Here is a 230,686-nt window from a genome sequence, read left to right on the forward strand (position 1 = left end):
CAACGCGCAGTGCTCGGTCGGCCCGTTCCTCACCGGCGCGGACGGCATCTACTTCCTCACCGTCCAGCACGGGCTGAACCACCCCGCGCGCACCCGGGTCGTGGAGGCCAGCCTGAACGGCTTCGACTACACCCCGATCGGCGCCTACATCACCGGCGTGCAGGACGAGGCCGTCGACTGGGCGATCGTGAAGGTGGACCCGGGCATCACCATCGACCGCGCGGTGCCGGTGGGCGAGACCGCGCGGAAGTTCCCCAGCACGGCGAAGGACGCCAAGCTGACCGGTGTCGCCTACAACTACCAGCAGGGCGGGTACGCCCTGTTCGAGTCGACGGAGTTCGCCCAGCGCGACCTCGACGGCCCGGTGGAGAACAGCCCGACCGTGCGCAAGCAGTTCGTCTGCCGCAACACCGGCGGCCACCTCGCCGACGTGGGCGACTCCGGCAGCGCGGTGTACGACCAGCTGGGCGCGCTCGTCGGCATGGAGTGGGCCGTCGAGCGGGACGACTCGCAGGGGCTGCGCCTGTTCTACGTGCAGCCCATCCTGACCGTCGCGGTGTCGCTCATCGGCAGGCTGTGGGAGCTGGAGACCCACCACGCCGACTCCGCCGACTGGACGGCCGCCAGGCCGCTCGCCCAGCACCTCGGCGCGGACCCGGCCAGGGTCCGCGACCGCGACGCCCTGGTCCGGTACACGCTCAGCCTGTTCAGCTAGTCCGTATTACTCCCTAAAATTACCCATCAAGCGTCACAGTGGGGAATGTTAGGGTAGCGATATGACCAAACAGCTCTACTCCGCGGAGGAGGTGGCCGCGCAGCTCGGACTGCATGTCCGCACGGTGCGCGGCTACATCCGCGACGAGCGACTGCGGGCGGTCCGGATCGGGAAGCAGTACCGCGTCACCCGCGAGGACCTCGAGGCGTTCCTCGGCGCGCCGGTCGCGGACCCGCCCGAGGTCGGCCGCCACCGGCACGTCGACGTGTCGACCGTCGTCGGGATCGACGCGGTGAGCCCGGAGACTGCCCACCGCGTCAGCACCCTGCTCACGGCGATGCGCGGCGAGCCGGGCGACCAGCCGGTCCGGGTGTCGACGGCCTACGACGAGGAGCGCGGCCGGATGAAGGTCGTCGTCATCGCCGGGCTGGCCGACACCCGCGCGGTCCTGGAGTACCTGCAGGCGGTGCTGGACTCATGATCTACAAGACCGAGTCGGGCGGGCGGGAGATCCGGCGCCGCTACGACCAGGCCATCGCCGGGTGGCCGGTCCCCGCCGAGCACCTGCGCGTGCCGACCCGCGAGGGCGAGACGTTCGTGCTCGCTTGCGGGCCCGAGGACGCCCCGCCCCTCGTGCTGCTGCACGGGTCGGGCTCGAACGCGGCCATGTGGCTGGGCGACGTCGCGGCCTGGTCGCGGCACTTCCGGGTGCACGCGGTCGACCTGATCGGCGAGCCCGGCCGCTCCGCGCCGTCGCGCCCGCCGCTGGACTCCGACGCGTACGCGCTGTGGCTGGACGACGTCTTCGACCACCTCGGGCTCGACCGGGTCGCCGTCGTCGGGGCGTCCCTCGGCGGCTGGCTGGCGCTGGACTACGCGATCCGGCGGCCGGACCGGGTCGGGCGGCTCGCCCTGCTGTGCCCGGGCGGGATCGGCCGCCAGAAGGTCGGGTTCCTCCTCAAGGTCCTGGTCTACAAGCCGTTCGGCCGGTGGGGCCTCATGCGCTCGATCAGGGCGGTCGCGGGCGTCGACCCGATGGCCCTGCCGGAGGTGGCCGACTACCTCGCGCTGACGTTCGCCCACTTCCTGCCCCGCCGCGACCGGCTGCCCGTCTTCCCCGACGACGCCCTCCGGCGGCTGGACATGCCGGTGCTGGTGATCGTCGGCGCCCGCGACGCGATGGTCGACTCCCAGGACACGGCGGATCGCGTGCGCAGGGCGGTGCCGCACGCGAGCGTGACCGTGCTGCCCGAGGTCGCGCACGCGATCGTCGGCCAGACCCAGCCGATCCTGGACTTCCTGCTCGGCGGTCCGCCGCGGTGAGGAGGATGTGCCGATGACGACGTGGCGGGGCACCGCGACGCTGCGGCCGGGACGGCTCACCTACACGGGCCTGATCGGCGCCGCCCACCGGCACCGGCATGCGGCGGTCCAGGTCGTGCAGGGCCTGGGCGGACCGCTGACCGTCCGCGACGAGTCGGGCGCCGGTGTCCGGGTGCGGGCCGCGATCATCCCGTCCGGCGCGGTGCACGAGATCGCGGGGTCCTCCGACGGCGTGCTGACCTGGGTCGACGCGGAGAGCACGCTCGGCAGGGCACTGACCCGCCGCGTCCGGGACACCGGGCTCCCCCACACCTCCGCCGAGGCGTGGGCAGCGGCGCTGGCGAAGGGGGCGGACGGCCCCGCCGAGGCGTGGACGGCGCTGGAGCGGGTGGACAGTCCCGCCGACACGCGGGCGGCTGCGGAGCGGGTGGACGATTCCGTCGAGGCGCGGGCGGCGGTGAGTGATCCCACCGCCACTTGGGCGGCAGCGAAGCGAATGGACGACTCCGTCGAGGCGCGGGCGGCGGTGGGTGACCCCGTCGACACGTGGGCGGCAGTGATGTCGGTGGGTGATCCCGGCGAGGTCGGTCCGGTGAGCCCGGTTCTCCGCGACGCGCTCGCGGTGGTGCCCGCGCTGCTCGACGGTCCGGTCCGGCTGGACGACGTCGCGGCGGCGGTCGGGATCTCGGGGTCGCGGCTGGGGCATCTCTTCAGCGAGCGGATCGGGCTGCCGTTCCGCGCCTACGTGCGGTGGGCGCGTCTGCGGCGCGCGATCGAGCACGCCCGGCTCGGCGGGACGATCACCGAGGCGGCCCACGCCGCGGGTTTCGCCGACGGCGCCCACCTGACCCGGGTCTGCCGCGAGATGTTCGGTCTCGCCCCCTCGCATCTCGTGGCGGGGGTGACGATCTCAGCGGGTCCGTTCAAGCCCTGAGCGCGGTCGCGACGGCATCGTCCTGCCCATGCGCACACTCATCCGGTACGGCTATGTGCCGTTCATGCTCCTGGGCGTCAACGGAGCGGGGATCGCGGTCATCGCGGGCGGCGGGTCCAAGGTCTGGCTGCTCGGGCTGCTGCTGGTCGCGATCGCCTGCTCCTTCGCCGCCGAGCGCGTCCTGCCCTACCGCGCGGAGTGGAACACCTCGCACGGGGACGACCGGCGCGACGTCGTCCACGCGGCGGTGAACGAGACCCTGACCCTGGCGAGCGTCGCCGTCCTGCCGGTGCTCACCGCGGTCGCGTCGGTCGAGGGGGTGTGGCCGGGGCACTGGCCGTTCGCCCTGCAGGTGCTCGCGGCCGTGCTCGTCGCCGATCTGGGCATCACGCTCGTCCACCTGGCCAGCCACAAGCTGCCCGCGCTGTGGCGGCTGCACGCGGTCCACCACAGCGTCCGGCGGTCGTACGGCTTCAACGGCCTGATGAAGCACCCCGTCCACCAGACCCTGGAGACGGCGGCGGGCGTCGCCCCGCTGGTCGTGCTCGGGCTGCCGGTCGACGTCGCCTCCGCGCTGGCGCTGTGCGTCGCCGTGCAGCTGCTCCTCCAGCATTCCAATGTGGACTACCGGGTGGGGCCGCTGCTGGCGGTGGTCGCCCTCAACCAGGCGCACCGGTTCCACCACCTCAGGTGGGCGGGGGTCGGCGACGTCAACTTCGGGCTGTTCACCCTGCTCTGGGACCACCTGCTCGGCACGTACTCCTACGACCCCGAGCGCCGCTTCACCAGCGACGACCTCGGCATGGCCGCCGAGCCCGACTATCCGGACGGCTACCTCGCCCAGCTCGTCAAGCCGTTCCGCTAGAAAGGAACTCCGCGATGGCGGCGGCGACGGGCCCGGGGTGCTCGTCGTGGACCCAGTGGCCGCCGGGGAACACCCGCAGCGTGGTCCCCGGTCGCCGGGCGGCCATGTCCCGGGCCATGGGCGTCGGGAGGAGGAAGCTGTCCGCGCCGTGCACGAGGAGCGCGGGACAGGTGGCGGCCTGCCAGTCCGGCCACCAGTCCCCCACCAGCGCCCGCTGCGACGCCATCATGTCCTCGGCGTCGAACAGCAGCCCCCAGCCGTCGGGGTGTTCGACCGCGCTCTCCAGGAAGTACCCGGCATCGGGGATCCCGTGCGCCTCGATACCGGCCCGCAACGCCGCCAACGTCGGCGCCCGCCGCGGCCACCCGCTGACGTCCAACACCGGCCGCGGGACTTCCGGCGGCTGGTTGCGAACGGGACTGTCGATCACCACGAGCGCGGTCACCAGCCCGGGATACCGGGCCGCCGCGCGGAAGGCGACGATGCCGCCCATGGAGTGCCCCACCACGGGCATCGGGCCGAGCTCGGCGAGCACGGCCCCGACGTCATCCCGGTAGTCGTTCGGCGACACCGGCCCCCGGTCACTACGCCCGTGCGCCCGCTGTTCGAGCGCGATCACCCGATGACGCCCGTCCAGTTCGCCTGCGATCGCCGCCCACATCCGGGCGCGCCCGAAATGCCCGTGCAACGCGAGAACGGGCGGCCCGTCACCGCCGAAGTCGACCACCTGCAACGTCCGGTCCCGAACCAGCATCGGGGAGAGCTCAGCCATCACACCACCTCAACACTCGGCCGATCACCTTCCGGCGCGATCGCGAGGACCGCGCGGAGCCCGTCGGCGAACTCCCGGACCGCCGTGCGGTCGATGCCCTCGAATCGGCAGGTCACGTCCTCGTCCAAGGCCAGGACGGCCGCGAGATGCGGCGTGAGGGCGATGGAGAGCGTGTCACCTTCGTGGAGAGCGCGGAGCACGCCGCCGTACTCGGTGGCCCCGGTGTCGGTCATGACGCAGTACCGGTCCTCGCCGTTGGCGATGTCCTGGTCGTCGAACGCGAGCAGGGACGCCTGGAACAGCAGGCACCGTCCCGTGCCGTCGGCGTTCTCCGCCAGGCCCGCGGTCAGGACCCCGTACTCGTCATGATCGAGGGCCGCCGACCGGATGATCATCTCCATTCGGTCATCCCACCACACGCCGTCTGCGGTCCCGCGGGGTCGCGCTCGTAGGGTTCGGCGGGTGGCCGCAGACTGGGGGTATGGGTGCGACGGTGTGGGTTGTGGCGGGGGCGCCGGGGGCCGGGAAGAGCACGGTGGCGGAGGTGCTGCTCGACGTCCTCAAGCCTGTGCCCGCCCTGTTGGACAAGGACACCGTGTACGGGGACTTCGTGGCCGCCACCCTCGCCGCGGCGGGGCGGGACGGTGGGGAGCGTGAAGGGGCCTGGTACGACGAGCACATCAAGGTCCACGAGTACGCCGGGCTCACCAGGCTCGCGCGCGAGATCAGCGGGCACGGGTGCCCGGTGCTGCTGTCGGGGCCGTTCACCGCGCAGATCCGGGAGCCCGCCCGGTGGGACGGCTGGGTGCGCGAGCTGGGCGGCGACGTCCGGCTGGTGTGGGTCCGCTCGGACGCCGCCACCCTCCGCGAGCGGCTGCGGCGGCGGGGATCGCCGCGGGACACCGGGAAGCTCGCCGACTTCGCCGCCTTCGTCGCCCGGATGCGGCCGGACGACCCGCCGCCCGTCCCGCACCTGGAGATCGACAACCGCACGGGCGCCCCGCCGATCCGGACTCAGGTGCGCACCGCGATGTCCGAATAGCTCAGCTGCTCGCTGCGATGTCCGGGTGGCGCATCCACAGGTTCGTCTCCCGGTACACCCCGTGGTCGCGTTCGCGGTCGATCTCGACCAGGTCGAGCGCGCCCGGCACCACGTAGTGGCCGGACTGGGGGAACGCCATGGCCGCCCAGTCCTCCCACTCCCCGACCGTGCCGGTCACGACCATCGAGTTCGGCGCGGGGGCCAGGATCTCGGCGCCCAGGCGCTGGTGGGTGCGGATCCACGGGTCCAGGTGCAGGCCGTCCGCCCGCGTCCAGCGGTGGAAGTCGGCCATCGGGGTCAAGGGGTACCTCGCCTTCAGCGTCGGGCGCACAGGCACGATCACCCTGGTCAGGCCCGCGTCCGCCGCCCGCTCCCGCAGCGCGGTCAGCATCACGCCCGCCAGGCCGCCGCGGGCGCGGTCCGGGCGGACCGTGGCCGACATGACGCACACCGTGTCCGGTGCGACGCCGCTCTCGTGTTCGGTGACCGCGGCGACGAGGGCGCCGTCGTAGCCGTCGGGCAGCGTGGAGACGACGCCGTCCCAGCGCAGCGCCACCGCGACCGCCAGGGCCAGCACCTCGCCGTCCTCCACGAGCATGACGTCGTAGCGGGCGAAGTACTCCCCCACGGCCTGCCGGTGAGTGTTGGAGACCGCGTCGTGCAGCACGAACGCGGGCCATTCGCCGCGGAGCGCCGCCACGGCCGCCTTCTTCAGGTCCGGTCGCTCCCCCGCGGTGATGATCTCGCGCACGGCCGCAGCCTAACGCCTGCACCGTCTCCGCGACGCGGGTCAGCCGCTGCTGTCCCGCCGGTACACCGCGAGGGCGCGAGCGGTGAGCCCGTCAGCGCATCCACAGTGGACCCGCACCCGCGGGGAGCACCCCGAGTCGGCGTGTGACGAAAACCGGGTGCCCGCCCGCGCCGGGGTGGGTTACCGTGGTGGACGTGATGCAGCAACTGCTGTTCCTCTGAGGGACGACGCCTCCCCCGGCACCGCGCGAGCGCGGCGCCGGTTCTCGTCCTCTCCGCGCATCACGTCACTGGAGGCAGTTCCCTCATGTCATCCCCTCTTTCGCCTGCCGTCGTGCGGGCAGCGCACGTCCGCGTGTCCGGCGTGCACCTCTCCTTCGGCGGGCGGCCCGTCCTCGCCGGGGTCGACCTCGTCGCCGCCGCGGGTGAGCGGGTCGCCGTCGTCGGCGAGAACGGCCGCGGCAAGACCACGCTGCTGCGGGTGCTCGCGGGCCAGGCGCCCGTCGACCGGGGCGAGGTGCGCCGGGCGGGCTCGCTCGGCGTCGCCGACCAGCAGCTCCCGCTCGGCCCGGCGGACACCGTCGGCGCGCTGATCGACCTCGAACTGGCAGCGGCGCGCGGCGCGCTGGCCCGGCTGGAGCAGGCCACCGCCGCGCTGGCCGACGGCCGTCCGGGAGCCGACGACGCCTACGCCGCCGCCCTGGCGGAGGCCGAGGCGCTGGACGCCTGGGACGCCGACCGGCGCGTCGAGGTCTCGCTGGCCGCGCTGAACGCCGTCGCCGAGCGGGACCGCCCGCTCGGCACGCTCTCGGTCGGGCAGCGCCACCGGGTGCGGCTGGCCTGCCTGCTCGGCGCGAACCACGCCGTGCTGCTGCTCGACGAGCCGACCAACCACCTCGACGCGGACGGCCTCGACCACCTCACCGAGCGGCTGCGCGCCCATCCGGGCGTGGTCGTGCTGGTCAGCCACGACCGGGCGCTGCTCGCCGACGTGGCCACCTCGGTGATCGACCTCGACCCGTCCAGCGACGGGAGGCCGAGGGTGTACGGCGGCGGGTACGCCGCCTACGTCGAGGCCCGCCGGGCCGAACGCGCCCGCTGGGAGGCGCTGCACGCCGAGCAGGTCGCCGAGCGGCAGCGGCTGGCCGACGACCTGTCGGCCGCGCGGAACCGGCTGCGCGACAGCTGGCGGCCCGGCAAGGGCCACGGCAAGCACACCCGCGCCACCCGCGCTCCCGCGCTGGTCCGGGCCGTGCACCGACGGCAGGAGGACCTGGCCGCGCACGTGGTGGCCGTGCCCACCCCGCCGAGCCGGTTCGCCATGCCCGAGCTGCCCGAGCACCGCGGCTCGACCCTGCTGCGCGCCGAGGGCCTCACCGTGGCGGGCAGGCTCGCCCGCCCGGTCGACCTCGCGCTGGACTCCGGGGACCGGCTGGTGGTCACCGGGCCCAACGGCGCGGGCAAGTCGACGCTGCTCGCGGTGCTGGCGGGCGCCCTGGCGCCGACCACGGGCACGGTCTCCCGCGCCCGCCCGGCGCGCGTCGGCTGGCTGGGGCAGGAGTCCGAGCCGCCGGACCGGCGCACGGCGGTGGAACTGCACGGCGATCACCGCGCGAGCGACCTGGGCCTGCTGGACGGGCACGACACGCACCGGCCGGTGGCCGAGCTGTCCGTCGGCGCCCGCAGGCGGCTGGACCTGGCCTCGGTGCTCGCGGACCGCCCGCACGTGCTGCTGCTCGACGAGCCGACCAACCACCTGTCGGCCGCGCTCGTCGACGAGCTGACCGCCGCGCTCGCGGGCACCCCGGCCGCGGTCGTGATCGCCACGCACGACCGGCAGCTGCTGCGGGACACCGCTTCCTGGCCGCGCCTGGCACTCTGAGCCGCCCGCTCGGGCACCATGGGACGGGTGAAGATCCGCAGCGTGCTGAACACCGCCACCGCGCCCTTCGACCCGGAGGGCTACCTGCGCAGACAGCGCGCCCTGCGCGGTGACCCGGTGATCGTGCGCGTCCCCGGGTCGGGCCGTCTCGTGGTGACCGGCGACCCCGAGGGCGCGCGCGAGCTGTTCGCCGGGCCGGTGGAGCTGTTCGCCACCGCCCGGCCGAACATGGTCGAGCCGCTGCTCGGCCCCGGCTCGCTGATCATGGTCGAGGGCGACCGGCACCGGCACGAGCGGCGGCTGCTCGCGCCGCCGTTCCACGGCAGGCGGATGCGCGCGTACGGGGAGATCATCCAGCGGGTCACGCTCGACCGGCTCGGCCGCCACCGCGCGGGCGAGCCGGTCGACGTCCTGGCGCTCGGGCAGGCGGTCACGCTGGCGGTGATCGTGCGCGCGATCTTCGGCGTCGAGGACAGCGCGCGCGGCGAGCGGTTCGCCTCGGCGACCGCCCGGCTGCTCGCCGGGTACACCCCCGCGCTCGCCATGCCCGCGTTCCGGCACACCGTCGGCCGGTTGGGCCCGGCGGCACGGCTGCGGCGCAGGCTCGCCGAGTTCGACGCGCTGCTCACCGCGGAGATCGACGCGCGGCGTGAGGCAGGCGTCGACGGCCGCGAGGACATCCTGTCCCTGCTGCTGACCGCCCGGTACGAGGACGGCGGCGCGATGTCCGCCAGCGACCTGCTGGACGAGCTGCGCACCATGGTGGTGGCGGGCCACGAGACGACGGCGACCTCGCTGGCCTGGGCGATGTACCACCTGCACCGCGAGCCCGGCGCGGCGCGGCGGCTCCGCGACGAGCTGGCGCCGCTCGGCACGGCGCCCGCGCCCGACGACCTGGCCGCGCTGCCCTACCTCGGCGCGGTGTGCCAGGAGGCGATGCGGCTGCACCCGGTGGTGCCGATGGTGGCCCGCATGCTCACCGCGCCCTGGCGCTTCCGCGGCGTCGACCTCGTCGCCGGGGACACCGCCGCGGTCGCCACCTCGCTGCTGCACCACAACCCCGAGGTGTGGGACGAGCCGTTCGCGTTCCGCCCGGACCGCTTCCTCGACTCCAAGCCGCGCCCGCACGAGTACGCGCCCTTCGGCGGCGGACACCGCCGCTGCATCGGCGCGGCCTTCGGCGAGTACGAGATGCGCGTCGTGCTGGGGACCCTGGTGAGCGCGGGCCGTTTCACGCCGTCCGACCGCGCGCGCCCGGTCCCCCGGGCCCGGCCCCGCAGCATCACGCTCGGCCCCAGCCGCCCGCTCACCCTTATCTACGACGGCCCCGTCTGACCGGGCGAAAACCACCGACGGTGTGAGCCCGATCACCTACCATGGCCCAATGGGGGTCCCACCGACGGAGGGCCGTGCCGGACCTGGGCGGGGTGGTCGGGTGGCGATGGCGCTCGCAGTGGCGGTCGTCGTCGCGGGCGTCCACTGCGTGGTGCGGATCGACGACTACGCCTGGATGCTCGACCTCAAGGTGTACCAGGCGGGCGCGGACATCCTGCTGGGACAGGGATCGCTGTACGCCGGTCCGCTGACCGAGGGCGAGCTGATGTTCCAGTACCCGCCGTTCGGCGCGGTGGTGTTCATCCCGTTCACGCTCGCGGGCGCGACCGCCGTCGGCGTCGTGTGGAACGTGGTGGGACTGCTTGCCCTGCAATGGGTGCTGCTCCACTGCCTGGACCGGGTCGGGGTGCGCGGGACGAGGGCGTCGGTGTGGGCGGGCCTGCTCGCGGCCGGTTCGCTGGTCCTCGAACCGGTGGAGGCGACGCTGCTGCTGGGCCAGGTCAACCTGGCGGTCATGGCGGTGGCGTTCTGGGAGGTGACCCGGCGGCCGGGGGCGCGCTGGAACGGGGTCGCGCTGGGCGTGATGACCGGGATCAAGCTGGTGCCCGCGGTGTTCGTGGTGTACCTGCTGCTCACGCGGCGCACGCGCGCGGCCGGGGTCGCCACGGCGGTCTTCGCGGCGACCGTCGGCGTCGGTTTCCTGGTGCGGCCGGACGATTCGTGGACATACTGGACCAGCCTGACGGGCGCGCCCAAGGCGGAGCGGCCCGAGCAGGTCTACACGAGTTCACTGTGGAGCGTCATGGTGCGCGCCTTCCACGGCACGGACGGGCTTCTGCTGCCGTGGCTCGTCGTCGCGGTCGTGGCGGGCGTGGCAGGCATGGCGATCGCGGTCAGGCTGGGGCGGTCCGGGCCGCCCGGCGGGCACCGCGACCTGCTCGGCCTGGTGTGCGTGGCGCTCGTCGAGTGCCTGGTGCTGCCGGTCTCCTGGAACCACTACTGGGTCTGGGTCCTGCCGCTGGCGGTGCTCCTGCTCCCGCACGCCCGCGCGTCCTGGGCAGCCGCGGCGGGGCTGGCGCTGGTCGTGGCGGCGTTCGCCCTGCGGGTCTTCGAGTGGGGCATCGATCCCGGCGGCGGGCTCGCGTTCAGCCCGACCCAGGTCCTGCAGACGAGCGTGTACCCGGTCGTCACCGTCGCGGTGCTCGTCGCCTTGGCCGTGATCGCGGGTCGACCACCGCCCACGCCGCCGCGGCCAGGGCCACCAGGCCGAACAGCGAGCACAGCAGATAGCCCTCCTGGCCCGTGACGCGGTCGGCGACCAGGCCGCCGGTCAGGGCGCCCAGCGTCGTGCCGAAGCCCATGCCGGTGGACATCCAGGTCATCCCCTCGGTGCGGCCGTCGTCGCCCGCGCGGTCGCTGGCCAGGGAGAAGCCCGCGCTGAGCGCGGGGGACGCGCCGATCCCGGCGCAGAAGCACACCGCGGTGAGCCAGACGAGGCCGTGGTTCGCGGGCAGCAGCAGCCCGAAGGCGGCCATCACCGCCACACCGCCCATGAGCACCCGGGCCGGGGCGAAGGCCGCGATCCGCGCGCCGAGCACCAGCGCGGCCCCGGCGCTGCCCGCGGCCCAGCCCGCCAGCGCGATCCCGGCCTCCACCGGCCGCTCCGCCCGGTCGGCGTAGGCGACCAGCAGCACCTCGATGGACCCCAGGTAGGCGCCGAGCCCCAGGAACATCAGCGCCAGCCGGGGCAGGCCCGGCCTGGTGATCACCGCGACGCGGCGGCGCGCCGCCGTCGACCGGCCCCCGGGCGGCGGGGCGGTCGCGCGCTGCATCGCCAGCGCGGTCGCGCCGAACGCCGGGCCCGCCGCCACGACCACCAGCCCGGCGGACGGGTGGACGGCGGCGGCCGCGCTGACCGCCAGCGGCGAGACCACGAACATCGTCTCGTCGACCACCGACTCCAGCAGGAACGCGGTGCGGCGCGCGCCGTCGTCGCGGAGCAGGAACGCCCACCGGGACCGCACCGCGGCGCCGACGTCCGGCGCGGCCAGCCCGACGACCCCGCACAGCGCGATCATCGCCACCGGGTGCGCGGCGGCGGCCACCGCGGCCAGCGTCAGCAGGGCCGCGGTCTGGACCAGGGCCGCGGCGGCGAGCACGCGGGCCTGCCCGAGCCGGTCCATCAGCCTGCCGAGCACCGGCGCGGCCAGCGCGGCGAGCACCACGTAGGCCGAGGAAGCCGCGCCCGCGACGGCGTAGGAGCCGGTCGCGCCCGCCACCGCGAGCACGATCGCCACGCCCGCGCCGGTCATCGGGAACCGGGCGACCCCGCCCGCGAGGACCATCGCCGCACGCCTCGGCGAGCGCAGCAGCCCTCGGTAGCCGGGTCGGACGTCGAGCGGGGAACGCAGCGTCATGCCTGCGCGCGGACGGTCGTGGTCGCCACGTAGTGCGCGGTCTCCTCGTGGTTCGTCGACCTGGCCAGCTCGGCGAAGCCGCGCTTGAACCGCAGGCGGGTCCGGTGCGGGCTCGGCGTCGGGGCGTCCCCCAGGCGGCCGAGCCGGGCGGCGCGCGCCAGCGCGGGCACGTCGACCAGGTAGGTCCGCTCCACCGACCAGTGGAGGTCGCCGTCCTCGCCGACCAGCTCGGCGTCGGGCAGGCCGCGGCGCGCCGGGTCGGGCAGCGGACGGGTGTCGAGGTCGTGGCGCAGCACCTCGCGCAGCGGGACGCGCCACGGCGCGGGGACCCTCGGCTCGATCCCCGCCCACCAGCCCATGAGCAGGTCGTCGAACTCGGTGGTGGAGAAGCAGAACTCCAGCGCGGGCGCGAGCGAGTCGGGGTCGGCGACCGAGCCGTCGGCGGCGGCGCGCACCAGCCGCGCGCCCGGGGTCTCCGCGCCGTCGATGTGGTCGGCCACGGACAGGACCAGCGCCGACTGGCCCATGCCGAGCACGGCCCCGGCGACCGGCCACAGCGACCGCAGCACCAGGTTCTCGGCCAGCAGGCGCGCCCAGAACAGGAACCGCTGCATCCGCAGGTTCTCCGCCAGGCTGATCTCCCGCGTGGCGAGCACGTACTTGAAGTCGTCGCGGTCGCCGCGGACGGTGATGAACCCGTGGCGGCCCCGGTCCTCGGTGTAGGCGGTGTTGGGCAACAGCAGCAGCGGGTAGGCCGCGATGCGGGAGACGCGCCGGGCCAGCTCGTCGTAGCCGCGCAGGAAGGACTCCGGGGACTCGCCGGGGGCGCCCCAGATCAGCTCGGCGTAGGTGTCCAGCCCTTCGGCCGCCAGCCAGTCGGCCAGCTCGTGCCAGGAGTTGATCCGCATGTTGCGGCGGTTCATCGCCAGCAGGGTCGCGTCGTCGAGGGTCTGCAGGGCCAGGGTGAAGGAGCTGCGCAGGCCCTCCCGCTTCATCGTGCGGACGATGTCGAAGAAGGTGGCCGACTTGTTCTTGGCCCACGAGGTCTCCAGCGCGCGGGGGTATCCGTACTGCCTGCGCACGCTTATCAGGTCGTCGACGAAATCGGCGTCCTGGCGCAGCATCCCGAAGTTGGCGTCGCAGAGCACGATCGTGTCGGCGCCTGCCTCGGCGAGCGCGGTCAGCTCCGCGCGCAGCCGGTCCCGGGAGAACGCGCGCACCTTCTGGCCGACGGCGCCGCCCCAGTAGCAGAACGCGCACCGGTACGGGCAGCCGCGGTTGGTCTCCATCAGGGCGACGTCGTAGCGGAAGCCGCCGTCGTCGTCGCGCAGGGGGATGGCGCCGGTGAGGATGGGCGACGGGAGCTCATCGAGGTCGTCCCGCCTCGGCCGCTCCGGTGTGGTCACCACTGTGCCGTCCGGGGCGCGGTAGGAGATCCCGGCGATGCCGTGGAATCCCCTGCCCGCCAGGCGCGTCCGCACGATGTCGACGAAGACCGCCTCGCCCTCGCCGTTGACCACGACGTCCACCGCGGGGCACTGGCGGAACACCCGCTCGGCCTGGTGGGCGACGTGGTTGCCGCCGAACACGACAAGCGTGCCCGGCGCTGCCTGTTTCACCGCCTCGGCGACCGCCGAGAACTGCCGGACGTTCCACCCCAGCACCGAGAACCCGACGACGTCGGGAACCCCCGAGCGCACCAACTCCACCGCCATCCCCCACGGCGACGCGGTCCCCGGGAAGTTGAGGATCCCGGTGTCGCACCGACCGGCGAGCTCCGGGTCCTGCCGCACCGCCGCCGTCAGGTATCCCGCCGCCAGCGGCATGGACTCCTTCGCCATGTGCCAGACGCCCTGCTGCACCACAACGATCGAGAACGCACCCATTTCGCCTCCCCCTTCGGCGAGCAATGAGCCATCGACGGTAACCGAATAACAAGGCCCCCGATTAGTCCGGTTGGGTATTTCTTCCACGCTCATCCGGAATGGCGGACCGGTGGATTCCTCAACCATTCCCTTTCGCGCGATTCGTTCGTTTCGCGGCCGGGGGACGCGTCGCACGATCCCCGACGGCTTCGGCGGCGCCTGGGCTGCCCAGGCGCCACGACGAGAATCGGGAAATCTCCGGACCGCCCATGGCGTTACAGGGCGGCTAGGCGCGAGGGGTGAAGCAGACCAGGGTGTTGCCGTCGTCGGCGAGGAGGGACCAGTAGTGGCGGTAGTCCTGGGGGCCAGCGCGGCAGTGGTCGGCGGTGGCGCCTGGGGGTGCTCGGTACACGGCGGCGATCACCAAGACCTGGTTGTACGGGACGGGGACCTCGGTGGCGTTGCAGCCGACCGCGGTGGAGTGGCCGATGGAGTTGATGGCGTTGCCCGACTGTTCGGCGAGCACGCAGTAGTTCGGCACCCAGACGCGATTCAGGCACAGCGTCGTGGTGTTGCCGGTGACGGACGAGTGGTAGGTCCACTCGTCCCGTCCGACGCCGGACGCGCAGGTCGTGTTGGTGGCGGTGACCTGGAAGAGGCCCGCCCGCTCGCTCCGGCACGACACGGCGTCCGGCGGGGTGGAGACGTTCCACGCTCGGCCGTCGCGGTGGATCGGCAGGCACGTTCCCTGGGCGACGGCGCGGAACGCGTCCTCGGTCGGATCGGTCGGTTCCGGGGCCGGTTCCGGCCGGGTCTGCTCGGCGCCGCCGCCGCCCGAACCCTCACCTGAGCCGCCGCCGCCCTCGATCACGATCTCCAGCCCCGCCCCCTCCCCGGCGGCCTCGTCGGTCGGACTGGCCGACACCGACGGATCGGACGCCACCGACGGGTCGGACGCGTCATCGCGGTCGCTGCCCCTTCGGCCGCAGGCAGCCAGGACCAGGGCGACGAGCAGCCACGCCAGCGGACCCGTCACACGCTTGCCCCGCATCCCCGCCCCTCTCCGCCAGCCCGTCGAGGACATCGATCATGACACAGAGTCCCTGCGCGCCAACGGAGTTCACCTCTTCCGGTGAGCTCCGGGGACAAACTGGAAACCCCGACAGTGACAGATCCTCAGGAAGAGACGCCGTAGCGGGCGGCGATCGCCGAGGCGCGGTCGTGCAGGACGGTGCGCAGCCATTGCGGGGACAGGGCTTCCGCGTCCGTGGCGAGCTGCCACAGCGCCCATTCGGCGTGCCTGGGGTCCTGGAAGGTTACCTCCAGCCGCAGCCAGCCGTCCGCGTCGGATTCCTCGCTGAGAACGGCCAGCGCGGTGCCCGCCACCTCCGCGCGCCGCACCGGATTCACTCGAACGAGGACGGCGAGTTGGTCGTCGCCCGCGCGGAACCGCGCGCTGCGCTCCTGCCACGCGCGGTCGAGGTCGACCCCGTCCGGGCGCTGCGCGGGTTCGTCCAGTTCCTCCGCGGCCGACAGCCGGGACAGCCGATACGTGCGATCCGCGCCGGAACGCGTGGCCAGCAGGTAACCCTGGCCGTGGACGGTGACCAGGCCGATCGGGTCCACCGTGCGCCACTTCGGGGTCTGGCCCACCGCCGCGTACCGGATGCGCAGCCTGCGCCCGGCGAACACCGCGCGCCGGACCTCGGCCACCACGCTCTCGGGCGCCTCGTCGGCGGCCACGCGGCGCGCGAGGAGGTCGGTCTCCGGGTCGATCAGCAGCCGCCGCGCCGCGCCCGCGGCCGTGTCCCGATGGCTCTCCGGCAGCGCGTCGACCACCTTGAGCATGGCCGAGGCGAGCGCCGAGCCGAGGCCGAACGCCTGCGCGCCGCGCCGCGACCCGGCGACGAGCAGGGCGAGCGCCTCGTCGTGGTTCAGCCCGGTGAGCTCGGTCTGGAAACCGGGCAGCAGCGCGAAACCGCCGTGTCGGCCGCGTTCGGCGTAGACCGGGACTCCCGCGGAGGACAGCGCCTCGATGTCGCGCAGCACGGTGCGGGTGGAGACCTCCAGCTCGCGCGCCAGCGTCGCCGCGGACAGCCGGCCGCGCTGGCGCAGCAGCAGCACCAGCGACACCAACCGGTCGGCACGCACGCCCAGACCGTACCGGAATACCTGACAGAGGATGTCGTGATTTCCAGGGAGGCTCTGACTACTGTCGATGAACCGAATGGAGCTGAAGTGGCAGTGGAGCGCACGACGGTCAACCCCTGGAACTGGTCGCTGGAGCTGGGGTACAACCAGGGCGAGGTCGTCGCCGGGCACACCCGGACCCTGTACTGCGCCGGGCAGACCGCGATGAGCGGCGACGGCAAGCCGCAGCACGACGGCGACATGGCCGCGCAGGTGGCGCTGAGCCTGGACAACCTGGAGGCCGTGCTCGGCGCGGCGGGCATGTCCCTGGCGAACCTCGTCCGGCTGAACGTCTACACCACCGACGTCGACCTGCTGTTCCAGCACTACGGCGTGCTGGCCGCGCGGTTGGGAGCGGCCGGGGTGGCGCCGACGACCACGATGCTCGGCGTGACCCGCCTGGCGATCCCCACCCTGCTCGTCGAACTGGAGGGAACCGCCGTCGCCTGACGGACGGCAGGCGGCGCCGACACCTCGATCGTGTCGGCGCCGCCTCCCCCCGCATCCCGGGGTCGCCCCTAGGCTGGGCCTCCCCGTGGCGCACAGGAGGCCGAGGTGACCGAGACGACCGTGGCCGAGGTGATGGCCGAGCTGGCCGCGCTCGACGACCCGAAGGCCCGTGCCGTGAACGAGAAGCACGGCGACGACCACGGCGTGAACCTCGGCGAGCTGCGCAAGATCGCCAAGCGGCTGAAGACGCGGCAGGAGCTCGCGCTCGGACTCTGGGCGACCGGCGACACCGCCGCACGGCTCCTGGCCGTCCTCGTCGCCCGCCCGAAAGCGTTCGACCGCGACGAGCTGGACAGCATGCTGCGCGAGTCCCGCACGCCCAAGGTGCACGACTGGTTCGTGAACTACGTGGTGAAGAAGAGCCAGCACGCCGAGGCGCTGCGCCTGGCCTGGCTCGCCGACCCCGACCCGGTGGTCGCGAGCGCGGGCTGGGCGCTGACCTCCGACCGCGTGGTCAAGAAGCCCGCGGGCCTCGACCTGCCGGGGCTGCTCGACGTCATCGAGGCGCGGATGGGCGGCGCGCCCGACCGTCTGCAGTGGGCGATGAACCACTGCCTGGCCCAGATCGGGATCGAGCACGCCGAGCACCGCGCCCGCGCTATCGCCATCGGCGAGCGCCTTCAGGTGCTCAAGGACTACCCGACTCCCCCGAACTGCACGTCGCCGTTCGCTCCCATCTGGATCACGGAGATGGTGCGGCGCAGGCACGCCGAGTAGGCAACGGCCGGAAAGCCGGAAATGTCTGGCTCGCCGGGGATTCTTCTTGCAGACTGTCCCCAACTTCACGGACGCATCCGTGACTGGGGAAAGGGAAACATGCGCACCACACCCAATCGGCTCTCCGCGAGAGCCCTCGGCGCGATCGTGCTCGCCGCGGCCACCGTGGTCGGCCTCGCGAGCGGCACGGCCGCGGCGGAGCGGGCGCCGCTCGCCAAGGCGCAGCGCGTCGACATGATGTCCGGCATCGCCGCGCACGCAGCACGGATCGAGGCGCAACTGCCCGACCGGCGCAGCGCGGCCGCGGGGCCGGAGGGCTGCATCACCGGCAAGTACTCGCCCGCGCAGGACGTGCTGCGGCTGCGGTACGCCGGGCAGAACCGGTACACCACGGCCGTCTGCGTCTCCTCCGGGACCTGGTGGAACCACACCGAGCCGCGGGACGACGTGCTCAAGGCCGACGCCGTCGTGCTCGCCCGGGGCGACCAGTTCCCGGACGCGCTGGCGGGCGGCCCGCTGGCCGCCTACGTCAACGGCCCGCTGCTGCTGACCGTGCCGGACCGGCTGCTGCCCGAGGTGCGCGCCGAGATCCAGCGCGTGCTGGCCCCCGGCGGCAAGGTCTTCCTGCTCGGCAGCACCGCGTCGCTGTCGGCGGGCGTCGACTCCGCGATCAAGGGCATGGGCTACCAGACCGAGCGGCTCGCGGGCGCCAACCGGTTCGAGACGGCGATCAAGATCGCCCAGCGGATGCCGTCGACGAACCTGTTCTTCGTCACCACCGGCATGAACTTCCCCGACGCGCTGGCGGCGGGCGCGTTCGCGGCCCAGTACACCTACTACGCGACCCACGCGCCCGATGTCCCGGACCGCAGGCCGATCGCGCTGCTGTTCACCCAGGACACGATCATGCCGAACAGCACAGGGCTGTTCGCCGAGTCCCGCGCGCACGAGCACGACATGACTCTGCTCATGATGACCGCGGGCCGGTCGGCCGACACTGCCGTCAAGGCGACGTTCCCGCCCGTGGTGATCGAGTCCTACGTCGGCGCGAACCGGTTCGAGACCGCTGCGGTCATCGCCAAGCTCTACACCGACCCGAACAGCGGCAAGCTCGTGTCCTGGGGCGTCGGCCTGGCCAACGGCATGAACTTCCCCGACGCGCTCGGCGGGACCGGCCTGCTGATGACCTACGGCGACCCGCTGCTGCTGACCCAGGCCACCAAGCTGGACACCCCGACGCGGCTGTTCCTGCAGCACCACAGGGGGCAGATCGTCAATCCCGACAACCAGCCCGACTACCTGCACGTGTTCGGCAGCGCCGCCGTCGTCTCCGGCGCGGTCGCCGACGCGGCGCTGAACGAGTTCTCCGGGACCGGCTGACCCCGTCCCGACCGAAGCCGTCCCATGCCGACCGGCGTGGGGCGGCTTCGGCCTGCCCCGCGGCTATCGGTCCTCGGGGCGCGGCTCGGTGTAGAGGACCTCGCGGGCCTGCTCGGCGGCGCGGATGATGCTCTCGCCGACGAAGTCGATGAAGCGGGCGATGTTCTCCAGGCGGGTGGCGGCCGGGGTGGCGGGGCCGAGGATGGCCACGCCCCGGCGCGCGGTCTCGGCGAGCTGCGCGTTGGACTGGGCGGCGGAGATCATCGACTGGTACCAGACGTCGTTGTCGACGACGTAGCGCTCGTGGCGGCGGTCGTCGCGCTCGCGGCGGATGAGGCCCTGGCTCTCCAGGAACGCGACCGCCTTGGAGATGGACGCCCGGCTGACCTGCAGGCGCTGGACGAGCTCGGTCCCGGTGAGGCTGCCGGAGTCGCAGGTGTAGAGGCAGGTCAGCACCGCGGCCATCATCTTGGGCAGGCCCGACTGCATGAGCAGCGTGGTGAACGCCTCCTCGTACTCGCGCACGGCGTCGGGGTCGCGCCCGTGGGCGGGCGGGGGCGCCTGCGTGCCGCGCGGCGCGGCCTGCCTGCGGCGGTGCGCGCGGCGCTCGGTGGCGCGGTGCGCCAGGTCCGCGCGGTAGCCGGTGGGGCCGCCGTTGCGCATCACCTCGCGGGTGACCGTCGAGGTGGGCCGGTCGAGCCTGCGCGCGATCTCGGCGTAGGCGAGGCCGTCGGCCAGCCCCGCCGCGATCTGCTGGCGTTCCTGCTGGGTGAGCCTGCCTCCCGGCACCGCGATCCTCCTTGCTCCCGTGACGCTCCCAGCATAGCGTTCACTTCACGTCCATTGCAACGGACCTGCGTCTTCCGTTGCGTTAGATTCAGCGCAGTTGCAACGATCTTGCCGATCTTACCTGCAAAAACACGGATTCACTGCAACAAGTTCGTTGCGCACTTCGTGAACGCAACGTAGCGTTTCCAGTGTCAGAAACACCGAGCACAGGAGACCGCGATGCCCACCTTCGCCACCCCCGCCCCGATCGCCGCCGTCCTCGACATCCCCGCCGGGCACGTCCGGTTCATCGCCGCCGACCGCTCCGACACCGCGGTCGAGGTCCGGCCGGTGGACGCGGGCAAGAGCCGCGACGTGAAGGTCGCCGAGCAGACCGCGGTCGAGTACGCCGACGGCGTCCTGCGGATCACCGCGTCGGCGCGCAACCAGCTCCTCGGCGCCTCCGGGTCCATCGAGGTCACGGTCCAGCTGCCCACCGGCTCCCGGGTCGACGCCAAGGCGGCCAGCGCCGAACTCCGCGGCGTCGGCAGGCTCGGCGACGTCGCCTACGAGGGCGCGCACGGCGCGGTCAAGCTCGACGAGGCCGCGAGCGTCCGCCTCACCACCCACGCGGGCGACGTCTCCGTCGGCCGCCTCACCGGCCCGGCGGAGATCAGCACCGGGAAGGGCGACATCAGCATCACCGAGGCCACGGCGGGCGCCGTCGTGCTGCGCACCCAGGCGGGCAACGTGTCCGTCGGCGCCGCCGCGGGCGTGTCCGCCGCCCTCGACGCGGGCACGGGCCACGGCCGCGTCACCAACGCCCTGCGCAACACCGGCGCGGCCGAGCTGACCATCCACGCGACCACCGCCTACGGCGACATCGACGCCCACAGCCTCTGACCACTCGAAGGACCGACAGTGAGCACAACACAGGATTACCAGGCCGCGGAGCAGCTGCTCCGCCGACCGGCCCGCCCCGGCGAACTCGTCGTCGGCGACCGGGTCCGTCCTCAGTGGATAGACGGCGGCGCCCGCTTCCACTACGCGGTGAGCACCGGATCGGGCAAGCGGTTCGTGCTGGTCGAGCCGGCGGCGGGCACCCGCGAGCCCGCGTTCGACCACCCCCGCCTCGCCGCCGCGCTGTCCGCCGCCTCCGGACACCCGGTCGACCCGGACGCGATGCCGTTCGCGGCCATCGGCCTGACCGGGACCGCCGTGGAGTTCGTCGCGTTCGGCGAGTTCTGGCGCTGCGCGCTGGACACCTACGTCTGCGAGCGCGCCGAGTTCACGCCGCCGGGCAACCCGCTGGAGGTGCCGTCGCCGGACGGGAAGACCGCGGTGTCCCTGCGCGGGCACGACCTCTGGGCGCGCTCGCGGTCCGACGGCCGCGAGTGGGCGCTGACCACCGACGGCGGACCCGATCACGGGTACGGGCTCGGCCCGGCCAGCACGGGCAACGCCGCCCTGCTGCGCAAGATCGGCCTGCCCCACCTCCCGCCCGCGGTGGTGTGGTCGCCCGACTCGACCAGGGTGCTGGCCCACCGGACCGACGAGCGCGCCGTCCGGCTCGCCCACCTCGTGGAGGCCAGGCCCGCCGACGGCGGCGCGCCCCGCACGCACACGCAGCGGTTCGCCCACCCCGGGGACGAGTCCGTGCCGCTGGCCGAGCTGGTCGTGCTGGATGTCGCCGAGGGCACGGTGGTCCGCGCGCAGGCCGAGCCGCTGCTGATGACGCGGCTGTCGCCGATCACGGCGAAGTGGGCGTGGTGGGCCGAGGACGGCTCGGCGGTGTACTACCTCAGCCAGCCCCGCGACCTGCGCACGCTCACCCTGCACCGGATGGACCCGGCGACGGGCGAGGTCACCACCGTGGTCAGCGAGACCGGGCCAACCCGGGTGGAGCCCAACCAGTGGCTGTTCGAGCCGCCGATCGTGCGGGTGCTGGCCGACGAGGTGCTGTGGTACTCGCAGCGGGACGGCTGGGGTCACCTGTACCGGTACGACCTGCGGTCGGGCGAGCTGCTGGGGCAGGTCACCTCGGGGCCGTGGGCGGTGCGGCAGATCGTCCGGGTCGACGAGGCATCGCGGGTGGTGTACTTCATCGCGTCCGGGCTCGTCGCGGAGGACCCGTACCGGCGCACGCTGTGCCGTATCGGCCTGGACGGCAGCGGGTTCGCCAAGGTCACCGACGACGAGCTGGACCACGTCGTCACCGTCTCGGAGAACCAGGAGTGCTTCATCGACTCGGCGTCCGCAGTGGACATTCCGCCGGTCACGGCGGTCCGTGACTGGTCCGGGCGGGTGCTGGTCGAGTTGGAGCGCGCGGATGTCAGCAAGCTCGTCGCCACGGGGTGGACGCCGCCGGAGCGGTTCCGCGTCAAGGCCGCCGACGGGGTCACCGACATCCACGGGGTGCTGTACCGGCCGCGCGGGTTCGACCCCGAGCGGCGGTACCCCGTGGTGGACACCCTCTACCCGGGCCCGCAGGTCAACCGGGTCTCCCCCGCCTTCGACCCGGGCGGCATGGGTCTGGACGCCGAACCCCTCGCCGCGCTCGGCTTCGTGGTGGTCGCGGTGGACGGGCGCGGCACGCCGGGGCGGGACAAGGCCTTCCACGACGCGGCCTCGCTGGCCGACGCGGGGTCCCTGGCCGACCACGTCGCGGCGCTGCGGCAGCTGGCCGAGACCCGGCCGTGGATGGACCTGGACCGGGTGGGCGCGTTCGGCCACTCCGGGGGCGGGTTCGCCACCGTGCGGGCGATGCTGGACTTCCCCGACGTCTACCGGGTGGGGGTCGCGCTCTCCGGCTCGCACGACGCCCGCTGCTTCAACCCGGGCTTCGTGGAGACCTACGACGGCGCGGACAACCCGGACGCGTGGGCGCGGGCGTCCAACGTGGACATCGCCGACCGGTTGACGGGCAGGCTGCTGCTCGTCCACGGCGGGCTGGACGACCAGGTCCACCCGGACCAGACGCTGCGCCTCGTCGACCGGCTCATCGCCGCGGACAAGGACTTCGAGCTGCTCATCGTGCCGGGGGCCGAGCACACGTTCATCGACTGCCTCGCGTACGTCCGCAAGCGCTGCTGGGACTTCCTGGTGCGCGAGCTGATGGGCGTCCGGCCGCCTGCCTACCGGCCCGCGCCCATTCCCATCGACGCGGAGATGCTCGGCGAGATGTTCGCCTGATCCACCGACGAGTCCGGGGGATCGTCTAGGTTGGCGCGATGAGCATCCTCATGGATGACACGCTCGCGGGCCTGCTGGACGGGCCCCGCGCCCGGGGCGCGTTCCTGTTGCGGTCGATCCTCACCCCGCCGTGGTCGCTGCGGATCGAGGACCGCGCGCCGCTGTCGCTGGTCACCATGGTGCGGGGCCGGGCGTGGATCACCTCGGCGGAGGGCGACCCGGTGGCGGTGGAGCCCGGCGAGATCGCCATCGTGCGCGGCCCGACCCCGTACACCGTCGCCGACGAGCCGGACACCCCGGTTCAGGTGACCGTCGGGCCCGGGCAGGTCTGCACCACAGTGGAGGGTGTCGACGTCGGCGAGTCGCGCCTGCTGGGGGTGCGCACCTGGGGCCCGGACCCGGGTGGCTCGACGGTGATGCTGAGCGGCACGTACCAGTTGCAGCGCGAGGTGGGCCAGCGCCTCATCGGCGCGCTGCCGCCGGTGCTCGTGCGGCCCGTCGACGCCGAGGACGCGGCGCTGGTGTCCCTGCTGGAGGCCGAGGTCGGCAAGGACAAGCCGGGACAGGAACTGGTGCTCGACCGGCTACTCGACCTGGTGCTGGTGAGCGTGTTGCGGGCGTGGCTGGCCAGCCCGGGCACGGGATCGCCCGGCTGGTACCGGGCCCAGCACGACCCCGTGGTCGGCGAGGCGCTGCGCCTGCTCCACGCCGACCCGGCCGAGGCGTGGACGGTGGCGACCCTGGCGGCCCGGTGCCGGGTGTCCAGGGCCGCCCTGGCCCGCCGCTTCACCGCGCTGGTCGGCGAACCCCCGATGAACTACCTGACGTCCCTGCGCCTGGCACTGGCGGCCGACCTGCTCCGCGAGACCGACGCCACCCTCGGTTCCGCGGCCAGGCAGGTCGGCTACGGCAGCGCTTTCGCCCTCAGCTCAGCCTTCAAACGCGTCCGGGGCATGTCACCCAGGGAGTACCTGCGCCAGGCCGTCCCCGCCCGCTGACCGGGACCAGACGCCGACAGCGGCGACCTCCCCGCCGCAGACCGCGGAGTCCTTCGCGCCAGGACACCGAAGATGACCCTCGGCACCCGGCGCCCTCACCCAGACCGGGACCAGACGCCGGTGGCGGCGGTTTCCCTGGCGTAGTCGGTGAAGTCCTTGGGGGCGCGGCCCAGCGCGCGCTGGACGCCGTCGGCGGGGTGGGCGTTGCGGCCGTCGAGGATGAGGGTGAACAGCTCGCCGAAGTCCTCGGGCAGGCCGTGCTCGCGGAGGACGGCGGCGAACTGGGCGGCGGTGAGCGGGGTGTAGCCGATCTCGCGGCCGGTCGCCGCGGACAGTTCGGCCGCCACCTCGGCGAAACCGAGGGCGCGCGGGCCGGTCAGCTCGTAGACCTCGCCGTCGTGGCCGGGTTCGGTCAGGGCCGCGACGACCACATCGGCGATGTCGTCTGCGTCGACGAAGGGCTCCACCGCGTCCCCAGCGGGCAGCGCGATCCGCCCGTCCAGCACCGAATCGACCAGGAACGCCTCGGAGAAGTTCTGGTTGAACCAGCTGCACCGCACGACCGACCACGCCGCGCCGCTGTCGCGCACCACGCCCTCGGCCCGCTCCGCCGCCTCCTCGCCCCGGCCGGACAGCAGGACCAGCCGCTCCACCCCCGCCTTCACGGCGACCTCGCTGAACTCCGCGATCGCCTCCACAGCCCCGGGGAAGGCCAGATCGGGGTAATACGTCAGATACGCCGACCGCACCCCGTCCACCGCCGCGCCCCAGGTCCCCGGGTCCGCCCAGTCGAACGCGGGCGCCCCCGACCGCGACCCGATCCGCACCGCCCTCCCCCGCGCCGCCAACCGCCCCGCGACCCGCCGCCCGGTCTTGCCCGTGCCCCCGACGACCAGGATCGGGTTCTCCACCTGCATGTCGTTTCCCATGCACCCAGTACAGCGGCGCGAGAGCGAGACGACCATAGCCAAGGATCTCGCCGACATACGCGTTCGTCTCACCCTTCATACGCGCTGTCAGCGAAGAGTAAGCGGAGTGTGCTTGCCTGTGATCAACACCCTGCGCGCCCGCGCGATGACACCCCGTGGAGGTACTTCGTGGTCCCGTCGGTCCCCGTGGGCAGGGCTGATCAGCGTGACGAGCCGATCGCGATCGTCGGTATCGGGTTGCGGTTCCCCGGTGGGGCGCGGACGCCCGCCGAGTTCGCCGAGTTCCTGCGGGACGGGCGGTCGGGGATCCGGCCCGTGCCGGACGACCGGTGGGACGTGGCCGCGTTCCAGGCCGAGCCCGGGGTCGAGAAGGGCAGGATCCAGAGCCCGGGCGGCGGGTTCCTCGACCGCATCGACGAGTTCGACGCCGGGTTCTTCGGCATCTCGCCCAAGGAGGCGCAGTACACCGACCCGCAGCAGCGGATGCTGCTGGAGACCACCTGGGAGGCGCTGGAGGACGCCACCATCGACCCGGCTGCCTTCCGCGGCGGCAACGGCGGCGTGTACGTCGGCGCGGGCTCCATCGACTACGCGATGGAGTTGACCACCCTGCCCAACGAGGAGCTGGACGGCCACCTCGCCGCGGGCATCACGTTCTTCCCCATGTCCGGGCGGCTGTCCTACTTCCTCGACTGGCACGGCCCGTCCATGACGATCGACACCGCGTGCGCGTCGTCGCTGACCGCGCTCCACCAGGCGGTCGTGGGGCTGCGGCGCGGGGAGTGCGAGATCGCGGTGTGCGCCGGGGTCAACGCGCTGCACTACCCCCGCACGTCGGTGATCTTCTCCCACGCCAACATGTTGGCCCCCGACGGCCAGTGCAAGACCTTCGACGACGCGGCGAACGGCTACGTGCGCGCCGAGGGCTGCGGCGCGCTGGTGCTCATGCGGCTCTCCGACGCCGAGCGGGACGGCGCGACCGTCGTCGCGGTGATCCGGGGCTCGGCCGTGGGCCAGGACGGCGACGGCCCCGGCCTGTCCGTGCCCAACGGCGCCGCCCAGGTGCGGGTGATGCGCGCCGCGCTGGCCGACGCCGGGCTCTCCCCCGCCGACATCTCCTACGTCGAGGCGCACGGCACCGGGACACCGCTGGGCGACCCGATCGAGATGGGCGCGATCAGCGACGTCTTCGCCGAGTCGCACACCCCGGACGCCCCGATCCCGGTCGGCTCGGTCAAGACGAACGTCGGGCACCTCGAACCGGTGGCGGGCATCGTCGGCGTCGTCAAGGCGGTCCTGCAGATCCGCGACCGGATGATCTACCCGCACCTGAACCTCACCACGCCGTCCGGCCGCATCCCCTGGCAGCGCTACCCGGTGACGGTCCCGACGGAGTGCGTGCCGTGGACGGCGGAGCGGCGGCGGGCGCTGGTCAACAGCTTCGGGTTCGCGGGCACGATCGCCGCGGCCGTCATCGAGGAGCCCGCGCCCGTGTCCGCCCGGCCAGCGCCGGTGGACGGACCGCACGTGTTCACCCTGTCGGCGAAGTCCAAGCGGTCGCTGCGCAACCAGGTCGAGCGGTACCGCGCGCACCTGGCCGAGCGCCCCGGGATCGATGTCGGCGACCTCTGCTACACCGCCGCCGTCGGCCGCTCGCACTTCCGGCTGCGGGTCGGCGCCGTCGTCGCCGACCGGGCGCAGCTGGCCGACTTCCTCGACCGGCAGGCCGAGAAGCTGGCGGGCGACGCCGCGGGCGCGGCCGAGATCGGCAAGGTCGCCTTCCTGTTCAGCGGGCAGGGCACGCAGTACCCGGGCATGGGCGCGGCGCTCTACCGCCGGTACCCGAGGTTCCGGGCGGCCTTCGACGAGTGCGACGCGCTGTTCGCCCAGCACCTGGGCCGGTCCGTGCGGGCGATCGCCTTCGGCGAGGTGGAGCGGCCCGAGGAGCTGGACCAGACCCTCTACACGCAGTCCGCGCTGTTCTGCCTGGAGTACGCGCTGGCCGCGCTGTGGCTGTCCTGGGGCGTGCGGCCGAGCGTCCTCATCGGACACAGCATCGGCGAGGTGGTCGCCGCCGCGGTGGCCGAGGTGTTCTCCCTGCCGGACGCCGTCCGGCTGGTCGCCGCGCGCGCCCGGCTGATGCAGTCGGTCGCCGCGCCCGGCGGGATGGCCGCCGTGCGCGCGCCCGCCGACGACGTCGCCCCGCTGCTGTCCGGGCACCCGGACCTGGCGGTGGCGGCGGTGAACTCGCCCACCCAGTGCGTGATCTCCGGCGGCGTCGCCGCGCTCGACGCGGTGAGCGCCGACCTCGCTGACCGCGGCGTCGAGGTCACCCGGCTGGCGGTGTCCCACGCGTTCCACTCGCCGCTGATGGCCGAGGTGTTCGACGAGTTCCGCGCGGCCATCGCCGACATCGCCTTCGCGCGACCGCGGCTGACCGTGATCTCCAACGTCACCGGCAAGGTGGCGCGCGCCGCCGAGCTGCGCGACCCGGAGTACTGGGTGCGCCACATCGCCGAGCCGGTGCGGTTCGCCGCTGGCATGGCCGAGTTGCAGCGGCGCGGCCCGCACGTGATCGTCGAGGTCGGCCCGTCGGCCGCGTTGACCGCGCTCGCCAAGCGCTGCGTCACCGCGGAGGACCACCGCTGGGCGCAGAGCACCGACAAGGCCGACGACGGCAGCACGATCCAGCGCGCGCTCATCCAGCTCTACACCGCGGGCGCGGCCATCAGGTGGGGGCAGGTGCACCACGGGCGCGAGTGCCGCAGGATCACGCTGCCGACCTACGGGTTCGACCGCAGGCGCCACTGGCTGCCGGTCGCCGCCGCCCGGACCGTCGCGGGCGCGGACCACCCGCTGCTCGGCACGGAGGTCACCACGGCCGAGCAGGCGGCGCAGGGCGTGCGCGAGTTCCGCTCACGACTGAGCCCGCGCTGCCCCGACTACCTCGCCGACCACGTCATCGCCGGTCAGGTCGTGTTCCCCGGGGCGGGATACGTCGAGATGGCGTTCGCGCTGCAGGACGCGGTGTACGGGGAGACCGGCGCGACGGTGTCCGACCTGCGGATCAGCGAGCCGCTGTTCCTGGCCGAGGACCGCGAGACCGAGGTCCGCACCCGGCTCACCGAGCGGCCGGACGGCACGGCGGCGCTGACCATCAGCAGCCGCGCCGCGGGCGACGCCGTCGACCGGCGCCACGCCACCGCCGAGATCACCCGCCCGGACGAGGGCGGCGGGACGGTCGCGGGCCTGCGCGCCGCGGCCGCCGACGCGGGCGAACCGGACTCGGTGCTGACCGGCGAGGAGGTCTACCCCGGGTTCGCCGCCGTCGGCATGGCCTACGGCCCGCATTTCCAGCGCCTGCTGTCGACAGCACGGCACGGCGACTTCGCCACCGCCGACCTGCGCGGTTGCAGGCAGACGGGCGCGGAGCACCTGCCCCCGACGATCCTCGACGGCGCGCTGCACACGCTCGCGGGCCTCATCGACGACGGCGCCACCTACCTGCCCGTCCGCTTCGGCGGCGTCCGGCTGCTCCGCAAGCCGCGCGCCGAGCGCCTCCGGGTCCTGCTGCGGCTGCGCGAGACCGCGGCCGAGGGCGTCGACCTCGCCGCGGACCTGGTGATCCTGCAGGACGACCTGCCGGTGGCCGAGGTGGCCGACCTCGGGCTCAAGCGGCTGGCGGACGAGACCGGCGGCCGGGGCAGGGCGTTCCTGCACCGTCCGGTCTGGCTCAAGCGGTCCCAGCGCGGGCCGGTCATCGAGCAGCCCCGACGGGTCCTGGCCGTGGGCGGCCGGGGTGACGCCCTGGCGGGGCACGCGGCCGAGTCCGCTGTGGAGGTGGTGGTCGCGGGCGACGCCGCCGAGGCGGGCGCGCTGCTGCGGGCGGAAGCGTTCACCGACGTGTGCTGGTTCTGGCGCGCGCAGGGCGGCCCGACCAGCGAGCCGGGTCTGCGCGCCGAGTGCGAGGACAACTACCGGGACCTGCTCGCCCTGCTGGCCGTGCTCGACAGCGCCGGGTTCGGCGGCGACCAGCGGCTGTGGCTGGTCACCGAGCGCGCGCAGGTGCTGCCCGGGGACCCGGTGACCGACCTGTCGGCCGCGGCGACCCTCTGGGGCTTCGGGCACTCGCTGCTCAACGAGCGCCCCGGCTACCGGACCACGCTGATCGACCTCCCGGAAGACGGGCAGGCGCACCTGGTCGACGAGCTGCGCTGCCGCGACGGCGGCGAGTTCCAGCTCGCCTACCGCGACGGCCACCGGCACGTGCGGCGGCTGCTGCCGCTGCGCCCCGGCCGGGACGGCGAGGAGAACATCGCGCTGGCGGTCAAGGACCACGGCAGCTTCGCGGGCGTGCGGGCCGTCCCGGCCGAGTCCGTCGCGCCGGTCGGCGCGGAGATCCAGGTCCGGGTGCACGCCGCGGGGCTCAACTTCAAGGACGTGCTCAACGCCCTGGGCATGCTCAAGGAGCACGCCGAGAGCCAGGGCGTGGAGTACCGGCCGCTGCCGCTGGGCTTCGAGTGCTCCGGCACCGTCGTCGCGGCGGGCCCGGACGCGGAGTTCGAGGTCGGCGCCGAGGTGATCGTCAACTACGCCGGGCTGATGCGGCGGCTGGCCACCGTGCCGTCGTCGGCCGCGGTGCGCAGGCCGGAGCGGATCAGCGCCGTCGAGGGCGCGGGCCTGGCCTCGGCCTACGTCACCGCGCACTACGCGCTGCACGGCCTGGCCGGGATCAAGGCGGGCGACCGGGTGCTGATCCACGCCGCGGCGGGCGGGGTCGGGCAGGCGGCGGTCCAGCTGGCCATGGCGGCGGGCGCGGAGGTGTTCGCCACCGCGAGCCCGCCCAAGTGGGACGTGCTGCGCGCGCAGGGCGTGCGCCATCTGATGAACTCGCGCACGCTCGACTTCGCCGACGAGATCATGGCGGCGACCGGCGGCGCCGGGGTCGACGTCATCCTCAACAGCCTCAACAAGGACTTCATCCCCGCGGGACTGCGCGCGCTCGGCCGCGGCGGCCGGTTCGTGGAGCTGGGCAAGGTGGGCGTGTGGACCACCGAGGAGATGGCCGCGGCCCGCCCGGACGTCCGCTACCACAACTTCGACCTCAGCGAGCTGCCCGAGGACGAGGTGGTCGCGCTCAACAAGCGGGTGCTGACCGAGGTCGCCGACCGGATCGGCGCGGGCGGGCTGGCGCCGATCACCACCACCCGGTACTCCCTCGACGAGGTCGAGGAGGCCTTCGGCGTGCTCAGCCGGGGCGCCAACGTCGGCAAGCTGGTCATCGCGTTCGCCGAGGAGCCCGCGCCGCGCCCCGCGCCGGTGCGCGCCGACCGCACGTACCTGATCACCGGAGGCCTCGGCGCGCTGGGCCTGGTGACCGCCAGCAAGCTCGTCGAGCTGGGGGCCAGGCACCTGGTGCTGGTCGGCAGGCAGGGCATCCCCCGGCCGGACGCCGCGCACCTGCTCGACCGGCTCGGCCCGGCCGAGGTCACCGTGTGCCGGGGCGACGTCGGCGACCGGGCGGACCTGCGCCGGATCGAGGCAGTGCTGGCCGGGCTCCCGCACCCGCTCGGCGGCATCGTGCACGCCGCGGGCGGCCTCGCCGACGCGCCGGTCTCGGCGCAGACCTGGGAGAGCGTCGACACCGTCTTCCAGTCCAAGGTGTACGGCGGCTGGCTGCTGCACGAGTTCGCCGCGACGCGGCCGGAACTCGACTTCTTCGTGCTCTACTCCTCCGCCGCCTCGGTCGTCGGCGGTCCCGGGCAGGCCAACTACGCCGCCGCGAACGCCTTCCTCGACCAGCTGGCCCACCACCGGGTCCGCGACGGCCTGCCCGCCCTGTCGCTCAACTGGGGCCCGGTCGCCCAGCTCGGCATGTCCGCGCGGCTGAGCGAGCAGCACGCCAAGGCGTTCGAGGACGACGGCGTCGCGTTCTTCAGCCCGGCCAGGGCGATGCGCGCGCTGGAGGCGCTGCTCGGCGGCCCGGTCGCCCAGGCCGCGGTCGGCGAGTGCGACTGGAACCGGTTCGTCTCGACCAAGCCGATCACCAACGCGCTCTACCAGGAGCTGACCCGCGACACGGCCGCCACGGCAGCCGGGCTCGACCTTGACGCGCTGCGGTCGGCGCCGGACGCCGAGCGGCTCGCCGCGATCGACCGGTTCATCCGGGCGAAGGTGGCCGACGTGCTGCACTTCACCGACCTCGACGACATCGACTCGCGGGCCCGCTTCGCCCAGCTCGGCCTGGACTCGCTGGTCGCGGTCGAGCTGAAGAACGCGCTGGAGGTCGCCTTCGGCGTCCCGCTGCCCGCCACCGTCGCCTTCGACCACCCGACCGCGCACGACCTGGCCGGGTTCCTCGACGGCCAGATCACGGCCGCGGTCTGAAGGGGGTCAGCGCGCCATGTCGTCAGCAGGGTGGTTGCAGCCCGCGGAGGCCGCGGCGGAGGCCGACCTGCGCCTGCTGCTGTTCCCGCCAGCGGGCGCGGGCGGGACGGTCTTCCGGGACTGGTTCGGCCTGCTCCCCCGCGACATCGCCGCCCAGGTGGTCACCCTGCCCGGCCGACTCGACCGGCGGTCGGAGCCCGCGCACACCGACTTCGGCGTCCTCGTCGACGCGCTGTGGGCGGGGCTGGAGCCGGAGCTGGACGGCAGGCCGTACGCGTTCTTCGGCCACAGCATGGGCGCGATGATCGCCTACGCGCTGACCCAGGCGATCGAGCGCGAGGGGGCCGACCCGCCGGTCCTGCTCGCGGCCTCGGCGTGGGCGCCGGTCGGGTTCGCGCGGCCGACCGTCGAGCACGCGCGCCAGCCCGAGCCCGGGCTGATCGCCTGGCTGCGGGACACCGGGTCGCTGCCCGAGGAGATCATCGCCGACCCGGGCGCGCTGGCCATGGTGCTCCCGGCGCTGCGCGCGGACCTGGAGCTGTGCGCGGACTACACCGACGACGACACCCTGATCGACTGCCCTGTCGTCACCTACAGCGGGCGGCTCGACCCGCTGCTCGCCCCGGGCGCGATGGACTCGTGGGCGCCGAGGACGGTCAAGCACCTCGGCCACCGCGAGTTCCCCGGCCACCACTTCTACCTGATCGACCACACCATCGGGGTCGTCACCGATGTGGCGGGCAACCTCCGCGCGGCGGCCCGGCCATGATCGAACCCATGAGAACCCCACACCCGAGGAGCAGGCGATGACCGAGCTGACCGAGCACCCGGAGTACGGCGTGGTGGCCGTGCTCCCGGTCCACTTCGGCGACCTGGACGCGATGGGACAGCTGCACAACGCGCGCTACATCAACCTGGTCGAGCAGGCGGGCGAGGCCGTGCTCGCCCGCGTCGGCCTCGGCTACCGCGACGGCGCGATCACCCATCCGGACATGTTCGCCGCCATCCGCGAACTGCACATCTCCTACCAGTTCCCGGTGCGGTCCACCGGTCCGGTCGCCGTGCACCTCTGGATCGAGTCGCTGGGCACCTCCAGCCTCCGCTGGGGCTTCCGCGTGCACTCCGTCGACGGCGCGGTCACCCACGCCGAGGGGCACCGCACCGTCGTCAAGGTCGACCCCGCCACCGGGCGGTCCGCGCCGTGGACCGACGAGACCCGCGCGGCGACGACCGGGCTCATGCGCGAGCCCGCGGCCAGTACGTCCTGAGTAGACATATTCGGGGAACTCCACAGAGAAGGTGACGTGTGAACGACAACCGGAACGCCAAGGCCAGCGCGTTCAAGGCACTGCACGCCGAGGGGGTGCTGGTGCTGCCCAACGCCTGGGACGCGGGCAGCGCCGCGCTGATCGCGCGCAGCGGCGCGCGGGCGGTGGCCACCACCAGCGGCGGGGTCTCCTGGGCGCTGGGCAGGCCGGACGGGCAGGCGCTGACCCGCGAGGAGATGGCCGGTCAGGTGCGGCGGATCTGCGCCGCTGTCGACCTGCCGGTCACCGCCGACATCGAGGGCGGCTACGGGCCCGACCCCGACGACGTGGCCGCGACCGTGGCCGCGATGATCGACGCGGGCGCGGTCGGGGTGAACATCGAGGACTCTGTCGCCCCGGGGCAGCCGCTGTTCGGCAGCGATGAGCAGTCGCGGCGGCTGCGGGCGGCGCGCTCGGCCGCGGAGGCCGCGGGCGTGCCCGACCTGGTGGTGAACGCCCGCACGGACGTCTACCTGTTCGGGATCGGCGCGGAGGAGGACCGCTTCGACGACGTGGTCGCGCGCGCCGAGGCCTACGCCGAGGCCGGGGCCGACTGCCTGTTCGTGCCCGGGCTGGTCGACCTGGAGGCCGTGGCCGCGCTGGTGAAGGCGGTGCCGCTGCCGGTCAACGTGATGGCCGGGCCCGGGGCGCCGACGGTGGCCGAGTTCGAGGCCGCTGGCGCGCGGCGGGTCAGCGTGGGCACCGCGATCAGCCAGGCCGCGTACAGCCTGGCGCAGCGGGTCGCCGTGGAACTGGTCGAGCACGGCACGTACGGCGAGCTCGCGGGCGCGCTCGACTACATGAGCCTCAACAGCGTGTTCGGCCGGTAGGCGGGCTTTCCGCGCACGTCGGGACGCCCCGTCGCGGGCGTCCCGGCGTGCGCCGACGAGAGGGGGGACACGATGACCGCGATCAAGACCGACGGCGGCGTCCTGGCCAGCGTGCGCGCCACGCCGGTCGCGGTCCGGTGCCTGCTGGGCGGGGTGCTGGTCAACCAGCTCGGCGCGTTCGTCCAGACGTTCATGGTGCTTTACCTGACGGTGCAGGGGTTCTCCCTCGCCCAGGCTGGCGCGGCGCTGACCGCGTACAGCGCGGGCGCGGTCGCCGGGACCCTGATCGGCGGCGAACTCACCCACCGCATCGGGCCGCGCGCGACCATCACCGCGGCGATGGCGACGTCGGCCGTCGTCCTGGGCGTCGCCCCGCTGCTGAGCACACCCGGCCTGTACGCCGTGCTCCTCGTGGTGATGGCGCTCGCGGGCATGGCGACCCAGGCGTACCGGCCCGCCGCGGCGGTGCTGCTGAGCGACCTCATGCCCGACGAACACCGGGTGATGGCGTTCTCGATGATGCGGACGGCGATGAACGCCGGGGCCGCGGCCGGTCCGCTGCTGGCCGCCGGGCTGATCCTGCTCGACTGGGACCTGCTGTTCTACTTCGACGCCGCCACCGCGCTGGCCTTCGCCGTGCTGGCCCGCACACTGCTGCCGGACGCCCCCGCGCCGCGCGCGGAACCCGACGCTCCCGCCCGCGCCTCGGCGTACACCGCGCTGGTCCGCGACCGCCGGTTCCTGCTGTTCCTCACCGCGGCGCTGGTCGGCTCGATGGTGTACGTGCAGTACACCGTGGCGCTGCCGCTGAAGATCACCGGCGACGGCCACTCGACGACGCTCTACAGCGTCGTGCTCGCGACGGCGTCGCTCGTGCTGATCCTGGCCGAGCTGAAGGTGACCTCCTACGTCCGGCACTGGCCGCCGCACCTGGCGGGCGCGGCGGGCACGGTGGTGATGGGCCTGGGCGTGGCCGGGTACGGGCTGTCCGACAGCGCCGTGCCGCTGCTGGCCACGACCGTCGTGTTCGTGGCGGGCATCATGATCAGCGGGCCGAGCATGTTCGCCCACCCCGCCACCTATCCCGTCGCGGTCAGGGCCCGCTACGTCGGCGCGCACCAGGCCGCGTTCGGGCTCGGCCTGGCCATCGGCCCGACCGTCGGCGTGCTGGCGTGGGCGGGCATGGGGAACGCGATCTGGCCGGTCTGCGGCCTCGCCTGCCTGGTGGCCGCGGCGTTCCTGCTCGCCGGGATGCGCCAGCCGCGAGAAATGGTCGGACATTCGATTCTGAATAACGACTGACAACGGCCGCACAGCCCACTGACAAAACACGAAAAGCTTCCAAGATAGGCCGATCGGTGGCTGGTAGCCGCACCGCGGATTGCGCACAGTTATCGACAATCGGCACGCAATGGGAGGCTTCGAGAATGGGCAGGCCAGAGAAACCCGTCGACTCGACGGGCGGTGCGGTGGCCGCGTTCGCAAGCGAACTGCGCGCGCTGCGCGCGAAAGCGGGGAATCCGACATACCGGGACATGGCGCGCACGGCGCTCTATTCGTCGTCCGTGCTCTCCAGCGCGGCGAGCGGGCGGCGGCTGCCGACGCTCAAGGTAGCGCTGGCCTTCGCCGCGGCGTGCGGGGGCGACCGGGAGACCTGGCGGCGGCGCTGGCTGGCCGCCGCCGACGCCCGGCCCGCCGAGCAGGTCGAGCCGCCCGCGCGGGCAGGCCTGCCCCGGCCCGCGCAGCTCCCGCTGCGGCCGCGCGGGCTGGTCGGGCGCGACGCCGAGCTGGCCGGGCTGGCCGCGCGCGCCGGGGCCCCGGTGCTCGTCTGCGGGCCGGTCGGGGTGGGCAAGAGCCATCTCGCGCTGCGCCACGCGCACGACATCGCGCCCGCCATGGTCGACGGCCAGCTCTACGCCGACCTCGCGCCGCTGCCGGACGGCCCGGCGGGCGCCGCTGCGGTGCTCGCGGGCTTCCTGACCGCGCTGGGCGTGCCCGGCACGGCGCTGCCCGCCTCGGTCGACCAGCGCGCGGGGCTGTACCGGTCGCTGCTGGCCGAACGGCGGCTCGTGGTGCTCATGGACAACGTCCGCGACGAGCGCCAGGTCCGCCCGCTGCTGGCCGAGACCCGCGCCAGCGTGACCATCGTCGTCAGCCGCTCGTCGCTGCCCGGCCTGCACGGCGTGCCGAGAACGCGGCTGGACGTGCTGCCCAGGGCCGACGCGGCGGCGATGATCGCCGCGGCGGCGGGCGGGCGGGCCGCGGCGGACCCGGCCGCCTGCGACCGGCTGGCCGCGCTGTGCGGGGACCTGCCGCTGGCCCTGGACATCCTCGCCCGCAAGCTCGTGTCCAACCCGCACGTGCCGCTGGGCGCGGTGGCGGCCAGGCTTGCCGAGCCCGGCGCGGCGCTGCGCTGGCTGCGCGTCGGCGACCTGTCGGTGCGCGAGTCGCTGGACTCGGCGTGCCTGCGGCTGAGCGCGCCCGCGTGGGCGCTGCTGACCGGGCTCGCCACGCTGCCCGCCGACCGCCCGGTGGTCTGGGCGTGCGGCCGGGTGGACGGGGCGGGCGAGCCCGTCGCCGAGGACCTGGTGGTCGAGCTGGCCGACGCCGGGCTGCTGCGCCACGGCGACCGCGCTGGCGCCTACCTGCTCGATCCGCTCGTGCGCGCATTCGTGACCACCGCGATGGCGGTGCTCGACGGGCCCGCGAATCGGGAATTGATTCACCGTTGATTCGGCGATGCGGATGCGGGCGAAGTCAAACCGGCCCGGCGCTTGAATTGGTGACAGATCGCGTGAACGGGTGGATGACGATTTCTCCCCCGCCGAGCGCACACCGCAGAGCACGATGATCGGGGTGGACGTGACAGACCAACAGGTGGATGTCCTGGCCATCGGCGCCGGGCCGGCGAATCTGGCCCTGGCGGTGGCCATCGAGGAATCCGGCGTCGATGGCCTCGCCGAGAACACGCTGGTGCTGGAGCAGTACCCGGACGCGAAGTGGCAGCGCAACCTGCTGCTGCCGTGGGCGCGCAGCCAGGTGTCCTTCCTCAAGGACCTGGTGACGCTGCGCAACCCGCGCAGCCGGTTCTCGTTCCTGAGCTTCCTGCACGAGCGCGGGAAGCTCGACGAGTTCGTCAACCTGGGCACCTTCAACCCGTACCGGTGGGAGCTGTCCGAGTACATGCAGTGGGTCGCGGAGTCCCTGGAGCGGGTGCGCGTGCGCTACGACGCCCGGGTCGAGCGGATCGAGCACCGGCGCGGCCCGGACGGCGAGATCGAGGGCTGGACGGTGTCGCTGTCCAGCGGCGACGTCGTGCGCTGCCGCGACCTCGTCGTCGGCACCGGCCGCGACGCCCGGGTGCCGGACGTCTTCGCCGACCTGCCGAAGAACGTCGTCATCCACAGCACCCAGTACTGCTCGCGCATCACCGAGGTGCCCGCCGACCAGCCCGCCCGCGTGGTCGTGGTCGGCGGCGCGCAGAGCGCGGCGGAGATGTTCATGGCGGTGCACCAGGACCTGCCGCTGAGCGAGCCGACCCTGGTGCTGCGCTCGATCGGCCTGCGCAACTACCAGACGAGCAAGTTCGTCAACGAGTTGTTCTACCCGTCCTTTGTGGACGAGTTCTACGACGCCCCCGCTGAAACGCGGGCGCGCATCCTCGACGAGATGCACCTGACGAACTACGCGGGCCTGGCCCCGCCGTTCCTCGACGAGCTGTACTCGATGCTCTACCAGCAGCGCATGCTCGGCAGGCAGCGCTCGACGGTGCGGTCGATGACCGAGGTCGTCGCGGCCCGCACCGAGGGCGACGACGTGGTGCTCGACCTGCTCGACCACCGCTCCGGGACGGTCGAGCGGCTGCGCTGCGACCTCGTCCTGCTCGGCACCGGCTACGACCCCCGCATGCCGAGGATGGTGCGCGACCTCGCCGAGCGGGCCGGGCTGCCGGAGATCTCGGTCAGCAGGCGCTACCGCGTGGACCTGGGCGACTCCGCCCGGGGCGCGATGTACCTGCAGGGCGTCAACGAGGCGACGCACGGCATCTCCGACTCGCTGATCAGCGTGCTGGCGCACCGGTCGCAGGACATCGTGACCGACCTGCTCGACCGCCGCGCGGTCGCCGGGGCGGTGAGCGGCTGATGCGCGTCCGCAAGCGGGACCGGGCGAACCTGAGCCCCGCCTACGGCATCGAGGGCGAGCGCCTGCTGCCGTGGGACGCGCTCGCCGCGCCGTTCGAGGGCGCGTGGTGCGTGGTGCGGCCGGGCGGGGAGTCGGTGGCCCACGAGCACCACGAGCACGAGATCTTCATCGCCCTGGCGGGCCGGGCGACCCTGGTGGTCGACGGCGACGCGCACGAGTTCGCCGCGGGCGACATCGCCCACCTGCCGCCGGGCTGCACCCACCGGGTCGTCAACGACTCGGCCGCCGAGTTCGAGTACTACGGCATCTGGTGGGACACCGCGATGTCCGAGCGCTTCATCACCAGCCAGGAGGCGGTGCGATGAGCGAGAAGCTGATGGTCCTCTCCCCCGCCCCGACCGCCAACGGCGACCTGCACCTCGGGCACATCGCGGGCCCGTTCCTGGCAGCGGACGTCTTCACCCGCTACGCCAGGGCGATGGGCCGGGAGGTCGTGCTGGGCACGGGCGCCCAGGACAGCCCCACCTACGTCGTCACCACCGCGGATCGCCTCGGCGTCGACCCGCGCGAGCTGGCCGAGCGCTCGACCAAGCAGATCGAGGCCACGCTGGACGCGGTCGGCATCGCCTACGACGGGTTCACCCGCGGCGACGAGCGGTACGCCGACGTCGTGCTGGACTTCGTCGGCAGGCTGCACGCGACCGGGAAGCTCCGGCTCAAGCCGATGCCGTACCCGTACTCGACGCGCACCGGCGAGTACCTGATGGACGGTTACGTCCGCGGCGGCTGCCCGGTGTGCCTGGCCGACGGGTGCGCGGGCGTCTGCGAGAGCTGCGGGCACCCGTGCGCCCCCGGCGAGCTGATCGAGCCGCGCTCGACCGCGGACCCCGACGACCCGCTGGAGCTGCGCGAGGTCGAAGTGCTGGTCCTCCCGCTGGAGGAGCACCGCGCCGGGCTGCGCGCCTACTTCGAGCGGATGCGCCCGCGGCTGCGCCCGCACATGGCGCAGGCGATCGCGGAGATGCTGGACCGGCCGCTGCCGGACTACCCGATGACCTACCCCACCCGGTGGGGCATCCGGGCGCCGTTCCCCGGCGTGGCGGGCCAGGTGGTCAACCCGAACGCCGAGGCGGGGCCGTGGCCGGTGGCCGCGGCCGCGCTGGCAGCCGAGGCCGGGGGCGCAGTGCTCGCGCGCGACGACGAGCCGTTCCGCGCCGACTCGGGATGGGGCGTGGTGCTGTTCCACGGCTTCGACAACACCTTCCCGTTCGCCATCGCGCTGGTGGCCATGCTGCTGGCCCACGAGGGCCGATACGCGCTGCCGGAGTGGTTCGTCGCCAACGAGTTCTACGAGCTGGAGACGGAGAAGTTCTCCACCAGCCGGGGGCATGCGGTGTGGGGGTGCGACCTCGCGGCCGAGGCGCCGCGCGACCTGATCCGCTTCCACCTGGCGGTCACCAGCCCCGAGCACCAGCGCACCGACTTCAGCCGGGCGGTGATGGACCGGATCACCACGAGCAGGCTGGTCGACCCGTGGAACCGGGTAGCCGCCAAGGCCGAGGCGTTCGCGGGCGCTGGCCCGCTGCCGGTGTCGGCCCGCTCGCGCGCGGCGGCGGCGCGGATGGGCGAGCGGTTCGCGGCCTGCTACGAGTTGCCCGCGTTCAGCCTGCACCGGGCCGCGGGCACGCTCACCGAGCACCTGGCCCGGCTCGACCGGCGCCCGGTGTCGGCTGAGGACGCTGGCGACTTCTTCCACGAGGCCGAGGCGCTGCTGCGCTGCGCCGCGCCGATCCTGATCGACCTCGCCGAGCGGGCGGGCGTCGAGCCCGGTCTGCCCGACGGCGGCCCGGAGACGATCACCCCGAGGCCGCTGCCGCGGCTGAGCACGACGGTGACCGTCGCCGGTCTGCCCGACGGCGACCGCGACGCCGTCACGCCGCGGCTGAGCACGGCGGTGGCCTGAGGTGTACCGGCAGGTGTTGGTGGTGGGCGCGGGGGCGACGGGGCTGCTCACGGCGATCCGGTGCGCCGCGGCGGGCCACCGGGTCACGGTGCTGGACCGGGGGCCGATCCCGAACCCCCGGTCGACGTCGTTCGACCAGCACCGGGCGATCCGGGCGCTGGACCCGGACGACCCGGCGGCCACGGCGGTCGCGATGGCCGCGCACGAGCGGTGGCTCGCACTGGAGGCGTTGCTGGGCGAGCGGTTCTACCGGCGCGTCGGCGTGGTCACCGCGGTGTCGCCGGAGTCGGCGGCCCGGGCCCGCGCCATCGCCGCCGACACGGGCCTGCCGCTGTCGGTGGCGGACCCGGAGGCCTACGGGCCGGTCCGGTTCCCGGACGGGACGGTCCGGCTGCTGGAGCCGGACGCGGGTGTGCTGCTGGCCGACCGCGTCCTGCGCGCGGCCGTCCGGTGGCTGTCCCGACACCCGCTGGTCAGCCTGCGGCCGTGGCAGCCGGTGTCCGAAGTGGACTGCGATGCCCCGGCGGCGACCACCGCGCGCGGCGAGCGGATCGGCGCGGACGTGCTGCTGGTCGCCACCGGCCCGTGGTCGCGGGACCTGGTGGAGGTGCCGACGGTGCTGTACCGCCAGACCGTGGTCTACCTGCGCCCGCCGGAGGACCTGGCGCGGTGGTGGGAGCACGCGCCCGGCATCGGCAGGGCGGGCCCGGACGGGCGGTCGTGGGTGATCCCGCCCGGCGGCGAGACGCTGCTCAAGATCAGCACAGCCGCCGCCTGCCGGGAGACCACCGTGCTCGACGACGACGATGACGAGCGCAGCTGGGCTGGCCTGGTGCTCAACGCGGGCGTGCTGGCCGAGCCCGCCCGCTACCCGGTGGTGTCCGCGCGGCGCTGCCACTACGCCGTCGACCCGCACACCGGGACCGGCGCGCTGACCCGGCTCGGCCCGGCGGCGTGGGCCAGGGCGGCCAGCGGCGGCGACGGGTTCCGCACCGCGCCGCTGGTGGCCGAGCAGATCGCCGACACGCTCACCGCCGTGCTCGCGTGAGACCACCCGAAACGAGAGGAAGGCAGATGGACAACCCGGCGCTGCTGGTCATCGGCAGCGGGCTCAAGCTCTACCGCGAGTACCTGGTCCGGTCCGCGTCGGCCAGGGCCCGGTCGCTCGGCCTCGACCTGGTGCTGATCAACAACCTGCACCCCACCTGGCAGCACGACTACTTCACCGAGATCACCGTGGCCAACATCTTCGACCACGACGTGCTGCGGGCGCAGGCGCGGGCCGCGGCGAAGCGCTGGTCGGTCGTCGGCGTGCTGTGCTGGGACGAGCCGCTGGTCATGCCCTCTGCCGAACTGGCGGCGGAGTTCGGCGTGCCCGGGCTGAGCCTGGCGGGCGTGCACGGCTGCCGGGACAAGAAGCGCACCCGGACCCGGCTCACCGAGGCGGGGCTGCCGCAGCCGGGCCACGCCATGGCGGCCACGCCGGAGGAGGCCCGCGCCGCCGCGGCCGCGATCGGGTACCCCGTGGTGGTCAAGCCGCGCGCGCTCGGCGCGAGCATGGGCGTGGTGCTCGCCGCCGACGAGTCCGGGCTGGACGCCGCGTTCCGGGTAGCGCACGAGGCCAGTCTCATCGGGGACGCGCCCTACCGGGGCGGCGCCATCGTGGAGGGGTACGCCGACGGGCCGGAGATCAGCGTCGACGGCGCGGTGCACAAGGGCGAGTACCTGCCCATGTTCATCGCCCGCAAGCAGACCGGGCACGCGCCGTACTTCGAGGAGGTGGGCCACGTCGTCGACGGCGCCGACCCGCTGCTGAGCGACCCCGTCCTGCTCGACACCATCACCAGGGCGCACCGCGAACTGGGCGTGGAGAACGGACTGACGCATACCGAGGTCCGGCTGACCGCGCGCGGCCCGGTCATCATCGAGGTCAACGGCAGGCTCGGCGGGGACCTCATCCCGTACCTCGGCAAGCTCGCCACCGGCATCGATCCGGGCGAGGTGCTGGTCGACGTCGCCGCGGGCAACCGGCCGGACGTCACGCCGTCCCGCGCCGGGGTGGCGGGCATCCGGTTCGGCTACCCCGACACGGACTGCGTGGTGCACGCGGTGCGGGTGCCGGAGTCCGGCCCCGGACTGGTCACCGCGGCGGCGATGGTCGACCCGGGCACGACGCTGCGGCTGCCGCCCGGCGGCTACATCGCCCGGCACTCGTTCGTCGTCTGCGCAGCGGAGGACACCGCGACTTGCGCGGAACGGCTCACCGCGGCCGCGGCGGCCGTCGAGGTCGACGCCGAGCCGATCGCGCCGAAGCCCGAGGGCGCCGCCCTGGAGATGCCCGCCGGACTGCTGGACGCCGACGCATGATCGACTACGACGGCCGCCGGTTCCGCAAGGCGGGCGGGGGCGACGGCACCGAGGCGCGCTACCGCCAGGACGGCGACCTGGTCTGGGCCGACTTCACCGGCGGGGCGGTGCGCCGCGGCGCGGTGACCGGCCGGTGCGAGCCCGACGGCACGCTGCGGCTGGCGTACACGATGGTGCTGGCGGGCGGGGAGATCATCTCCGGGCGCACGGTCAACACCCCTCGCCAGGACCCCGACGGCCGGATCGTGCTGCGCGAGGAATGGGAACGCTTCGGCGAGCACGCCGCGTCCGGCGTCTCCTACCTTGAGGAAGTGCGATGACCGACTTCTCCGGCCTCGGCGGGCTGGTCGACGGGCGGGTGCTGCTGCCCGGCGATCCCGGCTACACCGCGGGCAGCCAGCCGGTCAACCGGCGGTACGCGGGCGTGCGGCCCGCGGCCGTGCTCGCCGCGGCGTCGGCGGCCGACGTGGCAGCGGGCATCACCTGGGCGCGGGAGAACGGCGTCCCGGTCGTGGCCCGCGGCGGCGGGCACAGCTACGCGGGCAACTCCGTCAACACCGGACTGGTGCTCGACCTGCGCGCCATCGACCGGGTGTCCGTCGACGCCGACACCGGGCTGGTGACCGTGGGCGGCGGCACCCGCATGGGCGCGCTCTACGCCGCGCTGCGGGCCCACGACCTGGCCGTCCCGCTCGGCAACTCCGACGACGTCGCCGTCGGCGGGCTCACCCTGGGCGGCGGGGTGGCCGCGGTGTCCCGGGCGTTCGGGCTCACCTGCGACTCGCTGGTGGAGACCGAGGTGGTGCTCGCCGACGGCACGATCGTCACCTGCGACGAGAACCGCGCGGCCGACCTGTTCTGGGCCTGCCGGGGCGGGGGCGGCGGCAACTTCGGGGTGAACACGTCCTTCACCTTCCAGGCCCGGCCGACCCGGCCCGCCTCGACCTGCCTGGTGCTGTGGGACTGGGCGCACGCGCACGAGGTGGTCGTCGCGCTGCAGGAGGCCGTCCGGGCCGCGCCGGACGAGTTCGCCGCGCGCATCGGGGTGAGCCGGGCGCCGGGGTCGGAGCCCGTCGTGTCCGTGATCGGCCAGCACCTCGGCCCGGCCAGCGAGCTGCGCGGGTTCCTCGCGCCCGCGCTTGCGGTCGCGCGTCCGTCCAGGATGGACATCGCGGACCGCACCTACTGGGAGGCCAAGGACTACCTGCGGCACGAGTCCGCGGGCGGCATGTTCGCGGTGCGCACCAGGTGCACGCCCAAGCCGCTGTCCGACGCGGGCGTGGCCACGATGCTGTCCGCTGTGGACAAGTGGCCGGGCAGCGGGAACCCCGACGGCGGCGGTGTCGCGCTGTTCACCTGGGGCGGGGCGATCACTCGCGTCCCCGTCCACGCGACGGCGTTCCCGCACCGGGACACGCTGTTCCTGGTGTCCATGGACACCTCGTGGACGGCGGAGGACGGCCCCGGGGTCGAGCGCGACAACCTGGCCTGGCTCGCCGCGCTGCACGAGGACATGGGCGAGCACGCCGGGGAGGGGTCCTACCTCAACTTCACCGACCCGGACCTGCCCGGCTGGCGCTCGGCCTACCACGGCCCCAACCACGACCGGCTGGTCGAGGTGAAGCGCCGCTACGACCCTGACCGCGTCTTCACCTTCGGCCAAGCCGTCTGACCCCGTGGAGGACCGGATGACGCTGATCATCGTCGGCTACCTGCCCGTGCTGCCCGTGCTCGACCACTTCCCCCCGGACTCGGTGCTCCTCGTCGACGAGCCCGACGTCATCCGCAAGCGCGGCGTCGCCGCGGCCATGGCGGGCGCGCCGATGCTGCGGGAGCTGATCGGGTGGGAGTACACCTCGCCCGCGTCGGCCGACGAGTTCTACAACACCCATCCCGACCTCGCCCCGACGATGGTGGTGCCGCTGCTGGAGTACGCGACGCCCTTCGCCGCCCGGCTGGCCGAGCGCTACGGCCTGCCGGGCGCGGGCTCGGCGGCGGCGGCGATCCTGCGCGACAAGTCCCAGCTGCGCCGGGTCACCCGCGCCGCGGGCATCGCCAACCCGCCGTCGCGCGGGGTGGACTGCCCGGACGACGTGCGGGCGTTCATGGCCGAGTTCCCCGGCCCGGTGGTGCTCAAGCCCGCGAACCGGCAGGCGTCGGTGGGCACCAAGGTGCTGCACGACGCCACCGAGGTCGACCAGGCCTGGGCCGAGTGCGTCGCCCAGGACGAGGGCGCGCTGGTCCCGGACCGGCGGATGCCGCTGCACATGCTCGTCGAGGGCTACCTGCGCGGGCCCGAGTACAGCGTGGAGCTGCTGGTGCGCGAGGGGGAGACGCTGTTCGCCAACGTCACGGCGAAGACGCTGTTCCCCGGGCCGCGCCCGGTCGAGCTCGGCCACACCGTCCCCGCCGACATCCCCGACGCCCTGGCGGCGCGGATGCGCGACCGCACGGAGGCGGTCCTGCGCGCGGTCGGCTTCGCCAGCGGCGTCGTGCACTGCGAGTGGATCGTCGTCGAGGGCGAGCCGCACCTGGTGGAGTGCGCTGGCCGCTTCCCCGGCGACGGCATCGCCGAGCTGATCGAGCGGGCGTACCCGGTGAACCTGGCCGCCGCCTACTACGCGGTGATGCGCGGCGAACGCCCCGACCCGCTCCCGACCCGCGCCCGCCACGGCGCGACCGTCCGCTTCCTGCGCCTGGCCCCAGGCGAGGTCACCACCATCGAGGGCGTCGACGAGGCCGCCGCCATCCCCGGCGTGGTCCGCGCGACCCTCACCGTCACCGAGGGCGACGAGGTGCGGGAGCTCCGCAGCTCCTGGGACCGCGCAGGCTCGGTGATGGCGGTCGCGGAGACGCCGGGGGCCGCGGAGAAGACGGCGGAGCTGGCGATCGAGCGGATCAGGGTGGAGGTGCTGAGCACGCGCCCGGTCACCATCCCGGGCCGAGTCCACCGCTGAGCAGTCCGGGAGCGTGGGCCGAAGCGGCCGAACCCACGGCCCGCGTCCCCACCAGACACGACCCCACCCTCACCACGCGCGACCCAACAAGCCAGGAACCCTAACGCACCAACCAAACCCGCCCCCACTCACGACCACACCAAGGGAGAACCGCAACCCCCACCCACCCACTCACGCCCGACCGAGAACCCCAATCCACGACCCAAACCCCACTCACGACCACACAGGCCGAACCCTCAACCCACCACCCAGACACAACCCGCCCCCCACGCGTGCGAGCGGCGGGTTGGGGAGCCGTGCGCGCGGCTACTCCACCCGGCAGGATCCGGTGTCCGGTAGGGGTTGGGTGTGGTCGAACGGGTCGATGCGGGTGGCGGAGGCCGGGTCGACGAGGGTGACGTCGTCGGGGGTGAGGGGGGCGAGGCGGCCGCGGGCCATCGCGGCGCAGGACATGGCGAGGGCGTAGCCCTCCGCGGAGGTGGGGTGCAGGCCGGTGTCGGTCACCGTGAAGCGGACCTGGTAGCGCAGCATGGCCACGTACTCGTCCACGGTCAGCGCGCCCGGGACGTCGAAGGCGTAGGCGAACGTGTAGTCGGTGTCGACGACCAGTCGGCCCCCGTCGCCCACCGTGGCGACCATGGCGCCGTCCACCTTGGGCGGCACCGGGAGGAGGCGGACGCCGGGCTCGATCACCGTCGCCCACGCCAGCGCGCTCCGCCCCGCCAACCCCTTGCGCACGTGCTCCCGCGACTCGGGGGTCAGCCCGGCGAGCAGGGCGTCGAAGCGGCCCTCGTTCAGCGCCCGGCCGTCGACCCGTCCGGCGATGAGCAGGTCGCGCACCGCCGAGTACGCCGCCGCGACCTCTTCGGCCGAGTAGGCGCCGACCGGGGCCGCGACCGGGACGACGATCCCGGCCGCGCCGTCCGGCCGCGCCTCGGCGAGGGAGCCGACGAAGGGCCGCTCCCGGTCGACCCGCCCCGACGGCGCGCGGTCCGCCGCGGCCACGGGGTCGCCGAAGAGGTCCGCCCGGAACACCACGGCCCCGGCCAGCAGCATGGCCGTCACCACGCCCACGACGACCAGCGCGCTCGGTCTCCGCCGAACGCGGCGGGGCCGGGGCGCGCGGTCGGCCCGGGCGGCCCGCCGCGCGCGTTTCGTGGCCTCCCTGATCCACGCTTCGTCGGTCAGGTCGGGATGGTCCGCAAGCGGATCGCGCATGTCCGTTTCTCCCCAGTAAGTCCGGTGCGCGACCTTAACCGACCGGGGCCACCGCCTAGGGCCGCAGGTCCGTCACCCCCTTGCCGCTGGCGATGTCGAACGGCACCGACACCTGGTCGTGCACGATCAGCCACTCACCGTCGACCTTCCGGAAGCAGAAGGTGGCCCTGACCCACATCCCGGGCGTCGTCGTCCCGTCCGGGAGCGTGCCGCTGAGCCGTCCGAAGCCGTGACCGAACGCCACGTCCTCCCCCGCCGTGATCCGCAGGTCGCGCACCTCGTAGTCGAGGTTGTCGAGGAACGCGAAGACATTGGTCCAGTTCCCGAGCTTCGCGTCCACGCCGACGTGCTGCAGCGGCGGCTCCACGTCGAACGACACGACGTCCTCGGCGTAGAGCCGCCGCAGACCGACGAGATCCTTCCGCCTGATCCCGTCGATCACCCCATCGACCACCTGCCTGATCGCGCTTTCCGCCACCATCGCCCCGTCCCTTCGTCAGGCGCCGTTACACCTCATACGACACCGCAGCGGGGCGAAATGTCAGACCGATCAGGATCGCTTCCTGCCGAACACGGTCAGTTCCGCGGCGGCCGCGAAGGGTTGACCGTTGTAGGACGTGACGCCCACCAGCCGCACGTAACGGCCCGTGACCGCCGGGAACGTCAGCCGGGTCTCGGCCGTCCCCGCCGCGAACGTGCCCGCCGAGACCGGCTCGCCCCAGGTCTGGCCGTCGGCGCTGACGAACAGCCGGTAGTCCTTGATCCGCCCGTTCGTGCCCACCTGGCGCGGCAGGTAGCCGTAGCCGGTGACGTCGTACTGCGCGCCGAGGTCCAGCGTGATCGTGTGCGGGTACGCGGGGATCGGGCTCACCGAGTACGCCGTGTGCCAGATGGACGACGGGTTGCCGTCGATCGCCTTGGCAGCGCCCGAGTTCTCGGCGCTGGTCTCCGCACTGCTCACCTCGTGCACGCGCATCCGCGACTGCGGGATCGTGCCCGGCGGCAGCACGGTGGCCGTGGCGGCGACCTCGGGGACGGCGACCGGCCGCCCGCCCGCGGTGTAGGCCGCGACCGCCGTGACGGGGTACGGGCCCGCCGCGAGCCCCGCGGGCGGGGTGACGTCCCAGTCGGTCGCCACCGTCGCGCCGGGCGCCACGGCCGCGAACTCCGCGGGGGTGCGCGGAACGACCGTCCAGCCCTCCGGCGCGCGCAGGGCGAGCGAGACCGCCGTGGCGTCCTCGGTGCCGTTGTTGGTGAACGTGGTGCTGACCGGGTTCGCCTCGCCGGAGGCCATGCCGGTCAGGCCCGCCCCGGTGACGGACAGCTTGCCGCAGACCGCTCCCGTGTCGGCCGGACCCAGGTCGGTCACGGTGAAGTTGTCCATCACGAAGTCGGCCTGGTCACCGCCACCCGTCAGCTTGCGTAGGCCGACCCAGTTGTCGCCGCCGCACCCGGCGACGATGTCCCGCTCGAACCGCGTCGTGCCGCGCTGCTCGCCGATCGGGACCGCGCTGAGGTCCACCGGGACCGGCTTGCCGTCCACGACCCGGTCGGTGCCGTGCACCCACTGGTACTGTCCCGCACGCCCGGAGACGTAGTCGAAGGCGACCTTGTACCGGTGCCCGTCACGCAACTCCACGGTCCACGGCGCGGTCCGGTACACCAGGCCGCGGTTCTCCTCGTGCGCCTTCAGCGACCACTCGCCGTCGAGGACGTCGTCGACCAGCTTGCCGTTCCAGCCCGCCTGCGTGTACGGCGCGTGCTTGCGGGCGATGTGCGTGCGCGGGTCCGTGCTGCCGCCCGCGTCGCCCTTGATGAACGGCCACCAGCCCTGATCTACGTGCTCGAAGTCGTGCACGGAGGAGACGGACATCGGCACCACCCGCGCGTCGTCCACCTGCACCCGGGCGTCACCGTCGCCGACCCGCACGACCAGCCGCGCGTGGTCGCGCTTCGCGGCGAACACCACCCGCACGCGCTGGAAGTAGCTGCCGTGCTTGTCGTCGGCGGCGACCCAGTTGCGCGCCGAGGTCCGCTCGACGGTGACGCTCGCCGCGCCCGGCACCTCCAGCGTGGTCGGGCGGCTGCGGCCCGGCTCGATCTCCAGCCACACCGACGCGCTGTAGGTCGTGCCCGGGGTCAGGCCGGTGATGCGCTGCGCGATCGACCCGGGGCCCGCGCCGAACGCCGCCACGTGCTGCCCGGTCGCCAGCTCGTCCACGCGGACCGCGCCGGTGGGGCCCCAGTGCTTCAGCGAGCCCGCGTTGAAGCCCGGGTCGGCCAGGCCGGTGCCGTGCCCCCAGTCCGCGGCTGCCTGCCTCGGCGCGCGGTCCGGGTAGAGCACGTACGCCTGCCCGGGCTCGGCGTCGAGCGCGATCCGGCCGTCACGCGCCTGGACCACGCCGACCTTCACGCGGCCGGTGTCGGTCAGCTTGTAGACGGTGAACTTGCGCGCCTTGCCCAGCTCGCCGGGGACCGTCCACGCGGACGCGCCACCCGCGGCGTTGTAGTGGTACAGCTTGTCGGGCCGCTCCTTGCCCTGGCTGGCCCACGGCAGCAGGTAGCGGTCGCCGTCGAGCACCGTGCGGCCGTCCACGGTGACCGTGCGTCGGCCGTCCTCGACGCTGCCGCGCACACCCCCGGCGAACACGACCTCGTCGGTGTTCCAGTCCACGATGTGCTGCTGCTGCAGGAACTTCGCGGGCAGGTTGTGCTGCCAGATGTTGGCCTCGAACTCGTTCCAGTCCGTCTCGCCCGTCCAGCCCTCCCAGTCGACCAGCTGGGCCTTGCCCAGGATCGGGTGGTCGTTCCAGACGTCCTTCTGGTCGTTGCGCAGGAACCGGATGATCTGCGAGTTCAGGCCCTTGTTGGTAGCGCCGCCGTAGTCGACGTCATTGGCCCAGTGCGACCACAGCGACGAGCGCTCGAAGCGGTCGGACCACTCGGTGGTCAGCTCCCAGCCCTGCTCGGCGAGCTGCCTGCTCAGGCTGTCGGCGAGCCAGCCCGATGAGTAGTAGACGTCGATGTAGAGGGCTTCCAGGTTCGGGTGCGTCTCGTCGCGCAGCTGCCGGAAGCGATCGATGATGTTCCCGGAGGCCAGGTCGGGGCGCTGCTTGATGTAGTAGCTCTGGTTGAGCCAGTTCCAGCCGCGCGCCTTCGGGTCGACCAGCTCCTCGCTGAAGGAGTTCGCCTCGCCGTAGGACTCGGTAGCGTTGACGTGCACGCCGAAGTCGGCGTTCCACTTCTCGCCCTCGGCCAGCAGCGTGTTGAGGTCGGCCCGGCCCCCAGCGCGGGTGTTGTAGTTGCCGCCGTAGTCCGGGTGCGCGGAGTCGTGGCCCTCGGCCTGGTAGCCCTTCAGCAGGGCGAGCTGGCCCAGGTTGTCGGTGGCGAGGGCGATGCGCTTGGTGTCGTCCAGGGTCCGCAGGAACGGGTGCGTCGCCTGGCTGGCGAAGTTGAACGGGATGCGCGGGACGACCCGGTCGGCGGTCTTCTCGCCGCCCTTGGGGGTGACCATGATGTCGCGGAAGGCCAGCGCGCCGTCCTGCCAGTCCACGGTCCCGTCGCCGTTGGCGTCCGGGGTCACGACGACCTTGGCCCACGGCAGCGGCTCGGTGTACGGGGACGTGTCGCCCCGGTAGGTCCACTGTCCACTCCAGACCCCGACGCGGACGTGGTCGCCGTCCGCGCGGGCCTGGTGCAGGAAGCGGGTCCCGTCGTCGGCGGACGCGCCGCTGGGCTTGTCCACCGTCGCGTTGGTCTCGATGCCCGCGGCCAGACCGTTCGCGCTGACGAACGCGTAGGTCGCGCCCACCGGGGCCGGGTCGACCGGCGTCCGGTCGGTGACCTCGGCGAAGCGGTCGGCGGTGCGGGTGGAGTCCGGGTCGAGCGTGGTGAACGCGGTCCGCGCGCCCGGGTCCGCGCTCGACACCGACAGCAGGTCGTGGTCGGGGATGTCGATGGTGTTCACCCGGTCGGCCTCGGTGTCGCGCACCGCGTCGATCCGGAAGGTGGTCACCCGCCCGACCAGCGACAGGCTCGCGTCGAGTTCGACCCCGGGCAGGTCGGCGAAGGCCAGCCGGTAGCGGGCCGCCGAGCCGTCCAGGACCGGATCACCCGCCAGCGACACCCTGCGCGGCACGCCGTCGACGGCGATGACGCCGATGGGCGCCGACCGGCCGCCGATCTCCGCGCCGGAGGCGTTGTCCCGGTACGACAGGACCCTCGGGAAGTCGGCCCCGACCGTCACGGTCAACTCCGCCGACCGCAGGACCAGCCCGGGGTCCTCGGCGGCCGCGGGCGCGGCCAGCACACCTCCCGCCGCCACCGCCACCACAACGCCGGGGACCACGCCCCTGACCCAGCCTCTGAGCATGCCTCTGACCATGATGCTGCCTCCCGGAACCCGGCGGGACCTGCCGATCACCTCGGCCGCCGGAGCGTAACGCGCAAAATCCGACATGTCCATGTTCAATCATGTTCAGAAGCCAGACACAACCCACAGCATCAATCACCTATTGCCGGTTCACCCGCGACACCATCTAGATAACGACAATCGTTTCCGTATATGGTGGCGCGGGCCGGAGGGGATCCGCGCCACCGCCCGGGACCGCGAGGAGCCATGAGCGACGGATACGCCGTGAACGCCCAGTACTACGACCTGATCTTCCCCGCCGCCCTGCGCGACTCCATGCGCGCGGCGCTGCGCGCGTTGCTCGCCGACGCGGCCGTCGTGGTGGAGATCGGCGCCGGGACCGGGCAGTTCACCGAGACCATCGCCGCCGGGCTGCCCGAGGGCGGCGAGGTGTTCGCCGTCGAGCCCGCCGCGGTGATGCGGGCCGCGCTCGCCACCCGGCTGGCCGCCCTGCCCGACCCGCCGGTGACGATCCTGCCCGCCGACGCGCTGAGCGCCGAGGTGGACCGCGAGATGGACGCGGTCGTCGCGCTGCACGTGATGACCCACTTCTCCCCCGCCGACCGCGCCGCCCTGTGGGCGCGGTGGGTGCCCGCGCTGCGCCACGGCGGGATCGTCGTGGTCGACGTCCAGGCCCCGCAGGAGCCGGTCGCCGTGCCGCCCGCCGTGATCCCCGGCCGCACGCTCGGCCGCCGCCGCTACGACACCGTCGCCGAGGCCACCGTGGACGGCGACCATCTCATCTGGACGATGACCTACCGCGTGCACGAGAACGGGCGGACGGTCTCGGCGGAGTCGGTGTCGTTCCCGTCCTTCGTGGTCTCCGACGCCACCCTCCACGCCGAACTGGCGGCCGCGGGCTGCGCGCCGGTCGCCGACCCGCCCGCCGGAGTGCTGGCCTGGCGCAGGCTCTGAGGCGTCCGCGCGGCGCGTCACCCGGTTGCCGGATGACAATCTAACGACAATGATTATCATTGCTGTCCACCGGGCGGCCGAGCGAGAGGGCGGGACGTGGCGCATCTGCTGATGGTCGAGAGCTGGGTGGGGGCGATGAGCTCGCTGCTCCCCCGGGCGATCCTCGAATCCGGGCACCGCTTCACGTTCCTGACCCGCGATCTGCGCCACTACCTGCGCGCCGCGTCCGGTGACGGGCCGCATCCGCTGCTGGCCGCGGAGAACGTGCTCACCGCGGAGACCAACGACGTCCCCGCCTTGCTGTCCCATGTGGAACGCGTGCACGACGTGCTGCGCTTCGACGGCGTGATCTCCTCGTGCGACTACTACCTGGCCACCGTCGCCAGGATCGCCGCCCACCTGGGACTGCCGGGGTCGAGCCCGGACGCGGTCGAGCGCGCCTACCGCAAGGACCTCACCCGCACCGCCCTGGCCGCGGCGGGCGTGCCCGGGCCACGGTTCGCCCTCGCGAGCGGGTGGGCTGGCGTCGCGCAGGCCGCCAGGGGCGTCGGCTACCCGCTGGTGCTCAAGCCGGTGGACCTGTGCGCGGGCATGTTCGTGCGCCGGGTGGACGACGAGGCGCAGCTGCGGGAGGCGTTCACCGCGGTCGAGACCTTCCCGATCAACGCCCGGAACCAGCCGCGCCTGCCGACCGTGCTGCTGGAGGAGCTGCTCGACGGCCCCGAGGTGAGCGTGGAGACCGTGACCGTCGACGGGACCACCCGGGTCGTCGGCGTCACCGACAAGAGCGTGGCGGGCGCGCCCTGGTTCGTCGAGAGCGGCCACATGTTCCCCGCCGACCTCCCCGCCGAGCAGGCCGAGGCGGCCGCGGAGGTGGCGGTGTCGGCGATCGCCGCGCTCGGCCTGGACAGCGCGGTCGCCCACACCGAGGTCAAGCTGACCTCGGCCGGGCCGAGGCTGGTCGAGGTCAACCCGCGTCCGGCGGGCAACCAGATCACCGAGCTGGTGCGCCGGGTGACCGGCATCGATCTGCCCGCCGTGTACGCCCAGCTCGCCGTCGGGGAGCGCCCCCGGCTGGAGCGGGCGGAGACCGGGGTCCGCAGCGCGGCCATCGCGCTGGTGCTGCCGCCCCGGGCCGGGCTGATCGCCGGGATCACCGGTGACACCGACCTTCCCGGCGTCGTGGACGTGGCGCTCAAACCGGCCGGTCACCGCGCGGGCGACCCGACGAGCAACAACAGCTACCTGGGCCACGTGATGGCCGTCGACCACGACGGCCTCGGGGCCCGGGCGCTGGCCGAGAAGGTCGTCGCCGGGCTGGACGTGCGCTACCGGGAGGACGTCGCGTGACACCGGCGGACCTGGCGGACCTGGCGGACGAGGTCCGCGCCGGGAAGCTCGGCCCTGATCCCGGCCAGGTGCGGGTCAGCGTCGCTTTCACCACCCACCAAGGGGTCCGGCACGCCTCGCGCGGCCAGTCCTACCGCAACAGCGTGGTCAGCCTGCGCGTCGACCGCGCGGTGGGCTCGTGCGCGGTGGAACCGGGCGATATCAGCGACGACGACGTCCACGACACCGTCGGGGCGAGCGTCGCGGACCTGCTCGACCACCCGCACGCCGCCCTGCGGATCGCCGCGCTCGACGCCTACCTCATGAGCGCGCACCCGCACGAGACCTCCGGCGCGCACCCGGTCGTGGTCCCGGCGGGCGGCTCGCTGGAGAAGTCGATGGCCAGGGCCGCCACCGTCGTCGACCTGCTCGACCTGCCGCCGGGAGGCCGCGTGCTCGTGGTGGGCGTGGTGAACTCCCTGCTGCACCACCTGCGGTCCCGCGGGCTGGACTACACCGCCTGCGACCTCAAGGGCGGGCGCACCGAGTGGGGCGAGCCGATCGTCGCCGACGCCGACCCCGGCGACTGCGACGCCGTGCTGGCCTCCGGCATGACGCTCGGCAACGGCACGTTCGAGCCGCTGCTGCGCGCGGCGGCGGGCCGCCCGGTGGTGGTGTTCGCGCAGACGGGCAGCGCGGTGCTGCCGTGGTTCGTCGGCGCGGGCGTCACCGCGGTGTCGGCCGAGCCCTACCCGTTCTTCTGGCTCGACGGCGGGCCGTCGACCATCCACATCTACCGGGAGCGGCCGTCGTGGTGAACCCCGCGTTGCTCGACCTGGTCGGCAGGACCCCGCTCGCCCGGGTCCGCACCCCGCTGCCGCACCCGCACGGCGGGTTCTGGGCGAAGCTGGAGTGCCTGAGCGCGGGCGGGATGAAGGCCCGGCCCGCGGTGGCGATGCTGCTCGGCGCGCGGGCCCGCGGGGAGCTGCGGCCGGGGGCGCCGGTCGTCGAGTCGACCAGCGGGACGCTCGGCATCGGGCTGGCCTTCGCCGGGCAGGCCCTGGGCCACCCGGTGGTGCTCGTCGTTGACGACGACCTGGAGCCGTCGATGCGCGCCCTGCTGCGCGCGCACGGCGCGCGGTTGGAGGTCGTGGACCGACCGCACCCGACCGGCGGCTGGCAGCAGGCCCGGCTGGACCGCCTGCACGCGGTGCGCGAGCGGCTGCCGGGCGCGTACTGGCCGGACCAGTACAACAACCCCGACAACCCGGCCGGGTACGCCGGACTGGCCCGGGAACTGGTCGAGCAGGTGGACCCGGCCGACGTGCTGGTGTGCAGCGTCGGCACGGGCGGCCACAGCGCCGGGGTGATCGCCGCCCTGCGCGAGCACTGGCCCCGGGTCCGCCTGATCGGCGTGGACACCGTCGGCTCGACGATCTTCGGCCAACCGGCCCGCCCCCGGGTCATGCGCGGCCTGGGCAGCTCGATCTACCCGGGCAACGTCGCCTACGACGCGTTCGACGAGGTCCACTGGGTGGGCTCGGTCGAGGTGGTGGACGCCTGCCGCAGGCTGGCCCGCGGCGGCTTCGTCACCGGCGGCTGGAGCACGGGCGCGGTCGCGCTGGTGGCGGCGTGGGTGGCCCGGGTGGAGGCGGGCGCCTCGGTGGTCGCGGTCTTCCCCGACGGCCCGCACCGCTACCTCGGCACCATCTTCGACGACGACTTCTGCCGGTCGCGGGGCCTGTTCGGGGCGTCGGCCGACCGCCCGGTGGAGATCGGCGACCCGGCGGCGGTCGAGGTCACCAGCTGGGCGCGCTGCCGCACGGTCGCCGCGCCCCGGCCGCTGGCGGTGTCCGCGTGAGGCTGAGCACGGCGGTCTACGGCCTGGAGCTGACCACGCCCCTGCGCATCTCCCGCTCAACCATGGCGCGGCGGGACGCGGTGCTGGTCGAGCTGGAGCACGACGGGCTCGTCGGGCGCGGCGAGGTGGTGACGTCCGTCTACTACGGACTCGACGTGCCCGCGATCCTGGCCGCGCTGGGGTCGGCGGAGCCCCGGCTGACCGGCGACCCCGCTGACCTGGCCGGGCTCGGCCTGCCGCCCGGGGTGGCCGCCGCGCTGGACTCCGCGCTCCACGACCTGCGCGCCCAGCGGCGCGGGCTGCCCCTCCACGCGCTGGTGGGGGCGCCGGACTGGGCGGACGTCCCCACGGCGTACACCATCGGGATCACCGCCCCGGCCGACGCCGCCCGGCAGGCGGGCGCCCTGGCCGCGCGCGGCTTCCGGGTGCTGAAGGTGAAGCTCGGCTCCCCCGACGACCTCGCGGTCGTGGCCGCGGTGCGGGCGGCGGCGCCGGACGCCCGGCTGGTCATCGACCCCAACGGGGCGTGGACGCCCGAGGACACCGTGCGCGCGCTGGAGCGGATGCCCTGGGTCGACGCCGTCGAGCAGCCGGTCGCGCCCGGCCGCGTCGAGCGCCTGGCCTGGGTGTCCGCGCGGACCCCGGTGCCGGTGATCGCCGACGAGGACGCCGCCACGGCCGCGGACGTGCGGGCGCTGGCGGGCGCGGTGTCCGGGGTGAACGTCAAGCTCGCCAAGTGCGGCGGTGTCTCGGCCGCCCGCGACATCATCCAGGCGGCCGGCGACGCGGGCCTCGACGTGATGCTGGGCTGCCTGGTCGCCAGCTCGCTCGGCATCGCCCCCGCCGTGCACCTGACCGCGCACGCGCGCTGGGTCGACCTCGACGGGCACCTCCTGCTGGCCCGCGACCCGTGGGCGGGCATCGGCGGCGAGGACGGCACGCTGCGCGTGTCCGGCGCGCCCGGGCTGGGCGTGACCCGGCGGTGAGCGCGTTCCGGTCCTTCCCGCTGTCGGTGCGGCTGCTGCTGGTCAACCAGTTCGGCGTCAACACCGGCTTCTACCTGCTCGTCCCCTACCTGGCCACGCACCTGGCGGGCACGCTCGGGCTCTCGGCGGCCGTGGTCGGGATCGTGCTCGGGGTGCGCACGCTGAGCCAGCAGGGGCTGTTCCTCATCGGCGGCACCGCGTCCGACCGGCTCGGCCCCCGGCGGGTGATCATCGCCGGGTGCGCGCTGCGGACCGTCGGGTTCGGACTGTTCGCGCTGGGCGAGTCGGTGCCCGTCCTGCTCGCGGCCGCGGTGCTGTCCGGGGTCGCGGGCGCGCTGTTCAATCCCGCGGTGCGCGCGTACGTCGCCGTCGCGGCCACGGAGGAGCGCCGGGCCGAGGCGTTCGCGCTGTTCAACGTGTTCGCCCAGGCCGGGGCGCTGGTCGGGCCGCTGCTGGGCGGCGTCCTGCTGCTGTGGGACTTCCGGATCGCGGCCGTGAGCGCCGCAGTGGTCTTCGCCGTGCTCACCGTCGCCCAGGCGTTCGCGCTGCCCGCGCGCGAGGCGGCCGAGCCGACGGGCACCGTGCTCGGCGACTGGCGCGAGTGCCTGGCCAACCGGCGGTTCCTCGCGTTCACCATCGCCCTGACCGGGCTCTACACGCTGCAGAACCAGCTCTATCTCGTGCTGCCCATGGAGGCGATGCGGGTGACCGGGTTCGCGGGCTCGGTCGCCGCGCTGTTCATCGTGTCCACGGTGGTCAGCCTGGTCTTCCAGGTGCGGATCACCCGGGCGCTGCGGGACCGCCCGCGCGGGCGGTCCATCGCCGTGGGCATGGCGGTCATGGGGGCGGGGTTCCTCGCGCCCGCGCTGTCGCACCTGTGGCCAGCGCTCGGGGTGCCCGCGGTCCTGGTGGCGACGCTCGGCCTTGCGGTCGGGGTGATGATCGCGCACCCGTTCGTCTACGAGCTGATCCCCTCGTTCGGCCGGGAAGGCCTCGCGGGCACCTATTTCGGCATGTTCTACCTCGCCTCCGGCGTCGTGGCGGCCGCGGCGAACGGGGTCATCGGCTGGGCCACGGAGGCGGGCGGCGCGTGGGGCGCCGCCGTCTCGGCCGCGGTCGGGCTGGCGAGCGCGGGCGCGGTGCTGGCGCTGCACCGCCGGGGCGCGCTGACGATGGAGGCCGCGCGGTGAACCTGCTGACCGACAACCCCGAGCTGTACGAGCACCAGTTCCCCGACCCCGACCACCTCGCCGCCCGGTTCGTCGACGACGTCGTCACCCGCTTCGGCGGCGGCCGGGACCTGCTCGACATCGGCAGCGGCACCGGGCGCGACGCGGGCTGGCTCGGCGCGGCGGGCTACCGCGCGCACGGCATCGACGCCGCGGCCACCATGGTCGAGCACGCCCGCGCGCGGCACCCGCACGTCGGGTTCACCGTCACCGACATGCGCACCTTCGTGCTGCCGCGCCGGTTCGACGTGATCACCTGCCTGGACAGCGCGTTCCTCTACTGCCACACCAACGCCGACCTGGGCGCCTTCCTCGGCCGCTGCCACGCCCACCTGCGCCCCGGCGGGCTGCTCGTCGCCGAGATGCGCAACGGCGCGTTCTTCCTCGGCAACACCGAACTGCTCGACGCCGAGACCACCCGCCCGGTCACCTGGGACGGGGTCGCCTACACCTCGACCACCCGGCTGTGGATCGACCACGCCGCCCAGCTGCTGCGCCGCCGCCGCGCCTGGACGTGGCCGGGCCGCGCCGACCCGCTGGTCCAGAGCTCGGCCTGGCGGCTGCTGTTCCCCCAGGAACTGCGGCTGCACCTGGACATCGCCGGGTTCGACGTGCTGGCGCTGTTCGACCGGCCCGGCCCCCGGACCGACCCGCCGTGGTCGCCGGGCTGCGAGTTCGGGGACTCGCTGTCCGGCGACCGACTGCACCTCGTGGCGCGCTCGCGCCCGCTCCACTGAAAGGGAACGACCCATGAACGCCATCACCCGCCGCGGTTTCCTCGGCCTCTCCGCGGGGCTGTCCGCCGCCGCCGTCGCAGGCTGCGGCAGCGGCCCGACCGGCGCGGCGACCACGCCGAAAGCGGGTGGCAGGCTGCGCGCGGCCTTCGCCGGTGGCGGCGCCAAGGAGGTGCTCGACCCGCACCTGGCGAACCTGTTCGTCGAGGCGGCGCGGTCCAAGGCGCTGTTCGACAAGCTCGCCGACCTCGGCCCCGACGTCGCCGCCCAGCCCCGGCTCGCCGAGCGGTGGGAGCCCAACGCCGACCTGACCCGCTGGCGGATCACCCTGCGCCAGGCCGTCTTCCACGACGGCAGGCCGGTGCGCGCCGCCGACGTGCTCTCCAGCTACGCGCGCATCCTCGACCCGGCACGCGGGTTCCGGGCCAGGTCGAGCCTGTCGGTCATCGACCTGGCGAACAGCCGGGCCGTCGACGACCGCACAGTCGAGTTCGCGCTCACCCGGCCGTTCGTCGAGTTCCCCAACGTGCTGGCCGCCTTCGGCGCCTACATCGTGCCCGAGGGCGCGGAGGACTTCAGCAGGCCGGTCGGCTCCGGCCCGTTCGCGTTCGTGTCCTTCGAGCCGGGCAAGTCGGTGCTGCTCAAGCGCAACCCGGACTACTGGGAGGGCGCGGCGCACCTGGACGAGCTGCAGTTCGTCATCGCCAACGAGGAGTCGGCCCGGGTCAACGCGCTGCTCGGCGGGCAGGTCGACTACGCGCACGACCTGACGCCCACCACCGCCCGCGCGCACGCCTCCGGCGACCGGATGACGGTCGTGCGCTCGCCCAACAGCGCCGTGCAGGCGTTCGCGATGAAGCTGGACCGCGCGCCGTTCGACAACCGCGACCTGCGCGAGGCGATGTTCCTGCTGGCCGACCGGCCGCAGCTGGTCGAGTCGACGCTCGCTGGCGCGGGCCAGGTGGGCAACGACCTGTACGGCAAGGGCTACCAGTACTACGCCGACGACATCCCGCAGCGCGTCCGCGACCTGGACAAGGCCAAGCACCTCATCCGCAAGGCGGGCGCGGAGGGCATGACCATCCGGCTGAACACCTCGACAGCGGCGGCCGGGATGGTCGAGGCCGCGACGATCTTCGCCGACCAGGCCAAGGGGTCCGGCCTCACCATCGAGGTCGTCACCGGCAACAAGGACACCTACTGGGCGGACATCCTCAAGGACGGCGTCATGTCCAGCTTCCGCTCCGGGGCGATGCCCATCGAGACGCACATCGCGCAGCGGCTGCTGTCCACGTCGGGCACGAACGTCACCAAGTGGGCGCGGCCGGGGTTCGACGCGCTGTACGAGAAGGCGGTGTCCACGGCGGACGCGACCGCGCGCGCCGCGGTCTACGGCGACATGCAGCGGATGCTGCACGCCGAGGGCGGCTACCTGATGTGGGGCTTCGCGGACTGGATCGTCGGCACGGCCACGACCGTCGGCGGCGTGTCGACCGCGCCCGCGAACACCCTGGACTGGGCGCGCTTCGACAAGGTGTGGCTGGGGTGAGCCTGTCCCGCTACGCCCTGCGCCGCCTGCTGTTCGGGGCGGTGCAGGTCCTGGCGGTGGTGACCGCGGTGTTCCTCATGGTGCACGCCCTGCCGGGCGACGCCGCGGTCGCCCTCGCCGGGGACGACCCCGATCCCGAGCGGGTCGAGGTCATCCGGCGCGCCCTCGGCCTGGACCGGCCCGTGCTGGAGCGGTTCGGCGAGTGGCTGTGGGGCCTGGCGCGCCTGGACTTCGGCGCGTCCGTGGTGTCCGGGCGGCCGGTGGCCGACACGCTGGTGGCCGCGCTGGGCCCGACGGTGGTGCTGGCGGTGCTCACCCTGGTCCTGCTGGTGCCGCTGGCCGTCGCCGCGGGCGTGGCGGGCGCGCTGCGCGAGGGCGGCCCGCTGGACCGGGCGCTGACGTCGGTGACGGTCGGGCTGCACTCGATCCCGGAGTTCGCGCTGGCGATCGTGCTGGTCGCGGTGTTCGGCGTGGGCCTGGGCTGGCTGCCGCCGACCGCGGTGGGCGTGGACGTGCTCGCCGAGCCCGCGGTGCTCGTGCTGCCGCTGGTCGTGCTGCTGGCCCGGCCGCTGTGCTCGATCAGCAGGCTCGTGCGCGCGGGCATGCTCGACGCGCTGGCCTCGGACTACGTCCGCCACGCCCGGCGGCTGGGCGTCCCGCCCGGACGGGTGCGCTTCGCCCACGCCCTGCCGAACGCGCTGGCGCCCGCGGTGCAGCAGGTGGCGCGCACGACCGACTGGCTGCTCGGCGGGGTGATCGTGGTGGAGGCCGTGTTCGTGATCCCCGGCCTGGGGACGGTGCTGGTGGACGCGGTCGCGGCCCGCGACCTTCCGGTGGTGCAGGGGCTCGCGGTGGTGTTCGCGGTGACGACCATCGCGGTGAACCTGCTGGCCGACCTCGTCGCCTTCCGGCTGGCCCCGAGGGCGGCGGCATGAGGCGCGTCCGGCCCGCTGCCGTGCTCATGGTGGCCGTGCCGCTGCTGCTGGCCCTGGTCGGGCCGTGGTTGGTGCCCGCGGAGCAGGCCCGCACCGCCCCGTTCCTGCCCGACGGCCTGCTGGGCACCGACTTCGTGGGCCGCGACACGTGGTACCAGGTGCTCGACGGCGGCCGCAGCGTCGTGCTCGTCGCGCTGGCCGCGACCGCGCTCGCCTACGCCGTCGGGGTGCCCTGGGGCGTGACGGCGGCGACCGCGCGGCTCAGGATCGTCGACGAGGTCCTGATGCGCCCCCTCGACCTGCTCCTGGCGGTCCCCTCGCTGCTGCTGCTGATCGTGCTCGCCACGGTCGCCGGGCCCGGCGTCGCCGTGCTCGTCGGCATCGTGGCGCTCATCGCCTTCCCGGACGTGGCGCGCATCGCCAGGGCCGCGGCGCTGGAGATCGGCGGACGGCCCGCGCTGGAGGCCATGCGCATGCAGGGCGAGTCGTGGTGGCGCACCTCGGTGGTCTACATGGGACGCTCGATGGCCCGGCCGCTGGCCGCGGACGCGGGCGTGCGGCTCACCTCGTCGCTGTACCTGGTCGCCTCGGCCAGCTTCCTCGGCGTCGGCGTGCCGCCCGACGCCGCCGACTGGGCGGTGATGGTCGACCGCAACCGCACCGGGCTGTTCCTGCAGCCGTGGGCCGTGGTCGTCCCGGCCGTGCTCATCATCGCCCTGTCCGTCGGGCTCAACCTGCTGTTCGACCGCGCCCTGCGGAAGGAGCCGCGATGACCGTCGTCCGCGTCGAGGGCCTGCGCGCGCAGGCGCGGGGCCGCCCGCTCGTCGACGGGGTGGACCTCGCCGTCGACGCCGGGCGGGTCCTGGCCGTCGTCGGCGAGTCGGGCAGCGGCAAGACCACCACCGGCATGGCCGTGCTCGGCGAAGCCGCCCCGGGCGTCACGGTCACCGGCACGGTGACCGTGACCGGCCGCGTCGGCTTCGTGCCCCAGCACCCCGCCGCCGCGCTCAACCCGGTGCGGCGCCTGCGGAAGGTGTTCCGCGAGCTCGGGCCGCCGGAGGCCGTCGCAGCCGCGCTGCGCCGCGCCCGGGTCGACCCCGACCTGCTGGACCGCTACCCCCACCAGCTCTCCGGCGGCCAGCAGCAGCGCGTCGTGCTCGCCCAGGTGCTCGTCGGCGATCCGGCGGTGATCGTCGCCGACGAGCCCACCACCGGCCAGGACGCGATCACCCGCGCCGAGGTCGTCGCCGAGCTGGCCGAGGTGGTCGGCCAGGGCGTCGCGCTGATCCTGCTGACCCACGACCTGGACGTGGTGCGCGCCCTCGCCGACGACGTCGTGGTGCTGCGCGCGGGCCGGGTCGTGGAGGCCGGGCCTGCCGACGACGTGCTCACCGTGCCGAGGGACCCGTACACCAGGGCGCTGATCGACGCCCAGCCCCGGCTCACCACGCCCGACGCCGCCGACTCCGCGCCGCCGCTGCTGCGCGTCGCGGGACTCACCGCCCGGCACCGCGCCACCCACGTCCTGCACGGGGTGGACCTCGCGGTCGGCGCGGGCGAGTGCCTTGCCGTGGTCGGCCGCTCCGGCAGCGGCAAGACCACCCTGGGCCGCTGCCTGGCGGGCCTGCACGAGATTTACGACGGCGATGTCCTGCTCGACGGCCAGCCCCTGCCGCGCTCGCTGCGGAAACGCGACCGCGTCGCGGTGGCCCGCGTCCAGTACGTCTTCCAGGACGCGCGCGCCTCCTTCGACCCGCACCGCACGGTGGTCGAGCAGGTGGCGCGCACCGGGGTCCGGCTGCGCGGCATGACCGCGGCCGCGGCCCGCGAGTCGGCGCTGGACCGCCTCGCCGAGGTCGGCGTCGACGCGGCGAAGGCCGAGCGCGCGCCGTCGGGCCTCTCCGGCGGCGAACTGCAGCGGTGCGCGCTGGTCCGCGCGCTGCTCGCCCAGCCCGACGTGCTCGTCTGCGACGAGATCACCTCCGGCCTGGACACGCTCATCCAGGCCGGGCTTCTCGACCTGCTCGCCGGGCTGACCTGCGCCGTCGTCCTGATCAGCCACGACATGGGCGTCGTGGCGCGGCTGGCCGACCGGGTCGCCGTCCTGCACGCGGGGCGGCTCGTGGAGCACGGCCCGGCGCACGCGGTGCTGGCCGCCCCCACCCATCCCGTCACCACCGGCCTGTTGGGCCAGACCACCAACGAGGAGGCAAGCAAGTGACAGAGCACGGCCCCTACAGCGTCCGCCGCGCCCGCAAGTCCGATGTGGACGGCGCGCGCAGCGTCATGCTGGACACCTTCTACCACGACTTCGGCGTCGGCTACCGCCCCGAATGGCACGCCGACGTCATCGACATCGAGGGCAGCTACCTGCGCGAGCCCCGGCACGCCCTGTTCGTGGCGTGCAAGGGCGACGAGGTCGTGGCGACCACCGCGGTCCGCGCGACCGGACCGGCGAGCCCGCCGCACCCCCGGTGGATCGCCGAGAAGTACGCGGGCCCCGGCACCGCCCAGCTCTTCCGGGTGTACGTCCGCCCCGACCACCGCCGGGCAGGCCTGGCCCGCGCGCTGGTCGCCATGGCCGTGGAGTTCGTCGCGGCCGACCCGGCCTACGCCGCGCTCTACCTGCACACCGACACCCGCGTCCCCGGCGCGGAGCCCTTCTGGCGCGCGGTCGCCACCGAGATCCACGACGCCCGCGACGGCGACCACCGCACCCCGGAGACCGTCCACTTCGAGATCCCGCTGCGCCGCGGCGCCACGCCGCGCGTGGTCTAGGGCAGCGCGAAGGCCACCGTGTCCACGTCGCCGACGGACGAGGCGCGGTGGACTCCCGTGAAGACGACGAAGAGGCCGTCGCGCAGGAAGGCCAGCTGGTTGTCCCCGCGGAAGGCGAACGACCGGACGTGGGTGTTCAGGCGGTCGTCCTCGTGGGCCTTCGGCCCGATCGGCATCAGCGGCGCGAGCGCGCCGGTGTCGGGATCGACCGAGTAGAGGATCCCCATGCCGCCGTTGGGGTCCTCGGGCCGGTAGGCGGCCACGCTGCCGTCGGCGGTGGCCACCAGGCTCAGCGTGCGGCCCGGCTCGATCCCCGTGCGCCACGCCCGCTCCCCGGTGCCCAGGTCGAACGCCACGAGCTCGTTGCGGCGGTCCGTGGCCTCCATCCCGGGAGCTGCCCGCGGGTCGCCGGGGTTCACCCGGACCATGACGGTCGTGAGGATCACCTTGTCGCCGACCACCTTCGCCATCTCGCAGGTGCCCATCGCCCATCCGTCGCAGGCCGACATGTAGTCGCCCCGCGTCCCCCCGGTGTACTCGGCGATCCGCACCGTCCTGCCCGACCCCGGGTCCACCCGCATCAGCCGGGTGTCGCCGCCCGAGTGCCCCAGCTCGACCACGAGCGGGTCGAGCGACAGCACGCCCAGCACCGGCAGCGGCTCCCCGTCATCGCCCTGGGGCGTGACCCACTCCCAGACCATCTTCAGGTCGGCGCCGAACGAGCGGAGCCGGATGTCGCTCTCCTTGCCGTTGTCGCACTCGGCCTGGGCGAGCAGCAGATCGCCGAACAGCGCGGCCTTGGTCGACTTGCAGGCCGCGTCCGGCTTCGGCGTCGACCGGACCGCGCCGTCGTCGATGGCAAGGACGCGCGTGCCCGCCCGGCTCGGGATCACGACGTGCTCCCCGAACACCACGGGCACGTCGATCCGCACCGGCACGCGCTCGATCGGCGGGAGGTCGACGGTGAAGACCTCCCTGCCCGCGCCGATGTCGACCACCGTCAGCTTCTCGCACGTCTGCGGCGACTTGTCCCCGGTGGCGACCAGCAGCGCGACCCGCAGGCCGGAATGCCCGACCGACGACGGGCACCGGTCGTCGTCGACCTCGCCGACGGGAAGCTCCCACGCCGTCTCGCCGGTCTTCAGCTCGTAGGCCACCACCCGGCCGGGCAGCCTGCGCACCAGGTGCTCGTCGGTCACCCAGTGGTCGTCGGCCCCGACCGCCTCCGGCGCCAGTCCCTGGTCGACCTGCCAGACCACCTCGGCGGCGCCGACGGCCTCGACCGCGGCCGCGTGCTCGTCGCCCCCGGCCGTGCCGCCCCCGCCGTCGCCGCGCGTCCACAGCCACACACCCGCCGCCGCGGCGATGACGACCACCGCGGCGACGACGCTGACGATGATGATCCCCGTCTGCCTCTTGGGCGGCGGCGGAGTCCACTGAGGACCGGGCAGCGGGTAGGGGCCGTACGGGCCCGCGGGGTACTGCTGCGGTGGCCGACGGCCTCGCGGATCATGGTAGGTCATGGGACTGCCATCCTGGACTTTGCCGACCCCTGCGCGGCAAAGCTCCCCCGCACCAAGGCGAACGTGTTGTCGCTGTTCGACAGTAAGTGCGGGGCGACACCCGTGGTGTCGGGCGAACACCCGACAGCGCGCGGTGAGGCGCGTTACACGATCACTCCCGGCTGGCGCGCAGCTCGGTCAGGACCAGGTCGATGACCGGCGAATCCTGGGCGCCCTCGGGCACAGCGGCGAAGAGGTGGCGGCGCGGCGCCGGATCGGCGATGGGCCGGACGACCAGGCCGTCGGGCAGGGAGCGCTGCGCGAGGCGCGGGATCAGCGCCACGCCGTGGCCGTGCGCGACGAGCTGGGCCACGGCCTGCCAGTCGTTGGTCTGGTGGACGATGTCGGGCACGAACCCGGCGGCGGCGCACGCGGTGGCGGTGATCGCCCCGCAGCACCCCTGGCCGTCGCCGGACACCCAGGGCTCGGTCGCCAGCGCGGTGAGCGCGATCCGCTCCTCGCCCGCCAAGGGGTGATCAGCGGGCAGGGCGGCGTCCAGTTCGTCCGGGCCGAGGTCGACGCGGTGGTAGCGCGGGTCCGCGGTCGCGGGGGACCCGGCGAAGCTCACCGCGAGCCCGACGGTGATCCGTCCCGCGTCGAGCTGGTCGAAGAGGGCGGGCGGCTCGGCCTCGCACAGCCGGATCCGCAGCGCCGAGGCCGCGGCGCGGACGCGGTCCAGGAACCGCGGGAGCAGCCCGGTGATCGCGGTGGGGAACGCGCCGACGGTGACCGCGCCGTGGGTGACGTCGTCCCAGGAGTCCAGGTCGTGGCGGGCGCGCTCGATCCGGGCGAAGACGGCGTCCGCGTGGTCGAGCAGCCGCCGGGCGCGGGGCGTCAGCACCACCCGCCTGCCCTCGGGCCGGGTCACCGGGAACCCGAGGTGCCGGGAGAGCCCGGCGAGCTGTTGGGACACCGCCGAGGCCGTCAGGTGCAGGGCCGCCGCGGTCGCGGTGACGCTCCCCCGCTCCCGGAACTCCCGCAGCACCCGCAGCCGCCGCAGGTCGTCCATGAAGTCGACGCTTAACGGTGTCATTCACACATCGTAGCTGGACCTAATGCGTCACCGGCCGCAAGCTTGGGGCCATGGGCGACCTGAGACTGGGCATCGTCGGGCTGGGCGCGATGGGCGCGGAGATGCTCGCCGTCGCCGCCGCGCACCCGGACTTCACCGTGCCGCTGGCGGCCGACCTCGACGACGGCGCGGTCGCCCGGCTCGCCCCCGCCCATCCGGGCGTCGCCTTCGGCACGGACCCCTGGGCGGTGGTCGACGCCCCCGACCTGGACGCCGTCTACCTCGCCACCCCGCCGTCGTCGCACGCTCCCCTGGCCGTCGCCGCGCTCGACGCGGGCAAGGCGGTGTTCAGCGAGAAGCCGCTGGCCATCGGCCTCGCCGACGGGCGGCGCATGCGGGACGCCGCCGCGCGCGCCGGACGGGCCAACGCGGTGAACTTCGCCCTGTCCGACCGTCACGCCGTCCTCGAGGTCGAACGCCTGCTCCATGGGGGTGGGGCAGGAACGGTCCTCGGCGTCGACATCCGGCTGGCGTTCCCGCGTTGGCCCCGCGACTTCCAGTCCGGGGCCGTCTGGCTGGCGGGGCGGGCGCAGGGCGGCTTCCTCCGGGAGGTGGTGTCCCACTTCGTCTACCTCACCGACCGCCTGCTCGGCCCGCTCCGCGTGGACCAGGTGAGCACCGACTATCCGACCGACGGCAGCGAGACCGCCGCGCACGGACTGCTCCGCGCGGGCGAGACACCCGTGCGCGTCGCCGCCATCGCCGGACAGGCCGGACCCGAGCTGTACGAATGGGTCCTCTGGGGCACCCGTCGCTCTTACCTGCTGCGCGACTGGTCCGAGCTCTACACCTCCGATGGCGGCGACTGGCGCCCGGTGCCGCTGACCGGCGACCGCGGCTCCGAGCACACCCGCCTCACCCTGTTCGCCGCCGCGATGCGCGGCGAGCACCCCGCCGACCTGGCCGACTTCGCCACCGCCCTGCGGGTCCAGGAGGTCGTCGAGACGTTCCACCGGACCGACTGACCTGCCGCCGAACCGCCATGCCCGAGAAGGGCGGCGGCCGGTCAGGCGAGCCGCGGCAGGGGCATCAGCGCGTCCACCGCGTACGGCGCCAGCCGGGCGGCCAGGTCCTCCTGGGGACGCCGGGGCGACACCAGCCTCGGCTGCTGGAGCCTGCCGTCGAACAGCCCGCGCACCCAGCGCGCCACCTTGTGCGGCGCGGGCAGCAGGTCGTGGCCGAACCACGCCTGGACGAGCAGGTCCTCGCCGCTGTGCGTCTCGACCGCGGCGGCCCAGCCGCGCTCGTCGTCCCACAGCAGGGCCACGTCGCGGTCGGGATAGCCCGGCAGCCGACCGTCCAGCGCGAGGTAGACGCCCAGCGGCTCGGCCTGCACGTAGGAGCACTCCCCGGACAACCCCAGCCGCTCGGTCACCTCCCGGACGTACCCGTGCAGGCCCCGCACCACCAAGTCGTCGAAATCCACCTTCACCACTCGCCGCCTCTTCCCGAACCGCCGACCACTCCGGCGCCGCGATCGAATTCCCCGCCCCGGCGAGCGGCCAAACGGTGCGCCGACAGTGATCAGCGTCACGTTCGGGTCACGGGTTCACAGCGAGGCCCACCCGCAGCGTGCCGGTCCCGGCGAAGGCGGTGTTCACGTAGCCGGTCAGCCATCCGCAGCCCCCGAACTCCGGCATCGTGAATGCCCCGCTCACCCCGGTCAGCGGCCCGGAGAGCGGGATGTCGACCGGCGCGGCGGCGCGGCAGTCCGGGGTCGGGTGCGGCGTGCCGAACCAGCTGATCGTCGGCGCGGACAGGGTGGTGGTCAGCCTGCCCGTGAGCACGCCGTCGGCGAGCGCGCCGGTGATCTCGGCGGGGCCGAACTCGACGGCGACCCGCATGCCGCCCCACACCGTCGCGCTGGACGCGTCGAGCGCGCCGGTCGCGGTGAGGGTGCCGCCGTCGAGGGTGGCGCTGAGCGCGCCCGCCACCGGGAGGTCCGCGCGCCAGGGGCCGAGCACGGCCGCGCCCGTGACGCGGTAGACGAGCCGGTCGGGCGCGGTCCGCACGAACACCGGGACGCTCGCGTCGCTCTCCTGCCCGATGGTGTCCCGCGAGCGGACGGTCACGGGGTACTCGGTGTCCGGCCGGAGCCCGGTGATGGTCGCGCGCGGTTGCAGGACGGTCGCCACGACGTCGTGCCCGACGTACACCGCGTAGTCGCGGATCGGCAGGAGCGTGCTCGACGCCGTCCACTCCACGGTGACCGTGCCCGGGTCGGTCGCGGTCCGCGTGATCACCGGTCGGGGCGGCCGCTCGTCGATGACGTTGTCCACCCGCACCGCGCCCATCACCCTGTCCTGGCCGGGCGCGGGCGCGCACCCGAACTCGACGGGCTCGGACCACCGCCGCCCGTCCGACACCGACCAGGTCACGATCGCCTCGCCTGCGGAGAACTCGGTGAGCCCGAGCGCCACGTCGAACACGTGCCTCGGGAACACGCCGTGCGCGGTGAACGCGAAGCCGCCCTCGTCCGGCACGGCGGTCTCCGGGATGTCCCCGCCGACGCCGCGTGCCTCGTCGGCGAAGGCCACCGACAGCTCCAGATGACCCCGCACCGCGCGGACCCCGTCCGCCCGCAGCGCGGCGGCCACCTCGGCGGGAACCGACACCTCGGTGGACACCAGGAACGGCGCGGTCGGCACCCGAGGCCACGCCCGCACCGGAAGCTGTTCCAGGACAACCACACCGAGGGACACCGCCCCGACGTCGGGCATCGCGCACCCGTAGGTCAGATCACCCGTGTCCGCCGCGGCGACGGGCACACCGGCCCAGCCGGACACCGCGACCAGCGCCGCGACAAGGAGCCTTCGCATAGCAGCATGATCAGCACTCGCTCCCCGCCGGGACACCGCTGAACGGCCCCTCGCGCAGTGCTCCGCCACGGCTGCCGTGCATCTGGACGTCCGAGCGCCGGATTACCGACAGTGACCACCGGTTCGTGGAATGGACGACCGGTCCGACGCGTGTTGCGGTTGGTGGGCAGAGGTTCCCCGCATCCGGAGGTCATCGTGACGGACGAGAGGTCGCCGATCGCGGCGGAGCACGCCGCGGAGCTGTCCACGCTGCTCGGCGACTACGACCTGTCCTCGGTGCCGGGGACCTCGTCGCTGGCGGCGTGGTTCCTCGGCCCGAAGGCGGAGAACGAGGAGTTGCTGTCCCGCCTGGTGCTGCGCGCGGTGAAGGCGCACTGCGACGACCGGCGCTCGGACTACCACGACGACCCGCCGTACGTCACCGAGGAGATGAAGTCGGGCGAGGAGTACCGGGGCAGCGTCCGCGAGATCGAGAAGCAGCTGGAGGTCCTGCTGAAGGCGCTGGAGCGGTCGGTGCCCTTCTGCAGCTACCGCTACCAGGCGCACATGAACTGGGACCTCACCCTGCCCTCGATCGTGGGCTACTTCGCGGCGATGCTCTACAACCAGAACAACGTCGCCGTCGAGGGATCGCCCGTCACGACCCTGCTGGAGACCGTGGTCGGCGACGACCTGTGCCGCATGCTCGGCTACACCGTCCCCCGCGACGAGAACGCCTCGCCCCGCCCGTGGGGCCACATCACCTGCGACGGCACGGTCGCCAACATCGAGGCGCTGTGGTCGGCCCGCAGCCTCAAGTACTACCCGATCGCCGTCGCCGAGGCCATCCGCCGCGAACACGACCTGCGGCCCGCGGGCGACATCGAGGTGTCCCTGCCGGACGGCACCCGGCACTGCCTGCTGGACCTGGACCCGTGGTCGCTGCTGAACCTGCCCGTGGACGAGGTGCTCGACCTCCCGCGCCGCATCGTCGCGGTCGACCCCTGCCTCGCCGACGAGCTCTACGCGGTCAACAACCACACCATCCAGTACCTCGGGTACGAGCAGTTCGCCAAGAAGCACCTGGGCGGCGAGGTGAAGCCGCCCGTAGTGCTGGCGCCGATCACCAAGCACTACTCCTGGCCCAAGGCCGCGATGATCCTGGGCATCGGCGAGCAGCACCTGCTCCCCATCGAGGTCGACCTCGACGCCCGCGCCAGGCCCGACCACGTCCGCGAACTGCTCGGCGAGTGCGCCGCGGAGAGGCGGCCGGTCCTGGCCCACGTGGTGGTGCTGGGCTCGACGGAGCAGAGTTCGGTGGACCCGCTGGCGGAGATGCTGCGGATCCGCGCGGACTTCCACCAACGCAACCTGACCTACCCCATCCACGTCGACGCCGCCTGGGGCGGCTACTTCGCCTCCCTGCTGCGCCCGGGGCCGCTGGCGGAGACACCCGAGCTGTGGATGAGCGAGTACGTCACCGCGCAGTACGAGGCCCTGCCGCAGGCGGACTCCATCACCATCGACCCCCACAAGGCGGGCTTCATCCCTTACCCCGCAGGCGGTCTGTGCTATCGGAACAAGGCCCAACGCGAGCTGATCAGCATCTCCGCCCCCTACGTCTCGCATGGCGGCGTCGACCCCAGCGTCGGCTTCTACGGCATCGAGGGCTCCAAACCCGGAGCCGCCGCCGCGGGCGTCTACCTCAGCCACCGCGTCATCTCCACCGACCAGAACGGCTACGGCAAGCTGCTGGGCAAGGCCCTGTTCAACAGCAAGCGCTTCTACGCCGCGATCGTGACGATGGCGACCGACAACGACCCGTTCGTCATCGTCCCCTGCCAACGCCTCCCCGCCGAACGCACCCATCCCGGCGATGAGGCCAAACTGAACGAACAACTGGCCTTCATCCGGGAACGCATAGTCCCCAAGACGAACGACGAACTCCTGGCCGACCCCGAAGCCCTGCGACTGCTCCAGGAGCTGGGCTCAGACCAGGTCATCATCGCCTACATCATCAACTTCAAACGCGACGGCGTCCTGAACCCGCGCGTGGACGCCATGAACGCGCTGAACCGGCAGATCTACCACGCCCTCAACATCACCCCCTCCCAAGCCGTCGGCCATCAGCCCGCCACTCCCCTGCCACCCCTGATCGTCACCGGCTCGCAGTTCTCCCCGGACATCTACGGCCCGTCCTACCTCCACCGCCTCCGCACCCGCCTGGGCATCGAGGACGGCCGCACACAACCCCTCGACTACCTGATCTCCACAACCATGGACCCCTGGGTGACAGACACCGCGACGGGCGACTTCACCCCTACCCTGATCACCGCCCTCCGCGACACGGTGACCCGCATCATCCGGGAGAACGAGACCGCCGACATCCCACTCCCGATCCCCACCCAGGCCCAAGACAGCCCCGCCCCGATGACCCCGAGCAAGCCCTGACGAAGCCCAGCCACCAACCGCGTACGGCCGCACCTCAGCCCCTCTTGGCCCCACACCACCGCAATCACAGCCTGCCCGCACCTACGACGAGCCACCGACGTCCCGCAACCGGCGCGTCGGCGATGAACGACGCTGGTGAGCATGTCTCCCCCGCGCCTGCCGCCGCTCGCCCTCAGTGCCGGGCTTCCACCGTCCACTGGCGGAGCTTCTCGGGGTTGCGGATCGCCCAGATGCGGGTGACGCGGTCGTCGGCGATGTCGAAGGCGTACACCGAGACGGTGACGCCGTCCCGCTGGGCGATCAGGCCGGGCTGGCCGTTGACCGTGCGCTCCAGGAACGTCTGGTCGCGGAACCGGTCCTCGAGGTGCGCCAGGGCGCGCACGATCCGGTCCGCGCCGGTGACCGGGTGCAGCACCGTGCTGACCAGGCCGCCGCCGTCGGCGACCACGGTGGCGTCGGGGTCGAGGAGGCCGATGAGGGCGTCGATGTCCTTGGTTTCCCACGCCCGCTTGACCTTCCGGACGACCTCGGCGTCGCGGGACCGCCGCCGCGCGGGGGCGTCGGCGGCGCGGACGCGGCGGCGGGCCGACGAGGCCAGCTGGCGGCAGGCGGCCGGGGTGCGGCCGACGATCTCGGCCACATCGGCGAAGGGATAACGGAAGACGTCGTGCAGGATGAACGCGACGCGCTCGGCCGGGGTCATCGATTCGAGCACGACGAGGAAGGCCATGGTGACCGACTCGTCGAGGGTGACGCGGTCGGCCGGGTCGACGGCCCGCCCGGTGGTCCACTCGTCGGGGTCGGGGAGCGGCTCGGGGATCCACTCGCCCACATAGGTCTCCCGCCGCACCCGCGCCGAGGAGAGCACGTTGAGGCACAGGCGGCCCGCCACCTTGGTCAGCCACGCGCCGGGGCACTCGATGGCGGCCTGCTCATCGCGGGACATGGCGTACCAGCGGGCGTAGGTCTCCTGCACCACGTCCTCGGCCTCGGCCAGCGAGCCGAGCAGGCGGTACCCGAGGTTGAGCAGCCCGCGCCGCTCGCCCATCACCGCGCTCAGGCCGTCGTCCGGTTCGGTCACGTTCCCCACTCCCCCTGGATCGCGTCGGTCTCACCACTACGACAGGGCGGCGCGGCGGAATGTGACGTCCGCGCGCCGCCTCACATCGCGGCGCCCCGCCTTGTCGATGAGGCGCGCCCCGATCGGGGCGACCTCCACGAGAAGGGAGACCTCCCCATGTCCGACCCGGCCACCAGGGTCGTCGTCATCGGCGGCGGCTACGCGGGCGCGATGGCGGCCAACCACCTGCGCAAGCGCGACGACGTCGGCGTCACCGTCGTCAATCCCCGTGCCGAGTTCGTCGACCGGATCCGGCTGCACCAGTTCGTGGCGGGCACGGGCGAGGCCGTGCACGACTACGACAGCCTGCTCGGCGCGGGAGTCGGGCTGGTCGTCGACAGCGCCCGGCGCATCGACGCCGCGGCCAGGACCGTCCGGCTGGCCTCCGGGCGCACGCTGGACTACGACTACCTGGTCTACGCCGTCGGCAGCACCGGGTCGGCGCCCGCGTCGGTGCCGGGCGCTGCCGAGTTCGCCCACGACGTCGCCGAACTCGAACCCGCGCGGCGGCTGCGCGCCAGGCTGGCGGAGCTGCCCGCCGACGCGCCGGTGACCGTGGTCGGCGGCGGGTTGACCGGCATCGAGATCGCGGCCGAGCTGGCCGAGCGGGGCCGGTCGATCACGCTGGTGTGCGGGCGGACCCTGGCGCCGTCGCTGAGCGCGTCGGGCCGCCGGTATGTCGCCAGATGGCTGTCCAAGCACGGTGTCACGGTGCTGGAGGAGGTCGTGGGCGAGGTGCGGGCGGACGCGGTCGTCTTCGCGGACGGGGCGGTCCGGCCGAGCGCGCTGACCATCTGGGCGGGCGGGTTCGGCGTGCCCGGCCTGGCGGCGGCGAGCGGGCTGCGCACCGACGGGCTGGGCAGGCTGCTCACCGACGAGACGCTGACCAGCGTGGACGACGAGCGGATCGTCGCGGCCGGGGACGCGGCCGCGCCGTCGGGCAGGCCGCTGCGGATGAGCTGCTACGCCGCGGCGCCACTCGGGGCGCAGGCAGCCGACACCGTGCTGAGCCGCATCGCGGGGACCGACCCGGCGACGGTCGACGTGGGCTTCCTCGGCATGTGCGTCAGCCTCGGCAGGCGCGCGGCCCTCCGGCAGTTCGGCCGCCGGGACGACACCGCGATGAACGTCTGCTTCGGCGGGCGCGCCGGGGCTGCGTACAAGGAGCTGACCTGCAACCTGGGGGTGTGGAAGATCCGCCGCGAGGCCCGTTCGCCGGGGTCGCTGCGGTGGATCAGGGGCGTGGCCCGCTCGTAGCGACCCGCTGATCATCGCCCCGCGCCCCAGTCCCAGTCGGTGAGCGCGGCCCGCATGCGTCGGGCGGCGGCCGATAGGTGCGCATCGGCGGCCCAGTAGAGGGTGACGTCACGGCGGCAGTCCGGGTCGTCGACGGCGATCCACGCGCCGGGGACCCGCGTGGCGGCGCGGCGGGCGATGCCGGGGACGAGGCCGATGCCGAGCCCGGCGCTGATCAGCTCGGCGATGACGCTGGGCTCGTCGCCCTCGCAGACGATCCTCGGCGTGCGCCCGTGCGCGGCGAAGAGGCGGTCGAGCAGCCTGCGCAGCCAGTGCCCCTCGCGGGCGGTGACGAACGGCTCGTCGAGCAGTTCCGCGATGCGCACCGAGGTCCGGCCCGCCAGCGGGTGGTCGAGCGGCGTGCCCACGCCCACCGCGTCGGTGAACAGCCGCGCGGACTCCAGGCCGTCGGCGTGCAGCGACTGCGAGGCGACGCACAGGTCGACGTCCTGCGCGCGCAGGCGGCGGGCCATGTCCTCGGCGGGCGACCAGTGGAGCGCGATCTCGACGGCGGGGTGGTCGCGCTTGTAGGCGGCCAGCGGCGCGGTGAGCGTCAGGAAGGTCTCCGACGCCAGCCGCACCGTGCCGGTCCCGCCGCCGACGGCCTCGGCGACCGCGCGCCGTCCCGCGTCGAGCTCGCCGAGGGACCGCTCGACGTGCGCGCGGAAGATCCGGCCCGTCTCGTTCAGCCGGAGCCTGCCGCCTCGGTCGAACAGCGGCGCGCCCAGCTCGCCCTCCAGCCGGGCGATGGTGCGGCTCAGCGAGGGCTGGGCGACGCGCAGCTCGTCGGCGGCCCGGCTGAGGTGCTCCAGCCGGGCCACGACCAGGAACTGCCGGAGCGAGTTCAGGTCCACCATGCCTCCCGAGGCATAACGCCATAGCAATACTGATCTTGGACATGATGTCTGAGTGATCATAGCGTCTGGAGTCATGGTGAGACGGCCGAGCGAGTGGGTGTTCCGAGGAGTCGTGAGCGCGCACGTGGTGGCGGCGGTCGGGCAGCCCGTGTTCGCCGGGGTGTACCTGACCGGCGACTTCGACGGCCTGCGCTGGCACGCGGTCGGGGCGGACGTGGTCACCTCGATCGGGCTTCTGCAGCTGGTCGCGGCGATCGCGGTCTGGGCGCGACTGCGCCGGGCGTGGCCGTTCCTGACGACGTCGGCGGTGGTGGTCGCGGAGACGGCGCAGTACTTCGCGGGGCTGAACGGTGCGCTGTGGCTGCACGTCCCGCTGGGCGTGATGACCATCGCCGCGCTCGTCGTGCAGTTCATCGCCGTCTGGCGGAATCCCCTGGCGCGGACGGAGAACGGGCATGTGTGAGGGCATGAGCAGGCGGCGGGTGCTGGGCATCGGCGGGGCGCTCGGGCTGGTGGCCGCCACCGGGCTGTCGACGGCGGCGGCGCTGGCCCGCAGGCCGTCGATGACCGGGGCAGTGCTGCGCAGCGCCGTGCCGCTGCCGCCGCCGTTCCAGGCGCCGCTGCCGATCCCCGCCGTGCTGGAGCCCGTCGGCGACGGCCGGTACGAGATCACCCAGCGCGAAGCGGTCGCCGAGATCCTGCCCGGCCTGAAGACTCCACTGTGGACGTATGAGGGCACCTTCCCCGGGCCGACCATCGAGTCGCGGCGGGGCAGGCCCATCACGGTGACGCACCGCAACGAGCTCCCGGTGCCCACCGTCGTGCACCTCCACGGCGGCCGGACCCCGGCGTCGTCCGACGGCTACCCGACCGACCTGGTCCTCCCCCATGGCCACACCGCGTCGCACGCGATGCACGACCCGCGCGCCGTCGTGACCACGCTGACCCGGGACTACACGTTCCCGCTGGACCAGCGGCCCGCGCTGCTCTGGTACCACGACCACCGCATGGACTTCACCGCTCCGGCGATCTGGCGCGGCCTTGCGGGGCTGCACGTCGTCCGGGACGACGACGAGGACGACCTCGGCCTGCCCGCCGGGGACCGCGAGCTCCCGCTGATGATCTGCGACCGCGCGTTCGCCGCCGACGGCGGCCTCGCCTACCCCGCACTCGACCCGGCCCTGCGGGAGCGGCCCGGCGTGCACGCGGCCTACCTGGGCGGGGTCCTGGGCGACGTCATCCTGGTCAACGGCGCGCCGTGGCCCGTCCACGAGGTCGATGCCGCCCGCTACCGCCTGCGCGTCCTCAACGCCTCCAACGCCCGGCACTACGAGCTGGCGGCGGTCACCGACGACGGCCGTCCGGTGCCGCTGGTGCAGATCGGGTCCGACCAGGGCCTCCTTGCCGCCCCGGTCCCCCACCACCGCCTGCCGATCGCTCCCGCGGAACGCTACGACGTGGTCATCGACTTCAGCCAGGTCCGCCCGGGCGGGCGGGTCAGGCTCATCAACCACCTGGGCGCCGACCGCACCCGCGACGTGATGGCCTTCCACGTCACCCGCCGAGCCCCCGACGACAGCCGCGTCCCCGACGTCCTCTCCACCGACCTGCCCACCTGGCGGCGATCCGAGGCCACCACCGTCCGCGACTTCTCCTTCCGCGCGGGCCACACCCCGCACGGCCGCGGCTGGGTGATCGGCGGGCTCCCGTTCGACCCCACCCGCACGGACGTCGCCACCACCCTCGGCGCCACCGAGGTCTGGCGGCTGATCGCCGACGTCCACCACCCCGTCCACCTCCACCTGGTCGGCTTCCGGGTCCTCTCCCGCGGCGGCCGCCCGCCGCTCCCCCACGACGCGGGGCTCAAGGACACGGTCTCCCTGCGCCCGGGCGAGGCGGTGGAGATCATCACCCGGTTCGACGGATACCGCGGGCGCTACCTGTTCCACTGCCACAACGCGGAGCACGAGGACATGGGCATGATGGCCAATCTGGAGATCACCTAGCCCGCCGTCCGGCATCATGTGGCATGCGCTGGCTGCTGACGACCGACATCGACGACTTCCTCGCCCGCACCGACGACTTCCTGCGCTCCCGCCCCGCTCTGCACACGACGCAGCTGTCCGTGGCCGAGAAGCTGCGCACCCGGGGGGCGGACGCGTTCGGCGGACGGCCCCTGCTCGGCCGCCTGGAGCACGCGGGCGAGGTCCACGCCGTCTGCTACCGCCTGCCGACCTCCGGCCTCGGCGTCACCGCGCTGACGCCCGACCAGGCCGACGCCCTCGCCGCCGACCTGCACGCCCTCGGGCACGCCCTGCCCTACGTCAGCGCCGAGCACGCCACCGCCACCGCCTTCGCCCAAGCCTGGCAGCGGCGGACCGGCGCGACCCCGTCGGTGCGCGTGCGACTCCACCTCTACCGCCTCGGCACCCTCACCCCACCCGACCCGTCCCCCGCGGGCCGAGCGCGCCCGGTGGGCGGGCAGGACCACGACCACCTCCTGGGCTGGTGCCGCGACCTCGCCGCCGACCTCGGCGAGAACGTCACCATCACCGCCGACACCTGGCCCACCACCCGGTTCGCCGAGAAGACCTACACCTACTGGGAAACCCACGACGGCGTCCCGGTCTCCATGGCGGGCCTGAACCCCATGGTCGCGGGCCAGGTCCGGGTGGACCCCGTCTACACCCCCGCCCGCCACCGCCGCCGCGGCTACGCCGCCGCCATCACCGCCGAGGTGAGCCGGGCCGCCCTGACCGCGGGCGCCACCGACGTGGTCCTCTACACCAACGCCGCCAACCCCACCAGCAACGCCCTCTACCGCCGCATCGGCTACCGCCCCATCGCCGACATCGACGTCTGCGACTTCACCTAGAGGGCGAGCCGTCCTGCCACCTCCGGCGACGGCTATGTTCCAGCCGTGACCGAACCGTCCGACACCAAGGCCGCCTACGACGCCGTCGCGCCCCTCTACGCCGAGCTGTTCAGCGACGTGTTGGAGACCCTGCCGCTGGAACGCGCGATGCTGGCCGCGTTCGCCGAGCTCGTGCGGGCCCAGGACGCGGGCCCGGTCGCGGACGTCGGCTGCGGGCCCGGCCACGTGACCGCGCACCTGCACGCGCTCGGGCTGACCGCGTTCGGCGTCGACCTGTCCTCCGAGATGGTCGCCCTGGCCCGCCGCGCCCACCCGGGCCTGCGCTTCGACGAGGGGTCGATGACCGACCTGGACCTCGCCGACGGCGTTCTCGGCGGCGTTCTCGCGTCCTACTCGGTCATCCACATGCCGCCGGGGCGACTGCCCGCCGTGTTCACCGAGCTCCACCGGGTGCTGGCTCCGGGCGGCCACCTGCTGCTCGGGTTCTTCGCGGGCGACGACCCGCTGCCGCGGTCCTTCGACCACAAGGTCACGCTGGCCTACCGCTGGTCGCCGGACAGCCTCGCGGACCTGTTGCGCGAGGCCGGTTTCGCCGAGGTCGGCCGGATGGTCCGCGAGCCCCACGCGGACGAGCGGCAGTTCCGCCATGCCCAACTGCTGGTCCGCAAGCCCTGATCACGACGCGGAGTTGAGCAGATCCTGCCGCGACGTGCCCAGCTTGCGGAGGGTGTTGGCCACGTGCTGCTCGACGGTGCTGCGCGAGATGAACAGGGTCTCGGCGATCTCCCGGTTGGTGTGGCCGCGCGCGAGCAGATGGGCGATCTCCGCCTCCCGAGGGGACAGGCGGTTGCCGTACCCCCTCCTGCCGCGGCGGGACGGGATCGCCGCGCCCGCGGTGCGGGCCAGGTGACGGCAGCGGGCGGCCGCCATGGCGGCGCCCATGCGCTCGTAGTCCTGCGCCAGCCGGTGCAGGGCATCGGTGTCGACCGGCGGCTGGCACGCGGCGTGTTCGGCTAGGCGGGCGGCGTGATAGGGAAGGTCGAGCGCCCGGTGACGCTCGGCCGCACTGTCGAAAGTGGACCGATCCGGGCCGAGGTAGGCCCTCGCGGCGGCCAGCGCGGCCGCAGGATAGGGAGCGTCGAGGGTGGTGAGCGCGGCGTCGAGTTCGTCCGCCAGCGCCCGCGCGTCGTCCGGTCGGCCCGCGGCGAGGTAGGCCTGCACGGCCTGCGGCACGAGGTCGCCCGCCCACGACCAGACTCCCTTGTGCCGCAGGAGTGCCACACCGCTGTCCGCGAGCGCACTGGCGGACGCGATGTCGCCGCGGTCGAGCCGCAGGCTGATCATCCCGCCGGTGGCCGCGATCGCGACCGGGGCGACCGCGGAGTCCGGGTCGGACATCCGGGTGGCCAGGAAGCACCGCTCGGCGCGGGACCAGTCGGCGTGGGCGAGCGCGAGCCAGCCCTGGACCAGCCGCATCTCGCTGACGATGGGCAGCGAGTGCGGGTTGGCCTCGCCGAGGGCGTCGGCGCGCCGGTCGAGACCGGCCCAGTCGCCCGCGAGCCAGTCGAGCCGCACGGCCGTGGCGTCGCCGATGTCGCGCACGTAGGGCGCCGCCGCGCGGACGGCGTGGGCGACCCCGCTGCGCAGGAACTCGCGCGCCCGCTCGTAGTGGCCGGTCCAGGCGTAGGTGTCACCGAGGTTGCAGTGGGCTCGAGCGAGTTGCTGGACGTGGTTGTGGTCGGCCGGGTCGACCTCGCTCGGCAGGAGCCGGATCATCTCGTCGACGCCGGGCGCGCCGATCTCGTGCCGGGACTGCAGGATGCTGGCCAGCAGCGTCGTCCGGGTGGCCCCCGGCGGCAGCCTGCCGATCCGCTGGCAGATGACGTCCTGCCAGCGGCGGCACTCGTCGATCGTCTGGGTGCCGAAGTAGGGCATGGCCAGCAGCGCGATCCCGCGCAGCCGCCGGTCGTCGTCGGCGGCGGGCGGGCGCTTCATCGCCGCGGTGATGGCCTCGGCGCTGTTGGCCAGGTCGCCCGGCGTGCGGGCCATCAGCAGGGCCACGGTCACGTCGATCTCGGCGCGCGTCTGCTCGGTGAGCCTCGGGTCGGTGCGCAGCCGGTCGAGCACGGCGATCACGGCGTCGTGGCGGGTGTCGCTCAGCGCGCAGCGGCCCAGCGCGGTGATCAGCCGGGGCAGTTCGGCGGCGGGCAGGCCCGGCGCGGCCACGAGCGCGCGGAGCTGGTCGATCGCCACGTCCTGCTGTCCGGCCGCCATGGCCAGTCCGGCGGCGCGCTCGCCGTGCCGCAGCCACGCCGCGAGGTCGCCCGCACGCCGGGCGTGGGTGGCCAGCCGCAGCGCGGGCGCGCTGTCGGCCAGCACCCGCAGGGCGCGCCCGTGCAGGTGCGCGCGGTCCGGCCCCGACAGCGCCTCGTACACCGCGCGCCGCGCGAACCAGGTCCGGTGGTCGTACCGGCCGGGCGCGACCTCCACCAGGAGGCCGCGGGTGTCCTCAGGACGAGCGGTGGGACGGTCCGCCGCGGCGCGCAGGAGATCGGCCGACGCGGGCTCGCCGAGGACGGCGGCGGCCTCGACGAGCGCCCGCGCCGCCGGGGACAGCGCGCGCACGGCGTCCGCGACGGCGTCCCTGACGAGCCCGGGCACCGGGGCGTCGTCGAGGAGCGCGGCCGCGGTGCGCCGGTCTGCGCGGTCCAGCGGGGGCAGCACGCCGAGGGCCTGCTCGACGAGGAACGGGAACCCTCCCGTCCGTTCCCAGAGCACCTCGGCCGCGGCCTCGGACACCGGGCCCGCCAGCGCCCAGACGCCCGCCACGTCGAGCGGGCCGACCGACACCGTCGCGGCCGCGTGGGCGCCCAACTCCCGGACCGCGCGCACGGCGTCGCCGGTCAGGTCGTCGGGGCGGTAGACCACCACGAGCGTCAGACCCGGCGGCGGGTCCGCGGCGATGACCGGCAGCAGCCGCAGGGTGTCCGCGTCCGCCCACTGCACGTCCTCGATCACGAGCACCGCGCGGCCGATGGCGGCCACCAGGTCCCGCACCGCGTCGAACAGCGCGGCCGGGCGGGAGTGGGCGGGAAGCAGGTGCGCCAGCTCCGGCAAACGGGAACGCAGCGCGCCCGCGGCTGACCGCACGCTACCGAGTCTGCGGCAATCCGCGAGCAATTCTATGAATACCCCCAGCGGGAACGGGTCCCGTGGTGGCAGACAACGTCGGGTCGCCACGTGCACGCCACGCAGCACCGACACCGATTCGGCTACCAGCCGCGATTTCCCGACCCCGGCCGCGCCCTCGACCAGCACCACGCCGGGCGGCCAGTTCACCGCGTCGGCCAGGGCGGCCAGCTCGCGCTCGCGTCCCACGAACCTCGGGACCAGTCCGCTACGCACGAATCCGAGAGTAGGCATGCCGGGCCCGCAGCGGAACCCGGATCGGCGGTCCGGGGGTACGTACCGATTCCCCGGTTGTTTCCCACTGTGGGCGGTCCGATAGTTCGTCGTCGCAAGGCAAATCACCGCCACCGGGGGTCGGCACCCTGCTTCGGTCGCCCGCCCGGTGTGACCGAGAGGAGAGACCGGATGCACAGGTTGCTACGCGGTGGACTCGTGTCCGCCGCCGTGGCCGCGGTGCTTGTCGGCGGGGGCGTGTCGACCGCTTCGGCGGAGGGGGTCGTGTCCCAGGCCGACCGACCCGTGCCCGGACAGTACATCGTGGAGCTTCGCGGCGCGGACGCCGTGGCGAGCGCGGCGTCGATCGCCCAGCGGTACGGCGGTCAGGTGATGGACACCTACCGGCTCACGTTCAGCGGCTTCTCCGTCAAGGGCATGACCGAGCAGCAGGCGCGGCGGCTCGCCGCCGACCCCGCGGTCAAGGCCGTCCACCAGGACGGGACCGCCCGCGCGGTCGGCGAGCAGCCGAACCCGCCGTCCTGGGGCCTCGACCAGGTCGACCAGAAGACCCGCAGTCTGGACAGGCTGTTCAAGTACCCCAACACCGCGGACGACGTCACCGCCTACGTGATCGACTCCGGGGTGAACAGGAACCACTCGGAGTTCGAGGGCCGGGCGAGCTTCGGATACGACTACGTCGACAACGACGCCGACGCCAGCGACTGCTTCTGGCACGGGACGCACGTCGCGGGCACCATCGCGGGCAAGACCGTCGGCGTGGCGAAGAAGGCGAAGGTCGTCGCCGTGCGGACGCTCGGCTGCGGCGGCTCCGCGCCCGACTCCGCCACCGTCAGCGGCATGGAGTGGGTGGCGGCGAACGGCAAGCTGCCCGCTGTGGTCAACATGAGCCTGGGCATGGACGTCGTCGGCGTGGGCGACACCCAGGTCAAGGCGCTCGTCAGCAAGGGGTTCGTCGTCGCGGTCGCCGGGGGCAACAACGGCACGGACGCCTGCCAGACCAGCCCGGCCCGGGTGCCGGAGGCGATCACGGTCGGCTGGATGAACGACAACGGCAGCCGCAGCGGCAACTACGGCACCTGCCTCGACCTGTTCGCACCCGGCGGCAACATCTACTCGGCCGACCACACCGGCGGCTTCCGCACCGGCAGCGGCACGTCGATGGCCACCCCGCACGTCGCGGGCGCCGCGGCGCTGCACCTCACCGCCAACCCGGGCGCGACGCCGAAGCAGGTGCACGACGCGCTGGCCGCCAACGCCACGCCCAACCTGGTGACCAACCCCGGCAGCGGCTCACCCAACAAGCTGCTCTACACCGGCTACATCGGCGGCGGCGACCCGCCCGCCTGCGGGAGCCGCGCCAACGACCAGGACTACGCCATCCCGGACACCGAGTCGGTGACGTCCACGGTCGAGCAGAGCGGCTGCGGCGGACAGGCTCCCGCGACGCTCGCGGTGCGGGTCGACATCGACCACACCTACGCCGGGGACCTGGCGATCGACCTCATCGGCCCGAGCGGCGCGGAGTTCGCCCTGCGCAAGGCGGGACCCGGCCTCGGCGGGTCCGACGGCGTCCACGAGACCTTCACCGTCGACGCCTCCGGGGAGAAGGCCGACGGCGTGTGGAAGCTGCGCGTCACCGACGTCTACCGCTTCGACACCGGCACCCTGACCGGCTGGTCGGTCACGTTCTGAGTCCCGAACCCACCCTGCAACGCGAAAGGCCAGTAGTGAGAAGCAAGAAGTTGTTGGCAGCCTGCGCCATGGCGCTGGCCGCCGTGTCGCTCCCCGCGGTCGAGTCCCAGGCCGCGGCGCCGTCCGACGTGAGCGTGGCGGCCATCCCGACCGATCGACTCGCCCCGCACGCGGGCGCCCAGGTCATCAACGGCGAACGCACCACGGTGCGGGAGAACCCGTCGGTGATCGCGGGCATCCGCGTGGGCGGCGGCGGCCCCCAGGGCCAGTCCTGCACGGCGTCCGTCGTGGCCAAGCGCAAGATCCTGACCGCGGCGCACTGCATGATCGACGTCAGCGGCGACAAGAGCTACATCTACGGCGACGACGACCTCAACACCGCGGGCGACGAGACCTTCCGCACCAAGGTCGCCTCGTTCAAGGTCCACCCGAAGTACACCGGCTCCGGCAGCTGGCGGACCGGCTACGACGTCGCGGTGATCACCACCGCCGACGACATCCCGGTCCCCCAGTCCCAGTGGGCCAAGGTGGCGGGCTCGGGCGACGCCGCGCTCACCGCCCCGGGCAAGAACGGCTTCGCCCTGGGCTACGGCCGCGCGTCCAGCGGCTCCGGCGTGCTCTACCGGGCCGACATGCCCGTCAACGACGCCAACAACTGCCAGGTGTTCGACGTCCGCGTGAACCCGGACCTCATGGTCTGCGTCGGCTACAACGACGGCCGCGTGGGCACCTGCAGCGGCGACAGCGGCGGCCCGTACACGGTGGACGGCGTCATCGTCGGCGTGGTGTCGTGGGGCAGCGGCCAGTGCGACCGCTACAGCATCATGGCCCGCCTGACCAACGAGATGGGCGACTGGGCCAGGACCGAGATCGGTTCCCAACAGCCGCCCGACGGCAAGTTCAGCGTGGGCGTGAACCCGGCCTCCGGCAAGGTCGAGCCCGGCAAGTCGGTGTCCACAACGGTCACGAGCACCGCGGGCGACCAGGGCCCCGAGGAACTGCGCCTCACCGCCAGCGGCCTGCCCACCGGCGCGGCCGCCACCTTCCAACCCACCACCATCACCTCCGGCGAGTCCTCGAAGCTGACGCTCACCACCGAGCCCACCACCCCCAAGGGGACCTACAAGGTCACCCTGACCGCCACCGCCACCTCCGGAACGAAGACCACCGACTACACCCTGACCGTCGGAGACGGAGGCTCCACAGACGGCCCCCGCCCGACGGTCTCCCCCACCACGGTGACGGTTCCCCGAGGCGGCATGGCCGAAGCGACGGTCACCGTGGCCGGCGGAACCGGCACGATCAGGCTGTCCGCCACCGGGATGACCTTCTCCCCGTTCTTCTTCCCCAACACGGTCTCCCCCGGCGGCACCTCCACACTCACCCAGTTCGCCCCGTTCGAGCCGGGCACCTACAAGTTGGTGATCACAGCCACCGACTCAGCGGGCAAGTCCGGCACCACCGATCTGACCATCACAGTCACCTGACCCCGTAGCGGTGGTGTGGTCGGCCCAACCAACCGACCACACCACCTCACCTTTCCCGGCAGACGGTAGCCCCGTGCCCACACGCCCGGATGGTCGGCGCGCTCAACCCCTTCTCCGCCGCCGACCTACTCTCAGCGGTGCCGCCACACCCGCGACTACCGAGTCCGCGCTTCCCGGTCGGCACTGGCCAGACAGTTGCCGCAGCACGTCCGTAAAGGGTTGGACGGGATCATGCCCGCGCTTGTAGTTTGCCCCCGGACCGTGACCCCGCCCGAGGAGGTGAGACCCATGAACGCTCTGTGGGTGCTCTCCCTCCCCGTCACGGCAGGCGATTGACGTAGGTGTCGCCGGGAGCGCCTTGACCAGGCACTCCCGAAAGGCAGCACCATGAACTCCTCCCAGCCGTCGGCGGACCTGTTCGACGTGATCATCGCCGGATGCGGCCCGACCGGCGCGATGCTGGCCGCCGAACTGCGACTGCACGACGTGCGAGTGCTCGTCGTGGAGAAGGACACCGAGCCCGTCTCGTTCGCCCGCATCGTCGGTCTGCATATCCGCAGCATCGAACTGATGGCGATGCGCGGGCTGCTGGACCGCATTCTCCCGCACGGCAGGCAGCGTCCTGCGGCCGGTTTCTTCGCCGCCATCCCCAAACCCGCGCCCGAGGGCCTGGACACCGCGCACGCCTATCTGCTGGGCATCCCGCAGCCGGTCATCGTCCACCTGCTCGAAGACCACGCGACCCGGCTAGGCGCGCAGATCCGGCGCGGTCGCGCATTAGCCGGGTTCGAGCAGGACAACGAGGGCGTGACCGTCACGCTGTCCGGCGGCGAACAGCTGCGTGCGCGCTACCTCGTCGGCTGCGACGGCGCGCGCAGCACCGTCCGCAAACTCCTCGGCGTCGCCTTCCCCGGCGAGCCCGCGCGGAACGAGACGCTGATGGGCGAGATGAAAGTGGATGTGCCACAGGAGGAGATCGCCGCCCGGGTGGTCAAGACCCACCAACCGTTCTGGCTCAAACCCTCCGGCGAGGGGATGTATAGCGTCGTCGTCCCCGCAGCGGGAGTCACCGACCGCTCGGAGCCGCCCACCCTCGACGATTTCAGAACCGGACTGCGCGCCATCGCCGGAACCGACTTCGGCGTCCACTCCCCGCGCTGGTTGTCCCGCTTCGGCGACGCCACCCGCCTGGCCGCCCGCTACCGCGTCGGACGAGTGCTGCTGGCAGGCGACGCCGCGCACATCCATCCGCCGATCGGCGGCCAGGGCCTCAACCTGGGCGTTCAGGACGCCGTCAACCTCGGCTGGAAGCTGGCCGCGCAGATCCGCGGCTGGGCGCCGGAAACACTGCTCGACACCTACCACAGCGAACGCCACCCAGTCGCGGAAGCCGTGCTGGACAACACCCGCGCCCAGACGGAACTCCTGTCCCCCGACCCAGGCCCCCAAGCCGTACGCAGACTACTCACCGAACTGATGGACATCGCCGAGGTGAACCGCCACCTGATCGAGAAGATCACCGCACTCGACATCCGCTACGACTTCGGCGAAGGCCCCGACCTCCTCGGCCGCCGCCTACCCGACATCCCCCTGAAGACCGGCCGCCTCTACGACCACCTACACCAAGCCCGCCCCCTGGTACTCGACACCACCACCCACCTCACCGTCGACGGCTGGTCCGACCGAGTCGACCTCATCCCCGACCCCACCGCCCCCCTCACCACCCCAGCCCTCCTCCTCCGCCCCGACGGCCACATCGCCTGGATCGGTGACCACCAACAGTCCCTGAACACCCACCTCACCCGCTGGTTCGGCAACCCCACGCATGCCGGTTTCTAGCCGGTCTCCGATAAGGACGGCCAGGACACGTCGGCGTCGTTGTGGCAACGTCCGAAAAGCGCCACGACGACACCTAAGACCGGGCCGGGCCGCCGCCTCAGGACTCGATGTCCTCTGCGTCGTCACCGTCTTCGATCGTCTTCTTGATGGCCCGGACACTGGCGGCCGATCCGGCGAACTCCAGCCCGATCGACTCGTAGCCCGGCTCCCACCCATCGAGTTCGAACAGCCCGAGAAGCGCCTGCTCTACATCCCTGACGTGGTCTGCGGCATCCCCGGCACTGTAACCCTTGTCCATCAGGCGACTAACGACTGTTGCAATCGCCTTGTCGGGATCGACCACGTCGAAGTCCCAGCGGGCAACTATGCTGATCTTCCTCGGATGACCTCCCGACCGGGAAGGTGCGGGAGAGCGTTCCCCACTCTCCGGCCTGCGCCGTCTGAACAACCTCATCGCCTGATCCCCCCGCTCCAGGAGCGGCATCGTACTACGAACGCCGCCATCGACCGGGCGCGTTCGAGGAGGTGGGGCGGCGACACTGGCGAGCAGCGCCGCAAAGATTCCTCAAAAAAGTTCGGGCAGCAGTGTCGGATCCGGGTCGTCGCGTTCGTAGCAGGGGTGAGGCTGTCCGCGAGGGGCGGCGGTGAGGTGGAGGAACGGCGATCGTGAAGCTGACGACCATGACCCAGGTCTCCGTGGACGGAGTGATGCAGGGCAACGGGGCCACCTCGGATGACCGCAGGAACGGGTTCGAGCGCGGCGGGTGGGCGATGGGGAAGGGGGACGACGAGACCAGGGCGTTCATCACCCGGACCTACCAGCGCGCAGACGCGTTCCTGTTCGGCAGGCGCACCTACGAGTTGTTCGCCCGCTCCTGGGGCGCGATCGACCAGATGCGCGCGCACCCCATCGGTGTCGCCCTGAACACGACCCCCAAGTACCTCGCCTCCACCACGCTCACCGCCCCGGGCTGGGAGGGCACGACCGTTCTCCCCGACGGCCGCGCCATCCGGGAGCTGAAGGCCAGGCCCGGCGGCGAGTTGCAGGTGCACGGCAGCGGCGTCCTGACCCGATGGCTCCTGGAGAACGACCTGGTCGACGAGATGACCCTGATCGTGATCCCGGTGATCGTCGGCCAGGGCACGCGGCTGTTCCCCGAGACCGGCCCCGATCTCGGGCTCGACCTGGCCGAGTCGCGAGTCGACTCGAAGGGCGTGACCATCCAGGTCTACCGGCCTGCCGGGCGCCCGCAGTACGCAACGACCACGCAGTCCTGACCACAGGAGAGGATCATCCCATGCAGTACCTGGTTTCCGTGATCGACGACAAGAGCAACCCCGGCAGCACGGACCGGCAGCCCGCCATCAGCGCCTTCAACGAGCGGCTGATCGCCGAGGGCCACTGGGTCTTCGCGGGCGGACTCGCCGACACCGACGCGGCCACCGTCGTCGACAACCGCGGCGAGCAGCCGGTGTTCAGCGACGGGCCGTTCGTGGAGTCGAAGGAGTACCTGGCAGGCCTCTGGGTGTGGGAGGCCCCGGATCTGGACGTGGCGCTCAAGCTCGCCGCGGAGGCGTCGAAGGTCTGTGACCGGAAGATCGAGGTGCGGCCGTTCCAGTGAGCGACGTCGACGCGGCGATCACCCGTGCCCACCACGACGAGTGGGCACGGGTGGTCGCCACCCTGACCAGGCGTTTCGGTGACCTCGACACCGCGGAGGAGGCAGCGGCCGAGGCGTTCGCCGCCGCCGTCGAACGCTGGCCCGTCGACGGCGTGCCGCCCAGCCCCGGCGCCTGGCTGACCACCACCGCCACCCGCAAGGCCATCGACCGGATCCGCCGCGAGAACAAGCGCGACGACAAGCACAAGGAGGCCCGGATGGCGTACGACGACGACCCGCCCGAGCCCCCCGGCGCCATCGACGACGACCGCCTGCGCCTGATCTTCACCTGCTGTCACCCGGCACTGGCGATGGACGCCCGCCTGGCGCTGACGCTGCGGATGGTCGGCGGCCTGACCGTCCCCGAGATCGCCCACGCCTTCCTGGTGGCCGAGAGCGCCATGGGCCAGCGGATCACCCGCGCGAAGGCCAAGATCAAAGCGGCGCGCATCCCCTATCGGATCCCGTCCGCGGACGATCTGCCCGCCCGCGTCACCGGCGTCCTCGCCGTCCTGTACCTCATGTTCAACGAGGGCTACCTGGCCACCGGCCCCGGCACCGACCCGGTGCGCCACGACCTGACCACCGAGGCGATCCGCCTCACCCGCCTGGTCCGGGCCCTCCTGCCCGAGGACGGCGAGGTGGCCGGGCTGCTGGCGCTGATGCTGCTCATCGAGGCCCGCCGCCCCGCCCGCGTCTCCGCCAGCGGCGAACTGGTCGCCCTCGACGAACAGGACCGAGGGGCCTGGGACACGGCCCTCATCGCCGAAGGCCACCACCTGGTGCGCGAACGCCTGGCCGCGGGCGTGGCCCCGGGCCGCTACCAGGTCCTCGCCGCGATCAACGCCGTGCACACCTCCGCCCGCGACATCCGCGACACCGACTGGTCGCAGATCCTCGCCCTCTACGACCACCTCGTCCGCCTCGACCCCTCCCCCATCATCGCCCTCAACCGGGCCATCGCCGTCGCCGAGCTGGACGGCCCGGAGGTGGCACTCGCCATCGTCGATCGCCTCGCCGAGCCACTGGCGAACTACCACGCCTACCACGCCACCCGCGCCGACCTGCTCCGCAGACTCGGCCGAAGCCAACAGTCCCGCGCGGCCTACGACAGAGCCATCGCACTGGCGGGCAACACCGCCGAGATCGCCCACCTGACCCGCCGACGCGACCAGCTGGGATAGCAGGCCCGACCTCAGACCAGTGCCAGGCAGCGGTCCCAGTCGGTCTCGACGGCGAGCGTGTGGAGGTTCAGGGCGACACCGGATGCTCCGCGCAGCAACCCGGGGTTGTGAAGGTCTGCTTGCAACGCCGCGGCGAGGTGCGTGGTCACAACATCGGCCAGATCAGGGTTGAGGGAGTCCTGAGCAGCACGCCACGCCGTGCGGATGAAGCCCGCGGTCCCATGGCACAGGCCACTTTCTGTAAGCCGTGCGGAGTCCTCAATGCACCGAAGCAGGGCACCTTCCGCATCCTGTCGCCGATCGGCCCGTCCTGTCACGACCGCGGCGAGTTGGTGGGCGCGAGCCACTCCAGGTGTCCCGTAGCACCACGATGGGCGGTCAGAACGGCGAATTTCCGTGGCGGTGACGACCTCCGGCCACGTCAGGTCGGGTTGCCGCCACCGATCCAGCCAATCGGTGATGGCGTGGATGGCGTCGATGTGTCCATCGACGACCACGCCCTGGCGCGCTGCGATGGCCAGCAGGGCCAGCGGCCCGGCGATGCCGTGCGCGAGCCCGAGGTTGCCGTGCCCGCCGATGGTGCTCGGCCCTCCGTTGGGGGCGTGATGAACCCACCAGGGCGGCAGAGTGTCCGCTACGGCAAGGGGCTGGGTGAGCCGGACAAGGTAGGCGAGGACATCTCCGGTGATGGAATGCCGCGGGTCACGACGCAGGTGGTGACACCCGAGTCCCGTCAGCCCCTGGATGAGGTCGTACTCGGCGAACGCAGGCCGCCTTCCCTGCTCCATGCGCTGATGGGCGGCACGCAAGCGTTTGTAGGTGAGATCGGCGACGGCAGCGTCGAGTGTGCGCAGGGCGCGCTGATAGCGGCGAGAGTCGTCGGCGGCGGAGTGGAGGACGAACGCGAGGGCAGGGGCCCCGGTGAACAGCCCGGCCGTGTCGGTGACATCGGCTCCCGGCTCGATGGCGCGGGCGAGCCAGGCGTGCGCGGTGGCCCAGTCGCCGTGCCCGGTCCGCGCTCGCTCCGTGTGGAGGAGGGCGATGCCCGCGGCGCCGCCGCCCAGCGAGCCGGGTGGCGCGTCGGAGGGCAAGGCTGCCGGATCGGCCCAACGCGCGGCGATGCGCTCAACCACTTCCGTCGCCTGCGTCGTGAACCACTCAGGCAGGGTCACGGTGGTTGCCCTCGGCGTGCGAGCCAGCTGAGCGCGAGTGCGCGAGCGACCTGGTGGGCGACCCGTTCCCGCTCGGTATCCAGGCCGAGGACCCGCACGCAGTGCAGGTGCAGCAGGGACGGCAGCACCCCATCGGGATCAAGCGCGTGCTCGACGCGCCTGCCGCGGTAGTCAGCGAGAGCCTTCTGCCTGCGCACGAGCGCCACATCGCCCGACGGGTCGAGGGCCGCGGCCTGCATCGCCACCGCAGGCAAGTCGCGCGGAGGAGCCGACCGCGGCACATGGTCGACGAGCCAGCGCAGACCGGTTCGCGTGTCCCCATGGAAGTGAGCCGCGATCTCGGCGACGCCCGCCGCCGCGAGCACCACCGGTTCGGTTCGCGTCACGCGTCTGCGAACGGCGATCGTGGAGTCGGCGACGAACACCGCCTCGGCCGCGGCCAGAACCGGACCGTCCCCGAAGCGCCCGACTTCGGGGAGATGGGTGTCGAACTGGATGCGGTTGGTCAGACCACGACGCCGCAGGCCGTCCACCCAGTCGGCGATCCTGCCGACCACCGGTTCCCCTTGTGGATGACGGAAGCGGACACGGAGGTGGTCGTCGGGATCGCGATAGGGCAGAAACCACCAATCGAGCGCGTCGAGGTCGCTGAGGCGGGCGAGGATGGCGGTATGGCTGCCGGGATGGGCGTAGATCTTGGCGTGGAGCCATTCGTGCCTGGCGGGCAACCGGGCATGCGAGGTCCTGGTCGGGCAGGCGAGGACCCGATGGCGCCCGCCAGGCGGCTTGCGCGCGACCAACGGAAGAACGATCTCGTGCGCGTGCCCGTCGAGCCAGTCATATGCGTCCTGCGGGGGCGCCTCGATGAGGGTGACCGTGCCATGACGGCGTAGCGCACGGTGCACCTGTCGGAGGTGATGGTCGCGGGCGAGGTCCAGGGTCAAGCGCTGGTCGCCCTCGGCGAGGACGACGGTCTCCGGGACCGCATCACGGCCGCGCCGGTCATGGGCGAAGTCGTCCGCCGTGACCCGCCAGCGCGCCGGGGCCAGCACGGCCTGCCCGTAGCGAACCCGGGGCAGAAACGGCAGCCTGCCCGCGATCCCCCACGGAAACATCGCGGGATTGGGGGAACCGGCCGTGGCGATGTCGCTGAGCAACCGCACCAAGGGGTGCGCGCGGTGGGTGAGCTCCACGGCGTTCAGCACCCTGGGATGCACCACGTCGCCCGTGGTCAGCGAGACCACGTGCAGCCGGTGCGAGGTGCCCCACACCGCGAGGTCGGCGATGGGGACCGTGCCCGGACCGGGAAACTCGGCGACGTGCACCACCCGCGGCAGCGACGCGGGCACGCGCGCGACGTTCTCGGTGGCGCGGTAGAGCGGCGGGCCGGAGACCTGGAGTGAACCCGGCTGAGGCAGGGCGGAGTAGGCAGCGACCATGCGATTGCGGTCGGCTTCCTCGAGCAGGTCGAGGAAACGGCCGGTCAGGGTGCCGACGGCGCGGGAGCCGCCGACCACAGCCAGCGTGAAGTCGCCTTGGTCGAGCCGGGCACGGGAGCGAGCGTGCAGTGCGAACGTCAGCTCCAGATCAGGCACTGAGGTTTCGGTGGCCAGTTCGGCGATCGTGCTGTCGTCGAGCACGATCTCGGTGGCTCCGGACCGGGCGGCGTCGTACGCGAGGACCAGCATCCGGGTGTCGGCCTCTGTTGGTTCGGGATCGCGGACGCTGTCGCGGTAGCCGTCCGGGTATCCAAGGCCGGTGTCGGCGTTGACGAGATCGCTGATCGGCACGACCGCGCCAGGGCCGTACCGCTCCAGGAACCGCTGATGGAACCGCTGGAAGCGGCCGGGTCCGGACGAGGCCAGCCGGGCGAGCGCGGTGGCGGCCGCCTCCGCGATCAGGCCGACTGACCGTGGCAGGACAAGCGTTCCCCTGAACGCCAGGTCCGCACCGAGGTAGCGCTCGGCTGGCGCAACAGCACGCATCCGCTCGGTTAACTGTTCCGCCTCAAGCGGTTTGCCTTCCAGGCAGGCGATGTCTTGATGAAGGGAGCCCAGTTCATGGCGCAGGTCGGCTTTCTCCGGCAGAAAACGCAGGACATGACCGAGTGGGTCGGTGTCGGTCATCGCGGGACGGAGTTCGGTCACCAGCAGGGTGTGCCGGATCAGTTCGGCGGCCAGGGCGTCGACAGCGCCCTCCGGCGCCGAGGGGAACTCCGACCTCAGCGCGCGGAGTAGTTCGGTCATCGGCAGCGGCGTGGCGGCGATGCGCTGAACAGCGCGCACGACAGCGGTGTGGCGAACCGAGACCTCGGCGGCAGGCTCATCGCCGGTCGGCACCTGGTTGAGGACGAGCCTGCCATCGCGCACGAATGCCAACGGGTTGACCACCACGCGCGCGTTCAGGTCCGTTCGCGCCTGCACGAGATCGCCGACAGCGGCGAGCCAACGGGCATCGGGCCGGTACCTCGGCGCCCGTCTTCGGAGATCGAGGGTGGTCGGGCCGACACCGATCCGGGCTGGGGCAACCCCGGCGAACAGGCCGAATGGCGTCGCGCGTGTCGTTGCCCTCAGGCGGTAGCGCACTATCGCGTCACCCAGCCTGCGGTATCCGCGAGCGGTGAGAACGGCGCCTGCCCTGACCTGCCGGACGCGGTCGGCCAACTCGGGGCTGGCCAGTGCGACCGCGGCCGCGAACCAGTCGTCCGACCACACAGCGTCGACCCACGCCCGCCAGCGCACCGCCCCCGCGTCCGGGTCAGGCGGCGCGGTGTCCGGGGCGGGAGGCTGCGCGGTGACCCGGACGACGGCGGCGTCGATCGCGCGGTAGTGCTCGTCGGACCTGCGTCTGGCGGCCTTGTCCCCACCGGCAGAACGTCTCGCCACGGTCAGTCGTCACCGTCGGTGCAGCTTGCCGCGCAGGCGCTGTCGCAGGTGTGTCCGCAGCCGTCGTTGGAGTGGCAGTGCCGTCCGGAATCCCCCGCCCCGCTCGGCCACGCGGCGGAGCGGACCACCACGACGTCGAGGTCGAAGTCCAGATCGTCGGCGGTGTCCGCGGTGGGCGTCGACGGTGACATGGTGCCTCCTTGTGTCCTCACCCTGGTCGCTCGCCTTCGGTGCGAGTCGGCCAGGAGACCACGAACCGACTGTGGTCGCGTACCAGAGCGAACCCCGGGGTCACCCGGTCCACCGGCGTGGACGCGGGATACACCGAGATACGCGCGCCTGGCCCATGGCGGTGGGCCCGGTCCCACTGGCGGATCAACCGAACCCACTGGTCGCCGAGCACGGCCGCGTCGCCGCCGTGCGCGAAGACGCCCAGCTCGAACCGGCCCGTGTCGGGGACCTTCCTGGTCACGCGATAGGCCAGGCCGTGAACGCTGTAACAGGCGGGCGCGCCCCACAGCGCCCACCGGCTCACCAGCTTCGCCTCAACGGCCGACCGCAGAGCCACCAGGGTGCCGAACCGGTCGGTATGGGTCGCCAGGTACAGGTCGAGGTCGTCGAACGGTTCTTCCCCGGTGACCGTGACCCCGGACCACACCGGGAAACGGGGCTGACTCAGCGCTTCGGCAAGGGCGGCGGGATCGACGTCGATCGCGCCCTCGATGCGCAGTCCGGCCTCTTCATCGCCCCACAACGACACGAACGCGTCTTCGTGGGCTCCGGCTCCCTGCATCGCCACGAACCCGGCCTGCGCGTGGCCCCGGTCGACCAGGACGCCCTGGGTCTTCTCCAACGCGACAACGCGGGTCATCCCCCGCAGGCGCACCGGCACCACAATGCGCCCGTTCTCCGCCAACAGGTTCCACCAGGCAGGCGGGATGTCCCACGCTCCCGCCGTGACGATGACGCGGTCGAAGACACCCGGCACTCCGTTTTCCGCATCTCCCAACAGCACACGCACGGTGTCGTAGCCGGTGTCGTCGAGGAATCTCCGGGCACGGTCGACGACCACGGGATCGATGTCGATCGACACGACAGCGCCTTCGGCGCCCACCATCTCCGCGATCAGGGCCGCGTTGTAGCCGCCGGACCCGATCTCCAGCACCCGCATGCCAGGCCGCAGCGCCGCCTGCTCCAGCATCATCGCCTGGATCGCCGGGGCCGAGACAGTGCTCACCACAGCGTCGTCCGCGTCCCGCCTGACCACCACGGATTGGCTCGCGTCATAAGCGGAATCGAGCGGGACACCGGGGGTGAACTTGTGCCGAGGAACCTTCAGGAAAGCCCGCTCAACAGGCTCGGTCCGCAGCGCCTTCAACTCCCGCAGCCGCGAGACCATCGCCGCCTTGAGTTCGTCTGAAATGTCGTGAGTCTCGATGGCACAACCACCGCCAATCCCGTGACCGATCATCGCGCCATCCTCCCAACACCGCTCCCCGACCGGAGCGATCCAACGCGCCTGAAACATCAATCGGGCGACGGCAACCACCCGACCGGGCACAACTCGCGATCGTTCACTTAACAGTTATAGGCGGCCAACCTTCACCGAGGAGCACGCTCATGATCACGGTAGCGCAAGGGAAGCAGCCGAGCGAGACCACCCACCCGCCAGGCAACTCCGCACAGGGGGACAGCTAGTGAGTTCATAAGATTGACTCAAATACCACTCACACGCACCCCCTTCGAGGCTGAACGCCTTGTCGATCGCCCGTCACCTGAAGGCGTTACAGCCACCGCGCGGCGTCAAGGTGAGAATCACTCGATGAATGCCATTCTGCCGCCAAGTTGCCGGGCATGCGGTCTCGCGAACCACACCACCTCACGTCGATCGAGCAAACCTGCCGACTCACCACTCCTACAAAACAGACCCATCACATCGTCGCCGTAGTCTGTCGCGCGATTATTAGGCGATCTCACGAGAGTCAACTAGCCGAATACCGACACTGAGCCGAGTCCAGCCGCACGGCGCCCCGGTTCGCCTTGCGCCAACCATGGCCAGCCCGCGCGCGATCGCACTGCACGCCCGCGACGGCAGTGGCGCGCGGGCGTCTAGCATCCGCGCATGGATATGGCCACAGAGGACGACCTCGTCATCGAGTTCTCGCCGCCCTTGATCGCGTTGCTGCTCGCCGCGGAGCGCTCGAAGGGTGGTCCACTCACGGAAGAGGAGGTCCTCGCCATCCGGGACGGGGCGACCTGCATCCGGTCGCCCCGGTCGTTGGCCGAGGCGATGGCGGAGCGGCGCGGGTATCCGGACCTGGACCCGGAGCTCTGCTGGGAGCAGTGGCAGGCAGTGCGGACCGAGCTGGTGGGCCGAACGTCCAGGAACCAGACGCATTAAGGGCGGCGATGAGACCACTCACCTTCAGCGACGACAAGGGCAACGAGCAGACCTGGCTCCCAGGTGGACCGCAACCCGCCCTCGACGCGTTCCAGGAGTTCCTCAACCGACACCGTGACAACGACAACGCGGCGTTCGGCATCGAGGATGAGGAGAACGAAGAGGCGCTGTTGCTCCTGTTCGAGGTCGGGGCCGCCTGCCGGATCAAGGGGACGCAGAACCCGAGGACCGAATACCGCCTCATCACCGACAGCGGCGACTACCGCACCCAGGCGGCCACCTTCATCCGCGGCGGTTTCCCCGCACTCGACCTCCGCGGCCCTTGGCTGCCCGACATCCCCAGCCTCGCCCGCGCCCGACTCCGACTCGAGTTCGACGAGTCCGTCCTGCGCCGGACCCACCCGCGCGAGCTGCGCCGCAGGCTGGACATCCTGACCCGCGTCGACGGGCGGGAGCCGACGACGACCGCCGGGGTGACGCACTTCGGCTTCGGCAACGGCGGCGGCGACACCGTCAACGCCTGGTTCACCGCCGACGGTCGCGGCCTCGTGGTGACCTTCGACCACACCAGCACGCTCAATTCCTATGAGGACCCGCGCGCGCAGGCAGCGCTGTACGACGGCGTACCGGCGGACCTTCTGGCTCTGGCAGGGAACGCGCCGGAAACCGTGCTCACCGTCCCGCATCCCGACGGCGGCACCCTCGTGGCCGCCACGGGCGTCTTCACCTTCTCGGGTCCCTGCGCCATGGCGGAAGGCCTGGTGTCCCGCCTGCAGGAGGCCCGCTTGGGCGTCAAGGCCACCGGGGTCGGCTGGCTGTTGGAGGACTTTCTCGCGATGGAGGACTTCACCCCCGAAGCGGTCGCGGAGACAGTGGGCTGGTGGAGCGCCGAGGACATCGCGAAAGGCTTCGCCGCGACCACCACGCCTGAGCAAGAGCAGACGCCACCCGACCGGGAGGCGGTGGACCGGTTCTGCCAGCTCTGGGCGGACTCCGGGTACAACGACCGCTGGGACGTGCACTACGTCCTCTTCGACAGCCACACCCTCGAGGAGACCGGCGAGGCGCGGAACGAACTCCTGGGGCTGATCCGGACACTCGGGCTCGAGCGCGTCGACGCCCCGCCGGGAGCCGCCAGCGGCGAGGTGTGGGTCCGCTCAGACCCCCGTATCGACGCCGAACTCGGGCACTGGGCATGAGGTCGCGGCCATGAGCGAGGTCGTCTTCACCCGGGAGAACGGCTGGCTCCCTCGGGTGATCCGCGCGGACGGCGGGCTGAGGCTCCAGCTCGGCGCCGGAGCCGACGCCAACCACGACCCCCGCACGTTCGCCTTCCCTGTCTCCGCGGCTCACCTGGCGGTGATCAGGGACGATCTGGTCCGGCACCTGCTGCTGTGGAGCGCGGTCCTGCCCCTGTGCGCGGCCGCCGGGACCCGAGGTCCCCTCGACGAGAGCGCGGCGGTCGCGCTGCTGGACCCGATCCTCCTCGGCCCGCCCGACGACGTCGAGTCGTTGTTCCGCCGCATCCCCTGGGACAAGCGCCAGCTCGTCGCCCAGGGCGCGGACATCGACCTGCTCGAACGCGGCGAGGTCTTCGCCGCACTGCGTTCCGGGACCGCCGCGTCCGACTGGCAGCGCGTCCACAGGTACGACGCGGACCGCGACCGGGCCCGACGCGGTGTGCGCCTCACCCCGCTCGACGCGGCGCTCCTCCAGTACACGGGCCGCTACCTCCACGGCGGGAGGGTCCCGACCCGGGAGCCCGACGCCGTCGACCCCGACCTGTTGCCCGAGGTCATGCGCGTGATCGCCACCGCGGAGCAGGCGTGCGCCGGGATGCGCCTCTCCCCCGAGCGGCGGGGCGGCCGGGACTCCGGGTGGAAGCGGATCGAGCAGAAAGTCGACCGTGCCGTCCGCCGCGCGCATCCCAACCTCGCCGACGACGCCGTGCGCACGGTGAGCTTCCTGATGTGCTCCGAAGCCGCCGCCCGAGCGCGAAGGTCTTGAGACCGGACGACCCGTCGGCCTCGGCAAGACCTCGCGTCCCCCGCACTGCCTCCCGGACGGCCGGATGATTCAGCCGTGACTGTAGTACAGCGGACGCTGTATGGTTCTGGCCATGCTGAAGTGCGAGACGCGGGAGGACGCGCTGGCCCGGCTGGGCAAGGCGCTGGCCGACCCCACCCGCTGCCGCATCCTCGTCGGCCTGCTGGACGGGATCAGCTATCCCGCCCAGCTCGCGGACCACCTGGGGCTGACCCGCTCGAACGTGTCCAACCACCTGTCGTGCCTGCGCGGCTGCGGCCTGGTCGTGGCCACCTACCAGGGCCGTCAGGTCCACTACGCCCTGGCCGACGCCCACTTGGCGCGTGCGTTGCGCGAACTGGTCAAGGTCGTGTTGGCCGTGGACACCGCTGAACCCTGCCTCAATGACGACCAAGCCGTAACCGGGGATGTGGGCACATGAGCGAGAACACCAGCCACGTTGGGGTGACCGCGAGCGCCTGTGCGGACGGCTGCTGCGCCCCCGCCGTCCCGTCGCGGGGCACAGCCGACCCGAAGCGGCGGGCCGTGCTCACCCGGCGGGTGCGGCTGCTGGTCGCGGCCACCATCGCCTACAACGTCATCGAGGCGGTCATCGCGATCACCGCCGGGACGATCGCCTCCTCCACCGCGCTGATCGGCTTCGGTCTGGACTCGGTGATCGAGGTCGCCTCCGCCACGGCCGTGGCCTGGCAGTTCTCCGGCGCCGACCCGGAGAAGCGCGAGCGGACGGCGTTGAGGGTCATCGCCGTGTCGTTCTTCGCGCTGGCCGCCTACGTCACCATCGAGTCCGTGCGCGCCCTGGTGGGCGCCGAGGCGGCCGACCACTCCACGGTCGGCATCGTGCTGGCGGCGGTGTCCCTGCTGGTCATGCCGTTCCTGTCGGCCGCGCAGCGCCGCGCCGGACGGGAGCTGGGCTCGGCCAGCGCGGTGGCCGACTCCAAGCAGACCCTGCTGTGCACCTACCTCTCCGGCGTCCTGCTGGTCGGCCTGCTGCTCAACTCCCTGCTCGGCTGGTCCTGGGCCGACCCGGTCGCCGCCCTGGTCATCGCCGCCGTCGCGGTCAAGGAAGGCCGCGAGGCCTGGCGCGGCCAACACTGCTGCTGACCATCACCCCGGTTGGAGTTCCGGCAAGGCGGACAGCACGGCCGGCGGCTGACCGAGGTGCACGACGCCCAGCCGCCGGGTGGCCCTGGTCATGGCGACGTACAGGTCGTTGTGGCCCAACGGTCCGGCGAGGATCCCGTCCGGGTCGGCGATCAGGACCGAGTCGAACTCCAGGCCTTTCGCCTGATCGGGGGTCAGCAGCACGACCTTGCCGGTCAGGTCCGGCGGGATGCTGAGGGACAGTTCTGCGGCCAGCGACCCGATGTGGGCGCTCGGGGCGATGATCGCGAGGTGGCCGTCGGTGTGTGCCTCGGCGAGGTCGGCGACGACCGTGGGCAGCTCGGCGGGGGTGGTGCCGATCCGCCATGGCTCCTCGCCGGTCGAGCGGACCGAACGCGGTGGCGGCGTGTCGGGGTGGTGGGCGGCGAGCAGGTCGGCTGTGGCGGCCATGATCTCCATCGGTGTGCGGTAGTTGACTGTGAGCGAGGCGAGCCGCCAGCGGTCCCGCACGTGTGGCCGCAACACGCGGTCCCACGAGGAGGTTCCTGCCGGGTTCCCGGTCTGGGCGGGGTCCCCGACGATGGTCATCGACCTGGTGGGACACCGGCGCATGAGCATCCGCCAGGCCATCTCGGACAGTTCCTGCGCCTCGTCGACGACCACGTGTCCGAACGTGACGCGGTCGCCGCCCTCGCCGATCAGGGCGGCGGCCTCGTCCAGCAACGGGATGTCCGCGGCACTCCAGCCCTCAGCCCGCTCCCCCACCACCTGCTGCGGGCTCAGGGGCGGCCACAGCGCGTCGAGCGCGGCCCGGACGCCGCTGTCGGCGATCAGGGAGTCCCGCAGAGCGGCGCGGTCGGTCTCGTCCAGCAGGGTCCTCGGGCCGTCGTCGTGGTCGATCAGGACGCCCGCGGCGGCCAGCGCGCGCAGCTCGGCCTCGCCGAGGCTGCCGTCGGCGCTGCCGCCGTCGATCGCCTCGCCGGTGTCGGTGAGGACGACCGCCTCCATGTCCTCGATCAGGCGTTGCGCGAGCACGTCCACGATCTCCCGCTCGAAGACCAATCTGGCCTGGTTGTGCGGAAGCCGGGTCTCCCTGGCCTTCCGCATGGCACGGTCGCAGGCGCGCGGGTCGAGCCGCAGCAGTTGCTGCTCGAACTCGACGTCGACCGGGTCGTCCGGCGGCCGGACCCGCGACCGCACCGCCGCCGCCAGCCGCTCGGCCATGACCGCGCGGCCCTTGAGCTCGACGACGTCGGGCGGGTCCACCCGGCTGACCTCGACGCCCGGCCCCAGGTCGGTGATGGTCGCCGTCACCACGCTGTTCTCGCCGAGACCCGGCAGGACCTGGCCGATGTAGTCGAGGAAGACCCGGCTGGGGCCCACCACCAGCACACCGCGCGTGCGCAGGTGCTGACGGGTGTAGAGCAGGTAGGCGACCCGGTGCAACGCGACGGCCGTCTTCCCCGTGCCGGGACCGCCCTGCACGACCAGCACACCGTCGGCCCCGTGCCGGATGATCCGGTCCTGTTCGGCCTGCAGGGTCGTCACGATGTCCCGCATCCGCCCGGTCCGCTCCGCGGTCACCGCCGCCAGCAGCGCGGCCTCGCCGACCAGACCGCCGTCGCCCGCGCCGTCCGGGTCCAGCAGCTCGTCGTTCACCGCCACGACGGTCCGGCCCCGCGTGGTGATGCGCCGTCGCCGCCGCACGTCCTGCGGAGCGGCCGCCGTGGCGGTGTAGAACGCCTGGGCCACCGGGGTGCGCCAGTCCACCAGCAACGGTTCGTCGCCCTCGTCCCGGAACAGGCCGAGCCTGCCGATGTAGACCCGCCGACCGTCGCGCATGTCCAGCCGCCCGAAGCACAACCCCTGCTCCACCCCGTGCAGCCGGGTCACCTCCGCCTGCCAGACGGCCGCCGTCTCCCGATCGCCGTCGGCCCGCCGCGCCGCGACCAGCCGCTCACCCGCCTCCTCGCGCATGGCGTCCAGACGGGCGTACAGACCAGCGACGTACTCCTGCTCGATGGCGAGCTCACGGTCGGTCACGCGTTCCCCCAAGTCGACGACCAGCGCCGTCGAGCCTGCACCGCGACACCCCGAAGAAACAGTCTTGTTCTTCCCAGCGCCGTCAGCCGTCAACGCGCGAGGATGGCGGGCATGACGTTGCCTGCACTTCCCGAAGAGACCTTCCAGCGCGTGCTCTGCGTCGTCGCGCACCCCGACGACATGGAGTACGGCACGTCCGCGGCCGTCGCGCGGTGGACCGCGCGCGGGATCGAGGTCGGCTACCTCCTGCTCACCCGGGGCGAGGCGGGGATGCCGAACCCGCCCGAGGAGACTGCCCGCCTGCGCGTCGCCGAGCAGCGAGCGGCCTGCGAGGTCGTCGGCGTCCAGCACCTGACCGTCCTGGAGCACCCGGACGGCGTGCTGGTCTACGGCCTCGACCTGCGGCGGGACATCTGCCGCGAGATCCGCCGGTTCAAGCCCGACGTCGTGCTCGGCTCCGGGTTCGAGATCGAGACGCCCTACGGGTTCGACCAGGCCGATCACCGCGCGGCCGGGCTCGCGACGCTCGACGCGATCCGCGACGCGGGCAACCGGTGGGTCTTCCCCGAGCAGATCGACGACGAGAACCTCGAACCGCACTCGGCGCGCTGGTACATCGTCCCCGGGCTCGGGGACTCCGCGACCCACGGCGTCGACGTCACCGGTGAGCCGCTGCGCCGCGGCGTCGCCTCGCTCGAGGCGCATGCCGCCTACCTGGCCGCCCTCCCGGACCACCCCGCGCCCGAGGAGCTGATCCCGATGTTCACCGCGATGAGCGGCAAGGCCATGGGGGTCGAGCACGCCGTCCTGTTCCGCGCCCACGACCTGCAGGCGCCGCCGGAGTTCTTCACCGAGGACTGACCGCGCCGCCCAGGCGTCCGGCGAGGAAGGCCAGGATCTCGTCGCGCGCCCGCACCGTCGGGTGGCCCTCCTCGTCGACGAGGTGGGCGGTGACGACGCTGTGCGGGCAGGCGACGAGCTCGCGGAAGAACGGCGGCGGGTTCGGGTTGGCCACGTGGCCCGGGAGGACCCGACCGTCGAAGGCGTCGCCGAGGAGGTCGCGGTAGGCGGCGAAGCGCTGCCCGGTGCACCAGCGGTCGTTGTCGAAGCGGTAGGCGAGGACCGTCAGCCCGTCGCGCTCGACGCGGTCGCGCAGCGCGACGGCGTCCTCGGGGCTCAGCTCCAGGCCGCCGGGGTCGTCCAGCGGCAGCGCGGGGTGGTTGACGACGGGGGCGACCACCGCCGGTTCGAGCGCCATCGCGAGCGCGAAGTTGCCGGTGAAGCAGAGCCCGATCGCGCCGACGCCCGGGCCGCCGCACTCCGCGTGCGCCTGTGCGGCCAGCCCGCGCAGCCAGCTCACGACGGGGCTCGTGCCGCCGCCCGCGAACACGCGGAACTCGGCGCTGACGCAGGCCCTGCGCATGATCCGCTCGCCGTGGGCTGCGGTCGGGTAGGCGCCGTCCACGCCGAAGAGGGACGGCAGGTGGACGGTGAACCCGGCGTCCCTGATCCACCGCGCGAACCGCACGACGTCCGGGCTGATGCCGGGCATCTCCGGCATCAGCACCACCGCGGGCCCGGACCCGCTGACGTGGACGGTCTTGCTGACCCCGTCGACGTCGACGAGGCGCGCGGTGAAGTCCGAGAGGGCGTCCGGTTCGGTCGTCATGGCGGCATCGTGCCGGGGTGGTCGAGGTCGCGGACAGGGGCGAGATCGCCACATGTCGGGGTAATCTCGCCACCGTGGTCGGTCCTCGCGTCGGTGTGCTCGCGTACCCGGGCTGCTTCGCGTCCGAGGTCTACGGGGTGCCCGACCTGCTCACGATGGCCTCGCACGTGGCCGACGCCGAGCCCTACGCCGTCACGGTCCTCTCCCCGCGGCGCCGGGTCGTCGCCGCGGGCGGCACCCCGATCGCGGTGCGCCCCATGCGGGACGTCGATGTCCTGGTCGTGCCCGGTTTCGAACTGCACCCCCGGCTCGACGTCGACACCGTCGTCGCCCGCCTCCGACCCGAGATCGACGCGATCAGGACATGCGCGCTCGCGGGAACCGCCGTCGTGTCGATCTGCGTCGGCGCGTTCCTCGTGGCCGAAGCGGGCCTGCTGGACGGCCGACGGTCAACGACCTCATGGCTGTTCGCCGATGAGTTGGCACGCAGGCACCCCCGCGTCGACGTCCACCCCAGCGAACTGGTGGTAACCGACAGCGGAGTGACCACCACCGCCGCCTTCAGCGCGATGTACGACTTCGCCCTCGACCTCATCCGCAACCACCACGGCGCCAAGGTCGCCAGGACAACCGCCCGAATCGCCCTAGTCGACGACGCCCGATCAAGCCAAGCCCCTTACGTCGACGCCGGTTTGCTCGCCACCACGGGAACCGCCTTCTCCCAAAGCGTCAAACGCTGGCTGGACCACCACCTCCGCGACCCCTACGACCTCACCCGGCTCGCCGACACCTTCCACGTCAGCACCCGCACCCTCCTCCGCAGATTCCGGGCCGAGACCGGCACGACCCCCCTGGGCCACCTCCAGGCCACCCGCGTCCGCAAGGCACGACACCTCCTGGAGACGACCGACCGGACGGTAACCGCCATAGCCGCCGAGGTCGGTTACCGCGACCCAGGAACCTTCACCACCATCTTCACCCGCCTCACCGCCTGCAAACCCACCACCTACCGCACGACTTTCCGACGGTCCCGCGCTTAATCCCCTAGCACACAACTGAAGCCAGCTTGCAATATGACGTCACTCGACCAGCCTAATTCGTCAGACTTTCCAGGGACCCGCCGAACGCGCTGGTCTCGACCGACCGTCACCGAGCCTCCACCCGGTAACTGATCGACAGGTGGCCGAGCACATCGCGGCCAACGCAAGCGTCCACTTCGTACACCTCCCGCAGACGCTCCCCCGTCAGAACCTCCTCCGGTGTCCCATCCGCCACGACCGCGCCATCGGAAAGGAGGACAAGTCGATCGCAATACCGCGCGGCCAACGCAAGATCATGCAGGGCGACCAACACCGTCTGGTCGGACGACGCCAGCAGCTCCATCAAGTCGAGCTGGTGCCGGATGTCGAGATGGTTGGTCGGCTCATCCAACAGGATCGCCCACGGCCGCTGAGCGAGCGCCCGGCCGATGTGCGCCCGCTGCCGCTCGCCCCCCGACAACGTGTTCCAATGGCGGTCCCGCAACCCCGTGAGGTCGACGTGCTCGAGAGCGGCGTCGACGATCGCGTGGTCCGCGGCGGACAAGCCGCGCCAGCGGTCGCGGAACGGTGTCCGGCCCAGGGAGACGACGTCACCGACCCGCAGATCGCTGTCGCTCTCGGCGGCCTGCTCGACGAAGGCCAGACGCTGGGCGACGCGTCGGGCGTCCCATCCCGAGATGTCCTCGCCGTCGTGCCGGACCACCCCGGACGACGGCGCCCGCAGCCCCGCGATGCAGCGCAGCAGCGACGACTTCCCACACCCGTTGGGACCGATCAGCCCGACGGTCTCCCCCGCGCCGATCTCCACGGTGACGTCACGGACGATGGCCCGCCCGTCCACCCCCCAGGTCAGGTTCTCGGTCGCGAGCCTCACAGCTCACCCCGCCTGCGCAGCACCAGCAGGAAGATCGGCACCCCGACCAGCGCGGTGAAGACCCCCACCGGCACCTCCCTCGGCGCGAACGCCACCCGAGCCAACGCGTCCACCCACACCAGGAACACCGCGCCCGCCAGCGCGCTCGCGGGCAGCAGGACCCGGTGCAACGGCCCGAGCAGGAACCGGACCGTATGGGGCACGATCAGCCCCACGAAGGCGATCGCCCCGACCGAGGCCACCACGACCGACACCAGCAACGCGGTCGTGACCAGCAGCAAAGCCCTGGTCCGCCGCACGTCAATCCCCAGCGAGGCGGCGGTGTCGGCGCCGAAGGCGAACCCGTCCAAGGCCGTCGAGTGCAGCCACAGCACCACCAGGCCCACCCCGCAGACGATCGCCGTCACGGCCACCGAGTCCCACCGCGCGGACGCCATCGACCCGAGCAGCCACGACAGGACCGCCCGGGTCGTGTCGGCGTCACTGGAGGCCATCAGGATCAGGTACGTCACCGCCTCGAACAGCAGCCCGATGACGATCCCGGTCAGCACCACCCGCACCGAGCCCAGCCCGCGTTTGCCCAACAGCGCCAACAGCAACGCGAACGACCCGAGCGCCCCGACCAGCGCGCCCCCGGACACGCTGAGCGCCCCGCCGCCCACCCCGAGCACCACGACCAGCACCGCGCCGGTCGACGCCCCGTGCGCGACGCCGAGCAGATAGGGATCGGCCAGCGCATTGCGGGTCACCGCCTGCAATACGGCGCCGCAGACCCCGAGCGCGGCGCCCACCACGGCGGCCATCAGCACCCGCGGCACGCGCAGGTCCCACACCAGCGAGTCGAGCAACCGGGGCAGCGGTTCGACGTCGAGACCGAGGTGACCGCCCCACACCCGCCCCAACTCGGCGAATCCGATGTCCCCGCTGCCGATCACCATCGCCACCGCAAGCGAGACCGGCAGCACCACCGCGCCCAGCGCGAACCACCCGCCGCCTGCGCGCCGCGCGGAACCCGAGGGCGCTGTCCGGGGCTGGGCCACGGCGGCGGCGGGGTGCAGCACCGGCGGCAGCCCGCCCGTCCGCGACGCGCTACCGGGCATAGCCGAGGTCCCGCATGCCCTTCGCCACCAGGCCGAGGGTGTTGACCGACCGCACCGACGGGTCCATCTCGATGCCCGGGACCCGGATGATCCGGTTCTCCCGCACCGCCGTCAGCTGCGACATCGCCGGGTGCGCGCGCATCATCGCGATCTTCTCGTCGGCGCTGTCCCCGGGCGCGCCGCGCTCGGAGAGGTCCCCGACGACGATCACGTCCGGGTCCCGCTCGGCGATCCGCTCCCACGACACCTCCGGCCAGGACTCGGCCACGTCGTCGAAGGCGTTCTCCGCCCCGACCAGCCCGCTCATCTCGCTGGGCACGCCGATCCCGCCCGCCACGTACGGCGTGCCGTTGAACGTCGAGTACAGCCACAGGATCGTCGGTTTCCCCGACACCGCCGCCCCGGTCTCGGCCGCCGCGGTGACGACCGCCCGCTGCTCCGCGATGAGTGCCGCGGCGCGCTCCTCGATCCCGAAGATCCGGCCCAGCGCCTCGTAGTCGGAGAACAGCAGGTCGAACGGCGTCATGTCGGCCGGGTTCTGCTCGGGGCAGTCCGTCGCGCTCACCAGCGACGGCAGGCCCAGTTCGGCCAGTTCCCCGCGGGTGCCGGAGCGGTCGGCGGTGTACTGCGCCTTGAAGGAGGCGACGACGAAGTCCGGGGTCGCGGCGAGGACCTGCTCGCTGGTGGCGTTCTTGGGCGCCAACACCGGCACCTTGGCGTAGTCCTCGGCGTACTCGGGCGCCACCTTGGTCTTCACGTTCGCCGTGCCCACCATGCGGTCGACCAGGCCCAGTTCCAGGAGCGTCTCGGTGGAGGACTGGTCGAGGGCCACGACCCGCTCGGGCGGCGCGGCGAACCGCAGCTCCTGGCCGCAGCTGACGACGGTGACCGCGTCGCCGCCGGGCCCCGGCGCGGAGGCGGCGGGATCGGCGCACCCGGTGAGGCCCAGCACCAGGGCGGCTGTGAGACCTGGCAGGACGCGTCGTGTCATCGGTGTCTCCACTCGGGCTGCTGGGCGGGGTCGCGGTGTGGTTGTCGGGCGGGGCCGTGCGCCGGTTCCCGCGGGATCAGCGGGCGTCATCGGTGCGCAGGGTCAGGATGCGGACCGCGCGGTGGCCGGTGTGCGGGTCGCGGCCGTGCCAGCAGCGGTAGTTGTCGATGGCGAGGATGTCGCCCTCGGCGAGGTCGATGCGGGGCAGCTCGGGCTCGATCGCGCGGACGCTGTCCCGGAAGCGGTCCAGCATCGCGGTGATGTGCCCGGCATCGCGGTCGCGGTGCAGGGGCACGGCGCCGTCGGTGCGGCGGGCGATGCGGCGTCCGGTGCGGGTGTACTCGACGTGGCGGGCCACCCGGGGTGTCGCGGGCAGCCCGCGCAGTCCGGCCCACGCCCCGTAGAGGTCCACGTCCTTGCCGGTGAGGAAGTCGAGGAGCTCGGGGTCGGCGTGTGTGTCGAGGTAGCGGTACGCGTCGAGCACGAACGACCGGCCGCCGTCGGGTGCGGGGCGCACGCACTGCACGAGCACCGCGTCCTCGTCGGGATCGCGCCTGCGCGTGGGGACGCCGCCGATGTCGACGACCTGGTCGAAACTGTCGGCGTGCAGGTGGACCGCTCCGCCGTCCTCGGACGCGCGTTCCCGTATGGGGAACAGCCGCCGCAGGCGTTCCCCGTACAGGTGCGCCGCGGCCACCGCGAGCGCGTCGGCGGTGGCGGGCAGCCCGGTCAGGACGACCGCGCCCCTCTCGGCGAGCCGCCGCCTGGCCTCATCGACGTCCCGCGCGTCGACCCGGGGCGCGTCGACACCCAACTGCGCTGTGCTCACCGGCTCTCTCCCGTGCTCCGTGCGAAGTGGCGGGTGGTGGGGACCAGCGCGGCCGCCGCGGGGGCGAGGAAGCAGACGGCGGCACACGTGCCGAGCACGGCCGTGACCCCGAACAGGTCGATCGCGGGCGCGATGAGCACCAGCCCGACCGGCGCGAGCCCGTAGGACATGAGGAAATCCAAAGAGGACACCCGGGCCAGCTTGTCCGGCGCGGCCTCCCGCTGCGTCGCGGTGAACCACGGCACGTTGAACAGCTCGATCCCCAGGCCCGCGACGACATAGGCGGCGACGATCACCACCCAGGGCACCGGCAGCAGCAACGCCAGCGGCGCGAACCCGTAGCAGGCCAGCGCGGCGAGCGCCGCCCACCCCTGGGAACGGGGTCGCCACCGCGCGACCACCAGCGCGCCGATCAGCCCGCCCACGGTGTAGGCGGTCAGCGCGGCGGCGAGCACGACCTCGGTGTCGTAGCGGTCCCGGCTGATCAGCGGCAGGGCGACGCTCGTGGCCGAGTAACCGGTAGCGATCACGGCGGTCAGCGCGCCCAGTCCGGCCAGGAACCACGGATGCCGCCGCGCCTCATGGACCCCGTCGACGAACTCCCGCCAGAACGGCACCCGCGGGCCGTCCGCCCTCCGCGCGGGCGCACCGCGCGGAGGGACCAACGCGGCGCACAACCACAGGAGACCGATCCCCACCAACAACGCCGTCGTGTCGAGCACGGTGGCGAGCAGGGCGGTGACGCCGGGCGCGGCCAGCGTGGTCGTGCGCGTGGCCAACGCCATCGCCGCGTTGGCCGTCTGCCGCCGCTCGACGTCGACGACCTCGGTGACCAGCGCCTGGAACGCGGGCCTGCACGCGCCCTGCCCCGCCCCCATCACCGCGGCCGCCACCGCCATCACCGCCAGCGACCAGCCGAGCCCCCACGCGATCACCGGCGCGGCCCCCGCCGCCGCCAGCCCGGCCCCCAGCACTACCCCCCGCCGCGAGTGCCGATCGGCCACCACCCCCGCCACCGGCACAGCCCCCAGGAACCCCGCCGTGCGCGCGGCCAGCACGACCCCGAGCCCCGCCGCGCTCAACTCCCGCTCCAACACCGCCAACCCGAGCACGAACGGCAACGCCCACGTCGCCAGCCCCGACGCCGTCGTCCCCACCCACAACCGGACGAACCCCGCCTCCCGGAGAACGGACCGAGCCTTCCCCCCACTCGACGTCCCCACGGCCACCGCAACCCCCACCCCAGCTATCGCCACAATCTGGCAAAAGCAATATTGCTGCGCAAAGGCCGTCTCACGTGCTGTTTGTGCCCGGAGTCACAGCCGCTGACACCGACTCCGGTGACCCGCCCGAGCGGCTGGCGGCACCGAGTGCCTGCCCGGCACCTTCACCGCGAACCCCGGGTTCGCACTGCTCCCCCAAATCGCGTCACCCGAGGTCACACCCACTCAATGAGGAATGGTTAACAATTCCCAGTTTATCGTCCTGGCCTGCACAGACCAGCGGACAGAGCCGGTTGGCCTATTCGGCGGAATGACTCTGTGTCGACGATCGAGGGACTATCGACCTTCCCCCTGCAACCCAGCCGAACCGAGGAGCGCGATGCGAAACCTGGGCACAACCCTGATCGCTGCGACCCTGGCGACCCTCGTCGCCCCGGCACTTCCCGCGGCCGCCACCACCTCCGCCGCCGGCTACATCGTCATGCTGTCCGACGATGCAGCAGTGTCCACAGTGGTAGACGACCACGCGCGTCGCCACGGGGTGGAGGTGACCCACCGCTACCAGCACGCCCTCAACGGGTACGCCGCGCGCATGAGCGCGACGGCCGCGGCACGGCTCGCGGCCGATCCGCGCGTCCTCCTCGTCCAGCGCGACGGCATCGCCACCACCACAGCGCAGACGATGCCGACCGGCGTCGACCGCGTCGACGCCGAGCTGAGCGCCACGGCGAAGATCAACGGCGCGGACGAGCGGGTGGACGTCGACGTCGCCGTGATCGACACCGGGGTCGACCTCGACCACCCCGACCTCAACGTCCACGCCGCGGGCGCGAAGAACTGCTCGACCGGGCGCAGCGCCGACGACGGCAACGGCCACGGCACGCACGTGGCGGGCACGATCGGCGCTCTCGACAACGCCACCGGCGTGGTCGGGGTCGCGCCCGGCGCGCGGATCTGGCCGGTGCGGGTGCTCAACAACAACGGCAGCGGGAGCTGGTCGGACATCATCTGCGGGGTCGACTTCGTCACCGCGAACGCCGACCGGATCGAGGTCGCCAACATGAGCCTCGGCGGATCGGGCGCCGACAGCACGTGCGGCACGAACCGGGACGCCCTGCACGAGGCGATCTGCCGCTCGGTGAACGCGGGCGTCACCTACGTCGTGGCCGCGGGCAACAGCGCCTCCGACGCGGAGTCCTTCGTGCCCGCCACCTACGCCGAGGTCATCACCGTCAGCGCGCTGGCCGACTTCGACGGCAGGCCGGGCGCTCTCGGCTCGGCGACCTGCCGCGACGACGTCGACGACACCTTCGCCGACTTCTCCAACCACGGCGCCGACGTCGACCTGATCGCGCCCGGCGTCTGCATCAACTCCACCTGGAAGGGCGGCGGCTACAACACCATCTCCGGCACGTCGATGGCCAGCCCGCACGTCGCGGGCGGCGCCGCGCTCTACAAGGCCACCAACCCGAGCGCCACGCCCGGCACGGTCCGGTCCGCACTGCGGTCGGCAGGCACCAGCGACTGGGACACCGCCACCGACCCGGACGGCAGCGCCGAGCCGCTGCTGAATGTCGCGAAACTCTAGCCTTGCCCGGTTGATCGGGGACGCGGCCCGGTCGATCACCCGCTGGGCGATCGATCGGGCCCCGTCCCTCAGGTGCGCATCTCGCGGGTCCGCCAGAGCACCAGGATGAAGTACGGCGTGCCGATCAGGGCGATCACCAGGCCCGCGGGCACCTGGGCGGGTGCGATGACCGTCCGGCCCACCGTGTCCGCCGCGCTCACGAGGACCGCGCCGATCGCCGCCGCGGTGGGCAGGACACGACTGTGCCTGCCGCCGACCAGCGACCTCGCCAGGTGCGGTGCGACCAGGCCGACGAACGCGACCACGCCGATCGCCGACACGGCCGTGGCCGCGAGGACGCCCGCCGCGGCCAGGATCACCAGGCGGGAGCGCTCGAGCCGCATCCCGAGCACGCGGGGTGTGTCCTCGTCGAGGCTGTGCAGGTCCAGTTCCCGGTGGTACGCCCACAGGAGAGGGGTCAGCAGGACCAGTGCCAGGGCGGTCGGCACGACCTGGTCCAGCGTGCGCCCGTAGGTCGAGCCGGACAGCCAGGTCAGCGCCTTGGCCGTGTTCCACGGGTCCGATGTGACGATCAGCAGCGTGATCAGCGCCATCCCGGCCGACCACATCGCGATGCCGATGACCACCAGCCGGTCGGAGTCCAGCCCCGACCGCCACGCCAGCCCGTAGACCAGCGCGAACGCCGCCATCGCGCCCACCCCGGCCGCACCGGCGATGTGCCACGCGCCCGCCATCGGGACGGCGGTGATCAAGGCGATCGCGCCCAGGCCCGCGCCCGCCGTGATGCCGAGCAGCCCCGGCTCCGCCAACGGGTTGCGGCTCACCGACTGGATGCCGCATCCGGCCACCGCCAGCGCCGCGCCCGCCACCATCGCCGCCAGCACGCGGGGCAGGCGGTGGTCGAGGACGAACGTCAGCGCGGTGCCCGTGCGGCCCGCGAACCAGTTCGCGAGGTCACCGAGAAGCACCAGGCGGTCCCCGAGCATCAGGCCCGCGGCAGGCGCGGCGAGCAGGAGCGCGCCGAGCACGGCCGCCGTCACCACCAGCCTGCGTGACGACGTGGCGACGCCGACGCGGCCCGCAGGCGCCTGGCGCGGCGCCCCGCCGGACCGGCCGCGTCGCGCCAGCCAGATCAGCACGACCGCGCCGAGGACCGTCGTCATGACCCCGGTCGGCACCCGCACCGCGGCGGCGGAGCCCATCACCGCGCGCAGCAGCACGTCCGCCCCCAAGACGATCACGACGCCGACCAGCCCGGACACCGGCAGCAGCAGCCGGTGCGCGCCCAGCCCGGGCACGAACGGCGTGAGCAGGCGGGTGATCACCGGCGCGCTGAGCCCGACGAAGCCGATCGGGCCCGCGACCGTCACCGCCGCCGCCGTCAGGGCCACCGTCAGCAGGACCGCGCCCACGCGGGTCCGCCGCACCTTCAACCCCAGCACGGTCGCGTTGTCGTCGCCCAGGGCCAGGATGTCGAGCGAGCGCCCCATCGCGATCAACGCCACCACCGCCGCCAGCACGATCGGCGCCATCTGCGCGGTCGCGTTCAGGTCGCTCACCGTCAGCGATCCCGAGCCCCAGGCGAACAGCCCGGTGGTCTCCTGCTCGTACATCAGCAGCAGCAGGACCGTCGCCGACTGCAGCGTCAGCATGACCGCCGACCCGACCAGGACCAGCCGGGGACTGGTCGAGCCGCCGCCGGAGAGCCCCAGCACGACCACCGCCGCGGCCAGCCCGCCGACGAACGCCGCCGCGCCTGCGGGCAGGGCGGGCAGGCTCAGCCCGAACGCCGCGATCGAGACCACGGCCAGGTGCGCGCCCGCGTTCACGGCGAGCGTGTCCGGCGAGGCCAACGGGTTGCGCGCCACCGACTGCATGCCCGCGCCCGCCGCGCCGAGCGCGACCCCGAGCAGCACCGCGGCCAGCAGGCGGGGCACGCGTGACCCCTCCAGCACCGCGAGGGTCTGCGCGTCCCCGTTGCCCAGCAGGGCGTCGAGGACGTCGAGCACGCCGGTCGACGCGGTGCCCTGGGTGAGGTGGACGGCGGAGAGCACGACGATGAGCGCCACGATCCCCGCCGTCACGACGGCGGCGCGCATCAGGCGGTGGCGGCCTTCACGAACTGCTCGGTGATCGCGATAACCGACCTCGGCCCGCCGAACGTCCACGTGCCCGGCTCCAGCTTGACGACCTTCTTGTTCACCACGAACGGAAGCCGCTGCCACACCGGGTTCCCGGCGAGGCCGGTGGTGAACACGTCGTCCTCGGAGGCGCTGTAGACCAGGAACGTCTTCGGGTCGGTGAGCGCGGTCAGCCCCTCGACGTCGGTGGCGCCCAGGCCCCACTGCGGGTCGACCTCGCCGGTCCAGGCGTTCTTCAGGCCGACGGCCTCGGCGGCCTCGGAGACCAGCGAGCCCTTGCCGAACGGGCGGATGGCGACCGTGCTGCCCTCGAGCCAGCCGTCGGCCATGACGAACGGCGTGCCCGTCGCGCCCTTGGCCTCGACCGCCGCCCTGCCGTCGGCGAAAGCGGCGTCCATCTCGGACAGGAGCTGCTCGGCCTCCGCGGACCTGCCGATCGCCTTGGCGATCATCCTGGTGTCCTCGCGCAGCCGGTCGAGGTTGCCGGAGGCGTCGCTGGCCTCGGTGACGACGACGGGGACGTACTGCTCCAGCTGGCCTGCCAGCGTCTCGTCCCGCCCCTTGGGCATGATCACCAGGTCGGGGTCGAGCGCGACGATGGAGTCGACGCTGGGCTCGTTGCGCTTGCCCACGTCCTTCACGTCGTCGGCGAGCGGGCTGGCCGAGTCCCACGTCCGGTAGCCCGCGACGTCCGCGACGCCCACCGGCATGACGCCCAGCGACGCCACGGTCTCGGCCTCGGCCCACTCCAGCGCGACGACCTTCGTGGCCGGGAAGTCGAGCGTGACCGCCTTGCCGCGGGAGTCGGTCACGGTGACCGGTTCCCCGGCCGACTGGCTCGGGGCGGACGACGGCGCCTCGGTCGTGCCGCACGCCGACAGCACCACGGCGGCCGTCAGGAGGGCAGGGGCGAGCAAACGCATGGCAGATTTACCTCTCAGGGTGAAGGGGGGAGGGCTCAGACCAGCCGGGGGCTGTGCCTGCCGACAGGGCGGCAGTGGAGCGCACCGGTCACCGGGTCGTCGGCGACGTGCACGGTGACCCCGTAGGCGCGGGTCAGGTGCTCGCCGGTCAGGACTTCGCGGACCCCGCCCGCCGCCACGACCTCGCCGTCGGACAGCAGCACGACCTCGTCGGCGATCATCGCCGCGTGGTCGAGGTCGTGGAGCACGACACCGACGGCAACGTCGTGGTCGATCGCGAGATCGCGGACGATGTCGAGGACCTCGACCTGGTAGCGCAGGTCGAGGTGGTTGGTCGGCTCGTCCAGCAGCAGCACGGACGTCTCCTGCGCCAGGCACGACGCCAGCCACACGCGCTGCAACTCGCCGCCCGACAACTCGTCCACGCCCCGGTCTGCCATCGGGGTGACACCCGTCAGGTCCATGGCGCGCTGAACGGCCGCGCCGCCCTCCACGTCCACTCCGCGCCATCCCGTCCGGTAGGGATACCGTCCATAGGAGACGACATCGCGCACCGAGACACCCGACGGGGTCGGTCGATGCTGGGTCAGCAGGGTGACGTTGCGGGCGAACTCCTTGCCGGACAGCGGGGAGTGTCCCCAGACCGAGCGGCCGCCCATCCGGACCCGCCCATCCTGGGGGCGGTGCAGGCGCGCGAGAGCCCGCAGAACGGTCGACTTGCCGGAGCCGTTGGGCCCGACAAGGGCCGTGACAGTGCCCGCGCGGAGTCCGAGCGAGACACCGTGCACCACGGCGCGATCATGGTGCGCGAGCACCAGCTCCTCGCCAGCCAGCAGTACGTCTCCCGCGAACATAAGGGGAGCCTAACCTAATCCCCTTGATCACCCATATAGGCGTGACCTACTGCACTTTTTGGCCCATTTGGCGGTGCGCGACAACTCACTGTCACCGCGCCGAGACCGGGCCTGCTGGCGTCCCATCGCACCACGAACAGCCCGCCGTAGAGGCGCAGTCGCGCGGGGTGGCGAGGACGGTCGAGCCGATCGGAACGGTCAACTCGTTCCGGGAGGTCGACCTCGCCCGGTTCCACCGGCTGTCCCCACGGGTCGACCGATCGGCAGGCCCGCGACCACCCGGCCGCGGGCCGCGCCCACCACCCCCCGGCCGCCGGTCAGGACGCGGCGCGGACGCCGTCGACCGCCGAGGCCGCCGCTGGGGCGGGGGCCCTGTCCCAGTCCATGCGCGACCAGGGCGGGGCCATGTCGGCCGGGGAGGCGATCTGCCGGGGAGCCAGGTGCTCGGGGCCGGGGACCTCCCGGTGCCGGGAGTAAGCGGCCTCCACGTAGCGGTGGCCGGTGTCCGCGGCGAGGAAGACGACCTGGCGGCTCGGGTCGACCCGCCGTTCCCAGCGCGCGGCCAGGTAGGCAGCGCCCGCCGAGAGCCCGGCGAAGACGGCATGGCCGCGCAGCAGCGCGACCCCGCCCGCGAGCGCGGCGTGGAAACCGACCCAGTGCATGGTGTCGTAGAACTCGTGGACGACGTTGGCGAAGGGGATGGAGCTGCCGATCCCGGCGATGATGATGTCGGGATCGTGGACGTGCTCGCTGCCGAAGGTGACGCTGTCGAAGGGCTGCACGCCGACCAACCGGACGTCCGGATCGGATTCGCGGAGGTAGCTGGCGAGCCCTCCGGTGGACGCCCCGGTCCCCACGCCGCCCACGATCGTGAGGTCGCCGGTCCCCAGTTCGCGGTGGACGAGCTCGGCGATCGGGCGGTACCCGAGGTAGTGGATGTCGTCGTGGTACTGCCGCATCCAGTGGTGGCGCGGATTGGCGCGCAGGATCTCCTGCACCCGGGCGACGCGGCGGTTCTGGTCCAGTTTGAGGCTGGGGGTCGGGGGCATCGGCTCGACCGTGGCGCCGAGGATCTCCAGCTGCGTGCGCAAGGTCCGGTCGACGGTGGTCGACGCGACGATGTGGCACCGCAGCCCGTAGCGGTGGCAAGCGAGGGCAAGCGCGTGCGCGTAGATGCCGCTGGAGCTGTCGACGAGGGTGTCGCCGGGGGCGATCGTGCCGCGGTCCAACAGGTGGCGCACCGCGGCGAGCGCCGAGACCACCTTCATGGTCTCGAAGCGCAGGCAGGTGATTCCGTCGTCGAGGCGCAGCAGCGCGGGGCGGCTGAGCGCGTCGGCGATGTGGTCGTCCACGTCTCTCCTGTCGTCAGGGGTGGGCGCGGTAGCGGTACAGAACGGTTTCCTCGGCGCTGAACTGGGAGAACGGGAAGGGCTCCGCGGACAGCGCGGTGACGCCTGAGCCGAGGAAGGCGCGGGCGACCGCGCTTCCGGTCTGGGCGTAGACCACCAGCGGGACCGCGCGGTCGCGGCAGCGGCGCAGGATCTCGTCGAAGGTGCCGTTGCCGATGGTCATGCCGGTGGCGACGACGGCGTCGGCGACGTCGAGCACCTCGCCCATGTCGGGGGTGATCGGGTCGCCCCACTGGGTGGTGCGGAGCGTGAGGTCGCAGGGCAGGCACTCGGCCCCTCGGTCGCGGATGGCGGCGACGAGCGGGTTGACCACGCCGATCAGCGCGACCTTGGCGCCGGGCGGCAGGTCGAGCAGGCCGGCCACCGCGGCGTCGCGCGCGCGGGCGCGGGACTCGGGGGTCCCGGCGGGCAGGACCACGGGCTCGGCGCCGCGTGTCCGATGTGGACGCACGTGGCCCAGGTAGGCGTCGAGCGCGGCGACCCGGACCGCGGCGGGGGCGTCGGCGAGCAGGTCGGCGACCGGGGCGCCGGACGCCTCGGCGCACACCGCCGGGTCGATCTCCCCCTCCGCGAACGCGCACGCGCCGAACGCGGTGCCCACCCTCGCCAGGACGTACTGGTTGCGGTAGGTGGTGCCGCCTCCCGCGAGCCGGGTGCCGTGGTGGATCCAGAACACGCTGGTGGCGACCACCTCCCGGGGGTCGGGGCCGTGCCCGCCCGCCAGGACGTCCGCGACCAGGTCCTCGACGGTGTTCACGCCGCCGCCTCGGTGAAGCGGAACAGGAAGGTGATCACGCCGTCGTGCCAGTCGTGCCGCAGGGCTACCTCGGCGGCGAACCCGCGGGCGGCGGCGTGGCCGACGATCGCGGGCAGGTCGGCGGTGTTGGACACGATGACGAACACCTCGCCGCCCGGCGCGAGCAGGCCGCAGTCGGCCAGCTCGTCGAAGAAGCGGGTGACGATTCCGGCCCCCACGCAGGAGTTGCGCACGACCTCGGGGTCGTCGCTGACGACTTGGCTGACCGCAGGCGGGTTGAAGGTCACCACGTCCAGTGCCGTCCCGGCGGGCACGGCCGAGAACAGGTCGGACACCAGCGGCACGAACTCCGTTCCCGGCCGGTCACCCACGTGCTGGGCGTAGTGCCGCGCCGTGGTCTCCACGCTCGCCGGGTGCACGTCGAGCGCGAACACCGTGCGGGCGCCGCGCAGGCCCGCCGCGACGGCCTCCACACCGAGGCCGACGCCCATCGCGGCGTACACCCGGCCGCGGGTCTCGATCGCGCCGTCGAGGATCCGCTGGTGCAGCATCCGACTCGTCTCGCCGGGGAAGAAGACGCCCGGCGGCAGGGCGAACTCCATCCCGTTCCACGAGTAGTCGCGGTGGGTGTGCAGATCCCCCTTGGGCTGGTTGATGGCGATGACGTGCTCGGCGGGCAGCGGTGCGGGCAGGTCGGTCAGAACCGAGTCCACTTCGTTCCTTCCCCAGTGGTGTGGGCGTTTTCCTCGCTCGGCGCCGGGGCCGGTCTCGTCAGGCAGGCGCCCGCTCTGTACTCTACTGACAACGATTCTCATTTCAAGACGCACCGCCGGAGGAGTTCGATCACCGTGCCCAGCACCGCCGTCCGGCCGCCGTCCCTGTCCCGCGATCCCGCGTTCCTGCGGCTGTGGGCGGGCACCACCGCGTCGGGCCTGGCCACCTGGGCGCTGCCCTTCATCCTCGGCCTGGCCGTGCTCGACCGGTCGATCGGCGCGGTCGACCTCGGCGTCGTGCTGGCGACCCGGACCATCGGGTTCCTCGCCGCCGTGCCGGTGGCCGGGGTGCTCGCCGACCGCTTCTCCCGCCGCGGGGTGGTGCTGTGGTCGGGGCTGGTCGCCGCCGCCGGGTCGCCGCTGATCGCGCTCGGTCTCGGCCGGTCGGTCTGGCTGATGGCCGCGGCCGCCGCGCTGGTCGGCGCGGGGCAGGGCGCGTGCCGCCCGGCCTTCCAGGCGCTGACCGCCGAGGTCGTCGACGAGGACCGGCGCCAGCCCGCCAACGCAGCCATGACCCTGGCGGTGCGGGTGACGACCCTGGTCGCGCCGAGCCTGACAGCGCTGCTGGCCGTGGTCGCCGACACCGCGGCGCTGCTGGTGGGCACGGGCGTGCTCTGGCTGGTCACCGCGCTGGTCCCGCCGCCGGGCGCGGACAAACCCGCCGTCGTGGGCGTCCGGGCCGGTTTCGCCGCGGAGTTCGCCGAGGGGGTGCGGGAGGCGCGCAGGCACCCGTGGTTCCTGGCCGGGCTGGCCGCGCTGACCGCGGTGATCGCCACCGGGTACTCCGCGACCGGAGTCGTGCTGCCGCTGGTCAGCCGCGACCGCTACGGCACCGAGGCCGTGCTCGCCGCGGCCATGACCGCGTACACCCTGGGCGCGCTCGCCGGAGCGGTGCTGATCGCGCGCATGCGCCCGCGCGCCCAGGGCTGGGCGGCGCTGGCGGCCCTGGCCTGCTACGGATTCGCCCCGCTGACGCTGCTGCTGCCGGTGCCCGCCGCCGTCGTCGTCGCCGCGTACGCCGTGGCCGGGCTGGGCATCGAACTGTTCAACGTGCCCTGGTTCACCGCGACGCAACGCGAGGTCGCCCCGGACAAGCTCGCCCGCGTGTCCTCTTTGGACTTCCTGCTGTCGTACGGGCTGGCTCCGGTCGGCCTGGCGCTGATCGCCCCGGCGATCAGCGCGTTCGGGGCCGCCCCGGTGCTGTTGGTGTGCACCGGAGTGTGCTTCCTCGCGCCCGCCGCCGCGGCGCTGGTCCCCTCGACGCGCGGCTTCCGGGCCGAGGCGCGTCAACCCGATCCCCACCGAAAGGCAAGCTGACCATGCCGAGAACAACCTGGCCGCTAGTCGCGTCCGCCGTCGCACTGCTGGCGAGCACGGCGTGCGGGACCGAGTCCCCAGGAGCCGCTGCCACCCCGGGTTACCCGATGACGGTGGAGAACTGCGGCCGCCAGGTGACCATCGAGCGCGCGCCTCAGCGGCTCTATGTGATCGGCGGCGAGGCGGGCACGCTGGTGCACGCCGCGGGCGGCGCCGACCGGGTCGCCGTGTTCGCCCCGCTGAAGGACGAGCCGCTCGGCGCCGCGGCCGAACCGCTCGGCCGGGCCGAGCAGCAGCCGATCAAGAACTCCAAGGACATCTCCCGCGAGGTCATCATCGGCGCGGCGCCCGACATGGTGGTGACGTTCGGCCTCAACGACTTCGGCCCCGACGAGCTGGCCGCAGCGGGCATCCCCACGCTGATCGTCAGCGGGTACTGCGGCGGGTTCGGCGCGGGCCAGTCCGACGTGCACGACCCGCTGGAGGAGCTCTACCGCGACGTCGAGACGCTCGGGCGCGTGCTGGGCACCGAGCAGCAGGCCAAGGACGCGGTGACCGGCCTGCGCGGCCGGGTCGACGCGGTGCGGGAGAAGGCGCGCCAGTCCCCGCCCGCCGACACCGCGACCGCGGCCCTGTTCATCGCGGGACCCGACGCCCAGCCCGGCGCGTACGGCAAGCGCAGCATGATCCACCAGCAGATGGAGAGCGTCGGCCTGGTGAACGTCTTCGCGGGCACCGACGAGCGCTACTTCGAGCCCAACACCGAGGCCCTGATCAAGGCCGCGCCCCAGCGGATCGTCGCGCTCTACGAGGCGGCCGACACGACCGAGGACGCCGTGCGCCGCGCGGTGACCGGCCGCGCCGATCTCGCCGCCATCCCCGCTGTCGCCTCCGACGACATCCTGGTCCTCGACTTCTTCTACTCCGGGCACGGGACCCTCGCCGTCGACGGCCTGGAACAGCTGGCCGCCCAACTCGCCGCCTGAGCGCCCGGAGCCGAACGATGACCCAGACCGCCCACCGGGCGACCGCGAATCCGGCAGATCCGGCCCCGGACGACCTCGATCGCAGGCGCAGGACGCTGCACGCGACGCTGTGGGTATGCGGGCTCACGGCGCTGTTGCTGGCGGGCATACCCGTGGCCATCGGGTTGGGGCCGGTGCCGGTGGAACCCGGGACGGTCGCGCGGATCGTCGCCGCGCACCTGGTGGGCGGTCTGGACATCACCTGGACGCCCTCCGAGGACAGCATCGTGTGGCTGGTGCGCGCGCCCAGGGTGCTGCTGGCGGCCGTGGTCGGCGCGGCGCTGGCCGTCTCCGGCGTCGCGCTGCAGGCACTGGTGCGCAACGTGCTGGCCGAGCCCTACCTGCTGGGCGTGAGCGCCGGGGCGTCCACCGGCGCGGCCCTGACCATCCTCTTCGGGGTGGGCGCCTCGGTCGGCGCGAGCTCGCTCACCGGCAGCGCGTTCCTCGGCGCGCTCGCCGCGACGGGGATCGTGTTCGCCGTCGCGGCCCTCGGCGGGCGGATCACCTCGGTGCGGCTGCTGCTGGCCGGGGTGGCCGTCGGGTACGTGCTCAACGCCGTCACCAGCTTCCTCATCTTCGCATCCGACACCCCGGAGGGCGCGCGTGCGGTGCTGTTCTGGCTGCTGGGCTCGCTCGCCAGGGCCGACTGGCCCGCCGTGCTCGTCGCGGGCAGCCTGCTCGTGGTCTCCTTCGCGGTCCTGCTGCTGTGGTCGCGCAGGCTGGACGCGCTCACCCTCGGCGACGACACCGCCCACGCCCTGGGCAGCCCGCCCGCGCGGCTGCGCGCGCAGGCGCTCGTGGTGGTCGCGCTGTGCGTCGGCGCCGCGGTCGCGGTGTCCGGCGGGATCGGGTTCGTCGGCCTGGTCGTGCCGCACGTGGCCCGGCTGTGCGTCGGCGGCGTCCACCGCAGGCTGCTGCCCGTCTCCGCGCTGATCGGCGCGTCGTTCCTGATCTGGGCGGACGTGGTGGCCCGCATGGCGTTCGTGCCGAGGGAGCTGCCCCTCGGCATCATCACCGCCGTCCTCGGCGCCCCGTTCCTGCTGTTCCTGGTGCGCCGCGTCCGGTCGGCGGCCTGACCGAGAGAGGTGCCCGCGTGCTCAGCGCCACCGACGTGTCCTTCGCCTACGACGGAACACCCGTGCTGGCCGGGGTCAGCCTCGCCGCCCGCTCCGGCGGCGTCGTCGGCCTCATCGGCCCCAACGGCAGCGGGAAGTCCACGCTGCTGCGCGTCCTCTACTCGGCCCTGCGCCCCCTCGGGGGCGTCGTGCTGATCGACGGGACGCCCGTGTCCGACCTCCGCGGCCGCGAACTGCCCCGCCGGATCGCCGTCGTGGCCCAGGAGGCCCCGCCCGAACTCCCGGTCACGGTGGCCGAGATGGTCCTCTTGGGACGCTCGCCCCACCGGTCGTCCCTGCGGTCCTACACCGCGGACGACCACCGCATCGCCGCGACCGCGTTGCACCGGGTCGGCATGCGCGACCACGCCGACCGCGGTTTCGCCACCCTGTCCGGCGGGGAGAAGCAACGCACCCTGATCGCCCGCGCCCTCACCCAGCAGACCGGCCACCTGCTCCTCGACGAGCCCACCAACCACCTCGACATCCACTACCAGCACGAGATCCTGCACCTGGTCCGCGACCTCGGCATCACCACCGTGGTCGTCCTGCACGACCTGAACCTGGCCGCCCGCTACTGCGACCACCTCGTCCTCCTCGACAGCGGCCTGGTCGCCGCCTCCGGCCCGACCGAGGAGGTGCTGACCCCCGAGGTGCTCGAACCCGTCTACCGGGTCACCGTCCGCACCATCGACGACGGCGACTGCCGCCAACTCGTCTTCCGCCCGACCGAGGCCGCCAGAGCCCCAGCCGGCCTGCCCGCCCTCGGAGTACCGGCAGGACACGACGCGGTCAGCGAACCTGACCGAGGCTGACTCGATCCGCCGAGAGCTGCCGGACGCGCTCAGGAGGCGGTGGCGGTGCGGTCCGGCAGCAGCCGCGGCACGGCACGGACGTAGGCGAGCATGCCGATCACCTCGACCAGGGTCTGGGTGACGACGACGGCCGCCGCCAGCGCCAGCCGGTCGGGCAGGGCGAGCGCCAGCGGGAGCACGACCAGGGAATTGCGGGTCGCTCCGGTGAACACCACCGCCCGGGCGGCCGGGACGTCGAGGCGGAACACGCGGGCAACCGCCCATCCGGCAAAGGCCATGATCACCAGGAACGCCGCGTAGAACGGGATGACGGCGGCCACGTCGGCGAGATTGCCGTCCAGCCTGGGGACCTGGGAGGCGACGACGATGAGCAGGGTGGCGGCCATCAGCGGCACCATCGCTGTGCCCGCCGCCCCGGCCAGAGCCCGGCCTGCGGGTGCGCGGGCGGCCCATGCCTGGGTGGCCCAGGCAAGCGCCAGCGGGCCCACGATGAGCACGAGGAACGCCTCGACGAACGGCCCGGGCTCGACGATGTCGGCCAGCTCCGCGCCCAGGAACAGGTAGAGGAACACCGGCAGCAGCAGCATCTGGGCGATGAGCAGCAGCGGGGTGGCGGCCAGCAGCCGCTGACTACTGCCGCCCGCGAGGCCGCAGAAGACGATGACGTAGTCCACGCACGGGGTGAGCAGCACCAGCAGGACCCCGATGCGCACGGCCTGGTCGGCGGGCAGGAACCCGACCATCGCCGCGACCACGGCCGGGACGAGCAGGAAGTTCACCGCCAGCGTCGCGGACAGGAACCGCCCATCGCGCAGCGACCGCAGCAGCTCAGCCGCGGGGACCTGGAGGAAGGTGACGTAGAGCAGGGCGCCCAGCACCGGGTTGATGGCGTGCGCCAGACCCGGCCCGGCGGCAGGCAGCGCCCAGCCGAGCAGGCCACCGGCCGCCATCGCCGCGAGGTAGATGGCGATCTGGTGGTGCTCCATCCGCTCGACCACACCCCGCGTCACCCTGTCCGCTCCCGCTCCTCGCCACCACCTGCCGGTCCATCCTCACAGGCCCGAACCCGTCTTCGCCGTGCGCTCACCAACCGGATCTCGCGATGCTCACGCGTCGGCTCCGAACAGGTCGGCCAGCAGTTCTGCCGCGGTGTCCGGAGCGCGCACGGTCAGCTCCAGAGCCGCGGGGGTCAGGTGCAGGGTGAAGTCGAAGAACGCGCAACAGTCCTGCTCGGCCACGGCCAGCGCGGCGACCTCGGCGGCCAGCTCGGGCGTGGCCGGGAACACCAGCACCATCCCGTCGGGGACGGCGCGCCGGTCGGTGGCCCGGGCCGTGAGCCGCTGCCACTGCGCGGTCCGCTCACCGAGGTCGGGACCATCCAGAGTGCAGGCCACCGGCACGTCCCGCCACGGCTCACCCGCGGTCTCCTCGGGGCGGGTGGGCGGCACCGCCCCCGGCACGGTGGCCATGCAGCCGCAGTCCGGTCCGCACCCACCCGCAGGCGCGGGCGTCGACAACTGCTCGTGCACCCCGACCAGCCGGGCGGAGAACCCCGCGAGCTCGGCCTGGCGGCGATCGGCGTCGGCGATGCGCTCGGCGACCAGCGGCACCATCCGCTCCCGCACCGCCGCGCACACCCCCTGCTCCCACACGCCGAGCAGGTCGCGGATCTCCTCCAACGGCAGGCCGAGCGTCTTCGCCGAGGAGATGAACGCCAACCGCTCCACCGCGTCGGGCCCGTAGACCCGGTAGCCGGTCGCGGTCCGGTCGGCGGGCAAGAGGCCGGCCGTCTCGTAGTAGCGCAGCGTCGTCGCCGGGACACCGGTCTGAGCCGCGAGCTGGGAAATCCGCAGACTGGTCACCACCCGACGGTAAACCTTCGACCCGACTCGAAGGTCAAGCCCCACGTCCGGGCCCGTGGGGTTGATATTCGATGTGACTCATCACAGTGATCCCAGGACAAATTCGGAATCGCGGCCAATGCGCCGGTACCGCTTGACTGGGACGATCCAATCGTCCCCCAGGATCACTCTGAAGGAAGATCCGACATGACATCGCGCTCCCTGCGCCGCGGGTTCGGACTGTCGGCCATCGCCGTCGCCCTCGTGGTCGCGCAAGCCCCCGGCTTCACCGCCGTGGCCTCCCCCGAGACGGCGGCGGCCGTCGAGCGGCACTACGAGCAGCCCGGTCCGCACGCGGTGACCAAGGCGCCGGGCGGACCGGCCCACACCCTGTACTACCCGGCCGACATCGCGTCCTCTACCGTTCCGCACCCAGTGCTGGTGTGGGGCAACGGCACCAACGCCACCGTCGACCAGTACGACCAGTTCCTCAGGCACATCGCCTCCTGGGGCATCGTCGTCGCGGCGGCGAACACCGGGCGTGCGGGCTCCGGCGAGGAGATGCTGGCGGGCGCGCACTACCTGATCAGCGAGAACAGCCGCCCCGGCAGCGTCTTCCACGGCAAGATCAACCCGGGGAAGGTCGGCGCGGCAGGCCACTCCCAGGGCGGCGGCGGCGCCATCGCCGCGGGCGCCGACCCCCTCATCACGGTGACCGCGCCGGTGCAGCCGGGCCCGCAGGGCTCGGTGCCGACGCTGCAGGGTCCTGCCCTGTTCATCGCGGGCCAGCTGGACTACATCGTGCCGTCGTTCTACGTCCGCGGCCGCTACGCCCGGGCCGGGCACGTCCCCGCGGTGTTCGCCGAGCTGAGGGGTTCCGACCACTTCTTCCCGGGTGAGACCCGCACCCGCCTGATCGGCGTGCTCACGGCGTGGTTCCGCTACTGGCTGGCGGACGACACGAAGGCCAAGACGGTCTTCTTCGGCCCGGAAGACCAGACCGAGCTGTACCTGGACACCGCGGCCTGGTCCTCAGTAGACCGCAACGCGAAGGCCACCGCGATCGGCTGACCCGGCACGAACGGCCGCCCCCACGGAGGGCGGCCGTTCCGCTTTCCGGCAGCACCCCCCTGTGTCCCCCGAAGGAATGACCGCAGGCCGGGCGCTGGCAGTTGGGCAAAGGTGGGTACCCAGTAGGGGTGACGGGCTCGCGCAAGGGGGACGAGGAGGAGCGACAGGTCTGGGCCGAGGAGCTTCTTCGCAGATTGGACCGGCCCATGAGCATGCTGGGCGTGTTGTTCCTGTTCGTCGTCTTGGGCCAGACCCTGGCGATCGAACCGGCGCTCAACACCGTGCTGGTGATCGTCGGCTGGGTGTTGTGGCTGGTGTTCGTGGGGGAATTCGCGTTGCGGCTGTACGTCGCGCCGATGCGGGGGCTGTTCCTGCGGCGGAACTGGTGGCAACTGGTGTTCCTGGTCGTGCCGTTCCTGCGGTTCCTGCGCGTGGTCCGGGTCCTGCGGATCGCGAGGGCGGGTGGAGTGCTGTCCTCGGCCGTCAGGGGCAGCCGTTCCGCCGGGCGGTTGCTGTCCGGCAGGCTGGGTTGGCTCATGGCGGTGACCGGGGTCTTGGTCCTCGCGTGCAGCCAGTTGCTCATGCTGACGGGTGATTACCAGTCCTACCACCTCGCGCTGCACGACGTCGCGCTGGCCACGATCACCGGGGAGCCGATGACCCAGGGCGGGGGATTCGCGCGTTTTCTGGAAGTCGTGCTCGCGTGCTATTCGGTGGCAGTCTTCGCCGCCCTAGCCGCAAGCCTCGGGGCCTATTTCCTCCGACCGGACGGCCCGAGTGGCGAGATCGAGAAGGCCACCGAGTAGTGCTATCCCGTTTCTCTTTGCGATTTCACGGGACGGTCACCGCTCGGGCAGCTAGCGAGCCCCCGCGATCAGGAACCACTGTGGCCCGTTCGGGCGGTTTCCGCGGCGCCGATCGCGCTCACCACGAGCTTGCGCACCGCCACCACCACCGCAGCCGTGGCGATCTGCGCCCAACTCATCCCGAAGGACAACCCCAGCAGACCCGCCGCCATCAACAACTCCACCAACACCCGCACCGCAGCAGTGACCGACCGCCCGGTCACCAGCACCACAACGGCCACCACCAGCGCACACCCCGCAAAGAGCGGAACCAACCCCGTCACGACGACGTTCGCTCATCCCGAGGACCGCGCTCACGGACCAGACGTTGCTCCTCGGCGATCTCCCGACCAAGGAAGTAGTTCAACGCCGTCCGGATCGCCGCGATCGCCGCCAGCTGCCCGATCTGAGTGAACGTCGGCGCGATCGCCGTCCGCAGAATGTCCCCCGCCAGCTGGAACTCCAACCCCAACGCAAGAAACCGCCCCAACGTCAACCGCACCGGCGTGAACACCGCCGCGTCGCGATACCGGATACCGCTGACCACGAACCGGATCATCGCCCAGGCAGCACCCGTCACGATGACCGCGGCCCCCGCCATCTCCACCAGGCGCACCAGCCAGTCGATCACCGCCCGCAGCTCTTCCTCACCCATACCCTGACCCCGTGATCGGCTCCACGTCCCGGCCGACTACCCAGGCGTCCACCACCCAAACCCCGACCCGCCGCCGCTAGCCCACCAATCGTGACCCTGGCAGATGACGAACCCGAGCAGCACGACACTTGACCGCGATCGCCGAACTCGACTATCCGGACGCTGGCTCGGGGCTGACCCCTGAGTCACTCGAACGGCGGACGCGACGGTTCCCGCCCCCGGCACCGGGTAGTTCTGCGCTGTTGTCGCCTCAGAACGGTGCCCATCGCGCCGGGGCGCGCCATCGGGAGGAGCGCAGAGGATGTTCCGCACCGCCGCCCTGGCCGCAGCCGCCTTCGCCGCCGCCAGCCTGTCCGCACTGGCCGCCGCCCCAGCGCGGGCGACGGCCGACGACTGCCTGAAGGTTCTTCAGTGCGGCCTGAACACCGAGGGCTGAGCGGCGCACCTCCATTGTAGACATTCTCGGCGGTTGACCGGTGGCAGCTCCTGCCCGTGGCAGGCTGACCCGGTCACTCGTGGCGTCGTCGACAGAGCAATTCGCCGTGAGTGGGGCGAGGGAAGTCGCTGCCGATGATGTCGAATCCGGCGCGGTCGAGCATGCCTTCGAGGATCCAGGCGTAGGTGGAGAACTCCTCGCGGATGTGTGTCTCGAAGTCCTCCCGGGTGAAGCCGTCGGCGCGGCCGAACGCGTCGACGAAATGCCGCAGGTGCCGCTCGTACTCGGCGGGCGGGAACGTGAAGATGACGTCCCAGATGTAGAGCAGTCCACCCGGCTTGAGATAGCCAGCGATGTTGAGCAGCGCGGTCTGCTTCCAGAAATCCGGCAATTGATGCAACGCGGATTTGGTGGTGACCACGTCGGCGGACGGTCCCGCATGCCGGTAGCCGAGAAACCCAGCGTGGTGCAGCGCCACCGTCACACCCGCGGCGTCGGCGCGACGCAGCGTGTACCGCAACATCTGCTCGGACACGTCCACACCATGCGCTTCGGCACCGGCCAACGCCGCCTCGACGACAAAGGACCCGGTACCGCATGCCAGGTCGATCAGGCGAACCCCGGGCCCGACCCCCAACCGCTGCAGCAACGCACGGTCACGAGCCTGATCGGTGCCCTGGTTCAGGTCGTAGCCCTCAACCGCTTCCGCACTGCCCAGATCCACCCCCACAGGGCAGAACTCACGAAACATCCAGGATTCGGCCACGCCCCCAGCGTAGAGCCTAGCCGGGACTGCTCACGGGCATCGACCGCCGCCAGCCCGAAGAATCTGACTCTCGAACGCTGGCCCGCCACGTTCGTACGCCGCCGTCATCACGCGGTGCTCGCGGCGCGTTTCGACGCGCAATCCCAAGCCTTCCTGGGCTTACTGCTACTGCTCACCCTTCTGCTCGGCGTCATCCTGCTCGTCCTCATCCTGAGGAATGGGATCCTCATCGGATTCCAGAGCCGCCTGTTCCCGATCGCGCCCCTTTTTGAGATCCTCCGGAAATTCCATACCGTGTTCAGTGGTAACTTCGGTCATGATCTGACTCCCTTCATTGTTCACAGAACCTGCACACCTGTCATCCTCGCACTCCCGACCAACAACAGCCGGAAGCGAGAAGTAAACCACCTGAATGTGTGTCTCATCAGTACGTGGCACGCCAAGAGCCCCTCGCCTGACTGCCCCCGGCGACCCTCGTAGCGTCGGAATCGCGTAGGGGAACTAAGAATCCCCCGCCCGGCAAACCACTACATCAGCGCGCGGAAGTGCCCGACAAGCGCGGGCCGCAAACGACCACGAGTCCTCGGACTAGCTAACACCCCGACGAGTGGTGCGCCAGCGTGCCAGTCCTCCACCACGCGGGTCCACTGACACCACTTCGCCATCCACGGGAGTCAGGTCCCGGCCGGTCCACTCCTCAGCTTGGCCCCTGCCGATCAGTCCGACACCGAGCCCGTCCGTGACCGGCCCAGCGTCACCGACGCACCGAAGCCTGTCGCTACCCGGGGTCCGTGGGCTTTCATCGCCCCCACCGCCCACGCAGCACCAACCCTCGACGAACCCCGACCACGCACAAACCCATGGTGGAGGCGGTGCGTGCTGCGCGGTCGGCTCGGTCGGTGGCCAGGCAATACAAGGCGCGGACGTCCTACCTGCGTGCACTTACATCCCGACTCACCGCCAGCGAGCTGGCCGCGACGGTGGGCGCGGTGCGCTCCGGGGAAGCAGTGGGTGGTATGACTGCCCGGTACAGGGTGAGCCAGTCTTCTTACGCTGAGGTCAACACTTAGTCGACCACCTCCTCGGCCGGATGAACGCCACCATGCGCTTCCTCCTCTGAGCCTCATCCCATCCGCCAGCTTCCGCGGCGGCGCCCTCGCCACCGGCACCCCCGAAGCCCTCTGGATCGCCGCACTCGGCGGACTGCTGGCCCCCTCTGGCTGATCTTCTCCCCGCTGCGCGGCGTCCGCGACCTCACCCACCAGTAAGACCACGGCGATCATTCCGACGACATCACCAGCTGACCCTCACTCTCGCAGTAACGCCAACCACAGCGGAACTCCTGCGGGGAACGCGCGTCGTCCTGGACCGCAGGGCCGGTGGTTCGCCGCAGGCTTGCCGGGATCACCTGCCCAGCCACCCGACCTCACCCCACGACAGGCAGTCGCACGGTGACGTCTCGTAGCACCATCGCGCTGGGTGTGCGGCTGCCGTGGAGGACGAACATGTCCGAGATCGGGGTGACGGTGAGGAACAGGGAACTGCCCGCCGGGACCGCCGCGGCGACCGAGGGCAGCTCGATCGTGCGGCGGGCGCCCAGGTTCAGGCTCTCCTCGCGGTGCGGGAGCACGTTGTTCTGGATCACCCTGGCGTCCAGGGGCGAGGTGCCGACGCTGAGCGCGAAGAACGCGCGGCTGTCCAGGCCCAGCGTCGTGACCAGGGCGTCCAGCGACGGCGAACCGGCGAGGGTGAGCGGGCCGTCCGCGATCTTGATCGCCTGCGGCAGGCCCACGGCCGCGGTGGTGAGGATGTCGGGCAGTTCGGCCGTGGTGGTCGGTTTGACGGAGTCCACGCTGACGCACCCGCCCTCGGCGGTCATGAGGTGGTAGCGGCCGTACCCGGTCAGCGTGCGGGGCGCGCCCTGGAGGTTTTCGGCCAGGAAGCGCAGTTCGAGTTCGTCGTAGCCGGAACCGCCGAGTCGGGCGGAGCACGTGTCGCCCGGGACGGCGTAGCCCGCGGGGAGGGCGGAGGGGAGCACGTGGCCGCCGTTGTAGCCGACGAGCATGCTCCGGGCGCGGGCGCGGTCGGTGAGCGCCATGTCGAAGTTGTCGATCGCCTGGTCCAGCGGGAACAGGTTGTCGTTGATCCCCTGGTGCAGCAGCACCGGGATGTCCAGCCGCCTGCCAGCGGCGGCGTGGTGGGCGGGGCCGTTGTCGTGGAAGAACTCGTCCATCGTGGCAGGCCAGCGGCCGGTGAGCAGCCCTTCGGCGTAGCCGGCGTGGAGCGTCGAGGTGTGCGCGCCGGGGGCGACGGCGTAGAGGGCGGTCACCCACGTCGTGCGCACGACCTCGCGGGGGGCGAGGCTCTCGTTCAGGGACGACCACGTGATCTGCGGGGCGAGCGCGTCGAACCGCGTCCGGCCGGTCTTGGCGATTTCGGCGAAGGCGCCCGCGAACTGGTAGCCGCCGCCGTAGGAACCGCCGACGGCGCCCAGCACCGGATCGCTCGGGCCGGTCTTGCGCACCCAGTCCAGCGACGCGACATAGTCGATCACCCGGATGACGTCCTCGCCCTCGAACGCCGGGTCGCCCACGTGCGCCTTCCCGCCGCTCTCGCCGAAGCCGCGCTGGTCGAAGCTGACCACGCCGAAACCGGCATCGAGGTAACGCTGGACCGACTCCGGAGCGGTTTCGCGGGAGCCGCCCCAGCCGTGGCTGTGCAGCAGCACCGGCACCCGCCCGTGCGCGGCCGCGGCAGGCCTGAAGACGGTGAGGCAGATGTCCACCGGTCCCGGTGCCAGCGGGTCGGTCTCCGGCACCCCGGCGACGCAGACGTGGCGCGGCGCGGGCGAGTCCGCGACCGCCGCCGGGGAAGCGGCAACGGCCAGTGCGGCGGTGGTTGCCACCGCGGTGAGTACGGCCACCAGGCGCATCGGGTCCTCCATCGTGGTCGGTCGGCGGTGAACGAGCGATCAGCGACGCGCGGTCGACGCCGGTGCGGTGGAGGTCCATGGTGGACGGCCCGCACCGGAGCGGGCGTCAGAGACTCCCGGCGCGGGCGACTCCGCCGTACCAGCGCGCGCTGGGCTTTATCGTGCGGGTGAAGGTCTCGCGGTCGACGGACACCAGGCCGAAGGTCGGTGTCCACGATCCCCACTCGTAGTTGTCGAGCAGCGACCAGTGGAGGTAGCCGCGTACGTCGACACCGTCGTCGATGGCGCGGGCCAGCCCGGTCAGAGCACGGCGGGTGTAGTCGACCCGCTCCGCGTCGTCGGCTGTCGCGATCCCGTTCTCCGTGACCAGGATCGGCACAGTGGGCCCAACCCGCCGGGCGGTGTGGCGGACGGCGCCCTCCAGCGCCTCGGGGTAGAACTCCCAGCCGGTGAGCGTCCTGCGCGCACCGCCGGGGTCGCGCGGGCCGTCCGGGCCGATGACGACCCGGGTGTAGGCCTGCACGCCGATGAAGTCGTCGTCCTTGGCGACGTCGAGGAACTGGTCCTCACGGGAACGGGACCACTCCGCGGTCAGGTCTTCCGCGCCTGCCGCGGCCTGGAAGTTCTGGTTCGCCACGGTCCAGCCGGAGCGCACCCGCGGCAGGGTGGCGAGTTCCTCGCGGGCGGCGCGGTGCGCTGCGATCAACGCGTCGGCGACGTCCTGGTCCGGTGGGGGCATCGCGCCTGCCACGTTCTCGTGGCGCTCACCGCGCTTGAGCATCGCGCTCATCATCGCGAGCATGTTCGGCTCGTTGATGGTGCACACCCACTCGACGCCGTCGAGGATCGGCAGCACCGAGCGGACGTAGTCGCGGAAGCGGGAGACGCCCTCGCCCGTGGTCCACCCGCCCGCCGCGCGGAACCACGCCGGGGTGGTGAAGTGGTGCAGCGTCACCACGGGCGTCAGGCCGCGCTCGAAGCACCCCTCGACCATCCGTCGGTAGTGCGCGAGCTGCGCCCGCGAGGTGTGGCCGGGCGCGGGCTCGACGCGCGCCCACTCGATGCCGAACCGGTAGCAGTTGAGGCCGATGTCCCGCACGATGTCGAGGTCTTCCGGCCACCGGTGGTAGCTGTCGCAGGCGTCGCCGCTGCGCTCGGGCATGATCGACTCCGGCGCGTTCTCGACGGCCCACAGGTCGCTCGTGGTGTTGTTGCCCTCGACCTGGTGCGCGGCGGTCGCGGCTCCCCACAGGAAACCGCCGGGGAAGGTGCTCGTCATGGTGTCTCCTGGCTGTGAGTCCGGGCCGCTCCCGGGCGGCGGTACGCGCCCGCGGCGAGGAGTTCCGCCTGGCGGGCGTCGGCTTCCCGCACCAGCTCCGCCACGGTCGCCGAGGTGACCCCGAGACCGAAGGAGCGCAGCTTGTCGAGCGGGATGGACAGGAACATCCGCACCAGCTCGGGGGCGACCGACGACGCCAGGCCGGACCGAGAGACCCGGTCGAGGAGCGTGGCGAGCACCTGCCGTCCCGCGGGGTCGGCCCGCCATTCGGCGATGGTGGACTGTGCGGTGAGCGGCGCCAGGACGCGGTCGCCGTCACTGTGCACTGTGGTCCGCAGCCGCACGTCCCGCGATGACGCTCCCACGTGAACGGCGTAGTCGCCCGGGCGCACGGTCCAGCGCTGCCCGCGTGCGTCCCACGTCTGCAGGTCGGTGGCCGTCAGGGGGAGCGTGACGGTGGTCGTCTCGCCGGGCCGCAGGTCGAGTGCGACGAAGCCGCGCAGCTCTGCGCGCGGGCGGGTCGGCTGGTCCTCGGCCGGGCCGACGTAGAGCTGGGCGACCTCCCGGCCGTCCCGATCGCCCGTGTTCGTCACCGAGAACGTCACCTCCCAGCTGTTCTCGGCCGGGGCGACCACCCGGAGGTCCGAGTACTCGAAGCGGGTGTAGGTCAGGCCGTGCCCGAACGGGAAGGCGACCGGCCGGTCCACCGTGTCGAAGTACCGGTACCCCACGTGGACGCTCTCCCCGTACACCGAGATCCCGTCGGCGCCGGGGAAGGTCGGGTAGCTGGGGTGGTCCGCGAGCCGCAGGGGGATGGTCTCGGCGAGCCTGCCCGAGGGGGCGCGGTCACCGAGGAGGAGGTCCGCGGTCGCCTCCCCGCCCGCCTGGCCGAGCAGCCAACCCTCCAGGATCGCGTTGGCGTGGTGCCGCCACTCGGCCACCGACACGACGCCGCCGTTCGACAGCACGACGACCACGCGCGGCGCGACGGCGGCGACCCGCTCCAGCAGGCTCACCTGGTCGGCGGGCAGATCGAGCGTCGTGCGGTCGAAGCCCTCGGACTCGGCGTGCTCGGGCAGTCCCAGGAAGACCACGGCGACGTGGGCGGCGCGGGCGACCTCGACCGCGGCGAGTGCCAGCGCGTCGTCACCGGAGCCGTCCACGCTGTACCCCGGTGCGAACCGGACGACGTCGGCTCCCAGCCGCCGGGTGAGCGCGTCCAGGGCCGAACTCACCCCCGTCGGCACGATGCGGGAGGAGCCACCGCCCTGGAAGCGCGGTGTGCGGGCGAACTCGCCGATGACCGCGACGGAATCGAGCGACGAGCGGTCGAGCGGGAGCACCCCGTCGTTGGTCAGCAGCACCGCGGCCTGCGCGGCGGCTTCCCTGGCCAGGTCGGCGTTGCGGTCGCGGATCGCGGCCAGTTCCGGTTCGGAGGCGGGCTCCTTGGCACCGCCGAGCCTGGCTTCGAGGCGGCGCAGGCGGTCGACGACGGCGTCGAGAGCGGATTCGTCCAGCTCCCCCCGGTCGACGGCGGCCACGACCTCGCCGTCCGTGCCGGTCGGCGGCATCTCCAGGTCGAGACCGGCGCGGAGGGCGGCGACCCGGTCGTCGACGGCGCCCCAGTCGGACACGACGACCCCGTCGAAGCCCCACTCCTCGCGCAGCAGCCGGGTGAGCAGCCAGTGGTCCTCGCTCGCGGGGACGCCGTTGATCCGGTTGTAGGCACTCATCACCATCGCCGGGCGCGCGGCCTTGACGACGTGCTCGAACGCGCGGAGGTAGATCTCGCGCAGGGCCCGCTGGTCGACCTCGGCGGAGACCCGCATGCGGTCCGTCTCCTGGTTGTTCACCGCGAAGTGCTTCACGCACGCGCCGACGCCGCTGGACTGGACGCCCTCGACGTAGGCGGCGGCGAGCCTGCCGGTGAGGTGCGGGTCCTCGGAGAGGTACTCGAAGTTGCGGCCGCCGAGCGGGGAGCGCTTGATGTTCATGCCGGGGCCGAGGAGCACGTCCACCTCCAGGGCGGCCGCCTCCTGGCCGAGGGCCGCCCCGACGCGGCGCACCAGCTCCGGGTCCCAGGTCGAGCCGAGGGCCACTCCGGGCGGGAAGCACGTGGCCGGGACGCTGTCGCCGATGCCGAGCGCGTCACCGCCCGTGCGCTGGCGGCGCACCCCGTGCGGCCCGTCGGCGAGCAGGAACGGGCGCACGAGGCCCGGCGCGCCCGTCGAGTGCCAGGTGCCGCTGCCCGAGGTCAGTGATGCCTTGAGCTCTATCGGGATGGAGCGGTCCTTCTGGTCAGGCATGGGGCGTCTCCCTCGTGGGTGGGTGGAGTGGGCGCGTCCGATCGCGGCGGATGGCGGACCTCAGGCCGAATCCGTGCTCCAGCCGGTCGTGTCGACGCCGAGCAGGGCGAGGAAGTCGATCAGGCGGGCGCGCATGTCGATCGTCCCGGGAGCGAGCAGCCACTGCGTCTGGAGCCCGTCGAGGAGCGCGATGAGCTGTTGCGCCGCGCTGTCCGGGGCGAGGCCGGGCTGGTCCATCAGCTCGCCGAGGACCGCGGCGAAGTGGGCCCGCAGGATCTCGTAACGGCGGCGGAAGTAGGTGTGCGCCGGGTGCTCGGCGTCGCTCGCCTCGTTGGAGAGCTTGGCGTACAGCGCGACGAGCCCGGGTGTCCTGGCGTTCCGCTCGACGATGCCGACCGTCTGGTCGAGGTGCTCCCAGGCGCTGAGGGTCTCGTCGAACAGGACGGCGGCGTCGTTCGCGTCGCGTTGTTCGAGCACCCGGATGAGCAGTTCGTCCTTGCCGCCGGGGAAGTGGTGCAGGAGACCGGCGTGGGTGATCTTCGCCCGGGCGGCGATGTCCCTGAGGGACACCGCGAGGTACCCGGACTGGGCGAACAGGTCGGCGGCGGCGTCGATGATCCGCTCCTTGGTGCGGTCGCCCTTGGTGTGCCTGCGGACGCGAGCCCGCGCGTCGGTCGCGACATGGCCGAGGTCCGGACTCGTCATCGTGTCTCCTCGTGGATCGGGGCCCGGTCGGGCATCACCGGTGATACCGAACGGTGCTGGACATCGAGCGTGGTGGTGTGCCTACCATGTCGCCAACAGAACTTACCACATGGTTAGTTTTGCGGATCGGTTGCGCGGGCGACGAAACCCGGCTGCTCAGGACAGGAGTGACCTATGAGGATCCGCAGGTTCCCGACCGCGGGCTCGGCAGGTGTTGTGGCAGCTGCCCTCGTACTGGCGGGATGCGCCGGAGCAGGCGGGGCTGCCGGGCAGAGCGACCCGACCCTCGACATCGCCACGATGACGTTCCCGCAGAGCCTCGACCCGGTGACCGCGATCGGCGGCGCGCTGCCCTTCTTCCAGGCCGCCTACGACTCCCTGGTCAAGCGCGAGCCCGACGGCGCCTACAGCCCGATGCTGGCCACCGGGTGGACCTGGGACACCGACCGCACGAAGCTGTCGCTGACGCTGCGCGATGACGTCAGGTTCGACGACGGGACGCCGTTCGACGCCGCGGCGGTCAAGGCGAACCTGGAGCGCTTCAAGGCGAGCAGCGGGGCCAACGCCAAGTGGCTCTCCGGCCTGGAGCGGGTGGAGGTGGTCGACGCGACCCGTGTCGTGCTGCACCTGGACGCCCCGGACCCCGCCTACCTCTACTACCTGTCGGACGCCGCCGGTCTCATGGCCAACCCCGCGGCGTTCGCCGACGCCGAGAGGTTGAAGACCACGCCCGACGGCACGGGACCGTACGAACTGGACGCCGCCCAGACCGTCGTCGGGACGAAGTGGGTCTACCGGCGCGCCGACGACTACTGGGGCGAGCGCCTGCCGTTCGACGGCGTCACCATGACGGTGTTCGACAACGAGACGGCCATCGTCAACGGCCTCAAGACCGGGCAGATCGACACGGCCGTCGTGCAGGACGCCAACCAGCAGGCGAGCCTGGAGGGCGCCACCACCCTGACGACGACCCCGGTCGACTTCGACTACCAGGGCATCCTGCTGTTCGACCGCGCCGGGGTGGTGACCCCCGAACTCGCCGACGTCCGGGTGCGGCAGGCGCTCAACCACGCCATCGACCGCAAGACGATGCTGGAGCAGATCCGCCGGGGCAAGGGCGCCGTCACCAGCCAGGTCTTCGGCGCCGACACCGTCGCCTACGACGAAAGCCTCGACTCGTACTACGCGCACGACCCGGAGAAGGCCAAGCGACTGCTGGCGGAGGCCGGGCACGCGGACGGCTTCGAGTTGAAGATGCCGCGCATGACCTCCATCGTCTCCGACGCCATCGACGCCTCGCTCCAGTCCGACCTCGCCGACGTCGGGATCACCCTCACCTGGGTGGACGTCGACCAGGGCGACGCGCTGCGGCGGATCTTCCAGGACCGCGAGTTCTCCGGGTTCGTCATGAACAACGGGCAGCCCGCCACCGACTGGCTGGCGATCAAGGACCTCGTGCTGCCGGGCACGTTCAACGTCTTCGGCTACACCGACGAGACGGTGCGGTCGCTGGTGCCGAAGATCCAGGCGGCGCAGGCCGAGGACGCGCTCGACGAGCTGCGGGCCCTCAACAGGCACCTCGTGGAGGACGCATGGTTCGTCCCGTTCTACCGGATGACCTACGCGCTGGTGACCGACGGCGGCGTCACGGCCCTCCCCCAGTCGGGCATGGCGGTCCCGTCCCTCTACAACTACCAGCCCACCGGCTGAGTCCCCGGGGACCGGATCCCGCAGGAGGCCGATCACCATGCTGAGATTCGCTGTCCGCCGCCTGGCCGCGGGCCTCTTCCTCCTCTTCGTCGTCTCGTTCGTCTCGTTCGTGTTGTTGTCGGTTCCGAACCTCGACGTGGCGCGGCAGCTCCTCGGGCAGTCCGCGCCGCAGCACGCCGTGGACGCCAAGACCGCCGAACTCGGTCTCGACCAGCCGATCCTGGCCCGGTACGCCCAGTGGCTGGGGGACGCGCTCACCGGCGACCTGGGGACCTCGTGGTTCACCAGCGAGAACGTGCTGACGGCCATCGGCCACCGGCTGCCCGTCACGCTGAGCCTGATGCTCGGCGTCACCCTCGTCACCGCGGTGCTCGCCTTCCTCCTCGGGGTCTGGGCGGGCGTGCGGCGCGGAGCCGTCGACCGGATCGTGCAGGTGCTGGGTGTCGTCGGGTACGCGTTGCCCGGCTTCCTGGTCACCCTCGTCATCGTGCTGGTCTTCGCCGTGCAGCTGCGGTGGTTCCCGGCGATCGGGTACATCCCGCTGACGACCTCCGTCCCGGGGTGGCTGTCCACGGTGACCCTGCCGATCCTGTCCCTGTCCGTCGCGGCCGTGGCAGGCGTGTCCCAGCAGGTGCGGAGCTCGGTGATCGACGTCCTGCGCCAGGACTACGTCAGAACGCTGCGGGCGCGAGGGCTGCCACCCGGGCGGGTGCTGTTCCGCCACGTGCTGCGCAACGCGGCCGCGCCCGCGCTCACCGTGCTCGGCATGCAGTTCGTGGGCCTGCTCGGCGGCGCGGTGCTGGTCGAGCAGATCTTCGGCCTGCCGGGCATCGGCTCCATGACCGTCACCTACACCACGCGCGGCGACACCCCCGTCATCATGGGCCTGGTCATGACGACCGTCGTCTGCGTCGTCGTGATCAATCTGGGCGTCGACCTGCTCGTCGGCTGGCTCAACCCGAAGGCGAGGGCCGCATGAGCGAGGCGCTCACGTCCGACAACCACCTGCCCGCGGGCGCGGCGGCGCCCCGCCGCGCCAAGCCGGTCCGGCGGTTCCTGCGCAACCCGCAGGCCGTCATCTCCGCGCTCGTCCTCGGGGTGGTCGGCGGCGCGGTGCTGCTGGCGCCGCTGCTGTCCACCGACCCAGGCGCTGCGGAACTGAGCAAGGCGTTCGCCGGAGCGGAGCCGGGCCACCCGCTCGGGTTCGACTCCGCGGGGCGCGATGTCTGGTCCCGACTGCTCCACGGCGGCCGCAACACCCTCGGAGGCGCGCTCATCGCCCTCGCGGTCGCCCTGTCCATCGGAGTGCCCAGCGGCCTCGTCGCGGGCTACTACGGCAAGTGGTTCGACGCCGTGGCGAACTGGGCGGGCAACTTCGTCATGGCCCTGCCCGCCATGGTCGTGCTGCTCGCGTCGAGGGCCATCCTCGGTCCGACCATGTGGGTGCTCATGGTCGTCCTCGGCGTGCTCGTCGCGCCGAGCTTCTTCCGGCTCGTTCGCGGCATCGTCGCCACCGTCCGCGGCGAGCTCTACGTCGACGCCGCCCGCGTGTCCGGCCTGCGGGACCGCCGGATCATCGCCCGGCACGTCCTCATCGTGGTCCGTGCGCCGATCATCATCCAGATCGCCCTCGTCGCGGGCATCGCCATCAGCCTCCAGGCCGGACTGGAGTTCCTGGGCATCGGCAGCGGCGACCTGCCGACGTGGGGCGCCATGCTCAACGAGGCGTTCCAGAACGTGCAGCGTAGCCCCCTGTTCATGCTGTGGCCAGGACTGGCACTCGGCATCACCAGCGCCGCGCTCGTGCTGTTGGCGAGCGCGCTCCGCGACGTCCTGGAGGACGGGGGCACCACGCCCCCGCGCCCGCGAGCGGCCCGCCGCGCCCGGGTTTCCGCCCCCACGACGTCGGACAGCGCGGGCGCGCGGGCGGCGCTGCTGTCCGTGCGCGACCTCGCCGTGTCCTACGGCAGCGGCGCGTCCGCCGTCGACGTGGTGCGCGGGGTGGACATCGACGTCGCCGAGGGCGAGGTCGTCGGCCTCGTCGGTCAGTCGGGCTCCGGCAAGTCGCAGACGGCGTTCTCGGTCCTGGGCATCCTGCCCGAGGGCGGCCGGGTGTCGCGGGGCAGCATCCTGATCGCCGGGACGGAGGTGGTCGGGCTCCCCGAGAAGAGATACCGCGCGCTGCGGGGCGGCGTGGTCGCCTACGTGCCGCAGGAGCCGATGACCAACCTCGACCCGGCCTTCACGGTCGGCGGCCAGCTCGTGGAACCGATGCGGCTGCGGCTCGGGCTCTCGCGCAAGGCCGCGGCCGAGCGCGCGCTGGAACTGCTGCGCCAGGTGGAGATCGCCGACCCCCGGCGCGTCTTCGACGCCTACCCGCACGAGATCTCCGGCGGCATGGCGCAGCGGGTGCTCATCGCCGGGGCGATGAGCTGCGACCCGAAACTGCTGATCGCCGACGAGCCGACCACCGCGCTCGACGTCACCGTGCAGGCCGAGGTGCTCGAACTGCTCCGCCGCCTGCAGGCCGAGCGCGGCTTGGGCGTGCTGCTGGTGACGCACGACCTCGGTGTCGTCGCCGACCTCTGCGACCGCGTCGCGGTGATGAACGCCGGTCGCATCGTCGAGACCGGGAGGACCGCGCAGGTCCTCACGCGCCCGCAGGACCCCTACACCCGAACCCTGATCGAGGCCGTGCTCGACGACGCCCCCGCCAGGCCCGCCTGGGTCGCGCCCCGAGCCGCCGACAGCGCGGAGGTCCCGGCATGAGCGGCGTGTCGCCCGAGCCGCTGCCCGCCCCGGCAGCGCCCCCCGGACCGCGGATCCTCGACATCCGCGACCTGCGGGTGTCGTTCCCGGGGAAGGGGTGGCGCGCACCGCGCGTGGAGGTCCTGCACGGCGTCTCGCTCGACATCCGCCCCGGCGAGACCGTGGGCCTGGTGGGCGAGTCGGGTTCGGGCAAGACGACGATCGGACGGGCAGTCCTCGGGCTCGCCCCCGTGCACAGCGGAGCGGTGGAGTTCCGCGGTGAGCGCATCGACCGCGCCTCCGCCCGGCGCCGCCGCAGGCTCAGCCAGGACCTGCAGGTCATCTTCCAGGACCCGTTCGCCTCGCTGAACCCCTCCATCCCCGTCGGGGAGACACTCGCCGAGCCGCTGCACGCGCAGGGGGTCCCGGGACGCGACGCCCGGCGCAGGGTCCTCGGCCTGCTCGACCGCGTCGCCCTCCCCGCCGACGCGGCCCAGCGGCTGCCGCGCGAGTTCTCCGGCGGACAGCGGCAGCGCATCGCCATCGCCAGGGCGCTCGCGATCGGCCCCAAGCTCATCGTGTGCGACGAGCCGGTCTCCGCGCTGGACCTCACCACGCAGCGCACCGTGCTGGACCTGCTGCTGGAGATCCAGGAGCAGACCGGGGTCGCCTACCTGTTCGTCTCCCACGACCTGTCCGTGGTGCGGTACATGAGCCACCGGGTGAACGTGATCCACCGCGGTGTCATCGTCGAGTCCGGGGACGCCGACCAGGTCACCACCGCGCCCCGGCACCCCTACACCCAGCGCCTGCTGCTGTCCGCTCCCGTCGCCGACCCCGCCGCGCAGCGGGACCGGCGGGCCGCGCTGGACCGGCGGCGGGCCGAGGAGAACACGTGACCACGAACCTCCCCCTCGTGCCACTCCCGACACGAGCCGCGACCACGCGCCCGGGACGCGTCCGGCTCGGGACGCCTGACGCGGTGGCGATCGCCGTGCCGCCCGGCCTGGCCAGGGGCGTGACCGACTGGTTCGCGACCTGGGCGGAACGGCTGCACGGGCTCGACGTCCGGATGACCCCGCCCGGGGAGTCGCGAGCCGGCATCACGGTTGTCGTGGACGACCCCGACGCGCTGGGGCTGACGCACCTGCCCGGACCGGACGGGGTCGATCCCCGCGCGGCGCAGGCCGACGAGCGGTACCGGCTGACCGTCCGCCCCGACGGCGTGCTCGTCGAAGCCGCGGGCGACGAGGCCGCCTTCCGCGGCCTCACCACGCTGCTCCAGCTCGTCGACCCGGCGGGGACGGTTCCCGGCGTCGCGATCGAGGACGGTCCCGCCTACGCGTGGCGCGGTCTCTCGCTCGACGTCGCGCGCCGCTACTTCCCGCCCGAGGAGATCTGCTCCGTCATCGACCTCCTCGCCTGGCACAAGCTGGATGTCCTGCACCTGCACCTCACCGACTCGCAGGCGTGGCGCGTCGAGATCGCCCGCCGCCCCGGGCTCACCGGCGCCCGCCCCGGTGCGACCGCGGACTTCTACTCGCGGGCCGACCTCGACCGGATCATCGCGTACGCGGCGGAACGCTACGTCACGGTCGTCCCCGAGTTCGACATGCCCGGCCACGTGGTCGCCGCGTTCACCGCCTACCCCGAACTCGCGGGCGGCACCGAGCCGGTGCACCCGCACGTGCGCTATCTCGACCCCGATGTCCCCGAGGCCGCCGCCTTCGCCCACGACGTCCTCCACGAGCTCGTCGACCTGGCGCCGGGACCGTTCGTGCACCTGGGTGCCGACGAGCCGTTCGGCATGCCCGCGGCGGCGTACCTGCGGTTCGTCCGGGACGCGCACGCGCTGCTCCGCTCCCGCGGCAAGCGGGTCGTGGCCTGGCAGGAGGCGGTCCGAGCGGGCTGCCTGGACGGCGACGACGTGGTGCAGTACTGGATCGGCCCGGACAATCCCTTCGACGTCGGACGGCTCAAGGCGCGGGCACCGGCCGCGCTGCACCCCGTGATCGACGACGCGGCCCGGCTGTTCGCCCTCGCCCCGCAGGACGTGCCGACCGCGGCAGCGGCGGGCGTCCCGGTGCTGGTGTCCTCCAACACGATGCTCTACCTGGACCGCCCCTACGCGGACGCCGCCGACGAGGAATCGGGGCGACGACAGGGACGCGTCGGGCACGGTGACTACCTGCCGCACAGCCCCGAGCAGGCGTTCGCCTGGCACCCGAGCACCCTGCCGGAACTCACCGCACCCGCGGCCCGCGTCGCGGGCGTCGAGGCGGCGATCTGGTGCGAGACGGTCGACTCCTTCGACGACCTGGCGTTCCTGCTGTTACCGCGCCTCGCGGGCGCGGCGGAGAAGGCATGGACCCGACAGGCCACCGACTGGCCGGACCACCACTCCCGCCTCGCCGCCCATGCCGACGCGTGGAGCGCCATGGGGTTCCGAGCCGCCTACCGGCCAATGCCAACCCACCCACGCTAGGCGAAGCCCTCCGCGGCTGAGAGGCAAACGTCCTACTCCGCATGCCGGTACCCAGCCTGCGGACGGCTGGCTACCGGGCCGAGGAACGGCGAGGCGAGGGGCGGTTTCGGCGTGGCGACTGACCATACCCATCATCCCGTGCTCCCCACGACTCCGACGCGCGGCGTGTTCGCTCCCGGTTCGGTGAACGGTTCCGCTTGCCGCAGAAGAGGTACGGGCGGGCGCTCCTGGCCAGGTGGCGTGGCCGGGCTGCGCTCCAACGTGCTGGGCTTCGTGAGATCCCGCCGAACAGCGGGCCTTCCCTCGCCGATGTCGCCGAAACAACGCGCGCCTGCGACGATCCTACTGTTGCACGTGAACCAGGTCCTGACCACCGCTGTGATCATGACCTGTTCTGGTCGACCCGGCCGCCGCAGCCAGCGTCCACCGCGCCGCAGATGCACGTCATCGGGGTCGAGGTCGTCGGCGTACTCCTGCCGGAGAAAAAGCTCCTCCTCAGCGGCACCTGATGTCGGCAAGGGTGTCAGTCGCCGATGGTGAGATCGGGGGATCCTCGTCTCCATCGGGAAGGCCGGTTCTGGTATATGGGTCGCGGTTCTGGAGTCGGACCGATTGGGCGACCGACCGGTCCGGGCGTCGTACTGAGGATCACCGGTGGTCCTGATCAAGACCACCGGTGGCCGGATCCGCGCTCTGAAGGATCAGTGCGGACACCGTGGCGTCCCGCTGTCCGAGGGCAGTCTGCGGGAGGGAATGGGTGCAACGCTTGTAACGGTCGCACCGGTCACCTCGATCCTCATGGTCAACAGCGCGATGTCCGACATCTGGCTTGAGCGCTCCTCGTCTTTGGAGGCTGGCCATGCGTCTCTACTTCATCCGAGCGAGCATCGCCCTGTTGGTGACCGCAGCAGCACTCGTTTCGACCCCTCCTTCGGCCCTGGGTCAGGAGAACTGGTCGCCCGAGCTCGCCCTGCCAGGCGACTGGACGCTCGAAGACCAGAACCTCGACCTCGGCGTAGTTCAGGTGAGCAATCTTCGACAGTGCACCGTCCGGCAATCTGTATGGAGACTTGCCAACAGCAAGATCGCTGTGGGGGTGACCACCGGCGAGTGCGACGGAAGGGTTGCCGCAATCTGGCTCTCCCAGAAGTCCCGTGGTCAAGCCGCTAGGGCCGAAGAGCAGACAGTCCTGGCAGACGGGCCAGAATGGACTTTTGTTCGCACCGTCAGCTCCGGCGAAGCTTTCGGACGCATGTGGCCCCAGGGCCCACGCGCCTACTTGCTGGTGGTGCACTGCGATAAGTGGAGTCGTGAAGAATGCGCAGAGCGCAACCAGCAGTTGTCAGCCAGCCTCGCGAACTCAAGTTCCGGCAAGCCGGTCCGATCGCACATGGACGCCATCGCCATCGCCCTCCAAGTCAACCTTGTCCAGATGCCCTTCGCTGTCTGGTTTCTTGTGGCGGGTGTACCTACCATCCTCTTCTGGCTGTTCCGTGCTAGGTTCCGAATCCGTCACACTGATCCGGTCATCGACGTGCGCGAGCGCGCTGCGCGTCTTCGCTACCGATCCATCGCTTGGGGAACTGCCACCGGTCTGCAGCGACTCGTAGCGCTCAGCCTGTTGATCTACCTGTACTCAAAGATCGACGAGCAACAAGCGGTCTCGGCCGCAGGTGTGGGCATTTCGATGCTCGCGATTGCATTTTTTGAGGTCGTGCGCCGTCGTGTGGCGAGCGTCGACTTCATCGCACCAGTCGCATCTCGCATTATCCTCTCCCGTAGACCTCGGGTAGTCGCCGGACTCCTGGTTCGCATGGTCGCGCGCCTTCTCACGGTTTCGTTCGCTCTACTGTATCTCTTGGTGCTGCTCACAGGAATGGCGGGCGGAGTGGCTAACGAGAGGCTGTTGCTCGCAGGGGGCGCCATCGCTGAACGAGTGCAGGCAGGAAATGGCAATCTACTCGATCACGTTCGCCTCCTCATTTTAATGACGTCTGACGTACCGGACTTCTTCCTATTTGTTCTCGTACTCGTTGCGGGCGCGATGCTGCTTGCCGACCGGATCGGCCTGCGGCTTATCGTCAGAAGTGCCCAGCAGGCGATTCAGCGGGATATTCGACCACCGGTCATGTACCTTCGAAGCTTTGACGATGACAAACTGCGCCTCCGCGCGAGCAGGATGAGCAGGCGCGGACTCCTTGGTCGCCTCGCACCTCAGCGTGGACGTCGATTCGAGGAGGTCATCTCATGGCGGCTCGACAGGTTTGGGCCACTCATCGCGGTGAGTCATCCTTCGCATAAGCTTGCCCGACTCGGTGCCGCGAAGATGTGGATGGGAAGCGACTGGCTTTCACGAGTGCAAGCGTTCGCGGATACCGGCCTCGCCGTAGTCATCTCGGCCGCACCGAAGGAGATCACTCCCGGCTTGGCCAAAGAACTAGAGTTGGTCGCAGAGAAACTCTCTCACAGACGTATAGTGCTTATAATCCCTCCTCGCCGCAGGAAGCGAGACCTGATCGCATGCTGGCAACGTTTCGTCGAGGCAACTGAGCCCTATGACGTCTTCGACGGGCTGCGCCACGTTAATCCGAACCATGCGGCACAGGTCATTGTGCATGTCAAGGGAGAGGGTTGGCACGCTTGGGGAGCCCGTTCTAGATCAGAATGGACCTATGCAGTATCCGTGCAGTTGGCGATGGAGTATGCCACCGCACGGTGGTCGTCGGCAGATCCGATAGCTTCAACGTCAACCGGAAGTATCTGACCTTCTCGATGGCGTGATCGCACGGGTCCCTTATCGAATAGCGAGGACGTTCGTGATGCGTCAAGGGATAACCAACATTCAAGGTAGTTCCGCGCTATGGCTACTGTGGTCCGCGACACCCGTTCTGGTCGTCTCCGACGCATGACCAGGGCCATCATGGTGACGCTGGCCAGCGCGTAGACGAAGGCGGCGAGCGCCTTGCCCACCAGGACGGAATCCGGCCGCACGGGGGCAAAGCATCGTTATCGCTATGCCCCCGGGGTATCGCTGGCGAGCCTGGTCACAGCAGATCCGCGAGCCGGGACGCCGTCGCGACAAGCAGGCGGGTGCGCGCCGCGCCTCACCGCGCCGGGATGACCGCCACGGGGCATTCGGCGTGGTGCAGGACGCTCTGGGCGGTGCTGCCGATGACCACACCGCGGAGCGGGCTGTGGCCGCGGCTGCCGACGACCACCAGCTGCGCGTCGTCGGCGTGGTCGAGGAGGGCGCGGGCGGGGCGGTCCCGGACGACGACGCGCTCGACGGGAACCTCCGGGTACTTCTCGTTCCAGCCCGCCAGCCGCTCTGCCAGGACCGCGTGCTCCTGCTCGATGATCGCGTCCCAGCGGGCCAGGTAGGGCAGGGGCGCCCAGCTGCTCGCGTAGACGGTGTCCGTCCAGGCGTGGACGGCGCGCAGGCCGACGCCGTGGTGCGCGGCGTGGTCGAAGGCGAAGGCGAGGGCCGCGTCGCCCGCCGGGGAGCCGTCCACGCCCACCACGACCGGCCCCGGCTCGGGGGCGGTGCCGTGGATGACGACGACCGGGCTGTGGGAGTGGGTGGCCATCGTCAGCGTCAGCGAGCCTGCGAGGAGGCCGCGGAACCCGCCGAGGCCGCGGCTGCCCATGACGACGGCGTGCGCGCGCTCGGACGCCTCGACGACCACCTGCGACGGTGTGCCCATGCGCTGGTCGAGGATGGGGTCGACGCCGGGGGCGGCGGCGCGGGCGACGGCGGACGCGGTGGCGAGCACGTGGTCGCCGTGCTCGCTCATGGCCGTCACCCACCGGCTTTCCGGGTCGACGGCGGCGGGCAGCCGGGGCGGGGGCGGCGGGTAGGCGTGCAGCAGCCGCAGCGGCAGGCCGCGGGCCATGGCCTCGCGGGCCGCCCAGCGGACGGCGTCGAGGGCGGGTGCGGAGCCGTCGACAGGGGCGATGATCTGGAACATCAGCAAACCTTTCCGGATGTGCGCGGCAGCGCGGTGACAGGACTGCGGGACACGGGTCGGACCTCGACCACGGAGAACGTCGACGCGCGGAGGGTTGCGGGACCGGGCACCGACGCACCCGCCCCGGCCCCATCGAGGCCGGTTCCGCCGGACCGCGGTCCCGACACCGTCCAGGTTGGACACCGTCGTCGTCCCGGTCCGACACCACCAGACTCCCGAAATCCTCCGCTCGCGAAGAGGGCCGAACGTCCCGGCGGGACGGGACATCCGACGACAGCGCGCGAGCCGCGCACCCGGTGCGATGGGAGGAAGCCGAACAGGCGGCAAAGCGGCCCGTGCCACTTCCTCCTGAGTCGGTGGCCTTGCGAGAAACGCGAGCGAGTTGCTGGTCTCCCTGACGGGCACCGTCTCCCCGGCGGTCGCCATGTCGCCCCGATCAACAAGCTGCGCGCCAGGGCGCTGAAGCGAGCGCGCGACCGCCGTCCGCCAGCAGGCGGAGCAGTGGGGACTGTCCGGTGCGGCGGTGGGGTCTTCGACACGAGTGTCTACCTCACCCACCCGCAGTAGCTGGAGGAACTCGACGTCGCCGCGGTCAGCGAGCTCGAACCGGGGAACGGGCGGGACGTTCTGCTGGTCGACAAGGCCCGGTGGCGGGCCGCCTATACGACCGCATTCCCGCACAAAGTTCTCCACTCCGGTCCGCAACGCCCCGCAGTCCTACGTCCGGATCAGCACCACCGCGGCGGCCAGGTCTCCATCACGCTGCTGCCCGACCCACCAGGGCACACCCGGCTCCCGATCAGCGACGACGAGATCGTGGCCGCGCCATCGCAGTGGGCGCCCTAGCCCGTCGCGCTCGCCAGCGCGGCCGGCTGAACGCGTCGGACGGTCCTTGTGGCTGATCGCAAGGCCCGCTGCCTTCGGGGAGCCGATCCCGCCCGCCACCACGCTTGCGGCAGATGGAATCGGTAACGACATCCGGCTCGCCTCGGCCACCCCTATGGGAGCGCGCGATGCCGAACTTGTGCACGTCTGGCAGGCCATCCCCGGTACCGCCGGTTCGACGCGTGACGGTGCCCGGGCGGCACCGTCAGCCCGTTCGCCGGTCCCGCGCCACTCCGGTCCCGGTGTCAGCGATCCGCCCTACCCTTTGCCGCGGGCTGGGCACCGTGGCCGCGGTGCCCGACAGGAGTTCACTGGAGGCGTCAGTGCGCAGCTTCATGGCAGGTCTCGCCGCACTCGTGCTTATGGTCACCGCGACCCCACCTGCGGTGGGAACCGCTGGGGTGCTCACCACCCAGTCACCCGTCGCGGCCGGGCTCGACCGGCTCGACCAGACGGTGTTCCCGCTGAGCAACTCCTACAGCTACACCTCCACGGGCACCGGCGTGAACGTCTACGTCATCGACTCCGGCCTCCGGACCACCCACCAGGAGTTCAGCGGCCGAGCGTTCAACGGCTGGGACTGCGTGGACAACGACCCCATCGCCCAGGACCCCTACGGCCTCGGCACCCACATGGCCGCCATCGTCGCCGGAACCACCCACGGCGTGGCGAAGAACGCCACCGTCTGGGGCCTGCGCTTCAGCGGCGCGGCCACCCCACTGCCCTGCCTGTCTTGGGTCCAGGCCAACGCCGTCGCGCCCGCCGTGGTCCTGTACCCGCGGGCGGGATACGCCGACACCACGATCGACGCCGCGGTCGACCAGCTCATCGCCGCAGGCATCACCGTGGTGGTAGGCGCAGGCAACAGCAACGCCGACGCCGCCGCCTACTCCCCCGCCCGAGTTCCCGGCGCCATCACCGTCGGCGCCCTCACCGCCACCGCCGACACCCGCGCCCCCTTCTCCAACCACGGCGCGAGCGTCGACGTCTACGCCGCAGGTATGGGCGTACTCTCGGCGTTCACCTCCAGCGACGCCTCGGCTGCGACCCTGAACGGCACCGGCCAGGCCAGCGCCTACGCGGCGGGCGCCGCCGCCCGCTACCTCCAACAGTTCCCCACAGCCACCCCCGCCCAGGTCCACGCCGCCATCGTCGGCATGGCAACCCCCACCGACTGGGGCGGCAGAGTCCTGCACCTCCCGCCCTGGCTGTAACCCCCGAGGGCGCACGTCCGGCCGGTGCCAGGCAGCGTCTGAGGCCCAGCCTGCCGAACGGGTCCACGCACTGCTCAGCCGAATCACCACCGCTCTTCTCCTACCAGCGACGTGAGCATGGTCGGCACAGGGCCGCGGTCGGAGCACGGGCCGCGTGTGTTGTCAGCCGTGGCTTGGGCTTCCCCAGGCAGAATCGTCGTGGGCGAGGGCAGGTGGGCTGTCGAGATCGCGTAGAGGTGACCATTCCTGCCATCGGACGCAGGTCGGCCGGGTGCCGGTGTGGGCATACTCGTGCACGGCGGCTCTGATGTCGGCGATGGACAGTTCGGAGTCGGGCGGGAACTCCATCACGTTCCACTGGTGGTCGTAAGTCAGGGCCGTGGCGTCGCTGTCGGTCGCCGGATTGGGACTGCGGCTGTAGAGGCCGGCGTCGGGGCCGACGTAGTGCAGGGTTCCGACGGTGCCGTTGAGCCCGGCGTAGAGACCGTCGGTGTCGTCGTCCTCGCGGGTGATCTCGGCGACGACGCCGACGTTGCCAGCCAGGGTGGCGATGTGGTCGAGTGCGGCGTCGATCTCGGCCGGGGTGGCGGCGATGTGGTCGTCTTCCTGGTCGGGGGCGTACCAGAAGATCAGGGGTGTCAGGTCGGGTCTCCGGTGAAGGTGTGACGGGTCCTCGGTGACCACCGTAATGGAGCACCCGGGTGGGAGCAGGCGGGGCAAGTAGGTGCGGCAGGACATGCGGCCGGGACAGACCTCGTGATTGATCACGAGGGTGACCTGGGGTTCCTCGCCCGTGGTCTCCCAATGCTGGCGGATCAACGCTGCGAGCTTGGCCTCGGCGTGCGTGCGGATCACGGGACACGCGAGCCGAGTCGAGCCAGATAGCGCGCGGCCAGGTCGGCGGTGTCGTCCTCACCGCTGACGATCGTCTCGCCGGGTGGTCGTCGATAAACCACCGACCATGTGTCTTGCGCCCGGTGCCGAGCCCGTCCAACGGCGGGGGAAGCTCGCCCCGCAGCTGCTCGACCGACCGGTCGCCAGGGCCGACGGCCGAGGCCGCGGGCCCGCGGGCGGCCGCTGCGGAGAAGTCCCGGTCGAGGTTGTGGGAACCGTGATGTCGGCCAGGTACTTGGCCATCGCCTGGCCTGCTGCGTCGACCTGAGCGAGAACTTCGCCGATACGCCGCAGCGCTTCGGATTGCGCGGCGACAGCCTGACCGGCTTCGGATCGCTGGGTGCCTCGCGTGCTGTGCTGTACGAGCGCCCGGGCCTCGTCGAACAGGGCCGCCGCAGCGGTCAGCGACGCCTTCCCCGCGTCAATGCGGCCGAGCCCCTCGCGCATCGCGGCGGCGACTTCGACTAGAGACACCGGCCCATCGTGGCCGTGGAAAGCAAGGGTTCAGGAGGCCCTTGGGATCGGAGGAAAGAGGATTAACTCGTTCGGTCGACCCGTGGACTTCACAGCTGACCTCGTGCACACAATGACCCTCCAGGGCATCTCTCGCACTCGGCCAGCGGGATCGACGTGTGCGGCCCGCTGGGCGCTGCGGCGCTGATGCCGCCAGCCACGTTCCACCCGTAGAGACCAGGAATCGCAGGCCACCAGGGACCTACGCGCCGAACTCCGCGGACGCCACCCCGACCTCCCGGAACCGCACCAGGTTCCTCAAGACACCATCGCCACACGGCGCATCGGGTGCAGCGAGATCCGCACTACGCTCCCCGACGAGGACCATGACCGATGGCACGGCCACGCCGAACAACCAGGGCCCTGCGATGCTGAGCCGCGCCCACACCGAGGACATGGTGACCGGCGACTCGATCGACTCGAAGTGGCGACCACACCATCTCGGCTCGTGTACGACGACCGAGAACCAGACGGACCACTTCACTACCGCCGCGACGGCCTCGGCGCCAGAATCGGCGTCTTGCCCGCCACCTGCAAGGTCGACGTCCACCCAGTCAGCAGAACCGGCTATCGCGCCGTCGAACGCAACGGGATCGTCTACCTGTCCTGCACCGCATGCGCCGAAGACCTCGACCCCGACCACATCTGGGCCCTACGCGCGACGGCCAGGCACCCACCCGCATGGAGCTGGACGACGCGCCGTACCTCACCATGCCCCGCAACATGGTCCAACCCGACCGCCCGCTGACCTGACCCCTCCCGGTGGAGGAAAGCGTGTCAGACGGTGTGCTACCCACGTTCCTCGGGCGTGCCCGCGGGGTCAGAGCGACGGCCAATCCGTGTTGCCGTTCCGGCTGCTGTTGACCATGACCAAAGCCCCGGGCACCGTGGCCGAACCGATCAGGAGGTGGGCTGGCAAGTGACCGACATGAGCGAGTGGCCGATCGTGGTGACCAACCGCTGTGCCGATGCCTGCGCGGAGGCATTCGGACTCGCCGGACGCGACCAAGCTCGCGCCTGGCTGAGCGACCTCGTCGCCAACAACGGCGAGATCACCGACCGCCTACCCACGCCGGTCGCGGGCCGCCGCCGCCCCTCCGGGCACTTCGTCCTGGTCGAGAACGTGCTCATCCTGCCCTTGGCCCACGATCGCGACGGCAGCGGCACACTGTCCTGGCGCAAACCACGCTGGGCACGACCCTACCCAGACGCGAAGTGGTGGATCGTGTTCGACAACGCCATCACCGCACGAATCCACCGAACATCTCCGCGGCAAGCCTTCGATCACCGGCCGAATTCGAGCCATCTCCCTCCGGAGTCACCGTACAAGAAAACCACATCAAACGAACTTCCACCATCCGATCCGGCAAGCCCTGCTAGCCAAATTCCGTTCTCTGCCGAATCAAAGGAAGCAAACTCCCGTAAATGGTCACCAAAGAGGATTGCCCGCCCTCCATGGCGCGAGATGGCGGGGCGATCATGCTAATCTCTGCTTCTACGTCAGAGAATTCAAGGCATTCCGAGCGAGGGCTCGAACTTCCTCCCAGCGATTATCCGTAGCCAAAGCCTCCACTGCCCAAACGTCCTGATGGCCATCGCCGCTCGTCGCGGCAAGAGCTGCATCAATTGGGCCGAACTGTTCTCGCGCGTTGGCAGGGAGCCATCCATTCGATATGAACGCGGACAACAACAGGTAGCCTTCGTCGAACTCATGGGCGAGTTCATCGACAACCGCTGGCTCGCCAGGGAGCCCCAGGGACGCCAGCCATGCACGTTGATGCGGAGCGTCCAGCGCGAGGATAGCCACGGCTCTCAAGAAGGCCACTAGAGTGCGAACATGTGGTTCGGTCATTGCGGGAACCTTACAGTACCAACCTGCCCATTCGACACCTTCCAGTACGGCGCACCGTCATAGTGGCGCGTCGAGCCTGGGTGCCATTGAATGTAGCGACCGGTGTAGTCGGTGCCAGCGGCGTTCATTTCCCGGAAGGTCCAGCCGCTGCCTGGCATTCCTTCCCTTGTTCATAGTCCCGATCACCCAGTTCGGGGTGTTCCCGATCAATTTCTCCACCTGGGCGGGCGTCATGCCTGCCAGCAGTTTCGGACTGGTCATCACGTCATCGACTGTAAGCTTGAGGGCAGCTTTGACGGATGCTCCACGCCCACCAGCAGTCAGGCCCGCAGCGCCGATGACGACAAACAGGGCGTCCCATCCGTCCGCCGGTTCGTTGCCGATGGTGTATGACCATTCGCAGCACCCGGGATTGGCGTTGCCACTGGTGCATATATAGGTGGCCCAGTTGAGGACGGCTTGGTCGTACGTCTCTCCTGGGGCTATCATTGTCGGGGCGCCGAAGATGGGACCCTTCTGCATCTCGTCGTCGGTCGGGAGGCGGTGTCCGTGGATTATGGGTTGATTGGTTCCGTCACCGGCGCCCGTCCGTCACTCGTGAAGAAGTTGTTCCTCCGGGCTTACTGCCGGGTATTCCTTGACAGTGTTGTTGCTGTCTTCGAAGGCCGCCGTCGGGTCCGCACATTCCGGTGTAGCAGTGGCCGTCGAGTTCGATGCCGATGATGGGGTTGCCGCCGGTGAAGGCGTAGCGGTTGCCGGTCCAGGGGTTGCTGCTGAGGTTGAGGTCTTTGAGGGCGCCGTTGTAGGTGTCGCGGACGGTGAAGCGGTTGATGGCGGGTTGGTAGTCGCGGAAGCCCATGTCGTAGCTGCCGCTGGCGGGGTCGAAGCGTTTGCCGTTGTAGCGGTAGAAGTTGAAGGGGTCCTTGCCGGGTTGCTGCGGGTCGGGCTTGTCGACGCCGGTGAAGGACTCTTCGTCGTTGGAGCCGTAGGCGGTGTAGCCGTAGGTGGCTCGGGTGTCGCCGGTGTCGGTGGTGAGGGTTTCGACGTCGGTGTGGGGGTTGTAGCCGTAGTGGGAGTCCTCGGCGACCTCGGGCCGGTGCCGTCGGTGTCCTTCTTCAGTTGGGTTAGCCTGCGGCCGAAGGCGTCGTACTGATAGGTGCGCTGGAGTTGGCCGCCGATCTCCTCGGCGATGACCTGGTCGGCGAGGCCGAGGTAGGCGAAGTCGGTGGTCTCGCCGTCGGCGGTCTTGGAGGCGGTGCGGTCGAGGGGGTCGGACCCGATCCGGGAGCGCGTGTCGCTGTCTCTCGGGACGCTGTAGGGGCCTGCGGCCAGGGTCGCTATTTCGCCCCAGGGTGCGTAGGGCGGCCGTCCTTCGGGCCGAACACTGCGATGGCCTCGGCGTCGGTGGCGCGGGCGTGGAGGTAGTAGTCGGCCCATTCCTCGATGTCGTCGTAGTCGCAGTCGCGGGTGATGGTTGCGATGGCCTGGTCGATGTCGAACCGGGTGCGCCGGAGGTCTACGCCGGGGCCGAGCAGTGCCCAGTGGGCGCTTGGGCGTCCGTAGGGCATCCCGACGCTGCCGGGGTTGATCACGAGCCTGCCGTGGGCGAGGCGTACGAAGGGCATGTGGGTGTTGCCGCAGACGATGGTGTCCACGGCCTCGTCGACACCATCGAGGATCTCGGACCAGCGGTCGAGGCTGGAGTCGACCAGGACGATCTCGTCGTCGTCGCGGGGGGTGGCGTGGCAAAACAGCACCTCGCCCAGCCCGGTGATCGGGAACCGCAGGGTGCGGGGCAGCGTTTCCAGGAAATCGATCTGGTCGTCGCGCAGTTGGTGTGCTGCCCATGGCCCGATCGGGTCCGGGATGGAGTCACGCCTACCTCGGCGGAACTCGACGAGTTCCCGGTCGGCGTTGCCGCTGATCCACGCGACGCGGTCGCCGAGTTCGGCGAGCATGTCGAGCACGACACCGGGCTGTGGGCCCGCCGTCATGTCACCGGTCAGGACGATCTTGTCGGCCGTGGCGACCGCGGGCTCGGCCAGGACGGCGGCCAGTGCCGGGACGACCCCGTGGATGTCGGACAGCACGGCTACACGCGTTGCCATTGGGCCATTCTGGCGTAGGGCGTCGACCGAAGCCGGAGGGCACGGCCATATGGAAGTACCTCGGGCAGGGGCCGTGACAGGCGCGGAGACGACCATGGCGGTGCCGCGCCTGCGGTCGAATCACAGCGCGACGGCGGTGGTGGCGGCCAGGCCACTTGACCGACGAAGGTGCCGCTCGGCCCGGCCCCGGTAGTGCTGGTCCATTCGCCGGTACGGCTTGGGTGCTACCCGACCGGTAGCGGCGATGCCAGACACGCAGCGTGGACTGGTCGATCCGCAACCGGCATTACGAGGGTCACCCACGCCCAATAAACCTCGTCAGGCATTTGCTCCGATCGTGGTGGAGGTCAGGGCAGTCGGTAGCGGGACCTAATGCCGGTCATCGGCGCGTGGGGTTGCCTTTGCTCCGCCGGAAGCCCGGGGAGCGGCGGAGTCGGGCGTGTCGAGCGATTCGATGTAGTGCAGTGCGATCCCGGCCGCGTGCTGCATCGCGGCGCGGGTCCGCTCGGGCGGTTCGCCGAGTTGGAGGCTGGCGACGGCGGCGGCGCTGATGGCGCCCGTCAGCGCGCCGACGACACCTGCCGCGGTGATCTCGTCGAGCGTGTCCGGGTACGCCCTGCGCAGCGCCGCGGCGATTCGGGTCTGCGCGGTGAACATGGTGTGCAGCACGCGGGCCTGAACGGCGGGCGTGGTGACCACCAGCCGGGCGCGGAGCGCCGCCAGCCCGTTCGGCAGGTCACCGCCTGCGGTGTTGGCGATCATGCTCTTCGTCGCCTCGGCCAGCACCTCGCGCATCGGCGCGTCGGGTCGCCGTCCCTCGATGGCCCGCACGGCCAGGTTGATCCTGGTGCTGCCGTCGGCAAGCAGCACGTCCTCCTTGGTGGCGAAGTGCAGGAAGAAGGTGCGCTTGCTGACGTCGGCGGCTTCCGCGATGTCAGCCACGCTCGTCTGGTCGTAGCCCTGTTCGGTGAACAGGCGGACGGCCGCGTTGACCAGCGCCTGCCGAGTGAGCTGCTTCTTGCGTTCACGACGTCCGACTTCGCCTGACACAGGGCGAGCATAGTGCACCACGAACATCAATGCACTCAGTAAATGACTATACTGAGTGCATCAATGCTCGACCGGAGGACGTTGAGCGCGGAGAGAGGTGTCGCGATGGACGGGTTGACCGGACGGACGGTGCTGGTGACCGGTGCCGGACGAGGGATCGGACGGGCGGAGGCGCTGTACCTGGCGGCCTGCGGCGCGAACGTGGTCGTGAACGACCCGGGCGTGGAGATCGACGGGCGTGGGGGTGACGAGAGCGTCGCCGCCGCTGTGGTCGACGAGATCCGCGCGCGAGGCGGGCGGGCGGTGGCCGACACCGGCAGCGTCGCCGAGTGGGCGGACGCCCGACGCATGGTGGAGCTGGCCGTCGCGGAGTTCGGCGATCTGCACGCGGTGGTCAACAACGCCACCATCGAGGTCAACAAAGGGCTCGAACGGCTGACCGAAGCGGAGTTCGACGACGTCGTGGCGGTCAAGCTGAAAGGGACCTTCGCGGTGAGCCGCTGGGCCGCGGCGTACTGGCGCGGGCGGGTGGACGAAGGAGTGCGCACCGACCGCGCGATCGTCAACACCGCCTCGGGCTCCGGTCTGCTCAATCCCCTGCCCACGCAAACGAACTACGCGGCGGCGAACGCCGGAGTCGCGGCGATGACCACCGTGCACGCGCTGGAACTGCGGCAAATGGGGGTCCGGGTGAACTGCGTCAGCCCATCGATGGTGCGCACCCGGCTGACCGACCCGGTGCCGGGCATGGACCGGACACCGCCAGCCGGGGAACTGGACCCGAAGGACCCTGCCGTGGTGGCCCCGCTCGTCGCGTACCTGGTCAGCGAGGGCTGTGCGCTGACCGGACAGGTGCTGTCGGTGCGCGGCGGCTCGATCGCGGTCAACCACGGCTGGACGAGCGGTGCGCAGATCGACAAGGACGGCGAACTCTGGACGGTTCCCGAACTCGCGGACAACCTGGCGGCGCTGCCGCTGGAGGACCCGTTCGACCGGCTGGCGACCGCACTCGGCGCCGCCTTGGGCGTCCGGGGCCGCGACGAGTTCGAGGCGATGGTCAACGCCCAACTCGACAAGAGCTGAGCGGATCCGGCCGCCGGCCCGAGCGCGTGATGTCGAAGGGATGGCCGAGCAGACGATCATCTGCGCCGACGCCCGACGTGCCCCTCCGCTGACATCGTCCGGTCGACGCGGTCGCTGCCATCCCTACATGCCGAGAGAGGGCTGGCCCCGCAGCCCCAGAGACCAGCTAACTAAATTTGGCTAGTTGGCCGTCCGGGTGGTAGCGTCCCGGTAACCAAATTTGGTTAGTCAGAGGAGGTTGGTATGCCGTCGGTGACGCCCTACGTGATGGTGGACAGCGCGAACACCTACGCCGAGTTCCTGAGGAACGCGTTCGAAGCGGAGGTGAGCAACGTCCTGCCCCTGCCTGCCGATCCGGAGCGGGTGATGCACGCGGAGGCACGGATCGGCGACAGCGTCGTGTTCTTCGCCGACTCCGGAGCACACGGTGAGCGGTGCCTCAGCTCACCGTCCGAACCGGTCCACGTGCAACTGTGGGCCACGCTGCCCGATCCCGACACCGCCTTCACCCGCGCGGTCTCCGCCGGAGCCACGCCTGCCATGGAGATCACGGCGCAGGGCGACGGCAGCCGGATGGGCGGGGTCGTCGACCCGTTCGGCACACTCTGGTGGCTCAGCTCCAGGCAGCCTGCTGCCTGAGCGCGGAACCAGGAGAGGACGGTCCATGTCGGCGGTTCGACTGCTCGTGCTCGGCGCGGTGCGGCGGCGGGGCCAGGCACACGGCTACCAGGTACTCGCCGATCTGGAGGCTTGGGGCGCGCACGAATGGGCCCGTGCCACCTCCGGATCGGTCTACCACGCCCTCAAAGCCATGACCGGACAAGGTCTGCTGGTCATGCACGACACCACACCGAGCACGGCAGGCGGACCGCCGCGCATGGAGTACACGGTGACTGACGCCGGTGAACAGGCGTACCTCGACCTGCTCCGCACCGCACTCACCAACCGCGACCCACGACTCGACCTGCTCGCCGCGGCGGTCGGACTCATCGAGGACCTCCCCCGCGCCGAGGCCATCGCCCTGCTGCGGCAGCGCCTGCAGACCATGAACGAGTGGCGGGCCAGCATCACCGCACACCTGCCCCCCGGCGCCGACCTGGACACCTGGGGTCCGGTCGGCGACGTCATCGGGCTGTGGCTGCACACCGCGGACACTCGCAGGGACTGGACAAGCCGCCTCCTCCACCGCCTGGAGCAGGGCGCGTACCGCATGGCAGGCGAAGATCGGGCGCAGACCCCCGAATCACCGTAGGGGCCATGATCAAGTAGCGCGAACGCAAGCCAATCTCCGCGAGACACCCAAGCGCCGTGGCATCGGTGAGACGACAGGCCGTTCAGGGTCACTGGCGATTCGGTCACGCCGCCGTCGCGCCGGGCTGAAGGGCGGGACCGAGCAGGAGCCCGCCGTCCGCGACGAACTCCGAGCCCGTGACGAACGAGGCGTCGGCCGAGGTGAGGTAGAGGACGAGTGCGCTGATGTCGGCCGGCGTACCCATTCGGGGGATGGCGTACGGCTCGGGCGAGTAGAAGTCGGCGATGGGCGGCTGGCCCGCGATCGGTTCGTTGATCAACGGGGTGGAGATGACGCCGGGGTGGATGGAGTTGACCCGGATGCCGTCTCGACCCAGCTCCAGCGCGGCGGTCCTGGTGAGCCCGCGCAACGCCCATTTGCTGGCCACGTACGGCGCGTAGAGCGGGGTGCCGACGTGGGCCATCGTGGAGGCGATGTTGACAATCACTCCGCCGCCGTTGCGGCGCAGTGACGGGGTCACGGTCTTGATGCCGAGAAACGCGCCGGTGAGGTTGACGTCGAGTACGCGCTGCCAGACCCGCCGTTCGATGGCCTCGATCGGCACCGCGGGGTTCTGAACGCCTGCGTTGTTGACCAGAACCGCGATCGGACCGAACCGGCGTTCGGTCTCGATGACCGCCGACGCCCAGGCGTCCTCGTCGGTGACGTCCAGGCGGACGAACAGTGCCCGCTCGCCGAGTTCAGCGGCGAGCTCCCCGCCAGGTCCTTCGGAGAGCGCGGCGATGACAACGTTCGCCCCCTCCTCGTGGTAGGCCCGAACGTGGCTGGCGCCCTGCCCGCCAGTGCCACCCGTGACGAGAACGGTCTGCTTGTCGAAGCGTCCCATGACGCGGTCCTCCCCTGCGCACGATGATGAGTCAAGTGACTCACCTCGCCAAAGCTATGCACCTGACGGTGGTGAGTCAAGTGACTCGCCTCGTGTAGGGTGGCACCTATGACGACGGAGCCCTCGCCCTACCACCGGCGCGTCGCCGAGCAGAAGCGGGCGGCCATCATCGAGGCGGCCACCCGACTGTTCCTCGACGCCGGGTACGCAGGCACCTCACTGGCCAAGGTCGCGGAGGCGGCCGGGGTGTCGAAGGCGACTCTGTTCAAGCAGTTCCCGACCAAGGCGGCGCTGTTCGACGCGATCGTGACGGAGTCCTGGACAGTCGAGGACGATGGCGACGACTTCCGCCCCCCGACGGGCGACCTGCGGGCGGGCCTGACGGCGATCGGCCGCCGGTACGTCACCCTCCTCACCCGGCCCGGTATGGCGGCCCTCTTCCGCATCGTCATTGCCGAACTGCCGCGCTTCCCCGAGTTGGGCAAGGCCCACTTCGAGCGCGGCAAGATGCCCTACTTCGACTCGGTGCGCCGCTATCTCGACACCGAGAACGCCCTGGGAACGGCCAAGCTGGACGACACGGAACTGGCAGCAACCCAGTTCCTCGGGATGATCGCCAACTACGTCTTCTGGCCCCGAATGCTGCTCATCGACTGGTCCCCTGACGACGCATCGATAGCACACGTCGTGGACGAGGCCGTACTGATGATGGAAGCCAGATATGGCACGGCGAACACCACCAACTGAAGCAGCCGCGCGCAGCACGTGAAGGTTGATCGGCGGGCCGGGCAACGTTTGCTCCGACCGAACCAGCATCGCAACGAGCGCTGAGAGCAAAGGTGCTGGTCAGAGGGAGGAGTACGAGACCGACCGGCGCAGCGCCGCCTCCCTCACAGCCACCGACCTGACCAACCACCTCATCAGTCAACTAAGCAACAACCGTCCACCGGCGACACCGCCAACCGGTGAAACCTTGCCTCGCCGCGGCTTCAGGCTCTTCGAGCCAACTACCTCTGCGGCCAGCAAGTGCCCGTTCGCCGGATGCGCCAGGATTGGCCGGATTAACGGAACCGCTTCCGCGACCAGGCCGCCGGTACCGGTGGGAAGTCGTCCCCGCGCACGAGGTAGTGGACGACACAAGCAGTGATTCATGGATAGTCCGGGTGAGGGTCTGCCGTAGCGGCGGCGTGCTCACACCTGTCTTCTGTTCCCCACTTCGACCGACAAGGTCGACGAGATCGAGGGCGACCTGCTGGCCCGCCGAGCACGAGGCATGGCTGGGGTGAGGTCGAGGGTATCGATCTCGCTCATCTTCCTCCGACAGAAACGGGACGAGACCAAGTGCCCCTGGCCTGGGCCAGCCGCAGGCTCTGAGAGCGGTCGCGGATACTGGTGCCGGTCAGGGTTGACGGGTCGCGGTCAGCGTCATGTCCTGTTGGCGCAACCGCAGGACGATCTCGCCGTCACGGGCCACGACGGTGAGTTCGCAATCCAGGGCGATGGCGCGGAAACGGCCGTCCGGCAGAGTGCGCAAGCCCAGCGGCGGCTGCCCTGGGGCATGGAGGGTGAGGTTGTCACCATCATTGGTGATCCTGACGGTGTAGCCGTCTCGCGCAAGGTACGTGCCAGTCAGGTCGGCCGGTGTGCGGTGTGGTGTGGAGCCGGTCCGACCGTGGTGGTGTTCAGCGGCGGCGAGCACGGCCAGGAGGACTTCCTCGGCCATCTCGTTGTTGACCATCACAGCCACGGTCGTGTCGGTCGCTGGCCAGGTGAACAGCCAACAGCCGTATCCGGCGTTGCCGCCGGTGTGGCCGAACCGCAGGTGGCCGTCGTCGACCACGGAGGTACCCAGGCCGTGGCCGCCGGGCACCTGGGGTGTGATCATCTCGGTCGCCAGGCCGTGCGACAGCAGCGCGGAACGACTGGCCACGGCGTGCGCGATCTCGACGCCCACCCGAGTCAGATCCGACGGTGTCGTCCATAGCCCGGCGCCGGCCAGCTCCGGTTGCGTACGCCACCCGCCGCGCAGGGGCGTGCCGTCCAGGTGGTGACCGCGGGCGACCTGATTGTGGCGGTGCGGGAAGTCCTGGTCATAACTGCTGTCGGCCATGCCGAGCGGTTCCAGCACAAGCGACCGCATCAGCTCGTCGAACCCTGATCCGGTGACGTCCTCCATCAACTGCTGGAGCACGGCGTAGTGGCTACCCGAATAACGAAACCCGCTGCCTGGCAGCATGGTCGCCCGAACCGGGGGGCTCGTTGCAGGTCCTTGTCCGCGCAGCACCTCGGTGATGGTCGGCACCGCCTCACCGTGGCCGAATCCGCGGAACCAGTTGTAGGACAACCCGGCCGTGTGCGCCAACAATTGCCGTACGGTGACCACCGGCCGCCAACCGCCGGACTCAGGCAGACGCCATGACGTCAGGTACGCCTCGATGTTCTCGTCGAGGTCCAGCACACCTTGGTCCACTAGGCGCAGCGCACCGAACGCGGCCACGTGCTTGCTGATCGAGCATGCCTGGAAGATCGTGCTCGGGCTCACCGCCTCCGTGCCACCGGAGATGGTTGTGCCGTACGCATCCGCCCACGGCTCGACGCCGTCCTGCCGCGCGGCGACACTCACAGCCGGAACGTCGTAGAGCCGCATCAGCTCCACCAGCCCGACGCGATCCGGCGAAGCCTCCCGCCATCGCGACTGACGGTCCAACTGATCCAACACCACTGACCAATCGCTCGGTCGCATCAGGCCCCCTGGACGTCTCCACCACGATTGAACTGCAACGGCCAAGGCTAGCCACCTGATCCAAGCGGCCGTGTGAACTTGCGATACTCAGCTAAAAGAGGGCGTTGAGCTGACCAGTTGCATCCGCTGCCCCGGCCCGCAGGACCCCGCCGCTCGGACGCGCCTCATGGAGATCATCGCCAACCTCCGAGACCGCATCCAAGAGGCCAAGCTCAACCGCTGGCTCGGCGAGGTCCAGTACTTGGAGGCCAGCCTCCACACCGCGGTCGACAGCTGACCGCCCTCGACCGCACAGCAGCCCGCCGCCCCCTTGCCCGCCGTCGACCTGCGCCACGCCTGCATGTCCTTCTGGCTCGCCGTCGGCGTACCCGCGGCCCACGTCGCCGAATGGGCAGGACACTCCATCACTGTTCTGCTCCAGATCTACGCCAAGGTCATCGCCGTCGGTTCAGCCCGGACTCCGGTCGTCCAAGAGAACGTTTCCTGGATATCCAGTTGATCGGCGATCCGGGTTCGCACGGTTGAAGGTCTGCGTGATGCCCTGCCGGGGATTCGAACCTGCGCACGTGGGGGTGAGTGCATATCCGGATCACACCGGGGTAGGTGGAGCGAGCCTAAAGCACGCGCGCCTACAGAACCGGGCGCAACTGCGGTGAACCACAGCCAACGGTCTCGTTCGACGTCCTGCGACGCGCGGCGTTCTCCGTTTGCTGGTCAGGGTGATAGGGGGTCCGAACTGGCAGTGTGAGGGTCAAAGGCGGGTGGTCCGCTGCCGGCAACCGCGGCACCGGGGCACATGTCGACGACGCGAACCAACCACAACCGGAGGAAGCACAGGGCATCCGGCACCAACCATCGCCGCCCGCGACGAACCATCCTCACCGCGCATCAACCGACCCATTCAGATTTCACTATGGGCCTGGCCAGTGCAGATGCGACCCATTGAAAGCAGTTGGCGAAGTTCGCCCGATCGGGGAGAGCAACGACGCCCCATAACGGAATCAACAGGGGGTTTGGAGCGTACTTCTCCTGTTTCGCTCCTTACCCGCCGGTACAACGATCTTTCCGTCCACAAACGACGATCAACTAAAGATCACCCCATAAAGATCAAACGCCCGCCGACCTGGTGATTCCAGCGAGCCAGCGGGCATTCTTCAGTCCGTCGGGCTGACAGGATTTGACCCTGCGACCCCTTGACCCCCAGCGGCGGCGCGATCAAGCGCTGACCTGCGAAAACATAGATCAACTCTCTCGATTCGATTCCGTCGCAGTACTTCAGCGCACTTGACGTCCGCTCAAGTGTGCTGAAATCTCCAGAGGCACTCCCTTAAGCGATGACTTCATTCGCACCAGAGCCCTGTTAGGCCATCTGAGTGATCTTGGTCCCTTGGGGGTTTGAGTGCTCGTGGCGACGGGGGATCAAGGGGTGCCGGGTACTGGGGTGCCCTGTCGGGGGGCAACGGCAACTGGGGAAAGGCTTGTGATGCGACGTCGTGTGTCGCGGGTTGTCATGCTGCGCGTTTTGTCGGTCGCAACGGCTGTGAGCTTGGCGGCAGCGGTGCCGGTGGTGGTTTCGCCGGTGGCGGCCGCGGAGGAGGTGGGTGCGAGTCCGACGGCGTGGAAGCCGGGGCCTGCCAATCGGACCGTCGTGGGGGGTGCGCCGCCGAAGGGGTTGGTGAAGCCCTCTGCTGCCGATGCCCAGTCCGCGGACGCGGGAACGATGTCGCTGACCTGCGCGACGTGGCCGTGGGGCGCGTTGCCGGACTACCCGATGGAGCGGTTCCGGATCAGCGACCGGCTGCAGTTCGCGGTGAACCTGGCTGACGGGAACCTGTGGGTCGATCACCGGGACCTCACGGTGCGGGGCACGGGGATCAACCTGAACCTGCGCCACTCCTACAGCACCCAGGCGTTCGGCAGCGGTTGGTCGGTCAACGCGGGCGCGGACATGGGGCTGGACTTCCGCACCGGGGTGGTGATCATGCCGACGGACAGCGGTGGCTGCGTGCAGTTCGACGAGAAGCCCGGCGGCGGGTACGAGCCCGCGACGCACGGGCTGCGGGCGACGCTGGTGAAGAACGCGGGCGGCTCCTACACCGCCCGGTTCATCGATTCCGGGCAGACGTGGTCGTTCAACGCCGACGGGTGGCCGTTGAACCGCATGGACCGCAACGGCAACTCCCTGACCTACTACTACAACAGCGACGGCACGTTGGCCTCGATCAGCGACAGCCAGGGCCGGGTCACCACGTTCACCAGCGATGCTGGGAAGCGGATAACCCGGATCACCGACCCGTCGGGCACCGTCGCCGGGAGCTACACGTTCAACAGCAACGGTGAACTGACCGAGTTCGTCGACCGTGACGGCAAGACCGTGCGCCTGACCTACTCGACGCAGAGCCCGTACCACCTGACCTCGTTGACCGACCAGGCAGGCCGCACCTGGTCGTTCGGCTACGACGCCTACAACAGGGTCAACTCGGTGACGACACCGCGGCAGGCCGGCGCGGTGCAGACCCTGTTCGCCTACGACTCCGACACCCAGACCACCCTGACGGACCCGAACGGGCACAAGACGGTCTACACCCTCGACGAGTTCGGCAGGCAGATCTCGGCCAAGGACGCCCTCGGCCACACCCAGTCCCAGACCTGGACGGCCAACAGCGACATCCAGTCGACCACCGACGGTCTCAACAACTCCACCACCGGCACCTACGACAGCCTCAACAACCTGATCTCCACCAAGCTGCCCACCGGCGCAACCACCACCATCGGGTACATCAGCACCGCGCACCCGAACCAGCCCACCTCGGTCAAGGACCCCGCGGGCAACGAGCAGACCCTGAGCTACGACAGCGCCGGGAACATCACCAAGGTCCGCTCCACCCAGTTGGCCGCGGACCTGGAGGTGCGCACTTACACCGGGCCGAGGAACCTGCTGGAGACGATCAAGGACGGCAACGGCAACACCACCCGGTTCGGATACGACAACGCCGGGAACCTCACCAGCGTGACACCGCCTTCGCCGCTGGGCGTGACCCGCTACACCTACGACTCGCTCTCGCGCGTCACCAGCGTCACCGACGGTGCCGGCAAGCGAGTGGACTACGCCTACGACAAGCTCGACCGCGTCGTCTCCATCACCAGCGGCGGCACCACCCTGCAGACCATGACCTACGACGCCGTGGGCGCGATCACCAGCCGCAACCACGGCGGGGTCACCACCACGTTCGACCACGACACGTACCCGACCGGCCCGCAGCCCACCACCGTCGAGCGCACCCAGGCAGGTAGCACCGAAACGGTGTCCTACGGCTACGACAACGCAGGCAACCTCACCAGCCTGACCGACCCCGCGGGCACCCACACCTACACCTACGACGCCGCGAACCGGCTCACGACGCTCGCCGACGCCTTCGGCCAGTCCACCACCTTCGGCTACGACGATGCCGACCGCCGCACCAGCACCACCTTCCCCGGCGCGGGAACCCAGACCAACGGTTACGACGACTCCGGTCGCCTGAGCACCCTCACCGTCAAGAACACCGGCGGCACCGAACTGCTCAAGGCCACCTACCGCTACACCACCAGCACCGGCGCCGACCGCACGCAACTGCAGTCCAAGACCATCGCAGGCGCCACCACCAACTACACCTATGACACCCAGCGCCACCTCACCGCGGCGGGAAGCGCGACCTACACCGTCGACAAGGCCGACAACGTCACCTCCTTCGCAGGCACCGCGCACACCATCAACGCCGCCAACCAACTGACCGCGGCGGGCAGCACCGCCCTGACCTACGACACCGCGGGCAACCTGACCGGCACCGGCCCGAGCACCGCCCACACCTACTCCGACACGAACCAACTGCTCCGCAGCACGACCAGCGGGGCCACCACCTTCACCGCCACGTACGACACCGTCGACCACACCCAACCCCGCACCATCACCGAGACTGTCAGCGGCGCCACCAACCAGCGGGTCCTGACCCACACCACGCTCGGGATCACCACCCTCACCGACAACGGCACCCGGACCAGCCTCGCGCGCGATCCCGACGGCACCATCATCACCGAGAAGATCGGCGGCAGCCGGTACAACGTGATCACCGACCACCAGGGCAGTGTCCTGGCCCTGCTGGCCACCACCGGCACCCTCGCCGCCACCTACACCTACACCCCCTACGGCGACACCTCCCCCGCCGCGGGTACTGCAACGGCCAACCCCTTCCGCTACCTCGGCGGCCACACGCTGCGCAACGGCACTGTCCACTTCGGCCACCGCTACTACAACCCGGCATGGGGACGCTTCACCACGCTCGACCCCACCGGCCAGGAGCGCAACCTCTACGCGTACGCCCAGGCCGACCCGATCAACCGCACCGACCCCACCGGCGCCTACAGCACCGACGACTTCGAGAAGGACCTGAGCATCGTGAGCGGGTTCGCCGGGAGCGGCGCTGCCGCAGGAGGCGGTATCGGCATCCTGGCCTGCGTGTTCGGCCCTGTCGGATGTGCCGCCGGAGCTGGCGTGGGCGCCGCTGTCGGCGGCGGCCTGGGCTTCGTCGCAGGCGTCGCCTACGTGATCACCACATGACAGACGAACCAGGAAGGAGGGTGCGGATGACCGGCCCGACGCTGCGAGCCAAGATCCTCGCGACCATCGGCCTCATCACCGCCGCCGCCGCCGCTGGCGTCCTCGGCGGACTGCTGGAGGAGTCAACAGGCCACACCTGGCTCCGATACCTGCCCATGATCCCGGTGATCGCGATCGCGGTCGTGCTCGTACTCCGGATGAAAAAGACCTAACCGGCCTAGCCTCTTGGTGTGGTGGTACCACCACACCAAGAGGCGAACGGCCCGGGTGTTTGGTCCGGCATGGGCATCACCGCCAGGTAGCGGCCACGCACCTCGGGAAGCTGGCCGACGATCGGCGCGACCCGCGCCCCGGCCGACCGCACGCGCGGCGTCGCCCCCCATCGAACAACGTGCAGCGGCGCAGCACTAGCCGAACAACGTGGCGCCGAGTGGTCGTTGATCGAAACCCGGCAGGCTGTAGGAGCGGCGGAGCATGAGACCGACGCCGACCGTGGCGGGGTGGGCCCTGTGGAGGTGGGCGTCCGCGGGGATGAGGTAGCGACCGTCCGGTGTCTTGGCGCTGAGATCGGGGTCGGAGGCGATGGTGCCGCCGGACAGCGGTGCACCGGTGTCCCTGCGTCGGCCGAGGACGGACGGTGGGTGCGGCGGTAGGTGCGCACCGGGCGCGTTAGGGATGGGGCTCGATAGTGCAGTGGACTGCTCGAGGACGGCGCACTGGTCGGGCGTGCTGGGCAGGCGATCCCTTGGCGAGGAGGGGATCCGCGCGATGGTTGACGCCAGGTCAGGGATCTTGGTGCGTGGGTGTGCTGGCGGGGGCGCTCGGCCCACCGCGGTCGATGAGCGCCACGCCGCGGCCCAATCTCGCCTTGACCAGACTGGTCGAGGCGTCTGGTGCGGCGAAGAAGTCGTTGGCTTTCCGGCTCAACCAGCTTGCCGAGTCCGCCGGTCTGGAGACGCACTACACCCACACAAGTTGGACGAACTGGATGAAGAGGGGGACGCGCCCGGCCCAGGCAGTACGCCCGCTCATCGCCCGAGTGCTCGAATAACGGCTCGGGCGGCCGGTCAGCCTGACCGAAATCGACCTTGATCACGACCCCGGCGTCGACTCGGGCATCGGCCTGGAGTTTCCCCGCGAGCTCGGCGCCGCCGCGCAAGTCGCGACCAGATTCTGGAGACAGGTCGACCGCCGCGACATCCGCGGTCCCGGCGTCGCCGTCGTCAACTACAACACCCCGGACCGTCGCTGGCTGGCACTTCCCATTGACGACAGCGCGGCCTCGCGGTCACCCGCGGCCTTCCGGCGCATCGGAAAAGCAGATGTGGTCGAACTGATGGAAACAGCCGAGCAGGCCCGGCACTGGGACTCCCGGTACGGAGGCGGGAACTGGCGAAGCTCGCAGCTCACCGTTTACCTGAAGGAGCGGGCGGCCCCGCTGTTGCACGGCACCTACAGCGACGCGGTCGGGCGCCGGTTGTTCACCGCCACGGCGCAGCTCGCCCGGCTCGCCGGATGGACCGCGTTCGACAACGGCGACCACGCCAACGCCCAGCGGCACTACATCCAGGCGCTGCGACAGGCCCGCGCTGCAGGCGATGTCCCGTTCGGTGGCTACGTGCTGATCTGCATGGCTCTGCAATGCAGCCTCGGCGGCTTCCACGACGACGCGATCGACATGGCCGACAGCGCCTATCCCAGGCGTAGGCGGCCAAGCCACTCCGCGGATGCAGGGCTTCTTTGACCTGGCGGAGTGACATCAATGACGACGGCAAGGCACGTGCCTTACTGGCCCTTGCGGCCAACGCGCCTACGCCGTCACCGCCCGCACGCGCCGCCCCTCGACGGTGACCACATCACCCGGTCGGAGTTGCGCTCCCCGCCTGCCCTCCACCTCCCCGTTCACCAGCACCTGATCGGTCTCAACCAGCTCCCGAGCACCAGCCCATGCTCGACAAGCCCAGCCAACTTCAAGAACTGCCCCAACCGGATCGGAAACCCGACCACAGCCACATCCACAATCCTCGACGACACCCGACCGAATCTGCGCTTCACCTCGAGCTGCGCGTCCATGCCCGCGCAGCGAGTTGCGGTCAGCTCGTACGTCAACCGCTGAACGGTCTCCCGCTGCGCCTGCTCGCGACACCTTGCCCCAGCCGTCACCTGTGTCGTTTGTCAGGGGCGGATGGGGCGGTTGCGACGGTAGTCCCAGGGTTGCCCGAAGCACAGCTGGCATCGCAAACGCCACCATCGCAGCGGACGATGGAGACCAGCCCGGTGCAGTCGGGAAGCGTGTCCGTGCAGAACCCTCTCGCGCTCGGCTTCGCCTGCGTGCAGAGCTTTCCGGAGCAGATGCCCGCCACCTCCGAAGATTCCGGCGAGTATCCAGAACGTAAGCCAGCTCGCCAAGGCCACGGCAGGCACGACGAGGACCAACCACCATCCGGGAAGCGAAAGAGCCACCAGCAAAACCCCGGCGGGCACGATGAGGGCCAGCCACCACATACTGCCAGACATGTGTCTGGCGCTGTTCGTGATGACTGACCAACGCCCCAGCTCGCGGCTGACGCTGATGGGCACTTCGGCCGCGAGCATCCAGTCATGGTGCTCGGCGCGCGGCGGTTGACGGTCCCACAACATTGGGCCTTTCCGCACCACCAGCTCGCGAAGTTTCTGAAGTTCGTGACGTTCTGCCTCGGCTCGGAGTCGGGCTATCTCGGCTCGGAGTCGCTCCGCTTGCTCACGCTCGACACGCCCGCGGTCCTCGTCCCGGACGGGCTGCCCCTCCGAGTTCTCCGCGTGACGATCCGGCTCAGGCTCATCGAATGTGTGCGCCATACCCTTCCCCCTTGTCGTCCAGCAGAAGCGTGCCGCCTTCGAACCGCTCCCCAACAGCACAGATCGCCAAGTGCACGCGAATGTCGCAGTAAGGATTAAGCCCGCACGGTCGCATAGACGGGTAGTTCGACCGGACCCGCAACGGTCACCGCGTGCAGGCCTGACCTCGTGACTACGAGGTGGTGCATCACTACCTACCGGGTCACCTGCCCGATGACGGTCCCAACGGGGTGCTGTCGCTGCAGAAGTTCGCGCTGGGCATCCTCGCGCACGGAACTTAGGAGTCCGCCGTAGCGGGGAGGCTGGTGGCCGCACCTTCTCGACCGGGGCGGAGGTCAACGCTCGAGGCCGCGTCGAGGTGGGCGCAGGTCGGTGTCGATGCCGGAGCGGTCGGCCAAGCACAGCAGCCGTTCAGGATCGGTGTCGGGAGATACTAGACACGGGAGGCGACGTCGAGCAGGTCGGCCACGGTGCTGGTGTCGAACACTTGGATTTAGCGGATCATGGCCTCGCAGCGGCGGTCGCTGATGACCAGGACACCGCCGTCGTGGAGGGCCACGGTCTGCCCGTCGACGACGTCCACACGCAGCCACGGCGGCGCTTGAGTCAGCGCCCGTAACCGGTCGGAGCCCTTGGCCAGCCGCTGTCGCAGTGGGCGGGGTTTCGGGTCGCCAACGGCGGGCACCTCTGGACGGCAGAATTCGCCGTGTCAACCTCGACCTGACAATGGCGTAGCAATGCTGGCGCAACTAAGCAGCATTCGAGCCAACCGGTACCAGCAGCGCGCTGGACGGCACACCGACCAGCACCGTTCAGAACCGGATCCGAGAGATGTTGTCGGGCCGGTTCGGCGTCGCGGTCGACGCGGTGGTGGTGGCCGACGAGTTGGTGACCAACGCGCTGCACCATGGCCACGCTCCCGCAGCTTCCGACTCCGCCACGGCCGAAGCCGGCGAATCGAGATCGAGGACACACATCGCAGCGCGAGTCGAGGGTCCGGACCCCCACCACGTCGGCGGACGCGGACTTATCCTGGTAGACCGGCTCGTCTCACGGTGGGCGTCGACAGCCACGACGACCGCAAGACGGTGTGGGCCGAACTCGCGCTGAACGCGCCGGGCAGCAGGGCCACTCCGCGCCCGACGGCAGCCTGGGCCTGGTCTGCCTGCCCCCTCGTGGGCGGCGCGACCTGCGCTGGCCGTAGAGGACCACTCACTGATCGACCGTCTGCCCGTCACCTATCTGCCGAACCGCCCGGACACGTGAGAGGTCCATCCCAACGAGTTCGGGGTCTGGTGCATCAGCTGTGGCCAGGAGTGCCAGGAAGTGTCGAACCTCGGAAGTATCGATTCCCGTCGGGTGTCTCCACTCCGGGACAAGGACGAAGGCCCTGCTTCCGACTGCTTCATCACTGGAATCGAACGCGAGTCGTCCGCAGGCGCAGCGGGAGCGCCTCCGTGCACGACGCCGACCACCGGAATGGCGAAGAGCACAGCCATCAGGATGAACGCTACCCAGTCCTCCCGCTTGAAACGACGGCCATCAATCGGCTGGGTCGAGCCGGTCTCAGCAGGTCTTCCTCGAGGCGCGCGCACGAGCGCTCCATTCAGCAGTGGCTTCGATCAGCGTTCATTCTCTTCGCGACCTGGGATCGCGGCTAGCCTCCGACAGAGCGAAGCCGAAACCACTGGGAGCATCCGCCGACGCACCCCGGGAGGCACGCCCGACACCGCGGGACTCGCCTGTCTCATCGACGGTGTGCTGGCCAGCAGCGCGGCGTTGACGCCGACGACGGCCAGCTCCGCGCCATCCGCCAGGGCGCTGGCGCCTGCGGCCACCAAAAGCCGTAGACGTCAAACAGCTCGCGACCGGACGACTGGCCCGTTCAAACACCTGTGGACATCAACCGGAGCGCCTTCGCCACGATGGAGAAAACACCCTCAGACCAGCAGCTGCAGTAGCCCGTTCCTGGTCTGCCGCGCCAGACCACCGACGGCAAAATCCTGGCCAACCAAAGTGAATGAGAAACGGCCCTACAGCTACTATCGTCGCTGGTCAGTAAGTGTCGTCCCCGCGCACGCGGGGCTGGTCCGCCTCGAGCTCCTGGCCGCTGATCTGGAGGGTGGTCGTCCCCGCGCACGCGGGGCTGGTCCCTCCAGCGTGTGCGTGCCGGAACCGCCGACCGTGTCGTCCCCGCGCACGCGGGGCTGGTCCGGTCGCAATGGGGATCGTCGGGATCGCCCTGGTGTCGTCCCCGCGCACGCGGGGCTGGTCCGTGGACGCAGCGAGCGACGGAGTACCTGGTCACGTCGTCCCCGCGCACGCGGGGCTGGTCCTCGCGCTGCTCCAGTTCAAGCCGGGCACCGGCAGTCGTCCCCGCGCACGCGGGGCTGGTCCGGTGAAGGAGCCGCCGGTCGCACCGCTGCCCGAGTCGTCCCCGCGCACGCGGGGCTGGTCCGGCACCAGCGTGAGGTGGCCCGCGGCCAGCGAGTGTCGTCCCCGCGCACGCGGGGCTGGTCCTAGGTCCGGGTGGGTGGCCAGGAGCAGGGCGATGTCGTCCCCGCGCACGCGGGGCTGGTCCCTCAGCGACCCGACCGGCCAGCACCTTGTTCTCGTCGTCCCCGCGCACGCGGGGCTGGTCCGCCCAGGCCCGCCACCCTGGACGCGCTCCGGAGGTCGTCCCCGCGCACGCGGGGCTGGTCCGTCGGTGGTGTCGACCTCGGTCGGGTCGATGGTGTCGTCCCCGCGCACGCGGGGCTGGTCCGTCGGTGGTGTCGACCTCGGTCGGGTCGATGGTGTCGTCCCCGCGCACGCGGGGCTGGTCCGCCGCCCCTCGCGCTCGACCACCGAAGTGGGAGGTCGTCCCCGCGCACGCGGGGCTGGTCCGGGTTCACGCAGATGGGCGGTGAGGGCGTCAGCGTCGTCCCCGCGCACGCGGGCCTGGTCCCAGGCCGCGAGCGCCCAGGCCGCCGCCGAAGAGGTCGTCCCCGCGCACGCGGGGCTGGTCCCACCAGGAGGACTGATCGGCCATGGCCGTCCCCGTCGTCCCCGCGCACGCGGGGCTGGTCCGGACACGGCGTAGGCGCGGTGGGCGGCGTCGTTGTCGTCCCCGCGCACGCGGGGCTGGTCCCTCGGCGGCGAGGTTGCCGGTGATGGTGGGGGTGTCGTCCCCGCGCACGCGGGGCTGGTCCGGACTCAAGCGAGTGCCGCTGCGGCCTGATCGGGTCGTCCCCGCGCACGCGGGGCTGGTCCGCCCTCGCCGCGGTGCTGGGATGCTGGGCGTTGGTCGTCCCCGCGCACGCGGGGCTGGTCCTCGGTCGCGCTGACCGGGGCGACCCCGGTCTGTCGTCCCCGCGCACGCGGGGCTGGTCCGTTCCGGGGCGGCCGACGGGCGTTCAGCTTCCAGTCGTCCCCGCGCACGCGGGGCTGGTCCGTCCTGGTTGAAGACCTCCGGGTAGATGCCGTAGTCGTCCCCGCGCACGCGGGGCTGGTCCCCCGCCGCTGACGCCGATCCCGGGCACCCACACGTCGTCCCCGCGCACGCGGGGCTGGTCCCATCTGCGACCGCAGGTTCGTGCCGATGGCGCGGTCGTCCCCGCGCACGCGGGGCTGGTCCGCCGGTCGAGGTTGCGGCTCGGGCCAAACGTCAGTCGTCCCCGCGCACGCGGGGCTGGTCCGGTGATGCCCATGCCGGTGATCCCGGACATCGGGTCGTCCCCGCGCACGCGGGGCTGGTCCACACGGTCACCGTCTACGACAGACCCTCAACCGGTCGTCCCCGCGCCTGCGGGGCTGGTCCGCGGATGGCGGCGAGCAGATGCTCGGCCAGCTGGTCGTCCCGCGCCTGCGGGGCTGGTCCCTTGACCGACCTGATCGTGGGCAAGGCGTACAAGTCGTCCCCGCGCCTGCGCCTGGAACCCGACGGCGACCGCGCGGCCACCGTCACCCTGATCGCGAAGTGGCGCTACCACGAGCAACTCGGGTCGACACCATCGCCGAACGCCTCAACACCGACCTGCAGGCCCGTCCCCCACCGCAACCACCCGGCGGGCGACGGGCACGGGGAGCATGGTCCAAATCCGCCGTCGGCGACATCCTCAAGAACCCCAAATACACCGGCTACCAGGTCTACAACCGCCGCGCCCGCCGCAGCCGCGGCGGCACCGGCGTCCACAACCCGCCCGAGATGTGGGTGTGGTCGCCCGAACCCGCCCACGAACCACTCATCCCCAAGTGGATGTACGACGAACTCACCATCCTACGACTCGCCAAACGCGGATCCCGCGACGGCCACGAACCCAACCGACACCCCAACACCACACGCTCCTACCTGCTCCGCGGCCGCGTCCTCTGCCGCTGCGGCCGCCGCATGCTCGGACACCGCCACCGCGGCCACACCTACTACCGCTGCTGGCCCCAGAACAACAACCGCGGCCGCATGGACAGGTTCACCGACCACCCCAAGACCGTCTACATCCGCGAAGACGCCATCCTCACCGCACTTACCACCGTCTTCAACGAATGCCTGTTCAACCCACACCGCGTCGAGACACTGCTCGCCCGCATCCCCCAGGTCGACCGACAACGCCAACTCGACCTGGCCGACCGCCGCACACGCCTGCAGAAGCGCGCCCTGGAACTCGTCCGCAAACAGAACAACCTACTCAAACAAGCCGAAAACGCCGACCCCGACGACTCCTTCACCCAAGCACTACGCCACCGCTACAACACCCTCGTCACCGAACACCACCACGTCCTGACACACATCGACGACCTCGATCACCAAACCCAAACCACCGGCGCCATCACCCGCCAGGACCTCGCACCACTCGACGCACTACCCCACCTCACCCTCAACCTCCACCGCCTCCCCCACGAACTCCAGACACGCCTCTACACCCTCACCAAACTCACCATCACGATCGACCACACCACAGACCACGCCCACATCGACATCACCCTGCCCGGCGACAACCTCGACGCGATCACCACCGCCGCCCGAGCAGCACCAGCCCCTGACGAACCCTCCGCGCGCGCGAACCACGCTACAGACCCGCAGGTCAGCCCCGGTGTGATTGCCACTGGTGCCCCCGGTGCGATTCGAACGCACACTGGACGGGTTTTGAAAGGGCCCGCCCAACCGGCCGTGACCTGCGCGTGCACCAACGTCGATCAGATTCCGGGAAGAAACGCGCGCGGGCACATCGGCGCCGCTGGACCTGCCGACCGCTGGTGGGTACACCTACCGGCAGAGTCGCCGTGCCGCACCCGCCGATGCTCGAACACCTGTTCGCTCAATTCAGGCCATCGCGACCTCCAACCCTCAGTTGTATGTCAGCCCTTTATCCGCTGGAGCCGCGTCTCGCGCCAGCCAGGAGGCGGTCTTCTGGCGCGGTATGAGGGCTACCTCGCTGGCGTTGCTGCCGGGGCCTGGCTGGCGGCATCCCACCGGGGCCTGCTAGGAGGGCGCCTCACGTGGGTTGATCTAGGTCTGCGTGATCGAGTTTGGGACACCCCGGTACAAGGGAGGTCGCAATCCGGTCTCCCGGAGTGGGCGAAACCGTCGAGCATCTGTCGGGAACGACTGAGCGCTCGCTGAGGCTGGCCGGTAACGGGACGAGTCAGTTGGGGTTTCCAATCGCTCTCGGTGGCTCGCTTCGCTCGTGGTAGTCGGCTGTTATGGGTGTATAACGGTTGCTCTGGTCGGGGGTCCCGGTGAGAGGAGGCGGTGATCTCCGCGTTCGAGGAGTTGCAGGTTCGTGGGCATTTTGGGCCTGTTGGAGTCGCGCTGACGCAGAAGTTGGCCAGGGAGGAACTGGCCAGGATGCCGGTGTTGGCCGGGCACGAGTTGGATGATGTGGTGCAGGGCTTCTTCGTCGACCGGCTCCCGAGCGTCACGGCCATGTTGATGGCGCAGGCAAGGGATGAGGCGAGCTTCGGCAGGCTGTTGCGGAAGTCGATCCGCCATTGGTTGATCGATCAGGCTCGGAAGACCGGGGGCGGCGCCCTTCGGCGCTCGATCGAGAAGATCTTGAAGGATGATGCGTTCGAGCAGGTCTCGGACGATGAGCCTGGCGCGGGTCGGTGGAGGCTCGCCGGGACGGATGGTGCCCCGTTCGGGGGTGACCTCGAACCGCTGGTGAAAGCTGCTCGGGGTGTGTCTGATGTTCGAGTGCCGAAGTGGACGAGTGATTCCCGGCGTCCGCCCCTGGCGGATCACGCCTCCCTGGTGGCGATCACGCGGGCTGTGTTGACCAAGGCGGAGGGAAGTCTGGAGTTGGCGCAGTTGGTCTTCGTCTTCACGCAGCGCTTCCCCGCAGCCCTGGATCCGATCGTGGTCTCGGCGGCCGACGTCGCCGAGACCGCCGAGTTGCCGTCCCCGGAACCGACTGCTGAGGATCTCGTGATCGCGGCCGACACCGAACTCGACACGGGGTGTGCCGCGGTCGCGGTGCACGCGCGATTGTCCGCGGACGAGAGGACGATCGTCCCTGTTCTGGACGATGTCGCGGCAGTACGGGAAAGGCTGGGCCTCGGGCGGTCCCGGGCGTATCAGATGATCGAGCGCACGAGGACGAAGTTGGTCGAACTGGCGGGCACCGGGCCGAATGCTCAGCGGATCGTCTTGGAGGTGATCGAGCTGTGTCGCTGACTCCTGCTCACCTCGCGCACGACCGGACGGTTCGCTCGTTGCGACGTCAGACCTGGGTGACGACTCATGAGGTCGACAGCATCGGGAGGACATCGTGAACGATCCGTCCGTCGCCGACCGCCTTCTCGAACTCGCGAGCCAGGCTCGCGTTCCGGATGTCTTGACCGAAGCTGGCCGCGAGGCACGTTTCGGTGAACCACGCTCCGTGCAGGTCCAGCGGGGCCAGGTGTGGAGAGCGTCGTGGGACGACGTGTCCCTGCTGGTGCTGTTGCTCGACGTCGGCGACTTCGACGTCACCATGGCGCCGGTGACGCTGGACCCGCCCGCCGAGGACGAGCACTGCCTCGTCCTGGAACCCAGGGGTACCGCGTTCGGTGTCCCGGTGACCGTGTGGCGAGGGCTGCAGGCCGAGTTGCCCGTTCGGGTGCTCGACGCAGTCCTCGACCAATGGGCGGACGAGCTCGTGAACGCCGCAGACCAGCGCCTCGAAGCGGACGCGGGCCTGCCACCGCGATCACGTCGCGGAACTCCCATCCTGTCGGAGTTCGACCAGGCCGCCACGGTCAGAGCTGAGATCCTCGACGACCTCGACGCTCTGCGGGCGAGCCCCGCCCTCCCGATCGAGTCGGAAGGACGGTCGACCCCCAGCTTGGTGAACGTGCTCGCGGACAAGTTCAACTTCGAGGGCCTGATGACGGCCTTGATACCGCTGGGCCTCACCCAGGCCGAGGTGATGGACATCGTGCGCGGCTACAAGCCGATGACTCCCGCGCAAGCTCTCGCGGTCTCGGAGTCCACTGGTGTCGACCATGAACTGGTATCCCAGGCCGTTCGGCCGCTTCCCGCCGACCTCGTCGCGAAGGTACAACATCCGCGGTTCCGCGCGGTATGGCGAGAACATGCCGCACGAGACAACACCGACGAGGCTGCTGCCCGCGAGGCGGGAGCGTATGGCGTCCTGGCGATGGCCGCCCGCCAAACGGGTTCGGGACCTCCGGATTGGTCGAGGAGGATCGAGCAGTACCTTCTCGGTTCGCGGTCGGAGGAACAATGACGCGCGGGAAGTACCCGAATGAAGCCCGCAGCCAAGCCATCGCAATGATCGACGCGCTGGAGCGGAGACGACCCGGTGTTGTGGAACGACTCCGAGTTGACCCTCTCGTCGAACTGGAGGGCTGGGACGACCTCGCCGTCGTCTATGTCGACGAGCCCGCTGGCTACGACCGCTGCTCGGTCGCGGGCAGCTACCTTCACACGCCACCGACCCTGCGCATCACAGTAGCTGCATCCCAGAGGCGGAACGGGTTCACCGGCCTCCACGAACTGGGGCACCATCTCCAGAAGACCGACATCACGCTCGGCGCCCGGCTCTTCGAGATCTGCCCACACGACTCTGAGACGTTGGAGGAGGAAGCGTGCGACGCGTTCGCGGCCGAGATCTTGCTCCCTAACGACGAGTTGAGGCCCACAATCGGACCGAACGGTCCGGTCGCCCACGATGTGGCCGACCTCTTCGAGCGCTCCTCGGCATCTCGCGAAGCCTGCTGCGTGTGGGCCGCGCGGCACCTTCAGGGAGCCGGTGTCGTGTACTTGCTCGATGCCGACGGCGTCGTCCAGTTCGCCGCTTCGCACAGCTACATCCCACCCGCTCGCGGGTCGGACCAGTCGGGAACCCCCTTGATCGCGGCGGCACTGGAAAGCCAGGAAGGACACGTCACCAGAGACGACACGCACCTCCGCTACGGCAACGGCACCCTGAGCGAGACGCTGTATGGACAGGCCGTCTGGCTGGACCAGCGCTACCTGATCGCGATCGCGGCGCGCGACATAGTTCCATGGAAACAGTTGGCTGTTCCTCGTGCGTACACTGGCGGTTCTCAAAGCCGGAAGTGGCAGATCTGCGAGATCTGCAACGACTTCCAGAGCGATGAGACGTGCGAAGGCTGCTCGGAGCCACGATGTCGAAACGGACACTGCGGATGTGACGTGGCCAAAGCCCGTAAGGAAAGACAGTGCCCTCAGTGCCACCTCCGCCTAGCCCCGAGCAGGTTCCGACCCGGCGAGACCGTCTGCAACGACTGCGCCTGATCCCACCGTTCGGCTGGGCCACCGGACAGATGCCGCGGTGTGACGTCAGACCTAGGTGAAGCCAGTTCCATCCCGGAGCTGGCCGAACCAAGGAGGTCATCATGGCCAACCGCAGCGCCATCACCGGCCGCTACATCAGCAACGCCGCCGTCGCGCGTCACCCGCGCACCTCGGTGAGCACGTCGCCCTCCGGCAACCGCGGCACCGCCACCGCGCACCGCAGCGCGATCACCGGGCGCTACGTCGCCCCGGCGACCGCGACCCGGCACCCAAAGACCACTGTCACCGAGAACCGCTGATGGTGGCTCAAGCTGGGAGGTGGGTCGCTCGGCCCACTTACCAGCAATCAATAACTCGGGTGTGGCCATGCACGATGAACTGGCGCGCGACCCGAGTAAGCGTGTCCGGCACTAGAGGTCCGGCGACAGACGCACATCGTAGGTACGGGAGTGGGTTGAGAATATGAAGGTTCAGGAGTGCGTGCTGTCCGAGGAGGTGGTCACCGCCGACTCGGCGGAGGCCGCGCTGTGGGACGCCATCGTGGTACCCGAGACGATCAAGGAGCGGCTGCGCAACCAGACCTTGTTGTCGCTGCTCGTCCGGCCTGACCTGTCGTTCGCGGTGACGGCGTTGCACGGGCTGTGCACGCTCTACGGGCCGCCCGGCACCGGCAAGACGACCCTGGCGCGTGGCCTGCCGGCGCAGGTCGCGGGCTTCGTTCCCGGCGGCGAGGTGCGGCGGATCGAGATCAACCCGCACGGTCTGATGAGTGCCGAGCATGGGCAGTCGCAGCAGCGGGTCAGCGAGTTGCTCGGTGAGTATGTGCCGGGGCTGGCGTCGGATGGGGTGCCGACGGTGGTGATCCTGGACGAGGTCGAGTCGATGGCGGTCGCCCGCTCGGCGGCGTCATTGGCCGCCAACCCGGCCGATGTCCACCGCGCCACCGACGCGGTGCTCACGGCGCTGGACCTCAACGCCGCTGAGCACCCGCACCTGTTCTTCGTCGCGACCAGCAACTTCACCACCGCCCTGGACGAGGCGTTCCTGTCCCGCTCCGACGCCGCCATCCTCGTCCCGCTCCCCGAGCCGAAGGCGCTGCGAGAGATCCTGGCCTCCACGCTGCTCACGCTCGCCGACAAGTACCCGCCCCTGCGTGAGCTGGCGCGCTCCTCGGCGATGGAGCGCATCGCCGAGGCGGCGGACGGGTTGGACGGCCGCCGCGCGCGCAAGGTGGTCTTCGAAGCCTTGGCTCAGCGGCTGGACACGGTGCTCGACCCCGGCAGCCTCACCGAGGACGACCTGGCCGCCGCAGTGCGCAACGCCGTCGCGGAGACGAGCCAGCCGGAGGTGTCCCGTGCGGCGCACTAGGGAGGTGGCAGCCTCGCCCGTGCGCAGCGCCAGCGCGACCTGGGCGGTGATCGCGGACCTCGTGGCGGACACCGTGGCGCAGTCCTCCGCGCTGTCGCGCGACGAGGCGGTGCAGGCGATGTCGGCCGCCGAGGCGGCCGGGCGGATGCTAGTCGCGGGAGGACACCTGCACAAGCACCCGATCACCCTGGTGGCTGGCAAGGTGCACTGCGAGATCACCACAGTGTCCGGCACGGCGGCGCTGACGCTGGAGGAGAACCTCAACCCCGTCCCCGGCGCGGCGGGCGCCGACGATTTCACGGTCTACCTCCCGTCGTCCGCCCCGCTTCAGGAGCAGGTGAAGGCCGCGGTGGACGGGCACCCTCGGCTGTCGGACGCCGCCCCGCCCGCTGCGGGGACGAAGGCCGCCAGCTCGGGTCCGCTGATCGACCGTGAGGCCCTCCGCCGGGCGGTGACCCAGCGATGACCTCGACCTATACCCACGGCCACACCCGGACCCACACTGCTACGCACCTGACCGACATCATCCTCGGCGCGATCAGCGACATCCTCGCCGACCTCGAGATCAACACGGACCGACTGGACCGCGACTGGGTGCAGAACGAGAACGCGATCAAGGCGTGGATCGAGGAGGGCTCCCTGGACACGGTCGTCCTTGAGTGCCATCAGCCCTCGGGCGCCGTGATGCCGGTGATCGAGTTCCCGGTGTCCTACACCGCCTCCGGCGACGGCAATGCCGAGTTCACCGCCTCCCGCGCCCGGCTCGCCCGGTTCCGGGCCAAGCTCGACCGGGTGCCCGCGGGCACCACCTACAAGTTGTTCTGCACCTTCAACGGGCCGCGCACTCCGCAGCCAGGCTGGGGTCCCGGCCAGCGAGCGAGTATCGGCGGCCTGCGCGGCATCACCTTCGGCACCCTCGGCTCCGCCCCGCACGCCTCGACCGGCATGCGGTACTACCACAACTGAGACCACGAGCAGGAATACCGCTATGGGATACATCGACGACGCCTTCGCCAAGCTCAAGCACAACCTGGAGATCACCCAGACCGAGCAGAACCTGGCCAAGGCGCGGCACGAGGCCATCCGCGACTTCGTCAAGTCGCGCTGGGACCTCGCCGACGACTTCCTCACCGGCAGCTACCGGCGCGACACCAAGACCAAGAAGCTCAAGGACATCGACATCTTCGTCGTCCTCGACGCCGACGGCGAACAGGCCGGCTTCCACGACCAAGCCCCCATCCAGGTCATCAACGCCCTGGAGACCCTGCTCCGACAGAAGTCGAGCACCGCCGCCCGCGACGGCATGGCGGTCGTCATCTCCTACGGCGCCGAGGACGACGTCATGTCCATCGACGTGGTCCCCGCCTTCAAGCGAGAGGACGGCGGCTACTACATCCCCAACCCGTCGGCGGGTGACTGGCTCGCGACCAACCCCAAGCGCCACCACGAGCTAAGCATCGCCAAGAACGCCGACTGCGACGGCAAGTACGTGCCCTTCGTCAAGATGATCAAGGGCGTCAACCGCGAGCTCGGCGAACCCGTCTCGCCCTCCTTCCTGCTGGAGGTCATGGCCCAGTCCCTGGTGAAGCCGCCGATCGGTCGCTATCAGGACGAGATCGTGCTGTTCCTGGCCACCGCCGCCGAACGCATCGGTGACGAGTGGCCCGACCCCGCCGGTCTCGGCGGCGACGTCAACGCCGTCATGAACGCCACCCAGAAACTCGCCGCGGCCAACGCGCTCAACCAGGCCCGCGCCATCGCCGAGCGGGCGGTCGATCTGGAGGACGACGGCCAAGACCGCGCCGCCTACGACGAGTGGAAGAAGCTCTTCGGCAACCGGATGACCAAGCCATGAACCTCTCCACTGACCCCGCCGGTGTTCGTGGGATACCGCCCCGGGCCATCCACAAACGACAGCTCGACGAGGACATGCTGCTCCTGCAGCGCGCCGCCGCAGCAAGCCACCAACGTGGCCAGCTCTTCGAGGCCATCCGCGTCGACGCTGCCGTCGCGCTCGCCGCCGCCGGTGTCCTGATCACGCTGATCGGGCACGGCCGGACCGTGGTCTCGATCGTCGGCTTCTTCTGGTTCGTCATCTCCGCCTTCCTGCTCAAGGGCCTGATCGGAAACACCGCCCGCCAAGGCGCCCTGCTCCAGGAGATGTTCGACACCGCCCTGTTCCACATGCCCTGGCGCACCACCGTCGCCGGTGACCCGATACCCGAACCAGACGTCCGCCGCCTCGCACACAAACTCCCCCGAGGCAGCGCGAAGGACAAGCGCATCACCGACGGCTGGTACGACCCCACCCACGACGTCCACCACCCCTACGACGTCTTCATCGCCCAGGAACAGAACCTCTCCTGGGACGCCCGCCTGCGCCGCCGCTACAGCCACCTCATCGCCGCCGCCGCATTCCTGTGGACCGCTATCGGCTTGGTCGTCGGTCTCGCGGTCGCGAACGCGACACTGCTCGACACCCTCCTCAGTTTCTTCGTCCCGTCCCTGGCCGCCTACCAGATCGCCTACGAGATCTGGTCCAGCCAAAGCAAGGTGGCCGACGAACGCGAACGACTCGCCAAGATCGTCAACACCGAACTGAACAACGGACGCCCCGGTCCAGTACCCGACCTGGAATGGCACCGCCTACGCAACGTGGCCCGCGATGTCCAGGACGGCGTCCTCCGCACCCGCCTGGACCCGGCCCGAGTACCCGAATGGTTCTACAAACGCTTCCGCGACGACGACGAACGCGACTTCGGCGACACCGCAGAAGGCCACCGCGTCCGTCTTGCCCGAGAGTCACCCTCATCCAAATAACGCACTGAGCGCATCTGTCAAGTTCGCACAGCGCGCTAGCCCGAAAGAAGGGATGGTCAGCGGTGTCCTTAACCTCTGCCTCCCGCGGCCAGCGAGGTTAGTGCGACAGTGGAGGCGAGGCTGGAAGTCTCATGCGTGTACCAGCCACCCCGGCCAGGACCGCCAGCCGACCGTCGCGACTGGCGGTCATCCCGCCAAGCCGTGTAAATGGTCCGTAAGCCGCACACGCGTCCGGCTGAGCAGTGGGCAACTCGCCCTGCACTACAATCTAGTCGTGGCAAGCCTTCCTCGTCGCCTTGGCGGCAGCCGTCGAGATCAACTACTCCTGCACCAAGCCCACGCGCTTGACCACTACGAAGACAGTCTTCGACTTCGCTCGCCCCTGTACCTGATAAGCCAGCCCTCACAATGCCGAGGATTTCCCAACCCTCTGCGACGGGACACAGTCACCTGTCCGATCTGCGGTCGACCGACGTCATTGGATCAACTCAGCGAAGACCACGCCCCACAGCAGGGACAACAGTCCTCCCTTGGCTCGCCCACGGCGATCGTTCTGACATGCAGGAGATGCAACAACGAGAGCAAGTTTGAAAATGAAGCGAGCCAGATACGCAGGTTCGATGAACTCGAAGCCAATGATCTCGCCTGCGCGGTCCACGGTTCTCGCCGAGTGGACCATCGGTCGAACGGGCTGTATGTCGTTGCAGACGAAACTGCTCTTGTGCTCAGTGACGTAAAGTCCGCTTTCCTGCTGGCGTTCGCATCGTTAGGGTATAAATGGGCACTCGCCAAAGAATTGGACGAGATCCGCGCCGCTCTCACAAGCAGCGATTTGCCAGATCGTGACCATGTATGGCAAGGCGTGATCGAGATGGGAGACGCTCCGCCCGGGAATACGGTCCTGGAAGTGGCGGCTCCCAATGCATGTACTATTGTGCGCGCCGCAAACCGAAAGTCGGTTGTACTGCCTGCACCGGGACACTCCCGCGTCCCCCTGCCGAACCAACTTGGTCAACTGCAAGTGCGTACCCATCCCTGGCCATACCTCTTGGGCCCCGGACGCCTAGTTGATCAACAATATCAGGCGGGTCGCCTGTTTCATGTCGATTTCTGCAAAGAGATCCATTGGTCAACATCGACCTGAATCTCGACGGCGCCCAACGAGCACCATCACCACCTCCGTGCCAGCGAGGGCAGGCCATCCCCACAACGCCCATCGACAGGGCGCCAGTGCGCCCGTCCGGGACGGGAAAGAAGCACGATGACCACCCCAACGCGACGACCGATACAGCAAGAGCCCGGACATGCGGGGGCTCTCACACCGCGACCCGCCACGCCACCAAACCCACACCAGGCCTCCCGCCATGGCCACGACCGCGGCCAAGTGCCTACGAGAGCACCTTCACCGGGCCTCATGCCGGTTGCACCCACGCTCGCACAGCGGAGGCGCCCCTGCGCCTACGACCTGCAGCAGCACCTGACCGAGGTCCCACTCCGACGCCGATATACCCGACGCCGACGTGTGCGAGTCCGCCCAAACAGCCGACCGACCCACCACAATCCGTTGCAGGAATGGCAAGCCCCGCTCAACTTGAGACAGCCATCCACTGGCATCCATCCCACGACGGCAGCCGGTGCCGGACATAAGCCGTTGCTCCACTTCAGCGCGGCATGATCGTGTGTTGGCCGATAGCAGAGGCCCCACTCGGGATCTCCGTCGCGGCGACCTGTCCATCCGCTACAGCGCCGCCAGTCCATCACTGCCCTTGGCGTTCGAAGGGATCGTCGCGTGTAACGGAACCATCCGCGGGAACGATCACCGGGCATGCAGCGCATCGTACGGTGGAACGCGGGGTTGACGAACCGGGATTGGCACTTCGCTGGCAACAGCTCCAACGACCTTGACTACGGTTATGTCTCATATCTCGACGTGACGGCCGAGGACCTCGCGATGGTCTCGCCCGAACTGCGCAGGGCGCTAACGCGCAACGGACGGCTGGGCAAGATCGTCCAGCACACGCATTCGGTCGTCGGAGCTGGCCGCATCTTCACCTTCGTGGTGGACTTCGACTGAGGCGTCCTCACGGCGTGGTCGCACTGATCCACCACCGGCCGTCGGTCTGATCTCTGCTGGCTGTCCATGTCGACCATCACCACGATGTCGAGCCCTAGGCCGCCCTGACAGACTTCATCGGCCCCTTGCAGATCACCAGCTTGCGGCGTCGGCCGCGAGTCCGACGGACAGAGCTTGACGACAGCCCGCACCAATCCTGAGCTCGCGATCGGCAGTCCCGGCCCGGTCGGCCCCGAGCTGGCTCAGACCGTAGCTCCGCCGGATGCCCGAGGCTGACCCACGGGTCACGAGGTTCCTCCGTAGTCGCTACTCGGTGGACAACCGCGCGTGGAGTTGACGGCAGCGGGCCTTCCAGCCGGTCTCCGAGCTGTCTTCCAGGCACCGGGCGAGCAGAGCAAGGGCTTCCGCCCGCACGCCTTCGGCCACAATCGCCTCCTCATACCGTTCAAGGCTCTCGGCGATCCGGCGGCGCGTCCCGACCTCCGCGACCGAAAGCAGGTTCAGCGCGGAGATCCCGGCCACCACATCAAGGTCCAGCAGCGTCGGAATCAGTCTGCGGGTGATCCCGACGTCATCCGCGGCGTTGGCGATCTGGACGCACTGGGCAAGAAACTCCGGTTCCACCGGACGGTCGCGGTAGAGGTCGGCCAGGTGCTCGACCGCGAGCCGCTGCACCCCTTGCTCGTCCGAGGAAAGCAGTTCCAGCGCAACCTCCGGGTCGACGCCACTCCTGGCGAGGGCGACCACCGCACGTTTCCGGATGTTCTTCTCCTCCAGGTTGTCGGTCGCGATCTTGACCGCGATCGCCTGCTCCTCCGCGGTGAGCCGCTCGCCTTCGGCGGCCAGGCGGGCGATCGCAGCGCGCCGGTTGCGTTCTTGCTGCGCGTGGAGCGTGAGGTGGAAGAGAGTCGCCATCTGACGACGTAGAATCTGCGGGAACGTGCCGAAGCTGAACGGGACGAGGGTCAACTGCCAGCCGAATTCCATCTCGCGGATGGTCTCGAGCAGCAGGCGATCGTCCTCGGCGCGCAACCCGGTCGTGTCGGTGAGGTTGTTCCGCAGCACTTCATACTTGGTGTACGTGCGGTCGAGGCAGAGAACGAGGAACGGTTTGCCCGCCGATCTCGCTTCCCGCAGTTCGGTGCTCCAGGTGATCTCGCCGTACTTCTCGATGATCACGAACACGCACATGTCCGCGGCACGGACGGTGATCTGCGAGTTGCGCGACCAGTTCGAGTCGGCGGAGTTCAGGTACTGGACGCCACCGGCCAGATAGTGCAGGGGCTCCCCGCCGAAGCCGCTGATCACCTCAGCGAACTGGTCCCGCACGTCGGCGGTGTCACTGGCTCCGCACAGCATGACTCTGAGCACGGCATCCCTCCCGCCAGCGATCGACAGATCGATTGTCGCTCGCTCTCGGACGGCCGTTACGCGGAACAAAAGCCGGAGGTCGGCGCCAACAAGGGCTCACACATCCCAAGACCGTTGGCATGAAGCTGGCTTGACGGAGCCAAGCGCCGACGACGGAAGGGTGAGCGAGTCGTCCTGCCCCGGTCCATCCGCCCAGCAGCCACCAGATCGAGGACGCGGGGTGCTCGTGGAGTTCGTCCGTGTCCAAGTAGGTGACGGCGAAGTAGCAGGCAAGGCCAAGAGCCGGTACGCCCTCAGAAGAGGGTCGCACAGGTGAGGATCAGCAAGCCGATCGCGGTGAGGGCGGCCAGGAGCAGGAGGACGCGGGCCACGGCACGACCGCGGTTGGTCGATGAGGTCATGGGGTGGTTCCCGTCAGCAGCCAGTGGACAGGGGCGGCTGGGTCGTCGTGAAGGTTAGGAGTGGTCGGGAGGTAGGTGACCACGAAGTAGTGGACGTGTGGGAAGTGATGCTCCGCGGAGTGGACGAGGTCGGCGTGACCGTGGGTGATGAGCCAGGTGCGAGCTGCGACACGACGGTCCAGTGGGCGGGTGGAGTAGGGATGGACGGGGGCAGGGAGGGTGTCGCCCTTGGTGATGACGATGGCGATGCGGCGGGGTGCGGGGGTGTGGTGTTCGGCGAGGGTCTCGGTGAGCAGGTCGAGAACGGTCTTGGGGTCGGTGCGGGATGGGCGGGAGACCGCGATGACGTCCGGGTCGGTGCGGGCGCGGACTGCGGGGAGGGCGAGTGGGTCGACGACGAGGATCACGCCGTCGCTGAGGGCGAGGAAGGCGGAGTCGGCGATGCGGTCGGTCTCCTGCACGATCTCCCCCGCCGCGTCGTATAGGTGCAGGAGTCGGCTGCGTACCTGCAGAGTGTGGGAGATCGGCTGGCTGACCGGCGTGCGCGGCGGGAACAGGCCCTCGGCGAGGAGCGCGTCGGTTTCGGCCAGCCTGCTGTCGGTGAACGGGTCCGCGGGGACGGCGTCGTAGCCGGACCTCAGGCCGGCGACCGCGCTGTGCAGGAATACCGACTTCCCGGCGCCGGTGCCGCCGACTATCGGGACGTGGCGTGTGGGCATTGTCTGGGTCGGGGCGGGAAGGGAGCCGTCGCAGCTGCCGCAGCGTGGAGAGAGGCCGCGTTTGCCGGTGAGCAGCAGCGTGGGCAGGCGCTGACCGCAACGGCAGGTACGGACGAACACGCCCTGCGCACCCGGGACCAGCGTCTGGTGTTCCCGCCCGCATGGGCAGACGAACACCGGGCGGACGAGGCGAGTATGACAGCACGGGCAATCCGTGGTGATTCCCTGCAGTCTCAGGAAAAGCGCTTCGAACAGCCACAACGCGCCTGCGAGAAGTCGGAAACCCGCCACCACGACGGAGAGGAAGACCAACTGCACCAGCCAGGTGGTGGCCAGCAGGAGTAGCGCGAGGGTGTAACCGACGGCGAACCCGGCGCGTGCGGTGACCGCGAGGAACGGGACCGTGGGAGAGCGGGCGATGACTCGGGACTCCCGGATCGGGCGCACCCGCCGAAGCGCGTTGCCCGCGAAGCTCTCTTCGGACTGGGTCAGCCCGCGCTGGTGTAGCGCCACGAAGCAGGCGACTCCGAGGCGTCGGTGGTCGCGCAGGGCCGGGCCGGACAGGTATCGCCGGTCGGCGGGGTCGGGCAGACTGTCCAGCGCCAAGTGCTCGGTGTTCGCCCGGGGGGCGAGGCAGTCGAGCGCTTCCCGGATGACGGCGACCAGCGCCAGCGTCAGGCTGAGCGCGACCGCGGCGACGAGGACCGGCCCGGTGACCACGAGCACGAACGCGATCAGCAGCAGGTAGAGGAAGAGTTGGACGATCATGAGATCCCCCTGAGCACCGGGATCGCGCCGAACTCGGCGAGCAGCCACAGCAGCGGGTCCTCGACCCGGTAGGCCACCGGCTCCCGCCTGCCGTCCGCGCGGTCGCCGAGAGCTGTCACCGCGAAGTAGCGGTGGCGGCGGAAGGCGGCTTGGACGCCGCCGATGAGGTCCGTCCCGTTCCAGTGCTCAAGCCAGGCCAAGGTCTCGTGGTGGACATCCACACCATCGGACAGCACATAGCCGGGTCTCGGAGGCACAGGTTTCACCAGCGGCGACCCTGGGTCGATCATGTCCCATACAGTGTCCAGTTTGGTTAGAACCACGGCCAGGCTGACCCGTCGGCGAGGGTGAGTACCGCGTACAGCCTCGGCCAGTCGAGCGTCACCAGCGGCCTCGGGTTCGACAGCTAAGACGATGCCGTCAACGTGCTCCAGGTTCGCCAAGTCGGCGCTGTCGTGAAACGCGATCACCATGGCTCGGATCCGCGGTCGGACGCGCAGGCTGACCAGCAACGGCCCCGGCTCCGTCGCGCGGGGCAGCACGGTCTCGGCGACCAGCACGCGGTCCCGCTCGTACCGCTTCCTGCTCTGCTCACCGAGCACGTCGAGGGACATCCCGGGGAAGCGGTCGTCCAGGTGCCCTTTCGCGACCCGTCGGATGACCGACGCCAGCCAGGTGCTCTTGCCTGACCCCGGCTCCCCGACGACGGCGACCACCTTGGGGCGTCCTTCGGTGTACGCGCGGGGCACCGCCTGCCCGCAGGCCGGGCAGACCTGGCGAGCCTTGGGGGCACGCCCGTGCGGGCACCTGCCTTTGACCACGGCGGAGACCGGGAACCGGGTCGCGTCCTCGCCGCAGCGCGGGCCGCACTGCGCCAGGTACGCCTTCCCTGGGGTCCGAGTGTGGCAGTAGGGGCACTCCGGGATGCGCCGCACGACGGTCTCCTCTCGGGTCAGGGCACGACGAGGAAGAGGGGGTCGGGGTGCGCGAGCGCCACGGTCTCGTCCAGGGAGAACGCGCGGAGGAACACCGGGCGCCGCAGTTCCCGCGGAACCCGGAACCGGACGGGCGCGGTGGTGCCAGGGGCGGGCAGTCGCAGGATCTCGACGCCGTCCTCGGGTACCAGCGGACGCGACCCGGACTTGGCGACGACCGCGATGTCAGGGGCGGGCTCATCGCTGTGCACGGCCACCAGCAGTCCACCCCGGCGCCACCAGGCCGCGCGCCGGACGGTGTAGGGCACCTCGCGCATACGGGTCGAGCTCACCGTGGCCATCGGCCCGAACCGGCCGGAGTCCACGACCGACACCCCGAACCAGTGCTCGCCGGGCAGGTCCGCGGTGATCCGCGCGCCGCGTCCGGAGTACGCGGACCTGCTGATCTCGACCGCGTTGGCCTGTGGGTCGAGCGGCCCCGTGGGCGGCTCGTCGGCCCGCCAGACCACGCGCACGTCGGTGGCCCACATCGGCCACTGCCAGGTCAGCACTACCTGTGGGCCGAACCGCCTGGCGTGCAGACCGCTGACCGCTTCCAGTGGCGGGGCGACCCGCGTTGCCGGGCCGATGGCGGCGAGCGGGCCCGACACCGTGGCCGGCACGAGCACCCGCTGCCCTGCCAGGTCTGCCAGCGGAACCAAGGCCCGGCCCGTGTCGCTGACCGCGACGACCCGGCCCGCGATCACCGCGTCGGCGGCCGCCAGAACCTGCGGCGCGGGCGCGACCCCGTCGGGCGCGACGCGGATCGTCACCGGGGTGCCGCTCTGTCTGCTCCAAGCCAGCTCCACAGTGTCGCCCGCGAGGCTGGCCCGTAGGTCGGTGACTTGCCGCGGGTTCCCCGGGCACTCGCCGTAGACCGACAGGCCCGTGCTGTCCTCGGGCTTGCCCGCCCGACCGGGGTAGCGAGCGCGCACGACGTACCGGTACTGCACGCCGGGGACCACGGTGGTGTCGTCGAACCCGGTCCCGTCGGGCGCGGGCGTCTCCGCGGTGGCACCCGAGGGCGCGATCCTGGTCACCGATGCTCCGACCGCTCCAGGAGGCAGCCGCCAACGGCCGTGCAGCGACACCATCGTGGCCTCGACAGTCAGGTCGAGCACCTCGGGGGCCAGCACGACCTCCTCACTGTGCGCCGTGCCGCCGGGGACGCCGTTGCGCAGGGTCTGCACGCTGTACGTCGTCGGCACCCCGAAGGGCGGCACGTCCGAGAACGTCAAGGCGTCGGTGTCGTGGGCAAGTACGGTCCCGGCCCGGCTGACCCGGTAGGTCAGGCGGCCTGCGGTGGACGCCGTCTCCGGCCAGGTGATCACGACACCGTCATGGTGGCTCCGCACCCACACCTCGGCGGGCGCCGCGGCCGGGCAGCGCCGCAGGCCGGAATCGATGGCGGGGTCCGTCAGTTCCCGCCCCGCCGCCAGGTAGCGGGCGGCCGCGTCTTCCGGCGCGGTGTCTTCCAGTTCGCGGGCGGCGGCAAGTTCGGCGACCAACCGGTCCACGGTCCCGGCCAACCTGTCCCGGACGCGCTCCCACTCCTCGTCCAGCCGCCTGCTCGACAGCACCGCGAGCGCGGCGTGCAGCCGACCGTCGGCGACGGCCTGCGCATAGTCGAACTCCCAGTTGGACCGGTGCATGCGTCGGCACCAGACGGCGTAGGCGAGGGTTTCGGGGTCCCGCGGGAGGCCGCTCGCGACGCTCCGCTGCGGGTCGGCCGCCGCCAGGAATCTGACCTCCTGGTAGCTCAACAACACGGCCACCGACAGCTCGGTGAGGAACTCGTAGCGCAGCAGCGGGCCTAGACCCCCGGGCTCCTCCAGCGCCTGCTCGACCACCTTGAGGATCCTCTGCTCGGAGTCAACGTCAATTCCTCGGCGGGCCCGCAGCTGTCTGCGCCTGCGTCGGAGCGCGTCCGCGTGGATATTCGGGCCCGGCAATCTCCTGGTCAGGTACTCCCACAGGCTGGGGATGCCGAGGTCGGCCAGCGCGTCGGCGACCTGGCGCGACCGAAGGGTGTCCGGCGTGAAGTCGACGGACGCAGGCTCACGTTCGGAGGCCCGGTGCTGTTCGAGCGCGGCCAAAACGTCCGGGCGGCTCCAGCGGCCCGCGGACTGCCGGACGAGCGCGGCGACAGCGACGGCGGGCATGCCCGGCGCGGACCGCAGGAACTGGTCGACCACCTTGGCGAGAGCGATACGTTCCGCTGCCACGGCAGCCCAGTGCGCCGAGCGCTCACCGGGGTCAGTCAGCACCCGCGTGGCCATCGAGTGCCCGCGCCGCAGCCGCTCCACGGCTCGGGTGTGCTCGCGCAGCTCGGGCTCGCCCCAGAACGCCGGGATGGAGGTCAATGCCGCATCGACATCGTGCGCGGTGCATTCGATGGGCAGCCGGTACACCCGGAACAGGTTCCGGTGGGGCGCCCACCCCATCTCGACCGGCGTGATGACCTCGTCTAGGTAGGCGCGGATGTCGTCCGTGCGGAGTCCGGGGAGGTCCGTCTCGGCCATGTCATCGCCGCAGGCCGGGCAGCGGTGCAACGGTGTCGGCCGCACCGCCGCGGACCTGCGTCTCGATTCGCAGTCGGGCACCGTTGGCCGCGTGGGCCTCGATGCGCAGGACCCCGTCGGCGCCGAGGGAGAAGTCGAGCTCGACGGGGTCGCCGCGCCTGCTGTCCCTCGGCAGCCCTTCCATCGTGTGCTCGTCGAGCCGGATGTGGTCGGCCTCGTCCTCGGACAGCACGTCTGTCGTGGACTCGTACACCACGATCCGCATCGCGGTCTGCCCGTCGCGCACGATGCACAATGTGTGCCGACCGCTGGTGGGCAGCGGGGTGTTCGGGGCGATTATCCAGTGCACCGCACTGCCGCTCGACGGTCGACCGGCGTCGCGCGTGATCAGGACGCCGTAGCCCTTGGACGTCACATCCACGATCTTCCGAGCCTCGCCCGCAGCGACCTGCGCGGCGCCCTTAGCGACTACCAGTTCCGGATCGGCTGCCAACTGCGGCGCGGGTAAGCGCGGGAAGGTCTCGGCGAGCCGCCTCGCCACGGCGGGGGTTCGGGACATCCCGCCCACGAGCAGAACGTCGTCGATGGACAGCACCCCGAGTCCGCGCACCTGCTCGATGAGGTCGCCGGTGAAGTCGATCGTGCGGTCGAGCAGGTCGGATGTGGCCTTCTCGTAGTCGTTGCGCGAGATGACTACGTGGTGCACGCGGCCTCGCGCTGTCCGTGCCGTCACCGACTGCTCTGTGGAGGTCGACAACGCGGCTTTCACCCCCTGGACCTGGCCGAGAAGATCCGCCATCAAACGTGGAGACGTCCGCGGGTCATCTTGGTCGGGCAGGTCGCCCATCCGGTCGAGGACGAGGTCGATGAGGGCCAAGTCCCAGTCGGCACCGCCGAGCCGGGCGTCCCCGCCGGTCGCCACGACTCGGACTTCCTGAGGGAACATGCGCACGATTGTGACGTCGAAGGTGCCACCGCCGAGGTCGTAGACGAGGACCGCCCGCCCTGAGCGGGTGCCGCGCAGCCCGCTGGCCAGCGCTGCCGCGGTCGGCTCGTTGATCAGGTCGATGACATCCAGCCTGGCCATGCGGCCTGCTTCGAGGGTGCGAGCCCGCTCTTCGGTCCCGAAGTACGCGGGGACGGTGATCACGGCGCTGGCCAGCGGACCATCGGCGGGCTCCGCAACGCCGAGCGCCTCGAGTGCCTCCTCGACGACCTGCTGCAGGATGAGGGCCGAGACGTGTTCAGGCCGCAGATGCCCTCCGGGGACCGCGACGGTGTAGTGGCCACCGATCTCGCGCTTGATTTCGGTGATCACGCGCCCTGGCTCCTGTCCCCGTTGGCCCAACGCATCCCCACCCACCACCGCTGTGCCGTCGGAGTCGAAGTACACCGCCGACGGTGTGGTGGTGCCGCCTTCTCTGTTGGCCAGGACCCTCGCCTCTCCGCTGTCATCCACCACGCAGACACACGTGGTCGTGGTGCCGAGGTCGATGCCCAGGCGGGGGCGGTCAGGGTTGGTCGTCATCCGCCTGTTCCCTCCGGTCGTAGGCCTCGGTGATCTGCGTCGGCTGCACATCCGAGGTGTCCAACATCCACGTGGGGAGCAGCCCTCCCCGCTGGGAGACGGCCCGGACCCGCCTGGGGAGTTCGAGGACCTCCGAGTCGTTCGACGTGACGAAGACCTGGGGAACCTGACGGCTCGCGTCGATTCTGGCCAGGCGCTCCGCAGCGACCTGGTCGCGGCCCAAGACGCGGACCTCCTCCTCGAGCTCCGCCGACCGCTCCAGCTTCGCCTGCTTGACGCGCTCCCGCGTCAGGTCTGTCTCCATCGCCGTGTTGATCGCCTGCTGGCTGAGCTGCTTGCTCCGCTGCCGCTCCTTCGCCTGCTCGCGGAACTGCTCGTTCATCTCGTCGGACTGGAGTTTGATCGCGCCGATAGTGGTCAGCCGTGGCGAGACGTTCTGCTCCCGCAGCGCATGTTCGACCAGAGCCTTCAGCTCGGCGCGGACCTCGTTCTGCTCGCTGATGAACTCCTCGATGGGGTGACTGTTGGAGACCTCGTTGAAGTAGCCCTTGACGACCTCGCCGAGCAGGCGGGTGACCAGCCGCTTCACCGCGGCCGACTTGCGCGCGCCCCCGGTGCCGTGCGCTTCGTCATCTTCGCCGAACCGCTTGACCAGGTGCGGCGCGGTCTCCGGCGGGATGGCGAGAGTCTGGGTCAACTCGACCGAGACGTGGAACCCGTCCAGGGTCACCTCGATGGGGTCCAGTTCGGAGTCATAACGATCGGCGTCGGGATCCTTGCGCCCCCAGGAGAGGATGAGCTCCCGCGAGGGAATCCGGACTACGCGGGCGAAGAACGGGTTGATGGCGTAGGTGGAGCCGCCTGGCAGCACCTCCGACTGCGGACCGAACTGCCCGCCTCTGGCCAGGAACTCCCAGGGGAACTGGAAGCTGTTGTGCCCCTCGATCCTCGGCGCGGGCTCGGCGGCATTGACCGGGTGCCGTCCTTCGGTGACGATGACAACCCCTGTCTCCTCGCTCTCCACCGACACCAGCTGCAGGTCCTCCGGCTCCAGGTCGTGATGAGAAAGCGGGACCGTCTCCTCCAGGTTCATCTCGTCCTTGGTGAGCACGTTGAACATGACGGTGTTGATGGAGTAATAGCCCCCGCCGGGAAGCAGGGCCTGCTGTGGCCCCTGCTGTCCGCCGCCTTCCAAGAACTTCACCCCGTCTTGGAAGTAGTCACAGTCGACGTGCTTGGCGAGGGTGTGGCCGTGCGGCATGATCGCACCCATCTTAGCCACCACAGCACCGACGGTCCGCAGCGGGACGTAGGTGCGTTTGACGATTCGCACCTCGAAGACGGTGGGGTGGATGGCGTACTGGCCGCCACCGTGCAGAATCTCGATCTGCGGACCTTGCTGCCCACCGTTGTCGAGGAACTTCTCGAAGTCCTGGAAGTGGTCGCACGGGACGTGTCGGGCTATGGGCTGCCCGTGTTCGAGAGAGGCGCCCATTTTGGCGTGCACGATCCCGATCGAGTCCACGGGGATGCTGGTCAACGGCCGGACTTCCACCCGGTAGAGCCATCGTGGGCGGAAGTAGATGCGTCCGCCTCGCAACAGCCTACTTTGCCGGTTAACCGCCGCGGCGAGGGAATCGGCGTGCCGGAAAGAGCTGTACTTGCGGGTGACCACCGCAAACTGTCCCAACGGGACATCCACGATGGATCGTTTGATCTGCTGCACGACCAACACGAGGAAGCCTAGCGCGGCCAGGATCGCGAGCCCCAGCAGCACATACCCGACGATGTCACCCACTGCGCCGCTCCTCGCTGATCCGGTCGTGCACCGCGGTGATCGTGATGCTCCAGTTGTCGTACCAACCGGACGACTGCTGCGGCGGACGCAGCGTGGGGAAGAACCCGGGAACATCGACGCGTTCGGCAACCCACTTCTCGTAGTCGTCCGGGATGTGCCCCTGGTACTTCCACCCGAAGGCTTGGGACAGTGGCCCCATCCTGTTCCGCGCGTTATCCGGCAGTAGCGCGCGCTGGGCGCGAAAGCCGTGCCTGCCGTCGGTCTCCTCCTGCCACACGTCGGCGATCTCGGTGAGGAACGCCGTGCCGATCCGGGCGACGTGAGAGCGGGTCATCCACCCCTCGCTCGACCGTCCGGCCGCCGCGAGCAGCGCGTCGGTCGTCATCCGATCGGCCGCGATGAGATCACCATCCCGCAGCACAGTTCGGATGCCTGCGACCAGCACGACCGTTCGATCGACCGGACCAGTGGCGTCTTGCGGCCGCGGCTCTGCGCGGGCCAAGGCACGCAGCTGTGTGAGGTGGGCAGGGCCGGGTAGCGCGTTGGTACGCGCGTCAAGGAACGCGTCCGGCCTCCGGTGCCCGGTGACGACGATCCGCCGGACGGGAACGTTGCGCCGCTCGGCGGCAAGGCGCATGTCGACGGCTTCCGGGCTGGGCCGGTCAGTCTCCAGGATCAGCAGCACACACGCGCTGTCCAGGGTCTCCGGAACAGTGGAGATCCGAACGATGAACCCGTTCTCCATCAGGTGCTTTCGCAACCGCGCCGGGTAGGCGGCCTGAGGTGCGCCGCATACCACGACGGACGCCGCCTCCGACTCGAGTTCGGCGACCACCTCCTCGGCAGTCGGCCGCTCCCGCGCCTTTTTCGACAGTGCGCGGCCGACGAGCTCCCGCACCTCACCTGGCACCGCACGCAGGTCCGGCTCGATACCGAGGATGGCCGGGATGACCTCGCCCGCCGCGCCGTCGCCGAACGGACCTTGCCCAGTCGCGGCGTAGTAAACCACGCATCCCCAAGCGAAGATGTCGGACTGCTCCGAGGCGGGCGCACCTCCGCTGACCAGTTCCGGTGCCTGGTAGGGCAAGGTTCCCATCACCTTGCCGGTGCTCGTCAGGCGCCCGATGTCGGCGACGGTCGTGGCGATGCCGAAATCGATCAGTACGGCGCGGACCGCGCCGACCACCACGTTGGAGGGCTTGACGTCGCGGTGCACCAGCCCTTCCCGATGGATGTCGCGCAGCGCCCGCGCGATATCGCGGGCAAGCGAGACAACACGTTCGGACGGCAGGCCCCGTCCGGGCACCGCCATCCGGTCGAGCGGTTGTCCCTGGACCACTTCCGTGGCCACGTACAGTGGGTCGCCCACCGCTTGCGAGTCGACCACCTTGGCGGTGTATTCCGAGCGCACCGCGCGCGCCGCCGTGATTTCCTGGGTGAACCGCTTGCGGTACACGGGATCGGCCGCATGCGACGAGTGGATGACCTTTACCGCCACCTGCTCTCCGGACGACTCCGCCAAATAGACGGTTCCCATCCCGCCTGCTCCCAGCCTGCCCAGGATCCGGTAGGGCCCCACCCGTCTCGGATCGTCGGACTGCAGTCCCCCGACCTGCCCAATGACCATCCGTCACCTTTCCGGCACACGAACGCCCACCGACGCCTGCCACGCACGGGCCCCGCTTGCCCGCGGTGCGTCGAAGCCCTGATTTTAGCCACGGCGCACAACGAAACCGCCGGGTTGTCATGCTTTTGACCTATGCAAGTCAACTTGCTGTATTCCGTGGCGACGAAGTCGCCGGAATCGCTTGTCCGGCACGGGTTCACGACCTAGGATTGCTTGACCACACCGCGAATCCGCGTGTTCAGCTCACCACTTCTTTCCGCTAGTGGATGGCTGTCACGGCCACCAGCGCCGCGCGTCATCGATCGCGGCAGCGAGGCCGTCACGGAACCCAGGCCCGGCCAGTTCTGCAAGCCTCGGGGCGGCCCGGTCCAGGAGCGCGAGACACGTCGTCCGGCTGACAGACCACATCGTGCGGCGCAGCAGGGCAACCAGGTCTGGACCGCGCAGGACCGCCACGGCGCGGGCCACCACCGCGACCAACAGGGCGCGGTCCCGGCTCGGCGCCGACGCCGCCACTCGCGCGAGGTGAGCGGCGGAGCCGAGGACGGGCACCAGACCGGTGAGCGCCCGCGCCCGAGCCTCCTCGGGAAGGAGTTGAGCGGCGGAGAGCGCCACTTCCACCTCGGCGGCGGTCAACCCCGGCGCGGCCGTGGCCAGCGCGCGCGCTTTGCGGAACGGGTCATTCATCGCCAGGATCTCGGGGAGCGCGCGGGCGGCAGCCAGCGGAGGACCGTGTCCCACCGCTGTGGTGCGTTCGTCGGGCAACGCGTATCCGGCCAGCACCCCGGCGCGGGTCCGATGGTCGGCCGTGGAGGCGGCTCCACCGATGGCGGGGTTGGGGTCAGCGGTGATGGTGCGGGCGGCGGTCAGTGCCGCGGCGAGCACCCGCGGCCGTTCGCCGACGGGCAGTCGGACCGCGATCGCCGTGAGCAGGACGGCCCGGGCGTCGAGGTCGGCGACCCCGTCCGCGGCGGAGAGCACCTCGGCGACGGCGGAGTCGGACATGCTCGGGACGAGGGCGACGAGTTCGTCGACCCGTGCGGGCTCACCGACACCGGCCGTGGCATGCCTGAGCAGCGCGCTGATTTCCGGCCGTGGCGTCGCGCGTGCCGGGGTGGCCTTGAGTGCGGCGGTCACCGCGTCATCGACAAGGTCGTGAGGCAGCTCCGGCAGAATCCGCCGGACGGCCTCCGCGCGATCCTGCTCGCCTGCGACGGACATCGCCGAGTCCAGCGCCTCCCGGAGCAGGTGCCGCCGGGCCTGCCCATCCAGGCGTCGCGCGATCGCCGCCTGCGCTGCGGCGCGCCACCCGTCGTGCCGCACCCTGGACGCGATCAGCACGGCGTCGGCTACGTCCGTCAGGTGCGGTGCGAGGCGGGTCAGCACGTCGCCGGTGATGTGGGTGACGGGATCGCGGGCAGCGGCCAGCGCCCACGCGACCGCCGGAGGGCGGAGATCATCCGGAAGGAGCGGGACCAGCGCGGCGAGCAGCAACGCCCTGGCGGGCGGGGCGTGCAGCCTGCGGGCGTGTGCGACCGCCCGCGACGGCGTCCACATCCCGGCCTCCACCAGGGCAACCACCAAATCGGCGGGGATGTTCGCGGTGAGGCTGGTGGTCGAGGAGACCGCGAGCGCGCACCGTGCCTCGTCGACCAGTGTCGGCGCTGGCCTACCCTCGGCCAACGCCTCGTCGGTTCGGCGTTCGAGGTGCGTCCGCAGGGCGGAGACGTCGGCGAGATAGTCGTCGACGGCATCGGCGTGCTCGTGCGCGGCGAACCAGGTGTTGCCCGTCCGGCCCCCGGCGGCGAGCAGCCTGCAAAGGTCCTCGGCCCGCCCGGCGTCGAGCAGATGCCCCGCCAGGTGGCGCACCGCATATCCCGACCGTGCTGTCAGCAGGTCGGGGTTGGCTGCCAGTCGCGGCAGTCCGGCCTCGAGGCCGCCGAACCGGTCGAGATGGTGGTCGATGATCCGGTGGCGGGCGGTCGACGCCGCGGCGGCGAGGGTCTCGTTCCAGCGCCAGTCCTCTTCCGACCCAAGGTCGTCCAGCGGTCGCCCGTTCAGGAACTCCCGCAGGCTGGCGTGGTAGACGGCGAACCGGCGGGCCGCTAGCCCCGCGAGCTCCACGCCGAGGAACGGCCGGAGGGTGGTGTGGCACCACCGTCGGACGGCGTTTTCGTCAGCATCGGCCGCCAACGCCAGGTCGGTGGCGTCAAGCGGCTCTCCGATGACGGCGAGCACGCCCAGGAGCCGAAGCAGACCGGTGTCCCAGTCCGGGCTCCGGCTCCAGCGGTCCACGGTGTCGGTGTAGTAGCGGGACAGGCCTGAGGGCAGGGTGGCGAGGTCGCGCACGCCGCGAACCCCGTCCCGGAGGTCCTCGACGGCGTAGCGCAAATACACCCAAACGCCCTGGCACCGGTCCGACAGCGCAGCGACGACGTCCTCGTCGGCCAGGCCCGGCGGCAGCACGGCGCGCAGATGCGCTTCGACGTCGAGCCGGTTGCGCGGATCGTCGGCCGCCAGCCGCACCACGACGGCGTGGCCGCCTGCGCGCGGCGGCGGGTGGCCGGTCCGGTAGGTCCCCACCACGAACACCCCGTCGGGCAGCATGGACGGCAGCCCCCACGGCTGCCCGTCGGTCTCCGCCTCGTCCGCCCCGTCGACGACCAGGACCAGCGGGCAGCCCGCGTCCTGCGCCCGCTTGGCCGCCGCGTGGAGCACCACGTCGAACCCCTCTGGGGTGAACGCCCACTCCGGCACCATCGCACCCGGCGCGATGTCAGCCAGCGCCCACCGCCGCACCAACTGGCCGACCAGGTTCTGCAGCCCGACCCGCACCGTCGCGCCCCTGCTCACCCCGGCGAAGTGCCCCACCCACCCCCGCTCCCGCACCAGGTACGCCGCCAGCGCCGTCTTCCCCACCCCAGCGTCCCCCGCGATCCAGACGTAACCGCCGGGCATCTCGGCCAGCCGATTGTCGATCTCCGCGAGTACCCAACCCCGGCCGGTGAACCCCTCGCTCAGCACTCGATCCGTTACCTGCTGGTGGTCCCGGACGGCGTTCTCCACCGACACCGCGGCAGGGCCCGCCAGCGCGACGGCGTTAATCACTTCCTGGCCCGCGAGTTCCGGCAACGCCCGCAGCTGGCTGCCGGGCGCCGACGACGCGGCGAGGGCAAGTTGTGGGGGGCGTTGGGCCGTGGCAGTCGTGCGGCGAGCGTGGGCGAGGGTTTCCTGTGACGGTTCGGCGCCGTGGATCTGGCGCATCAAGATGGTGAGGCGGTCGATCCAGGTAGGGAGAGCAGCTTGGCGTCCGAGCATGGAGAGAGCGCGGGCGCCGAGGAGCAGGAACTCGTCGGTCGGGTGGAGCTCGACCAGTGCATGCAGTTCCTCCAGCACCCGGTATGCGTGGCCTGCATCGAGCAGGGCTTGCAGGTGGTGCTCTTTGACGGTCCGGTGCTGGGCGTCCATGTCCTCGCGGCGGCGATCGGCCCAGTCACCGCTCAGGCCTGCCAAGGGAATGCCCTGCCATACGGCGAACGCCGCATCGAAGCCGTCGAGGTCGCGGGCCTTTCGCGCGGCCTCGGCTAGGTCCCGGAACCGGTGGTAATCCACCAGCATCGGGTCGATGTCGAGCACGAGGAACCCGGCCCGTTGTCCGCCCGTCAGCCACCGTCGCTCACCGCCCGCGAGTTCGATCGCCCGGCGGATGCGCTTGGCGTAGGACTGGATGGTGGAAACCGGGTTGGCGGCCTGTCTGCGTTCCGGGGCATCTGGCGACCATATCCAGTCGGTCAGCTTCTCGACGCTGACCGGCTTGCCCGGGTGCAGGGCCAACGCGGCGAGCATGCGCCCCTGCGTCTTCGTGTCGAGCTTGTGTTCACCCTGATCGCTGTGAATCCCCACGCCGCCCAACAGCCGGATCTCCACCTGCGCCCTCCCCGAAGGCTCAGCCTGCCCGGAGTGTGACAGCCTGCCGAACGGCATGATCCACAGCGGAGCGAACTTTCACCCGATCGGGCGGAGCTTTGTCCCGGTTCTGTCCCGGCGCTCATCCCCCGTTCTGTCCCAGGGCGCGCCACATCCTCTTCTCGGCCAGCACGCAGCGGCCACCGTTAGGAGAGGAGAACCGGGGTGAACTGCACTTTCCACTGCCCACCGCCGGACGAGCAGCAGCAGCCGCACGCTTGTTTGCCGCTTCTCTTCCCTCTCCGCCTCTGCAACGACGGGAAGGGGGTAGGGACATGATTATCACGTTCATTCCGGTCACGCGGGATCGGCTCCCGTGCGACCGCAAGAACTCGGACGAGGCATGACCCGATGGGAACAGGAGAAGTGATGCATCGCCCCCGTATCAAGTACGAGCACCAGCCGGTCAGGCTCGGCGACGATTCGGTGCGGATCGGCGGTTCCCTGGCGGGAATCGCCGCGGAGATCTCGGATCCGGACGGCACGGTGTGGGCGTTGCTGCTCCTCCTGGACGGCACGCGCACGGTGGACCAGGTGGTCGCCGACCTGGTCCACCGTCATCCCGACGTACCGCCCGACACGGTCCGCGCCTCGATCGACAAGCTGGCCGCCGCAGGCTATCTGGAGGACGCTGACGAACCGCCCGAGGCGGTGCTCACCGAAGCCCAGCAGGAACGGTTCGGACGTGGTCGGGCGTTGTGGCGATGGATGGACACCGCCCCACGCGCCACCGGTTGGCACGCGCAGCTGGCGTTACGGCAGGCGCGGGTGACGATCGTCGGCGTCGGCGGTGTTGGCAGCACCGCCGCCCTCGCGCTGGCCCAGTCCGGGGTGGGGAGCCTGCACCTCGTCGAACCGGACGTCGTGGAGTTGTCCAACCTTAATCGGCAGGTCCTCTACACCGAGCACGACCTTGGCCGTCCCAAGGTCGACGTCGCGGTCGAGGTGCTGCGTCGATACCACGGCGAGGCCGAGATCACCGGCGAACAGATCACCGTCGTCGGCGTGGGGATGCTGCGACGGTTGGCGACGCGGTGTGACGTACTGCTGATGGCCGCCGACACCCCGCGTGAGATCCGTTCGTGGACTAACCGGGCGTGTCTGGACACCGGCACCGCGTGGGTTCACGGCGGCTACCACGGGCCCAGAGCGGGTGTCGGACTGTTCGTGCCCGGGAAGGGGCCGTGTTACGACTGCGTGCGGACCGCAACCGCACGGGAACGGCTCGCCTCACCGCCGATGACCCCATGGCCGGACACGAGCGGGACGACCAGGATGCACGCGGTCAACGCGGTGTCGGCCGGGATAGCCGGACACCTGGCCGGGCACGCTGTGATGAGCCTGATCACCGGGATTCCCCGGCTGAGGGCGAACCGCGAAATCGGGTACAACCTGATCACATTGCAGCACAGCACATTCTACGAGTCGTCTGAGCCAGAGCCCGACTGTCCCACCTGCGGAAAGTCCGTCGCTTGAGCAGAGCCGTCGACGCCACCGCCAGCAAGGTCCTCGGCACGTCGCAGTACCAGTTCGGCGCGCGGGTCGCCCAGGTCCGTCAGGATCTGCGCGGCCCGCCGCAGACCGTGCACGGCCCGCTCGGCCAGGCCGGTAGCGACCAGCGAAACAGCCATCGCCTCCAGCGCCGTGGCCAGGTGCGCATCCTCGCCGCTGTGCCGCGAGTAGACGTCTACCACCCTCCCCCACAACTCAATCGCCGTTTCGTGCTCACCCAACCCCTGCCGCGCGAGCGCCAAGTCGTCCTCGGCGTAGGCGATGATCAACGGGTCGCCGGTGCGACTGCGCAACTGCCAAGCCCGCTGCGCGTAGTCCAGGGCATCATCGAACCGCCCCCGTGCCACGTTCACCAAACACAGGTTCCCCAGTGCGATCGCCTCGGCCGAGGCGTTCCCCTCCTGCCTGGTCGCCTCCCACATTGCCAGGTAGTAGTCCGCAGCATCGTCGTGACGTCCTTGCGCCTTGCGCAGGCTTGCCAATCCCGCCAGAGCTCTACGCCGCAGAACTCGATCGCCCGATCGTTCCGCCAGTTCCGCCACGGACAGGAAGTCGGCCTCCGCCGCCGCCTCATCATCCGCACCCCGGTGACTATGTCCGCGCAAGATCAACAGGAATGCCTCGGCTTCCTGGTCCCCGGCCAGGCGCGCCGCCTCGACACCGCGTGACTTCGCCTCCAACTCCTCCCGCCACCAGGCCCGCGGCCCCGTGCCGAGATGACGTGACGACACCGCCAACGCGATCACCACCGCGTGCATCCCGTGATCCGCAGCCATGCGCTGAGCGGCCGACAACGCCGCCCGCTCCGAACGCAGCCAGCCCAACGCCTTCTCCCGATCCCACCCCGGCGCTTCCACCGCCGAGAGCTTCACCGGCAGTCGGGCCGACACTGAATACACCAGACGATCGGCCGCGTCCGCCATCGCGGCATACCAGCCCAACAACCGTGTCACCGCCCCGTTCCGCGCCACCGGTGTCTCATCAAGGTCGGCGCGGTAGGCGACGTAGTCGTGCAACAGGTCGTGCATCCGGAACCGATGTCTTGCCACAGGTTCAACCAGATGATGCTCGGCCAGCCCTTCCAACACTCGGGCGGTGGCGCGCACGTCCTGCGCAGTCAGGGCGGCGACCGCGTGGGTGCTGAACTCCGGCACGGGGTGCAGCCCCAACAAACGGAAAACCCGCGCGTGGTCAGGATCCAACCGGTGATACGACCAGTCGAACACCGACCGCACCCCGCCCAAGCCCTGCCACGAACCATCCACCCCGATCAGGCCACGCTGCTCTCCCCTAATTTCCTCAACCACATCGGCGACCGACAGGAACGGACGCGACGCCACCCGGGTCGCGGCCACCCGCACCGCCAACGGCAACAGCGCGCAGAGGGACACCAACTCACGCACACCCTCGGGTTCAGCCTCCGTCCGAACCTCCCCCACCACCTGGGTCACCAACCGCACGGCGTCGTCGGGCGTGAACACGTCAACGGTCACCCGTCGAGCGCCGTCCAACGCCACCAGGTCCGACAATGCCCACCGACTGGTCACCAACGCCAGAGAACCGGCCGAACCGGGCAACAACGGACGGACCTGATCAGCCGAGCCTGCGTTGTCCAACACCACCAACACCCGCCGAGAAGCTACCTCTGACCGGAACAAGGCGCTCTGCGCCCGCACCTCGCCGGGAACCCGCCCCTCCGCGACTCCCAGCGCCATGAGGAAATCCGCCAGCACCACATGCGGAGCCAGCGGCTCACTGGGGCCGTAGCCACGCAGGTTCACAAACAACGTGCCACCGGGAAAACGCTCCTGAACTCGTTGGGCCCACCACACCGCCAACGTCGTCTTCCCGACCCCGCCAGCACCGTCGACCGCGATGACCGACGCCCCTTCCACCAAGGCATCCAGGGCCGCGACCTGGGACGAGCGTCCGCAAAAGTCCGTCACGGCGGCTGGCAGTTGGCGGGGAACCGCGAAGCTCTCAGGAACCGGCGCGGAGAACACCACCTGATCGATTCGGCCCGCCTGCACGACCGAACCACGGACTGCACCGCTCAGCTCGTTGCGCACGGAGTCAGCCACAAAACTAGTCTCACCGATCCGAGAGCATCCTGCGGAGCATTGATAGAACAACCACCCGCAAAGCTGAACGAACCGGCAACCTTGCTCACTAGCCAGAGCCCTCTCCGCTCGAGACGTTGGTTCAACGTGACAGCTTCGCTAATCGACTCGAACATGTGTACGGAATCAGGGGTACCTTCGCGCGATCGGGAGCCGGACCAGGTACTTCAACTTCCGCATGGCGGTGCGAAGCCGGACCATCCACCCGGCTGCTACCTGCCAGTTGAATCACGGTTGCCGCATCCCTGGACCTCCGGCGGATAGATCAAGTCTGTGCAAGACAGCCCAAGGCCATCCGCACGGCGTTACCCCATTAGTTGGAGAACTAAAGCGCATGAGGAGTAGCGCAGCATCCTGTTGCACCAGCGGAATTGCGTGCTGTGGGGGTGGAGTCGTGTCCGAAGCCAAGGCCAACGGGTTGGAGTCAGGCAGGCGAGCTCTAGTCGCGGGGGCCAGGATGAGGTTGCATCCGCTCGTTCCGCTGCCCGTGTATCGGACGCCTGAGCGGTCGCGTCCGGTTGCGTTGTTGTCGCCGACGCTGTTGCTGGACTGGGCGACGTGGGTGCCGTTGCTCGACGCTAGCCCCGGGTGGGGGTTTGTGGCGTTGCCGTGGGTGCCGTATGGCGGTGGCGGGTGGATTCAGCTCGACGCGCGGACGGTGGCTGTTCCGCAGCCTGCCCACCTGGAGATTGATACGAGGAACCGGACCATCGCGCTCGTCGAGCGTGGGCGTGTGCGGCATTGGCCGGTGGACGTGCGGGCGGGTGCGGTTGCGCCTCGTGGGCGGACGTTGGTGCTCGGGGAGATCTCGGTGCCGCTGGGTGGGGTGGATCGAGGGCTGCTACTCGCCGCCCACATCCGCAGTGGTGACCACGACGCTGGTCTGGAGGCCGCGGGAGCGCATCGTTGGGCTGTGCCGGTCCACGACGGTGTGTCCACCAGTGGCGGCGTGCTGGTTCCGCCTGACGCGATGACCGAGCTGTTGGCGGCGGCGCCTGCCGGGACGGTCGTTCTCATCCACTGACCGAGGGGTTGGAGCATGTTCGACACGTTGATGGGGCCGCTCTGGTGCGGCGTCGTGATTGCCGCGTCCACGGTCGCCTTAGCGGGCTGTTCGAGTGCGGTCAAGGGCACGGCCGTTCCTGAGGCGGCTAGCCGCGGGGAGCGGTTCGAAGCCTTCGAGGCGATGCGTTCGATCGACCCGTGTGCTCTGCATTCGTCGGAAGACGCGGGCCGGGTGTCCGGGTTGGTCGCGGACGAGATCATGCCCGGTCCCAGCCTCAACACCTGCAGGCTGGAGCTGGTCAAGCCCACCGGCGATCTGCCTGTGTGGACAGTGACAGTCACGGCTGGGGTGGAGTTCAGCACGGCTGATCGTCAGCGTGGGCAGCGGCGTGACATTGGCTCCGTGTCGTTCTGGTACATGCCGCGAGCCGTCACCAGTCGGGACTGCGCCTTCGTCAGGGAGTTCGGGCCGGACATGGGCATCGAACTGCAGGTCGTGAAGCGAGACGCGGCCGACCGAGGAAATCCGTGTCGGGTCGCTCGTGATTACCTCCTCGCCGTCGGCAGGTGGTGGGTGAACCCTGCGACCAGGGCCGACAGGGTCAGTGTCCCGTTCCTGCCCGTCGCCACCGTCGACCCGTGCTCAGCTCTCGACGGGATCGCCGCCCGCCTCGATCAGCCGGTGGACCTGGCGATGAGCAACCCGCACAGCTGCGAGCTGCGGTCGGAGTCTGGTGGCGGTCTGCTCGTCGTCGAGTACACAGTCGAGCCCGATCCGCGGGTGCTTCTCCAGTCCCCCTCGGACTACACAGCGATTGAGGTCGCGGGCAGGCGGGGCGTCCTCAGCCACCGGCCCGTCAGCTGCCACGTCAGGGTCCCCATCGACGAGCCGACGCTGCAGGCCGACCAGACCCGATCGGATGCCCCGCACTCCTACCAGGTCGTCACCAGCCGCAGTTCCGACTGCGACCTCGCGAAGCGCGGTACCGAAGCGGCCTTGGCCGCCATCCCCTAGCTCGGAGGACCTCATGAACACCCTCGTGACCGCCGCCCTGATCACCGCGCTGGCCGGTTGCGCCGACCACCCCGCCGCCACCATCCAGCCCGACCACCGACGCGCGGAGGGCTCGGTCCAGCTCGGTGACCTGAACAACCCGAAGACCGCGGCCGAGGTCGGCGCACCCTTCGACCCATGCGCGCTGACCTGGGCTGACTTCCCCGCGGCCGTGCGTCCCGTCGACGGCAAGCCGCACTCGCCGATCGCGCAGACCCTGCTGCCGAACAGTCCCTTCTCGGTGAACTGCCTCTACGACAACTCGACGGACCAGCGCAGCGTGTTCGCGGTGAGCGTCGTGTGGTCTCGGTCCAAGCTCGACGCCGATCCCGGCAAACACCGCGGCTCCACGGCCAGGTCGTGGAACAACCGCCGGGGTCTCATCAAGCCGTTCACCGACCGCAAGCACGGAAAGGCCTGCCTGGGCCTGGTCACCCTCTCCACTGGCGTCGCGGGCGCATCCGTCCGCAACAGCCGCTTCCGCGACACGCATCCGTGCACGGTCGTGGACGCGCTCCTCAACGCCATCACCGCCAAGACCTCCTGAGGCCGTCCGATGAACCCCACTGCCCCTGTGCTCCTGGGCACCGCCCAAACACCGCAGCTGCCCGAACCGGCACCGGTCACCCCGACGACGCCGCTGCGCGCGACTCCGAAAGGCTGGCCGCGCAAGCCGACCCAGAACCTGTGGGCCTGGATGGCACGACGCAGGCCGCCGCTACCGATCCTCGTCGCGGGTGCCGAGGGTGGAGTCGGCACGAGCACGACCTGCGCCCTGGTCGGCGAGGTCCTCGCCGCCGCCTCCCCGGGCCCCACGGTGATCGTCAACCAGTGCGGCCACGGCCCCGACACCCTCACTCGACGCCTGGTCGGGCACCAGGCCGGTCTCCCCGGCCCACAGGCCGCCAGCGGGCTCCGTCAGCACGTCCCCGCCTATCGCGTCCTCGCCGCTGCGCCCAGGTCCTCGGCAGGCGGTCACCTCGTCGACGACGGACCGGGATTCACCGAACTCCGTACCCTCTACGGCCTGGCCAACACGACCTGCGGCGGCATCGTCGTCGACGCGGGTCGGGTGGACACGAGCACCGTGCTGCGCGTGCACGAGATCCGTGCCGTGGTGCTGCTCGTCGGCCGCGCCGACTCCGCCGGGGCCGAGTCCCTCTGCGCCGCGCTCAAGTTCCTGCGAGACCGACCAGACCCGATTCACCCGCTGGTGGTTCTGTCCTCCACCTACGCCAACAGCCGTGTCCCCGCCGCCAAGCGGCTACTGACCACCGCTGGTGTCACCACAGCGATCCACCTGCCCTTCGACCGTCGGCTGACCACCGGTAGCCCACTGCGCCTCAACCGAGTCAGCAAGAGCACAGCCACCGCCGCGCTGCGCGCGGTCACGCTAGTAGGCGCCTACCACGAGGTGTACGGCCATGTTCACTGAAGCCCTCCAACAGCTCACCGTCCTTCTCGGACAGCCCGGCGGCCCGGACTTCTCCGACATCAGGCCGGACCCGCGGGGAGTGCCGAAAGCGGGCGCCATGTTCACCATCGCCCAGGTGATCCTGTTCTTCGGCCTCGGCGTGTCCTTCATCGTCCTGCTCGGCGGGATCATCGTCTGGGTCGCCGGGCACATGGCGGGCGGGATGCACCTGTCGCAGAACGCCAAGACGAACATGCTCCGCGCCGGGTTCGGCGGCATCCTGCTGACCGCCGCGGGCGGCATCTGGACCTGGATCACCGCCATCGACTGAAGCCGGAGGAACCCGTGTCCAGAATCCGCTACTCCGCAACACGTCCACGCGGCCTCATCGGAGGATGCGTCCTCGCCCTCCTCGCCGCCGGATACATGGCAGGCACCCTGACCACCGGCGACTCCGTCCAGATCCACACGGTCTCCGGCCTGCCGATGCGCAACGGCGTGCCCATCGACGACCGCAGGACGGCCGCCGGAGCGGTGACCGCCGCTCAGAACTTCCAGATCGCCGGGTTCCGCGTCAGCGCCGGAACCCTAGACGCGCATGCCGCCGCCGACGAGCTGCTCGCTCCGCTGGCCGACGACAACGCCCGCCAAGTCCTGACCCCGTCCCTCACCGACCCCGGTCCCACCCGCACCGCCTACGCCCCCGTCTCCGCCGTGGTGCTCTCCCACACGCCTCACCGAGCCGAGGTCCAGGTCTGGGGCGTCGCCGCCACCTCCGCGCTCAACGGCAAGCAACCCGAGGGCACCGAGACGTGGGGCCGCAGCGTCGTGACCCTCATCTGGGCGGGCGACCGGTGGCGAGTGCAGTCCCAACGGTTCGACCCGGGCCCCTGGCCCGTCCGAGCGGACGCGCGGCTCGCCGAGTCGGCGGGCGACTTCAGCTTCCGCGCCGCGGAACTCCGACAACCCGGGTGGAGCTATGTCCCATGACACCGCCCGTCTCTGCGGGCTCCTGTTCCTCTTGGTCGCCCTGCTGATCCACCCGCTGCCCGCCGCCGCGCAGCCCGCCGCGGGCGACCCGGCGACGGTCCCGCCACACCTGCGGCACTACGTAGTCGACAGCGCCGAGTGGCACCAATCGCCCTGGATGACCGCCCCCGGCTGCCAGGGCGGGGACTTCTCCGTCTACGCCACGTACCTGATCAAGGATCTGCCCGAGCTCCTGGAACACTTCCAACCCGGATTCGCCGGGACCGACGCCAACGCTTCCGCCCGCAAGGTGCTGTTACTCCGCAAGTTCCGCGAGCTGGCCCGCAACGTCGCCGTGCCGCCCGGATACTGCGTCGACCAACTCAGGAAGTGGGCGAAACCCAACCCGGGCTTCAAGCCGTTCGGCTTCGAGTGGGGCAACCTCACCTGGTGGGACGACCCCACCCACGGCGTCCGACCCTACGGCTGCATGGTCGCCACGACGAGCCCGGCCGACGCGCTTGGTCCCTGCCGCGGCTTCTACATCACCTGCGTGGGCATAGTGACCCAGCAGGACCTCGTCGGCTGCGAGGCATGGAACGCCTTCTCCGACGAGTTCGTCCGGCAGATGAACCAGGCCATCCACGACGCCTACGCGCAGCACCCCATCGACGGAGAGTGCGTCGACTGCGTCACCACCGAGGTCATGAGCCCGGGCGAGATCGCCCAGGAGTTCCTCAACTGGGTCGCCAAGAAGGGCATGGAGCAGGTCGTCGCGTTCGTCGTCGCCGGGGTCACCAAGCTGTGGGCGTCGTTCACCGAGATCGCGCTAGAGCACTCCCAGCCCAACGTCACCGGGGTCGCGTTCACCTCGGTCTACAACCTCATCGCCGGGATCGCGCTGGCCATGGCCTTCCTCGGCTGGCTGGTCACCCTGGCCACCTCATGGCGACGCGGACACCTGCAATTCAGCCTGTTCGGGGCGCTCAAGGCCGCGGTCGGGGTAACTCTGGCCGGGGTCGGGGCGATCCTGATGCTGCAGTTGTCCGACGAGGCGACCCGCTCGCTCGTCGCCGCTGGTGGTGACTTCGCGCAGCAGGCCGACTTCACCGGCAGCCTCGCCAAGGTCAACCCGCTGGTGGCGGTCCTGGCCGGGATCCTGATCGCGGTCTGCCTGATCTTCTCGATCATCTTCCTGGTCCTGCACGGCGCGCTCGTGCTGATGTGGACGCTGTTCGGCAGCATCGCCGCCGCCGGGCAGGTGCACCCGGCGTCGTCGGGTTGGCTGCTGCGCTGGGCGGGCAGGCTCACCGCGCTCGCCTGGGCCAAGTTCGCCATGGTCGGCGTGATGCTCCTCGCCCAGGCAATGCTCCTGCCCCTGGACGCCGGTGAGGACGCCGTGCGGCAGGTCGTCGACGTGATCCAGGGGCTGGCCCTCGTCGCGATGATGGTGACAAGCCCGTACCTGCTGATGGAGCTGGTCGATTTCGTCAGCGACCGCATCGGCGGTGCCCACGCGAGCAGCGCACCCGCCGCCACGGCCGCGACCAGGGCAACCAAGTCGGCGACAGGGATGGGTGGCACGGCGGTCCAGACGATGATGGCCGCCGGAGCCCGCCTGACGAAGAAGACCGAAGGCGGGACCAATCACGGGTCCGGCACAGCGGGACCTGAGCCGTCAGTTGGGAAGCCGAGAAGCGAGCCGCCACCTCCGAAGCCTGAGCGGACCGCGGCGAGCCGTGCCGAAACCGCGAGCGAGGCTCCTCCACCCGGAAGCCCCGCCCGTGTCGAACCTGGCGCAGGTGCGCCCCGACCGGCACCAGCCAACCGCGGGCGAATCGTCTCCAGCTCGCCCACCTCGGGACCGGACCCCGTGTCCACGCCGCCCCGCCCACCCCGCCGACGGACACCGCCACCCGCATGAGGAGCAACAGATGGAGAAGGAGTACACCTTCCCGCCACGACGCACCAGCGGCGTGATCGGACGGCTCACCCTCGGCCAGGTCACCGCGGTCGTCATCGCCATCGGCCTGCCCTGGCTCGGCGTGCAGTCCGGCAGCATCGTCGCCTTCGCCCTGCTGCTTGCCGCCGGGGGCCTGCTGGTGTGGGCCTGCTTCGTCCGTATCGGCGGCCGCTACGTCACCGAATGGGCGCGACCGGCGTCCGCCGCGGTGTGGTCGAGATTGTGGCGGTCCCACGTCTACCGAGGCGCCGTGTTCGGTCCGGACAGTCTTGCCCGAGAGATGGACCTGCCCGGCGACCTGGCCGGGTTGCGGATGCTGTCCGCGCCCAACCCTGACGGGCGCGCCCGCGTCGGGCTGGTTCTCGACGAGCGGGCGAACACCGCGACGGCGGTCCTGCTCACCGAGGGGACGCCGATCATCCTGGAGGAGTCCTCCGAGCAGGCCGGACGGCTGGTCGACTGGGAAGCGGTCATGGAGTCCACCTGCGAGGAGGACAGCGCGATCGCCCGCTGGCAGCTGCTGTTCCGCTCGATGCCCGACGCCACCAACCTCGCCCAGGAGTACTACCTCGATCGGGTGACCGACCGCGAATGGCTGCCCGCCCAGGTCCTGCGCGAACTGGTGTCCACCGCGGCCCCGACGGCTCAGCGGCACGAGGTGTTCTTCGCGGTCGCGTTCGATCTGCACCGGTTGGCCTCCGAGATCAAGGCCACTGGAGGCGATGACGAGGCCATCGGGGTGGTGGTAGTCGAGCGTCTGGCCGACCTGCAGCGGCAGATCACGGAAGCGCGTATCCCCGTCCGCGGCTGGCTCTCGCCCTCACACCTGGCCGCGGTCATCCACACTCAGTTCGACCCGGACTCGCTGCCGCTGTACGACATGCAGTCCGCGGCGAAGCACGAACTCGACCCGCGCACCGCAGGCCCGTCGGCCACGGAGCGGCAGTGGCAGGCATACGTGCACGACTCCGCGGTGTCCTCCACGGTGTGGGTGCACGAGCTGCCTCGGCGACCGGTGAAGGCCAACTGGCTGGCGCCGCTGCTCCAGCAGTCCGACGTGCGACGCTCGATCTCGCTGGTCGTCGAGCCGTTGCCGCCGTCGCGGGCGGAGCGGTCCATCAACAACCAGCGGCTGGCCGCGGCGGGCAGCATCTACATGAAGCAGCGTCACGGCCTGGTCGTCGACGCCCGTACAGAGAAGGAGTACGCCGCCGCCCAGCAGCTCGACGACGAGCTGAGCGACGGGGCTGGCTACTTCCGGTACTCGATGTTCGTGTGCGTGACCGCCCCGGACATGGACCGGCTGCGGCGCGCGGTGTCCTCGGTCCGGCGGCGGCTGACCAGGATCCGCTGCTCGACGATGGTGCTGTACGGGGAGCAGGACCAGGCGTTCTTCGCCGCCGCCCTGCCGCTTGCCCGCGGGCTGTCCCCGATGAGGGGACTGACCGGATCATGACCCCAGCCAGCACACGTCGTCGAGTCGACCGGTACGGAGCCCGCGGCACCGGCTCCGGGCGGCTCGCCCACCGCATGCGCCTACCCGCCCACACCGCCTCCTCCGGGGTACTGCAGACCTGGTACCCATGGGTCATGGACCCCGGCCTCGGGGTGCCCGGCGCCTACGTCGGCGTCGACCTCTACAGCCAGGCGTCGTTCCTGTTCGACCCATGGGTCCTCTACGCCGCCGGCGCGATCACCAGCCCGAACGGGTTGATCATCGGTGAGATCGGCTCCGGCAAGTCCTCGCTGATGAAGTGCCTGATCCTGCGGTTCCTCGCCGCCGGGATCCCGTTCAGCTGGGTCGACATCAAGGACGAGTACACCGACCTCGCCGCCGCCGTCGGCGTCGAGCCGCTGCGCCTGGGCCCCGGGCTCGGCGTGCGCCTGAACCCGCTGGCCACCCATCGCCGCCACAGCAGCCAGACCGAGGCCGAATGGCTCGGCGCGGTGAAGTCCCGGCGGCTGTCGCTGCTCGAAGGGCTCGTCCACGTCCGCCTCGACCGGCCGCTGTCGATGACCGAACGCACCGCCCTCGAACTCGCCCTCGACTCCTGCACCGGCCAACTCGCGGGCACCGCCCGCCAACACCTCGCCCCGGCCTCCCTCCCCGGAGTCGTCACCCACCTCACGGCCACCGACCTGTGGGCCGACGAACTCTACGAACGCGGCATCACCGCCACCCAACTGCTCGACGAGTCCCGCGACGCCCGCCTCGCCCTCCACGGCCTGGTCGGCGGCGCCCTCGCCGGGATGTTCGACAGCACCGAGGACAATGCCCGCTACCTCGACTTCGACGCCCCCGGCACCATCCTCAACCTCCACGCCATCCGCACCGACCAGACCGTCACGGTCATGTCCATGGTCTGCGCGCAATCGGCCATGGAAGCCGAACTCATGCGTCTCGACGCCCGTCCCCGCCTCGTCGGCTACGACGAAGCGTGGCTAGCCATGCGCTACGTCCCACTGCTGCGGCGCTTCCAGGAGCAGTACAAGCTCGCCCGCGCCTACGGCATCTGCAACCTCATGGCCGCCCACCGCCTCACAGACTGGGACGCCGTCGGCGCCGATGGCTCCGAAGCATCCCGCCTCGCCCGCGGCCTTCTTGAGGACACCGGCTTCAAAATCATCTACCGGCAGGTCGAAGCCGCTCTCCCGCTGACGCGGGACCTCCTCGGCCTCACTGACGTCCAGACCGCCCTCCTGCGTCACCTCCGCAAAGGCAGCGGGATGTGGCTCTTCGGCGCCCGCGCCTTCGTCGTCCAACATCTCCTCAGCACCCTCGAGGAACCTCTCGTCCAAACCGACTCCCGCATGCGCCCCACCAGCAGCCTCGACGACATCCCCGACGACGAGTGGGACACCCTCCTCGACGCCCAGGACGGACTGCGATGAACGCGCGGACGCGGCGGCAGGTCGTTCAGCACGGCTTGCGTCACGACACCGCCGGGTTGCTCGCGGTCGGTCTCATCGCCCTGCTGATCGCCGTCCTCGGTGTGGCAGGCCAGATCGCGGCGGTCCTCAGTGGGGCCGGGTGGCCGAGCTGGCGCGATGCTGGTGTGAACCTCCTCGGACCCGTCTTCGGGGCCTTGGCGCATCCCGGGTCGCCTATGCGTTCCTGGCCTGGCCTGGGTGGCGTGGTTCCACCGGCGTGGCTCTATTGGTCGACGGTTGCAGTCTTGACCGTAGTGCTGGCAGTCGTCTCGGTGCCTCTAGCGCGGCTAGTCCGCGCTCCTGCGCCCGGCTATGCCTCCCGGCGGGACGTCGCTCGGCGCTTGGGCGAGAAGAAGCTCGTAGCGCAGGCCCCGCGTCTGCGCCCTAATCTTGCCCGGTGCACCGCGCGTCCCCGGCCGGAGCAGCTCGGCGCCCGCCTTGGCCGGGACGTTCACACCGGCGTGGAGTGCTATTCGTCGGTGCGGCAGAGTCAGTACGTCGTTGGGCCGTCGGAGTCCGGCAAGACCTCGGCCGTGGTCATCCCCACCGCACTCGACCACGACGGCCCTCTGCTCGCGCCTAGCTCCCGGGCTGATGTCATGGCCGCGACGTGGCTGTCTCGATCCGAGCGCGGCAAGGTCCTGCTCTTCGACCCACTGCGGCGCGCTCCCGCGCTCCAGTTGGTGCAGTGGGATCCCGTACAGGCGTGCGTCGACCCCGCGGTGGCCATCCGCCGCGCCCAAGCGCTGATGAGCTCCGTGGACATGTCCAAGGTGTCCAACGGGGACGCGTGGAAGAACCGCGGCCAAGCAGTCCTGCGGAACCTCCTGCACGCCGCAGCCCTGGCGCACAAGGATATCTGCACTGTTCTCCGCTGGGCCTATGACCAAACCTGCCTGGAACCCGCGCTCGTCCTCGACCGCTCGTCCACGACGCCCGGCAACTGGGCGGAGATGCAGCACTCGGTCATCACCACGCCCGAACGACAGCGCGCGGGCTACTACATGGCTGTGGAAGGCGCGATGGAAGCCTTCGCCCATCCCGCCGTACTGGCTACCTGCACACCCGATGACCGCCACCACTTCGACCCCGCGATGTTCCTCGATCCGGACACCGGCGACGGCACGCTCTACCTGCTCGCCGAGCGCGCCCAGGCCCTCGCCGTCTCCGACCTGCTGTCCGCGCTCATGGAGGAGATCCTTTTCCACGCCCGAGGTCGCGCCCATCGATCCGAGAACAACCGACTGGACCCCGCCTTGCGCTTGCTGGCCGACGAGGCACCCACCACGACCACCCTCGTCGAACTGCCCGACCTGATCGCCGACGGTGGCGGCCGCGGGATCCCCACGACCATCGTCGCCCAGGACCGCGCCCAAGCCGTCGACCGATGGGGCCGGGAGAAGGCGCTGAGCATGTGGGGAGCCGCTGCTGTCCGCATGGTGCTGCCCGGCATTGCCGGGATCGAGGAGATGCGCGAGATCACCGCCTACTTCGACGACTACGACGAACAGGTCCCGACCTTCTCCACCCGCCATGGCCACACCCAGTACAGCCTCCGGGCGCGCAACTCGATGACCACCGCCTCAGTGCGATCCATCCCTGCACACCACTGCTTGGTCATCGCCAGCGGCGGCCTCAAGCCAGTGCTGACCAAGCTCGAGCCCTACTACCAACGACCCGACGCCGCCACCTCCGCACGGTCCGAACGCGACTTCTACGCCGCCCTCGACGCCGGGAGGACAGTCCGATGAACCAACCACAACCCTCTGACGAGCGCGTCAACACAGCGTTGGAGATGATCGAGAACCTTTTCAAGATCGTCGCCGACATCGCCAACCGCATCGTCGAGCTCGAACACGCACTGCCCCGCGCGACCGGCGGCGAGACCCGCAGCGACTTCCGGTTCGAGTCCTACCCGCCTCCTGAAACCGACTCCGACCACGCCGAGCAACTCGAACGCGCCCGCGCTGCCTGGGAACGGCTCGACCACTGGGTCGACTGGCTCGTGGCCACCTACCGCCTCACCAACGTCGTCCCTGCCTGCTGGCCCCAGCATGCCACCGTCACCGAGGAACTGATCGGTCTCCGCGTCGCCTGGGTTGGAGCCTGGTCCGACACCTCTTCCCACGAAGCCATCCTCAGCTGGCATGAACGCCTCGCCCGCACGCGTTCCCGTCTAGCCGACGGCAACTGGGGCAAGCCCCGCTGCGACGGGAACCATGACGAGTCCGGCCTTGACCTGCCAGAGCAGTACCAAGCGTGGTCGACCGATCCCGCGCGTACGCCCGCCCTGCTCGCAGCCCGCGACCGATCACTACTAGCACTCACTCTCCCGAGGCGGTGACCAGGAATGATCCGTAAGTCGACCAACACCCGGCTCGCTCGGATGGAAGTCCAACTTCGAAGGCTTCGCCTGATCCTCAACGGCCATGACGGCCGCCGAGCCGGTGAGGAATGCGGGGTCTGACATGACGTCCGCAGTCGGGCGCGGCAAGGTCCGCTTGTGCATCACGCTGTTCCTGCTCCCCTGCCCGATCTTCGCCCTCCTGGTGATCTCCATTCTGGTCACCGAGGACGAAGCCCTTGGCGCTGGCGCACTCCCGTGCGCACCAGAAGGAGCGAGCCCAGAGCAGCTCGGCCCATTCGGACCCGACCAGCTGCACAACGCCAGGACCATCGTCGCCATCGGCAAACGGCGGGCCATCCCGGACGAAGGCATCGTCATCGCCCTGATGGCCGCCATGACCGAATCCAGCCTCCGCAACCTCAACCACGGCGACCGAGACAGCCTCGGCCTGTTCCAGATGCGCCCCTCCATGGGCTGGGGAACCCCTACCCAGGTCATGGACCCCGACTACGCCACCAACAAGTTCTACGACACCCTCCTCGACGTCCCCCAGTGGGAGACGCTCCCCCTTGGCGCCGCAGCCCAAGCCGTCGAACGCAGCGCCTACCCCGACCGGTACGCCAGGTTCGAGCAGATTGCCCGTCAGGTCCTCGTCGCACTGTCCGACACCACTTGCTCCGCATCCGCCAGTGACCTCCCGCCCAACCCGGATGCCCACGTCGTCGTCACCGCAGCACTCAGCCAACTAGGCGTCCCCTACGCCTGGGGCGGCGGCAACGCCAGCGGACCAACGATGGGCACCGGAGTCGACCAGGGCATCGTCGGCTTCGACTGCAGCGGCCTAGCCGTATACGCCTACGCTCAGATCAACATCCCAATCCCCCACCAAACACAGGCGATCTGGCACGCCTTCCAACCAGCCATCACCAACCCCAACGCCATCCTGCCCGGCGACCTCATCCTCCTCTCACACAACGGCAAACCGAGCGGAATCCACCACCTCGGCATCTACCTCGGCAACGGTCGGGTAGTCCACGCCCCAGAAAGCGGCGACGTCGTCAAGGTGTCCGAGGAAATCTGGCAGTCCCCCTACTGGTCCCGCGAGTTCATCGGAGCGGTGCGACCAGGAGTGGGGTGAGCGGCCAACACGGAGATCGAAAGGAGGTGAATTAGTAGCCCCTTGATGATGCCCAGTCGGTCTCCGCACAGTTGGACATGAGTGAACGCACCCACCCGACGACCCCAGCGGGTAGGCGACCACCGAAGGAGCGACCGCCGAGGTGCTTCCGTTCCAGCCACCGAGAACGACCTGGGCATCATCAGGGGTGCCAAGAGCTGCCGCCGCAATGAGCCCTCATGCGCTCTTGACTACATCCGCAGCCCAGCTACGTCTCGTTGAGATTCTCACCAAGCTGGAGTAGGTCGATGCTGCCTCTGCCGCCAGACCAGCCAACCTGCGGCAGGCTGATGCTGAAATCCCCTCACCGGCCGCGGTGGGTCGCGGTGCTGCACCACCCCGCATCATCAGCCGCTCCACACCGGCTGAGTTGAGATCCTCACCGACCGCAGTGGGTCGGTGCTGCCGGCGAGGTGGTGCGCCGGTCGACGGTCTGCCACTCGTTGAGAGATCCGCACCGACCGCGGTGGGTCGGTGCTGCCCGCCCGTGGCGCGGGTCTTGCGGGTGTTGAAGTAGTTGAGATCCTCACCGACCGCGGTGGGTCGGTGCTGCCTTCTGGGCGGTGGCGGGGTCCGCGATGCGGGTGATGTTGAGATCCTCACCGACCGCGGCGGGTCGGTGCTGCGGTCGAGGCGCTGTGCGCCGAGCTGGACCGACGTGGTTGCGATCCTCACCGACCGCGGTGGGTCGGTGCTGCGGGGTGGTGGTGACGATGTACTCGGGGTGCCGGTGGGCGTTGAGATCCTCACCGACCGCGGTGGGTCGGTGCTGCTCCCACACCGCGCCGACGTTGGTCAGCGCCGTGGTGTTGAGATCCTCACCGACCGCGGTGGGTCGGTGCTGCCCCAACACCAGCGACATGCGCGGCAACCCCGTCGCGCAGTTGAGATCCTCACCGACCGCGGTGGGTCGGTGCTGCACGACCATCACCGGGCCTCGCGGCCTGAGCGGCAGTTGAGATCCTCACCGACCGCGGTGGGTCGGTGCTGCTTCCTCCTTAGCGCGGGCGGCGCCACACGAACCGGTTGAGATCCTCACCGACCGCGGTGGGTCGGTGCTGCTGACGAAGTACCGCGCCGATCGCGGGCCGACGAAGTTGAGATCCTCACCGACCGCGGTGGGTCGGTGCTGCTAACCAGTCGGTGCTGAACGGGCAAGAGGTGGACTGGTTGAGATCCTCACCGACCGCGGTGGGTCGGTGCTGCTTGGCAACGCCGGACTCAAAGGCCAGCAGCTGGAGTTGAGATCCTCACCGACCGCGGTGGGTCGGCGCTGCGACGTCGAGGCGATCGGACGGACCTCCGCGCACCGGTTGAGATCCTCACCGACCGCGGTGGGTCGGTGCTGCCCTGCCTGAACAGCGAAGACTACCGAAAGTCATACAGCCTGAGACCGCCGAGTGCAGGTCGGCAGGCCAACACGCCATCGGGGTGCTTCGGAACCTCCCGGCGTGTCGGCCCGCACTGAGGTTCCGAACCTGGGTGTCGAGAGCAGGTGATTCAGTCGAGCCACAGCCGTCCCCCGCTTCTGGCATACGACCGGTGCACGAGATAGCCACAAGCTTAGACGGCTGGTCCGAGGTCATCAGGCTCGGCGGCCATATCAAGCTCGATTTCCGCTGGATCTCCGATGACTTGCAAGTCCACTGATGGCTCGCGCTTAAGAACGCGGGCGACCTCTTCCAACTGACCGCGAAGATGATCAACTCGTGGATCGACCGCCGCTGGCGGCTCGTCCGGGCCAGAATACGAGGGTTGGACAGAGTGCGCCAGGTGATTCAAGACCCACTTTCGTGCTCGATTCTGCGTCCCCGGCCCTGCGGGTAGGAGCTCTCCGGACTTGTCGCTGACCTGCCAGCGCTCTCTATAGGCGGCGACGTGACCGGCCCGGCGGACCCACCAGTCTCGACCGGGAGGGTCTGTAGGAACTTGGCCAAGTTGGGCCGTCCAGGCCGGAAGCTGTTCCGCAGCGCGCTCACCGAGCTCGTGCACCCGTTCGGCAATCTGGTCCGCGCGCTGTCGTAGCCACTGGGCGAGCTCGCGTTCCTCCTCGCGGGCACCGCCTAGGAGTATCTCCGGAGGCGGTTGGATCCATCCGGGCAGGAACTCTGGTCGGTTCGCATCGGCGGAGATGTCAGGCATGCAGTTGACGATGCGGTAGTGGAGGACCTTGGCCACGGAGCGGGCTGGGTCGTGGGGGTCGTCTTCGAGGCGGCGTTCGTCTGCGCGCGTTCGTAGCGTTTCGACAGGGTTTTCGCCGGTTGCGGTGAGGTCGTGGAGGAGGTGGGCGAGTTCGGGCCAGGCTTCGTCGGTGAGGATGTCGGTGGCGTGGTCGGGGAGGGCGGCGTGCACCCATTGCTCGGCGGTGATGAGGGCTTGGGGGCCGCGAAGCACGTGGAGTGCGTGTTCGTACTGGGGGACGATGGTGGAGAGTCGGTCGCGGTCGTGGAGGGCTTCGCGGAGGGTTTCGGTGGCGGAGAGTTCGGCGCCTTCGTGGTTGAGGATGTGGTGGAGGGCTTGTTCTGCGGGAGTGGTTTCGCGGTGGCGGTAGTAGAGGTCGCCGGGGAGGGTGTGGGGTTCGTCGGGGTGGAGGAGTTGTTCGGTGTCGAGGTAGGCGTGGTTGCTGTGGGTGCCTCGGGAGAGGGCGACGAGGGCGGCTTCGCGGGTGGCCGTGGGGGTGAGGAAGGACCGGGAGATGTCGACGTTGAGCCCTTGGCTGCGGTGGACGGTGGCGGCGTAGCCGAGTTCGACCCAGTGGGCGACGTACCAGGCCGGGAGTAGCACGGTGCCGCCGTGACGCAGGTGTTGGACGCGGAGTCGGCCGTCGGCGTAGCGCTTGCTGACCTGCCAGAGGTCGCCGTTCTTGACGTGGTCGTGGCCGCCGTGGACGGTGAGGCGGCGGCGGTTCTTACGGGTGACGATGTGGTCCCCGATCCCGGCGACGGTGCCGTCGTGCAGTGGGGCACCGCCGGGTTCGGCGAGTCCGGCGGCGCGGCGGTCGGTTTGGGCGCGGGCGGAGAGTTCGCGGACGACCTCGGTGGAGTCAGAGATCATGATCGCCGTGTTGCCGCCGGTGATGTCGGTGATCCAGTCCTGGTAGAGCCGGTCCAGGGCGGCGGCGCGCACCCCGCCGACGAGGCGGTTGTTGTCGGCGTAGAAGTCGATCGCGCGGGCGTCGCCGACGCGGAGGCGCAGGACGGCTTGGGCTTCGTCCGGGTGGCGGAAGCGATGGACCTCGGAGAGTTCGACGCCGCCTGCGGTTTGGTGGATCAGCCGCAGCGCGCCGCCTGCCTCGATGGCGGCGAGCTGGCGGTAGTCGCCGATGAGGCGGACCACGGCGCCGCGGTCGTGGGCGAGCTGACGGACCTCGTCGAGCAGACGGGTCCCGGCCATGCCCGCCTCGTCGACGAGCAGCATGTCGCCGCGGCGGATGTCGAGCGGCTGGTTGGTGGTGTGGGCGTGCAGGAGGCGATGGATAGTGTCAGCGGGCACGCCGAGTTCGTCGCCGAGAACGCTGGCCGCAGCGGCCGAGGGAGCGAGTCCGATGACGCGCCCGCCGGTGGTCTCCCAGGCGTGGTGGACGGCGCCCATGGCGGTGCTCTTGCCGGTTCCTGGTGGTCCGATGGCGACGGCCAGCGCTGTGCCGGTGGAGACGAAGTGTTCGACGAGTGCGCGTTGGCCTGGATTGAGGGTGAGTCCCTTGGCTGTCTCGAACCGGCGGATCGCGCGGTCCCGTACTGCCGCGCCCACGACGGGTCCGGTGTGGGTCAGGGCGGCGTCGAGCAGGCGTTGTTCGGCGCGCAGGAGCGCCTCGGAGGTGAAGCGATCCGCGCCGCGTCGGTGGAAGACAGGGTCGCCGTCAGGACGCCGCAGCAGCCGGGGTGTGGGGTCGGTGTCGATGTCGAGTAGGACCGAGTGCCGGTGCAGGGCGAGTTGGGCGACAGTCTCGGCGGCCTGTAGGCGTTCGGTGGGCGCAGGGAAGTCGTGCTCGCGGAGGAGGCGGTGGGCTTCGGCGCGGACGTGGTAGATCGTCCAGTGGGCGCGGTCCTCGGACACGTTGGCGACGACCTGGGCGGCGATGGCGTCGAGGTCGGTGGTGGCGGCGGGTTGTGGTGTCCGGTGGAGACATCGGTCGAGGGCGGCGTCGATGTCGGTGCCGGGGAGGAGGTGGCGGGCGTGGTCGCGCCATCCGGCGACCTGTTCGGCCAGGGTCTTCAGCTCGGTCTTCTCCGGTCTGTCCGTGAGGGTGGCCTGTTGCGCTAGCCGGATCTGGACTGACCGGGGCGGGGTGTGGCCGTGGCGGCGGACGTAGTCGCGGACTAGGGCCTCGTAGCCGATCTCGACCTGCTCCCGGCGGCGGGAGAAGCCGCGGATCCACTGCTCCGGTATTCCCGCGATCTCCCGCACGGGCCGTTTGCCGGGACCGCGCTCGACATCGACGAACCGCACGCCGAGGCGTTCCACCAAGCCCTGTTCGACCAGCGCGTTGTAGGTCTCGCTCATGCTGACCGCGACCTTGTGCAACTGCTTGCTGTCGATGGTGCGCCACCGGCCGTCGGCGGCCAGGACACGGTTGGAGACCGCGACGTGGGTGTGCAGATCCGGGTCGCCTGCGCGGGAGTCACGGTGCTGGAACGCGGTGGCCACGAACCCGCTCGTAGGCACGAACGCGATGCCGCCAGCACCGACCCGGGTGAACGCCGCCTCCCGCTCCCCATAGGCCAATGCGGCGCGCCAAGCGTCCTCGTGGACCTGCTCGACGATCGCCCGGATCTCGTGTCCACTCAGTCCCCAGAGGACCGAGACACTCTTCACGGGGCTGAACACCAGGTCGAAACCGGCCACCGGTTGCGGCGCCCGCCCGAGCTCGTCGGTGATATACCGGCGGACCTCTGCCGCGCTGGGTGCGGGGCGACCGCGGGTGTCCTGCACGAGGAGTTTGCGCGCGGTCGCTTCGATGATCTCGCGGCGTTCCTGCACGCTCGCGCGGCGGTGGTTGTCCGTCTCGAAGGCGGCGAAGGCGTCCTTGACCTTGTCGGCGAGACGGACCGTGCGGCCGCGGAACTGGTAGAACCTGCGACCCAAACGGGCCTCCGCCAACGCCTTCCGGTAGCTGAGTCCGGCGGCCATGCGCGCGGCGATGAACTCGTTCGCGTCCGGCCGTAGTCCCTCACCGAAGAGGGCGAGCATCTGCTCCTCGGTGACGACACCGCGCATCCCGAGGTCCCCGCAGCCGGAGCCAACCCACTGCCCGGGCCGGTTCCCGCGCGCCTGGTAGTACTCCACCAGCGGGTCGCGACCACGACGCGGAACGTCGTCGGTGGCGACCTGGCGGGTCAGATAGGTGTACCCGTCACCGGCGTGCAGGACGTGACACACCATCATCCGGCGTTCACGGCGCGCCTCCTCTCCCCAGGCCTCCAGCGTACGCCCAACGCGAACATCAGGGGCACCGTAACGGCCTACCCCGAACGGTGATGGGCAGCACCCGAGCCTTCAACGACATCGTCGACCAGGACAGAGCTGTTTGGGCGCCCCTGCACGCATCGCCGAAACCTTGGCACACCACGAGGGCAGAGATCTTCGCCTCGGCCTACGAAGCCCGACTTACCGCCGCCCGCGCCCACCTCCTGACCACATTGGGAGACATCGGCGCCCCAACACCGGACGACCGGGCAAGCCGTGATCGAGCCCGGCGACGGCACTGTCGACTGCGCACCGAGGCTGAGCGTTGATCCGCTCATTGCGAATGCCAGAGGTGTATCTGGTTTAGCGGAGAGGACGAGTGGTCCTGGAGTGAGCAGCTGGGGTGCTGTGCCTGGCGTGAGCGTGAGGTGATGGCCGCGGTGGGGACGGCAGGCCCGGGGTGAGCGGGCCTGCCGTCCTGGAGGGCTATGAGCCTGCGCGTTCGCAGTCGGCGCAGCGCCTGCGCCGCAGGGCGCGGTAGCTGCCGCAGGCGCGGCAGTGCCCGGCCGCGTGGCCGACCGCGCCCGCGGGTGCGGGCGTGATCTGGTCCCGGTGCGCGGCTACCCAGGCGGCGATGAGGTCGCGGTGTTCGCGGGTGCTGGCGCGGGTCCACTCTCGGCGGAGGATGCCGTGGGCGGCGGCGGGGGCGTGTGCGGTGATGAAGGCGCAGCGGGCGGCGACGGCGTCGGCGAGGGTGTGGCCCTCCGGCAGAACAGGGATGCCCTCGCGGCCGCGGTCGCGGCACTCGCCGCATAGGCCGTCGTCGTGGCGGCGGTCGTGGTCGGCGGTGGGGCGTTCGGTCCAGCACCGGACGCAGGGGGTGCCGCGGAGGGCGGTGAGGGCGGCTCGGTCGTAGTCGAGGGTGTAGCCGGCCGGGCGCTCCTGTGGCTCGGTGCCTTCCTCGACGCCTGCGCGAGTGTCCTGGTAGGCGTTGGTTTCGCGCTCGGCGCGGCGCAGGGCGGCGGCCTGGGCGGGGGTGCGGCTGGGACTGCGGCGGAGGTCCGGGCGAGTCTCGGTGCGGAGGTCGCGGGCGGCGCGCTGGCGGCTCTGGGTCGGGGCGGTGCGCTGCTCGGGGATGGTGGGCGTGTCGGTGGGGGCGCAGGCGGCGATGATGGCGCGGCTGGTGGTGTCGCCGCAGGTCTTCCAGTAGTGGCGGAGCTTGGGCAGGGCGACCCTGGGTGAGGCTTCCAGGATGGTGATGCAGCGGGCGATGACGTCCAGGGCCTCGGGGTCGAGGGTGTCGAGCAGCTCGCGGGTCTGGCGCTTGGCGAGGTCGAGGCGTCCGGCGTGGACGAGGTCGGTGAGTTGGCCGAGTTGTTGCGGGATCTGGGTCATGGCACGTCCCATCGGATGAGGATGTGGCCGGGCTTGGCGTCCCCGGCTCTTGTCTTTGCGGCGGAGCCGTCTCTTTTCGACCCCATCGCGAAGTGAGGGGCTTGCGGCGGGGGCGGTTGTGTCAAGGGTGGGGCCCCAAGATGCTTTGGCGTCGGCGGAGGAGGATCTTGCTTGGCTGGGTCTTCGGAGCTTGCGGAGAAGAACCGGCCTCGGAAGATCCGCCGGAGTCGACGGCAAAGGATGTTGGGGTGCCCTTTACACGACCGCCCCCGCCGCAAGACACTGGGAGAACGATGGGGGAAGCTGGTGAGGCGCGGCTGCCAGGCCTGTCCCGCCTTGTCGCGTGTGCCAGCGCGACGTGATGCCGGGGAATAGACTCGGTGCGCCAGGCGCATGAGCCCCATCGGCTCGAGGGCGTCGGGTATGGCTGGCACGGTCTTGGCGGAACCGCTCCCTCGTGGGCGGCGAGCCCTCACGGGCTCCCGTGCCAGCCCCCGACACCGGGTCAGGCCGGTGTGTCGAGGGGTTCGCCCTCCGTCTCGGATCGCTCACCCGCGGCCTTGGTGACGATGGCGGTGGCCCAGCGCAGGTCGGGTCCAACGGCGTCGACCTCGAGCTCGGTGACGTACCGCTTCTCGCCCTCGCGGGTCTCGTAGCTACGCGGCTTGAGCCTGCCGTGCACGATCAGGCGCATGCCCTTGCTGACCGACTGGGCGAGGTTCTCCGCGGCCTGGTTCCACAGGCTGCAGCGCATGAACAGCGCCGGGGCGTCCTTCCAGCCACCGCTCTGCCGGTCGTAGGTGCGCGGGGTGGAGGCGATGGTGAAGCTGGCGACCGGGGTGCCGGACTGGGTATAGCGCAGCTCGGGCTCCGCGGTCACGTTGCCGATGATGGTGATGGTGGTGTCTCCGGCCATGGCGGCTCTCCTTCGGATGATGAGGTCAGTGGTTAGTCGGGTGCGATCGCGTCGTGAGCGATGGCGCGGAACGTCTCCGGCGGCATACCGGTCTTCAAGGCGCCGTGGATCAGGTGCGGGAGCGACCCGGGCTCGGCCCATCGGCACGCGATTTCGGTGGCGATTGCGGCCCTGACGCTGTCGCCGTCGAGGAAGCTGGCCACGGCGAGCATGGTCGCGGGGTGACGTTGGTCTGGTCCGTCGACGTTGTGAAGCACGTGCTGCCACAGGGCGAGGTAGTGCTGGAGGTCGCCGTCGACCATGCACCGGATGGCCTGGTCGCGGGCCTCGCCGATATCGAGCGCGGCGACGAGGACCGCGAACTGCTCATTCGTCTCCGGTAGCTCATCCCGGGCCGCCGCGTGACGGATTGCGCCCTCTGCCGCTTCCGCGTCCAGTGTCCGGTGGAACTCCTCGATCAGCTCTCGCCGTCGAGCGAGGGCTGTTTCCGCCGCGGTCGGGCGCATGCCCGCCTCGATTGCTTCGCGGGACGGCTGGATGGTCTTGCCCTCATAGGTAGTCAGGACGGCCAAGGGAGAGGTGCGCGGATCGGCAAGGCGGCCGCAGGTGGAGTCGGTGTAGGACTCCCACACCCGCCCCTCCTCGATGACGTCGATCCAGGCGGCGAACACGAACGGGATCCCCGCGCGATCTGCCCTCGCCTCGAGTTCGTCGACCAGGCCGTCGTGCTCGAGGCGGTCGCCTCCGACGATGACGACCATGACGGCGTGGACGCGCTCGCCGCAGTGGTGAGCCTCGACCGCGCACCAGACCGCGACGTCCTTGTCGGGCTCGGACAGGTCCGCGCGAACTACCATCGGGTGCCTCCCAGCGCCGATGACGGCGACGACCACCAGGGAGTCACGCGGGTAGAAGCCGAGCAGTGCGGGGATGGAACGAATGACCTCACCGGGCTCGGTGAGCTCGACTCGATACATGACAAGCCCCTTTCAGACTCGGCGCCAGCCGGTGTCGCCTCGGGTGACCGATCGGGTGAGTTCGAGGTCGGCGAGCGCGGCCCGCACCCGCGGCTGCGGGAGGTCGCAGGCGGTGGCCAGCTCGGCGGCGCTCATCTCGCGGTGGGGCGTGAGCGCGAGGAAGACGCAGACCGCGTCGCCGCCCGCTCGCCCGGCGATCTGGCCCGCGGGCCGGGGCTGGTCCTTGAGCACCTGCAGGATCTCGTCGGCGGAGGTCACGAGGTCGGCGCGGTGCTCGCGGAGCAGGTCGTGGCAGCCGCGCGAGGTCGCCGACGTGACCGGCCCGGGGACGGCGAGCACAGGCCGGTCCAGGACGCGCGCGACGGCCGCTGTGTGTCGGGATCCGCCGCGTACGCCTGCCTCGACGACCACCGTGGCGGCGCTGAACGCGGCGGCCAGCCGGTTGCGCACGAGGAACCGGAACTTGGCCGGATGCGTGCCCGGCGGGTACTCGGTGACTAGCAGCCCCTTGGCGGCGATGTGCCGCAGTAGCGAGTCGTGCGCGGCGGGGTAGGTCACGTCGATGCCGCACGGAAGTACGGCGACGGTGAGCCCCTCCCCCGCCAGCGCGCCGCGGTGGGCGGCCGCGTCGATGCCGAACGCCGCGCCGGAGACGACCGTGGTGCCCGCCTTGGCGAGGCTGTAGGCGAAGTCGGAGGCGACGTGGTCGCCGTATGCGGTGGCGGCGCGAGCTCCGACGATGCCCGCGGCCGCGCCGAGCGACTCGGCGAGCGGCCGGTCGCCGCGTACCCACAGCGCGATGGGCGGGGCGGCCCAGGCGAGCCCTTCGGCCTGGGCGAGAGTGAGGGCGGCCAGGTGGTCGGCGGGCCATTCGGCATCCTCGGGGCAGACGAGCCGGGCCCCGACCTTGCTGGCGTAGGACAGGTCGGTGGCGGCGTGGTGGTGGTCGCGGCGGGCATCGGTCTCCGCGGCGACGGCGGTGTTGACGTCGCCATGGCGAACCATCGCGGCGGCCCTGATGGGTCCGACGAGCTCGATAAGGGTGGTCAGGGCGGGGGCGGGCGGCTCGGCAACGCGGCTGAGGTACGCCCGGGCGAGTCGGATCGTGTCGTCCATGGCCTGTTCCCTGGGGAAGGCGGGGCTCGACCGGGTTGCTGGTCGAGCGGACCGGCTGGGTGCCGATCTGCCCCGGCCTCATCGGGCACGGCGGTGGGTGTCAAGCCATGTTCTTCGGCTTGACACCCACCGCCGGGGCTGATGCCCTTTCGGCAGATCGGGGCCCAGTCGGGCCTATTCCATGGGGAGGCTGCAGGTCTGCGCCGCCTCGCCGGTGAGCATCCAGGCGGGCAGGCACGTGCGGCCGATGACCAGGGCGTGGTGGATGCGGTGCCAGCCGTCGATGACGATGTGGCCGCGGCACTCGCCCATGCTGACCACCGGGACGCTGAGGACCGGTTTGGTCAGGTCGGTCGCCATCGCCGTCGCGTCATCAACGGTGACCTTCACATCGGGCGCGTCGTCTCCGTCGAGGGTGAGGAACCTTCCTAGGCCGGTGATGTCGAGTTGCTGTGCGAACTCCGCGGCCAGGGGGTCAGCGGTGATCAGTTGGTGGGCCAGTGTGGCGCACCAGCGCAAGGTCAGGACCTGGAAGACGTGGCAGCCGGCGTGGTCTGCCGGGTGGCTCTCCAGGATCCGGGCCACCGGTGTCGGTTGCAGCGGTGTGATGCCGGGGGCGTGCATGTCGGTGATGAGCGGCGGCGTGGTGAGTGCGCGCCAGCCCGCAGGCTCGCAGCTGTGGAACTCGTCGTCGAGGGCGATCACGTCGCCCACGCTGAGGCTGCGGTTCCCCCGTAGTCGGTAGGTGACCGCGCGGGGATCGGGCGGGCCGAAGCACGGATCGTCGCCGACGTTGAACATGTGAAACGCGTCGTCGAGGACGCCGTCGTGCCGGGTTGCCAGGTAGGCGGCCACCTCGACGACCTCGTGCTGGGGGCGGTAGCCGCGGAAGGCGTCGGGGGCGGAGTTGAGGTAGATGCGAACGTGCAGCTGTCCGGTGTCAGGCATGGTTGTGCTCCCAGGCTGAGGTGGCGTGGCGAATGGTCAGGTCCATCGCGCACCTCGCCTGCGGAGGGCGGTGGCGGCGTGCACCCGGTGCGGGTGTTGGCGGCGCAGCCAAGTCAGGAACGACCGCGGGAGGGCTGTGGCCGCTCCGTCGACCAGGGGCCCGGTCATCAGGCAGGTGCCGGTGATGGCCGGGTCCCAGCCGTGCGCCCGCAGGCAGCAGAGGCGTGTCCGCCGGTCCTCGCCCACGTCGAGCACTCCGGCCGCGGCCGCGGCCAGCACCGCGCTCAGCAGCTCGGTCGCATGCCGGTTGATCATCCGTCCGCCATCGGTCCAGAACTCGACGACGCCCAGTTCCGGCTCGATCGCTCGGCTCGGGACACCGCCGAGCACGCGGTCCATCGCCTGATCCAGCGGGATGCGAACTACGCGGTCCGGTTTGATCAGCAACACGGGCAGGCCGGTGCCGCGGAATCTGCGAAACATGAGGTGCTCCCGTCAGGGACGGGGTGGGTCAGTCCCACCCGCACTGCCCCGGCGGCGGCCCGCGGGGCGCCCTTGGCCAGGCCGTGCCGGAGTGGGGTTGTCCAGCCACGCTTTCCCGGCTGGACAACCCCACTGCGGCACGGCAGCCTGCGAGGGCCCGCGGGTTCAGGTCCCGAGTCGACGGGGGACGCGGCTGCCGTAGCGCAGGCCGTCGTCGATCGTGCGATCGGCTTCCCGGGCGGTGAACTTCTCCAGGCGAGCGGCGGCGTCGTGCAGGCCGGCTCTGACCTCGTCCTCGCCGAACTCGCCGCCTGCCACCAGCCGCCCGAGGGTGTAGGCGGCGCGGAAGAGAGTGTAGCGGCGGGTGCCGGGGACGGCCCGGATCACGCGGTCGAGGACGCTGTCGAGGTAGGCCTGCCGCCGCCGGTCGCTCAAGTGCGGTTCGCCGGACAGAACCTCGGGAACAGGCGGGACCGGCGGCACCAACAGCGGCACGAGCCACTCAGGCAACGCGGCGATGGGTCGGTCTCGCACGACCCTGTAGAGACCGGCGCGACGGACCGAGCCGGGCGCCACGATGTACCCGCCGATGCCCCGGCTGTCGATGTGCCAGCCGAGCCTGCCGACCGTGTTGCGCAGCGGCGGCTCGTCAGGGGTGCGGAAGTACAGGTGCTCGCCGCCGGTGGGTGAGCGGACGGTGAGCGTGTCCCCCGGGTAGGGCTCGCCTGCCTCCCGCGCGAGCCGGGCGAGCACATCGCGACCGTGCCGGACGCCTTCCCAGGGTTCGGGTGGGGTTTGGCCGCGGGCGGGATCGAGGTCGAGCACGTGCAGGCCGGAGCGGCCGGTGGCAATCCCGACGTTGAACGGCGAGACGGCCCACCAGTCGCGGATCTGGCCGGGATCACGGGTGGCGCGCGCTTCCCAGCCGCGGTGCCCGTCCGCGCAGGGACCGGTTCCTGGGCAGTTCTGCTCGCCGTGCAGGGCGGGGATCTTCGTGCGCGGCCAGAGTGGGATGACGTGGTGCCCGAGCCGTGCGGCGGCCAGTGCCGCGTTCATCAGACGCCTGCTCATCGTCTCCCCCTTTCAGTGGACGCGGAATCCGTCGTGACGGGCGGCGACCCGCAGGAACGGCACCAGGGCGCGACCGAACACCTCCGGGTGCCGACCGGCGGCCGTGTAGGCACGCAGTGCCTGAGCGCACTCGGTTCGGGTCACGTGCCATCCGTCGTTGGTGGCCAGCTTGTGGCCCGGAATCCCCGGAGCCTGGTCTACAGCGTGGTCGGCGAGGAGGTGCTTCCACCGCCGCCAGTATTGGCAGGCCGCTTCGGTGACCGGGTGGCCGTGGCGGTCGTAGTCGGCGAGCGTGATCGCCCGTCCGCCGGACGGGATACCAAGCGGGGTACTGGGGAACAGCATCCCGAGGGAGGCCATCGCGGCGATGATGCCGGTCATCTCGGGCACATCCCGCGCGAAACGCCGATGGGCGCCGAGCACGAACAATTCGTAGTTCACCTGCCTCCTCCCGGCCGTGGGCGGTGGGGACCGGGCCGCTCACGCCACGTTCTCCGTCGTCAGGTGCGGCCACTGGTCGGCGTCCGCCATCGGGTCGAGCACGAGGCTTTCCACGGTCGACAGCGTGTAGCCGAGGTCGCGCAGGGTCGCGAAGTACAGCTTGTCCTCGTCGCTGGGCCGCCGCCAGGTGTTGACGCTGTCGCGGGAGTCGTAGGCCATCTCCATGCCGCCGAGGACCACGGCGGTGAGCAGCATCGTCAGCTGGTTGAGCCCGGCCCGCTTCGCCTTCGCGACGATCGGGTTCGGCTGGCCGTGGCGCTGAATCGGTTCCATACCGAGGAGCCCCGCAATGAAGCCGCTACTGCGCCCCAGGGCGGCGGTGAGGTGTGGACCGCCGTGCAGCAGGGCCATCAGCAGGGCGAAGGTGAGCTGCTTGGGCGGGGTCTTGCGACTCAGGAACCTGGTGAGGAAGGCGCGCCGTTCGTCCCGAGCGGCTCGCCACACCTCGTTGTTGTGGCGAACACGCCGCAGCTCGGCCTTCTCCTCCTCCGTCCGCGGCCCTTCCTGCGTCGGGTGCCTCTGCACGTGCCCGTTCACCTTCCAGTCCCGGCACACATACTGCGCGGTCACGTCCCCGGTGTAGTTGGTCGTGACGATCGCGGCGTGCCCCGGGCACCTGGCGTGGTTCTGTTCGGAGAGCGCGGTGTGGCTCTTCCCTCCACGCAGCAGTCGGTCCAGCTGCACCGCACCCTCCGCCGCGGCCCCTTCGAGTACGGTCACCCCGGCCCTGCGCAGTTCCTCGGCTTTGGCCTCGCACGCCTGCCGCTCAGCCTTACGGCGGCGCAGCAACGTCACCGTGTGGTCGTACTGCGCGGGCCGCCATTGCAGGACCCAGGAGAGGGACTCGCTGGCCTCCGGGTCGTCCTCGAACTCGGCCAGCGCTGCGGCCTGCATCATGTCCAACTGCGGATGCGTGGCGACGGCCTCGGTTGCCCGGCGGCTGCGGCCGACCGCGAGACCGGCCTTGACCGTCTCGACGTCGGTGGTCAGCTGCGCGGCGATCTCCTCCTCGCTCAGCCCGAACAACGCCATCTGCTCCAGCAACCGAGCCTTGTCCCCGACGCTGAACCCGGTACGGACCTCGTTGCTGATCCACTGGTCGCGCAGCCGCCTCCACTGCTCCTCATCGGTCGACTCGGTCACCAGGACCGGGATCGTGGGGTGCTCGTCGACGACCAAACGGGCCGCCAACGTCCGTGAGTGCCCGTCCCGCACCCGGATGCGCCCGTCGCCGGTCGGGTTGGCGATGACCGGAACCAGTACCCCGTGCTCGCGGACACTCGCGGCCAACTCGGGGTTATCCGCGGTGACGTCGCCGATCGACCGCGCGTTCTGGTCGAGCAGCAGGTCGGTGGGATCCACCATCCGCAGCGTCGCGTTCTCCCAGATCGAAGTGCCCATGACCATCCCTTCTCGTCGTGCCCCGTTCGGTCGGGGTGCGAGCGGCGTGGTCGGTTGCGGCGTGGATGTCAACCCCAGCGTCAGCGGGTTGACATCCACGACGGAATCGACCAGCCTGCGCCGCGCCCGACCGAATGGGGCCCCGAAGGCGTACATTGGACACATGCCAGCAACGTCCACAAAGGTCAGAGCGCGGGAAGACGCGCGCAAAGCGCTGTTGCAGCGAAAGGAGGAACTCGACGCCGAGAAGCGCCGCCGCGATGAGCGGGAGACCGAACTCGCCACCGACTTCCTGCTCGGCAGCCAAGACCGCGACACCGCCCGAGCCGCCGAACACGCCGCCGAGGTCGAGATGGGCCGCGCCGTTGACGCCTTGGTGAGCGACCTGCGTCTGCAGTACGCCCGCCTGGCCGACCTCCTCGGCCAGCCCGAGAGCGAACTGAAGCGCCTGCGCCAGCTCGCGCTCGAAGCCACCTCGTGAACGCGAGTCCGGCCCGGCAGGCCGACAGGCGGCTTGCCGGGCCGGCCGAACTCCCGACTCAACAGCTGGAACCGTTGTAGTAGGCGAAGGTGATCAATCCGCCGCCGAGGGCGGCGTGCTCGGTCAGGTTGGTGATCCCCGGACCAACGCAGATGGTCCTGGTCGCGCCCATGCCCCACCAGAAGTCGACGTTGATGTTGACCGGCGTGTAGCCGCAGTGGTTGTAGTAGTCGGTCAGACTGTCCTTGTGCCAACCGCACGGCATCCCCGGACTCGCCGACGCCTCCGGCGCGACCAACAACCCGGCGAGTAGGAACATCAATACAGCAATCGCCTTCATCGGTACCTCCCTGGTTAGACCAACTCCCGATCAAGCCGCTGCGCGAAGCACTGCAACCCCAGACCCTCGCGGTCGTCGTCGCTGAGCCCGCGCAGGAAATGGCGCAACTGGTCGGCGTCATCCCGCGCCTGCCGACGGACGCGCCGCAACGCCGCCCGCACCACCGCCCGGGTCGTCCCGGTCGTCTCGGCGACAGCCCGCTCCGAGCGGTCCTCCGGCCCCAGGTCCTCGTAGGGCGGCAACGCGGCCACCCGACTGATCACCTCGACCGCCACCGGATCGAACCGCAGGACCCGCACGACCTCCCGCCACCCGGACCGACCGTGCTCGACCTCGAGCGACGGCGCACCTATGGCCCGCTCCAGGCCGAGTTCGACCATGGGCGGTCGCATCCGGGTGAGCCGAGTCCGCCGCTCCAGAGCGAGGTCGGCATCCGTGAGCGCCCCACCGGCATACGTGAGGATTTCGTCATCTTCGGGCTCGCGGCCCAGCGAATCATGGAGGTGATTGCGGATCGCCGCGATTCTCCTGAACCGACGCTCAGCCCGGTGCGGGATGCTGATTCCGGTGTTCGCGGGCAGGAGTTCCCGCTTGACTCCCTCAACGATTCGTTGAATGAGAAACCATGGCCCCGCCGCGCTCGTCGGCTCATACGCCCACACGCCCTGCGCGACCGCCAACCGCGCCGCATTCAGCAGATCGTCCGCGTCCACCACGACCGCGACATGCGGCGAGTCCAAGACGCGCTGAACACCGCGCCGGACCATCGGCTCCGCCAATCGCACCAGATGCGACGTCGCCACCTCACCCGCCGCCCGACGAGCCTCGAACCGCTCCCTCAACCCCTCGTCGACCTTGAGACGGCCGACGTCGTCCCAGTTCAAAGCCTGTGCCTGCTTGCTCCGGGCAAGGAAGTTCGGCAGAGGGTCAGACGGCGTCAAACCCCGACTCATCGCCAACAGATGCAGGTGAGCCAGGTGCCCGTCCCCCGCGATCGGCGCCAAGTCGACCAAGGCGTCCCGCGTCAGACGGGGATGGCGCTCGCATACGCGCCTAACAGTCCGAATGGCCGACTCGCTCCCGTTCTCCATGACATCCCCCGATCGTGTGAAGCGCAATCGCATGAGTCCTCAGCCGCTCGCCGATATCCCGTCCGGCGTGCGTCGAGTAGCTCTATTGAGTGATTCCTGCTCTGAGCTGCGAGAACAGGCTCAGATAGAAGTCCTTGGCCCTATCCTCGGTGGCCTAGGGGCGGAAGACGAGGGGGTGATTGTCTTCATGACGAACGGAAGACAGAAGACACCGGACGAGGAGACCTTCGGCGCGGCACTGCACGCCTGGCGCGTCCGACGTGGACTCTCCCTCGCGGAGTTGCAGCACGCCACCAGCTTCAGCCGCAGCCACCTGGGGAACGTCGAACACGGCCTCCGCCAGCCCACCCACCAGCTGGCCACCGCCTGCGACACCGCCCTGCAGACCGACGGCGCGTTGGCCCGCCTTCTGCAGGCCACTCCGCGAACCACACGCAGACGCGCCCAGCGCCCCGCGCAACTCCCGGCCCGCACGCGGCACTTCACCGGGCGAGCCGAGTGCCTCGACCGCATGCGGATCGAACTGGAGGCGGCTCGTCGTGCCGGGGAGACGGCGATCATCACGATCGACGGTCCAGCCGGGATCGGCAAGACGTCCTTGGCCGTGCAGTGGGCCCACGAGATCGCCAGCGAGTTCCCCGACGGCGTGCTGTTCGCCGACCTTCGCGGCTACGACCCGTCCGGACCGCCAGCCGACGCGGGCGAGGTGCTCCGCGATTACCTCGTCGCCTTGGGCCACACCCCGGCCGCCATTCCTCGGGACACGGCGGCCCGCATCGGCCAGTATCGGACCACGCTGGCAGGCAGGCGCTTGTTGATCGTCCTGGACAACGCGGCCGGGCCCGAACAGGTGCGACCGCTCCTGCCGAGCGCGCCGAGTTGCGCGGTGATCATCACCAGTCGGACCGCCCTGCCAGGGCTTGCCGCCCGTGACGGCGCCCGCCGGGTCGTCCTCGGGCCTCTTCGCGAGAACGAGTGCGTCAGCCTGTTGAGCGATGTGGCTGGGTCGCGCGCCCGGGAGAACCACCAGGCCACCCTGCAAGTTGCCCGCCAGTGCGGTGGCCACCCGCTGGCCCTCCGCATCGCGGCTGAACGGGCCAACGACCGCAACACCACGATGACCGCCCTCTCGGAGGTGCTGGCCGAACGTCCCCTTGACGTGCTGAGCACCAGCGGGGATGACGTCGCGACCCTGCGCACTACGTTCGCCCTGTCCTACCGGGCGCTGTCACCGGCTGCGGCGCGTCTCTTCCGTAGGCTCGGCCTGCATCCCGGTGCCGAGCTGGCGCCCGGGGTTGCGGCGGCCTTGGACGGTACGAGCGTCAGCGAGACGGAACAGGTCCTGGATCAACTGGTCTCCGCGCATCTGCTTGAAGAGGTCGACACCGGGCGCTATCGGATCCACGACCTGCTCAAGGTCTACGCCGCGGAGCGCGCCCACGGGGACGAGCCCGATCAGGGACAGGTCGTCAACCGGATGCTCGGCTGGTACCTGAGCGCGGCTCAGGCCGCGAGCCGGATGTTGTCGCCGAACCGGCCCTACGTCGATCTCGGTATCCCGGCAGTGGACGGGATACCGGTGTTCGCCAGCTATGACGACGCGGCGGACTGGTGTGAGGTCGAGCGGCTCAACCTGGCCTTGGCGGCCAGCGCCGCGGCTGAGGCGGGGAATGTCGATGTCGCGGTGAAGCTGCCGATCGTGCTCTGCGACTTCCTGTTCCGTCGTAAGCCGTGGGGGCAGTGGTTGCGCCCGCACGGCCAGGTGATCGACCTGGTCCGGCGGATCGGTGATCGTGGGAGCGAGGCGTGGTTGTTGAACAACCTCGGCCACGC

The 230,686-nt window shown here is 71.1% G+C and carries 189 protein-coding genes, 2 pseudogenes and 2 CRISPR repeat arrays (2 of these 193 cut by a window edge); of the genes and pseudogenes, 111 read left to right on the forward strand and 80 right to left on the reverse strand.

The features are described 5' to 3' along the window. From Actkin_RS20865 to Actkin_RS20885, 5 genes are all read left to right on the forward strand, one after another. Nucleotides 1–715, forward strand: partial view of a trypsin-like serine protease gene (locus tag Actkin_RS20865; protein ID WP_258903895.1) — the 3' portion only. The gene continues 23 nt to the left of window position 1, outside the view; the window shows 715 of its 738 coding nt (coding positions 24–738); the start codon falls outside the window, past its left edge; its stop codon occupies nt 713–715. 61 nt (nt 716–776) lie between these two features. Next, the gene (locus Actkin_RS20870) at nt 777–1,196 is read left to right on the forward strand and encodes a helix-turn-helix domain-containing protein (protein WP_189211189.1); all 420 of its coding nucleotides are present in this window, start codon (nt 777–779) and stop codon (nt 1,194–1,196) included. Beyond that, entirely contained in the window at nt 1,193–2,038 is an 846-nt protein-coding gene (locus tag Actkin_RS20875; protein ID WP_258903896.1) for an alpha/beta fold hydrolase, read from the forward strand. Before Actkin_RS20870 ends, Actkin_RS20875 begins: the two co-directional genes overlap by 4 nt. 13 nt (nt 2,039–2,051) lie before the next feature. Then, nucleotides 2,052–2,972 carry a helix-turn-helix transcriptional regulator gene (locus Actkin_RS20880; protein WP_258903897.1) on the forward strand — a complete coding sequence of 307 codons (921 nt, stop codon included), beginning with the start codon at nt 2,052–2,054 and terminating at the stop codon, nt 2,970–2,972. Between the two features lie 28 nt (nt 2,973–3,000). Continuing rightward, nucleotides 3,001–3,837, forward strand: coding sequence for a sterol desaturase family protein (locus Actkin_RS20885; RefSeq protein ID WP_258903898.1), 837 nt, complete (start codon nt 3,001–3,003; stop codon nt 3,835–3,837). Here the strand turns inward: Actkin_RS20885 and Actkin_RS20890 are convergent. Beyond that, nucleotides 3,821–4,609, reverse strand: a complete 789-nt coding sequence (locus Actkin_RS20890) for an alpha/beta fold hydrolase (RefSeq protein WP_258903899.1) — start codon at nt 4,607–4,609, stop codon at nt 3,821–3,823. The two genes, Actkin_RS20885 and Actkin_RS20890, sit on opposite strands and share 17 nt — an antisense overlap. Beyond that, nucleotides 4,609–5,010, reverse strand: a complete 402-nt coding sequence (locus tag Actkin_RS20895; RefSeq protein ID WP_258903900.1) for an Imm10 family immunity protein — start codon at nt 5,008–5,010, stop codon at nt 4,609–4,611. The genes Actkin_RS20890 and Actkin_RS20895 overlap by 1 nt, the downstream gene beginning before the upstream one ends. A gap of 80 nt (nt 5,011–5,090) precedes the next feature. On the opposite strand from Actkin_RS20895, the gene Actkin_RS20900 reads away from it, so the two are divergent. After that, complete coding sequence (locus Actkin_RS20900) at nt 5,091–5,651, forward strand: P-loop nucleotide/nucleoside kinase family protein (RefSeq protein ID WP_258903901.1); 561 nt, start codon at nt 5,091–5,093, stop codon at nt 5,649–5,651. 1 nt (nt 5,652) lies between these two features. On the opposite strand, the gene Actkin_RS20905 is transcribed toward Actkin_RS20900, so the two are convergent. Further along, a complete protein-coding gene (locus tag Actkin_RS20905) occupies nt 5,653–6,402 on the reverse strand; it encodes a hypothetical protein (protein WP_258903902.1) in 750 nt (249 codons plus the stop codon). Nucleotides 6,403–6,708: 306 nt separating this feature from the next. On the opposite strand from Actkin_RS20905, the gene Actkin_RS20910 reads away from it, so the two are divergent. The 3 genes from Actkin_RS20910 to Actkin_RS20920 all read left to right on the forward strand — a co-directional run bounded on the left by Actkin_RS20910 (nt 6,709) and on the right by Actkin_RS20920 (nt 10,924). Beyond that, a complete protein-coding gene (locus Actkin_RS20910; protein ID WP_258903903.1) occupies nt 6,709–8,283 on the forward strand; it encodes an ABC-F family ATP-binding cassette domain-containing protein in 1,575 nt (524 codons plus the stop codon). A gap of 27 nt (nt 8,284–8,310) precedes the next feature. Continuing rightward, complete coding sequence (locus Actkin_RS20915; RefSeq protein ID WP_258903904.1) at nt 8,311–9,618, forward strand: cytochrome P450; 1,308 nt, start codon at nt 8,311–8,313, stop codon at nt 9,616–9,618. A gap of 106 nt (nt 9,619–9,724) precedes the next feature. Next, complete coding sequence (locus Actkin_RS20920; RefSeq protein WP_258903905.1) at nt 9,725–10,924, forward strand: glycosyltransferase 87 family protein; 1,200 nt, start codon at nt 9,725–9,727, stop codon at nt 10,922–10,924. Here Actkin_RS20920 and Actkin_RS20925 read toward each other — a convergent pair. The 4 genes from Actkin_RS20925 to Actkin_RS20940 form a co-directional block, all read right to left on the reverse strand. Further along, nucleotides 10,806–12,035: an MFS transporter gene (locus tag Actkin_RS20925; protein WP_258903906.1), complete on the reverse strand. Its 1,230-nt coding sequence runs from the start codon at nt 12,033–12,035 to the stop codon at nt 10,806–10,808. The two genes, Actkin_RS20920 and Actkin_RS20925, sit on opposite strands and share 119 nt — an antisense overlap. After that, complete coding sequence (locus Actkin_RS20930; RefSeq protein WP_258903907.1) at nt 12,032–13,921, reverse strand: KedN5 family methylcobalamin-dependent radical SAM C-methyltransferase; 1,890 nt, start codon at nt 13,919–13,921, stop codon at nt 12,032–12,034. Before Actkin_RS20930 ends, Actkin_RS20925 begins: the two co-directional genes overlap by 4 nt. Before the next feature lie 265 nt (nt 13,922–14,186). Beyond that, nucleotides 14,187–14,951 (reverse strand): hypothetical protein, encoded by a 765-nt coding sequence (locus tag Actkin_RS20935; protein ID WP_258903908.1) that lies wholly within the window; start codon nt 14,949–14,951, stop codon nt 14,187–14,189. Nucleotides 14,952–15,076: 125 nt separating this feature from the next. Beyond that, nucleotides 15,077–16,051, reverse strand: a complete 975-nt coding sequence (locus Actkin_RS20940) for a helix-turn-helix transcriptional regulator (RefSeq protein WP_189211200.1) — start codon at nt 16,049–16,051, stop codon at nt 15,077–15,079. A 93-nt stretch (nt 16,052–16,144) separates the two neighbouring features. On the opposite strand from Actkin_RS20940, the gene Actkin_RS20945 reads away from it, so the two are divergent. The 3 genes from Actkin_RS20945 (at nt 16,145) to Actkin_RS20955 (ending at nt 18,697) form a co-directional block, all read left to right on the forward strand. Further along, the gene (locus Actkin_RS20945) at nt 16,145–16,540 is read left to right on the forward strand and encodes a RidA family protein (protein ID WP_189211824.1); all 396 of its coding nucleotides are present in this window, start codon (nt 16,145–16,147) and stop codon (nt 16,538–16,540) included. Nucleotides 16,541–16,645: 105 nt separating this feature from the next. Next, nucleotides 16,646–17,317, forward strand: a complete 672-nt coding sequence (locus Actkin_RS20950; protein ID WP_258903909.1) for a DNA alkylation repair protein — start codon at nt 16,646–16,648, stop codon at nt 17,315–17,317. A gap of 99 nt (nt 17,318–17,416) precedes the next feature. Then, nucleotides 17,417–18,697, forward strand: coding sequence for a cell wall-binding repeat-containing protein (locus Actkin_RS20955; protein WP_189211202.1), 1,281 nt, complete (start codon nt 17,417–17,419; stop codon nt 18,695–18,697). A gap of 63 nt (nt 18,698–18,760) precedes the next feature. Here the strand turns inward: Actkin_RS20955 and Actkin_RS20960 are convergent, their stop codons facing one another. Then, nucleotides 18,761–19,486, reverse strand: coding sequence for a helix-turn-helix domain-containing protein (locus Actkin_RS20960; protein WP_258903910.1), 726 nt, complete (start codon nt 19,484–19,486; stop codon nt 18,761–18,763). A 219-nt stretch (nt 19,487–19,705) separates the two neighbouring features. Between Actkin_RS20960 and Actkin_RS20965 the strand changes: the two genes are divergently transcribed. The 3 genes from Actkin_RS20965 to Actkin_RS20975 are packed head-to-tail and all read left to right on the forward strand — an operon-like array spanning nt 19,706 to nt 23,655. Further along, nucleotides 19,706–20,368 (forward strand): DUF4097 family beta strand repeat-containing protein, encoded by a 663-nt coding sequence (locus Actkin_RS20965; protein ID WP_258903911.1) that lies wholly within the window; start codon nt 19,706–19,708, stop codon nt 20,366–20,368. A gap of 18 nt (nt 20,369–20,386) precedes the next feature. Next, entirely contained in the window at nt 20,387–22,657 is a 2,271-nt protein-coding gene (locus Actkin_RS20970; RefSeq protein ID WP_258903912.1) for a S9 family peptidase, read from the forward strand. Nucleotides 22,658–22,695: 38 nt separating this feature from the next. Next, the gene (locus Actkin_RS20975) at nt 22,696–23,655 is read left to right on the forward strand and encodes an AraC family transcriptional regulator (protein ID WP_258903913.1); all 960 of its coding nucleotides are present in this window, start codon (nt 22,696–22,698) and stop codon (nt 23,653–23,655) included. A gap of 95 nt (nt 23,656–23,750) precedes the next feature. On the opposite strand, the gene Actkin_RS20980 is transcribed toward Actkin_RS20975, so the two are convergent. After that, nucleotides 23,751–24,584 (reverse strand): Rossmann-fold NAD(P)-binding domain-containing protein, encoded by an 834-nt coding sequence (locus Actkin_RS20980; RefSeq protein ID WP_258903914.1) that lies wholly within the window; start codon nt 24,582–24,584, stop codon nt 23,751–23,753. 186 nt (nt 24,585–24,770) lie between these two features. Here Actkin_RS20980 and Actkin_RS20985 point away from each other — a divergent pair, with 186 nt between their 5' ends. The 14 genes from Actkin_RS20985 to Actkin_RS21050 all read left to right on the forward strand — a co-directional run bounded on the left by Actkin_RS20985 (nt 24,771) and on the right by Actkin_RS21050 (nt 44,538). Next, nucleotides 24,771–30,971 (forward strand): type I polyketide synthase, encoded by a 6,201-nt coding sequence (locus tag Actkin_RS20985; protein WP_258903915.1) that lies wholly within the window; start codon nt 24,771–24,773, stop codon nt 30,969–30,971. Between the two features lie 16 nt (nt 30,972–30,987). Further along, nucleotides 30,988–31,740: a thioesterase II family protein gene (locus tag Actkin_RS20990; protein ID WP_258903916.1), complete on the forward strand. Its 753-nt coding sequence runs from the start codon at nt 30,988–30,990 to the stop codon at nt 31,738–31,740. A gap of 37 nt (nt 31,741–31,777) precedes the next feature. Next, nucleotides 31,778–32,239, forward strand: coding sequence for an acyl-CoA thioesterase (locus tag Actkin_RS20995; RefSeq protein WP_189211209.1), 462 nt, complete (start codon nt 31,778–31,780; stop codon nt 32,237–32,239). A gap of 38 nt (nt 32,240–32,277) precedes the next feature. Further along, nucleotides 32,278–33,108, forward strand: coding sequence for an isocitrate lyase/PEP mutase family protein (locus tag Actkin_RS21000; protein ID WP_258903917.1), 831 nt, complete (start codon nt 32,278–32,280; stop codon nt 33,106–33,108). Nucleotides 33,109–33,180: 72 nt separating this feature from the next. Then, nucleotides 33,181–34,410, forward strand: coding sequence for an MFS transporter (locus tag Actkin_RS21005; protein ID WP_258903918.1), 1,230 nt, complete (start codon nt 33,181–33,183; stop codon nt 34,408–34,410). Nucleotides 34,411–34,535: 125 nt separating this feature from the next. Continuing rightward, the gene (locus Actkin_RS21010) at nt 34,536–35,840 is read left to right on the forward strand and encodes an ATP-binding protein (protein ID WP_258903919.1); all 1,305 of its coding nucleotides are present in this window, start codon (nt 34,536–34,538) and stop codon (nt 35,838–35,840) included. A gap of 70 nt (nt 35,841–35,910) precedes the next feature. Beyond that, complete coding sequence (locus Actkin_RS21015) at nt 35,911–37,251, forward strand: lysine N(6)-hydroxylase/L-ornithine N(5)-oxygenase family protein (protein WP_258903920.1); 1,341 nt, start codon at nt 35,911–35,913, stop codon at nt 37,249–37,251. Next, the gene (locus Actkin_RS21020; protein WP_189211213.1) at nt 37,251–37,616 is read left to right on the forward strand and encodes a cupin domain-containing protein; all 366 of its coding nucleotides are present in this window, start codon (nt 37,251–37,253) and stop codon (nt 37,614–37,616) included. Before Actkin_RS21015 ends, Actkin_RS21020 begins: the two co-directional genes overlap by 1 nt. After that, nucleotides 37,613–39,214, forward strand: coding sequence for a class I tRNA ligase family protein (locus Actkin_RS21025; RefSeq protein WP_258903921.1), 1,602 nt, complete (start codon nt 37,613–37,615; stop codon nt 39,212–39,214). Before Actkin_RS21020 ends, Actkin_RS21025 begins: the two co-directional genes overlap by 4 nt. Nucleotide 39,215: 1 nt before the next feature. Beyond that, a complete protein-coding gene (locus Actkin_RS21030; protein WP_258903922.1) occupies nt 39,216–40,262 on the forward strand; it encodes an NAD(P)/FAD-dependent oxidoreductase in 1,047 nt (348 codons plus the stop codon). A gap of 26 nt (nt 40,263–40,288) precedes the next feature. After that, a complete protein-coding gene (locus Actkin_RS21035; RefSeq protein WP_258903923.1) occupies nt 40,289–41,581 on the forward strand; it encodes an ATP-grasp domain-containing protein in 1,293 nt (430 codons plus the stop codon). After that, the gene (locus tag Actkin_RS21040; protein ID WP_189211216.1) at nt 41,578–41,901 is read left to right on the forward strand and encodes an avidin-fold protein; all 324 of its coding nucleotides are present in this window, start codon (nt 41,578–41,580) and stop codon (nt 41,899–41,901) included. Before Actkin_RS21035 ends, Actkin_RS21040 begins: the two co-directional genes overlap by 4 nt. Then, complete coding sequence (locus Actkin_RS21045; protein ID WP_258903924.1) at nt 41,898–43,253, forward strand: FAD-binding oxidoreductase; 1,356 nt, start codon at nt 41,898–41,900, stop codon at nt 43,251–43,253. The genes Actkin_RS21040 and Actkin_RS21045 overlap by 4 nt, the downstream gene beginning before the upstream one ends. 16 nt (nt 43,254–43,269) lie before the next feature. Further along, on the forward strand, nt 43,270–44,538 hold the full coding sequence (locus Actkin_RS21050) for an ATP-grasp domain-containing protein (protein ID WP_258903925.1): 1,269 nt from the start codon (nt 43,270–43,272) through the stop codon (nt 44,536–44,538). Nucleotides 44,539–44,844: 306 nt separating this feature from the next. On the opposite strand, the gene Actkin_RS21055 is transcribed toward Actkin_RS21050, so the two are convergent. The 3 genes from Actkin_RS21055 to Actkin_RS21065 form a co-directional block, all read right to left on the reverse strand. Next, nucleotides 44,845–45,756 carry a hypothetical protein gene (locus Actkin_RS21055; RefSeq protein WP_258903926.1) on the reverse strand — a complete coding sequence of 304 codons (912 nt, stop codon included), beginning with the start codon at nt 45,754–45,756 and terminating at the stop codon, nt 44,845–44,847. Nucleotides 45,757–45,811: 55 nt separating this feature from the next. Continuing rightward, nucleotides 45,812–46,237 carry a YybH family protein gene (locus Actkin_RS21060; protein WP_189211220.1) on the reverse strand — a complete coding sequence of 142 codons (426 nt, stop codon included), beginning with the start codon at nt 46,235–46,237 and terminating at the stop codon, nt 45,812–45,814. Nucleotides 46,238–46,306: 69 nt separating this feature from the next. Next, on the reverse strand, nt 46,307–50,128 hold the full coding sequence (locus Actkin_RS21065; protein WP_258903927.1) for an endo-alpha-N-acetylgalactosaminidase family protein: 3,822 nt from the start codon (nt 50,126–50,128) through the stop codon (nt 46,307–46,309). Nucleotides 50,129–50,374: 246 nt separating this feature from the next. Here Actkin_RS21065 and Actkin_RS21070 point away from each other — a divergent pair, with 246 nt between their 5' ends. From Actkin_RS21070 to Actkin_RS21125, 12 genes are all read left to right on the forward strand, one after another. Continuing rightward, nucleotides 50,375–51,082 (forward strand): class I SAM-dependent methyltransferase, encoded by a 708-nt coding sequence (locus Actkin_RS21070; RefSeq protein WP_258903928.1) that lies wholly within the window; start codon nt 50,375–50,377, stop codon nt 51,080–51,082. A 96-nt stretch (nt 51,083–51,178) separates the two neighbouring features. Next, nucleotides 51,179–52,432 (forward strand): ATP-grasp domain-containing protein, encoded by a 1,254-nt coding sequence (locus tag Actkin_RS21075; protein ID WP_258903929.1) that lies wholly within the window; start codon nt 51,179–51,181, stop codon nt 52,430–52,432. Further along, complete coding sequence (locus tag Actkin_RS21080; RefSeq protein WP_258903930.1) at nt 52,429–53,229, forward strand: Rossmann-like domain-containing protein; 801 nt, start codon at nt 52,429–52,431, stop codon at nt 53,227–53,229. Before Actkin_RS21075 ends, Actkin_RS21080 begins: the two co-directional genes overlap by 4 nt. Next, nucleotides 53,226–54,272, forward strand: a complete 1,047-nt coding sequence (locus Actkin_RS21085) for a PLP-dependent cysteine synthase family protein (protein WP_308425891.1) — start codon at nt 53,226–53,228, stop codon at nt 54,270–54,272. The genes Actkin_RS21080 and Actkin_RS21085 overlap by 4 nt, the downstream gene beginning before the upstream one ends. Continuing rightward, nucleotides 54,269–55,258: an enolase C-terminal domain-like protein gene (locus Actkin_RS21090; RefSeq protein ID WP_258903931.1), complete on the forward strand. Its 990-nt coding sequence runs from the start codon at nt 54,269–54,271 to the stop codon at nt 55,256–55,258. The genes Actkin_RS21085 and Actkin_RS21090 overlap by 4 nt, the downstream gene beginning before the upstream one ends. After that, on the forward strand, nt 55,255–56,448 hold the full coding sequence (locus tag Actkin_RS21095; protein WP_258903932.1) for an MFS transporter: 1,194 nt from the start codon (nt 55,255–55,257) through the stop codon (nt 56,446–56,448). The genes Actkin_RS21090 and Actkin_RS21095 overlap by 4 nt, the downstream gene beginning before the upstream one ends. After that, nucleotides 56,445–57,224 (forward strand): class I SAM-dependent methyltransferase, encoded by a 780-nt coding sequence (locus Actkin_RS21100; RefSeq protein WP_258903933.1) that lies wholly within the window; start codon nt 56,445–56,447, stop codon nt 57,222–57,224. Before Actkin_RS21095 ends, Actkin_RS21100 begins: the two co-directional genes overlap by 4 nt. A 13-nt stretch (nt 57,225–57,237) precedes the next feature. Beyond that, a complete protein-coding gene (locus tag Actkin_RS21105) occupies nt 57,238–58,770 on the forward strand; it encodes an ABC transporter substrate-binding protein (RefSeq protein ID WP_258903934.1) in 1,533 nt (510 codons plus the stop codon). Further along, complete coding sequence (locus Actkin_RS21110) at nt 58,767–59,705, forward strand: ABC transporter permease (RefSeq protein WP_258903935.1); 939 nt, start codon at nt 58,767–58,769, stop codon at nt 59,703–59,705. Before Actkin_RS21105 ends, Actkin_RS21110 begins: the two co-directional genes overlap by 4 nt. Continuing rightward, on the forward strand, nt 59,702–60,478 hold the full coding sequence (locus Actkin_RS21115; protein WP_229786953.1) for an ABC transporter permease: 777 nt from the start codon (nt 59,702–59,704) through the stop codon (nt 60,476–60,478). Before Actkin_RS21110 ends, Actkin_RS21115 begins: the two co-directional genes overlap by 4 nt. Further along, the gene (locus Actkin_RS21120; protein ID WP_258903936.1) at nt 60,475–61,926 is read left to right on the forward strand and encodes an ABC transporter ATP-binding protein; all 1,452 of its coding nucleotides are present in this window, start codon (nt 60,475–60,477) and stop codon (nt 61,924–61,926) included. The genes Actkin_RS21115 and Actkin_RS21120 overlap by 4 nt, the downstream gene beginning before the upstream one ends. Next, nucleotides 61,923–62,483 (forward strand): GNAT family N-acetyltransferase, encoded by a 561-nt coding sequence (locus Actkin_RS21125; protein ID WP_258903937.1) that lies wholly within the window; start codon nt 61,923–61,925, stop codon nt 62,481–62,483. The genes Actkin_RS21120 and Actkin_RS21125 overlap by 4 nt, the downstream gene beginning before the upstream one ends. Here Actkin_RS21125 and Actkin_RS21130 read toward each other — a convergent pair. Further along, the gene (locus tag Actkin_RS21130; RefSeq protein WP_258903938.1) at nt 62,480–64,006 is read right to left on the reverse strand and encodes a PQQ-binding-like beta-propeller repeat protein; all 1,527 of its coding nucleotides are present in this window, start codon (nt 64,004–64,006) and stop codon (nt 62,480–62,482) included. The genes Actkin_RS21125 and Actkin_RS21130 overlap by 4 nt on opposite strands. Nucleotides 64,007–64,157: 151 nt before the next feature. After that, nucleotides 64,158–65,078 (reverse strand): LysR family transcriptional regulator, encoded by a 921-nt coding sequence (locus tag Actkin_RS21135; RefSeq protein ID WP_258903939.1) that lies wholly within the window; start codon nt 65,076–65,078, stop codon nt 64,158–64,160. 50 nt (nt 65,079–65,128) lie between these two features. On the opposite strand from Actkin_RS21135, the gene Actkin_RS21140 reads away from it, so the two are divergent. Continuing rightward, nucleotides 65,129–66,082, forward strand: coding sequence for a Gfo/Idh/MocA family protein (locus Actkin_RS21140; RefSeq protein ID WP_258903940.1), 954 nt, complete (start codon nt 65,129–65,131; stop codon nt 66,080–66,082). Nucleotides 66,083–66,123: 41 nt separating this feature from the next. Here Actkin_RS21140 and Actkin_RS21145 read toward each other — a convergent pair whose 3' ends face one another. Then, nucleotides 66,124–66,552, reverse strand: a complete 429-nt coding sequence (locus Actkin_RS21145; protein ID WP_189211231.1) for a DUF6292 family protein — start codon at nt 66,550–66,552, stop codon at nt 66,124–66,126. Between the two features lie 106 nt (nt 66,553–66,658). Then, complete coding sequence (locus Actkin_RS21150; RefSeq protein ID WP_258903941.1) at nt 66,659–67,936, reverse strand: fibronectin type III domain-containing protein; 1,278 nt, start codon at nt 67,934–67,936, stop codon at nt 66,659–66,661. Nucleotides 67,937–68,131: 195 nt separating this feature from the next. Between Actkin_RS21150 and Actkin_RS21155 the strand changes: the two genes are divergently transcribed. Then, nucleotides 68,132–70,366 (forward strand): pyridoxal phosphate-dependent decarboxylase family protein, encoded by a 2,235-nt coding sequence (locus tag Actkin_RS21155; protein ID WP_258903942.1) that lies wholly within the window; start codon nt 68,132–68,134, stop codon nt 70,364–70,366. 172 nt (nt 70,367–70,538) lie between these two features. On the opposite strand, the gene sigJ is transcribed toward Actkin_RS21155, so the two are convergent. Beyond that, nucleotides 70,539–71,447, reverse strand: coding sequence for an RNA polymerase sigma factor SigJ (gene sigJ, locus Actkin_RS21160; RefSeq protein WP_396122783.1), 909 nt, complete (start codon nt 71,445–71,447; stop codon nt 70,539–70,541). 156 nt (nt 71,448–71,603) lie between these two features. On the opposite strand from sigJ, the gene Actkin_RS21165 reads away from it, so the two are divergent. Beyond that, nucleotides 71,604–72,743: an NAD(P)/FAD-dependent oxidoreductase gene (locus tag Actkin_RS21165; protein ID WP_258903943.1), complete on the forward strand. Its 1,140-nt coding sequence runs from the start codon at nt 71,604–71,606 to the stop codon at nt 72,741–72,743. Between the two features lie 11 nt (nt 72,744–72,754). On the opposite strand, the gene Actkin_RS21170 is transcribed toward Actkin_RS21165, so the two are convergent. Then, nucleotides 72,755–73,636 carry a LysR family transcriptional regulator gene (locus Actkin_RS21170; RefSeq protein ID WP_258903944.1) on the reverse strand — a complete coding sequence of 294 codons (882 nt, stop codon included), beginning with the start codon at nt 73,634–73,636 and terminating at the stop codon, nt 72,755–72,757. Nucleotides 73,637–73,751: 115 nt separating this feature from the next. On the opposite strand from Actkin_RS21170, the gene Actkin_RS21175 reads away from it, so the two are divergent. From Actkin_RS21175 to Actkin_RS21190, 4 genes are read left to right on the forward strand one after another with little or no spacing between them, the layout of a single operon-like run. Continuing rightward, nucleotides 73,752–74,102, forward strand: coding sequence for a hypothetical protein (locus Actkin_RS21175; RefSeq protein WP_258903945.1), 351 nt, complete (start codon nt 73,752–73,754; stop codon nt 74,100–74,102). Next, nucleotides 74,095–75,645 carry a multicopper oxidase family protein gene (locus tag Actkin_RS21180; protein WP_258903946.1) on the forward strand — a complete coding sequence of 517 codons (1,551 nt, stop codon included), beginning with the start codon at nt 74,095–74,097 and terminating at the stop codon, nt 75,643–75,645. Before Actkin_RS21175 ends, Actkin_RS21180 begins: the two co-directional genes overlap by 8 nt. Nucleotides 75,646–75,668: 23 nt before the next feature. Further along, nucleotides 75,669–76,514, forward strand: a complete 846-nt coding sequence (locus tag Actkin_RS21185) for a GNAT family N-acetyltransferase (RefSeq protein WP_258903947.1) — start codon at nt 75,669–75,671, stop codon at nt 76,512–76,514. A 45-nt stretch (nt 76,515–76,559) separates the two neighbouring features. Continuing rightward, nucleotides 76,560–77,189: a class I SAM-dependent DNA methyltransferase gene (locus Actkin_RS21190; RefSeq protein WP_258903948.1), complete on the forward strand. Its 630-nt coding sequence runs from the start codon at nt 76,560–76,562 to the stop codon at nt 77,187–77,189. On the opposite strand, the gene Actkin_RS21195 is transcribed toward Actkin_RS21190, so the two are convergent. Beyond that, entirely contained in the window at nt 77,190–79,919 is a 2,730-nt protein-coding gene (locus tag Actkin_RS21195; protein WP_258903949.1) for an AAA family ATPase, read from the reverse strand. It abuts the gene before it with no gap. A gap of 189 nt (nt 79,920–80,108) precedes the next feature. Here Actkin_RS21195 and Actkin_RS21200 point away from each other — a divergent pair, with 189 nt between their 5' ends. From Actkin_RS21200 to Actkin_RS21210, 3 genes are all read left to right on the forward strand, one after another. Next, nucleotides 80,109–81,632, forward strand: a complete 1,524-nt coding sequence (locus tag Actkin_RS21200; protein ID WP_258903950.1) for a S8 family serine peptidase — start codon at nt 80,109–80,111, stop codon at nt 81,630–81,632. A gap of 35 nt (nt 81,633–81,667) precedes the next feature. Further along, the gene (locus Actkin_RS21205) at nt 81,668–83,119 is read left to right on the forward strand and encodes a S1 family serine peptidase (protein ID WP_258903951.1); all 1,452 of its coding nucleotides are present in this window, start codon (nt 81,668–81,670) and stop codon (nt 83,117–83,119) included. Nucleotides 83,120–83,506: 387 nt separating this feature from the next. Then, the gene (locus tag Actkin_RS21210) at nt 83,507–84,958 is read left to right on the forward strand and encodes an FAD-dependent monooxygenase (RefSeq protein WP_258903952.1); all 1,452 of its coding nucleotides are present in this window, start codon (nt 83,507–83,509) and stop codon (nt 84,956–84,958) included. Between the two features lie 97 nt (nt 84,959–85,055). Here the strand turns inward: Actkin_RS21210 and Actkin_RS21215 are convergent, their stop codons facing one another. After that, entirely contained in the window at nt 85,056–85,301 is a 246-nt protein-coding gene (locus tag Actkin_RS21215; protein ID WP_258903953.1) for a hypothetical protein, read from the reverse strand. Between the two features lie 323 nt (nt 85,302–85,624). On the opposite strand from Actkin_RS21215, the gene Actkin_RS21220 reads away from it, so the two are divergent. From Actkin_RS21220 to Actkin_RS21230, 3 genes are read left to right on the forward strand one after another with little or no spacing between them, the layout of a single operon-like run. Continuing rightward, the gene (locus Actkin_RS21220; RefSeq protein WP_258903954.1) at nt 85,625–86,236 is read left to right on the forward strand and encodes a dihydrofolate reductase family protein; all 612 of its coding nucleotides are present in this window, start codon (nt 85,625–85,627) and stop codon (nt 86,234–86,236) included. A 20-nt stretch (nt 86,237–86,256) separates the two neighbouring features. Next, the gene (locus tag Actkin_RS21225) at nt 86,257–86,580 is read left to right on the forward strand and encodes a YciI family protein (RefSeq protein ID WP_258903955.1); all 324 of its coding nucleotides are present in this window, start codon (nt 86,257–86,259) and stop codon (nt 86,578–86,580) included. Next, on the forward strand, nt 86,577–87,803 hold the full coding sequence (locus Actkin_RS21230) for an RNA polymerase sigma factor (protein WP_258903956.1): 1,227 nt from the start codon (nt 86,577–86,579) through the stop codon (nt 87,801–87,803). The genes Actkin_RS21225 and Actkin_RS21230 overlap by 4 nt, the downstream gene beginning before the upstream one ends. An 11-nt stretch (nt 87,804–87,814) precedes the next feature. Here Actkin_RS21230 and Actkin_RS21235 read toward each other — a convergent pair whose 3' ends face one another. The 4 genes from Actkin_RS21235 to fxlM are packed head-to-tail and all read right to left on the reverse strand — an operon-like array spanning nt 87,815 to nt 93,331. Next, nucleotides 87,815–88,975 carry a lanthionine synthetase C family protein gene (locus tag Actkin_RS21235; protein WP_258903957.1) on the reverse strand — a complete coding sequence of 387 codons (1,161 nt, stop codon included), beginning with the start codon at nt 88,973–88,975 and terminating at the stop codon, nt 87,815–87,817. Then, nucleotides 88,972–91,860: a lantibiotic dehydratase gene (locus Actkin_RS21240; protein WP_258903959.1), complete on the reverse strand. Its 2,889-nt coding sequence runs from the start codon at nt 91,858–91,860 to the stop codon at nt 88,972–88,974. Before Actkin_RS21240 ends, Actkin_RS21235 begins: the two co-directional genes overlap by 4 nt. A gap of 2 nt (nt 91,861–91,862) precedes the next feature. Continuing rightward, nucleotides 91,863–92,051, reverse strand: a complete 189-nt coding sequence (locus tag Actkin_RS21245) for a hypothetical protein (RefSeq protein WP_258903960.1) — start codon at nt 92,049–92,051, stop codon at nt 91,863–91,865. A gap of 17 nt (nt 92,052–92,068) precedes the next feature. Further along, on the reverse strand, nt 92,069–93,331 hold the full coding sequence (fxlM, locus tag Actkin_RS21250; protein ID WP_258903961.1) for a methyltransferase, FxLD system: 1,263 nt from the start codon (nt 93,329–93,331) through the stop codon (nt 92,069–92,071). 651 nt (nt 93,332–93,982) lie between these two features. Between fxlM and Actkin_RS21255 the strand changes: the two genes are divergently transcribed. The 5 genes from Actkin_RS21255 to Actkin_RS21275 all read left to right on the forward strand — a co-directional run bounded on the left by Actkin_RS21255 (nt 93,983) and on the right by Actkin_RS21275 (nt 97,411). Continuing rightward, the gene (locus tag Actkin_RS21255; RefSeq protein WP_229786958.1) at nt 93,983–94,261 is read left to right on the forward strand and encodes a hypothetical protein; all 279 of its coding nucleotides are present in this window, start codon (nt 93,983–93,985) and stop codon (nt 94,259–94,261) included. 8 nt (nt 94,262–94,269) lie between these two features. Continuing rightward, on the forward strand, nt 94,270–95,460 hold the full coding sequence (locus Actkin_RS21260; RefSeq protein WP_258903962.1) for a DUF6357 family protein: 1,191 nt from the start codon (nt 94,270–94,272) through the stop codon (nt 95,458–95,460). 10 nt (nt 95,461–95,470) lie between these two features. After that, nucleotides 95,471–96,268, forward strand: a complete 798-nt coding sequence (locus Actkin_RS21265; RefSeq protein WP_258903963.1) for a DUF6357 family protein — start codon at nt 95,471–95,473, stop codon at nt 96,266–96,268. A 112-nt stretch (nt 96,269–96,380) separates the two neighbouring features. Beyond that, nucleotides 96,381–96,728: a Cd(II)/Pb(II)-sensing metalloregulatory transcriptional regulator CmtR gene (locus Actkin_RS21270; protein WP_189211253.1), complete on the forward strand. Its 348-nt coding sequence runs from the start codon at nt 96,381–96,383 to the stop codon at nt 96,726–96,728. Further along, nucleotides 96,725–97,411 carry a cation efflux transmembrane domain-containing protein gene (locus Actkin_RS21275; protein WP_258903964.1) on the forward strand — a complete coding sequence of 229 codons (687 nt, stop codon included), beginning with the start codon at nt 96,725–96,727 and terminating at the stop codon, nt 97,409–97,411. Before Actkin_RS21270 ends, Actkin_RS21275 begins: the two co-directional genes overlap by 4 nt. 3 nt (nt 97,412–97,414) lie before the next feature. Here the strand turns inward: Actkin_RS21275 and Actkin_RS21280 are convergent, their stop codons facing one another. Beyond that, the gene (locus Actkin_RS21280) at nt 97,415–99,388 is read right to left on the reverse strand and encodes a HelD family protein (protein ID WP_396123001.1); all 1,974 of its coding nucleotides are present in this window, start codon (nt 99,386–99,388) and stop codon (nt 97,415–97,417) included. Nucleotides 99,389–99,565: 177 nt separating this feature from the next. Between Actkin_RS21280 and Actkin_RS21285 the strand changes: the two genes are divergently transcribed. Further along, nucleotides 99,566–100,315, forward strand: a complete 750-nt coding sequence (locus Actkin_RS21285) for a PIG-L deacetylase family protein (protein ID WP_189211256.1) — start codon at nt 99,566–99,568, stop codon at nt 100,313–100,315. Here the strand turns inward: Actkin_RS21285 and Actkin_RS21290 are convergent. Next, on the reverse strand, nt 100,302–101,123 hold the full coding sequence (locus tag Actkin_RS21290; RefSeq protein WP_258903966.1) for a dienelactone hydrolase family protein: 822 nt from the start codon (nt 101,121–101,123) through the stop codon (nt 100,302–100,304). The genes Actkin_RS21285 and Actkin_RS21290 overlap by 14 nt on opposite strands. Before the next feature lie 74 nt (nt 101,124–101,197). Between Actkin_RS21290 and Actkin_RS21295 the strand changes: the two genes are divergently transcribed. Next, the gene (locus tag Actkin_RS21295) at nt 101,198–102,163 is read left to right on the forward strand and encodes a GlxA family transcriptional regulator (protein WP_258903967.1); all 966 of its coding nucleotides are present in this window, start codon (nt 101,198–101,200) and stop codon (nt 102,161–102,163) included. 106 nt (nt 102,164–102,269) lie between these two features. Here Actkin_RS21295 and Actkin_RS21300 read toward each other — a convergent pair whose 3' ends face one another. The 5 genes from Actkin_RS21300 to Actkin_RS21320 all read right to left on the reverse strand — a co-directional run bounded on the left by Actkin_RS21300 (nt 102,270) and on the right by Actkin_RS21320 (nt 107,114). Continuing rightward, complete coding sequence (locus Actkin_RS21300) at nt 102,270–103,037, reverse strand: ABC transporter ATP-binding protein (RefSeq protein ID WP_258903968.1); 768 nt, start codon at nt 103,035–103,037, stop codon at nt 102,270–102,272. After that, nucleotides 103,034–104,137, reverse strand: a complete 1,104-nt coding sequence (locus Actkin_RS21305) for a FecCD family ABC transporter permease (RefSeq protein WP_258903969.1) — start codon at nt 104,135–104,137, stop codon at nt 103,034–103,036. The genes Actkin_RS21300 and Actkin_RS21305 overlap by 4 nt, the downstream gene beginning before the upstream one ends. Beyond that, nucleotides 104,127–105,128 carry an ABC transporter substrate-binding protein gene (locus Actkin_RS21310; RefSeq protein WP_258903970.1) on the reverse strand — a complete coding sequence of 334 codons (1,002 nt, stop codon included), beginning with the start codon at nt 105,126–105,128 and terminating at the stop codon, nt 104,127–104,129. The genes Actkin_RS21305 and Actkin_RS21310 overlap by 11 nt, the downstream gene beginning before the upstream one ends. A 76-nt stretch (nt 105,129–105,204) precedes the next feature. After that, nucleotides 105,205–105,957 carry a TauD/TfdA family dioxygenase gene (locus tag Actkin_RS21315; protein WP_258903971.1) on the reverse strand — a complete coding sequence of 251 codons (753 nt, stop codon included), beginning with the start codon at nt 105,955–105,957 and terminating at the stop codon, nt 105,205–105,207. Next, nucleotides 105,954–107,114, reverse strand: coding sequence for an MFS transporter (locus Actkin_RS21320; protein ID WP_258903972.1), 1,161 nt, complete (start codon nt 107,112–107,114; stop codon nt 105,954–105,956). Before Actkin_RS21320 ends, Actkin_RS21315 begins: the two co-directional genes overlap by 4 nt. Nucleotides 107,115–107,559: 445 nt before the next feature. Here Actkin_RS21320 and Actkin_RS21325 point away from each other — a divergent pair, with 445 nt between their 5' ends. Further along, nucleotides 107,560–108,768 carry a S8 family peptidase gene (locus Actkin_RS21325; protein WP_258903973.1) on the forward strand — a complete coding sequence of 403 codons (1,209 nt, stop codon included), beginning with the start codon at nt 107,560–107,562 and terminating at the stop codon, nt 108,766–108,768. Between the two features lie 68 nt (nt 108,769–108,836). Here Actkin_RS21325 and Actkin_RS21330 read toward each other — a convergent pair whose 3' ends face one another. From Actkin_RS21330 to Actkin_RS21355, 6 genes are all read right to left on the reverse strand, one after another. Further along, entirely contained in the window at nt 108,837–110,867 is a 2,031-nt protein-coding gene (locus Actkin_RS21330) for an iron ABC transporter permease (RefSeq protein WP_258903974.1), read from the reverse strand. Further along, complete coding sequence (locus Actkin_RS21335; protein ID WP_258903975.1) at nt 110,867–111,832, reverse strand: ABC transporter substrate-binding protein; 966 nt, start codon at nt 111,830–111,832, stop codon at nt 110,867–110,869. Before Actkin_RS21335 ends, Actkin_RS21330 begins: the two co-directional genes overlap by 1 nt. A 35-nt stretch (nt 111,833–111,867) precedes the next feature. Next, nucleotides 111,868–112,686: an ABC transporter ATP-binding protein gene (locus tag Actkin_RS21340; protein ID WP_258903976.1), complete on the reverse strand. Its 819-nt coding sequence runs from the start codon at nt 112,684–112,686 to the stop codon at nt 111,868–111,870. 317 nt (nt 112,687–113,003) lie between these two features. Beyond that, nucleotides 113,004–114,038 (reverse strand): pyridoxal-phosphate dependent enzyme, encoded by a 1,035-nt coding sequence (locus Actkin_RS21345; RefSeq protein ID WP_258903977.1) that lies wholly within the window; start codon nt 114,036–114,038, stop codon nt 113,004–113,006. A 13-nt stretch (nt 114,039–114,051) separates the two neighbouring features. After that, nucleotides 114,052–114,852 carry a Rossmann-like domain-containing protein gene (locus tag Actkin_RS21350; protein ID WP_258903978.1) on the reverse strand — a complete coding sequence of 267 codons (801 nt, stop codon included), beginning with the start codon at nt 114,850–114,852 and terminating at the stop codon, nt 114,052–114,054. Further along, nucleotides 114,849–115,565, reverse strand: a complete 717-nt coding sequence (locus Actkin_RS21355) for a class I SAM-dependent methyltransferase (protein WP_258903979.1) — start codon at nt 115,563–115,565, stop codon at nt 114,849–114,851. The genes Actkin_RS21350 and Actkin_RS21355 overlap by 4 nt, the downstream gene beginning before the upstream one ends. Nucleotides 115,566–115,694: 129 nt before the next feature. Here Actkin_RS21355 and Actkin_RS21360 point away from each other — a divergent pair, with 129 nt between their 5' ends. The 4 genes from Actkin_RS21360 to Actkin_RS21375 all read left to right on the forward strand — a co-directional run bounded on the left by Actkin_RS21360 (nt 115,695) and on the right by Actkin_RS21375 (nt 119,897). Continuing rightward, nucleotides 115,695–116,942: an MFS transporter gene (locus Actkin_RS21360; RefSeq protein ID WP_258907965.1), complete on the forward strand. Its 1,248-nt coding sequence runs from the start codon at nt 115,695–115,697 to the stop codon at nt 116,940–116,942. Nucleotides 116,943–117,049: 107 nt separating this feature from the next. Further along, a complete protein-coding gene (locus Actkin_RS21365; RefSeq protein ID WP_258903980.1) occupies nt 117,050–117,928 on the forward strand; it encodes an ABC transporter substrate-binding protein in 879 nt (292 codons plus the stop codon). A gap of 17 nt (nt 117,929–117,945) precedes the next feature. Next, nucleotides 117,946–119,043, forward strand: a complete 1,098-nt coding sequence (locus tag Actkin_RS21370; protein ID WP_258903981.1) for a FecCD family ABC transporter permease — start codon at nt 117,946–117,948, stop codon at nt 119,041–119,043. A 17-nt stretch (nt 119,044–119,060) separates the two neighbouring features. After that, nucleotides 119,061–119,897 (forward strand): ABC transporter ATP-binding protein, encoded by an 837-nt coding sequence (locus Actkin_RS21375; protein WP_258903982.1) that lies wholly within the window; start codon nt 119,061–119,063, stop codon nt 119,895–119,897. A gap of 29 nt (nt 119,898–119,926) precedes the next feature. Here Actkin_RS21375 and Actkin_RS21380 read toward each other — a convergent pair whose 3' ends face one another. Together Actkin_RS21380 and Actkin_RS21385 are read right to left on the reverse strand one after the other, a co-directional pair. Next, a complete protein-coding gene (locus Actkin_RS21380; protein ID WP_258907966.1) occupies nt 119,927–120,883 on the reverse strand; it encodes an arsenic resistance protein in 957 nt (318 codons plus the stop codon). A 120-nt stretch (nt 120,884–121,003) separates the two neighbouring features. Further along, a complete protein-coding gene (locus tag Actkin_RS21385) occupies nt 121,004–121,759 on the reverse strand; it encodes a MerR family transcriptional regulator (RefSeq protein ID WP_258903983.1) in 756 nt (251 codons plus the stop codon). A 186-nt stretch (nt 121,760–121,945) separates the two neighbouring features. Here Actkin_RS21385 and Actkin_RS21390 point away from each other — a divergent pair, with 186 nt between their 5' ends. Further along, on the forward strand, nt 121,946–122,809 hold the full coding sequence (locus tag Actkin_RS21390) for an alpha/beta hydrolase family protein (RefSeq protein ID WP_258903984.1): 864 nt from the start codon (nt 121,946–121,948) through the stop codon (nt 122,807–122,809). Nucleotides 122,810–123,015: 206 nt separating this feature from the next. Beyond that, on the forward strand, nt 123,016–123,615 hold the full coding sequence (locus tag Actkin_RS21395) for a hypothetical protein (protein WP_258903985.1): 600 nt from the start codon (nt 123,016–123,018) through the stop codon (nt 123,613–123,615). Nucleotides 123,616–123,683: 68 nt separating this feature from the next. Here Actkin_RS21395 and Actkin_RS21400 read toward each other — a convergent pair whose 3' ends face one another. Together Actkin_RS21400 and Actkin_RS21405 are read right to left on the reverse strand one after the other, a co-directional pair. Beyond that, entirely contained in the window at nt 123,684–123,899 is a 216-nt protein-coding gene (locus tag Actkin_RS21400; protein WP_258903986.1) for a hypothetical protein, read from the reverse strand. 35 nt (nt 123,900–123,934) lie between these two features. Next, a complete protein-coding gene (locus Actkin_RS21405; protein ID WP_258903987.1) occupies nt 123,935–124,309 on the reverse strand; it encodes a DUF1622 domain-containing protein in 375 nt (124 codons plus the stop codon). Between the two features lie 301 nt (nt 124,310–124,610). Here Actkin_RS21405 and Actkin_RS21410 point away from each other — a divergent pair, with 301 nt between their 5' ends. After that, on the forward strand, nt 124,611–124,745 hold the full coding sequence (locus tag Actkin_RS21410) for a hypothetical protein (protein ID WP_258903988.1): 135 nt from the start codon (nt 124,611–124,613) through the stop codon (nt 124,743–124,745). Between the two features lie 73 nt (nt 124,746–124,818). Here the strand turns inward: Actkin_RS21410 and Actkin_RS21415 are convergent, their stop codons facing one another. The 6 genes from Actkin_RS21415 to Actkin_RS21440 all read right to left on the reverse strand — a co-directional run bounded on the left by Actkin_RS21415 (nt 124,819) and on the right by Actkin_RS21440 (nt 132,733). After that, on the reverse strand, nt 124,819–125,511 hold the full coding sequence (locus tag Actkin_RS21415; protein ID WP_258903989.1) for a class I SAM-dependent methyltransferase: 693 nt from the start codon (nt 125,509–125,511) through the stop codon (nt 124,819–124,821). Nucleotides 125,512–125,676: 165 nt separating this feature from the next. Next, nucleotides 125,677–125,829 carry a hypothetical protein gene (locus Actkin_RS21420; RefSeq protein WP_258903990.1) on the reverse strand — a complete coding sequence of 51 codons (153 nt, stop codon included), beginning with the start codon at nt 125,827–125,829 and terminating at the stop codon, nt 125,677–125,679. A gap of 1,108 nt (nt 125,830–126,937) precedes the next feature. Beyond that, complete coding sequence (locus tag Actkin_RS21425; protein WP_258903991.1) at nt 126,938–128,443, reverse strand: alpha/beta hydrolase; 1,506 nt, start codon at nt 128,441–128,443, stop codon at nt 126,938–126,940. A gap of 106 nt (nt 128,444–128,549) precedes the next feature. Further along, nucleotides 128,550–129,722: a glycoside hydrolase family 1 protein gene (locus Actkin_RS21430; protein WP_189213711.1), complete on the reverse strand. Its 1,173-nt coding sequence runs from the start codon at nt 129,720–129,722 to the stop codon at nt 128,550–128,552. Next, nucleotides 129,719–132,028, reverse strand: a complete 2,310-nt coding sequence (locus Actkin_RS21435) for a glycoside hydrolase family 3 C-terminal domain-containing protein (RefSeq protein WP_258903992.1) — start codon at nt 132,026–132,028, stop codon at nt 129,719–129,721. Before Actkin_RS21435 ends, Actkin_RS21430 begins: the two co-directional genes overlap by 4 nt. Before the next feature lie 60 nt (nt 132,029–132,088). Then, nucleotides 132,089–132,733 carry a TetR/AcrR family transcriptional regulator gene (locus Actkin_RS21440; protein WP_189213709.1) on the reverse strand — a complete coding sequence of 215 codons (645 nt, stop codon included), beginning with the start codon at nt 132,731–132,733 and terminating at the stop codon, nt 132,089–132,091. A 174-nt stretch (nt 132,734–132,907) separates the two neighbouring features. On the opposite strand from Actkin_RS21440, the gene Actkin_RS21445 reads away from it, so the two are divergent. The 7 genes and pseudogenes from Actkin_RS21445 (at nt 132,908) to Actkin_RS21470 (ending at nt 142,440) form a co-directional block, all read left to right on the forward strand. After that, a complete protein-coding gene (locus Actkin_RS21445; protein ID WP_258903994.1) occupies nt 132,908–134,443 on the forward strand; it encodes an ABC transporter substrate-binding protein in 1,536 nt (511 codons plus the stop codon). A gap of 37 nt (nt 134,444–134,480) precedes the next feature. Next, nucleotides 134,481–135,422, forward strand: coding sequence for an ABC transporter permease (locus Actkin_RS21450; RefSeq protein WP_258903995.1), 942 nt, complete (start codon nt 134,481–134,483; stop codon nt 135,420–135,422). Next, a complete protein-coding gene (locus Actkin_RS21455) occupies nt 135,419–137,212 on the forward strand; it encodes a dipeptide/oligopeptide/nickel ABC transporter permease/ATP-binding protein (protein ID WP_258903996.1) in 1,794 nt (597 codons plus the stop codon). The genes Actkin_RS21450 and Actkin_RS21455 overlap by 4 nt, the downstream gene beginning before the upstream one ends. Beyond that, nucleotides 137,209–138,090 (forward strand): ABC transporter ATP-binding protein, encoded by an 882-nt coding sequence (locus tag Actkin_RS21460; protein WP_258903997.1) that lies wholly within the window; start codon nt 137,209–137,211, stop codon nt 138,088–138,090. Before Actkin_RS21455 ends, Actkin_RS21460 begins: the two co-directional genes overlap by 4 nt. A 17-nt stretch (nt 138,091–138,107) precedes the next feature. After that, on the forward strand, nt 138,108–139,676 hold the full coding sequence (locus Actkin_RS21465; protein ID WP_258907967.1) for a family 20 glycosylhydrolase: 1,569 nt from the start codon (nt 138,108–138,110) through the stop codon (nt 139,674–139,676). A 654-nt stretch (nt 139,677–140,330) separates the two neighbouring features. Continuing rightward, nucleotides 140,331–140,411 (forward strand): annotated as a pseudogene (locus Actkin_RS32775) (Rieske 2Fe-2S domain-containing protein); the annotation flags it as partial. Nucleotides 140,412–140,535: 124 nt separating this feature from the next. Then, a complete protein-coding gene (locus tag Actkin_RS21470) occupies nt 140,536–142,440 on the forward strand; it encodes a hypothetical protein (RefSeq protein WP_258903998.1) in 1,905 nt (634 codons plus the stop codon). Nucleotides 142,441–142,780: 340 nt separating this feature from the next. Here the strand turns inward: Actkin_RS21470 and Actkin_RS21475 are convergent, their stop codons facing one another. Continuing rightward, nucleotides 142,781–143,644 (reverse strand): universal stress protein, encoded by an 864-nt coding sequence (locus tag Actkin_RS21475; protein WP_258903999.1) that lies wholly within the window; start codon nt 143,642–143,644, stop codon nt 142,781–142,783. Nucleotides 143,645–144,915: 1,271 nt separating this feature from the next. Here Actkin_RS21475 and Actkin_RS21480 point away from each other — a divergent pair. Next, nucleotides 144,916–145,743, forward strand: coding sequence for a S8 family peptidase (locus Actkin_RS21480; protein ID WP_258904001.1), 828 nt, complete (start codon nt 144,916–144,918; stop codon nt 145,741–145,743). Nucleotides 145,744–145,905: 162 nt separating this feature from the next. Here the strand turns inward: Actkin_RS21480 and Actkin_RS21485 are convergent, their stop codons facing one another. Next, nucleotides 145,906–146,598, reverse strand: coding sequence for an Imm1 family immunity protein (locus Actkin_RS21485; RefSeq protein WP_258904002.1), 693 nt, complete (start codon nt 146,596–146,598; stop codon nt 145,906–145,908). Between the two features lie 754 nt (nt 146,599–147,352). Further along, nucleotides 147,353–147,793: a hypothetical protein gene (locus Actkin_RS21490; RefSeq protein ID WP_258904003.1), complete on the reverse strand. Its 441-nt coding sequence runs from the start codon at nt 147,791–147,793 to the stop codon at nt 147,353–147,355. A gap of 276 nt (nt 147,794–148,069) precedes the next feature. Between Actkin_RS21490 and Actkin_RS21495 the strand changes: the two genes are divergently transcribed. Continuing rightward, on the forward strand, nt 148,070–148,636 hold the full coding sequence (locus Actkin_RS21495; RefSeq protein ID WP_258904004.1) for a hypothetical protein: 567 nt from the start codon (nt 148,070–148,072) through the stop codon (nt 148,634–148,636). A gap of 9 nt (nt 148,637–148,645) precedes the next feature. On the opposite strand, the gene Actkin_RS21500 is transcribed toward Actkin_RS21495, so the two are convergent. The 5 genes from Actkin_RS21500 to Actkin_RS21520 all read right to left on the reverse strand — a co-directional run bounded on the left by Actkin_RS21500 (nt 148,646) and on the right by Actkin_RS21520 (nt 152,187). Beyond that, the gene (locus tag Actkin_RS21500) at nt 148,646–149,002 is read right to left on the reverse strand and encodes a hypothetical protein (RefSeq protein WP_258904005.1); all 357 of its coding nucleotides are present in this window, start codon (nt 149,000–149,002) and stop codon (nt 148,646–148,648) included. 57 nt (nt 149,003–149,059) lie between these two features. Further along, nucleotides 149,060–149,524 (reverse strand): hypothetical protein, encoded by a 465-nt coding sequence (locus Actkin_RS21505; RefSeq protein ID WP_258904006.1) that lies wholly within the window; start codon nt 149,522–149,524, stop codon nt 149,060–149,062. Between the two features lie 52 nt (nt 149,525–149,576). Next, nucleotides 149,577–150,353, reverse strand: coding sequence for an RHS repeat-associated core domain-containing protein (locus Actkin_RS32780; protein ID WP_396123002.1), 777 nt, complete (start codon nt 150,351–150,353; stop codon nt 149,577–149,579). Next, nucleotides 150,340–151,110, reverse strand: coding sequence for a metallophosphoesterase family protein (locus Actkin_RS21515; protein ID WP_258904008.1), 771 nt, complete (start codon nt 151,108–151,110; stop codon nt 150,340–150,342). Before Actkin_RS21515 ends, Actkin_RS32780 begins: the two co-directional genes overlap by 14 nt. Nucleotides 151,111–151,479: 369 nt before the next feature. After that, nucleotides 151,480–152,187: a TetR/AcrR family transcriptional regulator gene (locus Actkin_RS21520; RefSeq protein ID WP_258904009.1), complete on the reverse strand. Its 708-nt coding sequence runs from the start codon at nt 152,185–152,187 to the stop codon at nt 151,480–151,482. 78 nt (nt 152,188–152,265) lie between these two features. On the opposite strand from Actkin_RS21520, the gene Actkin_RS21525 reads away from it, so the two are divergent. The 3 genes from Actkin_RS21525 to Actkin_RS21535 all read left to right on the forward strand — a co-directional run bounded on the left by Actkin_RS21525 (nt 152,266) and on the right by Actkin_RS21535 (nt 154,495). Then, a complete protein-coding gene (locus tag Actkin_RS21525) occupies nt 152,266–153,243 on the forward strand; it encodes an SDR family NAD(P)-dependent oxidoreductase (protein WP_258904010.1) in 978 nt (325 codons plus the stop codon). 243 nt (nt 153,244–153,486) lie between these two features. Continuing rightward, nucleotides 153,487–153,882, forward strand: coding sequence for a VOC family protein (locus Actkin_RS21530; RefSeq protein ID WP_258904011.1), 396 nt, complete (start codon nt 153,487–153,489; stop codon nt 153,880–153,882). 25 nt (nt 153,883–153,907) lie between these two features. Continuing rightward, nucleotides 153,908–154,495 carry a PadR family transcriptional regulator gene (locus tag Actkin_RS21535; RefSeq protein ID WP_258904012.1) on the forward strand — a complete coding sequence of 196 codons (588 nt, stop codon included), beginning with the start codon at nt 153,908–153,910 and terminating at the stop codon, nt 154,493–154,495. A gap of 103 nt (nt 154,496–154,598) precedes the next feature. Here the strand turns inward: Actkin_RS21535 and Actkin_RS21540 are convergent, their stop codons facing one another. After that, nucleotides 154,599–155,381, reverse strand: a complete 783-nt coding sequence (locus Actkin_RS21540) for an SDR family NAD(P)-dependent oxidoreductase (RefSeq protein WP_258904013.1) — start codon at nt 155,379–155,381, stop codon at nt 154,599–154,601. Nucleotides 155,382–155,489: 108 nt separating this feature from the next. On the opposite strand from Actkin_RS21540, the gene Actkin_RS21545 reads away from it, so the two are divergent. Beyond that, nucleotides 155,490–156,128: a TetR/AcrR family transcriptional regulator gene (locus tag Actkin_RS21545; protein WP_258904014.1), complete on the forward strand. Its 639-nt coding sequence runs from the start codon at nt 155,490–155,492 to the stop codon at nt 156,126–156,128. A 652-nt stretch (nt 156,129–156,780) separates the two neighbouring features. Here Actkin_RS21545 and Actkin_RS21550 read toward each other — a convergent pair. Continuing rightward, entirely contained in the window at nt 156,781–158,028 is a 1,248-nt protein-coding gene (locus Actkin_RS21550) for a serine hydrolase domain-containing protein (protein WP_258904015.1), read from the reverse strand. A gap of 1,771 nt (nt 158,029–159,799) precedes the next feature. On the opposite strand from Actkin_RS21550, the gene Actkin_RS21555 reads away from it, so the two are divergent. The 3 genes from Actkin_RS21555 to Actkin_RS21565 all read left to right on the forward strand — a co-directional run bounded on the left by Actkin_RS21555 (nt 159,800) and on the right by Actkin_RS21565 (nt 164,465). Continuing rightward, the gene (locus Actkin_RS21555; protein WP_258904016.1) at nt 159,800–162,721 is read left to right on the forward strand and encodes an RHS repeat-associated core domain-containing protein; all 2,922 of its coding nucleotides are present in this window, start codon (nt 159,800–159,802) and stop codon (nt 162,719–162,721) included. A 26-nt stretch (nt 162,722–162,747) separates the two neighbouring features. Further along, nucleotides 162,748–162,933, forward strand: coding sequence for a hypothetical protein (locus Actkin_RS21560; RefSeq protein ID WP_258904017.1), 186 nt, complete (start codon nt 162,748–162,750; stop codon nt 162,931–162,933). Nucleotides 162,934–164,045: 1,112 nt separating this feature from the next. Next, entirely contained in the window at nt 164,046–164,465 is a 420-nt protein-coding gene (locus Actkin_RS21565) for an NsdA family TPR-like regulatory protein (RefSeq protein WP_258904018.1), read from the forward strand. A 66-nt stretch (nt 164,466–164,531) separates the two neighbouring features. On the opposite strand, the pseudogene Actkin_RS21570 reads toward Actkin_RS21565, so the two are convergent. Both Actkin_RS21570 and Actkin_RS21575 read right to left on the reverse strand, forming a co-directional pair. Then, nucleotides 164,532–164,794 (reverse strand): annotated as a pseudogene (locus Actkin_RS21570) (RNA-binding S4 domain-containing protein). Between the two features lie 1,258 nt (nt 164,795–166,052). Further along, entirely contained in the window at nt 166,053–166,244 is a 192-nt protein-coding gene (locus Actkin_RS21575) for a hypothetical protein (RefSeq protein WP_258904019.1), read from the reverse strand. 1,379 nt (nt 166,245–167,623) lie between these two features. Further along, nucleotides 167,624–169,479: a CRISPR direct-repeat array (repeat unit 28 nt; unit sequence GTCGTCCCCGCGCACGCGGGGCTGGTCC). Nucleotides 169,480–169,517: 38 nt separating this feature from the next. Here Actkin_RS21575 and Actkin_RS21580 point away from each other — a divergent pair. The 11 genes from Actkin_RS21580 to Actkin_RS21630 all read left to right on the forward strand — a co-directional run bounded on the left by Actkin_RS21580 (nt 169,518) and on the right by Actkin_RS21630 (nt 180,561). Beyond that, nucleotides 169,518–171,158, forward strand: coding sequence for a recombinase family protein (locus tag Actkin_RS21580; RefSeq protein ID WP_258904020.1), 1,641 nt, complete (start codon nt 169,518–169,520; stop codon nt 171,156–171,158). Nucleotides 171,159–171,287: 129 nt separating this feature from the next. Continuing rightward, the gene (locus Actkin_RS21585; RefSeq protein ID WP_258904021.1) at nt 171,288–172,211 is read left to right on the forward strand and encodes a hypothetical protein; all 924 of its coding nucleotides are present in this window, start codon (nt 171,288–171,290) and stop codon (nt 172,209–172,211) included. Between the two features lie 94 nt (nt 172,212–172,305). Then, a complete protein-coding gene (locus Actkin_RS21590) occupies nt 172,306–173,265 on the forward strand; it encodes a hypothetical protein (protein WP_258904022.1) in 960 nt (319 codons plus the stop codon). 44 nt (nt 173,266–173,309) lie between these two features. After that, nucleotides 173,310–174,299 (forward strand): ImmA/IrrE family metallo-endopeptidase, encoded by a 990-nt coding sequence (locus tag Actkin_RS21595; RefSeq protein ID WP_258904023.1) that lies wholly within the window; start codon nt 173,310–173,312, stop codon nt 174,297–174,299. A gap of 101 nt (nt 174,300–174,400) precedes the next feature. After that, nucleotides 174,401–174,598 (forward strand): hypothetical protein, encoded by a 198-nt coding sequence (locus tag Actkin_RS21600; RefSeq protein ID WP_258904024.1) that lies wholly within the window; start codon nt 174,401–174,403, stop codon nt 174,596–174,598. A 163-nt stretch (nt 174,599–174,761) separates the two neighbouring features. Beyond that, nucleotides 174,762–175,667, forward strand: coding sequence for an AAA family ATPase (locus Actkin_RS21605; protein ID WP_258904026.1), 906 nt, complete (start codon nt 174,762–174,764; stop codon nt 175,665–175,667). Between the two features lie 19 nt (nt 175,668–175,686). Next, a complete protein-coding gene (locus tag Actkin_RS21610; protein ID WP_258904028.1) occupies nt 175,687–176,133 on the forward strand; it encodes a CBASS system Cap8 protein in 447 nt (148 codons plus the stop codon). Next, nucleotides 176,130–176,633 (forward strand): hypothetical protein, encoded by a 504-nt coding sequence (locus Actkin_RS21615; protein WP_258904030.1) that lies wholly within the window; start codon nt 176,130–176,132, stop codon nt 176,631–176,633. Before Actkin_RS21610 ends, Actkin_RS21615 begins: the two co-directional genes overlap by 4 nt. A 22-nt stretch (nt 176,634–176,655) precedes the next feature. Then, complete coding sequence (locus tag Actkin_RS21620) at nt 176,656–177,522, forward strand: CBASS oligonucleotide cyclase (protein WP_258904031.1); 867 nt, start codon at nt 176,656–176,658, stop codon at nt 177,520–177,522. Further along, on the forward strand, nt 177,519–178,487 hold the full coding sequence (locus tag Actkin_RS21625) for an S-4TM family putative pore-forming effector (RefSeq protein WP_258904032.1): 969 nt from the start codon (nt 177,519–177,521) through the stop codon (nt 178,485–178,487). Before Actkin_RS21620 ends, Actkin_RS21625 begins: the two co-directional genes overlap by 4 nt. 1,825 nt (nt 178,488–180,312) lie before the next feature. Next, nucleotides 180,313–180,561 carry a hypothetical protein gene (locus Actkin_RS21630; RefSeq protein WP_258904033.1) on the forward strand — a complete coding sequence of 83 codons (249 nt, stop codon included), beginning with the start codon at nt 180,313–180,315 and terminating at the stop codon, nt 180,559–180,561. 306 nt (nt 180,562–180,867) lie between these two features. Here Actkin_RS21630 and Actkin_RS21635 read toward each other — a convergent pair whose 3' ends face one another. From Actkin_RS21635 to Actkin_RS21670, 8 genes are all read right to left on the reverse strand, one after another. Beyond that, nucleotides 180,868–181,932 (reverse strand): hypothetical protein, encoded by a 1,065-nt coding sequence (locus Actkin_RS21635; RefSeq protein ID WP_258904034.1) that lies wholly within the window; start codon nt 181,930–181,932, stop codon nt 180,868–180,870. Nucleotides 181,933–182,329: 397 nt separating this feature from the next. Next, entirely contained in the window at nt 182,330–183,820 is a 1,491-nt protein-coding gene (locus tag Actkin_RS21640; RefSeq protein WP_258904035.1) for a TRAFAC clade GTPase domain-containing protein, read from the reverse strand. After that, on the reverse strand, nt 183,817–184,536 hold the full coding sequence (locus Actkin_RS21645; protein WP_258904036.1) for a hypothetical protein: 720 nt from the start codon (nt 184,534–184,536) through the stop codon (nt 183,817–183,819). Before Actkin_RS21645 ends, Actkin_RS21640 begins: the two co-directional genes overlap by 4 nt. A 236-nt stretch (nt 184,537–184,772) precedes the next feature. Further along, complete coding sequence (locus Actkin_RS21650) at nt 184,773–187,316, reverse strand: hypothetical protein (protein ID WP_258904037.1); 2,544 nt, start codon at nt 187,314–187,316, stop codon at nt 184,773–184,775. Between the two features lies 1 nt (nt 187,317). After that, nucleotides 187,318–188,844, reverse strand: a complete 1,527-nt coding sequence (locus Actkin_RS21655) for an Hsp70 family protein (RefSeq protein WP_258904038.1) — start codon at nt 188,842–188,844, stop codon at nt 187,318–187,320. Further along, nucleotides 188,828–190,642 carry an SPFH domain-containing protein gene (locus tag Actkin_RS21660; RefSeq protein ID WP_258904039.1) on the reverse strand — a complete coding sequence of 605 codons (1,815 nt, stop codon included), beginning with the start codon at nt 190,640–190,642 and terminating at the stop codon, nt 188,828–188,830. Before Actkin_RS21660 ends, Actkin_RS21655 begins: the two co-directional genes overlap by 17 nt. Next, the gene (locus Actkin_RS21665; protein WP_258904040.1) at nt 190,635–192,269 is read right to left on the reverse strand and encodes a protein kinase domain-containing protein; all 1,635 of its coding nucleotides are present in this window, start codon (nt 192,267–192,269) and stop codon (nt 190,635–190,637) included. Before Actkin_RS21665 ends, Actkin_RS21660 begins: the two co-directional genes overlap by 8 nt. Before the next feature lie 273 nt (nt 192,270–192,542). Further along, the gene (locus Actkin_RS21670; protein ID WP_258904041.1) at nt 192,543–196,196 is read right to left on the reverse strand and encodes a BTAD domain-containing putative transcriptional regulator; all 3,654 of its coding nucleotides are present in this window, start codon (nt 196,194–196,196) and stop codon (nt 192,543–192,545) included. A 408-nt stretch (nt 196,197–196,604) separates the two neighbouring features. Here Actkin_RS21670 and Actkin_RS21675 point away from each other — a divergent pair, with 408 nt between their 5' ends. Next, nucleotides 196,605–197,711, forward strand: coding sequence for a HesA/MoeB/ThiF family protein (locus Actkin_RS21675; RefSeq protein WP_258904042.1), 1,107 nt, complete (start codon nt 196,605–196,607; stop codon nt 197,709–197,711). On the opposite strand, the gene Actkin_RS21680 is transcribed toward Actkin_RS21675, so the two are convergent. Continuing rightward, a complete protein-coding gene (locus Actkin_RS21680; protein WP_258904044.1) occupies nt 197,654–199,816 on the reverse strand; it encodes an ATP-binding protein in 2,163 nt (720 codons plus the stop codon). The two genes, Actkin_RS21675 and Actkin_RS21680, sit on opposite strands and share 58 nt — an antisense overlap. Before the next feature lie 577 nt (nt 199,817–200,393). Between Actkin_RS21680 and Actkin_RS21685 the strand changes: the two genes are divergently transcribed. From Actkin_RS21685 to Actkin_RS21740, 12 genes are all read left to right on the forward strand, one after another. Continuing rightward, entirely contained in the window at nt 200,394–200,891 is a 498-nt protein-coding gene (locus Actkin_RS21685; RefSeq protein ID WP_258904045.1) for a hypothetical protein, read from the forward strand. Nucleotides 200,892–200,906: 15 nt separating this feature from the next. After that, the gene (locus Actkin_RS21690) at nt 200,907–201,887 is read left to right on the forward strand and encodes a hypothetical protein (protein WP_258904046.1); all 981 of its coding nucleotides are present in this window, start codon (nt 200,907–200,909) and stop codon (nt 201,885–201,887) included. A 13-nt stretch (nt 201,888–201,900) separates the two neighbouring features. Further along, nucleotides 201,901–202,473, forward strand: coding sequence for a hypothetical protein (locus tag Actkin_RS21695; RefSeq protein ID WP_258904047.1), 573 nt, complete (start codon nt 201,901–201,903; stop codon nt 202,471–202,473). A 27-nt stretch (nt 202,474–202,500) separates the two neighbouring features. After that, nucleotides 202,501–203,361 (forward strand): CpaE/TadZ family protein, encoded by an 861-nt coding sequence (locus Actkin_RS21700; RefSeq protein ID WP_258904048.1) that lies wholly within the window; start codon nt 202,501–202,503, stop codon nt 203,359–203,361. Next, complete coding sequence (locus tag Actkin_RS21705) at nt 203,351–203,671, forward strand: hypothetical protein (RefSeq protein ID WP_258904049.1); 321 nt, start codon at nt 203,351–203,353, stop codon at nt 203,669–203,671. The genes Actkin_RS21700 and Actkin_RS21705 overlap by 11 nt, the downstream gene beginning before the upstream one ends. 14 nt (nt 203,672–203,685) lie before the next feature. Next, on the forward strand, nt 203,686–204,330 hold the full coding sequence (locus tag Actkin_RS21710; RefSeq protein ID WP_258904050.1) for a DUF8175 domain-containg protein: 645 nt from the start codon (nt 203,686–203,688) through the stop codon (nt 204,328–204,330). After that, nucleotides 204,320–206,233: a hypothetical protein gene (locus Actkin_RS21715; RefSeq protein ID WP_258904051.1), complete on the forward strand. Its 1,914-nt coding sequence runs from the start codon at nt 204,320–204,322 to the stop codon at nt 206,231–206,233. The genes Actkin_RS21710 and Actkin_RS21715 overlap by 11 nt, the downstream gene beginning before the upstream one ends. A 10-nt stretch (nt 206,234–206,243) precedes the next feature. Beyond that, nucleotides 206,244–207,728 carry an SCO6880 family protein gene (locus tag Actkin_RS21720; RefSeq protein ID WP_258904052.1) on the forward strand — a complete coding sequence of 495 codons (1,485 nt, stop codon included), beginning with the start codon at nt 206,244–206,246 and terminating at the stop codon, nt 207,726–207,728. A 134-nt stretch (nt 207,729–207,862) separates the two neighbouring features. Then, a complete protein-coding gene (locus Actkin_RS21725; protein WP_258904054.1) occupies nt 207,863–209,164 on the forward strand; it encodes a putative type IV secretion/conjugal transfer ATPase in 1,302 nt (433 codons plus the stop codon). 380 nt (nt 209,165–209,544) lie between these two features. Beyond that, complete coding sequence (locus Actkin_RS21730) at nt 209,545–210,954, forward strand: type IV secretory system conjugative DNA transfer family protein (RefSeq protein ID WP_258904055.1); 1,410 nt, start codon at nt 209,545–209,547, stop codon at nt 210,952–210,954. Continuing rightward, nucleotides 210,951–211,547 carry a hypothetical protein gene (locus Actkin_RS21735; RefSeq protein ID WP_258904056.1) on the forward strand — a complete coding sequence of 199 codons (597 nt, stop codon included), beginning with the start codon at nt 210,951–210,953 and terminating at the stop codon, nt 211,545–211,547. Before Actkin_RS21730 ends, Actkin_RS21735 begins: the two co-directional genes overlap by 4 nt. Before the next feature lie 85 nt (nt 211,548–211,632). Further along, nucleotides 211,633–212,688 carry a C40 family peptidase gene (locus Actkin_RS21740; RefSeq protein ID WP_258904057.1) on the forward strand — a complete coding sequence of 352 codons (1,056 nt, stop codon included), beginning with the start codon at nt 211,633–211,635 and terminating at the stop codon, nt 212,686–212,688. A 336-nt stretch (nt 212,689–213,024) separates the two neighbouring features. After that, nucleotides 213,025–214,076: direct repeats of the CRISPR family, unit length 37 nt; unit sequence GTTGAGATCCTCACCGACCGCGGTGGGTCGGTGCTGC. 214 nt (nt 214,077–214,290) lie between these two features. On the opposite strand, the gene mobF is transcribed toward Actkin_RS21740, so the two are convergent. The 10 genes from mobF to Actkin_RS21790 all read right to left on the reverse strand — a co-directional run bounded on the left by mobF (nt 214,291) and on the right by Actkin_RS21790 (nt 226,941). Continuing rightward, nucleotides 214,291–218,112, reverse strand: a complete 3,822-nt coding sequence (mobF, locus tag Actkin_RS21745) for a MobF family relaxase (RefSeq protein WP_258904058.1) — start codon at nt 218,110–218,112, stop codon at nt 214,291–214,293. A gap of 507 nt (nt 218,113–218,619) precedes the next feature. Beyond that, a complete protein-coding gene (locus Actkin_RS21750) occupies nt 218,620–219,540 on the reverse strand; it encodes a hypothetical protein (protein WP_258904059.1) in 921 nt (306 codons plus the stop codon). Between the two features lie 493 nt (nt 219,541–220,033). After that, nucleotides 220,034–220,444 carry a single-stranded DNA-binding protein gene (locus tag Actkin_RS21755; protein WP_258904060.1) on the reverse strand — a complete coding sequence of 137 codons (411 nt, stop codon included), beginning with the start codon at nt 220,442–220,444 and terminating at the stop codon, nt 220,034–220,036. A 32-nt stretch (nt 220,445–220,476) separates the two neighbouring features. Continuing rightward, on the reverse strand, nt 220,477–221,421 hold the full coding sequence (locus tag Actkin_RS21760) for a DUF4192 domain-containing protein (RefSeq protein ID WP_258904061.1): 945 nt from the start codon (nt 221,419–221,421) through the stop codon (nt 220,477–220,479). Between the two features lie 12 nt (nt 221,422–221,433). Continuing rightward, nucleotides 221,434–222,537 carry a DNA-processing protein DprA gene (dprA, locus tag Actkin_RS21765; protein WP_258904062.1) on the reverse strand — a complete coding sequence of 368 codons (1,104 nt, stop codon included), beginning with the start codon at nt 222,535–222,537 and terminating at the stop codon, nt 221,434–221,436. Nucleotides 222,538–222,711: 174 nt separating this feature from the next. Continuing rightward, nucleotides 222,712–223,485 (reverse strand): hypothetical protein, encoded by a 774-nt coding sequence (locus Actkin_RS21770; protein WP_258904063.1) that lies wholly within the window; start codon nt 223,483–223,485, stop codon nt 222,712–222,714. A gap of 36 nt (nt 223,486–223,521) precedes the next feature. Next, nucleotides 223,522–223,968, reverse strand: a complete 447-nt coding sequence (locus Actkin_RS21775) for a hypothetical protein (RefSeq protein WP_258904064.1) — start codon at nt 223,966–223,968, stop codon at nt 223,522–223,524. Nucleotides 223,969–224,133: 165 nt separating this feature from the next. Beyond that, nucleotides 224,134–225,039 carry a bifunctional DNA primase/polymerase gene (locus Actkin_RS21780; RefSeq protein ID WP_258904065.1) on the reverse strand — a complete coding sequence of 302 codons (906 nt, stop codon included), beginning with the start codon at nt 225,037–225,039 and terminating at the stop codon, nt 224,134–224,136. 12 nt (nt 225,040–225,051) lie between these two features. Further along, nucleotides 225,052–225,420, reverse strand: a complete 369-nt coding sequence (locus Actkin_RS21785) for a hypothetical protein (RefSeq protein WP_258904066.1) — start codon at nt 225,418–225,420, stop codon at nt 225,052–225,054. A gap of 99 nt (nt 225,421–225,519) precedes the next feature. Continuing rightward, on the reverse strand, nt 225,520–226,941 hold the full coding sequence (locus tag Actkin_RS21790) for a ParB/RepB/Spo0J family partition protein (protein ID WP_258904067.1): 1,422 nt from the start codon (nt 226,939–226,941) through the stop codon (nt 225,520–225,522). A gap of 163 nt (nt 226,942–227,104) precedes the next feature. Between Actkin_RS21790 and Actkin_RS21795 the strand changes: the two genes are divergently transcribed. Further along, nucleotides 227,105–227,422 carry a hypothetical protein gene (locus Actkin_RS21795; protein ID WP_258904068.1) on the forward strand — a complete coding sequence of 106 codons (318 nt, stop codon included), beginning with the start codon at nt 227,105–227,107 and terminating at the stop codon, nt 227,420–227,422. A gap of 58 nt (nt 227,423–227,480) precedes the next feature. Here the strand turns inward: Actkin_RS21795 and Actkin_RS21800 are convergent, their stop codons facing one another. Both Actkin_RS21800 and Actkin_RS21805 read right to left on the reverse strand, forming a co-directional pair. Further along, nucleotides 227,481–227,762: a DUF6355 family natural product biosynthesis protein gene (locus Actkin_RS21800; protein WP_258904069.1), complete on the reverse strand. Its 282-nt coding sequence runs from the start codon at nt 227,760–227,762 to the stop codon at nt 227,481–227,483. Nucleotides 227,763–227,776: 14 nt separating this feature from the next. Beyond that, entirely contained in the window at nt 227,777–228,703 is a 927-nt protein-coding gene (locus Actkin_RS21805; protein WP_258904070.1) for a hypothetical protein, read from the reverse strand. Between the two features lie 124 nt (nt 228,704–228,827). On the opposite strand from Actkin_RS21805, the gene Actkin_RS21810 reads away from it, so the two are divergent. Beyond that, a protein-coding gene (locus Actkin_RS21810) for an ATP-binding protein (protein WP_258904071.1) crosses the window boundary here: on the forward strand, nt 228,828–230,686 show its 5' portion. It continues 655 nt past the right edge of the window; 1,859 of the gene's 2,514 nt are visible here — the first part of the coding sequence; the start codon lies at nt 228,828–228,830; its stop codon lies off the right edge, out of view.

The organism is Actinokineospora sp. UTMC 2448, assembly GCF_024760565.1.
Classification (GTDB): domain Bacteria; phylum Actinomycetota; class Actinomycetes; order Mycobacteriales; family Pseudonocardiaceae; genus Actinokineospora; species Actinokineospora fastidiosa.

Coding starts and splice junctions, on each gene's coding strand:
- Actkin_RS20870 (WP_189211189.1), top strand. CDS start 777: ATGACCAAACAGCTCTACTCCGCGGAGGAGGTGGCCGCGCAGCTCGGA.
- Actkin_RS20875 (WP_258903896.1), top strand. CDS start 1,193: ATGATCTACAAGACCGAGTCGGGCGGGCGGGAGATCCGGCGCCGCTAC.
- Actkin_RS20880 (WP_258903897.1), top strand. CDS start 2,052: ATGACGACGTGGCGGGGCACCGCGACGCTGCGGCCGGGACGGCTCACC.
- Actkin_RS20885 (WP_258903898.1), top strand. CDS start 3,001: ATGCGCACACTCATCCGGTACGGCTATGTGCCGTTCATGCTCCTGGGC.
- Actkin_RS20890 (WP_258903899.1), bottom strand. CDS start 4,609: ATGGCTGAGCTCTCCCCGATGCTGGTTCGGGACCGGACGTTGCAGGTG.
- Actkin_RS20895 (WP_258903900.1), bottom strand. CDS start 5,010: ATGGAGATGATCATCCGGTCGGCGGCCCTCGATCATGACGAGTACGGG.
- Actkin_RS20900 (WP_258903901.1), top strand. CDS start 5,091: ATGGGTGCGACGGTGTGGGTTGTGGCGGGGGCGCCGGGGGCCGGGAAG.
- Actkin_RS20910 (WP_258903903.1), top strand. CDS start 6,709: ATGTCATCCCCTCTTTCGCCTGCCGTCGTGCGGGCAGCGCACGTCCGC.
- Actkin_RS20920 (WP_258903905.1), top strand. CDS start 9,725: ATGGCGCTCGCAGTGGCGGTCGTCGTCGCGGGCGTCCACTGCGTGGTG.
- Actkin_RS20925 (WP_258903906.1), bottom strand. CDS start 12,035: ATGACGCTGCGTTCCCCGCTCGACGTCCGACCCGGCTACCGAGGGCTG.
- Actkin_RS20930 (WP_258903907.1), bottom strand. CDS start 13,921: ATGGGTGCGTTCTCGATCGTTGTGGTGCAGCAGGGCGTCTGGCACATG.
- Actkin_RS20935 (WP_258903908.1), bottom strand. CDS start 14,951: ATGCGGGGCAAGCGTGTGACGGGTCCGCTGGCGTGGCTGCTCGTCGCC.
- Actkin_RS20955 (WP_189211202.1), top strand. CDS start 17,417: ATGCGCACCACACCCAATCGGCTCTCCGCGAGAGCCCTCGGCGCGATC.
- Actkin_RS20965 (WP_258903911.1), top strand. CDS start 19,706: ATGCCCACCTTCGCCACCCCCGCCCCGATCGCCGCCGTCCTCGACATC.
- Actkin_RS20975 (WP_258903913.1), top strand. CDS start 22,696: ATGAGCATCCTCATGGATGACACGCTCGCGGGCCTGCTGGACGGGCCC.
- Actkin_RS20980 (WP_258903914.1), bottom strand. CDS start 24,584: ATGGGAAACGACATGCAGGTGGAGAACCCGATCCTGGTCGTCGGGGGC.
- Actkin_RS20990 (WP_258903916.1), top strand. CDS start 30,988: ATGTCGTCAGCAGGGTGGTTGCAGCCCGCGGAGGCCGCGGCGGAGGCC.
- Actkin_RS20995 (WP_189211209.1), top strand. CDS start 31,778: ATGACCGAGCTGACCGAGCACCCGGAGTACGGCGTGGTGGCCGTGCTC.
- Actkin_RS21005 (WP_258903918.1), top strand. CDS start 33,181: ATGACCGCGATCAAGACCGACGGCGGCGTCCTGGCCAGCGTGCGCGCC.
- Actkin_RS21010 (WP_258903919.1), top strand. CDS start 34,536: ATGGGCAGGCCAGAGAAACCCGTCGACTCGACGGGCGGTGCGGTGGCC.
- Actkin_RS21020 (WP_189211213.1), top strand. CDS start 37,251: ATGCGCGTCCGCAAGCGGGACCGGGCGAACCTGAGCCCCGCCTACGGC.
- Actkin_RS21025 (WP_258903921.1), top strand. CDS start 37,613: ATGAGCGAGAAGCTGATGGTCCTCTCCCCCGCCCCGACCGCCAACGGC.
- Actkin_RS21035 (WP_258903923.1), top strand. CDS start 40,289: ATGGACAACCCGGCGCTGCTGGTCATCGGCAGCGGGCTCAAGCTCTAC.
- Actkin_RS21040 (WP_189211216.1), top strand. CDS start 41,578: ATGATCGACTACGACGGCCGCCGGTTCCGCAAGGCGGGCGGGGGCGAC.
- Actkin_RS21045 (WP_258903924.1), top strand. CDS start 41,898: ATGACCGACTTCTCCGGCCTCGGCGGGCTGGTCGACGGGCGGGTGCTG.
- Actkin_RS21050 (WP_258903925.1), top strand. CDS start 43,270: ATGACGCTGATCATCGTCGGCTACCTGCCCGTGCTGCCCGTGCTCGAC.
- Actkin_RS21055 (WP_258903926.1), bottom strand. CDS start 45,756: ATGCGCGATCCGCTTGCGGACCATCCCGACCTGACCGACGAAGCGTGG.
- Actkin_RS21060 (WP_189211220.1), bottom strand. CDS start 46,237: ATGGTGGCGGAAAGCGCGATCAGGCAGGTGGTCGATGGGGTGATCGAC.
- Actkin_RS21065 (WP_258903927.1), bottom strand. CDS start 50,128: ATGCTCAGAGGCTGGGTCAGGGGCGTGGTCCCCGGCGTTGTGGTGGCG.
- Actkin_RS21070 (WP_258903928.1), top strand. CDS start 50,375: ATGAGCGACGGATACGCCGTGAACGCCCAGTACTACGACCTGATCTTC.
- Actkin_RS21105 (WP_258903934.1), top strand. CDS start 57,238: ATGAACGCCATCACCCGCCGCGGTTTCCTCGGCCTCTCCGCGGGGCTG.
- Actkin_RS21115 (WP_229786953.1), top strand. CDS start 59,702: ATGAGGCGCGTCCGGCCCGCTGCCGTGCTCATGGTGGCCGTGCCGCTG.
- Actkin_RS21120 (WP_258903936.1), top strand. CDS start 60,475: ATGACCGTCGTCCGCGTCGAGGGCCTGCGCGCGCAGGCGCGGGGCCGC.
- Actkin_RS21130 (WP_258903938.1), bottom strand. CDS start 64,006: ATGACCTACCATGATCCGCGAGGCCGTCGGCCACCGCAGCAGTACCCC.
- Actkin_RS21135 (WP_258903939.1), bottom strand. CDS start 65,078: ATGACACCGTTAAGCGTCGACTTCATGGACGACCTGCGGCGGCTGCGG.
- Actkin_RS21140 (WP_258903940.1), top strand. CDS start 65,129: ATGGGCGACCTGAGACTGGGCATCGTCGGGCTGGGCGCGATGGGCGCG.
- Actkin_RS21150 (WP_258903941.1), bottom strand. CDS start 67,936: ATGCGAAGGCTCCTTGTCGCGGCGCTGGTCGCGGTGTCCGGCTGGGCC.
- Actkin_RS21165 (WP_258903943.1), top strand. CDS start 71,604: ATGTCCGACCCGGCCACCAGGGTCGTCGTCATCGGCGGCGGCTACGCG.
- Actkin_RS21180 (WP_258903946.1), top strand. CDS start 74,095: ATGTGTGAGGGCATGAGCAGGCGGCGGGTGCTGGGCATCGGCGGGGCG.
- Actkin_RS21185 (WP_258903947.1), top strand. CDS start 75,669: ATGCGCTGGCTGCTGACGACCGACATCGACGACTTCCTCGCCCGCACC.
- Actkin_RS21200 (WP_258903950.1), top strand. CDS start 80,109: ATGCACAGGTTGCTACGCGGTGGACTCGTGTCCGCCGCCGTGGCCGCG.
- Actkin_RS21210 (WP_258903952.1), top strand. CDS start 83,507: ATGAACTCCTCCCAGCCGTCGGCGGACCTGTTCGACGTGATCATCGCC.
- Actkin_RS21225 (WP_258903955.1), top strand. CDS start 86,257: ATGCAGTACCTGGTTTCCGTGATCGACGACAAGAGCAACCCCGGCAGC.
- Actkin_RS21245 (WP_258903960.1), bottom strand. CDS start 92,051: ATGTCACCGTCGACGCCCACCGCGGACACCGCCGACGATCTGGACTTC.
- fxlM (WP_258903961.1), bottom strand. CDS start 93,331: ATGATCGGTCACGGGATTGGCGGTGGTTGTGCCATCGAGACTCACGAC.
- Actkin_RS21255 (WP_229786958.1), top strand. CDS start 93,983: ATGGATATGGCCACAGAGGACGACCTCGTCATCGAGTTCTCGCCGCCC.
- Actkin_RS21260 (WP_258903962.1), top strand. CDS start 94,270: ATGAGACCACTCACCTTCAGCGACGACAAGGGCAACGAGCAGACCTGG.
- Actkin_RS21265 (WP_258903963.1), top strand. CDS start 95,471: ATGAGCGAGGTCGTCTTCACCCGGGAGAACGGCTGGCTCCCTCGGGTG.
- Actkin_RS21270 (WP_189211253.1), top strand. CDS start 96,381: ATGCTGAAGTGCGAGACGCGGGAGGACGCGCTGGCCCGGCTGGGCAAG.
- Actkin_RS21275 (WP_258903964.1), top strand. CDS start 96,725: ATGAGCGAGAACACCAGCCACGTTGGGGTGACCGCGAGCGCCTGTGCG.
- Actkin_RS21280 (WP_396123001.1), bottom strand. CDS start 99,388: ATGCGCGAGGAGGCGGGTGAGCGGCTGGTCGCGGCGCGGCGGGCCGAC.
- Actkin_RS21285 (WP_189211256.1), top strand. CDS start 99,566: ATGACGTTGCCTGCACTTCCCGAAGAGACCTTCCAGCGCGTGCTCTGC.
- Actkin_RS21290 (WP_258903966.1), bottom strand. CDS start 101,123: ATGACGACCGAACCGGACGCCCTCTCGGACTTCACCGCGCGCCTCGTC.
- Actkin_RS21305 (WP_258903969.1), bottom strand. CDS start 104,137: ATGCCCGGTAGCGCGTCGCGGACGGGCGGGCTGCCGCCGGTGCTGCAC.
- Actkin_RS21310 (WP_258903970.1), bottom strand. CDS start 105,128: ATGACACGACGCGTCCTGCCAGGTCTCACAGCCGCCCTGGTGCTGGGC.
- Actkin_RS21325 (WP_258903973.1), top strand. CDS start 107,560: ATGCGAAACCTGGGCACAACCCTGATCGCTGCGACCCTGGCGACCCTC.
- Actkin_RS21330 (WP_258903974.1), bottom strand. CDS start 110,867: ATGCGCGCCGCCGTCGTGACGGCGGGGATCGTGGCGCTCATCGTCGTG.
- Actkin_RS21335 (WP_258903975.1), bottom strand. CDS start 111,832: ATGCGTTTGCTCGCCCCTGCCCTCCTGACGGCCGCCGTGGTGCTGTCG.
- Actkin_RS21340 (WP_258903976.1), bottom strand. CDS start 112,686: ATGTTCGCGGGAGACGTACTGCTGGCTGGCGAGGAGCTGGTGCTCGCG.
- Actkin_RS21365 (WP_258903980.1), top strand. CDS start 117,050: ATGACGGTGGAGAACTGCGGCCGCCAGGTGACCATCGAGCGCGCGCCT.
- Actkin_RS21370 (WP_258903981.1), top strand. CDS start 117,946: ATGACCCAGACCGCCCACCGGGCGACCGCGAATCCGGCAGATCCGGCC.
- Actkin_RS21380 (WP_258907966.1), bottom strand. CDS start 120,883: ATGGAGCACCACCAGATCGCCATCTACCTCGCGGCGATGGCGGCCGGT.
- Actkin_RS21390 (WP_258903984.1), top strand. CDS start 121,946: ATGACATCGCGCTCCCTGCGCCGCGGGTTCGGACTGTCGGCCATCGCC.
- Actkin_RS21395 (WP_258903985.1), top strand. CDS start 123,016: ATGAGCATGCTGGGCGTGTTGTTCCTGTTCGTCGTCTTGGGCCAGACC.
- Actkin_RS21405 (WP_258903987.1), bottom strand. CDS start 124,309: ATGGGTGAGGAAGAGCTGCGGGCGGTGATCGACTGGCTGGTGCGCCTG.
- Actkin_RS21410 (WP_258903988.1), top strand. CDS start 124,611: ATGTTCCGCACCGCCGCCCTGGCCGCAGCCGCCTTCGCCGCCGCCAGC.
- Actkin_RS21420 (WP_258903990.1), bottom strand. CDS start 125,829: ATGACCGAAGTTACCACTGAACACGGTATGGAATTTCCGGAGGATCTC.
- Actkin_RS21425 (WP_258903991.1), bottom strand. CDS start 128,443: ATGCGCCTGGTGGCCGTACTCACCGCGGTGGCAACCACCGCCGCACTG.
- Actkin_RS21430 (WP_189213711.1), bottom strand. CDS start 129,722: ATGACGAGCACCTTCCCCGGCGGTTTCCTGTGGGGAGCCGCGACCGCC.
- Actkin_RS21435 (WP_258903992.1), bottom strand. CDS start 132,028: ATGCCTGACCAGAAGGACCGCTCCATCCCGATAGAGCTCAAGGCATCA.
- Actkin_RS21440 (WP_189213709.1), bottom strand. CDS start 132,733: ATGACGAGTCCGGACCTCGGCCATGTCGCGACCGACGCGCGGGCTCGC.
- Actkin_RS21445 (WP_258903994.1), top strand. CDS start 132,908: ATGAGGATCCGCAGGTTCCCGACCGCGGGCTCGGCAGGTGTTGTGGCA.
- Actkin_RS21450 (WP_258903995.1), top strand. CDS start 134,481: ATGCTGAGATTCGCTGTCCGCCGCCTGGCCGCGGGCCTCTTCCTCCTC.
- Actkin_RS21455 (WP_258903996.1), top strand. CDS start 135,419: ATGAGCGAGGCGCTCACGTCCGACAACCACCTGCCCGCGGGCGCGGCG.
- Actkin_RS21460 (WP_258903997.1), top strand. CDS start 137,209: ATGAGCGGCGTGTCGCCCGAGCCGCTGCCCGCCCCGGCAGCGCCCCCC.
- Actkin_RS21470 (WP_258903998.1), top strand. CDS start 140,536: ATGCGTCTCTACTTCATCCGAGCGAGCATCGCCCTGTTGGTGACCGCA.
- Actkin_RS21475 (WP_258903999.1), bottom strand. CDS start 143,644: ATGTTCCAGATCATCGCCCCTGTCGACGGCTCCGCACCCGCCCTCGAC.
- Actkin_RS21500 (WP_258904005.1), bottom strand. CDS start 149,002: ATGACCGAACCACATGTTCGCACTCTAGTGGCCTTCTTGAGAGCCGTG.
- Actkin_RS21505 (WP_258904006.1), bottom strand. CDS start 149,524: ATGCAGAAGGGTCCCATCTTCGGCGCCCCGACAATGATAGCCCCAGGA.
- Actkin_RS21515 (WP_258904008.1), bottom strand. CDS start 151,110: ATGGCAACGCGTGTAGCCGTGCTGTCCGACATCCACGGGGTCGTCCCG.
- Actkin_RS21520 (WP_258904009.1), bottom strand. CDS start 152,187: ATGTTCGTGGTGCACTATGCTCGCCCTGTGTCAGGCGAAGTCGGACGT.
- Actkin_RS21525 (WP_258904010.1), top strand. CDS start 152,266: ATGGACGGGTTGACCGGACGGACGGTGCTGGTGACCGGTGCCGGACGA.
- Actkin_RS21530 (WP_258904011.1), top strand. CDS start 153,487: ATGCCGTCGGTGACGCCCTACGTGATGGTGGACAGCGCGAACACCTAC.
- Actkin_RS21535 (WP_258904012.1), top strand. CDS start 153,908: ATGTCGGCGGTTCGACTGCTCGTGCTCGGCGCGGTGCGGCGGCGGGGC.
- Actkin_RS21540 (WP_258904013.1), bottom strand. CDS start 155,381: ATGGGACGCTTCGACAAGCAGACCGTTCTCGTCACGGGTGGCACTGGC.
- Actkin_RS21545 (WP_258904014.1), top strand. CDS start 155,490: ATGACGACGGAGCCCTCGCCCTACCACCGGCGCGTCGCCGAGCAGAAG.
- Actkin_RS21550 (WP_258904015.1), bottom strand. CDS start 158,028: ATGCGGCTCTACGACGTTCCGGCTGTGAGTGTCGCCGCGCGGCAGGAC.
- Actkin_RS21560 (WP_258904017.1), top strand. CDS start 162,748: ATGACCGGCCCGACGCTGCGAGCCAAGATCCTCGCGACCATCGGCCTC.
- Actkin_RS21595 (WP_258904023.1), top strand. CDS start 173,310: ATGATCGACGCGCTGGAGCGGAGACGACCCGGTGTTGTGGAACGACTC.
- Actkin_RS21600 (WP_258904024.1), top strand. CDS start 174,401: ATGGCCAACCGCAGCGCCATCACCGGCCGCTACATCAGCAACGCCGCC.
- Actkin_RS21605 (WP_258904026.1), top strand. CDS start 174,762: ATGAAGGTTCAGGAGTGCGTGCTGTCCGAGGAGGTGGTCACCGCCGAC.
- Actkin_RS21615 (WP_258904030.1), top strand. CDS start 176,130: ATGACCTCGACCTATACCCACGGCCACACCCGGACCCACACTGCTACG.
- Actkin_RS21620 (WP_258904031.1), top strand. CDS start 176,656: ATGGGATACATCGACGACGCCTTCGCCAAGCTCAAGCACAACCTGGAG.
- Actkin_RS21625 (WP_258904032.1), top strand. CDS start 177,519: ATGAACCTCTCCACTGACCCCGCCGGTGTTCGTGGGATACCGCCCCGG.
- Actkin_RS21630 (WP_258904033.1), top strand. CDS start 180,313: ATGCAGCGCATCGTACGGTGGAACGCGGGGTTGACGAACCGGGATTGG.
- Actkin_RS21640 (WP_258904035.1), bottom strand. CDS start 183,820: ATGATCGTCCAACTCTTCCTCTACCTGCTGCTGATCGCGTTCGTGCTC.
- Actkin_RS21650 (WP_258904037.1), bottom strand. CDS start 187,316: ATGGCCGAGACGGACCTCCCCGGACTCCGCACGGACGACATCCGCGCC.
- Actkin_RS21655 (WP_258904038.1), bottom strand. CDS start 188,844: ATGACGACCAACCCTGACCGCCCCCGCCTGGGCATCGACCTCGGCACC.
- Actkin_RS21665 (WP_258904040.1), bottom strand. CDS start 192,269: ATGGTCATTGGGCAGGTCGGGGGACTGCAGTCCGACGATCCGAGACGG.
- Actkin_RS21675 (WP_258904042.1), top strand. CDS start 196,605: ATGCATCGCCCCCGTATCAAGTACGAGCACCAGCCGGTCAGGCTCGGC.
- Actkin_RS21690 (WP_258904046.1), top strand. CDS start 200,907: ATGTTCGACACGTTGATGGGGCCGCTCTGGTGCGGCGTCGTGATTGCC.
- Actkin_RS21695 (WP_258904047.1), top strand. CDS start 201,901: ATGAACACCCTCGTGACCGCCGCCCTGATCACCGCGCTGGCCGGTTGC.
- Actkin_RS21705 (WP_258904049.1), top strand. CDS start 203,351: ATGTTCACTGAAGCCCTCCAACAGCTCACCGTCCTTCTCGGACAGCCC.
- Actkin_RS21715 (WP_258904051.1), top strand. CDS start 204,320: ATGTCCCATGACACCGCCCGTCTCTGCGGGCTCCTGTTCCTCTTGGTC.
- Actkin_RS21720 (WP_258904052.1), top strand. CDS start 206,244: ATGGAGAAGGAGTACACCTTCCCGCCACGACGCACCAGCGGCGTGATC.
- Actkin_RS21725 (WP_258904054.1), top strand. CDS start 207,863: ATGGACCCCGGCCTCGGGGTGCCCGGCGCCTACGTCGGCGTCGACCTC.
- Actkin_RS21735 (WP_258904056.1), top strand. CDS start 210,951: ATGAACCAACCACAACCCTCTGACGAGCGCGTCAACACAGCGTTGGAG.
- Actkin_RS21740 (WP_258904057.1), top strand. CDS start 211,633: ATGACGGCCGCCGAGCCGGTGAGGAATGCGGGGTCTGACATGACGTCC.
- mobF (WP_258904058.1), bottom strand. CDS start 218,112: ATGATGGTGTGTCACGTCCTGCACGCCGGTGACGGGTACACCTATCTG.
- Actkin_RS21750 (WP_258904059.1), bottom strand. CDS start 219,540: ATGGGACGTGCCATGACCCAGATCCCGCAACAACTCGGCCAACTCACC.
- Actkin_RS21755 (WP_258904060.1), bottom strand. CDS start 220,444: ATGGCCGGAGACACCACCATCACCATCATCGGCAACGTGACCGCGGAG.
- Actkin_RS21760 (WP_258904061.1), bottom strand. CDS start 221,421: ATGTATCGAGTCGAGCTCACCGAGCCCGGTGAGGTCATTCGTTCCATC.
- dprA (WP_258904062.1), bottom strand. CDS start 222,537: ATGGACGACACGATCCGACTCGCCCGGGCGTACCTCAGCCGCGTTGCC.
- Actkin_RS21770 (WP_258904063.1), bottom strand. CDS start 223,485: ATGCCTGACACCGGACAGCTGCACGTTCGCATCTACCTCAACTCCGCC.
- Actkin_RS21775 (WP_258904064.1), bottom strand. CDS start 223,968: ATGTTTCGCAGATTCCGCGGCACCGGCCTGCCCGTGTTGCTGATCAAA.
- Actkin_RS21780 (WP_258904065.1), bottom strand. CDS start 225,039: ATGAGCAGGCGTCTGATGAACGCGGCACTGGCCGCCGCACGGCTCGGG.
- Actkin_RS21785 (WP_258904066.1), bottom strand. CDS start 225,420: ATGACCGGCATCATCGCCGCGATGGCCTCCCTCGGGATGCTGTTCCCC.
- Actkin_RS21790 (WP_258904067.1), bottom strand. CDS start 226,941: ATGGGCACTTCGATCTGGGAGAACGCGACGCTGCGGATGGTGGATCCC.
- Actkin_RS21795 (WP_258904068.1), top strand. CDS start 227,105: ATGCCAGCAACGTCCACAAAGGTCAGAGCGCGGGAAGACGCGCGCAAA.
- Actkin_RS21800 (WP_258904069.1), bottom strand. CDS start 227,762: ATGAAGGCGATTGCTGTATTGATGTTCCTACTCGCCGGGTTGTTGGTC.